The 227,664-nt window shown below is 56.5% G+C and carries 209 protein-coding genes, 1 tRNA gene, 1 other RNA gene, 2 pseudogenes and 1 riboswitch (1 of these 214 cut by a window edge); of the genes and pseudogenes, 80 read left to right on the top strand and 133 right to left on the bottom strand.

All coding sequences use genetic code 11. The features are described 5' to 3' along the window. The 4 genes from trpA to yedF form a co-directional block, all read left to right on the top strand. Positions 1-212, top strand: partial view of a tryptophan synthase subunit alpha gene (gene trpA, locus ACJBF3_RS05580; protein ID WP_045329368.1) — the end only. The gene continues 598 nt to the left of window position 1, outside the view; the window shows 212 of its 810 coding nt (coding positions 599-810); its start codon lies beyond the left edge, outside the window; it ends in the stop codon at positions 210-212. A gap of 651 nt (positions 213-863) precedes the next feature. Further along, positions 864-2,003 (top strand): acyltransferase, encoded by a 1,140-nt coding sequence (locus ACJBF3_RS05575; RefSeq protein WP_227658515.1) that lies wholly within the window; start codon positions 864-866, stop codon positions 2,001-2,003. A 420-nt stretch (positions 2,004-2,423) separates the two neighbouring features. Next, complete coding sequence (gene yedE, locus ACJBF3_RS05570) at positions 2,424-3,635, top strand: selenium metabolism membrane protein YedE/FdhT (protein ID WP_045329370.1); 1,212 nt, start codon at positions 2,424-2,426, stop codon at positions 3,633-3,635. Beyond that, the gene (gene yedF / locus ACJBF3_RS05565; protein ID WP_003856774.1) at positions 3,632-3,865 is read left to right on the top strand and encodes a sulfurtransferase-like selenium metabolism protein YedF; all 234 of its coding nucleotides are present in this window, start codon (positions 3,632-3,634) and stop codon (positions 3,863-3,865) included. The genes yedE and yedF overlap by 4 nt, the downstream gene beginning before the upstream one ends. A 511-nt stretch (positions 3,866-4,376) precedes the next feature. Here the strand turns inward: yedF and ompW are convergent. Then, positions 4,377-5,009 (bottom strand): outer membrane protein OmpW, encoded by a 633-nt coding sequence (gene ompW, locus ACJBF3_RS05560; protein WP_045329373.1) that lies wholly within the window; start codon positions 5,007-5,009, stop codon positions 4,377-4,379. A 282-nt stretch (positions 5,010-5,291) separates the two neighbouring features. On the opposite strand from ompW, the gene ACJBF3_RS05555 reads away from it, so the two are divergent. The 4 genes from ACJBF3_RS05555 (at position 5,292) to yciA (ending at position 7,561) form a co-directional block, all read left to right on the top strand. After that, a complete protein-coding gene (locus tag ACJBF3_RS05555; RefSeq protein WP_045329374.1) occupies positions 5,292-5,696 on the top strand; it encodes a YkgJ family cysteine cluster protein in 405 nt (134 codons plus the stop codon). Positions 5,697-5,721: 25 nt separating this feature from the next. Next, positions 5,722-6,465 (top strand): YciC family protein, encoded by a 744-nt coding sequence (locus tag ACJBF3_RS05550; protein WP_045329375.1) that lies wholly within the window; start codon positions 5,722-5,724, stop codon positions 6,463-6,465. Between the two features lie 56 nt (positions 6,466-6,521). After that, positions 6,522-7,061, top strand: a complete 540-nt coding sequence (locus ACJBF3_RS05545; RefSeq protein WP_032647595.1) for a septation protein A — start codon at positions 6,522-6,524, stop codon at positions 7,059-7,061. 104 nt (positions 7,062-7,165) lie between these two features. Continuing rightward, a complete protein-coding gene (gene yciA / locus ACJBF3_RS05540; protein WP_008502796.1) occupies positions 7,166-7,561 on the top strand; it encodes an acyl-CoA thioester hydrolase YciA in 396 nt (131 codons plus the stop codon). A 38-nt stretch (positions 7,562-7,599) separates the two neighbouring features. Here the strand turns inward: yciA and tonB are convergent, their stop codons facing one another. After that, entirely contained in the window at positions 7,600-8,322 is a 723-nt protein-coding gene (tonB, locus tag ACJBF3_RS05535; protein WP_045329459.1) for a TonB system transport protein TonB, read from the bottom strand. Positions 8,323-8,542: 220 nt separating this feature from the next. Between tonB and ACJBF3_RS05530 the strand changes: the two genes are divergently transcribed. Beyond that, positions 8,543-8,839, top strand: a complete 297-nt coding sequence (locus ACJBF3_RS05530; RefSeq protein WP_023327637.1) for a YciI family protein — start codon at positions 8,543-8,545, stop codon at positions 8,837-8,839. 34 nt (positions 8,840-8,873) lie between these two features. On the opposite strand, the gene leuE is transcribed toward ACJBF3_RS05530, so the two are convergent. Both leuE and ACJBF3_RS05520 read right to left on the bottom strand, forming a co-directional pair. Next, positions 8,874-9,509, bottom strand: coding sequence for a leucine efflux protein LeuE (gene leuE, locus ACJBF3_RS05525; RefSeq protein WP_045329407.1), 636 nt, complete (start codon positions 9,507-9,509; stop codon positions 8,874-8,876). A 108-nt stretch (positions 9,510-9,617) separates the two neighbouring features. Further along, positions 9,618-9,791 carry a YciY family protein gene (locus tag ACJBF3_RS05520; protein WP_086379783.1) on the bottom strand — a complete coding sequence of 58 codons (174 nt, stop codon included), beginning with the start codon at positions 9,789-9,791 and terminating at the stop codon, positions 9,618-9,620. Positions 9,792-9,949: 158 nt separating this feature from the next. Here ACJBF3_RS05520 and cls point away from each other — a divergent pair, with 158 nt between their 5' ends. Together cls and ACJBF3_RS05510 are read left to right on the top strand one after the other, a co-directional pair. Next, the gene (cls, locus tag ACJBF3_RS05515) at positions 9,950-11,410 is read left to right on the top strand and encodes a cardiolipin synthase (protein WP_008502791.1); all 1,461 of its coding nucleotides are present in this window, start codon (positions 9,950-9,952) and stop codon (positions 11,408-11,410) included. Between the two features lie 33 nt (positions 11,411-11,443). Next, positions 11,444-11,773, top strand: a complete 330-nt coding sequence (locus tag ACJBF3_RS05510) for an HI1450 family dsDNA-mimic protein (RefSeq protein WP_006810881.1) — start codon at positions 11,444-11,446, stop codon at positions 11,771-11,773. 31 nt (positions 11,774-11,804) lie between these two features. Here the strand turns inward: ACJBF3_RS05510 and ACJBF3_RS05505 are convergent, their stop codons facing one another. The 7 genes from ACJBF3_RS05505 to ACJBF3_RS05475 form a co-directional block, all read right to left on the bottom strand. Beyond that, positions 11,805-12,674, bottom strand: coding sequence for an ion transporter (locus ACJBF3_RS05505; RefSeq protein ID WP_045329408.1), 870 nt, complete (start codon positions 12,672-12,674; stop codon positions 11,805-11,807). A gap of 14 nt (positions 12,675-12,688) precedes the next feature. Further along, the gene (oppF, locus tag ACJBF3_RS05500; RefSeq protein ID WP_045329409.1) at positions 12,689-13,693 is read right to left on the bottom strand and encodes a murein tripeptide/oligopeptide ABC transporter ATP-binding protein OppF; all 1,005 of its coding nucleotides are present in this window, start codon (positions 13,691-13,693) and stop codon (positions 12,689-12,691) included. After that, positions 13,690-14,703, bottom strand: coding sequence for an ABC transporter ATP-binding protein (locus ACJBF3_RS05495; protein ID WP_045329410.1), 1,014 nt, complete (start codon positions 14,701-14,703; stop codon positions 13,690-13,692). The genes oppF and ACJBF3_RS05495 overlap by 4 nt, the downstream gene beginning before the upstream one ends. 11 nt (positions 14,704-14,714) lie before the next feature. Next, positions 14,715-15,623, bottom strand: coding sequence for an oligopeptide ABC transporter permease OppC (oppC, locus tag ACJBF3_RS05490; RefSeq protein WP_008502787.1), 909 nt, complete (start codon positions 15,621-15,623; stop codon positions 14,715-14,717). A gap of 12 nt (positions 15,624-15,635) precedes the next feature. Next, a complete protein-coding gene (gene oppB / locus ACJBF3_RS05485) occupies positions 15,636-16,556 on the bottom strand; it encodes an oligopeptide ABC transporter permease OppB (RefSeq protein WP_008502786.1) in 921 nt (306 codons plus the stop codon). Positions 16,557-16,640: 84 nt separating this feature from the next. Further along, positions 16,641-18,272, bottom strand: a complete 1,632-nt coding sequence (oppA, locus tag ACJBF3_RS05480) for an oligopeptide ABC transporter substrate-binding protein OppA (protein ID WP_045329412.1) — start codon at positions 18,270-18,272, stop codon at positions 16,641-16,643. Positions 18,273-19,044: 772 nt separating this feature from the next. After that, entirely contained in the window at positions 19,045-19,692 is a 648-nt protein-coding gene (locus tag ACJBF3_RS05475; protein WP_032641031.1) for a YchE family NAAT transporter, read from the bottom strand. Positions 19,693-20,170: 478 nt separating this feature from the next. Between ACJBF3_RS05475 and adhE the strand changes: the two genes are divergently transcribed. Next, positions 20,171-22,849, top strand: a complete 2,679-nt coding sequence (gene adhE / locus ACJBF3_RS05470; protein ID WP_045329413.1) for a bifunctional acetaldehyde-CoA/alcohol dehydrogenase — start codon at positions 20,171-20,173, stop codon at positions 22,847-22,849. Between the two features lie 65 nt (positions 22,850-22,914). Here the strand turns inward: adhE and tdk are convergent, their stop codons facing one another. Beyond that, entirely contained in the window at positions 22,915-23,529 is a 615-nt protein-coding gene (gene tdk, locus ACJBF3_RS05465; protein WP_045329414.1) for a thymidine kinase, read from the bottom strand. A gap of 549 nt (positions 23,530-24,078) precedes the next feature. Between tdk and hns the strand changes: the two genes are divergently transcribed. Next, the gene (gene hns, locus ACJBF3_RS05460) at positions 24,079-24,492 is read left to right on the top strand and encodes a histone-like nucleoid-structuring protein H-NS (protein ID WP_008502781.1); all 414 of its coding nucleotides are present in this window, start codon (positions 24,079-24,081) and stop codon (positions 24,490-24,492) included. 201 nt (positions 24,493-24,693) lie between these two features. Here hns and galU read toward each other — a convergent pair whose 3' ends face one another. The 3 genes from galU to rssA all read right to left on the bottom strand — a co-directional run bounded on the left by galU (position 24,694) and on the right by rssA (position 27,810). Next, the gene (gene galU / locus ACJBF3_RS05455; RefSeq protein WP_045329415.1) at positions 24,694-25,602 is read right to left on the bottom strand and encodes a UTP--glucose-1-phosphate uridylyltransferase GalU; all 909 of its coding nucleotides are present in this window, start codon (positions 25,600-25,602) and stop codon (positions 24,694-24,696) included. 200 nt (positions 25,603-25,802) lie between these two features. Next, positions 25,803-26,816: a two-component system response regulator RssB gene (gene rssB, locus ACJBF3_RS05450; RefSeq protein ID WP_045329417.1), complete on the bottom strand. Its 1,014-nt coding sequence runs from the start codon at positions 26,814-26,816 to the stop codon at positions 25,803-25,805. Positions 26,817-26,907: 91 nt separating this feature from the next. Further along, positions 26,908-27,810 (bottom strand): patatin-like phospholipase RssA, encoded by a 903-nt coding sequence (gene rssA / locus ACJBF3_RS05445; RefSeq protein ID WP_045329418.1) that lies wholly within the window; start codon positions 27,808-27,810, stop codon positions 26,908-26,910. A gap of 115 nt (positions 27,811-27,925) precedes the next feature. Here rssA and ACJBF3_RS05440 point away from each other — a divergent pair, with 115 nt between their 5' ends. From ACJBF3_RS05440 to ACJBF3_RS05425, 4 genes are all read left to right on the top strand, one after another. After that, positions 27,926-28,384: a YchJ family protein gene (locus ACJBF3_RS05440; protein ID WP_045329419.1), complete on the top strand. Its 459-nt coding sequence runs from the start codon at positions 27,926-27,928 to the stop codon at positions 28,382-28,384. 46 nt (positions 28,385-28,430) lie between these two features. After that, entirely contained in the window at positions 28,431-29,273 is an 843-nt protein-coding gene (purU, locus tag ACJBF3_RS05435; protein ID WP_023312104.1) for a formyltetrahydrofolate deformylase, read from the top strand. Between the two features lie 157 nt (positions 29,274-29,430). Further along, a tRNA-Tyr gene (locus ACJBF3_RS05430) sits at positions 29,431-29,515 on the top strand. Positions 29,516-29,560: 45 nt separating this feature from the next. Next, positions 29,561-29,691: non-coding RNA, RtT sRNA (locus tag ACJBF3_RS05425), on the top strand. Between the two features lie 76 nt (positions 29,692-29,767). Here ACJBF3_RS05425 and ACJBF3_RS05420 read toward each other — a convergent pair. Then, positions 29,768-30,211, bottom strand: a complete 444-nt coding sequence (locus ACJBF3_RS05420; RefSeq protein ID WP_045329463.1) for an Lrp/AsnC family transcriptional regulator — start codon at positions 30,209-30,211, stop codon at positions 29,768-29,770. 108 nt (positions 30,212-30,319) lie between these two features. Between ACJBF3_RS05420 and ACJBF3_RS05415 the strand changes: the two genes are divergently transcribed. Beyond that, positions 30,320-31,216, top strand: a complete 897-nt coding sequence (locus tag ACJBF3_RS05415; RefSeq protein WP_045329420.1) for a DMT family transporter — start codon at positions 30,320-30,322, stop codon at positions 31,214-31,216. Here ACJBF3_RS05415 and narI read toward each other — a convergent pair. The 5 genes from narI to ACJBF3_RS05390 form a co-directional block, all read right to left on the bottom strand. Beyond that, positions 31,213-31,890: a respiratory nitrate reductase subunit gamma gene (gene narI, locus ACJBF3_RS05410; RefSeq protein WP_045329421.1), complete on the bottom strand. Its 678-nt coding sequence runs from the start codon at positions 31,888-31,890 to the stop codon at positions 31,213-31,215. The genes ACJBF3_RS05415 and narI overlap by 4 nt on opposite strands. Then, positions 31,890-32,600, bottom strand: a complete 711-nt coding sequence (gene narJ / locus ACJBF3_RS05405) for a nitrate reductase molybdenum cofactor assembly chaperone (protein WP_045329422.1) — start codon at positions 32,598-32,600, stop codon at positions 31,890-31,892. The genes narI and narJ overlap by 1 nt, the downstream gene beginning before the upstream one ends. Further along, positions 32,597-34,132, bottom strand: coding sequence for a nitrate reductase subunit beta (gene narH / locus ACJBF3_RS05400; RefSeq protein WP_045329423.1), 1,536 nt, complete (start codon positions 34,130-34,132; stop codon positions 32,597-32,599). Before narH ends, narJ begins: the two co-directional genes overlap by 4 nt. After that, complete coding sequence (locus ACJBF3_RS05395; RefSeq protein ID WP_045329424.1) at positions 34,129-37,872, bottom strand: nitrate reductase subunit alpha; 3,744 nt, start codon at positions 37,870-37,872, stop codon at positions 34,129-34,131. The genes narH and ACJBF3_RS05395 overlap by 4 nt, the downstream gene beginning before the upstream one ends. Positions 37,873-38,253: 381 nt before the next feature. Further along, entirely contained in the window at positions 38,254-39,651 is a 1,398-nt protein-coding gene (locus tag ACJBF3_RS05390) for a NarK family nitrate/nitrite MFS transporter (protein ID WP_045329425.1), read from the bottom strand. A 309-nt stretch (positions 39,652-39,960) separates the two neighbouring features. Between ACJBF3_RS05390 and narX the strand changes: the two genes are divergently transcribed. After that, positions 39,961-41,757: a nitrate/nitrite two-component system sensor histidine kinase NarX gene (narX, locus tag ACJBF3_RS05385; RefSeq protein WP_045329426.1), complete on the top strand. Its 1,797-nt coding sequence runs from the start codon at positions 39,961-39,963 to the stop codon at positions 41,755-41,757. Beyond that, entirely contained in the window at positions 41,750-42,400 is a 651-nt protein-coding gene (narL, locus tag ACJBF3_RS05380) for a two-component system response regulator NarL (RefSeq protein ID WP_008499531.1), read from the top strand. Before narX ends, narL begins: the two co-directional genes overlap by 8 nt. Positions 42,401-42,403: 3 nt before the next feature. Here narL and ACJBF3_RS05375 read toward each other — a convergent pair whose 3' ends face one another. Beyond that, on the bottom strand, positions 42,404-43,810 hold the full coding sequence (locus ACJBF3_RS05375) for a YchO/YchP family invasin (RefSeq protein WP_045329427.1): 1,407 nt from the start codon (positions 43,808-43,810) through the stop codon (positions 42,404-42,406). 177 nt (positions 43,811-43,987) lie between these two features. Between ACJBF3_RS05375 and ACJBF3_RS05370 the strand changes: the two genes are divergently transcribed. The 3 genes from ACJBF3_RS05370 to ACJBF3_RS05360 all read left to right on the top strand — a co-directional run bounded on the left by ACJBF3_RS05370 (position 43,988) and on the right by ACJBF3_RS05360 (position 46,683). After that, positions 43,988-44,341 (top strand): DsrE/DsrF/TusD sulfur relay family protein, encoded by a 354-nt coding sequence (locus ACJBF3_RS05370; protein ID WP_045329428.1) that lies wholly within the window; start codon positions 43,988-43,990, stop codon positions 44,339-44,341. Positions 44,342-44,447: 106 nt separating this feature from the next. Next, positions 44,448-46,232 (top strand): methyl-accepting chemotaxis protein, encoded by a 1,785-nt coding sequence (locus tag ACJBF3_RS05365; protein WP_045329430.1) that lies wholly within the window; start codon positions 44,448-44,450, stop codon positions 46,230-46,232. A 211-nt stretch (positions 46,233-46,443) separates the two neighbouring features. Continuing rightward, positions 46,444-46,683, top strand: a complete 240-nt coding sequence (locus ACJBF3_RS05360; RefSeq protein WP_045329432.1) for a DUF1883 domain-containing protein — start codon at positions 46,444-46,446, stop codon at positions 46,681-46,683. Between the two features lie 29 nt (positions 46,684-46,712). On the opposite strand, the gene ACJBF3_RS05355 is transcribed toward ACJBF3_RS05360, so the two are convergent. Both ACJBF3_RS05355 and chaB read right to left on the bottom strand, forming a co-directional pair. Then, positions 46,713-47,408, bottom strand: a complete 696-nt coding sequence (locus ACJBF3_RS05355; RefSeq protein ID WP_045329433.1) for a gamma-glutamylcyclotransferase — start codon at positions 47,406-47,408, stop codon at positions 46,713-46,715. A 177-nt stretch (positions 47,409-47,585) separates the two neighbouring features. Next, positions 47,586-47,816, bottom strand: a complete 231-nt coding sequence (gene chaB / locus ACJBF3_RS05350) for a putative cation transport regulator ChaB (RefSeq protein ID WP_045329465.1) — start codon at positions 47,814-47,816, stop codon at positions 47,586-47,588. Between the two features lie 269 nt (positions 47,817-48,085). Here chaB and chaA point away from each other — a divergent pair, with 269 nt between their 5' ends. Then, a complete protein-coding gene (chaA, locus tag ACJBF3_RS05345) occupies positions 48,086-49,186 on the top strand; it encodes a sodium-potassium/proton antiporter ChaA (RefSeq protein WP_045329435.1) in 1,101 nt (366 codons plus the stop codon). Positions 49,187-49,301: 115 nt separating this feature from the next. On the opposite strand, the gene kdsA is transcribed toward chaA, so the two are convergent. The 6 genes and pseudogenes from kdsA to hemA form a co-directional block, all read right to left on the bottom strand. Continuing rightward, positions 49,302-50,156, bottom strand: a complete 855-nt coding sequence (gene kdsA, locus ACJBF3_RS05340; RefSeq protein ID WP_045329436.1) for a 3-deoxy-8-phosphooctulonate synthase — start codon at positions 50,154-50,156, stop codon at positions 49,302-49,304. 36 nt (positions 50,157-50,192) lie between these two features. Then, positions 50,193-51,002, bottom strand: coding sequence for an invasion regulator SirB1 (gene sirB1, locus ACJBF3_RS05335; RefSeq protein ID WP_032641067.1), 810 nt, complete (start codon positions 51,000-51,002; stop codon positions 50,193-50,195). Between the two features lie 41 nt (positions 51,003-51,043). After that, positions 51,044-51,136 (bottom strand): annotated as a pseudogene (locus ACJBF3_RS05330) (siroheme synthase); the annotation flags it as partial. After that, on the bottom strand, positions 51,136-51,966 hold the full coding sequence (prmC, locus tag ACJBF3_RS05325; protein ID WP_045329438.1) for a peptide chain release factor N(5)-glutamine methyltransferase: 831 nt from the start codon (positions 51,964-51,966) through the stop codon (positions 51,136-51,138). The pseudogene ACJBF3_RS05330 and the gene prmC, both read right to left, overlap by 1 nt. After that, a complete protein-coding gene (prfA, locus tag ACJBF3_RS05320; RefSeq protein ID WP_045329440.1) occupies positions 51,966-53,048 on the bottom strand; it encodes a peptide chain release factor 1 in 1,083 nt (360 codons plus the stop codon). Before prfA ends, prmC begins: the two co-directional genes overlap by 1 nt. Before the next feature lie 41 nt (positions 53,049-53,089). Beyond that, entirely contained in the window at positions 53,090-54,346 is a 1,257-nt protein-coding gene (gene hemA / locus ACJBF3_RS05315; RefSeq protein WP_045329442.1) for a glutamyl-tRNA reductase, read from the bottom strand. A gap of 325 nt (positions 54,347-54,671) precedes the next feature. On the opposite strand from hemA, the gene lolB reads away from it, so the two are divergent. From lolB to dauA, 4 genes are all read left to right on the top strand, one after another. Further along, positions 54,672-55,283: a lipoprotein insertase outer membrane protein LolB gene (lolB, locus tag ACJBF3_RS05310; RefSeq protein WP_045329444.1), complete on the top strand. Its 612-nt coding sequence runs from the start codon at positions 54,672-54,674 to the stop codon at positions 55,281-55,283. Next, on the top strand, positions 55,280-56,149 hold the full coding sequence (gene ispE / locus ACJBF3_RS05305; RefSeq protein ID WP_045329446.1) for a 4-(cytidine 5'-diphospho)-2-C-methyl-D-erythritol kinase: 870 nt from the start codon (positions 55,280-55,282) through the stop codon (positions 56,147-56,149). Before lolB ends, ispE begins: the two co-directional genes overlap by 4 nt. Before the next feature lie 125 nt (positions 56,150-56,274). Beyond that, the gene (gene prs / locus ACJBF3_RS05300; RefSeq protein WP_003856663.1) at positions 56,275-57,222 is read left to right on the top strand and encodes a ribose-phosphate diphosphokinase; all 948 of its coding nucleotides are present in this window, start codon (positions 56,275-56,277) and stop codon (positions 57,220-57,222) included. A 124-nt stretch (positions 57,223-57,346) separates the two neighbouring features. After that, positions 57,347-59,026, top strand: a complete 1,680-nt coding sequence (gene dauA / locus ACJBF3_RS05295) for a C4-dicarboxylic acid transporter DauA (protein WP_045329448.1) — start codon at positions 57,347-57,349, stop codon at positions 59,024-59,026. On the opposite strand, the gene ACJBF3_RS05290 is transcribed toward dauA, so the two are convergent. Further along, on the bottom strand, positions 59,012-60,070 hold the full coding sequence (locus ACJBF3_RS05290) for a MerR family transcriptional regulator (protein ID WP_045329450.1): 1,059 nt from the start codon (positions 60,068-60,070) through the stop codon (positions 59,012-59,014). The genes dauA and ACJBF3_RS05290 overlap by 15 nt on opposite strands. Before the next feature lie 119 nt (positions 60,071-60,189). After that, complete coding sequence (ychH, locus tag ACJBF3_RS05285; RefSeq protein ID WP_032656663.1) at positions 60,190-60,465, bottom strand: stress-induced protein YchH; 276 nt, start codon at positions 60,463-60,465, stop codon at positions 60,190-60,192. Between the two features lie 274 nt (positions 60,466-60,739). Between ychH and pth the strand changes: the two genes are divergently transcribed. Next, positions 60,740-61,324, top strand: a complete 585-nt coding sequence (gene pth, locus ACJBF3_RS05280; protein ID WP_023336005.1) for an aminoacyl-tRNA hydrolase — start codon at positions 60,740-60,742, stop codon at positions 61,322-61,324. Between the two features lie 126 nt (positions 61,325-61,450). Further along, a complete protein-coding gene (gene ychF / locus ACJBF3_RS05275; protein WP_003856650.1) occupies positions 61,451-62,545 on the top strand; it encodes a redox-regulated ATPase YchF in 1,095 nt (364 codons plus the stop codon). Between the two features lie 77 nt (positions 62,546-62,622). Here ychF and comJ read toward each other — a convergent pair whose 3' ends face one another. From comJ to ACJBF3_RS05125, 30 genes are all read right to left on the bottom strand, one after another. Continuing rightward, a complete protein-coding gene (comJ, locus tag ACJBF3_RS05270; RefSeq protein ID WP_045329454.1) occupies positions 62,623-63,105 on the bottom strand; it encodes a competence protein ComJ in 483 nt (160 codons plus the stop codon). Next, positions 63,105-67,448: an RHS repeat-associated core domain-containing protein gene (locus ACJBF3_RS05265; RefSeq protein WP_406544788.1), complete on the bottom strand. Its 4,344-nt coding sequence runs from the start codon at positions 67,446-67,448 to the stop codon at positions 63,105-63,107. The genes comJ and ACJBF3_RS05265 overlap by 1 nt, the downstream gene beginning before the upstream one ends. Positions 67,449-67,451: 3 nt before the next feature. After that, a complete protein-coding gene (locus tag ACJBF3_RS05260; RefSeq protein ID WP_045326625.1) occupies positions 67,452-67,892 on the bottom strand; it encodes a DcrB-related protein in 441 nt (146 codons plus the stop codon). A 74-nt stretch (positions 67,893-67,966) separates the two neighbouring features. Further along, positions 67,967-69,043 carry a hypothetical protein gene (locus ACJBF3_RS05255; protein ID WP_045326627.1) on the bottom strand — a complete coding sequence of 359 codons (1,077 nt, stop codon included), beginning with the start codon at positions 69,041-69,043 and terminating at the stop codon, positions 67,967-67,969. Positions 69,044-69,046: 3 nt separating this feature from the next. Then, entirely contained in the window at positions 69,047-69,601 is a 555-nt protein-coding gene (locus ACJBF3_RS05250; RefSeq protein WP_227658518.1) for a hypothetical protein, read from the bottom strand. A gap of 76 nt (positions 69,602-69,677) precedes the next feature. After that, complete coding sequence (locus tag ACJBF3_RS05245) at positions 69,678-70,202, bottom strand: hypothetical protein (RefSeq protein WP_223239920.1); 525 nt, start codon at positions 70,200-70,202, stop codon at positions 69,678-69,680. Next, positions 70,171-72,711 (bottom strand): type VI secretion system Vgr family protein, encoded by a 2,541-nt coding sequence (locus ACJBF3_RS05240; protein WP_045326633.1) that lies wholly within the window; start codon positions 72,709-72,711, stop codon positions 70,171-70,173. The genes ACJBF3_RS05245 and ACJBF3_RS05240 overlap by 32 nt, the downstream gene beginning before the upstream one ends. 71 nt (positions 72,712-72,782) lie before the next feature. Beyond that, positions 72,783-73,235: a hypothetical protein gene (locus ACJBF3_RS05235; protein ID WP_045326634.1), complete on the bottom strand. Its 453-nt coding sequence runs from the start codon at positions 73,233-73,235 to the stop codon at positions 72,783-72,785. Further along, the gene (locus ACJBF3_RS05230; protein ID WP_045326636.1) at positions 73,219-74,022 is read right to left on the bottom strand and encodes a hypothetical protein; all 804 of its coding nucleotides are present in this window, start codon (positions 74,020-74,022) and stop codon (positions 73,219-73,221) included. Before ACJBF3_RS05230 ends, ACJBF3_RS05235 begins: the two co-directional genes overlap by 17 nt. A 20-nt stretch (positions 74,023-74,042) precedes the next feature. After that, complete coding sequence (locus tag ACJBF3_RS05225; RefSeq protein ID WP_045326638.1) at positions 74,043-75,461, bottom strand: serine/threonine-protein kinase; 1,419 nt, start codon at positions 75,459-75,461, stop codon at positions 74,043-74,045. Between the two features lie 24 nt (positions 75,462-75,485). After that, on the bottom strand, positions 75,486-78,101 hold the full coding sequence (gene tssH / locus ACJBF3_RS05220; protein WP_045326639.1) for a type VI secretion system ATPase TssH: 2,616 nt from the start codon (positions 78,099-78,101) through the stop codon (positions 75,486-75,488). A 38-nt stretch (positions 78,102-78,139) separates the two neighbouring features. Continuing rightward, complete coding sequence (gene tssG, locus ACJBF3_RS05215; RefSeq protein ID WP_045326641.1) at positions 78,140-79,183, bottom strand: type VI secretion system baseplate subunit TssG; 1,044 nt, start codon at positions 79,181-79,183, stop codon at positions 78,140-78,142. Continuing rightward, positions 79,180-81,051, bottom strand: coding sequence for a type VI secretion system baseplate subunit TssF (gene tssF / locus ACJBF3_RS05210; RefSeq protein ID WP_045326642.1), 1,872 nt, complete (start codon positions 81,049-81,051; stop codon positions 79,180-79,182). Before tssF ends, tssG begins: the two co-directional genes overlap by 4 nt. Before the next feature lie 2 nt (positions 81,052-81,053). Then, positions 81,054-81,617: a type VI secretion system baseplate subunit TssE gene (gene tssE, locus ACJBF3_RS05205; RefSeq protein ID WP_032641116.1), complete on the bottom strand. Its 564-nt coding sequence runs from the start codon at positions 81,615-81,617 to the stop codon at positions 81,054-81,056. Then, positions 81,610-82,422, bottom strand: a complete 813-nt coding sequence (locus ACJBF3_RS05200; protein WP_045326644.1) for a type VI secretion system accessory protein TagJ — start codon at positions 82,420-82,422, stop codon at positions 81,610-81,612. Before ACJBF3_RS05200 ends, tssE begins: the two co-directional genes overlap by 8 nt. A 9-nt stretch (positions 82,423-82,431) precedes the next feature. Beyond that, the gene (locus ACJBF3_RS05195; RefSeq protein WP_045326645.1) at positions 82,432-83,430 is read right to left on the bottom strand and encodes a hypothetical protein; all 999 of its coding nucleotides are present in this window, start codon (positions 83,428-83,430) and stop codon (positions 82,432-82,434) included. 16 nt (positions 83,431-83,446) lie between these two features. Next, on the bottom strand, positions 83,447-84,244 hold the full coding sequence (locus ACJBF3_RS05190) for a PP2C family serine/threonine-protein phosphatase (protein WP_045326646.1): 798 nt from the start codon (positions 84,242-84,244) through the stop codon (positions 83,447-83,449). Further along, positions 84,241-86,004, bottom strand: a complete 1,764-nt coding sequence (gene tagH, locus ACJBF3_RS05185; protein WP_045326648.1) for a type VI secretion system-associated FHA domain protein TagH — start codon at positions 86,002-86,004, stop codon at positions 84,241-84,243. The genes ACJBF3_RS05190 and tagH overlap by 4 nt, the downstream gene beginning before the upstream one ends. An 81-nt stretch (positions 86,005-86,085) precedes the next feature. After that, positions 86,086-86,493, bottom strand: coding sequence for a putative T6SS immunity periplasmic lipoprotein (locus tag ACJBF3_RS05180; protein ID WP_072049961.1), 408 nt, complete (start codon positions 86,491-86,493; stop codon positions 86,086-86,088). Beyond that, positions 86,484-87,026 carry a hypothetical protein gene (locus ACJBF3_RS05175; RefSeq protein ID WP_021240381.1) on the bottom strand — a complete coding sequence of 181 codons (543 nt, stop codon included), beginning with the start codon at positions 87,024-87,026 and terminating at the stop codon, positions 86,484-86,486. The genes ACJBF3_RS05180 and ACJBF3_RS05175 overlap by 10 nt, the downstream gene beginning before the upstream one ends. Before the next feature lie 57 nt (positions 87,027-87,083). Further along, the gene (locus ACJBF3_RS05170; protein WP_014884229.1) at positions 87,084-87,566 is read right to left on the bottom strand and encodes a type VI secretion system tube protein Hcp; all 483 of its coding nucleotides are present in this window, start codon (positions 87,564-87,566) and stop codon (positions 87,084-87,086) included. A 286-nt stretch (positions 87,567-87,852) separates the two neighbouring features. Then, entirely contained in the window at positions 87,853-89,352 is a 1,500-nt protein-coding gene (tssC, locus tag ACJBF3_RS05165; RefSeq protein ID WP_028018712.1) for a type VI secretion system contractile sheath large subunit, read from the bottom strand. Between the two features lie 3 nt (positions 89,353-89,355). Further along, positions 89,356-89,880 (bottom strand): type VI secretion system contractile sheath small subunit, encoded by a 525-nt coding sequence (gene tssB / locus ACJBF3_RS05160; RefSeq protein WP_008502644.1) that lies wholly within the window; start codon positions 89,878-89,880, stop codon positions 89,356-89,358. A gap of 75 nt (positions 89,881-89,955) precedes the next feature. After that, a complete protein-coding gene (gene tssA, locus ACJBF3_RS05155; RefSeq protein ID WP_045326651.1) occupies positions 89,956-90,972 on the bottom strand; it encodes a type VI secretion system protein TssA in 1,017 nt (338 codons plus the stop codon). An 11-nt stretch (positions 90,973-90,983) separates the two neighbouring features. Next, on the bottom strand, positions 90,984-91,700 hold the full coding sequence (gene tagF / locus ACJBF3_RS05150; protein WP_045326652.1) for a type VI secretion system-associated protein TagF: 717 nt from the start codon (positions 91,698-91,700) through the stop codon (positions 90,984-90,986). A 16-nt stretch (positions 91,701-91,716) separates the two neighbouring features. After that, the gene (gene tssM, locus ACJBF3_RS05145) at positions 91,717-95,337 is read right to left on the bottom strand and encodes a type VI secretion system membrane subunit TssM (RefSeq protein ID WP_045326653.1); all 3,621 of its coding nucleotides are present in this window, start codon (positions 95,335-95,337) and stop codon (positions 91,717-91,719) included. 3 nt (positions 95,338-95,340) lie between these two features. Next, the gene (locus ACJBF3_RS05140; protein ID WP_045326654.1) at positions 95,341-96,579 is read right to left on the bottom strand and encodes a DotU family type VI secretion system protein; all 1,239 of its coding nucleotides are present in this window, start codon (positions 96,577-96,579) and stop codon (positions 95,341-95,343) included. 17 nt (positions 96,580-96,596) lie between these two features. Next, positions 96,597-97,940 carry a type VI secretion system baseplate subunit TssK gene (gene tssK, locus ACJBF3_RS05135; RefSeq protein ID WP_045326655.1) on the bottom strand — a complete coding sequence of 448 codons (1,344 nt, stop codon included), beginning with the start codon at positions 97,938-97,940 and terminating at the stop codon, positions 96,597-96,599. Between the two features lie 28 nt (positions 97,941-97,968). Continuing rightward, on the bottom strand, positions 97,969-98,472 hold the full coding sequence (tssJ, locus tag ACJBF3_RS05130; RefSeq protein WP_045326656.1) for a type VI secretion system lipoprotein TssJ: 504 nt from the start codon (positions 98,470-98,472) through the stop codon (positions 97,969-97,971). Positions 98,473-98,495: 23 nt separating this feature from the next. After that, a complete protein-coding gene (locus tag ACJBF3_RS05125) occupies positions 98,496-98,990 on the bottom strand; it encodes a hypothetical protein (protein ID WP_045326657.1) in 495 nt (164 codons plus the stop codon). Between the two features lie 1,002 nt (positions 98,991-99,992). Between ACJBF3_RS05125 and ACJBF3_RS05120 the strand changes: the two genes are divergently transcribed. Beyond that, positions 99,993-102,281, top strand: a complete 2,289-nt coding sequence (locus ACJBF3_RS05120) for an FdhF/YdeP family oxidoreductase (protein WP_045326659.1) — start codon at positions 99,993-99,995, stop codon at positions 102,279-102,281. Between the two features lie 21 nt (positions 102,282-102,302). After that, positions 102,303-103,199 (top strand): LysR family transcriptional regulator, encoded by an 897-nt coding sequence (locus ACJBF3_RS05115; RefSeq protein ID WP_045326660.1) that lies wholly within the window; start codon positions 102,303-102,305, stop codon positions 103,197-103,199. Here ACJBF3_RS05115 and ACJBF3_RS05110 read toward each other — a convergent pair. Both ACJBF3_RS05110 and ACJBF3_RS05105 read right to left on the bottom strand, forming a co-directional pair. Then, positions 103,178-103,936, bottom strand: coding sequence for a phosphate/phosphite/phosphonate ABC transporter substrate-binding protein (locus tag ACJBF3_RS05110; protein ID WP_045326661.1), 759 nt, complete (start codon positions 103,934-103,936; stop codon positions 103,178-103,180). The two genes, ACJBF3_RS05115 and ACJBF3_RS05110, sit on opposite strands and share 22 nt — an antisense overlap. After that, positions 103,933-104,901: a fatty acid desaturase gene (locus ACJBF3_RS05105; RefSeq protein WP_045326663.1), complete on the bottom strand. Its 969-nt coding sequence runs from the start codon at positions 104,899-104,901 to the stop codon at positions 103,933-103,935. The genes ACJBF3_RS05110 and ACJBF3_RS05105 overlap by 4 nt, the downstream gene beginning before the upstream one ends. Before the next feature lie 149 nt (positions 104,902-105,050). On the opposite strand from ACJBF3_RS05105, the gene ACJBF3_RS05100 reads away from it, so the two are divergent. After that, the gene (locus ACJBF3_RS05100) at positions 105,051-106,031 is read left to right on the top strand and encodes a GlxA family transcriptional regulator (protein WP_045326665.1); all 981 of its coding nucleotides are present in this window, start codon (positions 105,051-105,053) and stop codon (positions 106,029-106,031) included. A 78-nt stretch (positions 106,032-106,109) separates the two neighbouring features. Continuing rightward, positions 106,110-107,120 (top strand): type I glyceraldehyde-3-phosphate dehydrogenase, encoded by a 1,011-nt coding sequence (gap, locus tag ACJBF3_RS05095; protein ID WP_045326666.1) that lies wholly within the window; start codon positions 106,110-106,112, stop codon positions 107,118-107,120. A gap of 41 nt (positions 107,121-107,161) precedes the next feature. Here the strand turns inward: gap and ACJBF3_RS05090 are convergent, their stop codons facing one another. Then, entirely contained in the window at positions 107,162-108,349 is a 1,188-nt protein-coding gene (locus ACJBF3_RS05090; RefSeq protein ID WP_045326667.1) for an MFS transporter, read from the bottom strand. 115 nt (positions 108,350-108,464) lie between these two features. On the opposite strand from ACJBF3_RS05090, the gene ACJBF3_RS05085 reads away from it, so the two are divergent. Both ACJBF3_RS05085 and ACJBF3_RS05080 read left to right on the top strand, forming a co-directional pair. Further along, positions 108,465-109,421, top strand: a complete 957-nt coding sequence (locus ACJBF3_RS05085; protein WP_045326668.1) for an AraC family transcriptional regulator — start codon at positions 108,465-108,467, stop codon at positions 109,419-109,421. A 102-nt stretch (positions 109,422-109,523) separates the two neighbouring features. Beyond that, positions 109,524-111,209 (top strand): alpha,alpha-trehalase, encoded by a 1,686-nt coding sequence (locus tag ACJBF3_RS05080; RefSeq protein ID WP_045326669.1) that lies wholly within the window; start codon positions 109,524-109,526, stop codon positions 111,207-111,209. A 62-nt stretch (positions 111,210-111,271) separates the two neighbouring features. Here the strand turns inward: ACJBF3_RS05080 and ACJBF3_RS05075 are convergent, their stop codons facing one another. Then, positions 111,272-113,374 carry a TonB-dependent siderophore receptor gene (locus tag ACJBF3_RS05075; RefSeq protein ID WP_045326670.1) on the bottom strand — a complete coding sequence of 701 codons (2,103 nt, stop codon included), beginning with the start codon at positions 113,372-113,374 and terminating at the stop codon, positions 111,272-111,274. 112 nt (positions 113,375-113,486) lie between these two features. Next, entirely contained in the window at positions 113,487-113,741 is a 255-nt protein-coding gene (locus ACJBF3_RS05070) for a GlsB/YeaQ/YmgE family stress response membrane protein (RefSeq protein WP_023293926.1), read from the bottom strand. Between the two features lie 209 nt (positions 113,742-113,950). On the opposite strand from ACJBF3_RS05070, the gene ACJBF3_RS05065 reads away from it, so the two are divergent. After that, positions 113,951-114,682, top strand: coding sequence for a flagellar brake protein (locus tag ACJBF3_RS05065; protein WP_047723357.1), 732 nt, complete (start codon positions 113,951-113,953; stop codon positions 114,680-114,682). Between the two features lie 37 nt (positions 114,683-114,719). On the opposite strand, the gene emtA is transcribed toward ACJBF3_RS05065, so the two are convergent. Continuing rightward, entirely contained in the window at positions 114,720-115,331 is a 612-nt protein-coding gene (gene emtA / locus ACJBF3_RS05060; protein WP_032641181.1) for a membrane-bound lytic murein transglycosylase EmtA, read from the bottom strand. 107 nt (positions 115,332-115,438) lie between these two features. Between emtA and ldcA the strand changes: the two genes are divergently transcribed. Both ldcA and ACJBF3_RS05050 read left to right on the top strand, forming a co-directional pair. Next, positions 115,439-116,353, top strand: a complete 915-nt coding sequence (gene ldcA / locus ACJBF3_RS05055; protein WP_045326672.1) for a muramoyltetrapeptide carboxypeptidase — start codon at positions 115,439-115,441, stop codon at positions 116,351-116,353. A 97-nt stretch (positions 116,354-116,450) separates the two neighbouring features. Then, positions 116,451-118,184, top strand: coding sequence for a potassium/proton antiporter (locus ACJBF3_RS05050; RefSeq protein ID WP_045326673.1), 1,734 nt, complete (start codon positions 116,451-116,453; stop codon positions 118,182-118,184). A 94-nt stretch (positions 118,185-118,278) separates the two neighbouring features. Here the strand turns inward: ACJBF3_RS05050 and dadX are convergent, their stop codons facing one another. After that, entirely contained in the window at positions 118,279-119,349 is a 1,071-nt protein-coding gene (dadX, locus tag ACJBF3_RS05045; RefSeq protein ID WP_045326674.1) for a catabolic alanine racemase DadX, read from the bottom strand. 9 nt (positions 119,350-119,358) lie between these two features. Next, entirely contained in the window at positions 119,359-120,657 is a 1,299-nt protein-coding gene (locus ACJBF3_RS05040; protein ID WP_045326675.1) for a D-amino acid dehydrogenase, read from the bottom strand. A 321-nt stretch (positions 120,658-120,978) separates the two neighbouring features. Here ACJBF3_RS05040 and ACJBF3_RS05035 point away from each other — a divergent pair, with 321 nt between their 5' ends. Continuing rightward, positions 120,979-122,511, top strand: a complete 1,533-nt coding sequence (locus ACJBF3_RS05035; RefSeq protein WP_047723358.1) for a SpoVR family protein — start codon at positions 120,979-120,981, stop codon at positions 122,509-122,511. A 117-nt stretch (positions 122,512-122,628) separates the two neighbouring features. On the opposite strand, the gene fadR is transcribed toward ACJBF3_RS05035, so the two are convergent. After that, the gene (fadR, locus tag ACJBF3_RS05030) at positions 122,629-123,348 is read right to left on the bottom strand and encodes a fatty acid metabolism transcriptional regulator FadR (RefSeq protein WP_045326676.1); all 720 of its coding nucleotides are present in this window, start codon (positions 123,346-123,348) and stop codon (positions 122,629-122,631) included. Between the two features lie 201 nt (positions 123,349-123,549). Here fadR and nhaB point away from each other — a divergent pair, with 201 nt between their 5' ends. After that, complete coding sequence (gene nhaB / locus ACJBF3_RS05025) at positions 123,550-125,088, top strand: Na(+)/H(+) antiporter NhaB (protein WP_045326677.1); 1,539 nt, start codon at positions 123,550-123,552, stop codon at positions 125,086-125,088. A gap of 46 nt (positions 125,089-125,134) precedes the next feature. Beyond that, positions 125,135-125,665, top strand: coding sequence for a disulfide bond formation protein DsbB (gene dsbB, locus ACJBF3_RS05020; protein WP_045326678.1), 531 nt, complete (start codon positions 125,135-125,137; stop codon positions 125,663-125,665). Between the two features lie 115 nt (positions 125,666-125,780). Here dsbB and ACJBF3_RS05015 read toward each other — a convergent pair whose 3' ends face one another. From ACJBF3_RS05015 to ACJBF3_RS05005, 3 genes are all read right to left on the bottom strand, one after another. Next, positions 125,781-126,221 carry a YcgN family cysteine cluster protein gene (locus tag ACJBF3_RS05015; protein WP_032672443.1) on the bottom strand — a complete coding sequence of 147 codons (441 nt, stop codon included), beginning with the start codon at positions 126,219-126,221 and terminating at the stop codon, positions 125,781-125,783. Positions 126,222-126,314: 93 nt separating this feature from the next. Continuing rightward, entirely contained in the window at positions 126,315-126,974 is a 660-nt protein-coding gene (locus tag ACJBF3_RS05010) for a fumarylacetoacetate hydrolase family protein (protein WP_045326679.1), read from the bottom strand. Between the two features lie 47 nt (positions 126,975-127,021). After that, complete coding sequence (locus tag ACJBF3_RS05005) at positions 127,022-127,297, bottom strand: YcgL domain-containing protein (RefSeq protein ID WP_032641206.1); 276 nt, start codon at positions 127,295-127,297, stop codon at positions 127,022-127,024. Between the two features lie 123 nt (positions 127,298-127,420). Here ACJBF3_RS05005 and minC point away from each other — a divergent pair, with 123 nt between their 5' ends. Genes minC through minE form a run of 3 tightly spaced genes read left to right on the top strand, consistent with a single transcriptional unit; the run spans position 127,421 to position 129,237 of the window. Next, a complete protein-coding gene (gene minC / locus ACJBF3_RS05000) occupies positions 127,421-128,128 on the top strand; it encodes a septum site-determining protein MinC (protein WP_045326680.1) in 708 nt (235 codons plus the stop codon). A gap of 23 nt (positions 128,129-128,151) precedes the next feature. Next, positions 128,152-128,964 carry a septum site-determining protein MinD gene (minD, locus tag ACJBF3_RS04995; protein ID WP_045326681.1) on the top strand — a complete coding sequence of 271 codons (813 nt, stop codon included), beginning with the start codon at positions 128,152-128,154 and terminating at the stop codon, positions 128,962-128,964. Between the two features lie 3 nt (positions 128,965-128,967). Beyond that, entirely contained in the window at positions 128,968-129,237 is a 270-nt protein-coding gene (gene minE, locus ACJBF3_RS04990; RefSeq protein WP_008500504.1) for a cell division topological specificity factor MinE, read from the top strand. 74 nt (positions 129,238-129,311) lie between these two features. Here the strand turns inward: minE and rnd are convergent, their stop codons facing one another. The 5 genes from rnd to ACJBF3_RS04965 form a co-directional block, all read right to left on the bottom strand. Then, positions 129,312-130,439: a ribonuclease D gene (gene rnd / locus ACJBF3_RS04985; protein WP_088475406.1), complete on the bottom strand. Its 1,128-nt coding sequence runs from the start codon at positions 130,437-130,439 to the stop codon at positions 129,312-129,314. A gap of 71 nt (positions 130,440-130,510) precedes the next feature. Beyond that, positions 130,511-132,196, bottom strand: coding sequence for a long-chain-fatty-acid--CoA ligase FadD (gene fadD, locus ACJBF3_RS04980; RefSeq protein ID WP_072265669.1), 1,686 nt, complete (start codon positions 132,194-132,196; stop codon positions 130,511-130,513). 203 nt (positions 132,197-132,399) lie between these two features. Further along, positions 132,400-132,981 (bottom strand): Slp family lipoprotein, encoded by a 582-nt coding sequence (locus tag ACJBF3_RS04975; protein WP_045326684.1) that lies wholly within the window; start codon positions 132,979-132,981, stop codon positions 132,400-132,402. A 37-nt stretch (positions 132,982-133,018) separates the two neighbouring features. Next, positions 133,019-133,714: a tRNA (adenosine(37)-N6)-threonylcarbamoyltransferase complex dimerization subunit type 1 TsaB gene (gene tsaB / locus ACJBF3_RS04970; RefSeq protein WP_045326685.1), complete on the bottom strand. Its 696-nt coding sequence runs from the start codon at positions 133,712-133,714 to the stop codon at positions 133,019-133,021. A gap of 66 nt (positions 133,715-133,780) precedes the next feature. Beyond that, positions 133,781-135,691 carry an ATP-dependent DNA helicase gene (locus tag ACJBF3_RS04965; RefSeq protein WP_045326686.1) on the bottom strand — a complete coding sequence of 637 codons (1,911 nt, stop codon included), beginning with the start codon at positions 135,689-135,691 and terminating at the stop codon, positions 133,781-133,783. A gap of 133 nt (positions 135,692-135,824) precedes the next feature. On the opposite strand from ACJBF3_RS04965, the gene ACJBF3_RS04960 reads away from it, so the two are divergent. Next, positions 135,825-136,169: a RidA family protein gene (locus ACJBF3_RS04960; protein WP_023312193.1), complete on the top strand. Its 345-nt coding sequence runs from the start codon at positions 135,825-135,827 to the stop codon at positions 136,167-136,169. Between the two features lie 6 nt (positions 136,170-136,175). Here the strand turns inward: ACJBF3_RS04960 and ACJBF3_RS04955 are convergent, their stop codons facing one another. Next, positions 136,176-136,358 carry a YoaH family protein gene (locus ACJBF3_RS04955; RefSeq protein ID WP_045326687.1) on the bottom strand — a complete coding sequence of 61 codons (183 nt, stop codon included), beginning with the start codon at positions 136,356-136,358 and terminating at the stop codon, positions 136,176-136,178. A gap of 61 nt (positions 136,359-136,419) precedes the next feature. Here ACJBF3_RS04955 and pabB point away from each other — a divergent pair, with 61 nt between their 5' ends. The 4 genes from pabB to ACJBF3_RS04935 all read left to right on the top strand — a co-directional run bounded on the left by pabB (position 136,420) and on the right by ACJBF3_RS04935 (position 141,608). Next, positions 136,420-137,745 carry an aminodeoxychorismate synthase component 1 gene (pabB, locus tag ACJBF3_RS04950; protein WP_045326688.1) on the top strand — a complete coding sequence of 442 codons (1,326 nt, stop codon included), beginning with the start codon at positions 136,420-136,422 and terminating at the stop codon, positions 137,743-137,745. Positions 137,746-137,751: 6 nt separating this feature from the next. Continuing rightward, positions 137,752-138,330: a CoA pyrophosphatase gene (locus tag ACJBF3_RS04945; RefSeq protein WP_045326689.1), complete on the top strand. Its 579-nt coding sequence runs from the start codon at positions 137,752-137,754 to the stop codon at positions 138,328-138,330. 184 nt (positions 138,331-138,514) lie between these two features. After that, complete coding sequence (sdaA, locus tag ACJBF3_RS04940; protein ID WP_025756887.1) at positions 138,515-139,879, top strand: L-serine ammonia-lyase; 1,365 nt, start codon at positions 138,515-138,517, stop codon at positions 139,877-139,879. A gap of 130 nt (positions 139,880-140,009) precedes the next feature. Further along, positions 140,010-141,608 carry an EAL domain-containing protein gene (locus ACJBF3_RS04935; protein WP_045326690.1) on the top strand — a complete coding sequence of 533 codons (1,599 nt, stop codon included), beginning with the start codon at positions 140,010-140,012 and terminating at the stop codon, positions 141,606-141,608. Positions 141,609-141,614: 6 nt separating this feature from the next. Here ACJBF3_RS04935 and yoaE read toward each other — a convergent pair whose 3' ends face one another. Both yoaE and ACJBF3_RS04925 read right to left on the bottom strand, forming a co-directional pair. After that, entirely contained in the window at positions 141,615-143,174 is a 1,560-nt protein-coding gene (gene yoaE, locus ACJBF3_RS04930) for a CNNM family cation transport protein YoaE (protein WP_047716196.1), read from the bottom strand. Continuing rightward, complete coding sequence (locus tag ACJBF3_RS04925) at positions 143,162-143,320, bottom strand: protein YoaL (RefSeq protein ID WP_376749492.1); 159 nt, start codon at positions 143,318-143,320, stop codon at positions 143,162-143,164. The genes yoaE and ACJBF3_RS04925 overlap by 13 nt, the downstream gene beginning before the upstream one ends. Before the next feature lie 316 nt (positions 143,321-143,636). Between ACJBF3_RS04925 and manX the strand changes: the two genes are divergently transcribed. The 5 genes from manX (at position 143,637) to mntP (ending at position 147,789) form a co-directional block, all read left to right on the top strand. Further along, positions 143,637-144,602 carry a PTS mannose transporter subunit IIAB gene (gene manX, locus ACJBF3_RS04920; protein ID WP_045326693.1) on the top strand — a complete coding sequence of 322 codons (966 nt, stop codon included), beginning with the start codon at positions 143,637-143,639 and terminating at the stop codon, positions 144,600-144,602. A 46-nt stretch (positions 144,603-144,648) separates the two neighbouring features. Next, entirely contained in the window at positions 144,649-145,449 is an 801-nt protein-coding gene (gene manY / locus ACJBF3_RS04915) for a PTS mannose transporter subunit IIC (RefSeq protein WP_008500490.1), read from the top strand. A gap of 12 nt (positions 145,450-145,461) precedes the next feature. Next, positions 145,462-146,313 carry a PTS mannose transporter subunit IID gene (locus ACJBF3_RS04910; RefSeq protein ID WP_006810994.1) on the top strand — a complete coding sequence of 284 codons (852 nt, stop codon included), beginning with the start codon at positions 145,462-145,464 and terminating at the stop codon, positions 146,311-146,313. A 55-nt stretch (positions 146,314-146,368) separates the two neighbouring features. Next, positions 146,369-146,827, top strand: coding sequence for a DUF986 family protein (locus tag ACJBF3_RS04905; protein WP_045326695.1), 459 nt, complete (start codon positions 146,369-146,371; stop codon positions 146,825-146,827). A 198-nt stretch (positions 146,828-147,025) separates the two neighbouring features. Next, positions 147,026-147,212, top strand: a riboswitch (yybP-ykoY riboswitch). Between the two features lie 10 nt (positions 147,213-147,222). Next, positions 147,223-147,789: a manganese efflux pump MntP gene (gene mntP / locus ACJBF3_RS04900; RefSeq protein WP_032642634.1), complete on the top strand. Its 567-nt coding sequence runs from the start codon at positions 147,223-147,225 to the stop codon at positions 147,787-147,789. Here the strand turns inward: mntP and rlmA are convergent. From rlmA to mgrB, 7 genes and pseudogenes are all read right to left on the bottom strand, one after another. Beyond that, positions 147,786-148,601, bottom strand: a complete 816-nt coding sequence (rlmA, locus tag ACJBF3_RS04895; protein WP_045326696.1) for a 23S rRNA (guanine(745)-N(1))-methyltransferase — start codon at positions 148,599-148,601, stop codon at positions 147,786-147,788. The genes mntP and rlmA overlap by 4 nt on opposite strands. A 190-nt stretch (positions 148,602-148,791) precedes the next feature. Next, on the bottom strand, positions 148,792-150,510 hold the full coding sequence (gene ftsI / locus ACJBF3_RS04890) for a peptidoglycan glycosyltransferase FtsI (protein ID WP_045326697.1): 1,719 nt from the start codon (positions 150,508-150,510) through the stop codon (positions 148,792-148,794). Between the two features lie 219 nt (positions 150,511-150,729). Beyond that, positions 150,730-150,939 carry a transcription antiterminator/RNA stability regulator CspE gene (gene cspE / locus ACJBF3_RS04885; protein ID WP_001062678.1) on the bottom strand — a complete coding sequence of 70 codons (210 nt, stop codon included), beginning with the start codon at positions 150,937-150,939 and terminating at the stop codon, positions 150,730-150,732. Between the two features lie 13 nt (positions 150,940-150,952). Beyond that, positions 150,953-151,097: pseudogene (locus ACJBF3_RS04880) on the bottom strand (DUF2627 domain-containing protein). A 525-nt stretch (positions 151,098-151,622) separates the two neighbouring features. Further along, positions 151,623-152,612 (bottom strand): MBL fold metallo-hydrolase, encoded by a 990-nt coding sequence (locus ACJBF3_RS04875; protein ID WP_072265670.1) that lies wholly within the window; start codon positions 152,610-152,612, stop codon positions 151,623-151,625. A gap of 20 nt (positions 152,613-152,632) precedes the next feature. Continuing rightward, positions 152,633-152,923: a YebO family protein gene (locus tag ACJBF3_RS04870; RefSeq protein WP_045326699.1), complete on the bottom strand. Its 291-nt coding sequence runs from the start codon at positions 152,921-152,923 to the stop codon at positions 152,633-152,635. 74 nt (positions 152,924-152,997) lie between these two features. After that, the gene (gene mgrB, locus ACJBF3_RS04865; protein ID WP_006175995.1) at positions 152,998-153,141 is read right to left on the bottom strand and encodes a PhoP/PhoQ regulator MgrB; all 144 of its coding nucleotides are present in this window, start codon (positions 153,139-153,141) and stop codon (positions 152,998-153,000) included. A 161-nt stretch (positions 153,142-153,302) separates the two neighbouring features. On the opposite strand from mgrB, the gene ACJBF3_RS04860 reads away from it, so the two are divergent. Then, complete coding sequence (locus ACJBF3_RS04860) at positions 153,303-153,542, top strand: YobH family protein (RefSeq protein ID WP_045326862.1); 240 nt, start codon at positions 153,303-153,305, stop codon at positions 153,540-153,542. A gap of 65 nt (positions 153,543-153,607) precedes the next feature. On the opposite strand, the gene kdgR is transcribed toward ACJBF3_RS04860, so the two are convergent. Next, on the bottom strand, positions 153,608-154,399 hold the full coding sequence (kdgR, locus tag ACJBF3_RS04855; RefSeq protein ID WP_045326700.1) for a DNA-binding transcriptional regulator KdgR: 792 nt from the start codon (positions 154,397-154,399) through the stop codon (positions 153,608-153,610). A gap of 179 nt (positions 154,400-154,578) precedes the next feature. Between kdgR and ACJBF3_RS04850 the strand changes: the two genes are divergently transcribed. Beyond that, entirely contained in the window at positions 154,579-155,952 is a 1,374-nt protein-coding gene (locus tag ACJBF3_RS04850; RefSeq protein WP_045326701.1) for an MFS transporter, read from the top strand. A 50-nt stretch (positions 155,953-156,002) separates the two neighbouring features. Here the strand turns inward: ACJBF3_RS04850 and htpX are convergent, their stop codons facing one another. From htpX to ACJBF3_RS04830, 4 genes are all read right to left on the bottom strand, one after another. After that, positions 156,003-156,884 (bottom strand): protease HtpX, encoded by an 882-nt coding sequence (gene htpX, locus ACJBF3_RS04845; RefSeq protein ID WP_014884290.1) that lies wholly within the window; start codon positions 156,882-156,884, stop codon positions 156,003-156,005. 193 nt (positions 156,885-157,077) lie between these two features. Beyond that, entirely contained in the window at positions 157,078-159,126 is a 2,049-nt protein-coding gene (gene prc / locus ACJBF3_RS04840) for a carboxy terminal-processing peptidase (protein WP_047723360.1), read from the bottom strand. A 19-nt stretch (positions 159,127-159,145) separates the two neighbouring features. Further along, positions 159,146-159,832: an RNA chaperone ProQ gene (gene proQ / locus ACJBF3_RS04835; RefSeq protein WP_014884292.1), complete on the bottom strand. Its 687-nt coding sequence runs from the start codon at positions 159,830-159,832 to the stop codon at positions 159,146-159,148. 96 nt (positions 159,833-159,928) lie between these two features. Further along, positions 159,929-160,426: a GAF domain-containing protein gene (locus tag ACJBF3_RS04830; RefSeq protein WP_045326703.1), complete on the bottom strand. Its 498-nt coding sequence runs from the start codon at positions 160,424-160,426 to the stop codon at positions 159,929-159,931. Between the two features lie 132 nt (positions 160,427-160,558). Here ACJBF3_RS04830 and yebS point away from each other — a divergent pair, with 132 nt between their 5' ends. The 4 genes from yebS (at position 160,559) to ACJBF3_RS04810 (ending at position 166,308) form a co-directional block, all read left to right on the top strand. Further along, positions 160,559-161,842, top strand: coding sequence for a membrane integrity lipid transport subunit YebS (yebS, locus tag ACJBF3_RS04825; protein WP_045326704.1), 1,284 nt, complete (start codon positions 160,559-160,561; stop codon positions 161,840-161,842). After that, on the top strand, positions 161,811-164,444 hold the full coding sequence (locus ACJBF3_RS04820) for a PqiB family protein (protein WP_045326705.1): 2,634 nt from the start codon (positions 161,811-161,813) through the stop codon (positions 164,442-164,444). The genes yebS and ACJBF3_RS04820 overlap by 32 nt, the downstream gene beginning before the upstream one ends. Positions 164,445-164,521: 77 nt before the next feature. Further along, entirely contained in the window at positions 164,522-165,964 is a 1,443-nt protein-coding gene (rsmF, locus tag ACJBF3_RS04815; RefSeq protein ID WP_045326706.1) for a 16S rRNA (cytosine(1407)-C(5))-methyltransferase RsmF, read from the top strand. A gap of 104 nt (positions 165,965-166,068) precedes the next feature. Continuing rightward, positions 166,069-166,308 (top strand): YebV family protein, encoded by a 240-nt coding sequence (locus ACJBF3_RS04810; RefSeq protein ID WP_045326707.1) that lies wholly within the window; start codon positions 166,069-166,071, stop codon positions 166,306-166,308. Between the two features lie 34 nt (positions 166,309-166,342). Here the strand turns inward: ACJBF3_RS04810 and pphA are convergent, their stop codons facing one another. Then, positions 166,343-166,987 carry a protein-serine/threonine phosphatase gene (gene pphA, locus ACJBF3_RS04805; RefSeq protein WP_045326708.1) on the bottom strand — a complete coding sequence of 215 codons (645 nt, stop codon included), beginning with the start codon at positions 166,985-166,987 and terminating at the stop codon, positions 166,343-166,345. A gap of 166 nt (positions 166,988-167,153) precedes the next feature. Between pphA and ACJBF3_RS04800 the strand changes: the two genes are divergently transcribed. After that, the gene (locus ACJBF3_RS04800) at positions 167,154-168,095 is read left to right on the top strand and encodes a VirK/YbjX family protein (protein ID WP_045326709.1); all 942 of its coding nucleotides are present in this window, start codon (positions 167,154-167,156) and stop codon (positions 168,093-168,095) included. A gap of 174 nt (positions 168,096-168,269) precedes the next feature. Then, positions 168,270-169,166, top strand: a complete 897-nt coding sequence (locus ACJBF3_RS04795) for a benzoate transporter (protein ID WP_045326711.1) — start codon at positions 168,270-168,272, stop codon at positions 169,164-169,166. Positions 169,167-169,709: 543 nt separating this feature from the next. On the opposite strand, the gene ACJBF3_RS04790 is transcribed toward ACJBF3_RS04795, so the two are convergent. The 5 genes from ACJBF3_RS04790 to ACJBF3_RS04770 all read right to left on the bottom strand — a co-directional run bounded on the left by ACJBF3_RS04790 (position 169,710) and on the right by ACJBF3_RS04770 (position 175,654). Further along, positions 169,710-171,005 (bottom strand): hypothetical protein, encoded by a 1,296-nt coding sequence (locus tag ACJBF3_RS04790; protein ID WP_059517957.1) that lies wholly within the window; start codon positions 171,003-171,005, stop codon positions 169,710-169,712. Continuing rightward, a complete protein-coding gene (locus tag ACJBF3_RS04785) occupies positions 171,002-173,476 on the bottom strand; it encodes a CS1-pili formation C-terminal domain-containing protein (protein ID WP_080472990.1) in 2,475 nt (824 codons plus the stop codon). The genes ACJBF3_RS04790 and ACJBF3_RS04785 overlap by 4 nt, the downstream gene beginning before the upstream one ends. 76 nt (positions 173,477-173,552) lie before the next feature. After that, positions 173,553-174,056: a CS1 type fimbrial major subunit gene (locus tag ACJBF3_RS04780; RefSeq protein ID WP_045326714.1), complete on the bottom strand. Its 504-nt coding sequence runs from the start codon at positions 174,054-174,056 to the stop codon at positions 173,553-173,555. Positions 174,057-174,097: 41 nt separating this feature from the next. After that, a complete protein-coding gene (locus ACJBF3_RS04775) occupies positions 174,098-174,838 on the bottom strand; it encodes a hypothetical protein (RefSeq protein ID WP_052672168.1) in 741 nt (246 codons plus the stop codon). A gap of 111 nt (positions 174,839-174,949) precedes the next feature. Next, a complete protein-coding gene (locus ACJBF3_RS04770) occupies positions 174,950-175,654 on the bottom strand; it encodes a LuxR C-terminal-related transcriptional regulator (RefSeq protein ID WP_045326717.1) in 705 nt (234 codons plus the stop codon). Between the two features lie 281 nt (positions 175,655-175,935). On the opposite strand from ACJBF3_RS04770, the gene ACJBF3_RS04765 reads away from it, so the two are divergent. Next, positions 175,936-176,775 carry a transcriptional regulator gene (locus ACJBF3_RS04765; protein ID WP_045326718.1) on the top strand — a complete coding sequence of 280 codons (840 nt, stop codon included), beginning with the start codon at positions 175,936-175,938 and terminating at the stop codon, positions 176,773-176,775. Further along, positions 176,772-177,239 (top strand): hypothetical protein, encoded by a 468-nt coding sequence (locus ACJBF3_RS04760; RefSeq protein WP_127902824.1) that lies wholly within the window; start codon positions 176,772-176,774, stop codon positions 177,237-177,239. The genes ACJBF3_RS04765 and ACJBF3_RS04760 overlap by 4 nt, the downstream gene beginning before the upstream one ends. 446 nt (positions 177,240-177,685) lie before the next feature. Here ACJBF3_RS04760 and ACJBF3_RS04755 read toward each other — a convergent pair whose 3' ends face one another. Genes ACJBF3_RS04755 through yobA form a run of 3 tightly spaced genes read right to left on the bottom strand, consistent with a single transcriptional unit; the run spans position 177,686 to position 179,283 of the window. Beyond that, positions 177,686-178,024 (bottom strand): YebY family protein, encoded by a 339-nt coding sequence (locus ACJBF3_RS04755; protein ID WP_045326720.1) that lies wholly within the window; start codon positions 178,022-178,024, stop codon positions 177,686-177,688. A 16-nt stretch (positions 178,025-178,040) separates the two neighbouring features. Beyond that, on the bottom strand, positions 178,041-178,910 hold the full coding sequence (copD, locus tag ACJBF3_RS04750) for a copper homeostasis membrane protein CopD (RefSeq protein ID WP_045326721.1): 870 nt from the start codon (positions 178,908-178,910) through the stop codon (positions 178,041-178,043). A gap of 1 nt (position 178,911) precedes the next feature. After that, positions 178,912-179,283: a CopC domain-containing protein YobA gene (gene yobA / locus ACJBF3_RS04745; RefSeq protein ID WP_047716200.1), complete on the bottom strand. Its 372-nt coding sequence runs from the start codon at positions 179,281-179,283 to the stop codon at positions 178,912-178,914. A 137-nt stretch (positions 179,284-179,420) separates the two neighbouring features. On the opposite strand from yobA, the gene ACJBF3_RS04740 reads away from it, so the two are divergent. From ACJBF3_RS04740 to exoX, 3 genes are all read left to right on the top strand, one after another. Then, positions 179,421-179,651 carry a DNA polymerase III subunit theta gene (locus tag ACJBF3_RS04740; protein WP_008500465.1) on the top strand — a complete coding sequence of 77 codons (231 nt, stop codon included), beginning with the start codon at positions 179,421-179,423 and terminating at the stop codon, positions 179,649-179,651. 110 nt (positions 179,652-179,761) lie between these two features. Beyond that, on the top strand, positions 179,762-180,412 hold the full coding sequence (locus tag ACJBF3_RS04735) for a carbon-nitrogen hydrolase family protein (protein WP_045326726.1): 651 nt from the start codon (positions 179,762-179,764) through the stop codon (positions 180,410-180,412). Positions 180,413-180,436: 24 nt separating this feature from the next. Continuing rightward, entirely contained in the window at positions 180,437-181,099 is a 663-nt protein-coding gene (exoX, locus tag ACJBF3_RS04730; protein WP_045326728.1) for an exodeoxyribonuclease X, read from the top strand. Here the strand turns inward: exoX and ptrB are convergent. Together ptrB and ACJBF3_RS04720 are read right to left on the bottom strand one after the other, a co-directional pair. After that, positions 181,096-183,156: an oligopeptidase B gene (gene ptrB, locus ACJBF3_RS04725; protein ID WP_045326729.1), complete on the bottom strand. Its 2,061-nt coding sequence runs from the start codon at positions 183,154-183,156 to the stop codon at positions 181,096-181,098. The two genes, exoX and ptrB, sit on opposite strands and share 4 nt — an antisense overlap. 85 nt (positions 183,157-183,241) lie before the next feature. Next, the gene (locus tag ACJBF3_RS04720; RefSeq protein WP_045326731.1) at positions 183,242-183,892 is read right to left on the bottom strand and encodes a tellurite resistance TerB family protein; all 651 of its coding nucleotides are present in this window, start codon (positions 183,890-183,892) and stop codon (positions 183,242-183,244) included. Between the two features lie 171 nt (positions 183,893-184,063). Between ACJBF3_RS04720 and purT the strand changes: the two genes are divergently transcribed. Continuing rightward, positions 184,064-185,242 carry a formate-dependent phosphoribosylglycinamide formyltransferase gene (purT, locus tag ACJBF3_RS04715; RefSeq protein WP_045326732.1) on the top strand — a complete coding sequence of 393 codons (1,179 nt, stop codon included), beginning with the start codon at positions 184,064-184,066 and terminating at the stop codon, positions 185,240-185,242. Positions 185,243-185,283: 41 nt separating this feature from the next. On the opposite strand, the gene ACJBF3_RS04710 is transcribed toward purT, so the two are convergent. The 3 genes from ACJBF3_RS04710 to zwf all read right to left on the bottom strand — a co-directional run bounded on the left by ACJBF3_RS04710 (position 185,284) and on the right by zwf (position 189,485). Continuing rightward, positions 185,284-185,925: a bifunctional 4-hydroxy-2-oxoglutarate aldolase/2-dehydro-3-deoxy-phosphogluconate aldolase gene (locus ACJBF3_RS04710; protein ID WP_045326734.1), complete on the bottom strand. Its 642-nt coding sequence runs from the start codon at positions 185,923-185,925 to the stop codon at positions 185,284-185,286. 39 nt (positions 185,926-185,964) lie between these two features. Continuing rightward, entirely contained in the window at positions 185,965-187,776 is a 1,812-nt protein-coding gene (gene edd / locus ACJBF3_RS04705; protein ID WP_045326736.1) for a phosphogluconate dehydratase, read from the bottom strand. Positions 187,777-188,009: 233 nt separating this feature from the next. Beyond that, positions 188,010-189,485, bottom strand: coding sequence for a glucose-6-phosphate dehydrogenase (zwf, locus tag ACJBF3_RS04700; RefSeq protein ID WP_028013613.1), 1,476 nt, complete (start codon positions 189,483-189,485; stop codon positions 188,010-188,012). A gap of 356 nt (positions 189,486-189,841) precedes the next feature. On the opposite strand from zwf, the gene ACJBF3_RS04695 reads away from it, so the two are divergent. Both ACJBF3_RS04695 and pyk read left to right on the top strand, forming a co-directional pair. Then, positions 189,842-190,711 (top strand): MurR/RpiR family transcriptional regulator, encoded by an 870-nt coding sequence (locus tag ACJBF3_RS04695; protein WP_045326738.1) that lies wholly within the window; start codon positions 189,842-189,844, stop codon positions 190,709-190,711. Positions 190,712-190,851: 140 nt separating this feature from the next. After that, entirely contained in the window at positions 190,852-192,294 is a 1,443-nt protein-coding gene (gene pyk, locus ACJBF3_RS04690; RefSeq protein ID WP_406544764.1) for a pyruvate kinase, read from the top strand. Between the two features lie 62 nt (positions 192,295-192,356). Here the strand turns inward: pyk and lpxM are convergent, their stop codons facing one another. From lpxM to znuA, 3 genes are all read right to left on the bottom strand, one after another. Beyond that, a complete protein-coding gene (gene lpxM, locus ACJBF3_RS04685; RefSeq protein WP_045326741.1) occupies positions 192,357-193,328 on the bottom strand; it encodes a lauroyl-Kdo(2)-lipid IV(A) myristoyltransferase in 972 nt (323 codons plus the stop codon). A 121-nt stretch (positions 193,329-193,449) separates the two neighbouring features. Then, positions 193,450-194,769, bottom strand: a complete 1,320-nt coding sequence (mepM, locus tag ACJBF3_RS04680) for a murein DD-endopeptidase MepM (protein WP_045326742.1) — start codon at positions 194,767-194,769, stop codon at positions 193,450-193,452. A gap of 15 nt (positions 194,770-194,784) precedes the next feature. Beyond that, complete coding sequence (gene znuA / locus ACJBF3_RS04675) at positions 194,785-195,729, bottom strand: zinc ABC transporter substrate-binding protein ZnuA (RefSeq protein WP_045326864.1); 945 nt, start codon at positions 195,727-195,729, stop codon at positions 194,785-194,787. 77 nt (positions 195,730-195,806) lie between these two features. Between znuA and znuC the strand changes: the two genes are divergently transcribed. Then, positions 195,807-196,562, top strand: a complete 756-nt coding sequence (gene znuC / locus ACJBF3_RS04670; protein ID WP_045326743.1) for a zinc ABC transporter ATP-binding protein ZnuC — start codon at positions 195,807-195,809, stop codon at positions 196,560-196,562. Next, on the top strand, positions 196,559-197,344 hold the full coding sequence (gene znuB / locus ACJBF3_RS04665) for a zinc ABC transporter permease subunit ZnuB (protein WP_045326744.1): 786 nt from the start codon (positions 196,559-196,561) through the stop codon (positions 197,342-197,344). Before znuC ends, znuB begins: the two co-directional genes overlap by 4 nt. Before the next feature lie 88 nt (positions 197,345-197,432). Here the strand turns inward: znuB and ruvB are convergent, their stop codons facing one another. From ruvB to aspS, 6 genes are all read right to left on the bottom strand, one after another. Beyond that, positions 197,433-198,443, bottom strand: a complete 1,011-nt coding sequence (gene ruvB / locus ACJBF3_RS04660) for a Holliday junction branch migration DNA helicase RuvB (protein WP_023336108.1) — start codon at positions 198,441-198,443, stop codon at positions 197,433-197,435. 8 nt (positions 198,444-198,451) lie between these two features. Further along, entirely contained in the window at positions 198,452-199,066 is a 615-nt protein-coding gene (gene ruvA, locus ACJBF3_RS04655) for a Holliday junction branch migration protein RuvA (RefSeq protein ID WP_023617042.1), read from the bottom strand. An 81-nt stretch (positions 199,067-199,147) separates the two neighbouring features. After that, positions 199,148-199,669, bottom strand: a complete 522-nt coding sequence (gene ruvC / locus ACJBF3_RS04650) for a crossover junction endodeoxyribonuclease RuvC (RefSeq protein ID WP_003859749.1) — start codon at positions 199,667-199,669, stop codon at positions 199,148-199,150. A gap of 34 nt (positions 199,670-199,703) precedes the next feature. Further along, positions 199,704-200,444: a YebC/PmpR family DNA-binding transcriptional regulator gene (locus tag ACJBF3_RS04645; RefSeq protein WP_008500447.1), complete on the bottom strand. Its 741-nt coding sequence runs from the start codon at positions 200,442-200,444 to the stop codon at positions 199,704-199,706. Positions 200,445-200,471: 27 nt separating this feature from the next. Next, complete coding sequence (gene nudB / locus ACJBF3_RS04640; RefSeq protein ID WP_008500446.1) at positions 200,472-200,915, bottom strand: dihydroneopterin triphosphate diphosphatase; 444 nt, start codon at positions 200,913-200,915, stop codon at positions 200,472-200,474. A 1-nt stretch (position 200,916) separates the two neighbouring features. Beyond that, positions 200,917-202,689 carry an aspartate--tRNA ligase gene (aspS, locus tag ACJBF3_RS04635; protein WP_032641307.1) on the bottom strand — a complete coding sequence of 591 codons (1,773 nt, stop codon included), beginning with the start codon at positions 202,687-202,689 and terminating at the stop codon, positions 200,917-200,919. Between the two features lie 263 nt (positions 202,690-202,952). On the opposite strand from aspS, the gene ACJBF3_RS04630 reads away from it, so the two are divergent. From ACJBF3_RS04630 to cmoB, 5 genes are read left to right on the top strand one after another with little or no spacing between them, the layout of a single operon-like run. Beyond that, on the top strand, positions 202,953-203,519 hold the full coding sequence (locus ACJBF3_RS04630) for a hydrolase (protein ID WP_045326745.1): 567 nt from the start codon (positions 202,953-202,955) through the stop codon (positions 203,517-203,519). Continuing rightward, positions 203,516-204,334, top strand: a complete 819-nt coding sequence (locus ACJBF3_RS04625; RefSeq protein WP_045326746.1) for a DUF72 domain-containing protein — start codon at positions 203,516-203,518, stop codon at positions 204,332-204,334. Before ACJBF3_RS04630 ends, ACJBF3_RS04625 begins: the two co-directional genes overlap by 4 nt. Before the next feature lie 51 nt (positions 204,335-204,385). Further along, positions 204,386-204,781, top strand: coding sequence for an MAPEG family protein (locus tag ACJBF3_RS04620; RefSeq protein WP_045326747.1), 396 nt, complete (start codon positions 204,386-204,388; stop codon positions 204,779-204,781). A 40-nt stretch (positions 204,782-204,821) separates the two neighbouring features. Beyond that, the gene (cmoA, locus tag ACJBF3_RS04615) at positions 204,822-205,565 is read left to right on the top strand and encodes a carboxy-S-adenosyl-L-methionine synthase CmoA (protein WP_045326749.1); all 744 of its coding nucleotides are present in this window, start codon (positions 204,822-204,824) and stop codon (positions 205,563-205,565) included. After that, a complete protein-coding gene (gene cmoB / locus ACJBF3_RS04610) occupies positions 205,562-206,533 on the top strand; it encodes a tRNA 5-methoxyuridine(34)/uridine 5-oxyacetic acid(34) synthase CmoB (protein ID WP_045326750.1) in 972 nt (323 codons plus the stop codon). The genes cmoA and cmoB overlap by 4 nt, the downstream gene beginning before the upstream one ends. Before the next feature lie 204 nt (positions 206,534-206,737). Here the strand turns inward: cmoB and cutC are convergent, their stop codons facing one another. Together cutC and ACJBF3_RS04600 are read right to left on the bottom strand one after the other, a co-directional pair. Beyond that, positions 206,738-207,481, bottom strand: coding sequence for a copper homeostasis protein CutC (gene cutC / locus ACJBF3_RS04605; protein WP_045326752.1), 744 nt, complete (start codon positions 207,479-207,481; stop codon positions 206,738-206,740). Positions 207,482-207,559: 78 nt separating this feature from the next. Continuing rightward, on the bottom strand, positions 207,560-208,120 hold the full coding sequence (locus ACJBF3_RS04600; protein WP_045326754.1) for a VOC family protein: 561 nt from the start codon (positions 208,118-208,120) through the stop codon (positions 207,560-207,562). 239 nt (positions 208,121-208,359) lie between these two features. Between ACJBF3_RS04600 and argS the strand changes: the two genes are divergently transcribed. After that, positions 208,360-210,093, top strand: a complete 1,734-nt coding sequence (argS, locus tag ACJBF3_RS04595) for an arginine--tRNA ligase (RefSeq protein WP_045326756.1) — start codon at positions 208,360-208,362, stop codon at positions 210,091-210,093. Positions 210,094-210,151: 58 nt separating this feature from the next. Here argS and ACJBF3_RS04590 read toward each other — a convergent pair whose 3' ends face one another. The 14 genes from ACJBF3_RS04590 to ACJBF3_RS04525 all read right to left on the bottom strand — a co-directional run bounded on the left by ACJBF3_RS04590 (position 210,152) and on the right by ACJBF3_RS04525 (position 225,527). Beyond that, on the bottom strand, positions 210,152-210,544 hold the full coding sequence (locus tag ACJBF3_RS04590) for a flagellar protein FlhE (protein WP_045326757.1): 393 nt from the start codon (positions 210,542-210,544) through the stop codon (positions 210,152-210,154). Beyond that, a complete protein-coding gene (flhA, locus tag ACJBF3_RS04585) occupies positions 210,544-212,622 on the bottom strand; it encodes a flagellar biosynthesis protein FlhA (protein ID WP_045326759.1) in 2,079 nt (692 codons plus the stop codon). The genes ACJBF3_RS04590 and flhA overlap by 1 nt, the downstream gene beginning before the upstream one ends. Then, on the bottom strand, positions 212,615-213,763 hold the full coding sequence (gene flhB, locus ACJBF3_RS04580; RefSeq protein ID WP_045326760.1) for a flagellar biosynthesis protein FlhB: 1,149 nt from the start codon (positions 213,761-213,763) through the stop codon (positions 212,615-212,617). The genes flhA and flhB overlap by 8 nt, the downstream gene beginning before the upstream one ends. A 146-nt stretch (positions 213,764-213,909) precedes the next feature. Continuing rightward, positions 213,910-214,554 (bottom strand): protein phosphatase CheZ, encoded by a 645-nt coding sequence (gene cheZ / locus ACJBF3_RS04575; protein ID WP_032642640.1) that lies wholly within the window; start codon positions 214,552-214,554, stop codon positions 213,910-213,912. A gap of 10 nt (positions 214,555-214,564) precedes the next feature. After that, positions 214,565-214,954: a chemotaxis response regulator CheY gene (cheY, locus tag ACJBF3_RS04570; RefSeq protein WP_008500431.1), complete on the bottom strand. Its 390-nt coding sequence runs from the start codon at positions 214,952-214,954 to the stop codon at positions 214,565-214,567. 17 nt (positions 214,955-214,971) lie between these two features. Further along, positions 214,972-216,021 (bottom strand): chemotaxis response regulator protein-glutamate methylesterase, encoded by a 1,050-nt coding sequence (locus ACJBF3_RS04565; protein WP_045326761.1) that lies wholly within the window; start codon positions 216,019-216,021, stop codon positions 214,972-214,974. Further along, positions 216,018-216,884: a protein-glutamate O-methyltransferase CheR gene (gene cheR / locus ACJBF3_RS04560; RefSeq protein WP_023312253.1), complete on the bottom strand. Its 867-nt coding sequence runs from the start codon at positions 216,882-216,884 to the stop codon at positions 216,018-216,020. Before cheR ends, ACJBF3_RS04565 begins: the two co-directional genes overlap by 4 nt. Positions 216,885-216,903: 19 nt before the next feature. Beyond that, positions 216,904-218,505 (bottom strand): methyl-accepting chemotaxis protein IV, encoded by a 1,602-nt coding sequence (gene tap / locus ACJBF3_RS04555; protein WP_045326762.1) that lies wholly within the window; start codon positions 218,503-218,505, stop codon positions 216,904-216,906. A gap of 44 nt (positions 218,506-218,549) precedes the next feature. Continuing rightward, a complete protein-coding gene (gene tar, locus ACJBF3_RS04550) occupies positions 218,550-220,217 on the bottom strand; it encodes a methyl-accepting chemotaxis protein II (protein WP_045326764.1) in 1,668 nt (555 codons plus the stop codon). Between the two features lie 85 nt (positions 220,218-220,302). Beyond that, a complete protein-coding gene (locus ACJBF3_RS04545) occupies positions 220,303-221,265 on the bottom strand; it encodes a spore coat U domain-containing protein (RefSeq protein WP_045326766.1) in 963 nt (320 codons plus the stop codon). Next, on the bottom strand, positions 221,262-223,646 hold the full coding sequence (locus ACJBF3_RS04540; protein ID WP_045326767.1) for a fimbria/pilus outer membrane usher protein: 2,385 nt from the start codon (positions 223,644-223,646) through the stop codon (positions 221,262-221,264). The genes ACJBF3_RS04545 and ACJBF3_RS04540 overlap by 4 nt, the downstream gene beginning before the upstream one ends. Continuing rightward, on the bottom strand, positions 223,622-224,377 hold the full coding sequence (locus tag ACJBF3_RS04535; protein ID WP_045326768.1) for a molecular chaperone: 756 nt from the start codon (positions 224,375-224,377) through the stop codon (positions 223,622-223,624). The genes ACJBF3_RS04540 and ACJBF3_RS04535 overlap by 25 nt, the downstream gene beginning before the upstream one ends. A gap of 16 nt (positions 224,378-224,393) precedes the next feature. Next, complete coding sequence (locus tag ACJBF3_RS04530; RefSeq protein WP_045326770.1) at positions 224,394-224,942, bottom strand: spore coat U domain-containing protein; 549 nt, start codon at positions 224,940-224,942, stop codon at positions 224,394-224,396. A 12-nt stretch (positions 224,943-224,954) separates the two neighbouring features. Then, positions 224,955-225,527 carry a spore coat protein U domain-containing protein gene (locus tag ACJBF3_RS04525; RefSeq protein WP_045326771.1) on the bottom strand — a complete coding sequence of 191 codons (573 nt, stop codon included), beginning with the start codon at positions 225,525-225,527 and terminating at the stop codon, positions 224,955-224,957. A gap of 428 nt (positions 225,528-225,955) precedes the next feature. On the opposite strand from ACJBF3_RS04525, the gene ACJBF3_RS04520 reads away from it, so the two are divergent. Further along, positions 225,956-227,215 (top strand): dicarboxylate/amino acid:cation symporter, encoded by a 1,260-nt coding sequence (locus ACJBF3_RS04520; protein ID WP_045326773.1) that lies wholly within the window; start codon positions 225,956-225,958, stop codon positions 227,213-227,215. Positions 227,216-227,664: the final 449 nt, after the last annotated feature.

Genomic DNA, 227,664 nt, shown 5'->3' with positions numbered 1-227,664 from the left:
TGGCTGAGTACCATGCCGCACCGCCGCTGCAGGGCTTCGGGATCTCCTCTCCGGATCAGGTCACCGCGGCGATTGACGCGAAGGCGGCGGGTGCCATCTCCGGCTCTGCGATTGTGAAGATCATCGAAAAGAACGTAGACAAGCCCGAGCAGATGCTGGCCGAGCTGAAAACGTTTGTGACCGCCATGAAGGCGGCAACGCGTAAAGCATAATCCTTTCACCGTCTGGCAGCCCTGCCAGACGGTTATCTTCTTTTATTACATTTTCTCTCTCTTTACCGCTTTAATATCAATTGCAACCATTAGCAAGCTAATTGTTAATTGTACTTTTCACTAAGTACTCAGCCCTTTTTTGACTATATTTATCGTCACGTTGTAACTGGCTTTATGATCTCTTTAACCTTATTGAATTCATTAGAAAAACATTGATATCCAGGGGATGGCTAGTGTCTTAAAAATCCTCTACAGGCACTGTCATTAACTTCTGAAGCCGCAAGCGCTTTGGAAGAGAGGGTACGAATTGAAAATTATAGGATTTGCGACTGATGAGGTTTGGTCAATTTGACGTCTTAAGACCGCTTGTAACGTCACCTGACATTCCTCGTAAATGGTTGCATCGGGAAGTAGACTTAAAAGGAGGTGACGAGTTAGTAGCCTGGTATGCAATATCCACTGATAAATGTATTTGACATAATTTTAGGTGCACTTTTGGGAATTTTAAAAGCCGAAAGATTAAATGCTCACCAATTTAACTTAAGATCAATAAAATATGTTATCTCGACGATTGTTTTGAGCAGTGATAGAATGGCTGACGGGTTAGGTAGTGCCCTACATTCCATTATATATTAATATTTGTAAGGTTTGATGATGGATCTATATTTTTCGATTCCCCTAGTTCTAATATGCTTAACGTTGGCAATAGCGATCTTTAGCCTGCCAGTATTCAAATTCATAGATGAAGATACTGATCCAGCAAGATCAAACAGTATGGATGGAATTAGGTATGTTCTTGCCTCATTTGTGATATTCCATCATATGGACTGTGCTTATACGTATATAACCAAAGGCAACTGGGCTCCCACATCGGACTTATTGCTTTACATGGGAAAATATGGTGTGGCTCTATTCTTTATGATTACAGCTTTTTTGTTTTGGGGTAAAATCAGAAAAGCAAATGAAGTTAACTGGGTTGATCTATATAAAAAACGGCTTTACCGAATTGCACCTTTATCAATATTTTGCACTTTAGCTGCGCTAGGTTTACTTTTCTTTTTAACGGAACGTAACGAATTTTCTATAAGCGTAGTAACAAACGCGCTTTCCTGGTTTGATGTGGGGCTCTGGAATTACAAACCACCTGTTACATCATTCCAATATTCTTTTATGGCCCTGGCTGGGGTGACGTGGACCCTGCGTTGGGAGTGGATTTTCTACTTTACTCTCCCGCTGTTATTTATTTTCAAAAAATGGTCATTCGAATTAACTATTTCTCTTTTTGCTTTCTCGTTATACTTTCTTCCTGGCTTTACTAACGATGCATATTTATGGTCGTATTTCTTCGGTGGAATGTTATGTAGTGAAATTAAGGATAGAATAATCATAACAAAAAAAACAGCTAACGCCTTATTGGCACTCATGATAATTATAACAATGTTAGCGCAACCTACCCTTTACGGCTCACCTGAGAAATTTTTTCTCTGCATTATATTCTTTTCTGTAGTTTCAGGTGCGAATCTATTTGGATTCTTAATCACCAAGGCAGCCATTCGCCTTGGCGCAATAAGTTATAGCCTGTATCTAACACAAGGATTGATCTTATTCCCTGTAATACTTCATTTCCAAGCAAATAATAAATTTGAGTTAAATGTACGTACTTTTGTGACTTTGGTTCTATGTTACTTGGCAATATGTCTCATCTCCTCAGCCACTTATCACTTTATTGAACGGCCGTTTATAAAACGAATGAGTTTTAGCAGTCTTATCAAAAAAGTTTATAGCAGGTAATCATTTCCGGCGCTTTCGCGCCGGGAATTCTATCTCCATGCAACATCATTTCTTTTCCAATTCTTCTACACATGATGTAATATATTAATAATTATGCACTGTATAGATGTTTATGATTATAATTAAAAACCACCTACCATCCCTGCTGATTGTAAAAGAATGCATTTCATCAGTGGGATAAACTCAACATATTCCACAATTAACATAGTCATCGAATGATCGTGGTAAGCAATGGATGGCGCTTGCTATCTTCATTCCAGATTGTGTTTCCATCCGGTGAAAAGCGCTATTTATTGATTAAGGTCATAAAAAAGAGAGATATTCAGGAGGAAAGTATTAGAAAAGTGTTTTAGAAAGAAAAAAATTATATATTCCAGTCCTTTAATTCAACATACACCTTCTGAGTTCAGAGGCTTATTCATGTCATGGCAATCCTTCAAGCAGACTTACCTTGTTAAGTTCTGGTCCCCCGTCCCGGCCGTTATCGCGGCAGGCATTCTCTCTACATATTATTTCGGCATCACCGACACCTTCTGGGCCGTGACCGGCGAGTTTACCCGCTGGGGTGGTCAGTTACTGCAGCTCGCCGGCGTTCATGCCGAAGAGTGGGGTTACTTTAAACTTATTCATCTGGACGGCACGCCGCTCACCCGCATCGACGGGATGATGATCATCGGTATGTTCGGCGGCTGTTTCGCGGCAGCGCTTTGGGCAAACAACGTTAAGCTGCGTATGCCCAAAAGCCGTATTCGCATTATGCAGGCGGTGGTTGGCGGTATCATTGCCGGGTTTGGTGCCCGTCTGGCGATGGGGTGTAACCTGGCTGCCTTCTTTACCGGGATCCCGCAGTTTTCGCTTCACGCCTGGTTCTTTGCTGTCGCTACGGCCATCGGCTCTTATTTTGGTGCAAAATTCACCCTGCTGCCGCTGTTCCGCATTCCGGTAAAAATGACCAGGGTCAGCGCCGCGTCTCCGTTAACCCAGAAGCCCTCTCAGGCACGCCGCCGTTTCCGTCTCGGGATGCTGGTCTTTTTCGCCATGGTGGCATGGGCGCTGTGCACGGCTCTGAACCAGCCTAAACTCGGCCTGGCGATGCTGTTCGGCGTGGGGTTTGGTCTGCTCATTGAGCGCGCGCAGATCTGCTTTACCTCCGCGTTTCGCGATATGTGGATCACCGGCCGAACGATGATGGCGAAGGCGATTATCGCCGGGTTGGCGGTCAGCGCCATCGGCATCTTCAGCTATGTCCAGCTGGGCGTCGAACCGAAAATCATGTGGGCCGGTCCAAATGCGGTGATTGGCGGCCTGCTGTTTGGCTTCGGGATTGTGCTGGCCGGTGGGTGTGAAACCGGCTGGATGTACCGTGCCGTTGAAGGTCAGGTGCATTACTGGTGGGTAGGGCTGGGAAATGTTATCGGCTCGACGATCCTGGCCTACTTCTGGGATGATGTTTCTCCGGTGCTGGCCACGAGCTGGGATAAGGTCAATCTGCTAAGCACCTTCGGTCCCCTCGGCGGCCTGCTGGTCACCTATGCCCTGCTGCTGGTTGCTTTTTTACTGGTTGTCGCGCAGGAGAAACGTTTCTTCCGTCGCGCAAACCTCAAAACTGAAACGCAGGAGAACGCTGCATGAAAGAGATCGTACCTGACTATCGCCTCGATATGGTCGGTGAGCCTTGCCCTTATCCGGCAGTGGCTACCCTTGAAGCGCTTCCACAGCTCAAAAAAGGGGAAATTCTGGAAGTGGTGAGCGACTGCCCGCAGTCCATCAACAACATTCCGCTGGATGCGAAAAACCACGGTTATACTGTGCTGGATATCCAGCAGGACGGGCCAACCATTCGCTATTTGATTCAGAAATGATCGTTAAGGCCTCGTCAGGGGCCTTTATCGTATTGAATTATAAGACGTCTTGATCCAGGGCAAAGCCCTCAGGCCTGACTTAAGTAAAATCTCATTTCTCTTTTGAATGAGGTTTTTGCGGTTTGATGTATTTACGAGCTTTACTGTTTTTCGCCTTACTGATTCCCTTTCACGCGCTGCCCCTGAATTTCTCTTCAACCTTTCTGCGGCTTAACTGTCCTGAAAGAGGACTTGTTGAGGTTATTCTGCACGTATACGACCATACGCAGGAACGCTGGCGAGATCATTTTGAAACCGGGGCGGGACACAAGCGCGCGGGGGACACCGAAATTATCCCGTTTGCCAACGGTGATATTCTGTTCCATTCCGTAACCAGCGACGCATTCAGCTATTTATATGATGGGGAAACGCGACTGAGGCACTGCCTTAAGCTGGACGAACGACCGGTTTATCCGTCGTTCTGAAGAGTGCAATGCAAACTGGCCACCGCGTGGCCAGTTTAGCTGGGGGATTAGAAACGATAGCCCGCAGAGAACATAAATACCCACGGATCCAGACGAGTATTGATGCTTTGCTGTTGCCCGCCCGCCTTGAAGCGTACGTCCGTATCAATATCCATGTACCAGACCGAGGCGTTGATTAGCCAGTCGCGGTTAATCAAATAATCCAGACCGACCTGCCCTGCCATCCCCCACGAATCTTTCAGGCTGAGGTCAGTCAGACCGGCCGCTTTACCGGTATCGTTAAACTTCTCATCAAAGAAGGTGGTGTAGTTCACACCGGCGCCAATATAAGGACGCACCTTGCTGTTTGCGTCGCCAAAGTACCATTGCGCCATCAGCGTTGGCGGTAAATGGTGAACCGTGGCGATATCACCGGTCGGCCCGAGACCCACGCGATGACGGAACGGCGTTGCCGCCAGAAGCTCGACACCCACGTTATCCGTCGCCATATAGGTGAATGTTAAACCTAACTGGGTGTTGTTACTGACGTTAAAACCGCCCATTCCCAGCACGTTATCCGATCCTTCCGTCGGGCGAGCCGTAGCCGAACCGGCACGAATAAAGAACTCGCCTGCTTCATGCGCATACGCGCCACCAGAGAGACTGCTTAATACAAGGGCTGCCACCGCTAATTTTTTCATATCCGCTCCATCGTTGTGGTTTTAATCGCGGATGAGAATATACTCACAAAAGAGTAATAAGTGATCTGCCACAGATCACATTAAAACCAGTAACTTAACATTCATTGATCTGGGTTAATTTTTTGTGGCGCATCCAAAAACAATAAGTTGTTTCCATGTCAATTTTTAGCATTTCGCGGTTACAAAATTTTCCCTTTTTCCCCTCTTGCTCTTCCTCTGGCGGCTGGCTAATTTATCGCTCTCACAAGTTGATTTGATGCGTTCTTCTTTTGCAGGTGTGCCATGAGTGATATTAACCCGTGCATGACGTGCGGAGCCTGTTGTGCGTATTTTCGAGTCTCTTTCTACTGGGCCGAAGCCAGCGATGGCGGCGGTACCGTTCCGGTTCATCTCACCGAGCCGTTGACACCCTTTTTGCGCTGCATGAGCGGCACGAACCAAAAGCAGGCCCGCTGCGTCGCGCTGCAGGGTGAGCCGGGGGTGTCTACCCGATGTTCCATCTATGAGAATCGCCCCAGCCCGTGCCGGGAATTTGCCATGTCGGGGGAGGATGGGCAGGTCAACGAAGCCTGCAATCGCGCCCGCGCGCGCGTTGGATTACCGCCGCTTTACAAAGATATGCTTTTCCATACAAGCCTTGATGCTGCCACAGCAGGTGCATCCGGTGTACAATTGCCGGCTAATTAACACCTGCAATACTCAAGGAGAGTGCATGTCTATCACGGCGAAGTCTGTCTACCGTGACACGGGAAACTTTTTCCGCAATCAGTTCATTACCTTTTTACTGATCGCGCTGCTATGTGCCTTTATCACGGTGGTGCTGGGCCATGCCTTCTCACCGAGTGAAGAACAGATTGCCAGTCTGAGCCAGGGCGATCACCTGGCCGGAAGCGTGGGGCTATTTGAACTGGTGCAAAACATGACGCCGGAGCAGCAACAGATATTGCTGCGCGCCTCTGCCGCGTCCACGTTCTCCGGTCTGATTGGAAATGCGGTTCTGGCTGGCGGCGTTTTACTGATGATTCAGCTGGTATCGGCGGGTCAACGGATTAGCGCCTTGCGGGCGATTGGTGCCAGCGCGCCGGTCTTACCTAAGCTGTTTATCCTGATTTTTTTAACCACCCTGCTGGTGCAGATGGGCATTATGCTGGTCGTGGTGCCGGGCGTATTACTGGCAATCGTGCTCTCCTTTGCGCCGGTGATGGTCGTGCAGGATAAGATGGGGATTTTTACCGCGATGCGCAGCAGTATCAGACTGGCATGGGCTAATATGCGTCTGGTGGCGCCTGCCGTGATCGGCTGGCTGCTTGCCAAAACGCTCCTGCTGCTGTTTGCGCCGAATTTTGCGGTATTAACGCCAAATGTTGGCGCGGTCGTGGCGAATACGCTGAGCAATCTGATTTCAGCGGTACTGCTGGTCTATCTGTTCCGCCTGTATATGTTAATTCGTCAGTAATCCTGAGGCGGGGGGCATTATTGCCACCCGCCCCGCTCAAAAGATGGAATCACAGAATGAAGCAGTTTCTTGATTTTTTACCGCTCGTGGTCTTTTTCGCGTTTTATAAGCTGTATGACATTTATGCGGCGACCACGGCGCTGATCGTTGCCACCGCTGTGGTGCTGATCTACAGCTGGGTTCGCTATCGTAAAGTCGAAAAAATGGCGCTGGTCACCTTCGTGCTGGTCGCCGTGTTCGGCGGACTGACGCTTTTCTTCCATAACGATGAATTTATCAAGTGGAAAGTGACCGTCATTTACGCGTTGTTTGCGGGCGCACTGTTAATCAGCCAGTGGGTGATGAAAAAGCCGCTGATCCAGCGCATGCTGGGCAAAGAGCTGACGCTGCCGCAACACGTCTGGTCCCGTCTGAATATTGCCTGGGCGGTCTTCTTTATTCTTTGCGGTCTTGCCAATATCTATATCGCCTTCTGGCTGCCGCAGAATATCTGGGTCAACTTCAAGGTCTTCGGCCTGACCGCGCTGACCCTTATCTTCACGCTGTTAAGCGGCGTATATATCTACCGCCACATGCCGCAGGATGACAAGCACTGATTAATGACTGACCGGAACGTCAACGACAGACGTTCTGGTCTATTCTCTCCGCACGCGAATCATAGTAGCATCCCGCCTGAAGTCTTCCGTTACGAGTTAAAACAATGACAACAACTAACGCCCCGCAGGGCGAACTGGTTTTACGCACACTGGCAATGCCCGCTGACACCAATGCCAATGGCGATATTTTTGGCGGCTGGCTGATGTCGCAGATGGATATGGGCGGCGCAATTCTGGCAAAAGAGATTGCTCACGGACGCGTGGTGACCGTGAGAGTGGACGGCATGACCTTTCTGCGCCCGGTTGCGGTGGGCGATGTGGTTTGCTGCTACGCACGCTGCGTCAAGCGCGGCAACACCTCTATTTCAATCAACATCGAAGTCTGGGTGAAGAAAGTCTCTTCTGAACCTATTGGGCAGCGTTATAAGGCCACTGAAGCGCTGTTTATTTACGTCGCAGTGGACAGCGAGGGTAAACCTCGTCAACTCCCGCAGGCCTGATCGACAGGCAAAAAAAAGCCTCCTTTCGGAGGCTTCTTTTATTCCATCTGCGCCCCGCCGTTCAGGCGGAAAACGATATTGACGATCAATCCGCTGCCCGGCTTGCCCGGCTCATAGCGCCACCTGCGCATGGCAGATTTCACTTCGCGCTCAAACATATTAGAAGGTTGCGCAGACAAGATTTCCACGTTATCCACTCGCCCATCCGCGGTCACGTCAAATTTCACCCGTACGCGGCCTTCAATACGTAAGGCCTGGGCTCGCGCCGGATACTGAGGCTGGTTGCGGCTTACGGCGCGCGGGCCCGAAGGCGCGGTAACTGTTGGCTTTGACGTCGTTGCCGTATTGTTCATCACCGGACGTGAAGGCGCTGCATTTTCTACCGGCTGAGTCGCTCGTGGTTCAACCGGACGTTCCTCGCGTTTCGGACGCTCCTCAACCTTCTTCACCGGCTTTGGCTTCGGCTTGGGTTTTGGCTTCGGTTCAGGTTTGTGGATCACCACCGGCGCTTCCTTCGGTGGTTCAGGAACGGGCTCGGGTTCTGGCTCCGGTTCAGCCACCGGCTGTGGCGGTGGAGGAGCAACCTGCGGCGGTTCGAGATCCGCTGGCGAAACCATCGTCACGGAAATCGGCTGCGCGGGCGCGGGCATTTCAATAACCTGATGAACCGAGGTATACAGCAGACCCGCCACAACGGCACCGTGAATCACGACAGAAAGCAGCGTCGGCCAGGGAAAGCGGCGAGGTAAATCAAGGGTCATCGAAGTCATAATCATCAACGTTAAAAAACCGAACCCTGATTTTAAATGCAAATAGCAATCATATTCAATAAGACACTTTGTTCTGGCGCAACTTTAGCGCCAGAGAGGCCAAAAAAGGCGCAGTCAGATCAGGGTATTAACATTGTTTTTATTTTACATTGCAGCCGTATGCCCTTTCACATAACGTAGCTGACACTTTTACCGGTTAAGGAGCTTCGCCGTGTTTTACGTGATTTACTCTGAAGATGTTGCTGATTCACTTGAGAAACGCCAGTCTGTCCGCCCTGCTCACCTGGCGCGTTTGCAGCTGCTCCAGGATGAAGGCCGTTTACTGACCGCCGGCCCCATGCCTGCAGTAGACAGCAACGACCCGGGCGCAGCCGGTTTTGCCGGTTCCACCGTTATCGCCGAGTTTGAATCTCAGGAAGCCGCTCAGGCGTGGGCCGATGCAGACCCGTATGTTGCCGCAGGGGTGTATGCGAAGGTGACGGTCAGACCGTATAAGAAAGTGTTTTGATGTAAAAAGGCTCCCGCAGGAGCCTTTTTTCACATCAATGCAGCGACGCCAGTCGCGCCGCAAACCCAACGAACAGCAGCCCTATTAGCCCGTTCCCCAGCTTTGCCAGTTTCTTTTTCGTTTTTAGATAACGCGTGACAAACGCACCGGAGAAGATCAGGAAGCTCATGTACATAAAGCTGATCAACTCCAGCGTCGTCGCGAGGATCAGGAAAGAAGTGCCGGTGCTCTCCGCATTCACATCAATGAACTGAACGAAGAACGAGACGTAGAACAGAATCGCTTTGGGATTGGTCAGGCTTAACACCAGCGAACGCTTCATGATCATGCTGGCAGGTTCGGGGCCGCTTTCATGAGCGTTCTTTTGACGGTTCACCACCGACCAGAGCATTTTCCCCCCCAGCCAGAGCAGATAGAAAGCCCCGAGATAGCGCACGATATTAAACAGCACCGGCGTGGTCTGGATTAAGGCCGCAACGCCCGCCCAGGCCAGAAACATCAGCACCGCATCACCGATAAATACGCCCGTGGCGGCAAGATACCCTTTTTTAACGCCGTGACCGATCCCGGTTTTGAGCACAAACAGGGTATTCGGCCCCGGTACCAGCACGATAAAAAATGCGCCGACAACGTACGTCCAGAAATTCAGTACACCAAACTCCGCAAACACTTCTCCCTCCTTTTGCAAAACACAACAGAAACAACGCTGCAAATACGCTATTCCCTAAAAATCAGACGCTAAAAAATCAGCGGGCACCATTACGGTGCCCTCATGGTTTCAGATATCCTGGACTGCGAACAGCAACGCGTTGCGGTGCCGGGTCAATCCACATTTTCTGATGGCGTGAATACGCATATTGCGGCGGGATTGTGCTTCCAGCCAACGAGCCTTGCGACGACTCACCTGTCGCAACATGCGCCAGCGCCCTACTTCAGTTCTACTGCGCTTCATGTCTACAACTCTTTCTCTAACACTTCTTCTCTAAAAGAAAGGCCATTATAAACCCAACCCGGCGGCAAACCAGCGCTTTTACCTGGCGTTTTTATTTGCCAGATGAATCCTGATGCGTACACTCATAACAATACGCTTTCAAAAGGATTTTTTTACCTATGACAACCTTCTACACCGTGGTGAGTTGGCTGGTCATTCTGGGATACTGGCTGTTAATCGCGGGTGTGACCTTACGCATCCTGATGAAGCGCAGAGCCGTACCCTCTGCCATGGCCTGGCTTCTGATCATTTACATTCTCCCGCTGGTGGGAATTATTGCCTATCTCTCTTTCGGTGAGCTTCATCTGGGTAAACGCCGCGCCGAGCGCGCCCGCGCCATGTGGCCTTCTACCGCGAAGTGGCTGAACGACCTTAAAGCCTGCAAACATATTTTTGCCGAGGAGAACAGCAGCGTTGCCTCGTCACTGTTTAAGCTGTGCGAGCGCCGTCAGGGAATTGGCGGCGTTAAGGGCAATCAGCTGCAGCTGCTGACCTCGTCCGACGACGTTATGCAGGCGTTAATCCGCGATATTCAGCTGGCGCGGCATAATATTGAGATGGTTTTTTACATCTGGCAGCCCGGCGGGATGGCTGACCAGGTCGCTGAGTCGCTGATGGCGGCCGCGCGACGCGGTATTCATTGCCGCCTGATGCTTGACTCTGCGGGTAGCGTGGCATTTTTCCGTAGCCCCTGGGCGGGCATGATGCGCAATGCCGGGATCGAAGTGGTTGAGGCGCTGAAGGTGAATCTCCTGCGCGTGTTTCTGCGCCGGATGGACCTCCGTCAGCATCGCAAAATGATCATGATCGATAACTATATTGCCTACACCGGCAGTATGAACATGGTTGACCCGCGCTTCTTCAAACAGGACTCGGGCGTAGGGCAATGGGTTGATTTGATGGCGCGAATGGAGGGGCCGATTGCCACCTCAATGGGCATCGTCTACTCCTGCGACTGGGAGATTGAGACCGGCAAGCGTATCCTGCCGCCCCCGCCGGACGGCAATATTATGCCGTTTGAAGAGGCCAGCGGTCACACCATTCATACCATTGCCTCCGGGCCGGGCTTCCCGGAAGATTTGATCCATCAGGCGCTGCTGACGGCAACCTACTCGGCGCGTGAATATCTGATCATGACGACGCCCTACTTTGTTCCCAGCGATGATCTCCTGCACGCGATCTGTACCGCGGCGCAGCGCGGCGTCGATGTGAGTATCATTCTGCCGCGTAAAAATGACTCCCTTCTGGTGGGCTGGGCCAGCCGGGCATTCTTTAGCGAACTGCTGGCCGCAGGAGTGAAAATTTACCAGTTTGAAGGCGGATTGCTCCATACCAAGAGCGTTCTCGTTGACGGTGAGCTGAGCCTTGTGGGCACGGTCAACCTGGATATGCGCAGCCTGTGGCTCAACTTTGAAATCACGCTGGTGATTGATGACGCCGGTTTTGGCGGTGACCTCGCGGCGGTACAGGATGACTATATCTCCCGTTCGCGGCTGCTGGATGCCAGACTGTGGGTAAAACGTCCGCTGTGGCAGAGAATTGCTGAACGACTGTTTTACTTCTTTAGTCCGTTGCTGTAAAACGTGCCCAACGATGTTAAACAGGTAGTCATCATGGAAATGGATCTGAACAATCGCCTGACCGAAGACGAAACGCTCGAGCAGGCCTACGACATTTTTCTCGAACTGGCGGTTGATAACCTCGATCCCGCAGACGTGATCCTCTTCAATCTGCAGTTCGAAGAGCGCGGCGGCGCCGAATTGTTCGACCCTTCAGAAGACTGGGCTGAGCACGTGGACTTCGACCTGAATCCTGACTTCTTTGCCGAAGTGGTGATTGGGCTGGCCGATGAAGATGGCGGCGAAATCAACGATATCTTCGCGCGCGTCCTGCTGTGTCGTGAGAAAGACCATAAGCTGTGCCATATACTCTGGCGCGAATAATAAAAAAGGCTGCGATTGCAGCCTTTTTTATTTACTCCGGCAATTCGCTGCCACAGCGGTGACAAAAGCGCGCGTCGTGTTCATGTTCGCCCTGCTGGCAATGAGGACATTTGCGCAGCTGTTTGCGGCTTTGAAATGCGCTGCTCATGTGCGTGGTAATAAGCCCGGTCGGAATGGCAATCACCGAATAGCCAATCAGTATCAGCACCGAGGCCACAATGCGGCCCAGCGGCGTATGGGGCGTGATATCGCCGTACCCCACGGTGGTGACGGTCACAATGGCCCAGTAGACGGACGCGTTGAGGGTCGTAAAGCCATATTTTGGCCCCTCAATTAAATACATCAGCGCGCCAAAAACAATCATGACGATGGCAATAAACGAGTAGAACAGAATAAGCTGATGCCGCGCGCTGACGATCGCGCTCCAGAACACGCGTAATGACGGCATAAAACGCAGTAATTTCAGAATACGTAATACGCGAATCACGCGCATCGCTCGCCAGGCAAAGACATAGCTCAGGCTAATCTCCGGCCACAGCCACATCACATAGAGCGGCAGGATGGTGGCTAAATCGATAAATCCCCAGAAGCTGAAAACATATCGGGCCGGATTGGGCCAGGCTATTACTCTGAGGAGATATTCGACGGTAAAGACCAGGGTAATCGCCAGCTCAAGCCAGACGAAGATATGCCATTCGTCGTACGTCAGATGGTATTGCGTCCCGGCACCTGACTCGATAAAGATGACCACCACGCTGAGGAGCGCGAATAAACCGCAAAGACCTTCGAAGCGTCGCCCGGATACCGTTTCAGGATCGAATAAAAAATGATAGAGCCGCCGACGGGCAGACGTGAATAAACGCGACACAGTAACCTCGCAAATAATAAGGGCTGACATCATGTCAGCCCTTGCGATTATAACGGGTCTACTTTCAGGCAGGAAACCGCATGTCGGAAACTGCCTTCCAGAACCGGTCGCGTTTTCGCACATTCCGGCCCGGCCATCGGGCAGCGCGTGCGGAACACGCAGCCTGACGGTGGGTTAATCGGGGAAGGCAATTCCCCTTCCAGAAGCTGGATGGTCTTATTCTTTTCCAGATCGGGATCGGGGATCGGCACCGCCGACATCAGCGCTCTGGTGTAAGGATGCAGTGGATTGTGGTACACCTCATCGTAGGTACCCAGCTCCACGGCATGACCCAGGTACATCACCAGCACGCGGTCAGAGATGTGCTTCACCACGGCCAGATCGTGCGCGATGAAGATCAGCGACAGCCCCATTTCGCGCTGCAGCTTCTGCAGGAGGTTAACCACCTGTGCCTGAATGGACACGTCGAGCGCGGAAACCGGCTCATCGCAGATAATCAGCTTCGGTTCGAGGATCAGCGCACGGGCAATACCGATACGCTGGCACTGACCGCCGGAAAACTCATGCGGATAGCGGTTGATAAGGTTAGGCAACAGGCCGACTTTCAGCATCATCGCCTTCACGCGGTCGCGCACTTCCTGACGAGACATCTTTGGATGATAGGTGCGCAGCGGCTCGGCAATAATCTCGCCGATGGTCATACGCGGGTTAAGTGATGCCAGCGGATCCTGGAAAATCATCTGGATATCGCTACGCACCTCGCGCCACTCGTCGGGCTTCATGCCGAGCAGATCTTTACCCAGCCAGGCCACCTTACCGTCGGTGGCTTTCACCAGACCGATAATCGCACGCGCAAAGGTTGATTTACCGCAGCCGGACTCGCCCACCACGCCCAGGGTTTCCCCTTCATACAGACGCAGCGTAACGCCGTCTACCGCTTTCAGGGTCTTCGGCGGCTGCCAGAACCACTGTTTGCCGTCTTTGATATCGAAATGCACCTTAAGGTCGGCGATTTCAAGCAGCACGTTGCGTTTTTCGTCTAATGCGTTCATACCAGCTCCTCCTGCGACTTAAAGCAGGCGCGCAGACGGCCTGGTGCAAACTCTTCCAGCGGCGGCGCGCTGTTGCAGATTTCCATCGCGTGCGGACAGCGCGGCTGGAACGGACAGCCTTTTGGCAGGCGCAGCAGGTTTGGCGGGTTGCCCGGAATGGTGAGCAGGGATTCCCCTTCCGCATCAAGACGCGGTACCGCATTCAGCAGGCCAATCGAGTACGGGTGCGCGGGCTGATAAAACACGTCGCGCGCTTTGCCGTATTCCATGGTTCGTCCGGCGTACATCACCAGCACTTTGTCACAGATGCCCGCCACCACGCCCAGGTCGTGGGTGATCATGATAATCGCCGTGTTGAACTCCCGCTTCAGCTCGTTCAACAGGGTCATGATTTGCGCCTGAACGGTCACGTCCAGCGCGGTGGTGGGTTCATCGGCAATCAGCAGTTTTGGCCGACACAGCAGCGCCATCGCAATCATCACGCGCTGACGCATACCGCCAGAAAACTCGTGCGGGAACATGCGCATGCGCTTGCGCGCTTCCGGCATTTTCACCGCATCCAGCATTTTAACCGACTCTTCAAAGGCTTCGGCTTTGCCCAGACCTTTGTGCAGCATCAGGACTTCCATCAGCTGCTCACCGACGCGCATGTACGGGTTCAGTGAGGTCATCGGATCCTGGAAAATCATCGAGATCTGCTCAGCGCGCAGCTTGTTCAGCTCGTGCTCCGGCAGGTTGAGGATTTCACGACCGTTGAATTTCGCAGAACCGCCAATCACACCGTTAGCGGCCAGAAGGCCCATTAACGCAAAGGCGGTCTGGGATTTTCCGGAGCCGGATTCACCCACGATCCCCAGCGTTTCGCCCGCGCGCAGGTTGAAGTTAAGATCGTTGACGGCGGTCACATCCCCATCCGGCGTCTTAAAGGTCACGCGGAGGTCTTTCACATCCAGCAGAAGGTTATTCTGCTGTTGCACCTGTGGCGCAGTGGCCGTTTCAATAATTGTCATGACGGCGCTCCTTAACGGTCTTTCGGGTCGAGGGCATCACGCAGGCCATCGCCGATAAAGTTGAAACAAAACAGGGTAACGACCAGGAAACCCGCCGGGTATAACAGCAGCCAAGGTGACACTTCCATTGAGTTTGCGCCATCGCTCAGCAGCGCGCCCCAGCTGCTCAGCGGCTCTTGCGTACCCAGACCGAGGAAGCTCAGGAAGGACTCGAACAGGATCATGCTTGGCACCAGCAGTGAGGCATAGACCACCACCACGCCCAGCACGTTAGGAACGATATGGCGAACCACGATATTCCCGGTAGAGACGCCGCCGACCTGGGCTGCTTCGATAAACTCTTTGCGCTTAAGGCTCAGCGTCTGGCCGCGAACAATACGCGCCATATCCAGCCAGGAAACCATCCCGATGGCCACGAAGATCAACAGGATATTCTGACCGAAGAAGGTCACCAGCAGGATGACAAAGAACATAAACGGGAAGGAGTTCAGGATTTCCAGCAGACGCATCATCACCGAGTCCACTTTACCGCCAAGGTAGCCGGACAGTGAGCCGTAGAGCGTCCCCACGATCACCGCCACCAGCGCGGCAGCAATCCCGACCATCAGCGAGATACGCCCCCCGATAGCAACACGCACCAGCAGATCGCGCCCCGAGGAGTCCGTGCCAAAATAGTGGCCCGATTCCATATCCGGCGCGCTGGACATCATGCCCCAGTCGGTGTCGAAATAGGTAAACTGCGACAGCATCGGCGCCAGGGTAACAAACAGCGCGATGATGACCAGAACCACCAGGCTGGCAACCGCAGCCCTGTTATGCATAAAGCGACGGCGCGCGTCCTGCCAGAGGCTACGACCTTCCACTTCCAGTTTTTCACTGAAGTTTTCCAGCGCCTCGCTGTTTTTCTTACTCAACATCATGGCGTGCTCCAGTTAGTAACGGATTTTCGGATCGATGACGGCATACAGCACATCGACGATAGCGTTAAAGAGAATGGTGAGCGCGCCGACAAGAATGGTCAGGCTCAGCACCAGCGAATAGTCGCGGTTGAGCGCGCCGTTAACAAACAGCTGACCAATGCCCGGCAGGCCGTAGATTGTTTCGATAACCATCGAGCCAGTGATGATCCCGACGAATGCCGGTCCCATGTAGGAGAGCACGGGCAACAGCGCCGGTTTAAGCGCGTGGCGGAAGATAATCCGACGCATCGGCAGCCCTTTCGCGCGCGCGGTACGAATGAAGTTCGAGTGCAGCACTTCGATCATTGATCCACGGGTAATACGCGCGATACTGGCGATGTACGCCAGAGATAATGCCACCATCGGCAAAATCATGAACTTCAATGCCCCGCCGTTCCAGCCGCCGCCCGGCAGCCACTTCAGCGTGATGGCAAATATCATCACCAGCAATGGCGCGACAACGAAGCTGGGTATCACTACCCCGGTCATTGCCACCCCCATTACGGCATAATCCCATTTGGTATTTTGTCTGAGCGCGGCGATAACGCCTGCGGTGACCCCGAAAACGATGGCCAGAATGAATGCCGCAGCACCCAACTTAGCTGAAACCGGGAAGCTGGAGGCCACCAGGTCGTTAACGGAATAGTCTTTATATTTAAATGACGGTCCAAAATCGCCGTGAGCCAGCTGCTTCAGGTAATTGAAGTACTGAGTGGAGATAGGATCGTTTAAGTGGTATTTCGCTTCGATATTCGCCATGACTTCTGGCGGCAGCGTACGCTCACCGGTGAATGGACTTCCCGGCGCAAGGCGCATCATGAAGAAGGAAATCGTGATGAGAATAAATAGCGTTGGAATCGCTTCAAGACAGCGACGTAGGATAAATTTCAACATTGCCCGTACCTTCTGGCGTGTGCCTATATTATGTGACGTTGGTTAGACACCGTGGGGCGAGCACGCCCGCCCCACTCATTGCCATTAATGCTTGATAATATACAAGTTTTTAACGTAGATATTATCCATCGGGTCTTTACCGGTATAGCCACCTACCCACGGTTTCACCAGACGGGCGTTAACGTAGTAGTAAACCGGAACGATCGCGGAATCTTTGTCCAGCTGCTGCTCAGCTTTAGAGTACAGTTCTGTACGCTGTGCTTCGTCAGTGGTTTTCAGCGTGTCGCCAATCAGCTTGTCGAACGCCGGGCTCTTATAGTGCGCGGTGTTGTTCGAGCTGTCGCTCAGCATGGTGTTGAGGAAGGAGGTCGGTTCGTTATAGTCCGCACACCAGCCCGCACGCGCCACGTCAAAGGTGCCCTGATGACGGCTGTCGAGGAAGGTTTTCCACTCCTGGTTCTCCAGCTTCACGTTCGCGCCCAGGTTCTTTTTCCAGATCGAGGCAACGGCGATGGCCAGTTTTTTGTGCAGATCGGAGGTGTTGTACAGCAGGCTGAAGGTCAGCGGCTTATCTGCGGTATAACCCGCTTCGGCCAGCAGTTTCTTCGCTTCCGCGTTACGCTGTTCCTGCGTCTGTTTGAACCAGTCTGGCTCGGTCAGTTTTGCGCCATCAGTGTAAGGTGGGGTGTAGCTATATGCCGGGAGATCGCCCTGGTTTTTCACCTTGTTCACGATGATATCGCGATCCAGCGCCAGCTTCAGCGCGGTACGAACGCGTACGTCGGTGAAAGGTGCTTTCTGGTTGTTGATTTCATAATAGTAGGTGCACAGGTACGGATCGACGTGAACTTCTTTAGGGATCTCTTTTTTCAGTTTCTGGAACAGCTCAATCGGCATGTTGTTATAGGTCATGTCGATTTCACCGCTGCGGTAGCGGTTGACGTCAGTCACTTCGGACGAAATTGGCAGATAGGTCACCTGGTCAATGACGGTTTTGGCGTTATCCCAATACTGTGGGTTACGGTCAAGCACCATACGTTCGTTGACCACCCAGTCTTTCAGCTTATAGGCACCGTTGGTCACGATATTGGCAGGCTGGGTCCATTTTTCACCAAATTTTTCTACGGCGGATTTTGGTACCGGGGAAACGGACGGGTGAACCAGCAGCTTATAGAAGTACGGAACAGGTTCGCTCAACGTCACTTCAAAGGTATTGGCATCGATCGCTTTTACGCCCAGATCGGTGACCGGTTTTTTGCCCGCGATGATGTCATCAATATTGGCAATATGGCCATATTGCAGGTAGCTCGCATACGGGGAGGCGGTGGTTGGATTCGCCAGACGCTGCCAGCTATAAACGAAATCTTCAGCCGTGACCGGCGTACCGTCGGACCATTTCGCATCTTTACGCAGATGGAAGGTCCAGACTTTAAAATCTTTGTTTTCCCATTTTTCTGCCACACCCGGCGCCGGGTGGCCGTCTACGTCAGTCACCAGCAGGCCTTCAAACAGGTCGCGGTTAACGTTAGACTCAGGAACACCTTCAATTTTGTGCGGGTCAAGAGACTGAACTTCCGCACCGTTGTTACGCACCAGCGTCTGCTTCTCCGCCAGTTGAACACCTGCTGGAACGTCCGCAGCCATTGCAGCGTTCCCCGCGATTAGCGCAGTTAAAATCCCCGCCGCTACCAGATTTTTTTTTGTGATGATGGACATTGTGTTCGTACTCCACTCATTATAATGACTGGCCTTCGCCAGCTGTGTAATCCCCTGTTGGGGCCTGTACAGCGCAGGAGTTTTTTTTGCTGCTGTCAGGTTCTTCTTTTACTGCTTGCTATCACCGACTTTTTTATTACTGACCGCTCGTATGGCCGTCTTGCGTCGATTCTTTACAGGCCTCCCCTGTTTGAGACCTGCGCTGGATATAGGAGATGAGAACCATATGAAAATAATTCTCATCTGCTTGTTTTATGCTGCAAAATAGTAGGCCGGAAAGTATCAAATGGCGTAAACGCGCGCCAATACATTTTGCAAATTTGTTAAGCAATTCTCTTTTACGGTGAGTACCGCATCGTTGAGGGCAGCCCTGCCGGACATCGAAAGCCACTAAAAAAAATATGACATTCAATAAGATAGAGAGATTTTTCTCTCTAAGCGCGTCGCTGCGCTATCATCGAGTGTTTTTGTACAAAAATTTAACAACTGGTTATTATTTAGCACATTCATCTAGGGGAATGTTGAAATTACTAATATCATTTCGGTTATCTCTCAGCAAGCCCCAGAGTATCATGTGAGTAAAATAACAGAGCGATCGCAGGTTTTATGCGCAGGCGGGTTTGAGGGGAATTAATAACTTATTGAAATACAAGCAATGAACATTATTAGTAAAATTTATTATGATATGTGAGCATTTCAACTTTAGTTATAGGATTTACTGATAATGACGTAAAAAAAACGGAGCCGCTGCTCCGTTCTTTCATACGAAATATCAGTGCAGCAAACCGGGGAAAATGCTTTTAATACCCGTGACAATGAATTCAATGCCTAACGCCATCAACAGCAGGCCCATGATACGCGTTATAACGTTGATGCCGGTCTGCCCCAACAGGCGCACCAGCCAGGGCGCCATGCGGAATACGCCCCAACAGCAGAGGGCGAAAAGCGCAATGGCGACGGAAAAGCCAATCAGGTGCATCAGGCTATGGTAACGCGTACCCCAGACAATGGTTGAACTGATGGCACCGGGACCGGCCATGAGCGGTAAAGCCAGCGGCACCACGCCGATGCTTTCGCGGATGGCGGTTTCTGACTTCTCCTGTTTGTTCTGTTTATCCTCGCCAAGCTTACCGCTGATCATGGACATGGCGATGGTCACGACCAGGATCCCACCCGCAATGCGGAAAGAATCAATCGAGATCCCGAAGATCTGCAGAATGGCGTCACCCAGAAAAAGGGAGGTGAGCAAGATAATAGCCACCGACAGGTTCGCGGTGAGGTTGGTCTTATTCCTGGCCGCCGCCGTCTGGTAACTCGTCATACTAATGAAGACAGGAATGATCCCCACCGGGTTGACCAGGGCAAACAAACCAATAAAAAATTTAAAATACGTTGGAAAATCAAAGAGCGTTTGGATCACGTTTTGCTCCGCTTATACACATGCCCTGGACTGACAATTTGTCGTGAGAAATCGCGCTGAAGATACCCTTTTTATCAGCATACTTCACTTGAAATCTGTACCAAAACGTTATCATTTCAGGATGTTAAACATATGTATAATCAATGATAGCCCCGCTTCCAATACTTACGTAATTATTTAACACTGGAAAAATCAGCACAAAATAACCCTGCTGAAAGGTATCAGCTTGGGAGAAAATTGACACAGATCATGATTTTCGTACTCAGAAGTGAGTAATCTTGGTTACACCCCCAGGGAGGTCACCTGACAAAAAGGGATGATGCTAAGGTAAGGCTCTTTTAGTAAATTAGTGTGCTAAAGCATAAAGTAACTCTTTGTTTTACTTTATGTTAAGCAAGTCGTATCGGCTCTGTCTATACTGTGTGACGTATCGAGCGCTGGTTTACTAAAAGAGTTTAAACATTATCAGGAGAGCATTATGGCTGTTACTAATATCGCTGAACTGAACGCCCTCGTCGAGCGCGTTAAAAAGGCCCAGCGTGAATATGCCAATTTCACCCAAGAACAGGTTGATAAAATCTTCCGCGCGGCCGCACTGGCTGCTGCAGATGCTCGAATCCCTCTCGCGAAAATGGCCGTTGCCGAATCCGGCATGGGTATCGTGGAAGATAAGGTGATCAAAAACCACTTTGCTTCCGAGTATATCTACAACGCCTATAAAGATGAGAAAACCTGTGGCGTGCTGTCCGAAGACGACACCTTCGGTACTATCACCATCGCTGAACCTATCGGCATCATCTGCGGTATTGTTCCAACGACTAACCCAACGTCTACTGCTATCTTCAAATCACTGATTAGCCTGAAGACCCGTAACGCAATTATCTTCTCTCCACACCCACGTGCGAAAGACGCGACTAACAAAGCGGCAGATATTGTCCTGCAGGCGGCCATCGCTGCTGGCGCGCCAAAAGATCTGATTGGCTGGATCGACCAACCTTCCGTTGAGCTCTCCAATGCCCTGATGCATCACCCTGACATTAACCTGATTCTGGCGACCGGTGGTCCTGGCATGGTTAAAGCGGCATACAGTTCCGGTAAACCAGCCATCGGTGTGGGCGCAGGTAACACCCCTGTTGTTATCGACGAAACCGCTGACATCAAACGTGCTGTTGCATCTGTACTGATGTCTAAAACCTTCGATAACGGCGTAATCTGTGCATCTGAACAGTCTGTTGTTGTTGTCGACTCCGTATACGATGCCGTTCGTGAACGCTTCGCTAGCCACGGCGGTTACCTGCTGCAGGGCAAAGAGCTGAAAGCAGTTCAGGACATCATCCTGAAAAATGGCGCGCTGAACGCCGCTATCGTGGGTCAGCCAGCGTATAAAATTGCTGAACTTGCAGGCTTTACCGTTCCGGCAACCACTAAAATCCTGATCGGTGAAGTGACAGTTGTTGACGAAAGCGAGCCTTTTGCACACGAAAAACTGTCTCCTACGCTTGCCATGTACCGTGCGAAAGATTTCGAAGACGCGGTAGAGAAAGCTGAGAAGCTGGTTGCCATGGGCGGTATTGGTCACACCTCATGTCTGTACACCGACCAGGATAACCAGCCAGAGCGTGTTGCTCACTTCGGTCAGATGATGAAAACTGCCCGTATCCTGATCAACACCCCTGCGTCTCAGGGTGGTATCGGTGACCTGTACAACTTCAAACTCGCACCTTCCCTGACTCTGGGTTGTGGTTCCTGGGGTGGTAACTCCATCTCTGAAAACGTTGGTCCTAAACACCTGATCAACAAGAAAACCGTTGCTAAGCGAGCTGAAAACATGTTGTGGCACAAACTTCCGAAATCTATCTACTTCCGCCGTGGCTCACTGCCAATCGCGCTGGATGAAGTGATTACTGATGGCCACAAACGTGCGCTCATCGTGACTGACCGTTTCCTGTTTAACAACGGCTACGCTGACCAGATCACCTCTGTGCTGAAAGCAGCTGGTGTTGAAACTGAAGTGTTCTTTGAAGTTGAAGCTGACCCTACCCTGAGCGTAGTACGTAAAGGTGCTGAGCTGGCTAACTCCTTCAAACCAGATGTGATTATCGCACTGGGTGGTGGTTCCCCAATGGACGCCGCGAAAATCATGTGGGTCATGTACGAGCATCCTGAAACCCACTTCGAAGAACTGGCGCTGCGCTTTATGGACATCCGTAAACGTATCTACAAGTTCCCGAAAATGGGCGTAAAAGCGAAAATGATCGCGGTTACCACCACTTCCGGTACCGGTTCAGAAGTGACGCCATTCGCAGTGGTAACAGATGACGCAACCGGTCAGAAATACCCACTGGCTGACTATGCACTGACCCCAGACATGGCTATCGTTGATGCCAACCTGGTCATGGAAATGCCTAAGTCACTGTGTGCGTTCGGTGGTCTGGATGCGGTAACTCACGCCCTGGAAGCCTACGTTTCTGTACTGGCATCTGAGTTCTCTGACGGCCAGGCTCTGCAGGCTCTGAAACTGCTGAAAGAAAACCTGCCAGCGTCCTACAACGAAGGCTCTAAAAACCCGGTAGCACGTGAACGCGTTCACAGTGCAGCAACCATCGCCGGTATCGCGTTTGCGAACGCCTTCCTGGGTGTTTGCCACTCTATGGCGCACAAGCTGGGTTCACAGTTCCACATTCCTCACGGTCTGGCGAACGCCCTGTTGATCAGCAACGTTATCCGTTATAACGCGAACGACAACCCAACCAAGCAGACTGCGTTCAGCCAGTACGACCGTCCGCAAGCACGTCGTCGCTATGCTGAAATCGCAGATCACCTTGGTCTGAGCGCGCCGGGCGACCGTACTGCTGCGAAGATTGAGAAACTGCTGGCATGGCTGGAAAGCCTGAAGGCTGAGCTGGGTATTCCTAAATCTATCCGTGAAGCAGGCGTACAGGAAGCTGACTTCCTCGCTCACGTAGACAAGCTGTCTGAAGATGCATTCGATGACCAGTGTACTGGTGCTAACCCGCGCTACCCACTGATCTCCGAACTGAAACAGATTCTGCTGGATACCTACTACGGTCGTGAGTTCAAAGAAGGTGACGTTGCAGCAGTGAAAACTGAAGCTCCTGTCATCAAAGCTGACAAGAAAGCGAAGAAAAGCGCTTAATTGACCGCTAACGAAAAACCCGCCTTAATGGCGGGTTTTTTTATGTTTGAATAACTGGGCTGACGTTATTGTCTGTTATCGTGCTGAATGGCCGTCAGAGAGCCTACAGACAACGCTTCTTTATAATGCTTACGACATACCGATACGTAGCGTTCATTTCCGCCTATCACCACCTGCTCACCGTCTGCATAGGGTTTTCCGGCCTGATCGAGACGAAGCACCATACTGGCTTTACGACCGCAGAAGCAGATCGTTTTTAGTTCGACAAGTTTATCAGACCACGCGAGCAGGTACTGACTCCCGGCAAAGAGCTCACCGCGAAAATCTGTGCGCAGCCCGTAACAAAGTACGGGGATATCAAGCTCATCTACTACCTCGGAAAGTTCGTGAACCTGTTCACGCGTGAGAAACTGGCTTTCATCGACCAGAACACAGTGAATGGGCTGTGAAGCATGTTCGGTGCGAATGTCTTCAAACAGATCGGTTTTCGGGTTAAACAGCCTGGCAGGCGACGAGAGCCCTATTCTGGAGCTCACCTTTCCTGCGCCAAAGCGATCGTCAATTTCAGCCGTGTAGACAACGGTGCGCATCCCTCGCTCCTGGTAATTGTACGAGGACTGCAGCAATGCGGTGGATTTACCGGCATTCATCGCCGAATAGTAGAAATAAAGTTGTGCCATTGGCCGTAAAACCCTAATCAATGTGTAATATTCCCGATGAGTCATTGTACCATATTTTGTCCGGTCATCAGCGATACAGCGCACAGAGGATGCGGTTTAGCACGAAGTTCAGAACCGTCTGTTGACGAAAATAATCCGTTAAAACATGAAGTAAACGCATTCAGTCAGGCCAATAGGTTATATGTTCAATCAGACATAACACTTCTTTTTATAGTGGAATCACCGTCCATTAAAATTCACCATTTATTAACTATTTCAGTCTTAACATCGTGAGAGGGAACTAATACAAAAGGCTGATATTTATCCGTCGCAACTATAATTCCTGCGGTAAATGTCACAAAAAAAAGATGCAATCGACCGGGTTAAGCAGGTTTACGTGATAACAAGCGAGACTGTCGGCTGATGAAATTTAAGTTAGCGTAATTAATAATAGTGCCATTATTTAGTATTTTTTGAATTCCTTACATTCCTGGCTATTGCACATCTGAATTTATGGCTCTATTATTAGGTCAACAAACCACCCCCCATTATAAGTTTGAGATTACTACAATGAGCGAAGCACTTAAAATTCTGAACAACATCCGTACTCTTCGTGCGCAGGCAAGAGAATGCACCCTCGAAACGCTTGAAGAAATGCTGGAAAAATTAGAAGTTGTAGTTAATGAACGTCGCGAAGAAGAAAGCGCTGCTGCCGCTGAAATCGAAGAGCGTACTCGTAAACTGCAGCAGTATCGCGAAATGCTGATTGCTGATGGTATCGATCCAAATGAATTGCTGAACAGCATGGCTGCAGCTAAAACCGGTACCAAAGCCAAGCGTGCTGCTCGTCCTGCTAAATATAGCTACGTTGACGAGAACGGCGAAACTAAAACCTGGACTGGCCAGGGTCGCACTCCTGCTGTTATCAAGAAAGCCATGGATGAGCAAGGTAAACAGCTGGATGATTTCCTGATCAAGGATTAATCACGCCACATTCAGAAAAATCCCGCGTAATGCGGGATTTTTTTTAACCAAAATTTATCGCAAACATCCCCTTACACTCTGTCATGAAGCGTTATTCAGCGCTTTCAAAACGCTTACAATCAAGAGGGCTACCGGCGTGTGACGGGCATAAAAAAACCGGTGGGCAACGCCTCACCGGTTTAGAACGTTTGCAGCCTTGGCTTATTTCTTAATACCTGCGCTCTCTTTGAGCCAGGTTTTAAATTCTTCACCAAGGGTATTGTGGCGAATACCATATTCGACAAACGCCTGCATATAACCGAGCTTATTACCGCAGTCGTGGCTCTTACCTTTCATATGGTAAGCCTCAACGGTCTCTTTCTCGATCAGCATATCGATAGCATCCGTCAGCTGGATCTCATCACCCGCGCCTGGAGGCGTTTTCGCCAGCAGAGGCCAGATTTCAGCGCTCAGGACATAGCGACCTACCACAGCCAGGTTTGAAGGCGCGACGTCGGCTTTAGGCTTCTCTACCACGCCAACCATAGGTACGCTTTCGCCCGGCTCAAGGTTAACGCCTTTGCAGTCAACCACGCCGTATGCCGTTACGTCTTCAACAGGCTCAACCATAATCTGGCTGCTACCGGTTTCGTCGAAACGCTTGATCATCTCAGCCAGGTTATCCTGAGAAAGATCGGATTCATATTCGTCCAGAATAACGTCAGGCAGAATGACCGCAACAGGCTCATCACCCACAACAGGATGTGCACACATAACAGCGTGGCCCAGGCCTTTAGCCAGTCCCTGACGAACCTGCATAATGGTCACGTGTGGAGGGCAAATAGACTGAACTTCTTCTAACAGCTGACGCTTAACACGCTTTTCCAGCATGGCTTCAAGTTCAAAGCTTGTATCGAAATGGTTTTCGATAGAGTTTTTTGATGAATGCGTAACCAGCACAATTTCCGTAATGCCGGCTGCGATACATTCATTGACGACATACTGGATTAATGGCTTATCAACCAGAGGCAGCATCTCTTTAGGAATCGCCTTAGTTGCTGGTAACATCCTGGTCCCCAATCCCGCTACCGGGATGACGGCCTTTCTGACTTTCGAATTTAGGGCAGCCATTCAAATTCTCCTGAGCTGTTCAAGTTTTGAACTTTTATGCAATAAATAACGCGTTGAGTATATCAGCCTCGCCCCACAGTCCGGGTCTGAAAAGAACGCGTTGCCGATCAATTAGGACAAATACGCATGAAACTGGGCAGCGATAGTAGCACTCCCCGTAAAACACAGGTAAAGCAATCTTAAAAATAAGATCCAATTGCTTATTCCGTGGACAACATTAAGCGTAGCCTTCCCCCGGCGCCCCAAATTTGGCACTGCCAGGAGGAACAGCGGTGGCTAATTTGATTAAGGTAAGCCGTTCCCAGTGTTCCAAGGGGCACACCGTTACTCACCTGAATATGATGTTCACCGGTATTCAGTGAAGCGTTGAGACCCGCTGAAACGAGGATCAGATTTTTTAAACCACTGTGGTAATAGCCGACCAGCAGCGGGAACTGTCCAGGCAAATTGGCCTGGCGAAAAAGCTGGTTTACCTGTTTGAGTAAACTGCCTAACTCCGGCAGCCGCTGTCCCTGATGCGATAACTGTTCCTGCAGCAATCCATTAAATAGCGCGCGAAGAAGTAACGCGGCTAATACACCATTGTCCCCCGCCCGGGTGACATCCAGAGAATAAAACGCGAGGTCGGAATCCGAAAGAGGTGCAATATCCAGCACCAGTCCAGGCTGGTCGGCCGCCACCAGCTGGCGATAATTTACGCGACAGTGTGAAATAGTTTGCTGTACGGGCGGCTGGAGTTCTTGCAAAAGTTTCGCTGCGGCAGGCGGATTACTCACCAGGGCATCCCAGTCCTGGAAAAGACGCTCCTCTTCCTCAACGCGGGAATTGAACATATTGGGATAAAGGCACGCTAAAACCGTTTCACGGAGCCGGTTTAGATCCTTGACCGGCTTAAGCAGAATATCCTGAACGCCAAGACGCAATGCTTTGGCAATGTCGGCCATATTCTCTGTGGCAGAAATCACCAGAATCGGCGTCTGGTTACCTTCGTTACGCAGATGTTCAACCAGCTTCAGCCCGTTCATGCGCGGCATCGCAATGTCGCAAATCATCAAATCGGGCGTAATGCCGATCATTTTTTCCAGCGCGTCGACGCCATCTTCAGCCAGTGAAGTGATTGCTCCCAGCGAGGATAACCACGAATCCAGTAGCGATCGGAAAACGGGCTCGTCTTCAACAATCAAAATGTGTTTTCCGGCCAATGGCTGCGTCATGGTTCCTCCCCTGGCTGACAGTTACTAAATAGTGGCATGCGATCGGCACTATCGCCTGTCAGATTTTGCTGAAGTAATCAAAAAAAGGTGCTTAACGTGCTGCTTGCACAAAAGGCAACAATTCGTCCATTTTCTTTTCGACGGCTAACGAGCCCGCTGCGATGGCGGCCTCAGCCCGATGGAAATCAAGGGTAGATATTTGCGGACAGTAAGGCTGAATAAGAATATCTGGCGGGTCGCCCGCCATGCGATTGCGCTTAAGGCGATTTTCCAGCACCTGGATTGACGTGGTCATGATTTCCATCGCCGTCGGCGCCGCAACCGAGCGACGAGCGGCCATACGCCCGATTCTTCCGCGCAGGCGCTCATGCCAGGCCAGCTTCTCGCCCTCGGCATCTTCGCTCTGGAGATTGACCGGCATGAGATCCTGTTGCATCAGGTGGGCGTCGTGCTGCAGGTCGACGGCAATCACGATATCTGCCCCCATCGCACGGGTCAGAGAGATGGGTACCGGGTTCACAACGCCACCGTCGACAAGCCAGTAGCCGTTGTGGGGAACCGGGGCCATAAGCCCTGGGATACTGCATGAGGCACGAACCGCGAGGTGAATATCCCCTTCGGTCAGCCAGAGTTCGCGTCCCGTACTGAGGTTCGTCGCGACGGCGCCGAAGGGCATCTTACAATCAGTGAAGTTATCGAGAGGCATAACCTGGCGGAACTGGTTAAAGACGCGTTCGCCGCGTAACAGTCCACCACGCTGCCATGAGACGTCCATCAGACGCAGCACGTCCCAGTAGCTGAAGGAGCGTACCCACGTCTCGAGTTCAGGAAGCTTCCCGCACGCGTAGGCGGAGCCCACCAGCGAGCCTATTGAACACCCTGCAACAATATCAACGTCAATGCCCATCTTGTTTAGGGCATTAATCACGCCGATGTGCGACCATCCCCGGGCTGCACCTGAGCCCAGCGCCAGTCCAATTTTAACCTTTCTCATTAGCCCTGTTTTACTTCCCCTGGATTCCTGACATAGCGTCAACGCAACAGCTCAGTTAACATAGTGCTACCCGAAGCGTTTAACGCCTTTATTTTTTTGTTCCAGGAAGAGAATCGTGTCTCAACTCTGCCCTTGTGGTAGCGCTCTGGAGTATAGCCTATGTTGCCAGCGATATCTTTCCGGCAATCAGGTTGCACCAGACCCGTCACACCTCATGCGTTCACGGTATACTGCTTTTGTGATCAAAGACGCAGACTACCTGATAAAAACCTGGCACCCGTCCTGCCGCGCTGCGGAATTCAGGCAGGAGATCGAAGCCGGGTTTGCGAACACGCAATGGCTCGGCCTTACCGTCTATGAATCGTCAACCGGCAGTCATGTTGATGAAGGTTACGTGAGCTTTGTCGCCCGCTTTATCGAGAACACTAAGCCTGGCGCCATTATCGAGCGTTCCCGGTTCTTAAAGGAAAGCGGGCAGTGGTATTATATTGACGGAACGCGCCCGCAGCTTGGTCGTAACGATCCCTGTCCATGTGGTTCAGGTAAAAAATTTAAAAAGTGTTGCGGGCAGTAATGCCTGACAACCCAGATTTCGCAAATACAAACAGGATTTCCCGGCGATGCAATCATTACAACGTAAAGTTCTGCGCACTATCTGTCCCGATCAAAAAGGGCTAATCGCACGAATTACCAACATTTGCTACAAGCATGAACTGAATATCGTGCAGAACAACGAGTTCGTTGACCACCGTACCGGCCGCTTCTTTATGCGTACCGAACTCGAAGGTATTTTCAACGACACCACCCTGCTTGCCGATCTCGACAGCGCGCTGCCGGAAGGTTCCGTGCGCGAACTGACCCCAGCCGGTCGACGCCGCATCGTCATCCTCGTGACCAAAGAAGCGCACTGCCTGGGCGATCTGTTAATGAAGGCCAACTACGGTGGTCTGGACGTTGAAATCGCCGCCGTCATTGGCAACCACGAGACGCTGCGCACGCTGGTTGAGCGTTTTGATATTCCGTTCGAGCTGGTAAGCCACGAAGGGCATACCCGCGAAGAACACGACGACCTGATGGCGCAGGCTATTGAAGCGCATAACCCTGACTACGTGGTGCTGGCGAAATACATGCGCGTGTTAACGCCCTCCTTCGTGGCGCGTTTCCCGAACAAGATCATCAACATTCACCACTCGTTCCTGCCGGCCTTTATTGGTGCGCGTCCCTATCACCAGGCGTACGAGCGCGGCGTGAAAATCATCGGCGCGACCGCTCACTATGTGAACGACAACCTGGACGAAGGTCCTATCATCATGCAGGACGTGATTCACGTAGATCACACCTACACTGCCGAGGACATGATGCGTGCAGGCCGTGACGTTGAGAAAAATGTGTTAAGCCGTGCGCTGTATCAGGTGCTGGCGCAGCGGGTCTTCGTTTACGGCAACAGAACCATCATTCTTTAATCTTTCGGAAAATGAATTGATTAGCTTTGCGCCTTTACGGATAAAAAGCAGGCAAACAGCGTCATTTCCCTAAAGGAATGCTTTACAGGGGCGTCTCATTTGATATGATGCGCCCCGCTTCCAGCAGGAAGCAGGCCAGTAAAAAGCATTACCCCGTGGTGGGGTTCCCGAGCGGCCAAAGGGAGCAGACTGTAAATCTGCCGTCATCGACTTCGAAGGTTCGAATCCTTCCCCCACCACCATCACTTCCAAATAACTCCAAACCTTCTTTTCGCATCAGGCATCATGCATTTCCGTAACGGGGAAGGATGAGAAGCTTCGACTAAGGTTCGATTCGAGCGTAGCGAGAAAGCGTTGCCGCAGGCAACGACCCGAAGGGCGAGGCGCAACGCGCCGAGTCATCCTTCCCCCACCACCATCACTTCCTCAACATAAAAAACCGAGTCCGCCTTTGTAGGCCGGGTAAGGCGCAGCCGCCACCCGGCAACAGACGGCTACATCGGTGGCAATCGCCGCGTCACTGGCGAACTCTTCACAATAGACGTATTGCACTGAGCATGCTCCGCCAGCCCGTCCAGCAGCACATCCAGCTGCGCTATGGAGCGCACCACCAGCCTAATCACAAAGCAATCTTCCCCGGTGACTTTGTCGCTCTCAATACACTCCGGCATTGCCTGAATGTACTTATCCACCTTCTGCAACAGCCCCGGTAAAGGCCGCACGCGCACCAGCGCCTGCAGCGTGTACCCCAGTGCCGCCAGATTCACCCGTGCGCCATACCCCTGGATCACGCCCCGTTCTTCCAGCCTTTTCAGACGCTCTGCCGTACTGGGCGAGGTCAGGCCAATACGCCCGCTGAGCACCTTCAGGGACATACGCGCATCCTCTACCAGACAGGCTAAAATTTGTCGGTCCATCTCATCGAGAAGGTATTCCATCATTTTTACCTAATTTTAAAAAGCCATTACTCTTTTTCACCTTATATCACCTCTGTAAAACCCGACAGCGATTTTCGACAATAGCGTCATTAAATCAGGAGGTGAACGATGCGTGATTTCCATAAAGGCGTGTGGCAAATGAGCCTCGCGATGTTAATTTCCGGCTCTATCGGTGCGTTTGTTTTACTCAGCGGTCTGCCGGTGACGGAAGTGGTGTTCTGGCGCTGTCTTATCGGGGCTATGGCGCTTTTTATTTTTATCCGGGTCAGTCAAAAGCCCTTCAGCCCCCTCACCCGCACCACGCTGCTGCTGGCCATTCTCGGCGGCGTGGCGCTCGTGGTGAACTGGCTGCTGCTCTTCGCAGCCTATGAGCGGATCTCGATTGGTCTTTCGACCGTGGTGTATAACACCCAGCCGTTTATGCTGGTACTGATGGGGATGTTTTTAGGCGAGCGCGTCAGCCTGGCGAAATGGGGCTGGCTGTTACTCGCCTTTGGCGGCGTGGTAATACTGCTCTCCAGCGAGCTGAATGGCACGCATGGCGGTGAATGGTTCGCCGGAATCGGCCTGGCCCTGGCCGCGGCTTTTTTCTACGCCGTCACGGCCATTATTGCCCGCAAGCTGAAATCCATCGCACCGCAGCATATTGCCTTTATCCAGGTGCTGACGGGGGTCGTGATGCTCTTACCGTTTGCCAGCCTGCCGTCATTTTCCGGTGATTTTCCCTGGCCGATCCTGCTGACGCTGGGCATCGTCCATACCGGCATTATGTACCAGCTGCTCTACAGCGCGATTCAGAAGCTCCCTACGCCCATAACCGGCTCCCTGTCGTTTATCTATCCGGTGGTGGCGATCGTTGTCGATAATCTGGTGTTCGGACACGCGCTGAACCTGACGCAGCTGGCGGGCGGCGCGCTGATCCTGTTTGCCGCGGCGGGTAACAACCTGGGCTGGGGCGAAAAAAAACCCCGCGAATGCGGGGTTGGTATTAAAACGGTGAATTAGCGACGGGCGCGTACAATCTGGTATTTGCGCGTCAGGTACTCCACCGGCGCGCTCCAGATGTGCACCAGACGGGAGAACGGGAACAGCACAAACAGCGTCATGCCCAGCACCAGGTGAACGCGGAAGATAAACGCCACGCCGTCCAGGTGCGCGGACGCGCCGCCGCGAAAGGTCACCACGGACTGCGCCCAGCCGACCAGCTTCATCATTTCACTGCCGTCCATATGCTGCGCCGAGAACGGAATGGTCAGCAGGCCCAGCGCACACTGCACCACCAGCAGGGAGAGGATCAGGATGTCCGCGGCGGTTGTGGTCGCACGCACGCGCGGGCTGAGCAGACGACGTTTCAGCAGCAGCAGGCCACCCACGAGGGTCATCACGCCGCAGGCACCGCCGGCGATCATCGCCATCTTCTGCTTCACCTCGATGGGGAGCCACGCTTCATACATCCAGTGCGGCGTCAGCATCCCGAGAAAGTGCCCGGCAAAAATCCCCAGAATACCGATGTGGAACAGGTTAGACGCAACGTGCATCCCCTTACGATCCAGCATCTGGCTGGAGGCGGCACGCCAGGTGTACTGACCGTAGTCATAGCGCAGCCAGCTTCCCACCAGGAACACGGTGCCCGCGATATACGGGTAAATGTCAAAGAAGAACATATTCAGGAAGTGCATTAGTGCCGTCCTCCGTTAGAGATATTCAAATATTGCGGAGCGACCGCCCCGGCAAAACGACGCTGGTGAGCGGAAATTTCAGACTCGCCGCAGCTCTGGTCAGCAAAGAATTTCACCTGCTCTTCTTCCCAGACCGCATCCAGCGCCTGCGGGGTATCGTCGCGGGCTTCATCGGCGATTTTCTCCGCCACTTTTTCACTGTCGACAGCGGCGTTCGCCAGCTTCACCAGCAGATCGAACAAGACCGCATAGCGGCTCTCGCGCTGCTGAAGACGCGCGCCGAGCAGCGCCAGGATAGGGGCGATATCCTGCAGGCCGCCCAGCGCCTCGTCTTTCGGCAGCTGCGCCAGATACTCCAGGTACAGCGGCAGATGGTCCGGCAGCTCGCGGCTGTCGAGCAGCAGGCCGTGCTGCTCGTACTGGGCCATCAGATCCACCATCGCCTGACCGCGGTCGCGGGATTCACCGTGAACGTGTTCGAACAGCAGTAACGAGGTTGCGCGTCCGCGGTCAAACAGCTGGCTGTAGTCCGCCTGCGCGTCGAGAAGATCGCGCGCTAACAGGTCGCGGAGGAAAACGCTAAGCGTCTGGGCATCCTCTTTATCCAGATTTTCAGAAGACGCAAGTGCATCAAAGAGTTCCTGCTGGTGCTGCACAAGCGCAGCGTCCGGGTATTCGAGCAGACGCGAAACAATGACGAGTTCAATCATGAGTGCGGCTCCGTTTTACTGGTCACGTCCATGGCGTCGATGCGGCGGCTGTTGAACAGGTTGAATTTGCTGTCTGACCCGTGGCAACCGTCGCCAAAACTAAAGCCACAGCCGCTTTTTTCCGGGAAGGCCTCGCGGGCCAGCTCGCGGTGGCTGCTCGGCACCACGAAACGGTCTTCGTAGTTGGCAATCGCCAGATAGCGGTACATCTCCTGCGCCTGCGCTTCGCTCAGACCGACCTCCTCCAGCGCGCGGGTATCGGTCACGCCGTCTACGGTTTCCGCACGCTTGAAGTGGCGCATCGCCAGCATACGCTTCAGCGCGAGCAGTACCGGCTGGGTATCCCCTGCGGTCAGCAGGTTAGCCAGGTACTGAACCGGAATGCGCAGGCTTTCGACGTCCGGCAGAATGCCGTTGCTGCCCAGCTCGCCCGCATCGGCAGCAGACTGGATCGGCGACAGCGGCGGCACGTACCAGACCATCGGCAGGGTGCGGTATTCCGGGTGCAGCGGCAGGGCCAGCTTCCAGTCCATCGCCATTTTGTAGACCGGCGACTGCTGCGCCGCGTCGATCACGCTCTGCGGAATGCCGTCCTTCAGCGCCTGCTCAATCACCTTCGGATCGTGCGGATCGAGGAACACGTCCAGCTGACGCTGGTACAGATCTTTTTCGTGCTCGGTGCTGGCTGCGTTTTCAATCGCGTCCGCGTCGTACAGCAGCACGCCGAGGTAGCGGATACGGCCTACGCAGCTCTCTGAGCAGACCGTCGGCATGCCGGCTTCGATACGCGGATAGCAGAAGATGCACTTCTCAGACTTGCCGCTCTTCCAGTTGAAGTAGATTTTTTTGTACGGGCAGCCGGTGATGCACATACGCCAGCCGCGGCACTTGTCCTGGTCGATCAGTACGATGCCGTCCTCTTCGCGCTTGTAGATGGCACCGCTCGGGCAGGTCGCCACGCACGCCGGGTTGAGGCAGTGCTCGCACAGGCGCGGCAGATACATCATGAAGGTGTTTTCAAACTGGCCGTACATCGCCTTCTGCATGTTTTCGAAGTTCTGGTCTTTCGACAGCTTCTCGAACTCGCCGCCCAGATCGTCTTCCCAGTTCGGACCTTTTTCGATTTTCGCCATACGCTGGCCGGTAATCAGCGAGCGCGGGCGCGCAATCGGCTGATGCTTGCCTTCCGGCGCGTGAGTGAGGTTTTGATAGTCGAAGTCAAACGGCTCGTAATAATCGTCGATGCCCGGCAGGTGCGGGTTAGCGAAGATTTTACCCAGCAGCATTGCACGGTTACCCATGCGCGGCTGAATTTTGCCGTTGATCTTGCGGATCCAGCCGCCCTTGTACTTCTCCTGGTTTTCCCAGTCGGTCGGGAAGCCGGTGCCCGGCTTAGTCTCAACGTTGTTGAACCAGGCGTACTCCATACCTTCACGGCTGGTCCAGACATTTTTACAGGTGACCGAGCAGGTATGACAGCCGATGCATTTATCCAGATTCAGCACCATGCCGACTTGTGAACGAATTTTCATTTTACGCTCTCCTGTACCTGGTCATTACCTTCGCCGTCTAACCAGTTAATATTCTTCATCTTACGTACCACCACGAACTCATCGCGGTTAGACCCTACCGTACCGTAGTAGTTAAAGCCGTAGGCCAGCTGCGCATAGCCGCCGATCATGTGGGTTGGCTTCGGCGTAATGCGGGTTACGGAGTTATGAATACCGCCGCGCTGCTCCGTTATCTCTGAACCCGGCAGGTTCACGATACGTTCCTGCGCGTGGTACATCATGGTCATCCCGGCCGGCACGCGCTGGCTTACTACCGCACGCGCGGTCAGGGCACCGTTGCTGTTAAACACCTCGATCCAGTCGTTATCTTTGATGCCCAGCTCTTTGGCGTCCGCTTCGCTCATCCACACAATCGGACCGCCGCGCCCCAGCGTCAGCATCAGCAGGTTGTCGCTGTAGGTGGAGTGGATCCCCCACTTCTGGTGCGGCGTCAGGAAGTTCAGCGCTTTCTCAGGATTGCCGTTGGATTTGTCGCCCATCACCTCTTTCACCGAGCGGGTGTCAATCGGCGGACGATAGACCAGCAGGCTTTCGCCGAAGTCGCGCATCCACTGGTGATCCTGATACAGCGACTGACGGCCTGACAGGGTGCGCCATGGGATCAGCTCGTGAACGTTGGTGTAACCCGCGTTATAGGACACGTGCTCATCTTCCAGGCCTGACCAGGTCGGGCTGGAGATAATCTTGCGCGGCTGGGCCTGAATATCGCGGAAGCGAATTTTTTCGTCTTCTTTATTCAGCGCCAGGTGCGTATGGTCGCGGCCGGTAAACTCGCTCAGCGCCGCCCAGGCCTTCACCGCCACCTGACCGTTGGTTTCCGGGGCCAGGGTCAGGATCATCTCTGCCGCATCAATTGCCGTATTCAGCATGGGCTGGCCTTTCGCCGGGCCGTCCGCTTTGGTGTAGTTGAGCTTGCGCAGCAGGTCCATTTCGCTCTGAGTGTTCCAGGCGATCCCTTTCCCGCCGTTACCGATTTTCTCCATCAGCGGGCCGACGGAGGTAAAGCGTTCGTACGTTGCCGGATAGTCGCGTTCAACCGGAATGATGTGCGGCGCGGTGACGCCCGGGATCAGGTCGCATTCGCCTTTTTTCCAGTCCTTCACGTCCAGCGGCTGCGCCAGTTCGGCAGCGGAGTCGTGCTGGATGGGCAGCGTCACCACGTCAGTTTCTTTGCCCAGATGCCCTACGCACACTTCGGAGAATGTCTTCGCGATGTCTTTGTAGATATCCCAGTCGCTTTTCGATTCCCACGCCGGGTCAACCGCCGCAGACAGCGGATGAATAAACGGATGCATATCCGAGGTATTCATGTCGTCTTTTTCGTACCAGGTCGCGGTTGGCAGCACGATGTCCGAGTACAGGCAGGTGCTGGACAGGCGGAAGTCGAGGGTGACCACCAGATCCAGCTTGCCGTCCAGGCCGTTGTCTTTCCACTCCACCTCTTCCGGCTTCACGCCGCCCTGCTTGCCGAGATCTTTCCCCTGAATACCGTTTTCGGTACCGAGCAAGTATTTCAGCATGTACTCGTGGCCTTTACCGGACGAGCCCAGCAGGTTGGAGCGCCAGATGAACAGGTTACGCGGATGGTTTTTACCGTTCTCTGGCTGCTCAGCCGCAAAGCGGATTGAGCCGTCCTTCAGGGATTTCACGGTGTAGTCCACCGGCGACATGCCCGCCTTCTTCGCCGCTTCGGCAATGCGCAGCGGGTTAGTGCCCAGCTGCGGCGCGGACGGCAGCCAGCCCATGCGCTCGGCGCGCACGTTGAAGTCAATCAGGTGGCCGCTGTAGCGCGATTTATCCGCCATTGGCGACAGCAGCTCCTGCGCGGTCACCGTTTCGTAGCGCCACTGGCTGGAGTGGTTATAGAAGTAGGAGGTACTGTTCATGTGGCGCGCCGGACGCTGCCAGTCGAGGGCAAACGCCAGCGGCTGCCAGCCGGTCTGCGGACGCAGCTTTTCCTGGCCCACGTAGTGCGCCCAGCCGCCGCCGCTCTGGCCGACGCAGCCGCAGAACATCAGCATGTTGATCAGCCCACGGTAGTTCATATCGAGGTGGTACCAGTGGTTCAGACCCGCGCCGACGATGATCATGGAGCGACCGTGTGTCTTATCGGCGTTTTCCGCAAATTCGCGTGCGATACGGGTGATCTGTGCGCGAGGCACGCCGGTAATCTGTTCCGCCCAGGCCGGGGTGTAGGCCTTCACGTCGTCATAGCCGGTTGCGCAGTTTTCGTCGCCCAAACCGCGTTCCAGACCATAGTTCGCCATGGTCAGGTCATAAACGGTGGTGACCAGCGCAGTAGTGCCGTCGGCTAACGTCAGGCGTTTAACCGGCAGTTTGTGCATCAGCACGTTCTGCAGCTCAACCTTGTTGAAGTGCTCGGTGCCGTCGCCGCCGAAGTACGGGAAGCCGACCTCGGCAATCTCGTCCTGACTGCCCAGCATGCTCAGGCGCAGCTCCGTCTCTTCGCCGGTGGTGGCGTTACGCTGCTCAAGGTTCCACTTGCCCTTCTCGCCCCAGCGGAAGCCGATAGAGCCGTTCGGCGCCACCAGCTCCCCGTTGCTGTTATACGCAACGGTTTTCCACTCCGGGTTATTTTCCTGGCCCAGCGCGTCCACCAGATCGGCAGCGCGCAGCGTGCGGCCCGCGGCATAGTAGCCGTCACGCTCTTCCAGCATCACCAGCATCGGCATGTCGGTGTAGCGGCGCACGTAGTCGGTGAAGTACTGGCTCGGCTTGTCGAGGTGGAACTCGCGCAGCATGACGTGGCCCATCGCCATCGCCATTGCGGCATCGGTACCCTGTTTCGGCGCCAGCCACAGATCGCAGAGCTTGGCGATTTCGGCGTAGTCCGGGGTCACCGCCACGGTTTTGGTGCCTTTGTAGCGAACTTCGGTAAAGAAGTGCGCGTCCGGAGTACGGGTCTGCGGCACGTTAGAGCCCCAGGCGATGATATAGCTGGAGTTGTACCAGTCCGCGGATTCCGGCACGTCGGTCTGCTCGCCCCAGGTCTGCGGCGACGCAGGCGGCAGGTCGCAGTACCAGTCGTAGAAGCTCAGGCAGGTCCCGCCAATCAGGGAGAGATAGCGCGCGCCTGACGCGTAGGAGACCATCGACATCGCCGGGATTGGCGAGAAGCCCGCCACGCGGTCAGGGCCGTAGGTTTTAACGGTATAGACGTTGGAGGCGGCAATCAGCTCGTTCACCTCTTTCCACGAAGAGCGAACAAAGCCGCCGCGACCGCGAGCCTGTTTGAAGCTTTTTGCTTTGTCGGCGTCTTCAATGATGGACGCCCAGGCGTCAACCGGATCGCTGTGCTGAACCTTCGCTTCACGCCACATTTTCATCAGGCGCTTGCGCATCAGCGGGTATTTCAGACGGTTGGCGCTGTAGAGATACCAGGAGTAGCTGGCGCCACGCGGGCAGCCGCGCGGTTCGTGGTTTGGCATATCCGGGCGGGTGCGCGGATAGTCGGTCTGCTGCATTTCCCACGTCACCAGACCGTTTTTAACGAAAATCTTCCAGCTACATGAGCCAGTACAGTTCACGCCGTGGGTCGAACGGACGACTTTGTCATGCTGCCAGCGCTGGCGGTAACCGTCTTCCCAGTCCCGGTTGGTATCCAGAACCTGGCCGTGCCCATCGGCAAAAGTTTCACCCTTCTGTTTGAAGTAGCGAAACCGGTCCAAAAATTTGCTCATCGGGTATCTCCTGTGTGGAGCCTGTGGCTCTCTAAATCGACATTGCTGATTTGCAGCGAAAGTAACGCCCTGAAAGAGGGGGAGAATTGATAACGATCAAGCCGAGGAGGGACTTTCAGGGATGGGGTTAGGCTAAATACCACCAAAGCGGTATCTCTCAGAAAATCATATCACTATGAAATATATCGTTATTTTTATTTTATCGTACAAAAAGCAAGTCAAAATTTAACATCTCAGGTATTAAGGGGTAGACCCCCCTGCAAAGCGAGGGCGATCGCGGTGTCGCAGCAGGCATTTGCCATATAAGTGTTAAGTATGTTGTAACTATTATTCAGCCTAAAAAAAACGCGGCCCCAAGGCCGCGCAAACGGATAATCACACTTACTTATTTTTCTTGGTATTACGGCCATATACCAGCCACGTAATCACAACGCAGGCGATATAGAAGACGAGGAAAACTTTCATTGCGCCCGCCGGAGAGCCGGTCAGGTCCAGAGAGATACCGAACGCTTTCGGGATAAAGAAGCCGCCGATTGCGCCGATAGCAGAGATAAAGCCGAGCGCCGCGGCGGTATCGGTCGCCGCTTCGCGCATCGCCTGCTCTTCGCTTCCACCCTGCGCCTTCACGCGATCCATGGTCAGCTTACGGAAGATCACGGAGATCATCTGGAAGGTAGAGGCACTTCCCAGCCCGGCCGTCAGGAATAGCACCATAAATACGCCGAAGAAGGCGATGAAGTTCCCGCCCTGCCCGTCGGCCGGCAGCGTGAGGAACAGCAGCGCGCAGAAGACCGCCATCACGACGAAGTTAACCAGCGTCACGCGGGTACCGCCCAGTCGGTCAGACACCATGCCGCCCAGCGAGCGGGCAAGGGCGCCAATAAATGGCCCGAAGAAGGCAAACTGCAGGATCTGCACGTCCGGGAACTGCGTTTTCGACAGCATCGCGAAGCCCGCCGAGAAGCCGATAAACGAACCGAAGGTGGCCAGATACAGCAGCGCCATCACCCAGAGGTGTCCACGCTTCAGCACCGGCAGCTGTTCGCTCAGCGACGCCTTCGACGCGGACAGGTCATTCATAAAGAACCAGGCTGCGAGGGTGAAGACCACCAGGAAAGGAACCCAGATCCAGGCGGCGTTCTGCAGATAGAGGGAAGAACCATCCGCCTGCTCAACGCCACCGCCGCCAAAGGCCGCAAAAATAGAAACCGAGATCGCCAGCGGCGCAATCAGCTGCATCACGCTCACGCCCATATTCCCCAGACCGCCGTTAATGCCCAGCGCGCCGCCCTGCTTCGCTTTCGGGAAGAAGAAGCTGATGTTTGCCATGCTGGAGGCGAAGTTCGCCCCCGCGAAACCGCACAGCAGGGAGATAATCACGAACACGCTAAACGGCGTGGACGTATCCTGCACCGCAAAGCCGAGCCACACGCAGGGGACGATCATGATGCCCGTACTGAACGCCGTCCAGCGACGACCGCCAAACACCGGCACCATAAACGCGTAAGGTACGCGCAGCAGCGCGCCTGACAGCGACGGCAGCGCGGTCAGCATAAACAGCTGATCGGTTGTGAAGCTAAACCCAACTTTTGGCAGATTGACCGCCACTGCACTAAACAACATCCATACGCAAAACGCTAATAACAAACACGGCACGGAAATCCACAGATTCCGGCTGGCTACACGATGGCCGCGCTGTTGCCAGAACGCCGGATCCTCTGGACGCCAGTCTGTAATAACGGCACCATTTTCCCTTTCGGGAGCGGATGAGTGACTCATAGACACCTCTGATACTCGAATGATGCTGCAAACATTAGGGTTTTAGGGCGGCGGTAAGTTGATATAAATCAAAGGAAAAGTGCGAGGATTTGCGGCGCAAAATAAGGCCTTATCCTTAGTGAGTAGGTTATTTCGGTAAAAAAGACGTGGTTTTTCACGGCGCTGACGCGTCCCTGCTCTCCCTACCCTTTAACGCATACTCCGCTGGCAATTTGGGAGTAATCATTTATAGGTATGGGTATACTCCAGGGTATGCACCAGAATAGCGCCATTCCTGCAGGCAGGCCACGTCAGGAGCACGCCACCTCTATGTTAAAAAGATGTTTTTCTCCGCTGACGCTCGTCAATCAGCTCGCGCTGATCGTCTTGCTGTCCACCGCCATCGGCGTAACCGGCATGGCAATCTCCGGCTGGCTGGTACAGGGCGTACAGGGTAATGCGCATGCCATCAACGAGGCAGGCTCCCTTCGCATGCAGAGCTATCGCCTGCTGGCGTCGGTTCCCCTGACGCAGGAGGAACAGCCCCTGATTGCTGAAATGGAGCGCACGGTCTTCAGCCCCGAACTGGAGAATGCCGCCATTCGCGCCGGCCAGCAACCTCAGCTTAAAGCCCTTCAGGGCTACTGGCACACCCAGCTTGAGCCCGGCCTGAAACAGGCCCGAGGTACGGCAACCGTTGCGCAGGACGTGGCGGGGTTCGTCTCTCGCATTGATGCTCTGGTCTCCTCTTTCGACCAGACGACCGAACTACGCATTGACCGGGTGGTGATGGTGCACCGCGGCATGGCGCTGTTTATGGGGCTGCTGCTGATTTTCACCATCCTCTGGCTTCGCGCGCGGCTGCTGAACCCCTGGAAACAGCTGCTGGCCATGGCGCGTGCTGTCACCGCCCGCGATTTTACCCAGCGCACGCACATCAGCGGGCGCAACGAGATGGCGATGCTCGGCCAGGCGCTCAACACCATGTCGGCTGAGCTCTCCGAGAGCTACGCGGTGCTGGAACAGCGCGTTCAGGAAAAAACGGCCGGGCTGGAGCAGAAAAACGAGATCCTCTCCTTCCTGTGGCAGGCCAACCGTCGGCTGCACATGCAGGTGCCGCTATGTGAACGCCTCTCGCCGGTGCTGAACGGCCTGCAAAATCTGACCCTGCTTCGCGACCTGGAGCTGCGGGTTTACGATGTGGAGGACGAAGATAACCATCAGGAATTTACCTGCCAGTCCGATATGTCCTGTGATGACAAAGGCTGCCATCTTTGCCCTCGCGGCCTGCCGCCGCTGACCTCCGGCGGCACCACCCTGAAGTGGCGCCTGACCGACAGCCACACCCAGTACGGTATTTTGCTGGCGACCCTGCCCGCGGGGCGTCACCTGAGCCACGACCAGCAGCAGCTGGTGGATACGCTGGTTGAACAGCTGACGGCCACGCTGGCGCTCGACAGGCATCAGGAGAAACAGCAGCAGCTGATCGTCATGGAAGAGCGCGCCACCATTGCCCGCGAGCTGCACGACTCCATCGCCCAGTCGCTCTCCTGTATGAAAATGCAGGTGAGCTGCCTGCAGATGCAGGATGCGCAGATGCCGGAAAGCAATAAGCAGCTGCTCAGCCAGATCCGCAACGAGCTGAACACCTCCTGGGTGCAGCTACGCGAGCTGCTGACCACCTTCCGCCTGCAGCTGACCGAGCCTGGCCTGCGCCCGGCGCTGGAAGCCAGCTGCCACGAATTTAGCGCCCGGCTGGGGTTCCCGGTGAAGCTGGATTATCAGCTGCCGCCGCGGTTTGTCCCTTCCCATCAGGCCATCCATTTACTGCAGATCGCCCGCGAAGCGTTGAGCAACGTGCTCAAACACGCTGACGCGACGGCGGTTACGGTCACCGTCAGCCAGCACGACAATCAGGTGAAGCTCACGGTTCACGACAACGGCCGCGGCGTGCCGGAAAATGCCGAACGCACTAACCACTATGGTTTAATTATCATGCGAGACCGCGCCCAAAGCCTGCGCGGTGATTGCCAGGTTCGCCGGAGAGAGATGGGCGGCACGGAAGTTGTCGTCACCTTTATTCCCGAAAAACCGCTTACAACTGCTCAAGGAGAAACCCATGACTAATCAGGAACCGGCATCCATCCTGTTGATCGACGACCATCCGATGCTGCGCACTGGCGTGAAACAGCTGGTCAGCATGGCACCCGATATCACCGTAGTAGGCGAAGCCAGCAACGGCGAACAGGGCATTGAGCTTGCCGAATCCCTCGATCCCGATCTGATCCTGCTCGATCTGAATATGCCGGGCATGAACGGTCTGGAAACGCTCGACAAGCTGCGGGAAAAATCGCTTTCCGGACGCATCGTCGTCTTTAGCGTGTCGAACCATGAAGAGGACGTGGTCACGGCGCTGAAGCGCGGGGCGGATGGCTATTTGCTGAAGGACATGGAGCCGGAAGACCTGCTTAAGGCGCTGCAGCAGGCGGCAGCGGGCGAGATGGTGCTCAGCGAAGCCTTAACGCCGGTGCTGGCCGCCAGCCTGCGGGCCAATCGCGCCACCTCTGACCGTGACGTCAGCCAGCTCACGCCGCGCGAGCGCGATATCCTCAAACTGATTGCCCAGGGGCTGCCGAACAAAATGATCGCCCGCCGCCTGGACATCACCGAAAGCACGGTGAAAGTGCACGTGAAGCATATGCTGAAGAAAATGAAGCTGAAATCCCGCGTTGAGGCCGCCGTGTGGGTGCATCAGGAACGCATATTCTAAGCGTTACTCATCCGGCAGCAGCTTCCAGCGCGGGTCGTTGTCCGGCAGGGCGACCAGCGGCTGCGCCACCGCAAGCGCGATCTCATTGGACGAGACGCGCTGGCCTTTCTCATCTTCCACCACCGCCGACAGGTGCCAGCGGTTTGTCGCCCCTTCCCGTTCATCCCAGGCAGGCATAATCACGCTCCAGCCGTCGCTGCTGTTGCTTTTCGCCGGCGACGTCAGGCTCAGTGCCTGCGTATCCCCCTGCCAGTGGATTTGACGAATGCCGTGCGTGCTGCGAACCTGGAGCTTCAGCATAACGGTCTCGCCCCCTTTCAGGTCCCACGGCGGCGTGGCCAGCCAGACGGATAGCGTTTTACGCTGGCGAAACTCTATCACCGGCAGGCTATTGCGCTCCGGCGAGTCGTAGCGGCTTCCGCGCAGGGAGCGCGCGGCGGCGACCTCATCGGCGGAAAGCTGCTTAGCCAGCGGCACGCCAAAGCGATAGTTGAGCTTCAGCCCGAGGTTATTCTGGCTCTCGCCGCTTTCGCCCTGCTTGTGCGCGGCGGTCAGGGTAACGAGCGGAACCGGGGTATAGTTAAGCCCCAGATTCACCGCAACGGGATTGTGATAGCCGGTGCCGCTGTTGAACAGATCGACGTTATCGCCAAAATATTGCTCGAAGCTGACGCTGGTATTCAGATGATGGAACCACGGCAGCCAGGCCTTAGCAGTAACATCATATCCGCGCGCCATGCGCTGCTCCCGGACGTCGGAGCGCTCTCGCCAGCCGGCAAAGGGCTGGTAATAGTTCGCTGACAGGCGCAGATTTTCCCCCCACGCTTCCGCGCCCAGCCCGGCACGCTGCAGGTTTTCATCAAGCAGGTTATCGTAAAAGGTGTTGTAGCCCAGCAGCCACTTCCCGGCGACCCAGCGCTGACCGATTCCGGCGTTACTCACCAGGCCATCCGTCTGCTGGGTCATACCAAGCTGGCTCCAGTTCAGGTAGCGGTTATTATCGTTCCACGGGATAAACCAGCTTCCGCTGCTGCCGTTAAATTTACCGTCGTTATCCACCAGCAGGTTCACGCTGGCGTTTCCCCAGGGCGACAGCCAGGACTCAATCTGCTGGTTCACTTCGCCGCTCACCGCGTCGCGTACCTGACCAAAGGCAAACTGACGCGCCTGCTCGCCGGTCGTCAGGCCATTGTCGGTCATGCTGGCTTCGCCAAAGGCTTTCGCCATTTCGGCCAGATGTTTTTCCCCTTCGCCGGTGGGCGCCGCCATGCCGAGGTCGGGCAGACTGTCCCCCTTATTATCAAAGGGGTGCTGCGCCTGATGCATAAAGGAATTCGGCGCACCGTGAACGGCTCCGGCCGACAGGAGGGAGAGTAATAGCAGAGAACGAATGCGGGACGATACAGCCATCAACGTCGGGATTTGCGCCTGAGTTTTGTAAAAGACGCTCTTACCTTAACGCTATTAAGAAAGAATTGCAGCCTTACGGGAAATTTCAGGAATATCCTGAAGTTTATTGACGGCTGCAGGCAGCGTAAACTCGGTAAACCTTATATTATTCGTGCCTTTATAAGAACAGGAGTCAACATGCAAAAGATTGTTATCGTCGCCAACGGTGCGGCCTACGGCAGCGAATCCCTTTTTAACAGCCTTCGCCTGGCGATTGCGCTGCGCGAAAAAGAGGACGACCTGGCGTTAAAACTGTTTTTAATGTCGGACGCGGTCACCGCCGGGCTCAAGGGCCAAAAACCGGCCGAGGGCTATAACATTCAGCAGATGCTGGAGATCCTCACCGCGCAAAACGTCCCGGTGAAGCTGTGCAAGACCTGCACCGACGGGCGCGGCATTACCGGGCTGCCGCTGATTGATGGCGTTGAGATTGGTACGCTGGTTGAGCTGGCCGAATGGACGCTGTCCGCCGATAAAGTATTAACTTTTTAATAATAAAGTCGTAAAAATATTATTTTCTTATGGACGCGGTTTCAGCATCAAGTTTACCTGCGGGGTTGCCGATAGGCATGGAAACAACACAGCAGGTATTTCACTTATGTTCAGATCGATTCGTGCACGCATCATCGCGACGACGGCAGGCTGTCTGGTCGTCGCCCTTCTTCTTAATACCGTTATTAACTTCCAGGTCACCCGTCAGGATAACCAGCAGTCCCAGCGCGATATCCTGACCAGCACCAGCGCCAGCCATAACATGGCGATTGCCGACTGGGTTAAAAGCAAGATGACGGTAATCGCCTCCGCGCAGACCGTTGCGCTGAGCGACGATCCGGTTCCGGTGTTTAAGCAGCTTGCGCAGGCGGGTGGATTTACTAACGTCTATGTTGGTTACGCCAGCAAAACCGCGAAATTCTCTGAACCGGCTGGCGTCCCGGCGGATTATGACCCGACCATTCGCCCGTGGTATCAGCAGGTGGTCAGCACGGACGGTCCGGTTGTCACCGCGCCCTACGTTGACGCAGGGACCGGTAAACTGGTGGTGACCTTCGCCGTGCCGGTGAAAGAAAATGGCAGCCTGAAAGCGGTCGTGGCGGGCGATGTGGCCATGGACAGCGTGGTGGCAAACGTGCGCGGGATCCATCCTACCCCGGCCAGCAGCGGCCTGCTGCTCAACAGCGACGGCAGCGTGATTGCGGCCAACGATCCTGCCCTCACGCTCAAACCCTTTGCGGAGACCATCAAAGGCGTTGATTTTGCTGCGCTGAAAAGCGGTAAGCCGGTCGACGGAACGCTCAACGACGCTGAAAAAACCTTCGTGGCGACCGCCGTGCCGGGCACAAGCTGGCTATTAGTCGTTGCGCTCGACAACGGTGACGCCACCTCCGGCATGCGTTCCCTGCTTAAGGCATCGGGGATTTCGCTGGTGATCCTGGCGCTGCTGAGCGCGGCCATTGTGCACTTCCTGATTGCCCGCCTGCTGAAACGCCTGTCTGACATTCGCGACGCGATGCACAGCATTGCCAACGGCACTAACGACCTGTCGCAGCGCCTGCCGGACACCGGCGAAGACGAGGTGGCGCAGATTGCGCAGGCCTTTAACGCCTTCAGCGATAAGCTGTCGGTGGTGATGGTGCAGCTCCGCGACGCCAGTGAATCGGTAAAAAACGCTGCGCAGGAGATTGCCGCAGGTAACCAGGATCTCTCCGGGCGCACCGAGCAGGCGGCATCCAGCCTGCGCGAGACGGCCAGCGCCGTGGAGCAGATTACCGCCTCCGTGACCCAGTCGAATGAATCGGCGGCAGAAGCGAACGATCAGGCGAGCAAAGCCTCCGCGGCCGCGGCGCGCGGCGGCGAGGTGGTCTCTCAGGCCATCAGCACCATGCAGTCCATTGAAGTTGCGTCGGCAAAAATTGGCGATATCACCAGCGTGATTGACGGCATTGCGTTCCAGACCAACATTCTGGCGCTGAACGCCTCCGTTGAAGCGGCGCGTGCCGGTGAACAGGGGCGCGGATTTGCCGTCGTCGCAGGCGAAGTGCGTAACCTGGCGAGCCGCAGCGCCCAGGCAGCGAAGGAGATCAAATCGCTGATTGATTCCACCACCGACAGCGTGGCGACAGGCTCACGCTACGTGCATCTTGCGGGGGAAAGCATGGACGAGATCCGCTCCAGCATCGGCAGCGTCTCCGGCATCATGCGTGAAATCTCCATCGCCACCAGCGAGCAGATGAAAGGCATCCATGAAATCAACCACGCGGTGACCCATCTCGACAGGATGGTCCAGCAGAACGCCGAGCTGGTGGTGCAATCCGCCGCCGCCGCGGGTGCCCTGCAGAGCCAGGCGGGCGACCTTGCTGAAACCGCCGGCCATTTCCGCATATAATTTTCTTCCGGCGCGCGTTTAGCGGGTAAAACGTGCGCCAGCGGAAATTTTGAGGAATTTTGTCATTTTTGTTTAATCGTTATGCCATTTTTTGATCAAAATCAGCATCCCGGCGCTCCCCCTTTGGTGTTATGCCATGAGTGAATTGTGAACAACATCACGCTCGGATATGGCTGCAGGGAGAGCGTTGTTTAAAACTACGGGGTAAAAAATGGCACTGGTAAAAACAAGTTTGAAGCTGTTTGGCGGGGATACGGTCGTGGTGCGTTGCTCAGAACGCTGTCGTATTCATCTGATGAGTGCGAAAGCACAGCAACAATCCCAGGCGGATATTCTGACCGTGCAGGATGATAAGGCCTGGCTTACCGTGCCGTATACCGGCACGTGGGATGTGCTGATCGACAGCCACAGCCAGTCGCTGGAGCATTCCGTCAGCTACGTAGCCGCATAAATGACGCGCCCGGCGAACCGGGCGTATTATCAGGCAAAGCCTGTTCGCAGCGTGCCGTTGAGCGGGTTCCCTTCCAGCAGCGTCCTCACCTTCACCACCAGCTCGTTCAGACAGTCGTCCTTCATGCCGAGGCGGGTCAGCTCCTGATCGAGGGAGAAGAGATACTGCGCGTTAGTACCCAGCGGGCCGCTGGCGGCGGCAATGAGCGGGGCAATCACCTGCGTGCGGGTGTCCGCTTCATAGAGCGGATGGCGCGGATCCATAATAAACACCAGCGCATTGACGGTGCGTCCGTCGTCCAGCTCCAGCTTACACCAGCTCGGCATATAGCAGCCGGTGATCATTTCACGCTTCCAGAGCAGCGTGAGCTCCTCTTCCAGCGTGGCATCCGGAAGACGATACGCCACGCCCGTGGTGCGTCCCCCCTCTTTCAGGGCCAGCATGCGCCCCGGCTGGCACGCGCTGCCGCGTCCGGCCGTCAGGCGCAGGCAAAATGCGCGATGCCAGCCGGGCAGCGTGCCCGTTGCCGATTCGACAAATTCCAGAGCCGGGTTCCACATCAGGGAGCCGTAGCCAAAAATCCATACCGGGCCATCATCCGGGCGGCAGGCAAGCGTGGCAGCGAGCGACGCCGCACGTTGTTCAGCTGACCAGAGAAGCGATTCCTCAATAGCACCAAATGCCGTCTTACAATCTGCCTTCATTAAGAAATCACGCGTTAACACTTTACACCTCCGCCACTGCATGCTTCCTTGCGACATCTAAAATTCGCCTTCCCGGCCTTCTGTGCTGGTCATTTTGCCAGCAGTTGAATAACGATAAGCAATTAGCGGACCCGTTGCAATACAACGGAAGTTCAACCGCCTGAAAAGTCAAAATGAAGGCAGCGAATTATTTTACGACTATTTCTTTTTGTGCCATTTATCATCGTCCCCTTTCTCATAGTCATGCTTTACGGCGGCCCAGGCCACTTTGTGGGCCGTCTCTTCGCGGCTGGCATCATCCCGACGATCTTCTTTATCTTTGTACTGCTCCCAGGCGCTGTTAAACGCCTCTTTGTAGATATCCTGCGCGTGAGCGGGCAGCACGTTTTGTACGTTATCGGGTAATTCGCGTTTCGCTTTATAGGGCATCATTAACCTCTCTTTTGCGTAAAAAGATAAGTGTGGACGACGATATGCCATGGCGCCACCCGGCAATAATAAATGACTAAACTAAAGTTATAATACCTTGTTATTTAGTATGTATTTATTAAAGAAATGGCATTATAGACTTCAAAGAAGAAAAAAATCACAAAGGGTAAAATTAAGTAAAAAATAAAGGGTATTTGACAGATTTCTGTTAATTTATTGTCCTCAAAATCTATCTATAATTACAAGCACCTGCATTGATGGAGAAGCACATGACAGCAACACACGAGGCGGTCAAGACCCGCCACAAGGAGACGTCACTCATTTTCCCGGTTCTGGCACTGGCTGTGCTGCTCTTCTGGGGAAGCAGTCAGTCACTGCCAGTGGTGGTTGGTATCAATATTCTTGCCCTGGTCGGTATTTTAACCAGCGCCTTTAGCGTCGTTCGCCATGCGGACGTATTAGCCCATCGTCTGGGCGAGCCGTACGGATCGTTAATTCTTAGCCTTTCCGTTGTTATTCTCGAAGTCAGCCTGATTTCCGCGCTCATGGCGACCGGCGATGCCGCGCCGACGCTGATGCGCGATACGCTCTACTCAATCATTATGATTGTTACGGGCGGCCTGGTGGGCTTCTCTCTGCTGCTGGGCGGACGCAAATTTGCGACCCAGTACATGAACCTGTTTGGCATTAAACAGTATCTGATCGCCCTCTTCCCGCTGGCGATTATCGTTCTGGTCTTCCCGATGGCGCTGCCGGGCGCGAATTTTTCTACCGGTCAGGCCCTGCTGGTCGCACTGATTTCTGCCGCCATGTACGGCGTGTTCCTGCTGATTCAGACCAAAACGCACCAGAGCCTGTTTGTGTATGAGCATGAAGACGACAGCGACGACGATGACCCGCATCACGGCAAGCCGTCGGCCCACAGCAGCGGGTGGCATACGGTTTGGCTGATCGTGCATCTGATTGCGGTTATCGCGGTCACCAAGATGAACGCCAACCCGCTGGAGACGCTGTTAACCGAGCTGAACGCTCCGGTGGCGTTTACCGGCTTCCTGGTGGCGCTGCTGATCCTTTCTCCGGAAGGTCTCGGGGCGCTGAAGGCGGTGTTGAACAATCAGGTGCAGCGCGCAATGAACCTGTTCTTCGGCTCCGTGCTGGCGACGATTTCACTCACCGTACCGGTAGTGACGCTGATTGCCTTTATGACCGGTAACGACCTGCAGTTTGCGCTGGGCGCGCCGGAGATGATTGTGATGGTCGCCTCGCTGCTGCTGTGCCAGATTTCGTTTTCAACCGGGCGCACCAACGTGCTGAACGGCGCGGCGCACATGGCGTTGTTTATTGCGTATCTGATGACGATTTTTGCGTAGTCTTTTTGCCCAGCGGCGCTTCGCTTGCAGGGCCTACGGGTTTTGTAGGCCGGGTAAGCGCAGCGCCACCCGGCAATATGTTCTATAAAAAAACCCGCCGAAGCGGGTTTTTTTATTATTTGCTGGTATCCAGCTCGTCGAAGCTCTTCACCAGATCGTCAATCGCTTTGATCTGTTTCAGGAACGGCTCCAGCTTATCCAGCGGCAGCGCGGACGGGCCATCACATTTTGCGTTATCCGGATCCGGGTGCGCTTCAATGAACAGGCCAGCCAGACCGGTCGCCATACCGGCGCGCGCCAGCTCGGTTACCTGAGCACGACGGCCACCGGACGCGGCGCCGAACGGGTCACGGCACTGCAGCGCGTGGGTCACGTCGAAGATCACCGGAGACTGGTTAGAGACGTTCTTCATGACGCTGAAGCCCAGCATGTCGACCACCAGGTTGTCGTAGCCGAAGTTTGCGCCACGGTCACACAGGATCACCTTGTCGTTACCGCCTTCGATAAACTTATCGACGATGTTACCCATCTGGCCAGGGCTCACGAACTGCGGTTTTTTCACGTTGATGACCGCGCCGGTTTTTGCCATCGCTTCCACCAGGTCCGTCTGACGGGCGAGGAATGCCGGAAGCTGGATCACGTCGACCACGTCCGCCACAGGCTGCGCCTGCCAGGATTCATGCACGTCGGTGATCACTTTCACGCCAAAGGTCTGCTTCAGCTCCTGGAAAATTTTCATTCCCTCTTCCAGGCCCGGGCCACGGTAAGAGTTGATGGAGGAGCGGTTGGCTTTGTCAAAAGAGGCCTTAAACACGTACGGGATGCCCAGCTTTTGGGTCACGGTCACGTAGTGTTCGCAGATACGCATGGCGAGGTCGCGGGATTCCAGCACGTTCATGCCGCCAAACAGCACGAACGGCAGGTCGTTTGCTACCTTGATATCACCAATGCTAACCACTTTTTGTTTCATAGGATCGCCTTATTCAGGTGTGAATCGGAATTTAGATTAATGCAGTGTAATTTGCTTGTGCGAGATCGCGTTGATCTGTGCACGGATCATTTCGCTAATAGGATCTTCCGGACACTGCTCGACGAAATAACTCAGATCGTTCAGCGCCACGTGCTCGCAGTCGAGCTGGGCATAGATCAGCCCGCGGTCGCGAATTTCGTACGGGTCTTCCGGATTAAACTGCAGCAGCACTTCGCTGGCGCGCAGGGCCAGCTCCATCTGACGCTCTTCCATTAACGCGGACTTCAGCGTATCCAGCAGCTTGCGGATCACTTCGGCGTTATCCGCCTCGTCGAGATCTTCGTTGAAGAGCTCGGCCACCGGGCTGATATTGCCTTTCAGCCACACGTCCAGCGTGTGTTCATCCAGCGTGTCGCCGTTGAAGGGATTAATGAGCCACATCTCACCGTCCAGCCACTCCGCACGCAGGATCATCTGCGTCGGAAAAATGACCGGCACCAGCGGAATATCGAGGCGGTGCGCGACCCACAGCAAAATAGAGCCCAGCGCAACGGCGCTGCCCTGACGATTTTTTAAGACCTGGTCCAGCCATAATGCGTCAGACAGGCGATATACGCCCCGCGTGTCGCAGAAACCCCATTCGCCGTAGAAAAGTTCAAGCAGCTTCTCTAGTTGCCAGTCCTGCGGGCGCGCCTGATTGATCTCTTCACGCGCCAGGCTGACCAGATTCTCCAGCTCATCGTAGACAAACTGCGACGTGAAATCGTCACGAATCATCTCAGAAATCAGGATCATGCCATCGCAAAGCGGCACTTTATTAAATTCGAAATCGGCTAAGGACTTCATGACTTACCCCAGTAACGCCCGAGCGTACAGCTACCCTCGGGCGCGATAAAACTCAAAACAATGTAGATGATAACGCCAAACCGCCTTTCAGTCAGCCTTACGCCTTTATCAGTAAATGGCAGATAGCCTTGCTTCACGCCCACTGGCCCAGCGTCAGCCGTTCATTCCCGCCGTAGTCGCGGCAGGTTTCAACCGCGCGATAACCCGCTTGCGTAAACAGCGCGCGTACGGCTTCGCCCTGCGTCCAGCCATGTTCCACGACCAGCCAGCCGTCGGGAAGTAAATGTTGCCGTGACGTTGTCACAATGTGATCAAGATCGGCTAAACCGCTGTTGGCAGCCACCAGCGCCGTCAAGGGCTCGAAGCGAACATCGCCCTGCGCAAGGTGCGGGTCGTGTTCGTCGATATAGGGCGGGTTGCTGACAATCATCCCGAACGTCTGATTCTCCAGCGCCTTAAACCAGCTGCTCTGCAGCACGGTCACGTTAGTTACGCCCAGTCGCTCTACGTTACGCTGCGCCAGCGCCACCGCGTCGGGCATCACATCTACCGCCGTCACCGCGCAGTCGGGCCGCTCGGTGGCGAGGGCCAGCGCGATCGCCCCGGTGCCCGTACCGAGATCGAGAATACGGCAGGCTGAGGCGGGTAAACGCGCCAGCACCTGCTCGACCAGACACTCGGTATCTGGACGCGGGATCAGCGTTGCCGCCGAGACGTACAGCGGCAGCGACCAGAACTCGCGCTCACCGACAAGGTGGGCCACCGGCTCGCCGTTTTTACGCCGGGCAAGCAGCCCCGCGAGCTGCGCTTCCTGCGCGGCAGTCAGCAGCGTTTCACCAAATGCCAGCAGGTAGGTGCGGGCTTTACCCGTGACGTGCTCAAGCAAAATTTCGGCGTCGCGTTTCGGGCTTTCGCTTTCTGAAAGCTCACCGGCCGCCTCACGTAACCAGCGCTGAAAATCCATTATTCCTGCTCGGACAGCGCCGCCAGCTGGTCGGCCTGGTATTCCTGCACGATAGGCTCAATCAGCATATCCAGCTTCCCTTCCATCACCTCGTCCAGACGGTAAAGCGTCAGGTTGATGCGGTGGTCGGTCACGCGGCCCTGCGGGAAGTTGTAGGTGCGGTTACGGTCGCTGCGATCGCCGCTTCCCAGCAGGTTACGACGCGTCGACGCTTCCGCCTGCTGGCGTTTCGCCATTTCGGCCGCGTGGATACGCGCCCCCAGTACGGACAAGGCTTTGGCTTTGTTTTTATGCTGTGAGCGCTCGTCCTGACACTCCACCACGATGCCGGTTGGCAGGTGGGTAATACGAATGGCGGAGTCGGTGGTGTTAACGTGCTGCCCGCCCGCCCCGGAGGAGCGGAAGGTGTCGATGCGCAGGTCCGCCGGGTTGATGTCCGGCAGTTCCGCTTCCGGCAGCTCCGGCATCACCGCCACCGTACAGGCGGAGGTGTGGATACGGCCCTGAGATTCGGTGGCCGGCACGCGCTGCACGCGGTGGCCGCCGGATTCAAACTTGAGACGGCCGTACGCGCCGTCGCCGCTGATCTTGGCGATAACCTCTTTGTAGCCACCGTGTTCGCCTTCGTTGGCGCTCATGATCTCCACGCGCCAGCGACGCGATTCGGCGTAGCGGCTGTACATGCGGAACAGGTCCCCGGCAAACAGCGCCGCTTCGTCACCGCCGGTCCCGGCGCGGACTTCCACAAACGCGTTACGCTCGTCGTCCGGATCCTTCGGCAGCAGCAGCACCTGAAGCTGTTGCTCCATCTCTTCGGAACGCGCTTTCGCATCCTGCAACTCTTCCTGCGCCATCTCGCGCATTTCAGGATCGTCGAGCATCATCTGCGCGGTTTCGATATCTTCCTGAACCTGTCGCCAGTCGGTAAAGCATTTAGAAACATCACTTAACTGCGCGTATTCACGCGAGAGTGCGCGAAAACGTTCCTGGTCCGCAATGGTCCCGGCATCCCCGAGCAGCGCCTGGACTTCTTCATGGCGCTCGTGCAGAGCTTCCAGTTTAGCGACGATAGAAGGCTTCATAGGCGTAAGTGCACCTTGTCTTAGAAAATGGGTATAGGGCGCTATTCCAGCCCGAGGCTGTTGCGCAGAATAGTCAGGCGTTCATCATCCCCGTCACGGGCAGCCTGCTGAAGAGATTTGGTTGGTGCATGGATCAGGCGGTTGGTCAGCTTCCACGCCAGATCCTGCATAATTGCCTGTGCGTCGCCGCCCTGTTCAAGGGCCGCTAACGCTTTGGCAGTCAGGTCATCACGCACCTGCTCTGCCTGCCCGCGGTATTCTCGGATGGTCTCGCTGACGCTTTGCGCGCGCAGCCAGGCCATAAACTCGCTGGTTTCCTGCTCAACGATAGTTTCCGCCTGCACCGCCGCCGCTTTACGCTGGGCGAGATTGTGCGAAATGATGCTTTGCAGGTCATCCACGCTGTAGAGGTAGGCGTTAGGCAGCTTGCCCACTTCCGGCTCAACGTCGCGCGGAACGGCGATATCCACCAGCAGCATCGGCTGATTACGGCGGGACTTCAGCGCGCGCTCCACCATCCCTTTGCCGATGATCGGCAGCGGGCTGGCGGTAGAGCTGATAATAATGTCCGCCTCTTTCAGGCGTTCATCGATGTCGCTCAGGGCAACCACCTCTGCACCCACTTCATCCGCCAGCGCCTGCGCGCGTTCGCGGGTGCGGTTAGCGATAATCATCTTTTTCACCTTATGCTCGCGCAGGTGGCGCGCCACAAGTTCGATGGTTTCGCCCGCGCCCACCAGCATCACGGTGACGGTGGAGAGGGATTCAAAGATTTGGCGTGCAAGGGTGCAGGCCGCGAAGGCAACGGAAACCGCACTGGCACCAATGTCGGTTTCGGTTCGCACACGCTTCGCCACGGAGAAGGATTTCTGGAACATGCGTTCCAGCTCGCTGGCTTTAAGATGCCCTTTTTGCGAATCCGCAAACGCTTTTTTCACCTGGCCCAGAATCTGCGGTTCGCCCAGCACCAGCGAATCCAGGCCGCTGGCGACGCGCATAAGATGGCTGACGGCATCGTTGTCCTGATGCCAGTACAGGCTGTTACGCAGCTCGTCTTCGTTGAGATTGTGGTAGTCGCATAGCCAGCGGATCAGCGCTTCATGCAGGTTGTCCTGCTCTTCTACGCTTAAATAGAGTTCGGTACGGTTGCACGTCGAAAGCACCACGCCACCCTGCACCATCGGCTGGGCAAGCAGGCTGTCCAGCGCCAGGTCAAGCGTATCCGGCGAAAACGTTACGCGTTCTCGCAGCGAAACCGGGGCCGTTTTGTGGTTGATGCCGAGTGCTAATAGGGTCATGTTGAGCGGGAGTAGTACCAGCGTTAATAAGGTTAGCAGAACGCATCATACAGGATGCGCGAGATCAATAAAAGGGACTGCCCCCTTTCGGAGTAATAGCTTATACCCGTCATACTTCAAGCTGCATGCGCGTTGGCTGCGCTCGTTCCCCCAATCACATAGTTATCTATGCTCATGGGGATTCACTCTCTTGCCGCCTTCATGCAGCTTGAATTATTTAGGGTAGATACAACGCTTTGAGATAATTTGAACGTAGACGGTAGCCCCCTTCGACGCTAGCATTAACAGCTATAACTGCAACGTATCTCAAGGATTTGTCCTCATTATGACCCGACTGATTCGCCTGCTGCCGCTGGCAGCACTGGTTCTGACCGCGTGTACCGTCACCCAGCCAAAAGGCCCGGGTAAAAGCCCTGATTCACCGCAGTGGCGTCAGCACCAGCAGGACGTGCGAAATTTGAAGCAGTACCAGACGCGCGGCGCCTTCGCCTATCTTTCTGATGAACAAAAGGTTTATGCGCGCTTCTTCTGGCAGCAGACGGGCCAGGACAACTATCGCCTGCTGCTGCTGAACCCGCTGGGCAGCACCGAGCTGGAGCTTAACGCAAAGCCGGGTGAAGCGCAGATCACCGATAACAAAGGCCAGCACTACACCGCGACCGACGCCGAAGAGATGATTGGCAAGCTGACCGGGATGCCTATCCCGCTCAACAGCCTGCGCCAGTGGATCCTCGGCCTGCCGGGTGACGCCACCGACTACACCCTGGACGATCAATACCGTCTGAGCCAGGTCAACTACACCCAGAACGGCAAAACCTGGAAAGTGGTGTACAGCGACTATGACAGCAAGAGTAAACCGTCGCTGCCATCGAATATGGAGCTGACCCAGGGCAGCCAGCGCATCAAGTTGAAAATGGATAACTGGATCGTTAAATGATGACCCACTGGCCCTCTCCGGCAAAGCTGAATCTGTTTTTATACATCACCGGCCAGCGGGCTGACGGTTATCACACCCTGCAGACGCTGTTTCAGTTTATTGACTATGGCGACACGATCGCCATTGAGCTGCGTCATGACGGACAGATTTGCCTGCTCACGCCGGTCGACGGCGTGGCGCACGAGGACAACCTGATCGTGCGCGCCGCGCGTCTGCTGATGAAAGCCGCAGCGCAATCAGGTCGTCTGCCCGCGGGTAGCGGTGCGGATATTCGTATCGAGAAACGTCTGCCGATGGGCGGTGGTCTCGGCGGCGGCTCATCTAACGCCGCCACGGTGCTGGTCGCGCTGAACCACCTTTGGGGCTGCGGGCTGTCGCAGGACGAACTGGCCGCTATAGGCCTGACGCTGGGCGCGGACGTCCCGGTGTTTGTTCACGGTCATGCGGCCTTTGCTGAAGGCGTGGGAGAGATCCTCACCCCGGCGGAACCGCCGGAGAAGTGGTATCTGGTTGCCCACCCTGGCGTGAGCATTCCGACCCCGGTCATCTTCAAAGATCCTGACCTGAAAAGGAATACCCCGGTTCGGTCAATAAAAACGTTATTAAATTGTGAATTCAGCAACGATTGCGAGGATATCGCAAGAAAACGTTTTCGCGAGGTTGATGCGGTGCTTTCCTGGCTGTTAGAATACGCGCCGTCGCGCCTGACCGGTACAGGGGCCTGTGTCTTTGCTGAATTTGACACCGAATCCGCCGCTCGTCAGGTGCTTGAGCAAGCGCCGGACTGGCTGCATGGTTTTGTAGCGCGCGGGATGAACACCTCCCCCCTACAGCAGGCCATTCTGGCGCAGACTGAGTTTCGGTGACAACGTCACCCTGTTCCAGACGTTGCATCGCGCTCTTTAATACACCGCCTGGATAGCCTTCGCCTGGCCCGCACAGTTTTCGGCGAACGCTATCCACCACTGGACGCATGCCTGAGGTTCTTCTCGTGCCTGATATGAAGCTTTTTGCTGGTAACGCCACCCCGGAACTAGCACAACGTATTGCCAACCGCCTGTACACTTCCCTCGGCGACGCCGCCGTAGGTCGCTTTAGCGACGGCGAAGTCAGCGTACAAATCAACGAAAATGTACGCGGTGGTGATATTTTCATCATCCAGTCCACCTGTGCTCCAACGAACGACAACCTGATGGAACTGGTTGTTATGGTCGACGCCCTGCGTCGCGCTTCCGCAGGCCGTATCACTGCTGTAATCCCTTACTTCGGCTATGCCCGCCAGGACCGTCGCGTCCGTTCCGCGCGTGTGCCAATTACCGCGAAAGTAGTCGCTGACTTCCTGTCCAGCGTCGGCGTTGACCGCGTACTGACCGTTGACCTGCACGCAGAGCAGATCCAGGGCTTCTTCGACGTCCCGGTTGATAACGTGTTCGGCAGCCCAATCCTGCTGGAAGACATGCTGCAGCTGAACCTGGACAACCCAATCGTGGTTTCTCCTGACATCGGCGGCGTGGTACGTGCTCGTGCTATCGCCAAGCTGCTGAACGATACCGACATGGCGATCATCGACAAGCGTCGTCCGCGCGCTAACGTTTCTCAGGTGATGCACATCATCGGTGACGTTGCTGGCCGCGACTGCGTGCTGGTTGACGACATGATCGATACCGGCGGTACGCTGTGTAAAGCGGCTGAAGCGCTGAAAGAGCGTGGTGCCAAGCGCGTATTCGCTTACGCAACCCACCCGATCTTCTCCGGTAACGCGGTAAACAACCTGCGCAACTCCGTCATTGACGAAGTGGTGGTTTGCGATACCATCCCTCTGAGCGACGAGATCAAAGCACTGCCAAACGTGCGTACGTTGACCCTTTCCGGGATGCTGGCCGAAGCGATTCGTCGTATCAGCAACGAAGAATCCATCTCTGCAATGTTCGAACACTGATCGAGCACGGCCAAAAAACCCGCTGCGGCGGGTTTTTTTGTCTCTGAGATTTATTTGTATGATTAATGCCTCCTTCACCTGCCATTCACATGACAGATGATGCGCATACGGATGATAGATAATTGTGAAAAACGTAACCTCCTCACATGTTCTGCCCTTTCGCGCCCTCATCGACGCCTGCTGGAAAGAGAAGTACACCTCGTCACGCTTCGTGCGTGACCTGATTGCCGGGATCACCGTCGGCATTATTGCCATCCCTCTGGCGATGGCGCTGGCGATTGGCAGCGGCGTAGCGCCGCAGTACGGCCTGTACACCTCGGCCGTTGCCGGGATCGCCATTGCCCTGACCGGCGGCTCGCGCTTCAGCGTCTCCGGCCCCACCGCCGCCTTCGTGGTGATCCTCTACCCGGTTTCCCAGCAGTTTGGTCTGGCAGGCCTGCTTGTTGCCACCCTGATGTCCGGCGTCTTTTTGATTCTGTTTGGCCTGGCCCGCTTTGGGCGGCTGATCGAGTACATCCCCCTTTCCGTGACGCTGGGATTCACCTCGGGGATCGGCATCACCATTGGGACGATGCAAATAAAAGATTTCCTCGGCCTGCATATGGCGCACGTCCCGGAACATTATCTACAAAAGGTCGGCGCGCTGTTTATGGCGCTGCCTACCGCCAATCTGGGCGATGCGGCGATTGGGGTTGTCACCCTGGGCACGCTGATCGTCTGGCCTCGTCTGGGGATCCGTCTGCCGGGCCATCTGCCCGCGCTGCTGCTGGGCTGCGGTGTGATGGCCATCGTCAACATGTTCGGCGGTCATGTCGCGACCATCGGCTCGCAGTTCCACTATGTGCTGGCGGACGGTTCACAGGGTAGCGGCATTCCGCAGCTGTTGCCGCAGCTGGTGCTGCCGTGGGACATGCCCGGCTCCAGCTTCACCCTGAGCTGGGATTCCCTGCGTGCGTTACTTCCCGCCGCGTTCTCAATGGCGATGCTGGGGGCGATTGAGTCCCTGCTCTGCGCCGTCGTCCTTGACGGCATGACCGGCACCAAGCACAAAGCCAACAGCGAGCTGGTCGGTCAGGGATTAGGCAACCTCGTCGCACCGTTCTTCGGCGGTATTACCGCCACGGCAGCCATCGCCCGCTCTGCGGCGAACGTGCGCGCGGGGGCAACCTCGCCCGTTTCGGCGGTTATCCACTCCGTGCTGGTGATCCTCGCTCTGCTGATCCTCGCCCCGCTGCTCTCCTGGCTACCGCTCTCCGCCATGGCCGCCCTGCTGTTGATGGTGGCCTGGAACATGAGCGAGGCGCACAAGGTGGTGAACCTGCTGCGTCGCGCGCCGAAAGACGACATCATCGTGATGCTGATCTGCATGTCGCTGACCGTGCTGTTCGATATGGTTATCGCCATCAGCGTCGGGATCGTGCTGGCTTCCCTGCTGTTTATGCGCCGCATTGCGCAAATGACCCGCCTCTCCCCGGTCAACGTTGAGGTGCCTGATGATGTGCTGGTGCTGCGCGTGATTGGCCCGCTGTTCTTCGCGGCGGCGGAAGGCCTGTTTAGCGATCTGGAGTCCCGCATCGCGGGCAAACGGGTTGTGGTGCTTAAGTGGGATGCCGTACCGGTGCTGGATGCCGGTGGGCTGGATGCCTTCCAGCGCTTTGTCGCACGTCTGCCGGAAGGCTGTGAGCTGCGGGTGAGTAACCTGGAGTTCCAGCCCCTGCGCACCATGGCGCGCGCGGGCGTTCAGCCTGTCCCTGGCCGTCTCTCCTTCTACCCTAACCGCGAAGCCGCGCTAGCGGACCTGTGAGTCACCTGATGCAGAGAAACGTCTCTGCATCATCACTCCGATCGCCTGCTGGAGCCATGCAAGCACGGCAGGCGTCATCCACGTTCCCTTCATAAGATGCGGCTCCTGCTGCATGGCAGTACGAAACTTTTGCTGCGTCTCAGGGTTCGTCCCCGCGTACGACTGGAATAACGCCAGCCAGTTTTCAGCCAGCATTTGCGCGTCCTCTGAAACGGGGTCGCTATTCTCCCGCTGCGCCTGATGCAGTTTCTCCACCAGCGGCGGCCACTCCATCATGCGGTCAAAGTAATGTGCCCGGGTAAAGGCCATCTCTTCGGGGGTAAGGTACTTCTCCCATATGCTGAGCTTCGATTCCGCAAACGCGCGCGTAATGTAATCCGTCATCTCCGGCGTAATGCCGGTCTGCGCCTGCATCTGCGGTTCAAGGCTGTGCATCTCGTTCAGCCGGGTGAGAAACTCCGGCTTGCCTGCCGTGTCCTGTTCCAGGCGTTCCATCCAGCGCGTCGCCAGGTCCATCGCCCGCGGGTCCGTAACAGGTATGTGCTGTTTCAACAGCGTGTTTGCCTCCGCAACCAGCCCTGACCAGATGGCCGCCAGCGCATCCTTCTGCACCGCAAAGGGCAGCTGCTGTAACTCTTCTTTGCTAAACCAGCGATCGTACATATTCATTAACTCCAGCGTCTGTAGCCAGGATTCCAGATCTGGAGCCGCATCGTCGAGAAGCCCGTTACGCAGATCCACCAGCCGGTCGCGCAGCGTATGTATGCTGCGCAGCTGTTTATCCAGCAGCGTGATTTGCGCATCGAGTAGCTCTGTTAACGACAGCGACGCCTGCTCCAGGAAATCCCTGATTTCAGCAAGTTCCAGCCCCGCTTTTGCCAGCGCCTGGATCATGTGCAGACGCTGGACATCCGCCAGATTGTAGAGCCGGTAACCTGCCGCGCTTCTGGCAGAAGGCAGCAGCAACCCTGTTTGCTCATAGTGATGCAAGGTTCGCACGGTGATCCCGGCTCGTTTGGCCAGCTCCCCCACCTGAATCAACATAACAGCTCCTTTTTCTTTGCCAGTGGCCCGACTCTGGAGCCTTACGTTACGTGAGGGTCAACCCTTGATGCAAAAAAAAACGACTTCAGATGAAGTCGTTTCGGTATTCTTAGAGTGCACTAGCTGTGCTTATGCTGGTCGCGGCGACAGCGTTTGTCGTAGTGGCGCACCCACCAGTATTTATCACACACTTCCTCATGGCCGCTCACGCGCGCCCCCGCCAGCCACAGTACCGCACCAACGAAGATGCTCAATATTGCCCCGTGCGCAAAGTATTGCGGGAGGTCAAGCTGCGGCAGCTGGTTTAAAATGGAGTAACCCACGCCGGCTACCATCACGAACAGCCCTAACCCCATCAGCACGTTACCGAGTAACGAAGCGTTTTTGCGTTTCATGTGTCACCTCCGGAACTTTGGGTTGTCAGGGGAAAAGCCCCTAATCCTTGTGTGTAAAGTATAGACAACGCCCCTTTTATGAGTTGCGTGAATGATCACAATTACAGATAACGCCCAAACAAAAGTTTACAAATAAGACATTGAACAGCTTGAAATTCTAATTGTTCAAATCAGTAATTATTCGTATTTCGCTGAGAAGATCGCAGAATTTTGTCAAGCGGCGCGCCAGGCAGTAAACTACGCGCCAGATCTGGAACCCATTAGGAATTACCTCGTGACGATTAAACTGATTGTCGGCCTCGCCAACCCGGGCGCAGAGTACGCGGCCACCCGCCACAATGCCGGGGCATGGTACGTCGATCTGCTGGCCGAACGGTTACGTGCTCCCCTGCGTGAAGAACCTAAATTCTTCGGGTATACCTCACGTATTAATCTTGCCGGTGCTGATGTGCGCCTGCTGGTGCCCACCACTTTTATGAACCTGAGCGGTAAAGCCGTGGCGGCCATGGCAACGTTTTATCGCATCAATCCGGATGAAATTCTGGTGGCTCACGATGAGCTGGATCTTCCGCCCGGCGTGGCAAAATTCAAGCTGGGCGGCGGACACGGCGGCCACAACGGCCTTAAAGACATCATCAGCAAGCTGGGCAATAACCCGAATTTCCACCGTTTGCGCGTCGGAATCGGCCATCCGGGCGATAAAAACAAAGTTGTCGGTTTCGTGCTCGGTAAGCCCCCGGTTTCCGAACAAAAACTGATTGACGAGGCGGTAGACGAGGCGGCGCGCTGCACTGAAATCTGGCTGAAAGACGGGTTAACCAAAGCGACAAACCGCTTACACGCTTTCAAAGCGCAATAATCCGCCCGATCCGGCTTTTTTACCGCGCGTCATGCGGGTTACGTGTATAATAGGCATAGTTATTTACTTTTCATCAATCGGTTATCGGTAACGGATTGATTATCAAGATATTAAGGTGATTTAGAAATGGGATTCAAATGCGGTATCGTCGGTCTGCCAAACGTGGGCAAATCCACCCTGTTTAACGCGCTTACCAAAGCGGGTATCGAAGCGGCGAACTTCCCGTTCTGTACCATCGAACCTAACACCGGCGTTGTGCCAATGCCTGACCCGCGTCTGGACCAGCTTGCGGAAATCGTGAAGCCGCAGCGCATTCTGCCAACCACCATGGAATTCGTGGACATCGCGGGCCTGGTAAAAGGCGCATCCAAAGGTGAAGGCCTGGGTAACCAGTTCCTGACCAACATTCGTGAAACCGAAGCGATCGGCCACGTTGTGCGCTGCTTCGAGAACGACAACATCATCCACGTTAACAACAAAGTGGATCCCGCTGACGACATCGACGTTATCAACACCGAGCTGGCGCTCTCTGACCTCGACACCTGCGAACGCGCTATTCACCGCGTGCAGAAGAAAGCGAAAGGCGGCGACAAGGACGCGAAAGCGGAACTGGCTGCGCTGGAAAAATGCCTGCCACAGCTGGAAAACGCGGGCATGCTGCGCGCGCTGAAAAACCTGACTGACGAAGACAAGGCGGCGATCAAATACCTGAGCTTCCTGACCCTGAAGCCAACCATGTACATCGCCAACGTTAACGAAGACGGTTTCGAGAACAACCCGTACCTGGACAAAGTACGTGAAATCGCCGCGGCGGAAGGTTCTGTGGTTGTGGCGGTTTGCGCGGCCGTTGAATCCGACATCGCCGAGCTGGACGACGCCGACCGTGAAGAGTTCATGGCCGAGCTGGGTCTGGAAGAGCCGGGCCTGAACCGCGTAATTCGCGCAGGCTATGAGCTGCTGAACCTGCAGACCTACTTCACCGCTGGCGTGAAGGAAGTGCGTGCGTGGACTATCCCTGTGGGTGCAACTGCGCCTCAGGCTGCGGGTAAAATCCACACCGACTTCGAGAAAGGCTTTATTCGCGCGCAGACTATCGCGTTTGAAGACTTCATCACCTACAAGGGTGAGCAAGGCGCGAAAGAAGCAGGCAAGATGCGTGCAGAAGGGAAAGATTACATCGTTAAAGATGGCGATGTGATGAACTTCCTGTTTAACGTTTGATTGGTTTTGAATGAATAAAATCCACGCTTAGGCGTGGATTTTTTATTTTTCGAAAAATTTATTAGTAAGTATTAAATTTAAAAAACACCTTCTTTGAGAGGATGATCTTTTATTCCTCCCCAAGGGTCATCTATCAAAAACTTAGCAGTAATAACTTCTTTCGTCGGTACAAGAGTGAAATTATAGTAAATTTCATCTCCTTCACAAATCTCATAAAAGAGTGAATAAACCTTATCGTTCACATCTATATTTAAATCGAATTTCTCAGTTGCAGAAGCGATTTGCAGCTTATCTTTATCCGTAATGAAAAATGGCACAGCAATACAGCGCTGAGCATTTTCATCCATTTTAAAAGCATTCTCTATTTTGATATTGACGTTTGCTCCAAATGCGTCCTCTGGTAATGGATCGAATATAACATAATCCTTGTGAAGAACAGCACCTTGAGAAACATTGCCTTTTCCCCACTGACTCAGCTTTTCGTCATAGTCTCGGGAGCGTAACAATATTTGGCTATGCGAAATAAGTAGATCTACTGTTTGCATGCTCTTATCACTCATTATATTACCTCGACTTTTATTCTTGTTCCATCTGGCAGTTCTGATAAAACATTATCAATACTTGAACCTGCACCACGGTTATCACTAGGATCTATATATCTTACGCTAGCTCCATCACCGCCTTCTTTAGACATCGCCATAGGCCATTCATCACGATCATAACCAGGCTTTGTTTTGATATTTTTTAGACTCGTTTTCCTGTTAGCTTTCGCAGTGCCCCGTTGGATTGTTACAACCTTTGCATGTCCTAAATCGATCGCGTCTGATATGTGACCAAACGTTGCTGGATATTCAGAGCGTTTCAATTTCAAAACGTATTCGTAATTTTTTGACTTCGATTTTGTTAAAGTGCAACCAGCTAAACCCAGAGGATCTATCCAGGTAAGAGGGTTAACAGTATATTTATAAAAGTTAATCCCCCCCGCCAGCCCTATCGGGTCCTGCTGCGTAAACCGACCGCAGTCCGGGTCGTAATACCGGAACAGATTGTAGTGCAGCCCTGTCTCACGGTCCAGGTATTGCCCCTGCATGCGCAGGTTCTGAGAATATCCTGATACCTGCGTTTCGCTTTCCCGCAGCAGCTTGCCCCAGGCGCTGTTCACCCCTTCCCAGCGCACCTGCCCTTCGATATCCGTCATCCGCTCCGGCGTGCCGTTCGGCTGGCAGTGGAACCAGAAGATCTCAGGGGCTTCCACGCCGTCAATACGCGCCAGCGGGTCGTAGCTGTCCTGATCGCTGTAGACGTAGGTGAGCGGCACATCTCCGTGCACCTCCTGCAGCAGGCGGAACCCTTCCCAGACAAACCGGGTGGTCACCGGCTTGCCGGTTGGCTGGCCGCCCAGAATCTGGCGTCGCGTTTTGCTGATACGGCGACCGAGCGGATCGTAGCGGAAGCTGACCTTCGTCTGCGGCTTATTGCGGTCCCGCGGCTGGCTGATGACCTCCGTCAGGCGATGTTCACCGTCGTAGCGGTAGTGCCAGCGGGTCTGGCCGTTATCCTTCTCTACGGTGCGGCCGTGGATGTCATAGCGCCAGCGAATGCCGTTAAGCTGCGTCAGACGGTTGTGCGTGACCTTCTCAACAGAGCCTTCCAGCGGGTTACCGGCAGCGTCCCAGCGCCACTGCTCCTGTCCAGGCAGCGTGCCGTCCTGAACCAGCAGGCGCCCGGCGCTGTCGTACTGCCAGCGGTACCAGCTGAACGGGTTATCGTCCCGCTCTTCACGCACCAGGTTATTGCGGTAGTCGTAGTCCCAGCGGCGGGACCAGCGGCGCGGCGACGGGCGCTGGGCATTGCCTGTAAAGACGTCCCGGCGGTGCAGGCGGCCAAGACGGTCGTACTCGCTGCGGGTGGTCAGCAGCCCCTGAGTGCGGCTGGTCTCCCGGTGGAGTTCGTCCCGGGTAAAATCAGAAACCGACAGCTTATCGAGAGCAATGCTGAGCAGATGCCCGCTGCCGTAGTAGAACTGCTTCAGCTTGCGACCGTCGGGCAGCGTGACGGAGGTGCGGTTGCCCAGCGCGTCGTACTGCCACGCCAGCTCGCCGTGCTCGCCCGCCTCGCGCATGACGCGACCCAGCGCGTCATACTCAAAGGCGAGCTCCTGCTCTGCCTCGGTACTCCAGGCATCCGCTGCAAGCGCAGGATGCAGCCCAATCCGGCTTAACAATCCGGACGGCGTGTAATGGTAGCGGGTCTGCCCTTCCGGCGTGGTGCGGGCGACCAGCTGGCCGCTCGCGCTCCAGGCGAAGGCGTGGGTGATGGCCTCCGGATGACCGGCGGCAAAGGTGCGCGCAATCGTGCGTCCGCAGGCATCGTAGCGATACTTCGAGGCTACGCCATCGAGCCCCACCTCTTCCAGCAGCAGCGAGTCTGGCCCCCAGCGGAACTGATACGCTTCACCGTTCTCGTTTTCCAGGGCAATAAGACGCCCGCGGCTGTCCCAGCGGCGACGCACCTCTTCGCCCTGGGTATTACGGGTGGCGGTTAAGCGCCCCGCCTCGTCGTAGCGGAACTCGCTCTCTTTCCCGTCGGCACCCGCATGCTTCACCGGCAGACCGCGTTCGTTCCATTTGAGCGATTCCGTCCAGCCTTCCGGGCGATCGAGCTGCACCGGACGCCCTGCTGCGTCGTAGCGGTAGCGCGTCTCTTCCCCGTCGGCGCTCACCTCGGCCACCAGCCAGCCCAGCGGGTGATAGCGGTAGCGGGTAATACGTCCGGAACAGTCCGTCGAACGAACAATCTGCCCGGCTTCGTTGTACTCCTGGTAGCGGCTGTTGCCGGCGGCATCGACCTCTTCAACCACCTGGCCGAACGCGTCCCGGCGCAGCTTCGTCGTCTGCCCCATCGGGTCCACCACGCGCTTCAGCCCGTGATGTTCGTCGTACCAGAACCGGGTGGCGCTGCCGTCGGCTTCGATAATCGCTGCCGGAAGCGCGCGATGCTCCAGCCAGCTGGTGGTGCGGGTATTGCCGTCGGCATCGATCTCCTGCACCCGGTTGCCCATCTCGTCGTAGACAAAGATGACGGCGTGGCCGAGCGGATCGATGCGACGCGTCAGAAGCTCGTTGTCGTCCCACTCGTAGCGCCAGTTTTCACCGCGCTCGTCAACGTAGCGGACGATCAGATTTTGCGCGTTCCAGTAGTGGCGGCGCGTCTGACCATCGTAGTGCTCGACGGTCGTCAGCCCGGCGGCTAAATCGTAGCTAAAGCGGCAGCCGTCGCCGGTGCTGGTGCGGTTTTCCACCACGCGCCAGTGGTCGAATTTTTGCCAGCGGTATTCGCTCTCCAGCCCGCCCGGCATCCGGTGCCAGACCATCAGGCCGTGGTCGTTGTAGCGGTATTCACGCGTTACCACGCCGGAGGCGTCCGTCGCGCTCGCCAGCTGGCCGCGCGCGTCGTAGCCCCACTGCATTAGCGGCCATGTCTGGTTGCCGTCGAAATGGCTGGCCGCGGTCACGCGCAGCGGGAAGCGTTCATCGTCATAGCGCAGGGTGACGTCGATGGCCCGCGGCTCGTCGTGAAGACCGACCAGCCTGCCGTGCTCGTCCCACGCCGTCAGCAGCGCGTTGCCGTATTCATCGCTGAGGGAGGCCAGACGCAGGATAGAAGGATTCATGCGGGTCGGTTTGTACAGACGCCATACCGCACCGTCATCGTCGGCAATCGCTAGGTCGCCGTTCTCATTGCGGCGGATAATGATGCCTTCGCTGACGCTGTAAAACGCGCGGTCGACAGGCGGCAGCTCGAAGCTCAGCTCGCGCCCGGTTTCATCGAACCAGGTCGCATTGTTATCTTCCAGCGTGAGATAGCTGTCAAAGGTCGTTGCCCAGCCCAGGCCAAACAGCCCTTCGCGGGTGGTCAGGCTGTTATAGCTTCGCTGCCAGCGAAGCGGGAAGCGCCCCGGCAGCGAGAAGTCGAGCTCGTCGTCATCGTTCAGCACCTTCACGCCGGTGGCGGCGTGGACCGGGTGCGAGGAGCCAAACACGGCATTCACCGCCATGTCGGCCAGCATCCCGCCGCCGGCCGCCGCCAGCGCGCAGGGCATGTTTTTCAGGATCTTGCCCGGACGCCCGCGCAGCAGGGAGAGCGCGATCATCCCCAGCGCCAGACCCGGCGTTTTACCGCTTTTGATATCGCGGACCGTGAGCGTGTCCCCGCCGATGATCACGTTCGGGGAGACGTCGTCGGAAACGGTGCCTTCGCAGGTGGTGCGATCTTTCGCGCGCACCGCGGGCTGCCCGTTGATAAAGACGCTTTTGGAGCCTTCCGCCAGATACTGCGGCCCGGAGTGCTTTTCACACGCCACCTTGTCTTCTTCCAGCGGCGAGGTCCCCGCGGCGGCAGAGGCCACGCTCGGTTGCCACATTTCGCTGCCAAACTGTCCGGCGGCTGAAAGCAGCATGCCCGCGTAATCGGCAAAGCTGCCCGGCGACTGGGGTTCAGGTGAAGGCGTATCAGCAGGCGTCAGCGTGCCTGCCGAGCGTGCGGCGGGGATTGCGTTGGTGAGAACGTTATTCGAACCGGTGGTGATTTTTCCCGCAGGCGACGGTGGGAAAATCGCATTGCCTAACCCTTCCGCAGCGTTGCTGATATCGTCGGTGATCCCCGCCACGTTCGCCAGCACGCCGCCAATGATGCCGCTTAACAGACAGCTGGATCCAATTGCCGCCACGCCTGCAGCTGCTGCCCCCGCCCCCAGCAATGGCGCCGCGACGGTAGCGGCCGCGCCCACCGCCGCGCCGATCACCGCATAGGCGGCACCTTCCGCCACAATGCTGGTGATGTCAGCAAAAATGCTGGAGTGAATAATCTCGTCGCCCTTACGGGCCGCGTTGTTATCGCTCATGCCTTACACATTCCGGTTGTCGTTTAGCGTCAGACTCTGCTTAAGCGCGCTCCAGCGCACCTCGTCCTCTTCGGTGAATGCTCTGAGCGCCGAGAGGGTAAAAATCATTAATACCGGTTTGCCCGGCGTCTGTACGGCCAGCTGTTTTTGCCACAGGCGCTGCCCGTTGCGGTCGAAAGTGGTCTCAACTTCCAGCCCGTTCGTTTTTCCGTCAGGCCCGGCTTTTACGCTCCGGAATTCGCTCTGGGCAATCTCACCCATCTGAGGACGCAGCACGTCCCACTGGCGGTGGAACTCTTGTTCATAGTCGCTGCCATCGGGGATCGCGCCGCGGCTGACCACTACGGAAAGCCCGCTTTCGTCATCGCGAATAATGTTCATGCTGTTATCCTGCCAGGCAGCAGGAAAGAGGGAAAACGAACCTTCCTGGAGGGTGTATTTCATAAGTGAACTCGGGATGATTAATATTGAGAGAAATAATTGAGGCCAATCCATACTGGCCTTTGTCTGGCTTTATATTATTTAAGCCATTGACCTGATTGTTCGACTAAAACACGGTTGCCCTTGCTGACAACCAGTTTCACAGGTGCATACGTCACGGTATAAGCGATCTCGCCATTCTTGTACGTTGAACCGATTATTTTACCTGCGGAGTCGCGTAACGTTTTTCCCTTTAAGGAGATCGTACTGTTATCGCTTTTGCGCACGCCGAGATAAACCATCTCGTCACATTCGCTCTCGAAACGCCCGCACCTGTTTATCAACGAAATATCGAACTTTTCGGTGTCCAGTTTTCTGAATTCCGCGTTTTGAACCGAAGGGGCTTTACGTAACATATAACGTAGCGGAGCATAATAATTACCTTTTTGAGGAGGAGTCACTAAGCGCCATTCAATTTCACTCCCTTTTATTTCCAGAACAGCCCGTCCGCCGACGCCGCCAAACGATGAGTTGAACTCAACGTTGGCACGATTGCCTGCGATCGTACCGCTAAGATTACGCTCATCCTCATCAGGGCAATCTATGCGATTTCCTCTTTGAGAGATATAACAATAAGACCCGGTGATACGGTTGCCTGATTCAGCTAATCGCAGGGTTAACGTTGAGTCGTCCCCGAATTCGCCAGCCCACTCCCCGTCAAACGCGAGACCTGACAGGCTGTTCGTTGCAAAATGCATCGCCTTGAATCTGGCGGCCCACTGCTTAATATCGGCATTTATAACCGGGCTATTATCAGATGACCGATATTGTATAACGTCCGATTCCGGAACCACCCAGGCCGCAAAGATTTTACCGTCAGGATTGATGACCAGCGCTGACGCATTCTCCTGATAAAGATCCTTTAGCCAGCCTTCAACAAACAATCCGCCACCTGCGGTGCTATGCGGTTCACCGAAGACATCAAAGTTAGCAATAAAGGTCTGGTAATGGTTTCCCAGCGTTTTCCTGAGAATGTCAGCCACTTCGCCGTCATTAACGATGCGACTTACCGTATCGAGCTTATTGTATTGCGCTAACTCAAGCGCCGATGACGTTTCAACGACGCCTGTCAATAAAGCAGTGAGCAATGCGGCGGCCAGATATTTTTTGGTCATAAATCACTCTGAGGTACCATTGTCGTAATTCATCGTTATTTTGATAACGTTGCCGCCTTTCATCTCAAAAGAGAGCAACTTTTTCCCCAATCCGTAGGTAATCCACTCTTCCCCGGCATCATTGTCGACCTGACCGGTACCGTATGCGCTGTTCAGTTCCCTTCTCGTTGAACCCACATGGACACCGCGTGGTGTTGGGATAGCTTCGGCAGTCAGCGTAATCTGCGACACGATATACTCATCAACGCTTCTTTCCGCTTTATCCCACCAGAGATTGGAAGTGAATAGGCTTACTCCGGCCTTTTGATGCTGGAAGAATTTATAGTGGACTCCATCAAAAGGAACCTCACCGGTAAAACTGCCATCCACCGGCACGTCAATTTTACGGGCAATATCAGGCGTCCATCTGTCGCCTAATGCGACAGGCTGGCCTTTGAACTTGACGGAAAAATCCTCTTTTGTCAGAACGGGCGGCATAGCTTCTGCCAAAACCACATTGCTGCTCAGACAGGTAAACATCAGGGCACAACAAAGAAATGTCGGAGTGTGTTTTTTCACATTAGTTGTCATTCAATGAATATTTATTGCGCTTCTCACCACTGGAAACACCGCCAGGACATGGGAGCAGCGTTTCTTATTCGGCGCTTATGACGATTGAACCCAGACAGTCAGGATTTTTCTCAGTGAAACTGAAGCTCACCTTTTGTCCATTCATATCTTTTGGCGCTGTATAGCTGGTCACTTCGTTCTCAGAACGGCCTCGTGGATAATCAGTTAACGTCAGTTGCGGATAATGCTTTTTAACGGTATCGAGAGTGATGCACTGGCCGGACGGTGAAAAATTCAGTAAGGGTGCCATACCGTCACTTTCTTTACTTAAGCGTAAATCAATTGCAGTAATGCTCGTTCCATCCGCGAGTTTAATATCGTCGGCATTGTAGAAATTGATATATTCATTCTGTTTCGTCAGCTTGAACGACAACGGAGCGTTATCCAGACTGTTAACGGACAACGTTCTAAGTGATGCGCTCATTTTTGCAATGAACTGCCAAAGATCCTGTTTCTGCATGTTACCTCCTGCCATTCCCGTCGTTAATAAAGCCGCAAGCACCGCACCCGTTTTTAGACTATGGATAATTTTTATCATACCAACCGCCATAATAATCTTCGTAATATTGCCCTGTGGTAGACGTTTGCTCGCCTTTGCCAAAGATACGGCCTATCTGCGTTCGCGCTTCACTTTCCTTTATAGCCCCACGTTCGAGAGAATCATAGATACGATTATATTGTGTCTGATTTGCCGGATTGCCCGCAATACCGATATCCCCACCCTTGTTGGCTATGATTTCGCGCTGGACCCGGATATTGTTCAACGTTGCAGCGCCTTCATCACTGAGTGTGCTGTTGAGATAGGCGTCGCGCGAAGAAAAATCAATGTTGGGTTCATATAAAGCGTGGCCACTTTCATGTGACAGAGACTGAACAACCGCATTCGGATTACCGAGCTCATTTTTATCAACGGTAATAACTCGCTTTTGACGATTGGCAAACGTTCCCTTGCCTGCCTCACCTTCTTCAAATGTCCAGCCTCGTTTCTTTAACGTAGCTATGTCATTTTTCATAGTAGGTGATTTATCGACAAGACTATCTACATCCTTGCCATATCCGCTTGAAGGAGCATTGGAGGCTGGAGGCGTAGCGTTTTTAGAGGCTTCGGCAGGTGCGCTGGCGGCCACACCAGCCTTACTCTCCTTTCCCGGCGCAAATTTCTCCTGCACCGCCGCATCAATATCCCCTTTATGCCCTGAACCCGGTGCCGTTGTGCCCGGCTTGGTGCCAGAGGTATTCAGGTGCAGCTTGCCGCCCGTGGTGATATACCCATCCCCTTCCACGAAGAAGTTAAACTCTTTACCAATCAGGTTAATCTTGCCGTTAGCGTTGAGTTCAATGGCGCTCTCACCGGAGACCAGCCGCAGCTTCGTCCCGGATGCAATGACATACTGCTCTACCGCCGCATCCAGCTTGCCTTTCCCCGTCAGGATCTCGGTGCCGCCCTTCACCGCCTGGATCTGATTAGCCTCCACGCGATGCAGCTCATTTTTCTTCACGTAATGGCTGCGCTCGCCGCCGACGCTGTGCGTTTCATCATTTTTAACGCTGGTGTCCATGTTGCGCTCGGCCTGGATCCACACCTGCTCTGCACCCGCTTTATCCTCAAAGCGCAGGGCGTTGGCGTTATCGACGGAACCGTCTTTCGTCCGGCTCATAAAGCCCATCTGCGTCGCCGCTGCCGGCAGCGCCCACGGCGGCATGCTCGCGTCGTTGTACACGCGGCCGGTGATAATCGGACGGTCCGGATCGCCGTTGATAAAGTCCACCACAACCTCGTCGCCGACGCGCGGGATTTGCACCCCGCCGTACCCCTGGCCCGCCCACGCGCTCGACACCCGCACCCAGCAGGAGCTCGTGTCATCGCCCTTCGCCAGGCGGTCCCAGTGGAACTTCACCTTCACGCGACCGTATTTGTCCGTCCAGATACTCTCGCCCTTTGGCCCCACAACTTTCGCGGTCTGCGGGCCGTAGGTGCGCGGCCACGCCGTGCTCTGCGCAGGGCGATAAGAGACCGACGCCGGGATGACCGTAAAATCGGTACGGTGAATGGTTTCACCCTCGCCGCTCGCGTAGCGGTTCTCCTCGAAGTGGTATCCTGCGGCGGTCACCAGATACTCGCCGTTGTCGCTGAAGAACGGGGCGTTGGTCAGCGTGAAGGCGTGCCCTGGCGCTATCCCCGCCGCCGTGGCGGTGGCCTGAATTTGCTGGTGCTCCACCTGCCAGCGCTCCTGACGGATGCGGGCATAGAACTCTCCGTGCCCTTTATCCACAAAGCGCCCCGGCCAGTCGTACACGTCGATGCTGCCCGGCTTCGGCGACGCCGGGTTCTGCTGGGCCTGGAACAGCCACGCGTTCGGCTTGCGGAAGTCATAGTCGTCGAGGCTGTAAATCCCCGGCGTCACGCTGTCCTCCAGCGCCCACTGGCTGATGCCCTCTTCGTCCGTACTCCCGCCTGACGGCGTCTGATGGTAAGGAATGACCTCATAGCCGCTGAACGGCTGATGCTGCGTGGCGGCATCGGTCAGCACCAGGGTGTGTTTGTCCGCCTCATGTCTGAAGTGATAGGAAATCCCCTCCAGCTCCATCAGGCGGCTGATGAAGTCCAGGCTCGACTCCTGATACTGCACGCAGTAGTCCCACACCCGGTAGCTGCCGGTGAGTTTGTCCTCAACGTTGACCTGATGCTCACCGAGCAGGGTTTTCACAATCTGCGGCACCGTCTGGCCCTGGAAGATACGGAGGTTACGGTCGCGCTTCATCGGCCACAGGTCCGGCTCTACCGTCAGCTGGTACACCGCATAGCGCGTGCCCGTCAGCTCAACGGCGCTCACCGCCACGCGCGTGACTTTGCCGTTGATGTAGCGGGAGGTGAGCAGGTTCTGCGTCGGGATGGTCACCGTGACCGGCTGGCTCAGCAGCTTGCTGCGATCAATGCGCGCGTCCGTGCCGAGCACGGTCAGCGTCAGCGCGAACGACTCGGACATCGCCTCGCGGCCGGAGAGTTTCCAGAAAAGCAGCCCCTCCACCGGGAGCTGGACGGTAATTCGGTTGAGCATAATCTTTATTCCATCTAGCTAATGCGAGTCAGAAAAGAGGTTCACATCTGTATATGCGCGTAATTTATCTATCAGGCTGAACGAGCATTTTTTCTTTTGCTCATTAAACAAACAAGAGAGTAAAGCTTCAATAACTCAGACGTAACAAACAATCCCAAATTCACCCAGACACTTGTAATACCAAACATACTTATCAGGAGTGGGAAAATAGAAACTGAACACCTGAACGAAATTAGACGAAAGATTTCCTGAACGAGCGCAAATTTAATCGCAATATCTTTCCCCTTAAAAAACAACCAGGCTGAAATAAAGAATGAAATTAACAAGAGCAAATCAAATATAAAAAAGAGTGTTACGATAAAGCTGTAACCGCCTCCTGAAGCTACATCTGAGGATCCTGTGAATGCGATTAAATCTGAAATGAAGGGGACCCTGCCCTGGCGAAATGAATTTACACAATAAATCAAAAGTGCCAGTACATCCATGCTTCCCCAGAAATACCATAGTTTACTTTTTAAATTCATAATCCTCTTCTCTGACTCCAGGTATCCATTGCCACGATTTTCCGCTTACTGTCCAGGCATCATCGCTCTCAAGATATTTTTGATAAATAGACCGCTGTTCACCGAATCGTCTAATTACAGACTTTTCTGATATCAACGCGCGCGATTCGCCATCCAGGTCTCCGGGTAATGCTGTCCAGCGCTGGATTTTATCACGCGACGTATTCATGTAATCTTTGCCGTCCGACCCAAAGACTCTTCCCTCGTCCCCCATGCTCGTTAGCCTATTTATCGCCATAACCACAACATTTTTTGTTCCATGATAATCATTTTCCACTGTCTTCCAGTAACCCGGCCCATAGTGAGGGGTCGAAGGAACAAATGAATCACGCGTTGGCGCTGGTTTTCCAAAAAGAGCGACATTATTTTTGTAACGTTCGATGACGTAATTCACAAAAGCTGGGCTATACATCGTCTCATCAACACAAAATAGCTCTCCTGACTCGGAGATGAAAAAGGGATAAATTGCTTTTGTGCGTTGACGTTGATTTATCAAGACCACCATTCCTGAATCAATTAAGCGTTCAATCTTATTAAGATTCTGAGCGTAGAGAGGATCAAAAACCGCGTTAGGATTAAATTCGAAACGATGTCGTAGCGTTAAACCGTCTATATTGTGAAATGGATTTGAAACGCCACGGACCACAACAAACTCGCGCCCTACGTCGCTCCGTGCATAAACAGGAGAGACAATCTTTTCAAATTCCTTTGGATGAAGCCTCTGGCTTCGAAGATCGTACACTTCCATAGTATCTCCTGTTTATATCCCTACGGATTCACCAGCCAGGTGCCCGGCTTGGCGATATCCAGCGTCTGACCACGCGTTCTTCCGTTGCCCTGCAGTTCAATCTTCACCTCACCGACCGGCAGCTTGAGCGAGGCATAGCCGTTAGCTCCCGGGCGCAGCGCTTTAGGCTCGCCGTTCACCTTCAGCGTTTCGCCATCGAGGATCCGGATATACACCAACGCAACAGGGCTCGCGGCAGGCGGTGGCGTCTGCTGTGCCGTTGCCGGCTCGCTCACCTTCGCCGTCTCTGGCTTCACGTCCGGCGCGTTCGCGGCGGTTTCCGTTGGACGCGTCTCTGCCGGAGCTTGCGCAGCCTGCTCAGGCGCGTCGTTGCCGCCGCTGAACAGCATCGCACCGGCAACAACGCCCACCAGCACGCCTGCGGCTACCAGGCCTGGGATTTTGTAGCGACGCCAGTCGAGGAACGACGTCGGCTTTTCGTCTTCGACCGGTACTAGCATCGTGCCGGGCTTTTTCGCGGTCAGCACATCGTTGATGCCCGCGACCGGCATCTCGATCAGCGCCGCGAACTCGTCGATAGACTGCGGACGATCCTCCATGTGCAGCGCCAGCGCACGGTCGATGGCCTGCAGCAGCGGAATGGAATAGCCCTGCGGCATGATTTCCACAAGCGGTTTGCAGGTGTCCTGAATAGAGCGCACCACGCTGACCGGTGGCGGAGAGCCTACGATCAGGGTACGCAGGACGGCACCGAGAGCGTAAATATCCGTCCACGGACCCTGCTCGCTTTCGTTGTCGTCGGTATACTGCTCGATCGGCGCAAAGCCCGGGCGCAGCATGGTTTCCGTTTCGTCGGAAAGGTTGCCGATGGTGCGGCGCGCGGAGCCGAAATCGAGCAGCACCGGCAGGCCGTTATCCTGGATCTGGATGTTATCCAGGGAGATGTCGCGGTGCAGGTAGCCTTCGTCGTGGATGGTCTTGATTGCGCCAAACAGCATCGGCAGCGTGCGGCGGATCCAGGCTTCGTTGATAAGCTCCGGCTTTTCTTCGCGCAGGCGCGACAGCGTGGTGCCGCTGTAAAACAGCGTCCCCATGTAGGCCGTATCGTTTTGCACCCAGAAACGCAGGACGTGCAGCAGGTTCGGGTGGTTAAAGCGCGCCAGCAGACGCGCTTCCTGAATAAAGCTGTTCAGGCCTGCGGAGAACGCTTTGCCAAAGCGCTCGCTGCGCAGGACCAGGGTCATGTCGTCGCCGCGCACGGCGAGCGAGGAAGGCATAAATTCTTTGATAGCGATAGTGCGTTCGAGCTGGTGATCCCACGCGCGATAGACGATGCCAAAACCGCCGCCGCCGATCACCTCTTTGATTTCAAATTCGTTGAAGCGGTACCCGACCGGGAGCGCGTTTGGGACAGTCCGATTGTTATCATTATCCGTCATCTTTTACAGTTCTCTTGATGATTATTACGCGGCAAACTGACAGTGAAACTCGCCCTGCTCGCAGGTGACGTGCAGACGTCGGTACTGCTCGTCGCTGCGGCTGGCGGTAAGTAAGATCTGGCTCATCTGTGGCAGCAGGGTGTTGGTCAGAATAGCATCCACCATACGGCCTCCGGACTCCACCTCGGTACAGCGCTGAACAATCTGTTCCACCACGCTGTCGTCAAACTCAGAAATAATGCTGTGATTCTCTTCCAGACGACGCTGGATGCGTCTGAGCTGCAGGCGAACAATCTGCCCCAGCATCTCGTCGCTCAGCGGGTAGTACGGCACCACCAGCAGGCGTCCCAGCAGCGCCGGTGGGAACACCTCGAGCAGCGGCTGGCGCAGGGCGCCGCTCAACGCGTCAGGTTCCGGCATCAGCTCAGGGTCGGCGCACATGGCGCTAATCAGCTCGGTGCCGACGTTGGACGTCAGAATAATAATGGTGTTGCGGAAATCAATGTGGCGCCCCTCGCCGTCTTCCATCCAGCCCTTATCAAAGACCTGGAAGAAGATCTCGTGGACGTCCGGGTGCGCTTTTTCAATTTCGTCCAGCAGCACCACGCTATAAGGGCGGCGGCGCACGGCCTCGGTCAACACGCCGCCTTCACCATACCCTACGTACCCCGGCGGCGCACCTTTTAAGGTGGAGACGGTGTGCGCTTCCTGGAACTCGCTCATGTTGATGGTGATGACGTTCTGCTCGCCGCCGTACAGGGATTCGGCGAGCGCCAGCGCGGTTTCGGTTTTACCCACCCCGGACGGGCCGCAGAGCATAAAGACGCCCACCGGCTTGTTGGGATCGTCGAGCTTCGCCCGCGAGGTTTTCACGCGGCGGGCAATGAGATCCAGACCGTGACGCTGGCCAATCACGCGCTGGTTCAGCGTGTCGGCAAGGTTAAGCACCGCGTCGATCTCGTTTTTCACCATCCGGCCCAGCGGAATACCCGTCCAGTCAGAGACCACCGCGGCAACCACGTTTTCATCGACCGCCGCAAACAGCAGCGGTTCGTCACCCTGTAAGGCGTTCAGCGCCTGCTGCCGTTCCGCCAGCTGGCCGCGCAGCCCGGCGCTCTCTTCATCGCCCGCCGCGAACAGCGCCGCGCGCAGGCGAATAATCTCCTGCACCAGGCCGCGCTCTTCTTCCCAGCGCTGGGCCAGGGCTTCGCGTTTTGTTTCATACGCCTCGCGCTCGCCGCGCAAAGCCGTCACGCGTTCGGCCTCCCCCGCGCCCACGCGCGCTTCGCGTTCCGCAATCTCGATTTCCACGTCGAGCGCCGCAAGATGGCGCAGGCAGTCTTCCAGCTGCGCAGGCGGCGCGCTCTGGCTGACCGCCACGCGGGCGCAGGCGGTGTCGAGCAGCGCTACGGCTTTATCCGGCAGCTGACGCGCCGGAATGTAGCGATGCGACAGCTTCACCGCCGCGCTGACCGCTTCGTCGAGCAGCAGTACCTGGTGGTGGGTCTCCAGCGGCGATACGGTGCTGCGCAGCATCAGAATGGCCTTCGCTTCGTCCGGCTCGTGAACCTGCACCGTCTGGAAGCGACGGGTCAGCGCCGGATCTTTCTCGATGTACTTTTTGTATTCCGCCCAGGTGGTGGCGCCGATGGTGCGCAGCTGGCCGCGCGCCAGCGCTGGCTTCAGCAGGTTCGCCGCATCGCCGGTCCCCTGCTGGCCGCCTGCGCCAATCAGGGTGTGAATCTCATCAATAAACAGAATGATCGGCGTGGTGCTGGACTGCACCTCGTTAATAAGCGCCTGCAGACGGGCTTCAAACTCGCCCTTCATGCCCGCGCCTGCCTGCAGCATGCCGATATCCAGCAGCCACAGCTGAATATTTTGCAGCGGCTCCGGGACGTCGCCGTCGGCGATGCGCAGCGCCAGCCCTTCTACCACCGCCGTTTTCCCGACCCCGGCTTCACCGGTCAGCAGCGGGTTGTTCTGGCGGCGACGCATCAGAATATCGACCATCTGGCGGATCTCCTCGTCGCGCCCGACAACCGGGTCAATCTTCCCTTCACGGGCGCGGGCGGTCAGGTCCTGACCGTACTGGGCCAGCGTCCCCTGCGCGGCAGGTACCGCACCCGCCGGTGCGTCGACGGCGGCAGCGGCCTGCTGGGTCTCTTTGCTGTTGGCGCAGATAGCGTCGAACTGCTCGATCAGCACCTCGACGTTAAGACGGGTGAACTGCGCCGAAATGCTTTTCAGCACGTTGGCCAAGTTCCAGGTTTTCAGCAGGCCGATCAGCAGATGGCCGCCGCGAATGCGGCTGACGCCAAACTTCAGCGAGCCATAGACCCAGGCGCGCTCTACGGCGCTGTCGATATGTTCGGAGAGATCGGAAACGGAGCTCGCCCCGCGCGGCAGCGCATCCAGCGCGGCCACGATATCGCGCGTCAGCTGCTGCTCGTCGAGGGCAAAGTGGCGGATGACCTGCTGCAGATCGCCCTCCTGCTGCTGCATCATCTGATGCAGCCAGTGCACCAGCTCAACGTACGGGTTACCGCGCAGCTTGCAGAACGCAGTCGCGCTTTCCAGAGAGGTAAATAACAGCGTATCCAGTTTGCCGAAAAGCACGGCACGGCTAATTTCTGACATGTTAGTTTCCATTAACAATGATTCGGTATACGGAAGGATTACCGCTCTGCGCGATACACCAGATCGCCGCGCGGGACGGGCTGCGGCTGAAAACCCAGCCAGGTGTTATAGCCTAATCGCCCGGCGCTGCCGAGCGCGGTGCCCTGCACCGCGTCTTCACGCAGGATCACCCGCGTTTCCCATTCAAACTCTACCCCGGCGTACTGACGCACCCAGTCGCGCAGCTCCGTGACCCACGCTTCCCCCGGCAGAAAGCGGCTGTACTCCTCCGCGCTCAGCGGGCCAATCTCAATGCGGAACTTGTGCTGCACGTCGCGGACGGCGACGCCGAGAAAGGCGGACTCACCCATGCGCGGCATGCGGCGTCCTGCGCCAAGCTGCGCCTGCTCGCGCGTGGAGAGCGGCATCCACTGCGGCACGTTGCTGACCAGCCTGACCGACGCCTTAAAATAGCTGCACAGGATCTTCTCCAGCCCCTCCGGATCCCGCCCGTGGCGCGTCAGGTGCCCGGCGTGGGTAAAACGCGCGTGCGCGCTCAGGCTGCCCTTGTCCATCTGCCCCGGCTGGCCCATGCCAATCAGCGACGCCAGGTACCCCTCAAAGCGCTTGTTATCAGCGCGATCCAGGGAGACGGTGGGCTGCGCGTCCGCCCAGGCGCGGTAAAACAGCAGCGCCAGACGGTGATGGAACAGATCGGCAAACGCGCTGAGGCTGGAGTCCTGATGATGATGAATACGCTCGCGGGCGTATTCGGTCATGTGGACCGGCAGCGGGCCGTTCGGGCCAAACAGGCCGAAGCTGAGGATAGACACCTCGTGCAGCCCGCTCCCTTCCCGCAGGCGGACGTCGGCCAGCGTCGACGGCGCAAAGCTCATCGACGGCTGCTGGCCGATGCGCAGCGGCTCAAACTTCGGCAGCGGCGCGCGCCCGAGCGGGTAGCGCTCGCCGCCCTGGGCATCAATGCGCCTCAATAGCTGAAACAGATCGTAGCGCCAGGGCGTCTCGCGGACCCCGTTCCAGAACGCTTCCGGCAGCTTCGTCAGGCGATGCACGCGCAGCGGTGCAGTAGCGGCGTCACTCATATCAGCGCCCTTTTACCCATGCGCGGCGCCCAGTAGCCAATCTCGCCGCGCTGCTGACTTTTTAGGGTGAACTCCGTAAAGCTGTTGATGGAGACCAGACGGGCAAAGAGACGCTCCATCACGCTGCCAAAGAGCCACGGGCTGGCGCCGGAAAAGGCACGCTCGTCTACCGTCAGGGTAATGCCTATCCCGCGGGCGAAAACCACCGGGCCGGGTTCTGGCACGCGGCGGTGAACCGGCTCCAGCACGCAGTGGCGCACGCCGTCGACCTGACGCGCAACGGGCGTTTCGGCCAGGTTGGCGTATAGCCCTAACAGCTGACGCAGGGCGGCTGCGCCCTCTTCGTTTTCGCTGTCCATCAGGCTGAGGTAGTTCATCTGCAGCTGGCTGATCAGCCGCCAGGTGCTGAACCCTTCGGCCAGCGCCGGGCGCGGCGGCGTCGGGCCTTTGCGCAGGGTAAGAGATTTCACCGGCATGGAGTCGGCCACAATGAACTGCCCGAGCTCCTGCTGCAGCATTAGCGGCAGGTCGCGGCTGGTGCAGAGCACCTCGGCAGAGATATAGCGCAGGTTTTCCTGCCAGGGGGCGTGCTGTTCATCCACCAGCGAGACAAAGACCTCCGAGCCGATGTAACCGGTGCGGGTACCGTAGCGCAGGGCGTGCTCGGACAGCACGCGCTGTTCACGACGCAGGGAGAAATAGGCCCCGTAGTTGCCCGCATCGCCGCTCCAGGTGCTCCAGAAAGGGCGAAACGTCTGGTCATCGCGCTGGCCGTCCGCGCTGCCATAGATTTTTTTTACCGCATAGATTTCATAATCCAGCGGCCGGATGTTATCGACCACCAGATGGTATTCATGCTGGCCTTCGTTCAGCTTCTGACGCGCAGCGACCTTTGGGAACAGGTTGATGACCGGCGTGCAGTGCAGCGCCAGGTGGCTGGCATCGACCACGCGCTCCAGCTGTTCATCCGATTTGTCCAGCAGAATGAAAATGTCGAACGCTTTCTCACCTTCACAGCGCTGGATCAGCGTGCTCAGGCCGCTGAGGCTAATGAACCGGAATCGGGCCGGAAACGCAAAGTACTCCTGCAGCAGGCGATAGCCGTCAAAGTTGCGCAGATCGTCCGGAAGCAGCGCCTGGTCAGGCTCAAAGCCCTCCTGGCGCAGCGCGTCCGACGCCAGCAGCTGTCGCTGCGGCTGCTGGCTGACCGTCTGGCAGACGATCCCGGCGTGGTGCTCCATCACCAGCTCGAGCAGCTTCAGCGCTTCAATATCCGGACCGGCGAGGAAAAATTCCAGACGGTCGAAATCCAGGTGCCCGAGATTTTGCGGACCGTCGCAGGCGATGCGGATCCGCAGGGCGCTGCCGATCCCACGCTGGCTCAGGCCCAGCTGCGCGAGCGGCAGATCGGCGGGCACGCCGCCCAGCTCGACCTTGTCGATCTTCAGCGGCAGCAGGTTAACCTCGTGCGCCGTGGTATAGCTGCAGGTGACGCCGGTTTTTTTCAGCGCCAGGCTGTCCATCATGGTACCGCGCGGCACGATGAAGCCCTTGCTCAGGTCGCCCCGGCTGCTGTCGGGCGCAATCTCCGCGATCGCCATCGACGGCGTAGGCGCGAGATAGTTCGGCGCAATCATCTCCAGCAGACGCTGGGAGAAGCGCGGAAACTCCGCGTCCATTTTCATCTGCACGCGGGAGGTCAGAAACGCGAACCCTTCCATCAGGCGTTCGGTATACGGGTCCGCCACGTCGATACCGCGCATGCCCAGCCGTCCGGCGACTTTAGGATAGCGTTCGGCAAACTCGGCCCCCATTTCGCGCAGGTAGGCCAGCTCACGGTTGTAGTATTCGAGCAGTTTACTTTCCATGATTACCCCGCATCTTTCAGTTCAAAATGGCCGTTTTCCAGATCGACATCGGTACGAAACAGAAACTCAAGCGGGTAAGGCACGCACCACAAACGCCCTTTGATCTCGATGGAGAGCACGTTGTGCAGATCCAGCGAGGAGGTATCCGATACGCAGCGGACCTGCAGCCCCTGCGGCAAAATGCGCGGTTCAAAATTGATGATGGCCTCGGTGAGCTTGCGCTGAATGTCGTGCCATTCGATGTCCGACATTCTTTTCCCGGCCAGCGGCGCGACCCCAAAGTTAACCACCGAACGGCTCACGTGCGGCAAGGCGCTCAAATCGCCGGAGGCATCGTGATTGATGGTGTTAAACAGCCACTGCAGATCCCGCAGGACGCTGCGGCGCAGGGCGGCGTGGGTGATCAGATTGCTGTTGACCGACTCGCGCTTTTTTTCCGGGTCGTTATCGGTGAGGCGATCGAGCAGCGAGGGCTGCATTTTGTCGCGCGCCCCCACCTTCTCCTGCTTGCTGCGGGCTTGCCAGCCGCTGCGCAACAGATCGCCTTCGCCAGCGGGATTACTCATCGGCGTCATCCGTCGCAAACGTTACGAGCCCTAACGACAGCAGCGGGCTTTCGCTCTGCTCGCTTAGCCAGGCCTTCTGGCCCATGCCTGTGTAAAGGGTGCCGTCTTCATCGAGCGGCTGCCAGTCGGTGGTGCGGCCCAGCTTGACCGCATCCGGCGCATCGGCTGCAAACGGATAACGCGCCGGGATCTGGCACACCTGCTCCGTCCCGTCGGTCAGGCGCACCAGGGCGTGACGCCAGACCAGATCGGTCACGCTGGCAGGCGCCTGGAAACGGATCTCCGCGATGGCGTTAAACGGCAGCCAGAAATAGCGGCCGTTGACGAGGGTTTCGCACACCGGGCCGAGACGGGCATCGCCGTCCATCAGCCACTTAAAGGCCTGCGTCTCCTCGTTTTCGAGGGTGATGTGGCCGGGGGTCGCCTGCGCCTGTTCAAGGGCTTCCAGACGCAACGCCTGCGCGCGCTCTCCCTCTTCGCCAAGCGCCGCGGCCAGCGTCGTCAGCCACGGCCACTGGGTTTCAGGCATTGCCGGACGCGCCTGTCCCGCCATCACCTGCGCGCGCTGCAGCTCGCCCTGGATGGATTGCTCCAGCAGCGTGACGGTAGGTTTCGCCTGCGGCTTCAGCGCCAGCCAGCTTTTCAGCTGGGTCAGCGCGCGGGTCCAGTTGCCGCTGAGAATTAAAAACTGCACGAACGCGGCGCGAAGATCGGCATCCGCCGGACGGGCTTTGATGTCAGCTTCAAGGCGCGCCAGCGCGTCGCTGAGGGACTCACCCGCCAGGTGTTGATAGAGCGTATTCATCGCCACTCCTTAATTCGCCGCGCGCCAGGCGCCGACGGCCGGATCGCGCAGCTGAGGACGCAGGGTGTCAATCAGCACGATATTCAGCGGAGCGCCAGGTGCGACCCAGGCGCTCCACGTTTTTTTCACCGCCGCGATACGCGCCTGCAGTTTTGCGTCATCGCTGGCGATCTCGCGGGAAATCTCTACCGCGACGGTGCCGTTGCTCTTCCAGCTGTTCAGGGCGTTGTCGTAAGGCAGGATCATCCAGCTCTGGTCGCTGTCGGGCGTGCTGAAGACCATGCGCTCTTTGTTGACGGAGGTGATCAGCGCCTTTTCCGGGTCGGCGCTTTGATTCAGCCCCGTCACCGGGAAGCCGTGGATGTAGGTCACCGCCATCTCTTTCTGCCCGCCGTTGCGGGACTGCGACACAACGGTGTGCCCGCTCAGCCAGCTGCCGTTACCGCAGCGGGTGGTGTCAGAAGCGGGAATAAAGAGCGCCGGTGCAGAAGCGCCCCCTTCCCAGAAGGTGCGCAGGTGGCAGCCGTCCTGGAGGGTAAACTCCTGCCACGGCGTGCGGTCCGCGGCAACCGTGCGGGAAGCCACGTCCTGGTCTGGCGGCAGCAGCGCGCCGCTGGCGGTGGCTGCGGTGACGGTTTCAGCAGGCGCGGCCTGCTCCTGTTTCACCACCAGCGCCCAGTCCTGGGCTTTGCCTGCCGTGCCCTGCGCCAGCGTGGTACCCGCCGGATCGTTGAGCGTCCAGCTGAGTTTATTCACTTTGCTGCACTGGTGTTCCAGCAGCGAGCCAAGACGCGGCACAAAGTTCTCCAGCACGGAGACGTCTTTCTTGCCGTTCGCCACGATGCGCAGCGCCACCTCTGGCTTACACCAGCTCTGCGGCGTGTTGTCTTTGATGTTGTCGATCCAGATATCCAGCTTCTGCGCAGGAGACTGCACGATGCGGAAATTCTCAGCCTGCGCGGCGGAGGTCGCCGCCAGAAGTGCCAAACCCGATAGCCAAAGTTTCATATCGTTCCTTGTGTGTCTAATCAGTTCCGCAGGGAAGAAATTGTGCTGCGTCAGAGAGAGTGTGCAGCAAAGTGGTGTCCTGAGGGTTGCCCATCCATACCGCCAGGGCGGTATAGTTATCCTGCGCATTCCCCTCCTGCTCGCCATTCTTTTGAATGATTTGGTTCATTAAGGTCAGCCACTCCTGCGGCGTATTGACCATATGCAGCGACTGCTTCATCTGCTCTTCGCTGACGCCGTGCCAGAAGCCGTCGGTGCAGAGCAAGAACGCATCGCCGTCTTCCACCTGCACCACGTCGCTGTAGCTCGCTTCCGGCCCGCCGTTTTCAATTCCCAGCGCCAGATAGAGCAGGTTGCTGTTCAGGTTGTCGGTCTGGTGCCCGGCATCCTTCATCTGCTGCACCAGGCTGTGGTCGGTGGTCACATGCCACAGCCATCCCCGGCGAAACAGGTACAGGCGGCTGTCTCCGGCGTGCGCCCAGTAGGCCAGCCCGTAATCCCGGTCAATGAACAGGCTGACCAGCGTCGTGCCCATCCGGCGATAGTCCTGAATGGCCTGCTGTTCGCTGAGGATGGTGCGATTCGCCGTCTGCACGTAGTCGCGAATGTGCTGCGCATTAAGATGTTTGTCGCCATCAAAGCGGGAGATAATGCTGTTGCGGGCCAGCTCGGCAGCCACCTCACCGCCCGGCAGGCCCGCAATGCCGTCGCAGACGACAAAGCAGGCTGAACGTTCCCCGATGGTTTCTCCCGTCTGATCCTGGTTGCTGGCGCGCGTCCCCTGGCGGGAGAGAGAAGCCGTTGCGATATTCATTTGTCTTCCGATCCGCTCTGTGAGTCTTTGTACTGATTCACCTCCATGTCATACGCATGGAGGAAGGCTTCGCCAAACAGGGTGTGGAAGTCATCCTCAATCTCGCCCGCCGTCTCGCCATAGCTGCGAACAAAATAGTCCCACAGGGCGGCTTTGCGGCTGCCCGGCAGCGCCAGACGCGAGGTCATGCCGTTCTGCTTCGCCTGCTCTTCCAGCTGCTCCGGGTTAAAGGACTGCAGCATCGCGGCGATAATGGCGCGGATGCCGGAGATCATCCCCAGCTGGTGCGCCTGCAGATCGATCAGCGCGTCGCGCACGGACTTTGTTGGCGGCATAAAGCCCGGCATCGGGGTGCCGAACATCTGGATCAGCACGGTTTTGCCGGTTGGCAACAGCTTGAACGGGTTGTTGGCGTCGTCCAGCACCATGGTCATGTCGGCTTTTACGCCGCGCTTGAGGATGGAGCGCGAGGAGAGCAGCGCCACGGTCCCCTGGGAGAACATGCCGAGGATCTGTCCCAGCTGACGCATATTTTCACGGTCAAACTGCGGGACGGGCTGCATTTCGCTCAGCCCCATACCTTCCAGCAGCGCTTCAAGCAGTTCGCCCTGCAGCACGTCGCCCTTCTCACCGTTATTTGCCGTGGCGGCTGGAGAGGCAGCGTTATTGACCGGGTCGATGCGCAGTCGGCCCTTCGGTGCCTGCGCGCTGCTGCGCGCAACGGCCTGTGGCGTCGGCATCGTGAAGCCAGCGTAATCCGGTCGCGCCGGCTCCTCTTCAGCACGCGGTTCTTCCTGCGGCTCAGGGGCGAACAGCGGGGAGTCGGCCAGCACGTCCTCTGCCTGCTCAGGTTCCGGCACTGGCGCAGGCTTATCGTCAATCATGTCATCCGGATGGGTTAACGGCGCGCCGCCCATCAGCCCGAGCGGGTCGTCATTTCGCGCGGCCGGCGCGCTGGCCTTACCGCCAAACAGCGCCAGCGGATCGAGCTCATCCGCCGCCTCTTGCTCTGGCTTAACGGGGTTCGTCTCGCCCGGCGGTACCAGCGTAGACGGGGTAACGTCGTCGAAAATGCTGTCTTTTTTGAACAACGCCTCGTCGCTGAACAGCGTGTCCGGGTCGACATGCTTACGCTCGAGCGTGGGATCGCTGTCGTTGAACATCGCCAGCGGATCTTCGGCGTTACGCTCCGGGGCCGCAGGCTGAGAGAACGGATCGTGCGACGCCGCAGGCTGCGGTTTTGTGCGGTTGCTGGAGATGCTGTCGGAGATGGAGAACTCCTGCATCAGGCTATCCCAGATTTCCGTTGGCACGGCGGTCGGCTCGGTTTTTCCGCGCGGTGCGGCACTGGCCGGTTTCGGCTGCGGAGCGGGCGCGGATGCGGCTGCCGGACGCGCCTGCTGCTGCATGCTGGCCGCCATACGGCTCACGGGCTGCGTGTCGTGGATAAGCTCGGCCACTTCGATGCGGTAGTCATCAATACCGAGAATGTCGCCATCCTGCAGTTCAACCTGACGCCCCCGCTCCAGCGGAATATCATTCAATACCACGCGGGTGACGCTGCCACGGTTGGTGACGCGGCATTCACCATTGGCGTCAACATGAACAATAGCCTGCAGACGAGAGATGGTGCGGTCATTGTCCGGCAACACCAGATTGTTATCCGTACCGCGCCCAATAGTGCCGCCCGGGGCGTAAAAATCACAGCTGCTTTGCGGCGGCTGATGACCGGGTTTCGTAGAAATAATCGTGAATCGCATGGCGTATTCCTGCTGGTATGATTAGCGCTCAAACGCTGCCGCTCTCGGGGCGAGAACGGCGGCGTTTGGGGTTAACACATTCTATTCAGTCTGCGTAAGCTTAAACTGGCCTGAAGGACCTTCTTGTAAGGTGAAACGGGCAGCGTAGCGAATAGAATCGTTTTTCCCTGACACTTTCAGAGCAACATCATATTCCCCGGCTTGCCATGCAATCCCCTTCCACTGGTGGCACTGTTGGGTCGTTAACGTCACCTCAGGGCTAAACGTTGACGGAGGCGATACCGCTTTCCAATCATTTCCCGCGCGTTTCATTATGGTGGGTGAATGGCTGGTGACAGGCGCGTCTAACCCGGAGTTAGCGGGAATAGCAAAGCAGGGTTCGTTGTTCTTTAGCGTAACCGAAAGCGACTGATATTGTGCAGGATGAGATACACAGGCACTCACCGTTAATGCGATTGCTACAACACTGAGTAACTGTTTCATAACCATACCCGCCGGTCTTTAGGATTTTGAATAAACAACGATAATACCTGCAGGTATTTATCCTTCAGGTCGGGTCCGATAATTCCCTCAAATCCTGCAATGTTTCGGAAATCACCCAGGCCGTAATTTATCAAATAATAAAAATCTGAAATGATAGAAGCCTGCTGCTCCATACCAAAGTCCGAGAGTTTTTTATCGGGTGGGAGAGAATAATTATAACTTGCTGCCCAACTGAATGCGCCTCGGGTTCGAACATTCATTCCAATCTGATGCTGCAATACATGCACCATTTCATGAATAAACCAGTGCTTATATCGCGGAACCTCTATTGAAAAGTCATCCCGATAATGCGGCTCGCGAAAATAGAGCTCACCATTGGGAGTCATCGCGACATCTGTCGACTGCATATTAAATGGTAAATAGCTTTTATTATGGACTTTAACTTCGGAGTACTTTATTGCGTCACCAAAAACCGAGCGCGCCAGTGCTATTTCGCCAATGGTGAGAGGACGGGCGCCTCCTTCCTGCAAACTTGCCATGCTATCTTCCTTCCCGGTTAATAATGACCGGGGAAAACTCCCCGGCCACACACGCGATTACGCTTCTTTGTTCTCTTTGATGTTCCAGCCAGCGCTGCTTTCAGCACCTTTACCACCGGCAGTGGTTTGCTCCCAGTACTGCTGTTTCACTTTCGCAGCCTGGAATGCATAGGTCACACCAACGGTATCGCCGTTGTCTGCACCGGTGTACTGAACAGAGGTCACAAGCACATCTTCCAGCGTGATGCGCGTGTATTCCACCTGCTGACCACCGGCTTTACAGACGGACAGTTCAACTTTGGTCAGGTGTTTACCGCTGGCGCAGTGCTTCAGGATAGCGGTGGTGGATTTGTCGATCAGGGCGTTAACGTGCAGGTCGTTGAAGTTAACTTTACCGGCACCGCCGCCACCGCCAACGCTCATATTACCTGGCTGGGAAGCGCCCCAGGAGAAGGAGGTAATATCAGTCCAGCCGGTGTGGTTAGAATCTTTAGATTCGCCCGTAACACCCTCGACCTTCAGAAACATATCAATAGCCATAATATCTACTCTTCGTGGATGAACAATATTGCTTTCGAAAAAGCACTTATATGGCAAACAGGAAAGCATGGGGCTGAATAAAACCGTCCATATTTTACCTCTGCCTCACATCAAATGACCCGTGTCATTTGACAGTCTTACATTCCCCCGAAATAACGGAATGAATGTGAAGTCTTTCTTGCCGGGTGGCGCTGCGCTTACCCGGCCTACATTGAGCAACGATATCAATAGATTGCACGTTTTACGGTAGGCCCGTGCAAGCGTAGCGCCGCCGGGCGAAACTCACTTACGCATCCTTCGTCTTCAGCGACGGCAGTTTAGAAACCAGACGCAGGGAAACGGTCAAACCTTCCAGCTGGTAGTGTGGACGCAGGAAGAACTTCGCGGCGTAGTAGCCCGGGTTGTCCTCAATCTCCTGCACCTGCACCTCCGCAGCCGCCAGTGGTTTGCGGGACTTGGTCTCCTGGGAGGAGTTCGCCGGGTCGCCGTCCACGTAGTTCATCACCCAGTCGTTCAGCCAGCGCTCCATCTCTTCGCGCTCGCGGAAGGAGCCGATTTTGTCGCGCACGATGCACTTCAGGTAGTGGGCAAAGCGGCAGCAGGCGAACAGATAAGGCAGGCGGGAGGCCAGACGCGCGTTGGCGGTGGCATCCGGGTCGTGGTACTCGGCCGGTTTTTGCAGGGACTGCGCGCCGATGAAGGCGGCAAAGTCGGAGTTTTTGCGGTGAACCAGCGGCATAAAGCCGTTTTTCGCAAGCTCGGCTTCACGACGATCGCTGATGGCGATCTCGGTCGGGCACTTCATGTCCACGCCGCCGTCGTCGCTCGGGAAGGTGTGGCACGGCAGGTTCTCTACCGCCCCGCCGGACTCCACGCCGCGGATCGAGGTGCACCAGCCGTACTCTTTGAAGGAACGGTTGATGTTGGCAGCCATCGCGTAGGCGGCGTTCGCCCAGGAGTAGCTGTTGTGGTTCGCGCCGTCGGTCTGCTCTTCAAAGTCAAAGCTGTCGACCGGGTTGGTGCGAATGCCGTACGGCAGGCGCGACAGGAAGCGCGGCATTACCAGGCCCAGGTAGCGGGCGTCTTCAGATTCACGCAGCGAACGCCAGGCGGCGTATTCGGTGTTCTGGAAGATTTTGGTCAGGTCGCGCGGGTTGGCCAGCTCCTGCCAGGACTCCATCTGCATCACGCCCGGTGCGGTACCGGTGATGAACGGACAGTGCGCCGCAGAGCCGATACGCGCCATTTCGCCCAGCAGCTCAACGTCCTGCGGGCTGTGGTCGAAGTAGTAGTCGCCCACGATGCAGCCAAACGGCTCGCCGCCAAACTGACCGTACTCCTGCTCGTAGATTTTCTTGAAGATCGGGCTCTGGTCCCAGCCCACGCCCTTGTAGCGCTTCAGGGTGCGGCCCAGCTCCTGCTTGGAGATGCTCATAAAGCGGATTTTCAGCATCTCGTCGGTTTCGGTGTTGTTCACCAGGTAGCTCAGACCGCGCCAGGCGCTCTCCAGCTTCTGAAACTCGTCGTGGTGAATGATCTGGTTCACCTGCTGCGAGAGCTGCTCGTCGATACCGGCAATCAGGTTCTGGATGGTGCGGTAGGTATCGTTCGAGAAGGTGACGGTATTTTCCAGCGCCTGCTGCGCCAGGGTTTTGACCGCGCTTTCTACGGCGGAGCGGGCCTGATCGGTTTTCGGGCGGAACTCTTTGTTCAGCAGCGCGCTGAATTCATCCTGGCTGAACGCCTGACCCGCCTGCTGCTCATGTTGTTGAGTCTGGTTGCTCATCGATTATTCCTCGCTACCTTTCGCACTTTCGTCATTTTTCGGCAACTGGCTCAGGGATTTGAGCAGCGTCGGATCCTGCAGAATTTTAGCGATCAGCTCTTCCGCACCGTTTTTGCCGTCCATATAGGTCAGCAGGTTGGAGAGCTGGGTACGCGCTTCCAGCAGCTTGTTCAGCGGCTCGACCTTGCGGGCCACGGCATCCGGCAGAAAGTCGTCCATGCTGTCGAAGGTCAGATCGACGTTGAGCTTGCCTTCGCCGGTCAGGGTGTTATCCACCTGGAACGCCACACGCGGCTTCAGCGCCTTCATGCGTTCGTCAAAGTTGTCGATATCGATTTCGAGGAATTTACGCTCGTCGACGGCCGGCAGATTTTCCACCGGTTTGCCGACCAGATCGGCCATGACGCCCATCACAAACGGCAGCTGAATTTTACGTTCTGCACCGTAGATCTCTACGTCGTACTCGATCTGCACGCGGGGGGCACGGTTACGTGCGATGAATTTCTGCCCACTGTTACTCATTGCCATGATGTTCTCCATCAAAGATGCGCGGTGAAGGTGAAACGGCAGGCTCCATGCCTGTCGTCATAATCCCTGGACGCGCTATTCGCGGCGCCCAAAGATGTTTTCCAGCTGGTTAACGCCGTCTGGCGCCAGGTCGCGAATAATGTCCATAAAGTTAAGTTCTGACAGCCGCTGCACCCGCTCAATCATCAGCGGCGCGGGGTGGCTGGGTTCGTACTGCGCAAAATACTGCTTCGCTTTTTCCAGCATCAGCTGCGCGTCGGCGCGGCTGGTGACCTGCACGCTGCGCCAGTCGGTCACCGTCTGAACGGGCTGCGCGGGCGCCGGCTGCGGCGCAGCCTGCGTTTGGGCCTGCGCCTCACGGTTCGGCAGCAGCGTGCTGATGTCGGTCACCTGACAGGCGCTCGCCACCAGCCCGACGGTTTTCAGCAGTTGCTCCATCTCGGGCACGCCGCTTTCACCAAGATGCCCGGTAAGCAGCTCGCGAATGGCCAGCAGCCGTTCGTTAATGACGATAACCGCGGCGGTTCCCGGCTGGTTGCCGCGAGAGAGCTCGTCAATCAGCCGCGGACGGCCGCCGGGATAGTCCGGACACTCCGTCTTGCTGCCGTCCAGCAGCGCCTGAGCATCCTTGAGCGAGATTTCATCGCCGTTGGAACGCAGCAGCGAGGCGTTACGCACGGCGACGGTAAGGTCGGATTTGTCGCTCAGCCCTGCCAGGGCGTTAATGCGATAGAACGGGTCGGTTTCGCCATACTCTTCCAGCAGCGGATAGAGCGGCTCCCAGTAACGGGCGATGGCCTCCTGCACCAGCAATAACCCGTCCGCGTAGCCCGCAAGCCCGCGGCGGCGCGTCCAGGCGTGGGTTAACGCCAGCAGTACGCGAAGATCTTTGGTGCGGAACAACAGGCTGGTGGCGTATTTTTCCACCGTGTTCCAGTCCGCGGGCTCTGCCGGGATAATGGTGTCGCCAAACTGCTGTTCCGCTTTCCCCAGGCTTGCCTGATTCATGGCCTGGAAGTCAGCGTCGTACTCCAGGTTTTCGCCGCAGGGCCTGTCGGCGCTTATCGGCGCGAGAAATTCTTCGATATTCATGAGATCCCTGCTTATTCAAACATGGGCGGATAGAGACCGTGACGCCCCGGACGGGCGCCGCCTGCCGGGTCGAACAGCAGGGTGAAAAGCTGCCCGGTAAAGTTGCCGCTGTGCACGTGGGTGTACAGCGGGTAGCCGTCGCAGCGGTTGGTCCACCAGTAGCTGGTCTGGCGCAGCGGATCAAAACACTCTGCCGCCTGAGGCCAGCCCAGCGTGCTCTGGCCGTCCTCGTCATAGCCAATCACATCCAGGATGTCGGAGCGCTTTTGCGGCTCGACGGGCTGCGGTGCCGGAATGGTCATCAGCATCTCATCCAGCTGCGAGGCGGAAAAACTGTTGCGCACCGCGTGCAGCCCCAGGCGCCCAATCTGCTGGTACCAGCTTTCAGACTGGCTCAGCAGGCTGCTCGACCACTCTGACGGAGAGAAGCTCAGCTGAAGGCAAACCGGGTACTGTCGGCCCACGCTGTCGCGGCCGGGAAGCAGGCAGCCCATCTGGATCATCTGGCTGCCCAGCATGGGCGGTACCACAAAATTCCAGACCGGCGCTTTGTGGAACTGTCGCTCGCCGCTGCGCTGCTCTTCCTGCTGCCAGGCCAGCAGGCCGACCTGGAACCAGTGTGACCACTGGCGCTGTAAAGTGTCAGGAAAGCGGCGCTGCAAAAAATCTCCGGCGCTGGGCAACTTGCCGTACCAGCTGTAGCGGTTCATCGCAGGGGTATTCGTCATACGGCTGTCCTTGCGGTTATGGGCATGAAAAACGGGGAAGCTGGAAGGGGTTACGAATGCTGTTTGGCGCAAACTCCAGCGTGACCTGATGACCGTCGACGTTGAAGGTGGCCTGACGGCTCAGGCTACCCGCGCCCGGGCTGGTGCTCGCCTTATCGAAGAAGCGGTTGAGCGCCCATGCGCCGTTGGTCGTCAGCGTTGCCGTGCTGCCGTTCGCCAGCCCCAGCTGCATGCGGACCTGGTTGGTGCCGCCCGGCCCCGGCCAGTTCATGATCTGCACGGCCTGCGGGCCGTGGCTGTAGCGCAGCAGCTGGCCGTCAACGTCCAGGGTCAGGTTCAGGATGGTGTTGTCCATTCGCACGGTGCGGACCGTGACCTTGAAGGACGGCGTGGTTGCGCCGTTCGCAAAGAAGGCGTCGCGAATCGACTGGGCCTGCTGGAACGGTCTCAGCAGCCCTTCGCTTCCCGGCAGCGTTTTACCGTCGATGCCCGGCATAAAGCGCCAGTTTGCCTGGGTGGTATCCACCTTATTAGTCAGATTGTCGCGGAAGAAGGCGTCCATCAGCCCGGTACCCGGCGCAAACATGCGCGCGAGATCGTCAGGGGTAACCTCGGTGCTGGCGCTACGCACCAGAGGGTAGCGACCGGCGATCGCCTGACGGCAGAAACCGCCCACTTCGACGTTAATTCGCTTACGCACGTTTTCCAGATCGCGGCGTTGGGTATCGCTGCTGGCACCCACCGCCATATTGCTGAACATGGTTTGCAGCCCGCCCGGCAGGCGACCTGCGCTGGCCTGCAGACGGCTGATTGCCTCCCCGCCCGGCGCAGGCATCCCGCTGTTGGCGGCATCCTGAACGGCGGTCAGGTAGCGATAGAGCTCGTCCACCTGCTTGAGGAAATCATCAAACACGATGGTCTTGCCGCCCTTCTCCAGCGGCTGCGCCAGCTCAATCATTGGCGCATAGTGGTCGGTGACCAGCTGTTCCGGCGCCTGCGTAACCACGGCGGCCTGGGTCGGCGCCGCGTCATTGTTGCTGAACAGCGCTTCCAGCGTGCGGGTGGCGCGGTTGCTCTGATCCTGCGCTTTAGCCGCATCTTCCGGCGCTGGCGCATTGCGCGACAGGCTCAGCACCTGACTGAGGTTCTGCACCAGACGACGCAGCGGCGAGTTGGCGCCGGATAGCAGGCGCGCGGTGTTGATGCGCTGGGAAAGATCGGCGCTGTTATTGAGCTGAATGTCGGCGAGGAAGCGATCCCAGTTGGCGATAAAGTCGCGCATGTAAAGCTGGCGTACGGCGTTATCGACCTGCTGTTTATCCTCCTGCGCCGTGGCGGCCCCCAGCACCCAGGCGTCATCTTCATGCAGGGCGGTAGTGACGCTGTCAATCTGGCTATTAAAGCTTTTCCAGTAGCCGTCCGGCGTATAGAGGCCCGGTACGCCTTCGCTCACCGGCTTGCCGCTTTTGCGGGAAAACACCAGCTCGCTCTGCGGTCCGCCCAGGTCGGACAGGGAGACCGGCTTGAGGTTCTCATCATGCTCCAGCAGGCGCTTGAGGCGACCGTAAACGCGCGTGGAGAGCGGCTGCTGGTTAATCATCGCGCGTTCACGGGCGACCAGCGATTCATCCTGCGCGTACGGCGAGGCCTGAATCTTCGGCTCCAGCAGCTGCGTCAGGTGCCATTCAAGCTGCTGCAGCTGCGCCTTCGTGACGTTCTGCGGCAGGTTACGCTGCAGGTTCAGCATGACCCACGAGTGCAGGAACTTGCCGTCATAGTGCTTCGGCTGATACAGCATCTGGTAGGCTTTCAGCGCTTCATAGCTGTACTCCACGTCGCTGCCGTTGTCGTTGCGAAGCCAGGTCGTGATGTGCATAGCGACGGCAGGCAGCAGCATCTGATCCAGCGCCTTCTGGTACAGAGACTGCGAGGCATCGCTGACGTCATCCCCGCGGTAGAGACCCATGCGGCGCGAAATCGGCGGATCGTTCACATCAAACGCGTCGCTTTTCGGCAGGTCGACCAGACCATTCAGCAGCGGCAGCAGTTCGAACAGGTCGCGCTGCGGCTGGTTCTGTAAGGCTTTGCTCTGCTGGTCGAGCAGCGGCACCTTCGCATCCACCTCTGCAAGATAGGTTTTGTTCTTGGCATAGCTGGTCAGCCAAAGCCCGCCGAGGATCGCCAGCAGGGCCAGCAGCGCCGCGTAGCCGGACCAGATCACCGCCCGGTTGCGCAGCTCCCACCAGCGGTTTTCGCCCGCGATACCGGCTTCCTGGAAGATGACGTTTTGCAGCAGGTTCTTAATGAAGAAGCTCTGGCCTTTAGCCCCCGGAATAGGCGCTTCTTTGCTGACCGAATCCCAGTTATCCGCCTCCGCCCCTTCCGGCAGCGACAGCGCGCGGTTCAGTTCGCCCATCACCCGGTCAAACGGCATGCCTTCCTGCGTCCCGCTGGCGAAGTAGATCCCGCGCGGAGAGAACTCGGTTTCGAAGTTGGAGCGGGCGAAGACCGTGCTCAGGTAGTCCGCCAGCAGGGGACGCAGCGCGGCGAACTCCTGCGGGAAGAGATACGCTTCTGCGCGGGTTTTCGCGTCATGCTCTTTCAGCATGGTTTCCGGCAGCCCGGCGTCAAGGCGCTGCTGCAGCAGAGAAAACTCCTGCTGGAAGTTGCCCATCAGGTCGTAATCGGCGTGTTTGGTTTGCTCCCACGGCAGCGTGAAGCCCCAGATTTGGTCGCGCTGGGCTTTGTCGTAGTCGGCAAACCAGGCGCGGAAGCCTTTAAGCAGGTCGGCCTTGGTCACCATCACGTACACCGGGAAGCGAATACCCAGCTGTTCATGCAGCTCGGACAGACGCTGACGCAGGTTCACCGCCTGCTGGCGGGAGGCCTCGGCAGACTGGGTAAGCAGGTCAGAAATGCTGATGGTGATGATGACGCCGTTGATCGGCTGGCGGCGGCGATACTTACGCAGTAACCCCATGAACTCCAGCCATTCACCGGCGTCCTGAACCTGCTCGCTCTCCTGAGTGGTATAGCGGCCCGCCGTGTCCAGCAGCACCGCCTCGTTGGTGAACCACCAGTCGCAGTTGCGCGTGCCGCCAATCCCCCGCAGGGCGGTCTTACCGAAACGATCCGCCAGCGGGAACTGCAGCCCGGAGTTGACCAGCGCCGTGGTTTTACCGGATCCCGGCGCGCCGATAATGACGTACCACGGCAGCTGATAGAGATATTGCGTGCTGAAGCGCTGCGTCCACTGGGCGCCCTGTCCCGCCTTGCTGAAGTGCGCTTTTTTCAGCATCTGCGCGGCTTCATCAAAGCGGCTGGCGAGGATCTGCTCTTCGCTGTTCAGGCGCTTCTGCGGGTCCGCGGCTTCCGGGCTTTCCGCGTTCTCTTTGAGCTTGTCCATCAGCTTGCGGTTCAGCCAGGCATTGTACAGGCGCGGCAGAATGTGGCCCTGCGCCCAGAGCAGGTAGACCACGGCAATACTGATGATGCGGTTCTGTTCCGATTCAAGCGGTCGGGTGTCCACGATGGACAGCAGGGGACCAATCATCCAGATCACCGCCGCCAGCGCCGTGACGCCGAGGAAGCTCCACAGAATGCGGTTGGTCAAAATGGAAAGAAGTGTAGTCAGCATTCCTTAGTTTCCTTGCGGCAATCCGTTCAGCTCAGCCTGCGTGTTTTCAGGCGACACCAGCAGAGTAATTTCCACACGGCGGTTACGGGCGCGGTTTTCAGGCGTCGTGTTCGGCGCCACCGGGTTAATCTCGCCCCGCCCTTCCGCCTTCACGCGGCCAGGCTGAGAGAGGCTTCCCTGCAGCATTTTCTGTACCGAGCGGGCGCGTTCCAGAGAGAGTTCATAGTTGGAGGCAAAGCGCGCGCTGCGGATCGGCACGTTGTCGCTGTAGCCCACCACCAGAATTTTGCCGCTGACGTTATTCATCGCCTGGGCAATGCGGTTGATGACCGGCTCATAGCGATCGCGTACGACGGTAGACGCAGAGGCAAACAGCCCGTCGCCTTTCAAGATCACGACGCTGCGGTCCGCTTCGTCTTTCACCGCCACCAGGCCAGCCTCGATTTCAGGCTTCAGGAAGCCGCGCAGGTTCAGCACCGCCGGTAGCTGACGGGCCGGTTGCTGAATCGTGGTTTCCGGCAGCTGGGACTGGTAAATCTTCGCCAGCACCGGGCTGGTGTTATCGCCGAGACGCCAGTTGAGTACGATATAAAACAGGCAGGCGATAAACCCGGCCAGCGCCACGCAGGCCCACAGGGGAACCATTGGCCGCCAGAGCTTGCGCAGCACCGGGCGATCTTCCGGATGGGGAGAAAGCGCTGGCGGATAGCTGCCGCGCACGCCGCGGATCATCTGCCACAGGCGCTGCTTGATGGTTTCAAGCTGGGTGCGGCCATTGTCGAGCACCCGGTAGCGTCCTTCGAAGCCCAGCAGCAGGCAGTAGTTGATCATCTCCAGCAGCAGAATATGCTCGCGCGGGTTCTGCGACAGGCGCGCCAGCAGCTGGAAGAACTTCTCGCCGCCCCAGGTTTCGTTATGGAACGTCACCAGCAGACCGTTGCTTGACCAGACGCCGCTGCTGCCCCAGGGGGTGAGCGCGGCGGCCTCGTCGAGCGCCGTGCACAGGCAGTAGCGTGCCCCGACGATCACTTCGTAGGGCAGCCCCGCCTGCTGACAGCGGACTTCGAAACGGCGAATCTCATCGATCAGGCGCTGGCGGAGCGCCACCTGATCGTCATGCGACACCGAGTGACGGATCTGCGGAATCGCATTGAGCAGCGGGTTGGCGGCCGCCACCAGCTGATTGTTGCTACTGGCTCCGGTAAACGCGGCATCGCTGCCGGTGTCCTGTCGTTCCTGCATATTAAGCGCTCGCTTTATTATTCTGTCGGGCTACGGATGGCCCAAAACTCCATATCCAGCCCCGGGAATTCCCCTGCGAGATGCAGGGCGAATGCGCCGGACTTATCCATCTCGTGCCACAGCTCGCTGCCCTTCTCCAGTTCAAAGTAGCTGTAGCCGGCATGCCACGGGATCTGTGGCGGCGCGACAGGCATGGCGCGCAGCATAATGCCCGGCAGCTGCAGCTGAACCAGATCGCGGATTTTCGACACCGGTGCGACCTTCATCTGCGCCGGGAAATGGGTTTGCAGGTGTTCGCCCGGCACATTGGCTTTTACCGCCAGCACGAAGCCGAACTCACGCACCATGCTGGTTTCAGGCACCGTGGCGATGTTCAGGCCGTGAGAGCGTTCGTTAAGCGGCAGCTGGATCGCATGGTCTTCCATCACCAGCGACAGCCCCTGACGCAGCATCAGCATCAGCTTGCTGAAGCAGTTAGCCAGATCGTCATGATCGTAAATCGGCAGCACGCTTTCGGCGGCGCGCTGCGAGGTCCAGGTGGCGAGTTCGGTCGCGAACGGCAGCCAGCTGCGCCAGAGCGTTTCGGGATGCAGCAGCGGGAGGGTTTTTAAATGCGATACCTCACCCAGATGACGGTTCACCAGCGAAAGCAGCGTAAATTCAATTAGCTCAGAGGTGTTAAAGCGGCCGGGCTGGCGCAAGCGACCGCCAATTTGCTGGCTGCGCTGTACCAGCAAGCCGTGCAGATCGTTGATCATGCTGTAGATCTGCGGGCTGTTGTTGGCGTTCAGCATCGGCGGGATATAGCTGTTGTCGAGCCGCACGTGGTTGTCGTTACGCTTCTCGGTGACAAACGCCACGCCGATGGCGGTCCACTCTGCCGTGAGGTCTTTTTCCAGCATCAGGGTCAGACGCAGGCGGCCAAACTGGACGGTGGCATCCCCCACCGACATGGCGTTATCGTCTTCCACCTCTTGCTCGAAGGCGACGAAGCGCGCCAGCGAGGACGGCTCTTCGCTAAAAATCACCTCTTCTCTCTCGCCGCGACGAACCGGCAGCGCGAGCACCACCTTTTCGTTGGTAAGATTGTCAGGGATTTTGAGCGGCACAGGGCCGTTGCGCCCGTTACGGACCTGGAAGAAGGTTCCGTCCGGCAGCAGGCCGCTGCAGTAGCTCAGGGCAATGCATCCCTGACGAAGCATCGCTTCATCCAGTTCAACGTCAAGAAAACCCCAGAGATATGACCGCTGTAGCGCACCCCATTCACGAACATGGTTGAGCAGATAGCTTTCAGTCCGCTGAAAATGGTGTGGACGCAGGAACATGCCTTCGGTCCAGACGACCTTTTCTGCTTTCGTCATGATGATGTGTTTCCTGTTTTGAAGCGCGTTACTGGCTGATGACCCGAATGCCGTTCACGTCGAGAAAAACGTTGGCCTGGAGTTCATCTGCGGACCCTTTCCAGAACTGGTAGATATGATTTTCGCCAGGCACAGGCAGAGGGAGTGAAACGCGCCATTTTTTGCCATCCAGCACCTGATACTCCGCCATCACGCCGATGTAGCGGGCCTCCGGAGAGCTTTGCCCGCTGAGGGTTTTTGACAGCTGTCCCGGCATCAGGAAGAACACATCGCTGTTCAGCAGATTCGCGCCAAGCGTGGCTGACGCGTTGTTCTGCAGGGAGTAGAAGTCGCTGGACATGAAATCCGCATCGGATTTCAGCAACAGCACCCGGACCTTAAGCGGCGCAGAGTCATTGATTTGTGGATGAGCCTGAAACTGCAGGTTGTAGCGAGAGGGGTCGCTGTGTGAAGACGACGTACAGCCACTGACCAGGGCGAAAATCACCGCGTAAAAGAGTAACCACAGCTTATGAAAATTTTTATGATTCATAAAAATGCGCTCATGAAAGCCGTTTAGTTCAGGATCCAGGTACCGTTAGCGCTGTCTTTGCAGGCCTTGCTGTTGCCATCGACATCGACGCAGGTCGCTTTTTTACGTGCCTTCGGACGAATAGCCTGTTTACGCACGGCAGCGTCGTACTGGTCAGCCTTGATCACGGCGCGCATCGGGACGTAACCAATCAGCTGTTCATTACCTTCATCGGCAAGCGCCATCCAGTAGTGTTCAACCTGCCCCAGCACCACGTAGGTTTTTCCGGTCTCAAGATGACGGATAACTTTGCCGCCGAAGTCAGGACGGCTCATCAGGGAGGCCGGATACATGGCACGATACGGCTCGTTGACCGGCGTGAACTCCGCTGGCGGCGTCACGGCGTGACGGTGGGTTAAGGTGACGCCGTTGACCTGGCTGGTCTCGATCGTATCGTCGTTGACCACAGGTTTCTGCGGCGCTTTACAGCCCGCCACCGCCATTACAAACAGAAGTGAAAACAGTACGCGCATTTTCATATGCTTTTCCGTAGCGATATTTCGATGATGAAGATAAGGGGATGAAGTTTGACTTAAGTGCTATTGTTAAAATAGTCAGGATATTTTCGGGGTGTTACTATTTTAAGGGCATAGCTACCGCACGAGCCCTTCAGAATAAGGCCCAGCGTCTTCCTGACATATTTTGACAAACGGTAAACAAGTTTACATGAGCTTCGCTTCAATTCAATATTTACCGTCAGGTAACTGTTGGTAAATGAAGCAGTCGGCAAAATATAAGATTAATCCTATGATAAAAACAGATCGGGCCTACAACTTTCTTATTTCTTCATGATGGACAGTATTAAGATCATGATTTTCAAATAAAAAACCCAAAAGAGAACCACTTTCATTAACGCAACATGGCTATTATCGCCACTACCATAATTAGTAGAATTCGCGTATTTTTGAGGCCAAATGGATATATCATCGATGAATTATTTGTTGCACGATTAGCGCATCTTTAATATTGAAAACTGCTCATGACCATAGTGCGTATATTTCACTTATGCAACGCAGCGTTAATTTTACGGCGCAAAATAACTCTCTATTTCGCGACGCGATCATTACCCTGTTCGGCATAAATTATCGCCATTAAATATTAAGTCGTAGTTAACCTTCCCGGCATTATCGCCAGCGTGAAATGTGCGCAACGGCACGCCAGACGCGAGCGTCCTCTGTTTCTAACGTCTGCCAGCTTCATTCGAAGTTTTATTGTCGCTACATCTTCTCTCGCTACCTGCCATCTATCCCGCCTACCGCGCGATAGATAAGATTTATTATTCAAATGATAAATATTCGTTATAATTTCTTTAAATATTTAATCACCAGATCGGATAACGCACTGTAATAAAAACACTTTAAGGAAAAGCATTTTCACGCAACGCGTGGGCCCGATTTTCGGTGGTCATTGCTTTCGCTTATTGTCCCCTGCAGTGCTCTATGCGTTCAGACGTTGTGCGACCGAACAAATCAGGAGTGGGTATGAACAAAAAAAGACGCTCAGTGCCGGGCATCAGACACTATGACGGTCCTGCCGGAGGCTGGGGCGCGCTAAAAGCGACGGCCATCGCGGTGCGTACTCAAATGGATACCCTTGATGCTCCCGCCACGCTGCTGCGTACCAACCAGCCAGACGGTTTTGACTGTCCGGGCTGCGCGTGGCCCGATAAAGAACATAAGTCGACGTTCCAGTTCTGCGAGAACGGTGCCAAAGCGGTGACCTGGGAAGCGACCAGCAAACGCGTCACCCCCGCGTTTCTGGCAGAAAACAGCGTCTCCTCCCTGCTGGCAAAATCGGACTTCGAGCTGGAAGGCTACGGTCGGCTGACGCATCCCCTGCGCTATGACCGGGCAAGCGACACCTTTCGGCCCGTCGACTGGGACGAGGCGTTTCAACGCATCGGCGAGGTGTTGCGCGGGCTCGAACCGGACCAGGTCGAGTTCTATACCTCCGGGCGCGCCTCAAACGAAGCGGCGTATCTGTTCCAGCTGTTCGCCCGTGAATACGGCACCAATAACTTCCCCGACTGCTCGAACATGTGCCATGAAGCCACCAGCGTCGGCTTGCCCCGTTCGATTGGCATCGGCAAAGGGACCGTCTCGCTGGACGACTTCGACAAGACCGAGCTGGTGATCTCCATCGGTCATAACCCCGGTACGAACCACCCGCGCATGATGGGCACGCTCCACGAGCTGGCGCGCCGCAACGTGCCGATTATCGTCTTTAACCCGCTGCGCGAACGCGCGCTCGAACGCTTCGCTGACCCGCAAAGCGTGATTGAAATGGCGACCTACAGTTCCACCGACATCGCCTCAACCTACTTCCAGGTGAAGGCCGGAGGCGATGCCGCCGCGCTGAAAGGCATTGCCAAACACCTGCTGGAGATGGAGGCCGAACGCGGTGGCGTGCTGGATCGCGCCTTTATTGCCGAGCACACCCAGGGCATTGAGGCGTTCGCCGCCGACATCGCGCAGACCCGCTGGGACGAGATCGAACGCGAGTCAGGCCTGAGCCAGTCGACGCTCAAACAGGTGGCCGAGGCCTATGCGAAATCGAATGCCACCATCATTACCTACGGGATGGGCATTACCCAGCACAATAAAGGCACGGCAAACGTCCGCCTGATCGCCGACCTGCTGCTGCTGCGCGGCAATATCGGCAAGCCCGGCGCGGGTATCTGCCCCCTTCGCGGTCACTCGAACGTGCAGGGTAACCGCACCGTCGGGATTAGCGAGAAGCCTGCGCCGGCATTCCTTAACCGCCTGAAAGACGTGTTCGGCTTTGAGCCGCCGTCTCACCACGGACACGATGCGGTACAGGCCACCCAGGCGATGATCGACGGCCGCGCGAAGGCGCTAATCTGCCTCGGCGGCAATTTTGCGGTGGCAATGCCCGATCACGAGCGGGGGTTCCCGGCGATGGGCAACCTGGATTTGAGCGTCCACGTCGGCACCAAGCTCAACCGAACCCATCTGCTGGTGGGCAAAGAGACCTATATTTTCCCGTGCCTTGGCCGTACCGAGCTGGATATTCAGGCCACCGGGCGTCAGTCCATTACCGTCGAAGACTCGATGTCGATGGTGCATGCCTCATCCGGCAAGCTGAAGCCCGCCTCGCCGTTACTGCGTTCGGAACCTGCTATCGTCGCCGGCATGGCGAAAGCGACCCTGACGGAAACCCGCGTGGACTGGCTGACGCTGGTTGAGGATTACGACCGCATTCGCGAGCTGATCGAACAGACCATTCCGGGCTTCGAGCAGTACAATGCGCGGATCCGCGTGCCCGGCGGCTTCCGTATGCCGCTGCCGCCGACGCAGCGAATCTGGCCGACGGCGACGGGAAAAGCGATGTTCTCGGTGTTCGACGGCGTGCACGAGAACGCCAGCGGTGAAGGTGAGCATGTTCTGCGCCTGATCACCCTGCGCAGCCACGACCAGTACAACACCACCATTTACGCCCTGGACGACCGCTACCGTGGCGTGTTTGGCCGCCGCGACGTGCTGTTTATGAACGAAGACGATATGGCACAGTCAGGGCTGGAGCACGGCGACCGCGTGGATATCGAGACCGCCCTGCCCGGCAGCGTTCAGCGTCTGAACGACATTACCGTGGTGGCGTACAGCATCGCGCCGGGCACCGTCGGCGCCTATTACCCGGAGGCCAACGTGCTGGTACCCCTTGACTATCTGGACAAGGACAGCGGTACGCCGTCGTACAAATCCGTTCCGGTTCGCATCACCCTGCGCTCGAAAGAGATCCGTATGCTGTAGGGCTGCGCGCGCGTAAAAAAGATGGATATTAAACAGTTAAAATATTTGATCGCGCTCGACGAGACCCGCCATTTTGGCAAGGCGGCCTCGCAGTGCAACATCACCCAGCCAACCCTCTCCATGCGCATCCGCAGCCTTGAGGAGGAGCTGGGGCTGGTGCTGATTGCGCGCGGGCAGCGTTTCGAAGGGTTTACGCCGGAGGGAGAACGCATCCTCGCGTGGGCCCGCGCCCTGCTGGCCGCGCACGACGGGCTACAGGCGGAAGCCGCGCTGTGCAAAGGTCAGGTGGTGGGCGAACTCCGTCTGGGGATGGTGCCGCTGGCGAGCGTCGATCCGATGATCTTTATCCGCCTGCTGACGCAGAAATACCCGGAGCTGACCTACAGCCTCTACGCCATGTCCTCCGCGCAGATTGCCGACGGCGTCAGCCGCAATCAGCTGGAGCTGGGCATTTGCTATCTGAACAGCATCGACACCAGCCTGTTCGACATTATCCGGCTGCCAAACACGAAGATGGGCCTGCTGCACGACACTCGCCGCTTCCGGCTCGATCGGGAGACATTGGCCTGGCACGACCTGACGGATTTTCCGCTGGGGTTTCTGACCAAAGGGATGCACTACCGGGCCCACGTGGAGGCCAGCCTTAACGCGGCAGGCATTGAACCAACCTCCGTTTTCGAGAGCGACTCCACGTTCCAGATCATTCAGGCGGTGCAGAGCGGCGTGTGCTGCGCCGTAATGCCTCTGAACAACGGCCTGGAGGATCTGAACAGCCATTTCAGGATTGTCCCCATCGCCGACGCGAACATTGACGCGCCTGTCGGCCTGATTATGCGCAGGCAGAAACCCGTCTCCTCGCTGGCGCTGCGCTGTTTTACCGACGCGCGGGAGATTTATCACGCCAGCAAAGAGGCGTAGGCCTGACGCGTCACCGCGCTAAAACCGTTGATGAGCGCCGCGTCGCAGACGGCCCGGTGTTCCGGCGAACTCACGAGCGCGTGGAGCGCATCGCGAAGGGCGTTAAGCATGTCAGGAGGTGTATTAGTCGACGTGATCAGCGGCAGTCCCGGCGTCAGCGGCGTATGGTCAATGACCGTCAGCCCCTTCAGGCGTTCCGGCTCATGGCGCTGCAGCAGCGCCCAGGTGACGCAGTCGATGGCCGCGATATCCCCCGCCCCGCGTTTGACGTCAATCAGCGACTGGCGATGGCTGCCGCTAAAGGACGTTTGCGCGAAGAATGGACCGTCGCTCGCCAGGGGAGCCACTTTTTTGCGCAGCGCGTTATAGCCGGACTGCGAGTCAGGAGCGTTACAGACCGCGCGTCGTCCGCGAAAATCCGCCAGAGTGAGGTGCCGATCCTCCTCCCGTACCACCAGAAAGCTGCGGTACTGAAACCCTTCGCAGCCCGGTGCCGCGTAGTGAAAACAGCCGACCACCTGCACCTCCGGGAGCTGCGTGACCAGCGGATAGCCGCAGGTCTGGCTGAGGACAAGTGCAGGCTGCTGCCAGTGGGTCAGCAGGTCAAATTCCGGCCAGCCGGGGTCGCGATCGACGGACACGCCCCGGGCAGCCAGTAACCCTTTAACCGCCAGCCAGAGCGCGCGGGTGTCGGCGCGATCCACCGCGTACATGGGGAACGCCAGCAGATTACTCATATCCCTCCCCCCTGTTGTTTTCCGGGGTGAACGGTGACGTCAACGGGCCTGACCCAGAACTGACGCAGCCACTCACCGTAGCCCCTGACGAGAAAACCGCGGTTTCGCTGCTGGTAGGCCTCCCGGTTTTGCTGGTAGATCGCCTTCAGCCCGTACCACGGAACGCCGGGTAAATCGTGATGCACTGAATGGTAGTTGAGATTTAAAAACAGTACCCGCCAGAAAAGCCCGGCCTCGTTAATGACGGAGCGCGCGAGCGGATCGTCCGCCGCGCGATGTTCGAAAAAGGATCGGACCTTGGTCAGCGCCAGCGCCGGATAGCTGACCGCCAGCACGAACCAGACGGGTGAAAAACCGACATGCGTCATCCACGCGAAGAGTGCCGCCAGCAGCAGCGCGTGAACCAGCCACATGGACATGGCCCGCAGGTGAAGATGACGAAATGCCGCAGCGGCGCTGCCCAGCGTCTGAAGGATATCCAGCAGCGGTGCCAGCATCAATCGCCCGGCGAAGGTATTCCGGGCCCGAATGACGCGCTTTTGCCACGGAGAAAAACGCGCCCAGCTCTCGTCGGTAAAATAGTACGACTCCGGGTCATCCACCGGATGGGTCAGGCTATGGTGTCGATGATGGGCGAGATGGGAGTCACGGTAGAGGCCGTACGGATACCAGACCGCCAGCGGAAGCGTGCCGAACAGCTGGTTAACCCAGGCAAAACGCGTGGGGTGCCCGTGGATCAGCTCATGCTGCAGGGACATATACCAGGCGGTAAACCCGACGAGCAGCAGCGTGGCGGGCAACAGGCCGAGCGTTTGCCAGAACGTCAGCGAGGCAAACCAGCCGGCATAAATAGTGATGATTAACAGCCACGTGGGCAGTTCGCTACGCCATATAAAACCCGATGCGAGATGGCGGATGTGTTCACGCTGTTGCGGATGTAAATAGAGAGAGCTTCGTTGACCCATTCCTTCAGACGCCGTTTCGCCAGAGACAGTGCCCTGACGATCGGGGATAACGCCTGAAATAACAAAGAACTTAAATCGCTTTGCTTTGCCAGAAGCGCGGGACGCACGCGCGGCTTGACTTATTCTGTGATAAAGGTACTTTTCAGGACATGAAGAAGATCCTGATTATTGTTCCCGACGGGGGCATGCTGTTTGAGGCCGCCGGTATCGCCGACATTCTGATGCAGGCCAACCGGCTGCACCCGGAAGGGCTCGCGGCCCCCCGCTACCGGATTATCATCGCCACCACGCAGCCTCACCAGGTGATCCACGGCCAGTCCGGCCTGAACCTGCTGGCGGATTACCGCCTGCCGGAGCTGGATCCACGCGAACCGCTGGATACGATTATCATTACCGGACGCGGCATGAACGAGCAGGAGAGCACGGCGGTGGTAGACTGGCTGCACCTCGCCGCGCCCCACGCCCGGCGTGTCGCCTCTATCTGCGGCGGCGCGATGCTGCTGGCCCAGACCGGCCTGCTGGACGGGCGGCGCGCGACGACCCACTGGCGGCTGCTGGAGACGATGCAGGCACAGTACCCATCAGTCCGGGTCGAAGGCGGCCCGCTGTACATTCAGGATGGCCCCATCTGGACCTCCGGCGGCGTGAGCTCCGGGTTCGACCTGACCCTGGCGCTGGTGGAAGACGACTATGGATTTACCCTCGCCCGCGACGTGGCGCAGGATATGGTGATGTATCTGCGCCGTCCTGGCGGCCAGCTGCAGTTCAGCCGTTACAGCCTGCAGCAGCCGGATACGTCAGGGCCAATAAGCGAGGTGCAACGCTTTATCCTGCAGAACCTCAGCGCCGACCTGTGCGTGGAAAATCTTGCCGGAAAAGCGGCGATGAGCCCGCGTAATTTCACCCGCGTGTTTACCCGCGACGCGGGCGTTTCTCCGGCCCGCTACGTGACCGAAGCGCGTCTGGCCGCCGCCCGCCAGCTGCTTGAGCAGACGCAGGATCCCCTTGAGCGCGTGGCGGAGCAAAGCGGGTTTGGCACCAGCATTAATTTGCGCCGCATCTTTGAGAAGCAGCTTCACCTCACCCCCGGCGAGTACCGCCAGCGCTTCCACTGCCGCAAGATGGCGTAATCTGATCCTTTTTTGTCGTTTACGCCAACCGGCCCGACGCCTACAGTGACTCCAGACAACAGAGATAAGGAGTGCACTATGGTTAAGGTCGGTATTAACGGTTTCGGCCGTATCGGACGTAATTTCCTGCGCGCGGCGCTGGGTAACCCGGATCTGCAGATTGTGGCCATTAACGATCTGACGGACAGTAAAACCCTCGCCCACCTGCTGAAGCATGATTCCCTTCTGGGTAAATTGCCCGCACCGGTCGAAGCGGCAGACGGCACGCTGCAGGTAGACGGACAGCGGATTGCGGTGTTTAGCGAACGCGACCCGGCGAATATCCCGTGGCGTGACGTCGGCGCTGACGTGGTGATTGAGGCCACCGGCTTCTTTACCGAGCGGGAAAAAGCGGCGGTGCATATCACCCACGGCGGCGCTAAGCGCGTCATCATTTCCGCCCCCGGGAAGAACGACGACCTGACGATTGTGATGGGCGTCAACCACGATCAGTACGATCCCGCCCGCCACGCGGTGGTGAGCAACGGGAGCTGCACCACGAACGGACTGGCTCCGGCCGCTCAGGTGCTGCATCAGCAGTTCGGGATTGAGCATGGCCTGATGAACACCACGCATGCCTACACCAACAGCCAGGCGCTGCACGATCAGCCGGAGAAAGACCTGCGTGGCGCGCGCGCGGCGGCGCTGTCGATTGTGCCTTACTCAAGCGGCGCGGCAAAAGCGCTGGGGAAAGTGATCCCCTCCCTGGACGGCAGGCTGACCGGGTACTCCCTGCGCGTGCCGGTGCCGGTGGTGTCGATTGTCGACTTAACGGTCACCCTGAGCCGTAGCGTCACCGCCGACGAGGTGAATGACGCGTTCCGTCAGGCTGCCGCCAGCGGGCCCCTTAAGGGCATTCTGGGCTATAGCGATGAGCCGCTGGTCTCCAGTGATTACCAGGGCGACCCGCGCTCCTCGATTATCGACGGGCTTTCCACGCTGGTCATTGGCGGGAACATGGTGAAGATCCTGGCGTGGTATGACAACGAGTGGGGATTCTCAAACCGCCTGGTGGATTTGGCGGTATTTATGGATAAGAAAGGGCTATAAGTCTTGCGCCGGGTGGCGTTAACGCTCACCCGGCAAATGCATCACTCCGCCTTAACCTTCACCCCCATAAACACAATCACCATCGCCGTCACCAGCAGGAAACCGCTGCCCGCGAACACGCCGCTTGCGCCGCTGAGGTCAAATACCGCCCCGCCCCCGGCCGCACCGGCGCTTATCGCCAGCTGAATGGAGGCCACCAGCAGTCCCCCCGCACTCTCGGCTTCATCCGGAACGGTGGTGGCAAGCCAGGTTGACCAGCCCACCGGAACCAGACCAAACGCAAAGCCCCACAGGGCGACCAGCAGCCCGTCCAGCATCGCCAGATGACCAAACGCCACCATCATCAGCGCGAGTACGCCCATGCCGAACGGCACCAGCGCCAGCGTCAGGCGCAGATTACGGGCCAGCAGATGTCCGGCAATGGAGGTGCCGACAAAGTTGGCCAGCCCAAAGCCCAGCAGGATCAGCGAAATGGTCTCCACGCTCGCCTGCCCCACCGTCTCCAGGAACGGGCGCAGGTAGGTAAAGAAGGCGAAATGGCCGCTGAAGATCAGGATGGTCGCCAGCATGCCGCCGATCATCCCCGGACGACGCAGCACGCGGAACAGGGTACTCAGGCTGCCGCTGCTCTCCGGCTTCATGGACGGCAGCACCCAGAGCTGCCACAGCAGCGCCAGCATGCTCGGCAGAATGCAGAGAATAAACACGTTGCGCCAGCCGATCAGGCTGCCCAGATAGCTTCCCAGCGGCGCGGCGACCACCGTGGCAATCGATACGCTGGAGAAGATCACCGCCAGCGCCTTCGGCACTTTATCCGCCGGAACCAGACGCATCGTCGTGGCCGTCGACATCGCCCAGAAACCCCCGATGGCGACCCCGAGCAGCAGACGCCCCATCAGCAGGACGTGCAGATTCGGCGCAAAAGCCACCAGCAGGCTGGAGATAATTTGCAGCACCGAGAAAAACATCAGCACCCAGCGGCGGTCGATGCTTTTGGTCGCTGGCGTAATCAGCAGCCCGGTCACCAGCGCCACCAGCGCGGTGGCGGTAACGGCCTGCCCGGCCATTCCCTCACTGACGCCCAGGCTCGCGGCCATCGGCGTTAACAGACTGGCGGGCAGGAATTCTGCCGTAATCAAACCAAACACGCCCAGCCCCAGGGAATAGACGGCCCGCCAGGCGGGTTTTGCAGGCGCTACCGCCTCGCTCGCCGCGACACATGAATTCATCTGTTTTTCTCCCGTTATAAAAATGTGACAACTGTCGCAAAAGCATAGAAGGTTCACCCTGGACGATCTATGACATATAATCTCCACTTATTGATTATTCGTCCGGAGTTGCGCCATGACCGTACAGTCCCCCGATCTGATCAGCGAGCTTTTACGCGGCATGCGTCTGTCAGGCGTGAAATACCGGCGAATCGAGGCCAGCGCGCCGTTTGGCGTCGCGTTTCATCAGGCCCCCGGCAGGGCACAGTTCCATTTTGTGAGCCAAGGTAGCGCCCTGCTGCGAATGGAGAGCGGCGCGACGTTTGAACTGAGCGGCGGCGACGCGCTCTTTATTCCCGGCGGGAATTCCCATGCCCTGCTCTCTGACGAGCAGGCAACCATTACTCCTGTCAATGCCTTCCCGAGCGAGCCGATCTGCAGCTCGGTCTGTGCCATCACCTGCGAGCCCTGCCCGGAAAGCGAGAACACCCTCATCTTTAGCGGATGCATGGATTTTGAGCTTGGCGGAATGCAGCCGCTGATCAAGGCGATGCCGGAAGTGATGATGGTCAGCCGGCTGATGACCACCTGGCCGGAAATTCACCCGCTGCTGGCGGCGATGGAGCGGGAATCCGCCGCGCGTCAGGCCGGGTACGCCGGGATCCTTGCGCGCCTGGCCGACGTGGTGGCGGCGTTAATCGTGCGCGGCTGGGTTGAAGGCGGCTGTGGTAAGGCCACCGGCTGGGTGCAGGTCCTGCGCGATCCGCGCCTGAGCCGCGCCATTTACGCCATGCACCAGCAGCCTGGCCTGAACTGGAGCGTGGCGGAGCTGGCAAAAGAAGCGGGCACGTCCCGATCGGTGTTCGCCGAACGGTTTCTGGCCGCGACGGGGACGACCCCGGCAAAATATCTCAGCGAGCTTAGGATGCGGCTGGCTATTCAGTACATTCGCCATGAACATCAGCCGATTGAAACCGTTGCGCTGCGCCTGGGGTACGGCTCTCTGGCGGCGTTTAGCCGGGCATTTAAGCGCATCATCGGCCATGCGCCGGGCACGCTGCGGGAGGCCAGCCAGACGACGGAAGAGGTCTGACTGGCCAGCAATATTTAACGCGAAGCGGGCAATATTCGTCTAAGGTTTTCAGGTGATTGACAACAGCGGTCACGCTGTTTAGTGAAGACAGGAGACGAAAGAATGATAAGACCTCGCACACTACGCCCCGCGTTCTTGCCGCTTGCGCTAGGAAGCGCGCTGCTCGGCATGACGACAATGGGTTATGCCGACGATAGCCCCGCATCCCAGACAACCTCACCCGATATTTTGCTGGGCCCGCTGTTTAGCGACGTGCAAACAGCCAAACTGTTTCCCGATCAGAAAACCTTCGCGGATGCCGTCCCCAAAAGCGACCCGCTCATGATCCTGGCGGATTACCGGATGCAGCGCACGCAGTCCAGCTTTGACCTGCGCCATTTTGTCGAGATGAACTTCACGCTCCCTTCAGAAGGGGAAAAATATGTTCCGCCTGCCGGACAAAGCCTGCGCGAGCACATTGACGATCTCTGGCCCGTGCTGACCCGCACCACCGATAAAGCCAGCAACAAATGGGATTCCCTGCTGCCATTACCCAAACCTTACGTTGTCCCCGGCGGCCGCTTCCGCGAGGTTTACTACTGGGACAGCTATTTCACCATGCTGGGCCTGGCGGAGAGCGGCCACTGGGGCAAAATCAGCGATATGGTGGATAACTTTGCGTATGAGATTGACGCCTTCGGCCATATTCCCAACGGCAACCGCAGCTATTACCTGAGCCGCTCCCAGCCGCCGTTCTTCTCGCTGATGGTGGAACTGCTGGCGACGCACGACAGCGATGCGCTGAAGAAATACCGTCCGCAGATGGAGAAAGAGTATGCCTACTGGATGGACGGCGTTGACGCCCTTCAGCCGGGCCAGGCCAACAAGCGCGTGGTGAAGCTGGACGACGGCGCTGTCCTCAACCGCTACTGGGATGACCGCGACACCCCGCGCCCGGAGTCCTGGCTTGACGATGTGAATACCGCCAAAAGTAACCCTAACCGACCCGCCACCGAGATCTACCGTGACCTGCGTTCCGCCGCGGCCTCGGGATGGGACTTTAGCTCCCGCTGGATGGACGATCCGAAAAAGCTTGGCACCATCCGCACGACCAGCATCGTGCCCGTGGACCTCAACGCCCTGATGTTCAGAATGGAAAAACTGCTGGCGCGGGCAAGCCAGGAGAGCGGTGACGCCGCCAGCGCAAACAGGTTTGAGGCGCTGGCCACCGCCCGTCAGAAGGCCATCGAGAGCCATCTGTGGAATGATAAAGAGGGCTGGTACGCCGATTACGATCTGAAGAGCAAGAAGGTACGCAATCAGCTCACGGCAGCGGCCCTGTTCCCGCTTTACGTGAAGGCGGCAGCGCAGGATCGGGCCGATAAAGTCGCCGCGGCAACGTCTTCACGCCTGCTGCAGCCGGGCGGGATAGCGACCACCACCGTCAACAGCGGCCAGCAGTGGGATGCGCCAAACGGCTGGGCCCCGCTGCAGTGGGTGGCGGCGGAAGGGTTGCAGAACTACGGGAAAGAGAAGGTCTCAATGGACGTCACCTGGCGCTTCCTGAAGAACGTTCAGCATACCTACGACCGCGAGAAGAAACTGGTTGAGAAATATGACGTGTCGACAACCGGAACGGGCGGCGGCGGCGGCGAGTACCCGCTGCAGGACGGCTTCGGCTGGAGCAACGGCGTGACGCTGAAGATGCTGGATCGGGTCTGCCCGAAAGAGAAACCGTGCGACAGCGTGCCGGAGAATCGGCCTGCGGCGAATGATGAGGCGGTGCCGGTGAAGGCGACGGCGCAGTAAGGTTATTGCCGGGTGGCGGCTACGCCTTACCCGGCCTACATTTTGAACTCACAGGGAGTTACTTAGAAACTATAACTCGCCCCTAGCTGATACGTCCTGTCGCGCCCAATCCAGCAGTTGGTCGCGTCGTAGCAGGTCAGCGTCTCTTTGTTGGTGATGTTCTGCATGCTCGCCTTAAGCGTCAGTCCCGCCAGCGAAGGCAGAATGTCGCCCATCCGATACGACGCCGCCAGATCGTACTGGGTGGTGCCGCCCAGCTTGCCCGCATCGTTGGACGGAGAAATTTCCATCGGGCCGGTGTAGCGCGCCCCCGCCCCCAGCATCAGCCCCTTCAGCGGCGTGTTCTCAAAGGTGTAATCTCCCCAGAGGTTGAAGGCATTCTCCGGCACCTGCGTCGGACGTTTACCCTGGTATTTATCATCTGCGGTATTGATGGCGTGGGTATAGGCATAGCTGGCAATCAGCGTCAGGCTGTCCGTCGGACGGCTGATGGCGGAGAGCTCTGCGCCTTTAGATTCCACTTCCCCGGTCTGACGATAGTTCAGGAAACCCGGGTCGGAGGTGACGACGTTTTTCTGCCGGATGTTAAACACCGAGGCGGTAAAGGTGGTGGCGTAGTCGGCCAGCAGATATTTTACCCCGCCCTCCACCTGCTTGCTGGTGGTCGGTTTGACCTCTTTCGCCACGAGCGTGCCCTGCGGGGATACCGGCGCAAAACCTTCGGAGTAGCTGATAAACGGTGAAATCCCGTTATCGAAGGCGTAAAGCGCGCCCAGGCGTTTGGTGACGCGATCCTGCGATACCCAGGCCTTATCACCGTTTTGCAGGTAGTTGGTGGTGACGGAGCGGTAATCGTCGTAGCGCAGGCTGCCCAGCAGGTTGAGGCCTCCCCACTCCACCTGATCCTGCAGGTAATAGCCGTTCTGCTGATAGCTCAGACGGTTTTTCTGGGCGGTATAGAGCCCCAGCGCGCTTTCGCTGATTTGCGAATAGTCAGGATGGCGCATATCCATGCCCGGCGTGGCCGACGCGTAGCGATAGTGGAAGTGGGAGTCCATCTTCTGATAGTCAAACCCGGCCAGCAGGTGGTGTTTCCAGTCGCCCAGCGCCACGGTTTTGGTGACCTGGTTATCGATGTTGAAGCTCTTCAGATCTTCATCGGTGGTGTAGGCAAAGCGGTTGAGCTGATAAACCTCGCTCCCGGCGCCCGTTGCATAAACGCTGCGCTGATGCGTGTCGACGTCGAAATAGCGCGCCTTCTGGTTAAAGCCCCAGCCGCTGTCGAACTCGTGTTCAAAGCTGTAGCCCAGCATCCACTGGCGCTGCTTAAACCCGCTCCACTCATCGCCAGCGTAGTCGCGCTTGCCAGCGTACTTCGAACGCAGGTACGCGAGCGGCAGCGGGTTTGACGGCGTCAGGCTCGGAGAGTTCTGCGCTATTGCATCCAGGGTGAGGCGGGTTTTACTGTCAGGTTGCCAGGTGACGGACGGGGCAATCAGGTAGTTTTCATACCGGGTGGTGTGCGGCTGATCGTCATTTTCCGTCGCTTTGCCCAGCAGGCGGTAGTTCCAGTCGCTGTCGGCAAGCTGCCCGGTTGAGTCGAGATAGCCCTCTTTCAGGCTGCGGTTGCCGGTGTTAAAACCGATTACGGTTCGCGCTTCCCGCTGCGGCTTTTTGCTCTGGATATTCACCAGCCCGCCCGGCGAGCCGCCGCCGTAAAGCACCGATGAGGGACCTTTCAGGATATCAACGCTCTCTATCAACAGCGGATCGATGCGGGCTTTGGTATTGCCGGTGACGTTATAGGGCAGCTGCAGCCCGTTGTAGAACTCCTGGTCGACGGTAAAGCCACGAATTTTGTATTCGCTCATGTAGGAAGTATTACCCCGCACCTCGGTCGAGACGCCCGGGGCATAGCGCAGGATTTCATTCACGGAATTCGCGTGGCGCTTTTCAATTTCCGGCCCGGAGACGGTGGTGATGACCTGCGGCGTTTTACTTTCAGCAACGGCCGATTTCGTGGCGCTGTTCGTCCAGGCCGGCAGCGCGCTGCCCTGCTCTGCGCCCGTGACGACAATAGTGGATTCTTCGGCGAAGGCCGGGACATGCAAAGCGAGCGTGACGGCGCCTGCCAGGGCGCATAGCGTAAAGCGTGAAGGAGTCATAATGTCGTCTTGTTGTTAGATGCAATAAGGAACGACAATTATTATCATTTAGATTAACAAAGCAATACTCAGGCAAAAAAACGGCCCTCCGCAGAGAGCCGTTGATGTCAATTTATGCTCGTCGCAGTAACCTGAATACGCCCAGCACCACAATGGCACCCACGACAGCGACCAGAAAACTGTGCAGGTCGAAACCACTGATGTTGCCTCCGAAGCCAAACATTGTCGCCAGCCAGCCGCCCACAACTGCACCAACGACCCCGAGTACGCAGGTCAAAATAAAGCCGCCGCCATCGTTTCCCGGCATGATCAATTTCGCAATAGCGCCAGCAATAAGACCAAAGATAATCCAGGCGATGATACCCATAGCGATGCCCTCTTACAGGTTTAACGCGTGCGCAGAAAACCTTCTGCACAGCTAGCTTAAGTATAGGCTATCGCCGGAAAATCATTTTCTTCTCACCAACTTATCTTTGCGAAAACAGGCAAAAAAAACTCACCGGTTTGTATTAAGTTTCATTGCGGAGTGCCGATAACGCTAAGACAGTCTGTCAATCTATCAAGGAGCCATCCGGCGTGAGTCATTACAGTGAGCAGTTCCTCAAGCAAAATCCGCTGGCTGTATTAGGGGTATTACGCGACCTGCAAAAAGGCGAAGTGCCGCTGCGCATCAGCTGGTCGAATAATCAGTTCATCAGCAAGATCCTCGACGCCTCGCAGGAGCGGCTGGTGATTGATTTAGGCAGCCAGGAGTATGAAAACCGCGCGGCGATGAGGGCGGAAAATATCGCAGTGATGGCCGAAACGCAGGGTGCTAAAGTGGAGTTTGTCCTGTCGCGACTGGAGCTGAGCGAATACCAGGGGCTTCCGGCCTTTGTGACCCCGCTTCCCACCAATCTCTGGTTTGTTCAACGCCGTGAATACTTTCGCATCAGCGCCCCGCTCCATCCCGCCTATTTTTGTAAGGCCAAAATGCCGGACAAAAAAGAGCTCCGCTTCCGCCTCTTCGATCTGTCGCTCGGCGGCATGGGCGCGCTGATGGATACGCCAAAACCCGACGGACTGGTAGAGGGCATGCGGTTTACGCAAATTGAACTGGATACGGGCGGCTGGGGTCGCTTTTATTTCGATGCACAGCTGATTGCCATCAGCGACCGCACCGTCGTGGACAGCAAAAACGAAACGATTACCACGCCGCGTCTGAGCTTCCGTTTCCTGAACGTCGGACCCGGTGCAGAGCGCGAGCTGCAGCGCATCATCTATTCTCTGGAGCGAGAGGCGCGTGAACGCGCGAATAAGGTCCTGTGAAGAAATCGGGCAGCGTAACCGCCGCCCGTCTGCGGTATTACATGGCATCCATCGCTTTCTGTACTTTCCAGATATAACGAGGCGCCTGCGGTGCCGGATGATTCTTCGCCACATGCTCAAAGAATTCGTCTTTATCCATGTCGTTAATCTCTTCAATCGCCTCTTTGCGATCGGAGGAGAAGGTTCTGAGCAACGCGCCGGCACCGTTAACGTAAGAGACCACCAGCGCGTACTGCATCACCTCCGGATCCTTAATCCCCTTAAGCACGCCATGTTCCATGATGCTCAGATAGGCCGTACCCATGGAAATGTTGCGTTCCGGGTTCTTCAGCTCGCTGGTCGACGGCTGACCGCTCCAGCCCATATAGCGGTAAACCTCTTTCCCCGCCGTTGACGCTTTAAGCTGCATCAGGCCCACCGCGTTGGACTTGCTGACGAGCGTCGGGTTACCGCCGGACTCCACCGCAATGATCGCGGTAATGAGACGTGGACTGACGCCCCAGGCTTTCCCGGCTTGTTCACTGATCGGCATCCACTGCATGGCCCGTTTTACCGGCACTTCCGGGTTCCAGGGTGGGTTTTGATAATCATGTTTTGAACTACAGCCAGCAAGCAGCACAATCAAAAAAGCAAACCATCTCAATTTCACGTCATCTATCCTTATAGCCGGTCATCGCGGTGCGCCGCCTCTTGAAGCAGGCGGCGTATAAGCGGCATGATATAGACAATTAGTTTCTCATTCAGCAAGGAATTGCCATGTCTCAGTTTCATCTCATCGCGCCGTCGGGCTACTGCATCAACCAGGACGCGGCGCAGCGGGGCGTACAGCGTTTGCTGGAGTCGGGTCATCAGGTAGAAAATCAGACAATTATCCCCCGCCGCCAGCAGCGTTTTGCCGGTACCGACGCGCAGAGGCTGAATGATATCAATAGCCTGGTGAACCTTAAGGGTGAAAATCGGATTGTGCTGGCGGTGCGCGGCGGATATGGCGCGAGCCGACTGCTGGAGAGCATTGACTGGCAGGGGCTGGCGCAGCGCCAGCAGCAGGATCCGCTGCTGATATGCGGCCACAGCGATTTCACCGTCATCCAGCTTGGGCTGCTGGCCCTGCATAACGTTGTCACCTTCAGCGGTCCGATGCTGGCCGGTAACTTCGGCGCACCGGAGCTGGACGCGTTCACCGTGGAGCATTTCTGGCGCGCGCTGCGTAATCCAGCCTACAGCGTGGAGTGGCAAGGTAATGGACCGCACTGGGAATGTGAAGGCCAGCTTTGGGGCGGCAACCTGGCGATGCTGGTCTCGCTTATCGGCACGCCGTGGCTGCCGCACATCGAGAACGGCATTCTGGTACTGGAGGATATTAACGAGCACCCGTTCCGGGTCGAACGCATGCTGCTGCAGCTTTATCATGCCGGTATTCTTGAGCGCCAGTCCGCGATTGTGCTGGGCAGCTTCAGCGGCTCTGCGCCGAACGACTATGACGCGGGTTACACCCTTGAGACCATGGTCGATTTCGTCCGCTCGCGGCTGGATATTCCGGTCATTACCGGCCTGGACTTTGGCCATGAGCAGCAAACCGTGACCCTGGCGCTGGGGGCCCACGCTTCCCTGCTCCACAATGACGCCGGCAGTCGGCTAACCATCAGCGGCCATCCTGTCATAAAGGCATAAAAAAGCCGTTATACCCCCTTAATAAAACGCTGTTGCCGTCGTTAATATGTTAGGGTTTTAGTAACAGCGTTAACATTGAGGTGGGAGTAAGAGAACATTGGATGCCGCAGCGATAATCAGCCTTTTCATTTTGGGTTCTGTCCTTGTAACCAGCAGTATTTTATTAAGTTCATTTTCATCGCGTCTCGGCATACCTATTCTTGTCATTTTCCTCGCCATCGGCATGCTGGCCGGCATCGATGGCATCGGCGGTATCCCATTCGATAACTATCCTTTCGCCTACATGGTGAGTAACCTTGCCCTGGCGGTGATCCTGCTTGACGGCGGGATGCGCACCCAGGCGAGCTCGTTCCGCGTGGCCCTGGGGCCCGCGCTGTCGCTCGCGACGGTTGGCGTGTTGATAACCTCCGGCCTCACCGGAATGATGGCCGCGTGGCTCTTCCATCTCAATATCATGGAAGGTTTGCTGATTGGCGCGATTGTCGGCTCAACCGATGCGGCAGCGGTGTTTTCTCTGCTTGGTGGAAAAGGGCTCAACGAACGTGTTGGCTCCACGCTTGAGATTGAATCCGGCAGTAACGACCCGATGGCGGTGTTTCTCACCATTACGCTTATCGAGATGATTCAGCAGCACGAAAGCGGGCTGAGCTGGACGTTTGCGTGGCATATCCTGCAGCAGTTTGGCCTGGGGATTGTCATCGGCCTGGTGGGCGGCTATCTGCTTCAGCAGACAATCAACCGCATATCGCTGCCGTTGGGGCTTTACCCGTTGCTGGCGCTGAGCGGCGGCATCCTCATTTTTGCCGTTACCACGGCGCTGGACGGCAGCGGCATTCTCGCCGTCTACCTCTGCGGGTTCCTGATGGGCAACCGCCCTATTCGCAACCGGCATGCCATTTTGCAGAACTTCGACGGTCTGGCCTGGCTGGCGCAGATCGGCATGTTCCTGGTGCTGGGGCTTCTGGTCACCCCCTCAGACCTGCTGCCCATCGCGGTTCCGGCGCTGCTGCTGTCCGCGTGGATGATCTTCTTCGCCCGTCCGCTGTCGGTATTTGCAGGTTTGCTGCCGTTTCGCGGCTTCAACCTGCGCGAGCGGATATTCATCAGTTGGGTGGGCCTGCGCGGCGCGGTGCCGATTATCCTTGCCGTCTTCCCGATGATGGCGGGTCTGGATAACGCCCGGCTGTTCTTTAACGTGGCGTTCTTCGTGGTGCTGATTTCGCTGCTGTTCCAGGGAACGTCCCTCGGGTGGGCGGCGAAAAAGGCGAAGGTGGTCGTGCCGCCGGTAGGGCTGCCCGTCTCGCGCGTGGGGCTGGATATTCACCCGGAAAACCCCTGGGAGCAGTTTGTTTACCAGCTCAGCGCGGACAAATGGTGCGTGGGCGCGTCGCTGCGCGATCTGCATATGCCTGCCGAAACGCGCATTGCCGCCCTGTTCCGCGACAATGTTCTGCTGCATCCGACCGGCAGCACGCGACTGCGAGAAGGGGATATTCTGTGCGTGATTGGTCGCGAGGCGGATCTTCCCGCGCTGGGCAAGCTGTTCAGCCAGTCGCCTCCGGTAGCGCTGGACCAGCGTTTCTTCGGCGATTTTATTCTGGAAGCCAGCGCCAGGTTTGCCGATGTGGCGCTGATTTACGGCCTGGATGAAGGTGCTGAAGACGGTGATAACCAGCAGACGCTGGGCGAAATCATCCAGCAGCGGCTGGGGGCTGCCCCGGTGGTGGGCGATCAGGTGGAGTTTGCCGGAATGATCTGGACCGTCGCTGAAAAAGAAGATAACGCGGTGCGGAAAGTCGGTTTAAGGCCGATGGAAGAGGACGCGGAGTAGTGGTTTTTTGCCGGGTGGCGGCTGCGCCTTACCCGGCCTACAAAATCCTCGAACGTAGGCCGGGTAAGCGTTAGCGCCACCCGGCGAACAAAGGTTACACCGTCACAACCGGCACTCTCGGCGCCAGGGCGCACATGAGTTCATACCCCACCGTGCCCGCCGCGGCCGCCACGTCATCAATTTTGATTTCATTACCCCACAGCTCGACCGGCGAACCGATGCCCGCCTGCGGGCAGGGCGTCAGGTCAACGGCCAGCATATCCATTGATACCGTGCCTACCGTTCCCGTGCGGACGCCATCTACCAGGACCGGCGTGCCGGTCGGCGCGATGCGCGGATAGCCGTCGGCATAGCCGCCCGCCACGATGCCAATACGCTGCTCGCCTTTCGCCCGGTAGCGGCTGCCGTAGCCCACCGCGTCGCCGGCCTTCAGCGTCTGCACGCCGATGATTTCGCTGCGCAGGGTCATGACCGGCTTCAGGCCGCTGTTGGCGATATCCTGCCACTGCCCTGAGGGCGATGCCCCGTACAGAACGATCCCCGGACGCACCCAGTTATAGTGCGCTTCAGGATGCCACAGCGTCGCCGCCGAGTTCGACAGCGAGCGCGGGCAGTCCAGCCCCTCTGCCGCCTGCTCGATGCGGACCATGGCATCGACAATGCCGTCCGGTTTTTCCGCATCGGCAAAGTGCGCCATCAGCGTCATTTCGCCCACGTTTTTCAGGGCGCGCAGCTGCTGCCACACCGTATGCACCCGCTCAGGCTGGAAGCCCAGGCGGTTCATGCCGCTGTTGACCTTGAGGTAGATATCCAGCGGCGCGTGGAGCTTCGCATCCTGAATCGCCTTAATCTGCCAGTTGCTGTGAACGCTGGTGGTCAGGCGATACTTATCCAGCAGCGGCAGATCGTCCGCGTGGAAAAATCCTTCCAGCAGCAGTATGGGCCCTTTCCAGCCGCGCTCGCGCAGCAGAATGGCCTCTTCCAGATTCAGTAGCGCAAAGCCGTCGGTGGCGCTCAGCGCGCTCCAGATGCGATCGATGCCGTGGCCATAGGCATTGGCTTTCACCACCGACCACACGCGTGCGCCAGGTGCCGCCCGGCGAACAATTTGCAGGTTATCCTTCAGGGCCTGCAGGTTCAGCTGGGCCAGAACGGGACGGGACATAACAACTCCTTAGCTATGCGCGCCGTGCAGGTGCTGTGGACGCGACGGCGTAAACCCCGATTGATAGCGCGCGGCGCTTAAATCGTCAAACGGAATGGCCGGCGTGCGACCGGAGATCAGGTCGCTAAGCAGCTGGCCGGAGCCACAGGCCATCGTCCAGCCCAGCGTGCCGTGCCCGGTGTTGGTCCAGAGGTTTTTATACGGCGTGCGGCCGACAATCGGCGTGCCGTCCGGCGTCATCGGGCGCAGGCCGGTCCAGAACGTTGCCTGCTCAACAAAGCCGCCGCGCGGGAAGAGATCGCCCACTACCATCTCCAGCGTTTCACGCCGCGGCTGCAGCAGCTCGGTGTTGAAGCCGACAATCTCCGCCATGCCGCCAACGCGGATGCGGTTATCGAAGCGGGTAATGGCGATTTTGTACGTTTCATCGAGAATGGTCGAGACGGGCGCGCCGCTCTCCTCCTTCACCGGAATGGTCAGGGAGTAGCCCTTCAGCGGGTAGACCGGAATATCGAGAATGCCTTTGAGCATCGCGGTGGAGTACGAACCAAACGCCATGACGTAGGCATCGGCTTTGATCACTTCTTCACCACACTTCACGCCGTAAATTCTTTCCCCTTCCGACAGCAGCTTGTCAACAGCGGTGTTGAAGCGGAACTTCACGCCCGCCTGCTCGCACATCTGCGCCAGGCGTTGCGTAAAGAGCTGGCAGTCGCCGGTTTCATCGTTAGGCAGGCGCAGACCGCCCGTCAGCTTATGCGCCACTTCCGCCAGCGCCGGTTCCACCTGACCAAGCTGGCTGGCCTCCAGCAGCTGATACGGAACGCCGGCATCTTCCAGCACGGCGATATCGCGGGTGGCGTTTTCGTACTGTTGCCCGGTACGGAACAGCTGCAGCGTGCCGCCCTGGCGGCCTTCATACTCAATACCCGTCGACGCGCGCAGCGCTTTCAGACAGTCACGGCTGTATTCCGCCAGGCGCACCATGCGCCCTTTGTTCTCCATGTAGTGGCGAGTGTCGCAGTTGCGCAGCATCTGCCACATCCACTTCAGCTGGAACGGCGTGCCGTCAAGGCTGATGGCCAGCGGCGCGTGGCGCTGAAACATCCATTTAATCGCCTTCAGCGGAACGCCCGGCGCAGCCCACGGTGCCGCATAGCCGGGAGAGATTTGCCCGGCGTTCGCCGCGCTGGTTTCAAGCGCCGGACCGGATTCACGATCGATAACGGTGACGTCATGTCCCGCCTGGCTTAAATACCAGGCGCTGGTTACCCCAACGACACCACTTCCCAGTATGACAACACGCATAGCCACTCCATTATGTGCAAAAGAACAATCTTCTAATTACAGATTGATAACCTAGTTGAAAATATTATTCAACATACGACTTTTTTATGGTGACTTACCTCACACATCCCCCAGCATCAGGGGATAGCGCTAATTTGGGATCTCCTGCTGCGCGTTATTTTTAACCAGCATAATATGCTGAGACATGCCGTTTTTTTGCCGTATCAAAAACGCGAAATCGCAAAGAAAAAATTTCTGCCCCAGCACGCTTTTTAACACGTTGATCTATGCTTGAAAGGAGGCTCTCCAGACAGAGAGAGCACCCACAACGAGGGCGCGCTAATGGCTACTATTGATTCTCTGAACAAGGACAACACACGTCTCAGCGATGGACCCGACTGGACCTTCGAGCTGCTGGATGTCTACCTTGCCGAAATCGACCGGGTCGCAAAACTCTATCGTCTGGATACCTATCCCCATCAGATTGAAGTTATTACGTCCGAACAGATGATGGATGCCTACTCCAGCGTCGGGATGCCGATTAACTACCCGCACTGGTCGTTTGGTAAAAAATTTATTGAAACGGAGCGGCTGTACAAGCACGGACAGCAGGGGCTGGCGTATGAGATTGTGATTAACTCCAATCCGTGCATCGCCTATTTAATGGAGGAGAACACCATTACCATGCAGGCGCTGGTGATGGCGCACGCCTGCTACGGGCACAACTCCTTTTTCAAGAATAACTATCTGTTCCGCAGCTGGACGGATGCCAGCTCCATCGTCGATTACCTGATTTTCGCCCGTAAATACATTACCGACTGCGAAGAGCGCTACGGCGTGGACGAAGTGGAAAAACTGCTCGATTCCTGCCACGCGCTGATGAACTACGGCGTGGACCGCTACAAACGCCCGCAGAAAATCTCCCTGCAGGAGGAGAAAGCCCGGCAGAAAAGCCGCGAAGAGTATCTGCAAAGCCAGGTGAACATGCTGTGGCGCACCCTGCCGAAGCGTGAGGAAGAAAAAACGATCGCTGAAGCCCGGCGCTATCCGTCCGAGCCGCAGGAAAACCTGCTCTACTTTATGGAGAAGAACGCCCCGCTGCTGGAGCCGTGGCAGCGTGAGATCCTGCGCATCGTGCGCAAGGTGAGCCAGTATTTTTACCCGCAAAAGCAGACGCAGGTGATGAACGAAGGCTGGGCGACCTTCTGGCACTACACCATCCTCAACCATCTGTACGACGAGGGAAAAGTGACCGAGCGGTTCATGATGGAGTTTCTTCACAGCCATACCAACGTGGTGTTCCAGCCGCCCTACAACAGCCCGTGGTACAGCGGAATCAACCCGTATGCCCTTGGCCTTGCCATGTTCCAGGACATTAAGCGCATCTGCCAGTCGCCGACGGAAGAAGACAGATACTGGTTCCCGGATATCGCCGGCTCCGACTGGCTGGAAACGCTGCACTTTGCGATGCGCGACTTCAAGGATGAGAGCTTCATCAGCCAGTTTATGTCGCCGAAGATCATGCGTGATTTCCGCTTCTTCACCGTGCTGGACGATGACCGCAACAACTTTCTGGAGATCTCCGCGATCCACAACGAGGAGGGATACCGCGAGATCCGCTCTCGCCTCTCTTCCCAGTACAACCTGAGCAACCTTGAGCCAAATATTCAGGTGTGGAACGTCGATTTACGCGGCGACCGCTCCCTGACGCTGCGCTATATCCCGCACAATCGCGCGCCGCTGGATAAAGGACGTAAAGAGGTGCTCAAGCATGTTCATCGTCTGTGGGGCTTTGACGTGCAGCTGGAGCAGCAGAATGAAGACGGGAGCGTCGAGCTGCTGGAACGCTGCCCGGCGCGGTTGAATACGCTGTAGTGCGTTTTTTATGCCCGGTGGCGCTGCGCTTACCGGGCCTACAGGACCCGTAGGTCGGGTAAGGCGTAGCCGCCACCCGACGAAAAAAAAACCTCTCATACGAGAGGTTTTTTTATTTCAGCGGCTCTGAATCGCCAAATCGCCCGGCAGCGTTTTCTGCATACGGTGCCAGATTTCGCCGGAATCATGACCGTAGCGGCGCACCGTCTCATAAACCTGATCGTGCAGGCCTTCGGTACAGAGCTTGCTCAGCTTATGGTAGAAGCCCAGCGCCAGGCTACGCGCTTCAGGATTGGCAAAGTAGTGGCGGCCGATTCGTGTGTAAAGCCCCTTCATACCGTTGAGGATCAGGCCGTATACCGGGTTGCCGGAGGCAAACGCCAGGCCGCGAAACACGTTGTAATCGAGGGAGGCAAACGCGTCGGCGTGATCTTCCACCTCGTTCGCCGTGGCCAGCACCACAAGGGCGTCTTCCGGATGCTGACGGAAAGCCGTACGAATGAAGATCGTCGCGATGTTGGTGCGCACGGAGAGCAGATTATCAATCAGCTGCGGCACGCTTTCGTGATCGAGGCGCGCCAGCGTTTCAAGAATATTCAGCCCGGACGTCTCCCAGAAGTTGTTCACTTTGGTGGGCTTGCCGTGCTGGATAGTCAACCAGCCATCGCGCGCCAGCCGCTGGAGCACTTCACGCAGCGTGGTGCGAGTGACGCCAATCAGTTCAGAGAGTTCGCGTTCAGCCGGAAGAATGGATCCCGCAGGGAAACGATTATTCCAGATGCTTTCAATGATGTACTCTTCCGCGAAACCCGCCGGGCTCTGCGCCTTAATGACCATAGTGAGATTTCCATTACACAGCTTTTGCAAATTGGACTCATCATACCAGAGGCGCGCAGTGGCAGGTAGCACGGCAAAGTGAGAAAAGAGGGATCGCCGTTTCATTTTTATGAAATTTACAATCGAGCCTTATCCGCCTGCTGGTTGCGATTTTTGCGTATACTGGTGTTTTGTCTTACTTGACGGGGAAGGACGTCTGTCGTGGAAATTTCTTTTGGGCGCGCGCTGTGGCGCAATTTTTTAGGCCAGTCTCCGGACTGGTACAAACTTATTCTTCTGGTGTTCCTGGTCGTTAACCCCCTCCTCTTTAGCGTGAACCCGTTCATTGCCGGGTGGCTGCTGGTGGCGGAATTTATCTTCACCCTGGCGATGGCGCTAAAGTGTTATCCCCTGCTGCCGGGCGGACTGCTGGCGTTTGAAGCCGTGGTCATCGGTATGACGTCGGCAGAACACGTTAAAGCAGAGCTGGCCTCAAATCTTGAAGTGCTTCTGCTGCTGATGTTTATGGTGGCGGGCATCTACTTCATGAAACAGCTGCTGCTGTTTATCTTCACGCGTCTGCTGCTTAGCATACCGTCGAAAATGTTCCTCTCGCTGGCGTTCTGCCTTGCGGCCGCCTTTCTGTCGGCCTTCCTGGACGCGCTGACGGTCGTCGCGGTGGTGATCAGCGTCGCCGTCGGGTTTTACGGGATTTATCACCGCGTGGCCTCCTCTCGTCCGGGCGACGATCTCCAGGATGATAGCCACGTCGAGGCGCATAACCGTGACGTGCTGGAACAGTTCCGCGCGTTTCTGCGCAGCCTGATGATGCATGCCGGGCTCGGTACCGCCCTGGGCGGCGTGATGACGATGGTGGGCGAGCCGCAAAACCTGATCATCGCCAAAGCGGCGGGCTGGCACTTCGGTGAGTTCTTCCTGAGAATGGCGCCCGTGAGCGTACCGGTGCTTTTCTGCGGCCTGGCGACCTGTCTGCTGGTGGAGAAGTTTCGCCTCTTTGGCTACGGGGCGCAGCTCCCGGAGCCGGTGCGTCAGGAGCTGCATAAATTCGATCTGCAAAGCCGCAGCCAGCGGACGCGCCAGGAGACGCTGCGCCTGATTGCGCAGGGGATCATCGGCGTCTGGCTTATCGCGGCCCTGGCGTTTCATCTTGCCGAAGTGGGGCTGATTGGCCTGTCCGTCATTATTCTCGCCACCAGCTTTACCGGCGTGACGGACGAACATGCCATCGGCAAGGCGTTTACCGAAGCCCTGCCGTTTACCGCCCTGCTGGCGGTTTTCTTCGCGGTCGTGGCGGTGATTATCGACCAACACCTGTTCGCGCCGATTATTGCCTTCGTATTACAGGCGTCACCGGACGCTCAGCTGTCGCTGTTTTATCTGTTTAACGGCCTGCTCTCGTCTATCTCCGATAACGTCTTTGTCGGGACGGTCTACATCAACGAGGCCAAAGCGGCCATGGAGCAAGGCATCATCAGCGCCGGACAGTTTGAGCTGCTGGCGGTGGCGATCAATACCGGCACCAACCTGCCGTCGGTGGCGACGCCAAACGGCCAGGCCGCGTTCCTGTTCCTGCTGACCTCCGCCCTCGCGCCGCTCATACGACTTTCTTATGGCAGGATGGTGTGGATGGCGCTGCCCTACACGCTGGTGCTCACGCTCGTGGGATTGCTTTGCGTCAAAATTACCCTCATTCCGTGTACGCAATGGCTGATACAAGCGGGTATACTTGCGGCGCACTAAAATTCGTTTACACTGCGCTTTCTAAGCATGTTCCAGGGAAATGATTATGTTGAGATTTTTAAACCAGTGCTCCCGCGGTCGCGGAGCGTGGTTGTTGATGGCCCTGACCGCCTTTGCGCTGGAAATGGTCGCGCTGTGGTTCCAGCATGTCATGGGGCTGAAACCCTGCGTGCTGTGTATCTACGAGCGCTGCGCCCTGTTCGGCATTATGGGTGCAGGCCTGGTCGGCGCAATTGCGCCAACATCGCCGCTGCGCTATGCGGGGATAGCTATCTGGCTGTACAGCGCCTGGAAGGGCATTGAGCTCTCCTGGCAGCACACCATGATGCAGCTGCACCCGTCGCCGTTCATGACCTGTGATTTCGCCGCCCGCTTCCCGAGCTGGCTGCCGCTGGACAAATGGCTGCCGCAGGTGTTTGTTGCCTCCGGTGACTGCTCCGTTCGCCAGTGGGAATTCCTGACCCTGGAGATGCCGCAGTGGCTGGTGGGGATTTTTGTCGCCTACTTCGTGGTGGCGCTGCTGGTGCTGATTGCCCAGCCGTTCAAGCCGAAGAAACGCGATCTTTTCGGGCGCTAATTTACCCGGCGGCGCTTCGCTTGCGCGGGCCTACGGTTTTGTAGGTCGGGTAAGCGCAGCGCCACCCGACACAACAGCGCACAATAAAAAACCCGCCTCGGCGGGTTTTTTATTCTCAACGGGTCGGGTGGTTCATGATGTGATCTTCCCAGTCCCGCACCTCGGACTCTTTCACCGCAATGTGGCGCACGGAAATGCGCTCGCCGTGCATCGCCGCTTTCGACCCCGTCAGCAGCGGGTGCCAGGCCGGTAAGTCTTTCCCTTCGGCCAGCAGGCGATACGCGCAGGTATGCGGCAGCCATTCAAACGTCGGCAGATTCTCACGGGTTAACTTGATGCAGTCCGGCTCAAACTCAAAGCGGCGCTCATAGTTGCGGCACTGGCAGGTTTTAATGTTGAGCTGCTTGCAGGCCACGTTGGTGAAGTAGATTTCGTCCGTGTCTTCATCCATCAGCTTGTGCAGGCAGCACTGCCCGCAGCCGTCGCATAAGGATTCCCATTCCGCGTCAGTCATGTCGTCGAGAGTTTTGCTTTGCCAGAAAGGGATGTCGTTCATCAGGATGTCCACACGTCAAAAGAAAGCGCACCTTATAACGAGTCTGGCACGTCGTTGCAAGTTTTGCCGCCCTTTTCAGGCGGCAAGAGGAGGTTACAGCACGCGGGTTTTCAGCGACAGGCCGTTAAAACCGACCTCAAGTTCATCACCGCTCACGAGCGGGCCAACGCCTTCCGGCGTCCCGGTCAGGATCACATCGCCTGGTTTCAGGGTAAAGAAACGGCTCATGTAGGCGATCAGGGGCACAATTTTATGGATCATGTCTGCCGTGCTGCCCTGCTGGCGGATTTCGCCGTTGATCTTCAGGCTGAGCGGCGTGTTCTGCGGATCGCCGGTAAATTCGCTCACCGGCACAAACGCCGAAATCGGGCAGGAATTATCAAACCCTTTGGCTTTTTCCCACGGCTGACCGGCTTTTTTCATTTTGCCCTGCACGTCACGCAGGGTCAGATCCAGCGCCACGCCGTAGCCGGCAATCGCTTTCTGGACATGTTCTTCGGAGGCCTGACGCAGCGTCGCGCCGATCAGCACGGCGAGCTCAACTTCGTGATGCACCGAGCCCAGCCCCTGCGGCAGCGCCAGCGGCTGGCGGATATCGCAAAGCGCCGTTTCAGGCTTAATGAACAGAACCGGCTCTTCTGGTGTCGCGCTGCCCATTTCCTGAATATGTTTTGCATAGTTGCTGCCCACGCAGACCACTTTGCTAGCGGGATAATCCAGTAATGCACCTTGCCAGTTATGATGTTGATACATGGTCGACCCCTAAACGGTTGATGTGTTGTGCTCAAAAACAGCTGAGACTATTTTTTACCGTTCGCCTCAAGATGCTGTTTTAATAAATTCTCGGGCGGCGGCGGAAGCTGTAAATAATAGCCCTGCTCGGCTAAGGCCGTTTTCACTTTATCCAGATCGGCATTAATCAGTTTCTTACGACCGTCCAGCGGCAGCAGCATCGCCAGCTGTGGTCGGCCAAAGCTCTTCATTAATTCTTCAGGCACGCGTGAAAAATCGTCTTTCTTTTCGACATAAAGATAGGTCTGGTCACGGCTTGTACTTCTGTAGATCACACAAAACATGTTTTTACTCTGAATTAATGGGTGGTTGCTTGCCTCAATATACTCCTGACTATAACATGCCTGATACTCTTCGGAATATCGCAGCGAATGGTTGCGGTTAATAGCAAATTGAGTAAGGCCAGGATGTCAAACACGCCCATCGAGCTTAAAGGCAGTAGCTTCACCTTATCAGTGGTACATTTGCATGATGCAAAACCCGAGGTTATTCGTCAGGCGTTAGAAGACAAAATCGCCCAGGCTCCCGCCTTTCTGAAGCACGCCCCCGTTGTCATCAACGTCAGCGGTCTTGAGGCGCCGGTTAACTGGAAACTTCTCCAGCAGGCCGTCTCTTCCACGGGACTGCGTATTGTCGGCATCAGCGGCTGCAAAGATACCGAGCTGAAAGCAGAAATTGACCGTGCGGGGCTGCCGCTTCTGAATGAGGGCAAAGAAAAAGCCCCGCGTGCGGCACCCGTTGCCGTCCAGACGCCCCCTCCTGCGGTGCAAAACGTTACAAACATCACAAAAACGCGAATGATTGATGTGCCGGTTCGTTCCGGTCAGCGCATTTATGCACCAAACTGTGATCTGATTGTTACAAGCCACGTCAGTGCTGGCGCTGAGCTGATTGCAGATGGCAATATTCACGTATACGGTATGATGCGTGGACGTGCGCTCGCAGGGGCAAGTGGCGATAGAGATGCGCAAATATTTTGTACTCACCTGACGGCGGAACTGGTGTCCATCGCAGGTGAATATTGGCTGAGCGACAAGATCCCAGCCGAATTTTATGGCAAAGCGGCTCGCCTGCTGCTGGCAGACGACGCGTTGACCGTTCAACCGTTGAATTGATCCCTTTTTAACAAGGAATTTCTATGGCACGCATTATTGTTGTTACTTCGGGTAAAGGAGGCGTTGGCAAGACCACCTCCAGCGCGGCCATCGCTACAGGTTTGGCCCAGAAGGGAAAGAAAACCATCGTTATCGACTTCGATATCGGTCTGCGTAACCTCGACCTCATCATGGGATGTGAGCGTCGCGTCGTGTATGACTTCGTGAACGTCATTCAGGGCGATGCCACGCTGAACCAGGCGATGATTAAAGACAAGCGCACCGAGAACCTCTACATTCTTCCGGCCTCTCAGACGCGTGACAAAGACGCCCTGACCCGTGAAGGGGTGGAAAAGGTGCTCGACGATCTGAAAAAAATGGATTTCGACTTCATTGTCTGCGACTCCCCTGCCGGCATCGAAACCGGTGCCCTGATGGCGCTCTATTTCGCTGATGAAGCCATCATCACCACCAACCCTGAAGTTTCATCCGTGCGCGACTCAGACCGTATTCTGGGCATCCTCGCCTCTAAATCCCGTCGTGCGGAAAATGGCGAAGAACCGATCAAAGAACACCTGCTGCTCACCCGCTACAATCCGGGCCGCGTGAACAAAGGTGACATGCTGAGCATGGAAGACGTGCTGGAGATCCTGCGCATTAAGCTGGTGGGCGTTATCCCGGAAGACCAGTCCGTGCTGCGCGCCTCTAACCAGGGCGAGCCAGTGATCCTTGATACAATGGCAGATGCAGGTAAAGCTTACGCCGATACCGTTGACCGTCTGCTGGGAGAAGAACGTCCTTTCCGCTTCATTGAAGAAGAGAAGAAAGGTTTCCTCAAACGCCTGTTCGGAGGATAAGTTATGGCATTACTGGACTTTTTTCTCTCGCGGAAAAAGAACACCGCCAACATCGCAAAAGAACGTCTGCAAATCATCGTTGCGGAGCGTCGTCGTAGCGACGCCGAGCCTCACTACCTGCCGCAGCTGCGTAAGGACATCCTGGAAGTGATCTGCAAATATGTGCAGATTGACCCGGAGATGGTCACGGTGCAGCTGGAACAAAAAGACGGGGATATTTCGATTCTGGAGCTGAACGTAACGCTCCCGGAAGCGGAAGAGTCGCGTCCGTAAGGTTGTGAGTTCGTAGCCCCGGTAAGCACAGCGCCGCCGGGGGAATATGCCGGGTATAACGCCCGGCATATTTTTTATCGCGGATAACCTTCCAGCAGCGTATTCAGGCGATCGGCCATCAATTTTCCGCGCCATCCCGCCAGCATTTCCGGCACGCCACTCTGCGGCTTCAGCTTCCAGTGTCCGTTCAGCAGCTGGTTAATCTGACGACGTGAGGCGAGCAGCTCCGCGCTCAGCTTGCTTTCCGCGGCAACGTCCTGCACCAGCGCCTTGATATCCTTAAATGCTTTGCGATAGCCCGGCATATCCATCAGGTTCAGCAGCGGTTCCGGCAGCGCCTCTTCCGGCAACTCCTGCGCTTTCGCGACCAGCGCCAGCAGGGTTTTGCCGTGGAAGCGGATCTCGCTGCCCGAAAGCCCAATGCTGTCCAGCTCGCCCAGGCTGCCCGGCATATAGCGGGCGACCGCCCAGAGGTGTTCTTCGCGAACCACAAAGTTAACCGCCAGATCGCGCTCGCGCGCTTTACGCAAGCGCCAGTCTGCCAGCAGCTGCAGGCATGCCAGCTGACGCGTACGCAGCTGCCAGGCGTTGCTGATGTCGCGCCAGGCCTCTTTTGGGTCAACCACTTCCTGACGGCGCTGCTGGGTCATACGACACTCGTCGAGCGCCGCAGGCAGCCATCCGGAGGCTTCCGCCTCTTTCATCAGCTGTCCGGCAATCGGCAGCAGGTAAAACACGTCTGCCGCCGCATACTCCAGCTGACGCGCGGTTAGCGGGCGCGCCAGCCAGTCGGTACGGGATTCGCTTTTATCCAGCACCAGGCCCGTGTACTCCTCCACCATGGCGGCAAAGCCCCACGAAAGCGGACGACCGCTGAAGGCCGCGAGGATCTGCGTATCGATCAGCGGCTGGGGCATGATGCCAAAGGTGTTCAGAAAGACTTCCAGATCTTCACTGCCCGCGTGCAGGTATTTCGTCACGGCGGTATCGAGCAGCAGCTCACGCATCGGCGTCCAGTCGGTAATGCCGAGCGGGTCGATCAGCGACACGTGTTTACCGTCGTACATCTGAATCAACCCCAGCTGCGGATAGTACGTCCGGGTACGGACAAACTCGGTATCCAGGGCAATGGCAGGAAAGTCGCGCGTCACTTCGCACAGCGAAGCCAGCTCGTCGTTGGTGGCGATCATCTGGTAATTCAAAACGGGTTCTCTTTTGTTTGCGCCCATAAAAAACGCCGGCTTAACCGGCGTCGGGGCGATTAGCGTGAAGCTCAGGCCTTATTGTCTACTTTGCCACGGGCTTCGTCACGTAATTCTCGTCGTAATATCTTTCCGACGTTGGATTTCGGCAGCTCATCGCGGAATTCAACCAGCTTCGGCACCTTGTAGCCCGTCAGCTGACGACGGCAGAACGTTACCAGCTCCTCCTCCGTCAGAGAAGCGTCTTTCTTGACCACAAATATCTTGACCGCTTCGCCGCTGCTGCCGGAAGGCACGCCTACGGCCGCCACTTCGAGCACGCCGCTGTGCTGCATAACCACGTCTTCGATCTCATTCGGATAGACGTTGAAGCCGGAGACCAGGATCATATCTTTCTTGCGATCGACGATGCGCAGGAAGCCCTCGTCATCCATTACCGCAATATCGCCGGTGTGCAGCCAGCCGTCTTTGATGATTTCGTCGGTCGCATCGGGACGCTGCCAGTAGCCCAGCATCACCTGTGGACCTTTGACGCACAGCTCGCCCGGCTCGCCCGGCGCAACTTCATTATCGTTATCATCGACCAGCTTAGCCTCTGTAGAAGGCACCGGCAGACCAATGCTCCCGCTGTGATAGTCGATGTCATGCGGGTTAACGCTGACCAGCGGCGCGCATTCCGTCAGGCCGTAGCCTTCCAGCAGATACTGACCGGTGAGCTTCACCCAGCGCTCGGCCACCGCCTGCTGAACCGGCATACCGCCGCCCGCAGAGAGGTGCAGCGTGGAGAAGTCCAGCTGCTGAAACTCTTTATTATTCAGCAGCGCGTTAAACAGGGTGTTTACCCCGGTCATGGCGGTGAACGGATATTTCGCCAGCTCTTTCACCAGTCCCGGGATATCGCGCGGGTTGGTAATGAGGACGTTTTGACCGCCCAGCTCGATAAACAGCAGGCAGTTCATGGTGAGGGCGAAAATGTGGTATAGCGGCAGCGCGGTGATCACCAGCTCTTTTCCCGGATGCAGCAGCGGCCCGTAGGTCGCGTTAACCTGCTCAAGATTCGCCAGCATGTTGCGGTGGGTCAGCATCGCCCCTTTCGCCACGCCGGTGGTGCCGCCGGTATACTGCAGGAAGGCGAGATCGTCTGACACCACTTCCGGCTTGACGTACTGCATGCGGTAGCCCGCGTGCAGCGCGCGGCGGAAGGAGATCGCGTCCGGCAGGTGGTATTTGGGCACCAGACGCTTGACGTATTTAACGACAAAGTTAACCAGCGTGCCCTTGGCGGTGGAAAGCTGGTCCCCCATGCGGGTCAAGATGACGTGTTTGACCTGGGTTTTGTCGACCACTTTTTCCAGCGTATGGGCAAAGTTGGACACAATGACGATCGCGGCCGCGCCGCTGTCGTTCAGCTGGTGCTCCAGCTCGCGCGGGGTGTACAGCGGGTTGACGTTGACGACAATCATCCCGGCTCGCAGGATGCCGAACAGCGCCACCGGGTATTGCAGCAGGTTCGGCATCATCAGCGCGACGCGGTCCCCTTTTTGCAGCCCCAGCCCCTCTTGCAGATAGGCCGCAAACGCCCGGCTACGCTCCTCAAGCTTACGGAACGTCATCACCTCGCCCATATTCACAAATGCGGGCTGGTCCGCGTAGCGCCTTACCGAGTGTTCAAATAACTCCACCAGGGATTGATAACGGTCAGGATTGATCTCAGCAGGAACATCTGCGGGATAACGGTTAAGCCAAACCTTCTTCAATGCATCACCTCTGAAATGAGTGTTCGTCGTCATCACAACCCCGATAATAAACAGTTTGTTAACATTATATTAACTCAGCGTACCAGTTTATTAATTGTTCAGATTTAAGGTTGCGAAGCGCGTCACTCTTTTTTTTCGTTTTATCCGTAAAAAAACAGAGACAGCGGCTGAGCCGCTGTCTCTTTTCTAACAATAACAGTAAGTTACTCAGTAACGATCGTCTGAACCTGTGCCGGACCCGGGTTATACCACCCCCAGCCCGGGTAGCCGTAACGATAAGGGTGTGGACCCCACATCCACGGATCGATCGGCTGAGGCGGCATGATCACCTGCTGTGCCAGTCGCCAGCGCTTATACCCGGTGACCTGCATGGTCATAAATTTATACGGCGAGCTGCCGATTTTGCCCTGCACGGTGCCGGTAATCGGTCCCACGACGGTGACCAGCTGTCCGCGAAAATCGACCGGGTCGAGGAAGCCACTGACGTCCGCATAAATACGCCCCAGGGAGGCCTCGCCCAGGACAGGCCGCGCGCCGCTGTCCAGCGGTACGGTCGCAATCTCCAGGCGGGTTTTCCCCTGCTGGTTTTGCACATCGATCACCTTACCGCCAAAGCGCGCTTCCTGACCGACGTACAGCTCAGGCGCATTCATCACCCGGACCAGATCGTCCTGTGGCGTCGGGCTGCTGCCCTTAATCGCATCAGGAACGGAAACGCATCCGCTCAGTGCTATGGCAAACGCGCCTGCCATAATAAGGCGTACTACTTTAGTCTGACCCGCCATGATGCGACTCCTTTTTCTCAGTTCCTGTTACTGAGATTCACTCGCGGCCCGGAAGTTTCTTCCAAGCGACGGTGTTTCGCAAATAAACCGGCTCCGCCTGTTCAACGGCGACGGTTTTTCCTGCTGCGAGCAGCTGGCTGGCAATAGGAAGCATATCTTCCGCGGCAGGCAGAAGCATGTTGCCGTCCACCAGCGTCACCCCGGTGTTATTTGCCATTTCAGGCCACGCCGGCCAGCCGGTACCGACGGTTGCCCACTCACCGGAGAGCTGCTGCAGTCGTTCAGTGACCGCTTCCGGTTTAAGCACGGCTTCCGTCTCTTCACCGTGCCACACGCCCTGCGCGTCGCGGGTATATTCGGCCCAGTACACTTCACCCATGCGGGCATCAATCGCGGCCAGCACGCGGGTTGCCCCGGTCATGCGCCATGCGCCCTGCGCCATGGTGGCAAGGGTAGAGACGCCGATCATGGGCAGTTCGGCGCCCAGCGCCAGCCCCTGGGCAATGCCAATCCCGATACGTACGCCCGTAAAGCTGCCGGGGCCGCGGCCAAAGGCCAGCGCGTCGAGATCGGTTAAGGAGGTGTTGCCCTGGGTTAAAATGGCTTTTACCAGGGGCAGAATGCGTTGGGTGTGTTCCCGTGGGCACTCTTCGAAATGGGCAGAAACAGCACCGTCGTTCAACAGAGCGACAGAGCAAGCCTCTGTCGCGGTATCAATAGCCAGAATTCGCATCAGTCGTCGCGCTCTCGCAAGGGTCAGTCACAAAATGGCGCGCATCTTAGCACACTCCGGGGTAAATTACTCCGCCGTTGGGTTTGCCAGGAAACGCACCGCGCGTTTTATGTCCCGCGTACGCGGCGCGGGCGGCAGGCTGGCGAGGAAGGTCGCCCCGTACGGTCGCATCACCAGCCGGTTATCGCAAATGACCAGCACGCCGCGATCGGTGACGTCGCGGATGAGTCGCCCTACCCCCTGCTTGAGGGTAATCACCGCGTCCGGCAGCTGGACCTCATCAAACGGATCGCCCCCGCGCAGGCGGCAGTCTTCCATGCGCGCCTTCAGGAGCGGATCGTCCGGGGAGGTGAACGGCAGCTTATCAATGATCACCAGCGAGAGGGTGTCTCCCCGCACGTCGACCCCTTCCCAGAAGCTGCTGGTGGCGACCAGCAGGGCATTACCGGCGCTGACGAACTGCTGGAGCAGCTGGCCTTTGCTGGTTTCCCCCTGCAGCAGCACCGGCAGCGTCATGGTGGCGCGGAACTGCTCGGCGAGATCGCGCATCATGGCGTGAGAGGTACAGAGCATAAAGCAGCGGCCGTTGTTGGCCTCGATCATCGGTTTTAACATCGCGGCCAGATGGCGCGCCGCGCCCGGCTGGTTGGGCAGCGGTAAATTACGCGGCACGCAAAGCAGCGCCTGTTTTTCATAATCAAACGGGCTGGGCAGCAGCAGCGACTCCGCCTGTTCAATGCCGAGGCGCTCGGTAAAGTGGTGCAGATCGTCATTCACCGACAGGGTTGCCGAGGTAAAGATCCAGCTGCCCGACTTCTGCACCATCACCTCTTTAAATTTATCCGCTACCGTCAGCGGCGTCAGCGCCAGCGTGAAATGGCGCGAGGTGCACTCATACCAGTAGCTGTACCCCGGCTGGTTAATCTCTTTGAGCCGTTTGAGCCGCCCGCGATAGAGCGTAGCGCGCTCGAAGGCGGCATCCAGCAGCGCCGAGCGGCCAAGCGACAGCTTCGCCACGTCGTAGCAGAGCTCAAGGGCGTCATCGAGCAGCAGCAGCGCGCGCTGAATATTTTTGTCCGCCAGCAGCTCGCGCAGGTTGCCGCGGTAGCCGGGCTCGCCGAGCTGTAAGCGGAAATCCTGCGCGCTCTGCGCCAGACGGTCGGCGCACTTCTGCAGCTGCTGGGTATCCTTGAGTTCGGTCCGGTAGGCGATGGTGAAATCTTTCGCCAGATCCTGAAGCTGGCGGCTGGAAAGCGACTGGCCGAAGTACTGGCTGGCGATGTCCGGAAGCTGGTGGGCTTCGTCGAAGATCATCACGTCTGCCTCCGGGATCAGCTCGCCAAAGCCGCTGTCTTTGACCACCATATCCGCGAGGAACAGATGGTGGTTCACCACCACCACATCCGCATCCATCGCCTTTTTGCGCGCTTTCACCACGAAGCAGTCTTTATACAGCGGACAGTCGCTGCCGAGGCAGTTGTCGTTGGTGCTGGTCACCAGCGGCCAGGCGGGAGAGTCTTCCGGCACGCTCGCGCAGGTGCTGATATCGCCCTCTTCCGTCTGGTTCGCCCAGGCGCGAAGGACAATCACGTCGCTGAGGGTTTGCACCGGCAGGTCGCCGCCCGCCAGCGCCTGCTGCTCAAGGCGTTCCAGGCAGAGATAGTTGGAGCGCCCCTTCAGCAGGGCCAGACGACCTTTATACTTCAGCGCCTTGGCCACCGTGGGCAAATCGCGGCTGTAGAGCTGATCCTGCAGCGCCTTCGAACCGGTGGAAATAATCACCTTCTTTTTCGCCCGCAGCGCCGGCGCAAGGTAAGCATAGGTTTTACCCGTGCCGGTTCCGGCTTCAACCACCAGCGGCTGAGCCTTATCGATAGCGCGCGCAACGGCATGCGCCATCTGGCGCTGAGGCTCACGGGGTTTGAAGCCGGGAATTGCCTTCGCTAATTGACCTTCAGGGGAAAAATCGTCTGCCACGGTGCTCTCTCACTGTATTTTTGCACAGGGATTATGTCAGCCCATCCTCTCCTGTGCCACCCCAAATAGTGACGACGCCGGAACAATATGGCAGTCTTGCGGCCTGACGACGAAAAATAACGAGGAAACGTTTATGACAATTGTGCGCATTGATGCCGAAGCCCGCTGGTCTGATGTGGTGATCCATAACCAGACGCTCTACTACACCGGCGTACCGGCTAACCTGGACGCGGACGCGTTCGAGCAGACGGCTAATACTCTGGCGCAGATTGATGCGGTGCTGGAAAAACAGGGCAGCGACAAATCCCGCATTCTGGATGCGACGATTTTCCTGGCGAACAAAGAGGACTTCGCGGCAATGAACAAAGCCTGGGATGCGTGGGTGGTGGCGGGTCACGCGCCCGTACGCTGCACCGTACAGGCCACGCTGATGAAGCCGGAATACAAGGTAGAGATTAAGATTATCGCGGCGGTTTAAGCCCGATCACTCTTCATCTTCATTCTCGAAACGCGCCACGATCCGCTCGCCGGTATGCGTGGCGCGCAGTTCTTCCGCCACCTGGGAAATCGCCTGTCCGCTGCTCATCCCCTGGGACATCAGTTCCTGAATTCGCTCAACCGCTTTCTGCTGCTGTTCATGGCTCAGAGAAGGTAAACCTGCAAACATCGTCAACTCCTGCTAAATTATTCGCGCTAATTATTTCACGCTGCCCGGTAGTATGCCACACATGAACATGCGCTTCCCCACTGTTATTACCCTGCCCTGGCGGACAGACGCCGCTGAATACTGGTTTGCCCGCCTGAGCCATCTTCCGTTTGCGATGCTGCTGCACTCCGGTCATGCGGACCATCCCTATAGCCGCTTTGATATTCTGGTCGCCGATCCGCTGAAGACGCTGACAACCGATGACCTGTCACTGACGGACGATCCGCTGGCGCAGCTTCAGCACGACATTAACGCGCTGGGCTTATCTGCCACCCCCAACCCGGACCTTCCTTTTCAGGGGGGCGCGCTGGGCCTGTTTGGCTACGATCTGGGTCGCCGTTTCGAAACGCTGCCTGAGCATGCGCAGGCTGATATTGCCCTGCCAGACATGGCCGTGGGGCTGTATGACTGGGCGTTAATTGTCGATCACCTGAAAAAAACGGTTTCCCTGCTGAGCCACCGTGACGTGCAGGCGCGGCTGGCGTGGCTTGAGGCGCAGCAGCCAGCCCCCGCAGAGACGTTCGCGCTGACCTCCGGCTGGCGCTCGAACATGAGCGCCGCGGAGTATGCCGAAAAGTTTTCGCGCGTTCAGGCCTATCTGCAAAGCGGCGACTGCTATCAGGTGAACCTCGCCCAGCGTTTTCAGGCGACATACCGGGGAGACGAGTGGCAGGCCTTTACCCGTCTTAATGCCAGCAATAAGGCGCCCTTTAGCGCGTTTGTGCGTCTGGAACAGGGGGCCATACTTAGCCTGTCACCCGAGCGCTTTATTCATCTGGCCGAGGGCACCATTCAAACCCGTCCAATTAAAGGCACCCTGCCGCGCCTTGCCGATCCCGACGCCGACCGCCGGCAGGCGGAAAAGCTGGCCGCCTCGCCGAAGGACCGCGCCGAAAACCTGATGATTGTCGATCTGATGCGTAACGACATTGGCCGGGTGGCCGTTCCGGGCAGCGTCCGCGTGCCGGAACTGTTTGTCGTTGAGCCTTTCCCGGCGGTGCATCACCTGGTCAGCACCATTACCGCGCGGCTGCCCGATTCACGCACGGCCTGCGATCTTCTGCGCGCCGCGTTCCCGGGCGGCTCCATCACCGGCGCGCCAAAGGTGCGGGCGATGGAGATCATTGATGAGCTGGAGCCGCAGCGCCGCAACGCCTGGTGCGGCAGCATCGGCTATATCAGCCTGTGCGGCACGCTGGATACCAGCATTACCATCCGCACGCTGACCGCCTGCGACGGCAACCTTTACTGTTCGGCCGGGGGCGGCATTGTCGCCGATAGCCAGGTCGATGCGGAATATCAGGAAACCTTTGATAAAGTTAACCGTATCCTGCAACAACTGGAGTAATCACGGGTGGAAAAAGAGAACCTGACGCTGGATGACTTTTTATCTCGCTTTCAGCTATTACGACCGCAGGTCAACCGCGAGGCGCTGAACCCGCGCCAGGCGGCCGTGCTGATCCCGGTCGTGCGTCGTGCGCGCCCGGGCCTGCTGCTCACCCAGCGTTCCCCCCATTTACGCAAGCACGCGGGACAGGTCGCCTTTCCGGGTGGCGCGGTAGACAGCTCCGACGCCTCGCTGATTGCCGCCGCGCTGCGGGAAGCGCAGGAAGAAGTTGCCATTCCGCCGCAGGCCGTGGAGGTCATCGGCGTGCTGCCGCCGGTCGACAGCGTCACCGGTTTTCAGGTCACGCCGGTGGTGGGCGTTATCCCGCCGGGCCTGCAGTATCACGCCAGCGTCGATGAAGTCTCCGCGGTGTTTGAAATGCCGCTGGATGAAGCCCTCCGACTGAGCCGCTATCACCCGCTGGATATTCAGCGTCGGGGGCATGACCATCGGGTCTGGCTATCCTGGTATCAGCATTATTTTGTCTGGGGCATGACGGCGGGCATTATTCGCGAGCTGGCGTTGCAAATCGGCCTGAAGCCTTGACTATACTTTACATTCCATCCTTTTTTACAGGTTTGCGATCGGCGTCGCGCTATTAGCAAAACCCATCGTTAACCATTAGTTTAATTCATGTGAATAGTTAAGCCGAGGTCGGTGTTCCCTCTTACACTATGCGCAGTTATAACATCGTTACTGGAACCCCGGTAACCCTGTCAGGAGTGTGAAAGTGATTAGTATATTCGACATGTTCAAAGTGGGAATTGGCCCTTCGTCTTCCCATACTGTTGGCCCGATGAAGGCCGGTAAACAGTTCGTCGATGATCTGGTCGAAAAAGGATTACTGGAAAGCGTTACCCGTGTTGCCGTAGACGTTTATGGCTCGCTGTCCTTAACGGGTAAAGGCCACCACACCGATATCGCCATTATTATGGGTCTGGCAGGCAATATGCCGGATACCGTTGATATTGATGCCATCCCGGCATTCATCCGCGACGTGGAAACCCGCGGTCGCCTGCTGCTGGCTAACGGTCAGCAGGAAGTCGATTTCCCGCAGGATGACGGCATGCGCTTCCGTAGCGACAACCTGCCGCTGCACGAAAACGGCATGACCATTCACGCGTTTAGCGGTGAAAAAGAGATCTACAGCAAAACGTACTACTCCATCGGCGGTGGCTTCATCGTGGATGAAGAGCATTTTGGCAAAGACAGCGTCGGCGACGTCAGCGTACCGTACCCGTTTAAATCGGCTACCGAGATGCTGGGCTACTGCAAACAGACCGGTCTTTCCCTGTCCGGCATGGTGATGCAGAACGAGCTGGCCCTGCACAGCAAAAAAGAGATTGAAGACTATTTTGCCAACGTCTGGCAAACCATGCGCGCCTGTATCGACCGCGGGATGAACACCGAAGGGGTTCTGCCGGGTCCACTGCGCGTGCCGCGTCGTGCCTCTGCCCTGCGCCGTATGCTGGTGACCACGGACAAATTCTCCAACGATCCGATGAACGTGGTCGACTGGGTAAACATGTTTGCGCTGGCGGTGAACGAAGAGAACGCCGCCGGTGGCCGCGTGGTGACGGCGCCCACCAACGGTGCCTGCGGTATCGTTCCGGCCGTGCTGGCGTATTACGACCACTTTATTGAGCCCGTGACGCCGGACATCTATATCCGCTATTTCCTGGCGGCAGGCGCTATTGGCGCGCTGTATAAGATGAACGCCTCCATTTCCGGTGCGGAAGTGGGCTGTCAGGGTGAAGTCGGCGTGGCCTGCTCCATGGCGGCGGCGGGTCTGGCAGAGCTGCTGGGCGCAAGCCCTGAGCAGGTCTGCGTGGCGGCCGAAATCGGTATGGAACATAACCTCGGTCTGACCTGTGACCCGGTGGCGGGCCAGGTGCAGGTACCGTGCATTGAGCGTAACGCGATTGCCTCGGTAAAAGCCATCAACGCCTCACGTATGGCAATGCGCCGTACCAGCGAACCGCGCGTATCGCTGGATAAGGTGATTGAAACCATGTACGAAACCGGCAAGGATATGAACGCGAAGTATCGCGAAACGTCCCGTGGTGGCCTGGCCATTAAGGTGCAGTGCGACTAATACTCGCTTTCGCCCATCTGCAACGGATGGGCGAATTTCCCTCTTCTTCCTCGTCTCCTTCTGCTTTCCCCACTACACTTTTACTGTTGCGTCCGGCTTTTGTAGCTGGTGGCTTATCAGGCGACCGTTCATGCAAACTGCACAAACGATCATTAAACACTATCGCCGAAAACGCATTATCGTCTGTGCGGCGGTTGCGCTCCTTACGCTCATCCTGACGTTAGGCGTTCGCTTTATTTCCCAGCGCAATATTAACCAGCAGCGGATCCTTGATTTCACCAGCCACTCCGTTCGCGCCCTTGATAACGTACTGCTTTCTTTAGAGAACCACCGCAGCCTGCTCCAGCCCCTGGTGGGGCAGCCCTGCCCGCAGGCGCAGCTGACGTTGCGAAAGCAGGCCGCCATTTTGCAGACGGTACGCTCCATCGCCCTGATTAAAGACGGCGTCCTGTATTGCTCAAGTATTTTCGGCAGCCGCAATGTGCCCCTTCGTGACTTCCTGAAAGAATTACCCGACAGCACGGCGAAGCTGATTTTATCGACCGACCAGTGGCTGCTTAAGGGCAGCCCAATATTGATCCAGTGGTATCCCGTCTCTGCGGACGGTGAAGCAGGCGTCATTGAGATCGTCAATATCGATCTGATCGCCAAAATGATCCTGGAGCCCCAGCGCCCGCTCATCAATGACGTGGCGCTGACGGTGGGCGATCGCTTTCTGCGCTATGGACAACGCGTCACCGACAGCCTGACGTTTGATGCGAAAGGCACGCTTTTTCAGCAGTCATCAGTCCAGCACCCTTTCACCATTTCGGTCAGCGGACCAGGCCCTGGCGAATTAGCCTTTAAAAGCCTGCCAGCCCAGCTGCCGCTGGGGCTCATGCTCAGCCTGGTGCTGGGCTATCTCGCCTGGCTGGCCACGGCAACCCGGATGAGCTTCACGTGGGAGATCGATATGGGGATCGCGGGGCGGGAATTTGAACTTTTCTGCCAGCCGCTGGTGGATGCCCGAACCCAGGCATGCACCGGCGTGGAGATCCTGCTGCGCTGGAATAACCCCCGTCAGGGATGGATCGCCCCGGAGGTTTTTATCCCTCTGGCAGAAGATCATAACCAGATTGTCCCTCTCACCCGCTATGTTATCGCCGAAACGGTGCGCCAGATAGGCTACTTCCCCAACAGCGCCGGTTTTCACATCGGCATTAACGTCGCCGCCAGCCATTTCCGACGTGCGGTGTTGATACAGGACCTCAATCACCTCTGGTTCAGCGCCGGTCCGCGTCAGCAGCTGGTGATTGAACTGACGGAACGGGATGCGCTATTGGATGCGGATTATCGCATCGTGCGTGAACTGCATCGCAAAGGGGTGAAGCTCGCCATCGACGATTTTGGCACCGGGAACAGCTCTCTCTCCTGGCTTGAAAAGCTGCATCCGGACGTGCTCAAAATCGACCAGTCGTTTACCACGGCGATCGGCACCGACGCCGTGAATTCGACGGTGACGGATATGATTATTGCACTGGGCCAGCGGCTGAATATTGAACTGGTGGCTGAAGGGGTTGAAACAGAGGAGCAGGCGCGCTATTTGCGCCGCCACGGCGTGCCTGTCCTGCAGGGATTTTTCTATGCGCGGCCCATGCCGCTGCGGGATTTTCCGACGTGGCTGGCGGGGAGCGCATCCCCGCCAGCGCATCATAACGGACACATTGTGCCCCTCATGCCGCTGCGCTAGGCAGACTTATTCATCTTCGTCGTGGGCAGATTGTTCTTTAACAATACGCACCATATCAACGCGATAGTCGTTGGCTTCGACGATGGTAATGTGCAGCGGCGAAAGCTCGATCACGTCCCCAACGCGCGGGATTTGCCCGTTAACGGCGATAACCAGACCGGCAACGGTCGCGATGTCTTCTTCGTCGTTGATGACGTTTTCCAGCCCCAGCGTGTGCGAGAGCGCGTGCAGGTCGGTTGTTCCTTTCACCAGCCAGCCTTCACCGTCGGCCACGATCTCTGGCGTTTCGTCGGCATCCGGGAATTCACCGGCAATCGCTTCCAGCACGTCCAGCGGCGTGACCAGCCCCTGCACCACGCCAAACTCGTTGGTGACGATAACAAAGCTGCCGCGGGCGCGACGCAGCACCCCGAGCAGGTTGATCGGATCCAGCGTTTCCGGCACGACAATCGCAGGTGAGGCCGCAGCAACGGCTTCCACGTTGACGCCCTCTTCCAGCGCCACCAGCATCTCTTTCGCCCGCACCACGCCGATAATCTCGTCCAGCTCGCCGCGACATACCGGGAACAGGCTGTGTGGAGAAGAGAGCAGCTGCTGGCGAATTTCATCCACGCTCAGGTTAGCATCGACCCAGCTGATTTCCCCACGCGGCGTCATGATGCCGCGCAGCGAACGGGAGGCCAGGGAGAGCACGCCGTTGATCATGTAGCGCTCCTGTTCCACAAACGCCCCTTCGGGGACCGGAACCGGATTATGGTTTTCAGCATCTGACTGAACGTTCACCTGACGACGACCGCCCATCAGGCGCAAAATCGCGTCTGCGGTACGGGCGCGCAGCGGCTGATTCGACTGCTGCTTAATAAAGTTACGGCGCGCAATCTGGTTGAACAGCTCGATCAGGATCGAGAAGCCAATCGCGGCGTACAGGTAGCCTTTCGGAATATGGAAGCCAAAGCCTTCCGCCACCAGGCTCAGACCAATCATCAGCAGGAAGCTCAGACAGAGCACGACCACCGTCGGATGCTGGTTGACGAAGCGCGTCAATGGCTTCGAGGCCAGCAGCATCACCGCCATCGCAATGACGACGGCCGCCATCATCACCGGCAGATGGTTCACCATGCCGACCGCCGTGATCACCGCATCCAGCGAGAAGACCGCATCAAGCACCACGATCTGCAGCACCACCACCCAGAAGCTGGCATAGCCTTTGCCGTGCCCATCGTCATGCTGGCGGTTTTCCAGCCGCTCATGGAGCTCCGTCGTCGCTTTGAAAAGCAGGAATATCCCCCCGATCAGCATGATTAAATCACGGCCTGAGAAGGTGTAATCCATGACGGAGAACAGCGGTTTGGTCAGCGTGACCATCCAGGAGATAACGGAGAGCAGCCCCAGTCGCATGACCAGCGCCAGCGAGAGGCCAATCAGACGCGCTTTATCACGCTGTTTTGGCGGCAGCTTGTCCGCCAGGATAGCGATAAACACCAGGTTATCAATGCCGAGAACAATCTCCAGCACCACCAGCGTGAGCAATCCCACCCAGATTGACGGGTCCATTAAGAATTCCATGACAAGCTCCTGCTAAAGGAATGACGAAACGGTGCCCCACTCAACGTGGGCAAAACAGAGACAGGTAGAGTCGAAACGTGGCGAGGATCGCCGGTGAAAAAGGCGCGAAATGGCCTGGCAGATGACTGACGTCGGTGACGGTCCATATAGTGGGCTGTAGCCCTATACTCCTGAATAATTAAACGGAGGCTAAACATATCAGAGACACTGTGTTTTTAGCAAAGATTTACGTTCCTTTGCAAAGTTCTGTAACACAGCGGCTTTACGCTACAGAGAAATCTGTAACGCGTGGCTAAATTACGGATCTTCATCACATAAATTATTTTTTCACTATCTAAAATAATTCGCGGAAGTCTTAGTTTTTTGAACTCTAACCCTTATCTGAATCGATTCGGTTCGCCAATACGATTCTCAGTACGACTGCCTGGCAGGCGTATTAATGATAATAAAAGGAGGTAGCAAGTGACCATTGCTATTGTCATAGGCACACATGGTTGGGCTGCTGAGCAGCTACTCAAAACGGCAGAGATGCTGTTGGGCGAGCAGGAAAACGTCGGCTGGATCGATTTCGTTCCCGGTGAAAACGCCGAGACGCTGATAGAGAAGTACAACGCTCAGCTTGAGAAGCTGGATACCAGCAAAGGCGTGCTGTTTCTCGTTGATACATGGGGCGGCAGCCCGTTCAATGCTGCCAGCCGTATTGTCGTCGATAAAGAGCACTATGAAGTTGTCGCCGGGGTCAATATCCCCATGCTGGTGGAAACCTTCATGGCGCGCGACGACAATCCGTCGTTCGATGAGCTGGTTGCGCTGGCCGTTGAAACCGGTCGCGAAGGGGTAAAAGCCCTGAAAGCACAGCCGGTTGAAAAACCTGCCCCTGCACCCGCAGCGGCACCGAAAGCGGCAGCACCGGCAAAACCGATGGGCCCGAACGATTACATGGTCATCGGCCTTGCCCGTATTGATGACCGCTTAATTCACGGCCAGGTTGCCACGCGCTGGACCAAAGAGACCAACGTTCGACGCATTATCGTCGTCAGCGATGAAGTGGCCGCCGACACCGTGCGTAAAACCCTTCTCACTCAGGTTGCTCCTCCTGGCGTGACCGCGCACGTCGTGGATGTCGCCAAGATGATCCGCGTTTACAACAACCCGAAATACGCGGGTGAACGCGTGATGCTCCTGTTCACTAACCCGACAGACGTTGAGCGCATTGTTGAAGGCGGCGTGAAAATCACCTCCGTGAACATTGGTGGTATGGCATTCCGTCAGGGCAAAACCCAGGTCAACAACGCCATTTCAGTCGATGCGAAAGATATCGAGGCATTCAACAAGCTGAATGCACGCGGTATTGAGCTGGAAGCCCGCAAGGTTTCCACGGATCAAAAACTGAAAATGATGGATTTGATCGGCAAAGTTGGGAAATAAGCCCGCGCCGGTTCTCATATAAAGTTTATGTAATAGGAGAAGTGCAATGGAGATTACCACTCTTCAGATTGTGCTGGTGTTCGTCGTCGCATGTATTGCGGGTATGGAATCCGTACTTGATGAATTTCAGTTTCACCGTCCTCTGGTGGCCTGTACGCTGATCGGGGCCGTTCTGGGTGACATGAAAACCGGTATCATCATCGGGGGTACCCTGGAGATGATCGCCCTGGGCTGGATGAACATCGGCGCCGCGGTTGCGCCCGATGCCGCGCTGGCCTCTATCATTTCAACCGTTCTGGTTATTGCCGGTCACCAGAGTATTGGTGCCGGTATCGCCCTGGCGATCCCGCTGGCAGCAGCAGGCCAGGTTCTGACCATCATCGTTCGTACTATCACCGTTGCCTTCCAGCACGCGGCGGATAAGGCGGCTGAAAACGGCAACCTCACGGCGCTGTCGTGGATCCACGTTTCCTCCCTGTTCCTGCAGGCGATGCGTATCGCGATCCCGGCGGTTATCGTGGCAATCTCTGTCGGTACCAGCGAAGTCCAGAGCATGCTGAACGCCATTCCAGAAGTGGTCACCGGCGGTCTGAACATCGCGGGCGGTATGATCGTGGTCGTCGGTTATGCGATGGTCATCAACATGATGCGCGCGGGCTACCTGATGCCGTTCTTCTACCTCGGCTTCGTGACCGCTGCCTTCACCAACTTCAACCTGGTGGCACTGGGCGTGATTGGTGCGGTGATGGCGATTCTCTACATCCAGCTCAGCCCGAAATATAACCGCGTGGCGGGTGCCCCAGCGCAGGCTGCTGGTAACAACGATCTCGATAACGAACTGGACTAACAGGTGAGCGAAATGGTTGATATGACAAAAACTACCACCGAGAAAAAACTCACTCCGGGTGATATTCGCGGCGTGTTCATCCGTTCTAACCTGTTTCAGGGTTCATGGAACTTCGAACGTATGCAGGCGCTGGGCTTCTGCTTCTCCATGGTGCCGGCGATCAAACGCCTGTATCCGGAAAACAACGAAGCGCGCCGTCAGGCGATCAAGCGTCACCTGGAATTCTTTAACACCCATCCTTACGTTGCGGCCCCCGTACTGGGCGTAACGCTGGCAATGGAAGAGCAGCGTGCAAACGGCGCAGAGATTGACGATGGTGCCATCAACGGTATCAAAGTCGGTCTGATGGGGCCGCTGGCCGGTGTCGGTGACCCTATTTTCTGGGGTACCGTGCGTCCGGTCTTCGCGGCGCTGGGTGCCGGTATCGCGATGAGCGGCAGCCTGCTTGGCCCACTGCTGTTCTTCATCCTGTTCAACGCCGTGCGTCTGTTGACCCGCTACTACGGTGTGGCCTACGGCTACCGTAAAGGGGTAGATATCGTTAAGGACATGGGCGGCGGCTTCCTGCAGAAACTGACTGAGGGGGCATCTATCCTCGGCCTGTTTGTCATGGGGGCGCTGGTGAACAAGTGGACGCACGTGAACATCCCGCTGGTGGTGTCGACCATCACCGGTCAGGATGGTCAGACCCGCGTCACCACCGTGCAGACGATTCTGGATCAGCTCATGCCTGGCCTGGTTCCGCTGCTGTTGACCTTCGCCTGCATGTGGCTGCTGCGTAAGAAAGTGAACCCGCTGTGGATTATCGTTGGCTTCTTCGTCATCGGTATCGCGGGCTACGCCGTCGGCCTGCTGGGTCTTTAAATTTAAATGCTATAGGCCGGGGGCTTGCCCCCGGTTTTTTTTATATGGAGGATGAATGACTGTCACGGACATCGTACTGGTTTTATTTATTGCAGCCCTTCTGGCTTACGCGATCTATGACGAGTTCATCATGCCCCGCCGTCACGGCGAGACGCTGCTCTCCCTTCCCCTTCTGCGACGCGGGCGCGTGGATGCGTTTATCTTCGCGGGCCTCATCGTCATCCTTATTTACAACAACGTGACCAGCCATGGTGCAATATTAACCACATGGTTATTATGTGCGCTGGCATTAATGGCCGTTTATCTGTTCTGGATCCGCACGCCGAAAATCATTTTTAAATCCCGTGGTTTTTTCTTCGCCAACGTGTGGATAGAATATAACCGTATTAAAGAGATGAATTTATCCGAAGACGGCGTGCTGGTGATGCAATTAGAACATCGCCGCCTGCTTATTCGGGTTAAAAATATTGACGACCTGGAAAAGATATACAAGCTACTCGTTAAAAATCAATGAGTTAGATATATAGCCACGGCTATGTTCTGCGTTTATTTTGCGCATGAAATATAGCCAAAGCTATATTTTCTTCGTTAATTTTATCTCTATCTGTTAACGATATTTTTACGAATAAAGATAAATGAAAATCGTTATCAATAAGCATTTTAAATAATGCCTTTTCATTGTTGTTTTATATTCTCAAAATATGTTAAGGTTGCGCCCGTCGTTGGGGAGTAGCCGATTTCCTGCTCGCAGGAAATGTACGTGTCAACATACTCGTTGAAAAACGTGGCACGTACGGATCGCTTAGAGCACTTATGTGCGGCGCGATCAGGCGAGACCATAGATACATCAACTGCTGTTTACTGGGGGCAGTGATGTGTCATATGGATATCCCCGGTCTGGACGCTGTTATGAATATTTCCGCTACGATCCTCCTCGCTTTTGGCATGTCCATGGATGCATTTGCTGCCTCCATCGGAAAAGGCGCCACGCTCCACAAACCTAAATTCTCCGAAGCCCTGCGTACCGGCCTGATCTTTGGCGCTATCGAAACGCTGACGCCGCTTATCGGCTGGGGCCTTGGCATGCTTGCCAGCCAGTTCGTGCTGGAGTGGAACCACTGGATTGCATTTGTGCTGCTGGTGTTTCTCGGTGGCCGAATGGTGATTGAAGGTTTTCGCGGCGGTAATGATGAAGACGAGGAGCCTCAGCACCGCCACGGATTCTGGCTGCTGGTCACCACGGCTATTGCCACCAGCCTGGATGCGATGGCCGTCGGTGTCGGTCTGGCATTCCTGCAGGTCAATATAATCGCCACCGCGCTGGCTATCGGCTGTGCGACGCTGATTATGTCCACGCTGGGCATGATGGTTGGACGGTTTATTGGCCCGCTGCTGGGTAAACGCGCCGAGATCTTAGGCGGTATTGTGCTGATCGGCATTGGTGCCCAGATCCTCTGGGCACACTTCGCGGGTTAATCTTCGCGCTGCCAGACGTGGATACTGAAATCCGTCTGGCAGCCAAATGTTGACTGTGCGCCTAACGTTTCCCACACTTCCGGTTTTGCCCGCCACGCGAACGGCGTCATCTGCAGCAGCGCGGTAGCCTCGTCCCCTTTCAGCGTCATGTCATACGCCACGGTCTGCTCCTGCTTCAGGGTAAAACCGGCCAGCCGTTCAGAATGAGGGGCATGCAGACGCACGTCGTCGTAGATCAGCCCTTTCAGCTCCAGCAGATGACGCGGACCCGGCGTCACGGTGACTACCCATCCTCCCGGTTTCACCACGCGCGCCAGCTCCTCTGCCTTACAGGGCGCGTAAATGCGGATAACCGCGTCCATGCTGGCATCGTCAAACGTCAGACGGTGGCTGGATGCCACGCAGAACGTCACGTCCGCATAACGCTTTGCCGCCGCGCGAATGGCCACTTTCGACACGTCCAGACCGAACGTCTGCGCGCCCTTCTCGCGGGCAACCTCTGCAAACCGCGCGGTGTAGTACCCTTCCCCGCAGCCGATATCGAGCACGGCGGTGGCTGAACCCGGCAGAATGTCATTGAGCATCTGCGCGACGGTCTCCCGCAGCGGCAGATAGTGTCCGGCATCCAGAAACGCGCGACGCGCCTGCATCATCTCTGCGCTGTCGCCCGGATCGCGGGAGCGCTTATGCTGCACCGGCAGAAGATTCACGTAGCCCTCTTTTGCCCTGTCAAACTGATGCCCCTGCGGACAGGTATAACTTTTCTCTGAGTGTGTCAGGGGCGCGTGGCAAAGGGGACAGCTGAAGGACATGGTGACTCCGGAGCATAATCAAAGGGCTAAGTGTACCGCTATTCGCTCTGGTTATATACCCGTCATACTTCAAGTTGCAGGTGCGTTGGCTGCACTCACTCACCCCAGTCACGTACTTATGTACGCTCCCGGGGATTCGTTCCCTTGCCGCCTTCCTGCAACTCGAATTATTTTGGGTATAGACGCCCGGTTAACGCATAACGATAAGGTGGTCGGAACCCGCCGGCAGCCCGTCAGGTTTGACATTCTCCAGACGCAGCACGTTCCCCATAATCTCGCTGAAGACGGGCGCGGAGACGGCACCGCCGTAGTAGGCCCCGTTTTGCGGATCGTTAATCACCACCACCAGAGCAAAGCGCGGATTGCTGGCGGGCGCAACGCCCGCGGTGTAGGCGACGTATTTATCGACGTACTTCCCGCTATCGTCAATTTTCTTCGCCGTACCGGTTTTCACCGCCACCCGGTAATCGCGAACGGCGGCCTTAACCCCCCCGCCGCCGGGCAGCGCAACGCTCTCCATCATGTGCTCCACCTCGTGCGCAATCTCTTCCGGCATGACGCGGTGCCCGATAACGGGGGGATCGATGCGGGTGATGGAGAGCGGACGCTCAAGCCCAAAGCCGCCAATCGTGGCGTAGACGTGCGCCAGCTGCAGCGGGGTCACCATCAGCCCGTAGCCGAAGGCAAAGGTCGCGCGATCGAGCTGGCTCCAGAATTTACGCTGCGGCAATAGCCCCGAACTTTCCCCCGTTAAGCCAAGCCCCGTATTTGTACCAAAACCGAAGTTTCGATAGGTATCAATGAGATGCTGGACGGGCATCGCCAGCGACAGCCGGGACACGCCGGTATCGCTCGATTTTTGCAGGATCCCGGTCATCGTCAACTCCGGATAAAAGCCCACGTCGCGAATGCGGTGCCCGTCAAGGGTATACGGGTGCGTGTCAATCACGCTGTCCGGCTGGACCAGCCCCTGCTGCAGAGCCGTCATCAGCACCAGCGGCTTGACGGTCGAACCGGGTTCGAACGTATCGCTGATTGCACGGTTGCGAAAATCGTTGATCGTCGCCCCTTCCCGGTTATTGGGGTTAAAATCCGGATAGCTCGCCATGGCGAGGATTTCCCCGGTTGGGATATTAATGAGCACCGATGCACCCGACTCGGCCTTGTTCCAGGCCACAGCATTGTCCAGCGCATCCTCGGTGATGGTTTGCAGCCGCTCGTCGATACTTAGCTGGATGTTATGCGCCGGTGTGGGGGCTATTTCGGTCAGGTTTTCAACCACGCGTCCATAGCGGTCTTCCCTGACCTGGCGCACTCCCGGCCTGCCGGTGAGCTGCGCGTTAAAGCTCTTTTCAACACCCTCAATGCCCTGCCCGTCAATATTGGTGAAGCCAATCAGGTTCGCAGCCACATGGCCGGCAGGATAAAAACGACGGGACTCATCGCGCAAGTTGATGCCGGGGAGATTCAGCTTGTCGATCCACTTTGCCTGCGCCGGATCGACCTGACGAGCAAGGTAAATGAAGCGCCCCTGTGGGTTGGCGTTGATGCGTGCCGAGAGTGTGTCGAGTGAGAGATGCAGCGCGCTGGCCAGCGCCTGCCAGCGCTCATCAGCGCCGACGCCCCCTTTTGCCAGCACCGTTTTAGGGTCGGCCCAGACGGCCCGGACGGGCACGCTCACCGCCAGGGGGCGGCCTTCGCGATCCACTATCATGCCGCGCGGCGCATCAATCGCCACCTGGCGGAGGGAGCGCATATCCTCCTGCTTCACCAGATTGTCAGGCTTGATGATTTGCAGCCAGGCCACGCGGCCCAGCAAAAAAGCCAGACTACAAAAAATAGCTAAACAGAGCAGCGCAAAACGCGCCGGTGTGAAATTTCCGGCGGTCGCTATCAATTTCTTCTTCACCTGAACCCCAGGGTTAGTAAACAACGCCCTGATTTAACGGGAAAAGATGCGTTAAGGGTGGCAAAACAGTGCTACTAACCTCGCAGCTTTGCAACAAGTTACTAACAGGAGCGCAGATGGTAATATTTTGAAAGATAGCGGACATAAAAAAGCCCCGCGTTAAGCGAGGCTTTATGTCTGAGATTGAGGCGCAAGGCGCTTCAGTCAGCAGCGGTTCGATCAGATAGCAGTGACGTTAACTGCAGCTGGGCCTTTCTGGCCGTCCTGAATTTCGAACTCAACGTTCTGGCCTTCAGCCAGAGTTTTGAAGCCGTTACCCTGGATTGCAGAGAAGTGTACGAACACGTCTTTGCTGCCGTCAGCAGGAGTAATGAAACCAAAACCTTTAGACTCGTTGAACCACTTAACTTGACCTTTAATCTTTGCCATTTTGCAAAATTCCTTAGAGTGTTTTCTTAGCCCGCAGGCATTAACTGAGATAAAACTGAGACATTACTGCATGAGGCACTAATATAAGGTTCGGCAAAGAAGCGGTATTCAACGACAACGTGTTTACTCAGGACTTCTTTACTGAAAATGCCACACATAAACAGAACTGTACCTCGTTTGACCCAAAACGTGTTATCACACACTATGTTTAATATGGCAAGCCATTTTTAAACATGTCTCGATCCGCCGCACAAATTCGAACAGTGCCTGTCAGGTTTTGCACAATTATGCGCAACGCGTACAGACAGCTCTGCTGCGTCACAAAGACCCAGCGCTGCTTTCACAAGCGCTGTAATCTAAGACATTTTTAACATAGCTCAATCTTTACGAAGCGTCCAGCCAGCGGGAAAAGAAATCTTTCATCGTGATTGAGTTAGAACAATTTGTGAAAACTTATGCTTAAATCATTGTAACGCGACCAAATTGTTTCAGAAAAAAAACAGCGTTAATAACACACGCCTGGCTGTATTAAAATGCACCAGTTAATAAACAGCGTTATGCACCAAAATAATGAAATTTTTGTGACTCTGCATCAAAAACAGGCAAGCAAAACGTTTCGATAAAAATAAAACATTCCTGGGTGCGTTTAGGTAGAGAATATATGCAGCACCTTGTCGCTTCGTTTATAAGGATAAATATTCACCAATTTTCAGTATCCTGAAAGAATGATTAACTGGTGCTAAAATATCTAGTGCATTAGTTAACTCTCGGACAGGTTCATCCAGGGCTTCATCTGCCAGTTCAAACACGCCCCAGTGAACGGGAAACGCCAGAGGGCACCCCAACTGCTGCCATAATGCCACCGCAGATTGCGGATCCATATGATGGATAGCCATGAACCATCGCGGGGCATAGGCGCCGATCGGTAACGCGGCAGCATCGATATGTCCCAGACGCTCGGGTATCAACAGCAGTTCAGGCGTATATCCCGTATCGCCGCTGAACCAGAAACGATGCTGTCGCCCTTCCATCACCCAGCCGCACCATAATGAGCGATTGCGGTTCCATGGCGTGCGCATACTCCAGTGCTGTGCCGGGACGGCGGTCAGCGTCATCCCCTGCCAGGTGAAACTCTGCCACCAGTCGAGCTCAATCACGCGTTTTGCTCCCCGACGGCGAAACCAGTCGGCAAGACCTAACGGTACAAAGAAACTGACGTCGGGAAAGCGTTTGAGGATACGGCGAATGGTCGCGTCATCGAGATGATCGTAATGATTATGAGAGATGACAACCGCATCAAGCTGGCGAAGTTGTTCGACGTACAGTGCGGGCGGCGTTTTGCGCTGTGGTGCCAGGAAAGGGAGCGGAGAAGCGCGACGTGAAAAAACCGGATCGGTAAGAAGAATATTGCCGTCCATCTGGAGCAACACGCTCGCGTGTCCCAGCCACCACACCCCATCGTCCTGAGGCTGCGTAAGCTCGACAGGTTGCCACCACTGGCGGATAAAGTCTGCATAGCCCAGCGCGGGTGGCTTCGGCAAACCGGCCTCTTTACGCGCTTTACGCCAGCGGTCCAGATCGCCGGGTTGATGGCCGACAGGGGCGGTATTACAAAAACCGTTTGGGGTGTGATGTTTCAGGGAGGGGTCATACCAGGGATTTTTCCAGACCACAGCCACCTCCCCGCATAAAATTAACGCTCAGCCACCAGGCGGATAAAGTCGTCTTCGTCTTTCATCTCTTCAGCGACCGCGTCTTTAGGCACGCTTTTCTCTTCTGGTTCGTTAGCCTCACACAGACGGCGTAGCAGCGCGTTCTGACGTTTTTGCTGATCGAGCAGCGCTTCCAGCAGTTCGATCTGCTCGTTGGTACGTGAACTGGCGCGGTTCACGAAGAACCAAATGACCAGCCCTACAAGCAGAACAACCAAAGAAATCATCAGGGATGCTATATTCAGCAGCCCTGAATTCAGTAACTCACCCATTTCACCACCTCAATAAAAACGTCTATTTTACCACTGGCGCGAAGGAAGGAAATCACCTTGAGAAAAAATGCGTGTTACCACGGAATAAACTTGTTAATCGCGCAAACGCCGCTAAAAAACTGTACATCCTGATCGCACATCACGTTGATCGTCTGCGTCCATAACACCACGCACGCTATCAGCACGATAATCAGAATTACCCAGCGTATTTTTTTCACTCCACACTCCGTCAAAAGATCTGATGCAAGAACGTTATCACGTTGACCTTAAACAAGGGCTAACTGCGCCTCCATCGCGTCTCTTTTCAGAATCCTGCACTTGTTTAACCGCCTGAACCGGTTACGCTAGCATTATGATAAAAACGAAAAAAGAGGTAATGATGCGATTCATCACTCGAACAATTATTGCACTGGCCCTTGTCTGGATTGGTCTTCTGCTAACGGGTTATGGCGTGCTGGTGGGAAGCACCGAAAACGCTGCTGGCTTAGGCATTCAGTGTAAATACTTAACAGCACAAGGAATGAGCTCTGCGCAATATCTGCATACCGACAGCGGGATCGTTGGCTTAACCCACTGCCCCGTGCTGCGTAAAACCTCCGTCGTCATTGATAATGGTTAATCTGCCGGGTAAGTGAAGGATAAAAAAACGCCGCAACGGATGCGGCGTTTTTTATACTAGAAAAATTAAAACGGATAGTCGTGATAACCCATCTGTTCAGAAATCTTACGCGCGGCTGTGTGCAGAATCGCCACATACTCGTACAGACGTTCTTCGGAGAAGCGTAAGGTTGGGAAAGAGATACTTAAGCCCGCGATCACCACGCCAAAACGGTCAAACACCGGAACGCCGATACAGCGCAGCCCCTCTTCCTGCTCTTCATTATCTTCGCCATAACCCTGCTCGCGTACGCGATCGAGCACCGTTAACAGCGCGTCGGTGCTGGTAATGGTTCGTGCAGTACTTTGCTTGTAGTCGACGCCTTCGAGGATCTGCTTCACTTCCTCACGATCGCGCCACGCCAGCAGCACCTTACCGATGGCGGTACTGTAGAGCGGGTTGCGACGACCAATCCGCGAATACATGCGCAGATTGTACATGGAGTCGATCTTATGGATGTAAACAATGCTGTCTTCATCCAGCGCGCCGAGATGGATGGTCTCTTTGGTCAGGCGAGAGATTTCGCGCATCTGAATATCGGCGCTGCGGATCAGGTCAACATTTTGCAGCGCCCTGGCACCCAGCTCAAACAACTTCAGCGTCAGAGAGTATTTTTCAGATTCGCCTTCCTGCGCAACGTAGCCCAGCGACTTCATGGTCTGCAAAAAGCGATAAACGGTGCTTTTTGACATCATCACGCGCTGCGATAACTCTGTAATACCTATTTCACGCTCTTCTCCCAGCGCCTGTAAGATGCCAAACACCTTCAGCACGGAAGAAACTGAATCTGGCTGTTTATCCAAATCCGCAATAGCCATTTACCACCTCATAGAGAGTGTTTTATAAAAATCAGAACCGGTTTTTATTATAAGTTCCCGTCATGTCACCTGCAATCAATCCGCGTTTACTTCGTTACAAATCTGCGACATATCACCGCTGTAACAGTGCTAAAATAGTTACCCTGAGAATAATTTCACGCTGAGCTTTTTTAATCCCAATGGAAAAGACCCTTTCCGATGGCCTGCCTTTACCCCAGCGGTATGGCGCTATAGCGACCATCATTATCGGTATCTCAATGGCCGTACTTGACGGCGCAATCGCGAACGTTGCCCTGCCAACCATCGCCAGCGACCTGCATGCCTCTCCCGCCAGCTCGATATGGATTGTTAACGCCTATCAGATTGCCATTGTGGTTTCCCTGCTCTCGTTCTCTTTTCTGGGCGATATGTTTGGCTACCGTCGGGTGTACCAGTGCGGTCTGGTGGTGTTTACCTTCACGTCCCTGCTTTGCGCCCTTTCAGATTCGCTGCATACCCTGACGCTGGCCCGCATCGCACAGGGTTTTGGCGGCGCGGCGCTCATGAGCGTAAACACGGCATTGATCCGCCTCATTTATCCGCAGCGTCATCTGGGGCGCGGCATGGGGATAAACTCGTTTATTGTCGCCGTCTCGTCCGCCGCCGGGCCAACCATTGCGGCAGCGATCCTTTCCGTTGCGTCATGGCAATGGCTGTTCGCCATTAACGTGCCGCTGGGTATCGTCGCCATCTTCTTTGCCCTGCGCTTTCTTCCTGCTAACGGCCCCAAAAGCACCATGCCGCGCTTCGATGTGGCGAGCGCGGTGATGAATGCCCTGACCTTTGGCCTGCTGATTACGGCGCTGAGCGGCTTTGCGCAGGGACAATCTCTGTTACTCACTGGCGCTGAGCTCATCGCCCTGCTGGCGATCGGCTTCTTCTTTGTTCGCCGCCAGCTCGCGCTCCCGGTGCCTTTACTGCCCGTTGACCTGCTGCGTATTCCCCTGTTTTCGCTCTCCATCTGCACGTCAGTCTGCTCGTTCTGCGCCCAGATGCTGGCTCTGGTTTCTCTGCCCTTCTTTCTGCAAGGCGTGATTGGCCGTTCAGAAGTGGAGACCGGCCTGCTGTTAACCCCCTGGCCGCTGGCGACCATGGTGATGGCGCCGCTGGCAGGTTACTTAATTGAACGCGTCCATGCCGGTTTACTCGGCGCGCTGGGGCTGGCGGTGATGGCGACAGGCCTGTTCGCGCTGGCATTGCTCCCGTCATCACCAACCGATCTGGACATCATCTGGCGCATGATCCTGTGCGGCGCGGGGTTTGGGCTATTCCAGTCACCCAATAACCACACCATTATCACCGCCGCGCCGCGTCATCGCAGCGGAGGTGCCAGCGGCATGCTCGGAACCGCGCGCCTCCTGGGACAAAGCAGCGGGGCGGCGCTGGTCGCCCTGATGTTTAACCTCGCCGGACAAAACGGCAACCATGTTGCGCTTCTGACCGCAGGTGCCCTTGCCTCCCTCGCCGCAATCGTCAGCGGCCTCCGCGTGACCCAGCCCAGAGTTCAGGCATAAAAAAAGCCGGGCGGAGTGAACTCCTGCCCGGCTTATGAATGTTCGTTGCGTTACTTCAGGTATTCCCCACTGCGCAGCGCTTCGATACGTTTATCCAGCGGCGGGTGAGACATAAACAGCTCGCTCAACGACTTGGATTTCCCGTTGATGCAGAAGGCCATCATGCTGTTCGCTTCCTGCGGCTCGTAGCTGGTTTTAAGACGCTGCAGCGCGGCAATCATCTTCTCACGCCCTACCAGCTTCGCCGAGCCGGCATCCGCGTGGAATTCACGGTGGCGGGAGAACCACATGGTGATGATGCTGGCCAGAATACCGAACACCAGTTCCAGAACCATCGACACGGCGAAATAGATCAGCGGGTTACCGTTGCTCTCTTCACCTTCGTCGCGGTTGCCGCCCATAAAGCCAGCCGCAATCTGCGCCAGGATACGGGAGATAAAGATCACGAAGGTGTTCACCACGCCCTGAATCAGGGTCATGGTCACCATGTCACCGTTAGCGATATGGCTGATTTCGTGGGCAATTACCGCTTCCGCTTCGTCACGGCTCATGTTTTGCAGCAGTCCGGTGCTGACGGCAACCAGGGATGCATCGCGACGCGCACCCGTGGCAAACGCGTTGATGTCCGGAGCATGGTAAATCGCCACCTGCGGCATGGCGATCCCGGCCTGACGGGATTGCTGAGCCACCGTATTCATCAGCCACTGTTCCATATCGTTACGCGGCTGTTCAATAACCTCACCGCCTACCGATTTCAGTGCCATCCACTTCGACATCAGCAGGGAGATGAACGAGCCACCAAAACCAAACAGCAGCGCCATAATCAACAGACCCTGAACGCTGCTCGACTGAATTCCTGTCAGGCTTAGCACGAGCCCGAAAACCACCATGACCGCCAGGTTGGTGAGCAGGAAGAGCGCGATTCGCATCATAATTTTCTTTTTACCTCAGTTTAACAAAACGCACTATGCGATTACCCACATCGTATGGGTATTGCGGCTATTTTCAAGCATCCGGCGGGCGTAAGTCACCAGAAAGACACAACTTTACACAATTGGAAATCTGGCTGACGGAAGGATAAAGAACAAAAAGAAACAGGCACAATCTCTTGTGCCTGTTGGGAGGTTATTTTGCCGGAGCGGGCTGTACGGCAGGTTTCTCTTTTTCCTGATTCGCCAGGTCGAGAGCGATATGCACCGTCTCGTCCAGGTACGGATCCGGCTCCTGGTAATCTTTTGGCAGATCGTCCAGTTTCTTGAGCAGAGGCTTACCTTCACGCTTGAAGCGATCGTTAATACGCGCCAGGCGGGTTGCATCGTCTTCGTTGTTCTCTTTCTCACGCTGCGCGTAGTTAAGAGACACGATATTCCGCTTATCCTTCAGGGCATTGAAACGTGCAATGTCCTTCATGATGTACTGGAACTCCGGATCTTTCGCGATGCGGTCGTTATGCGCTTTCAGCAGTTCAGGGCCAAATTGGGTCATATCCCCCGCTTTGACGTAGGTCGCGGCATTGATGCTGTCCCACGGCAAGGCGTTATCTTCAAACTTCTCGCCAGTTTCCGTCTCTTCCGTGCCTGTCGGCATCATGATGTCCGGCGTAACGCCCTTACGCTGCGTACTGCCGCCGTTCACGCGGTAGAATTTCTGAATGGTGTACTGAACCGAGCCCAGCGCAGGCCATTCCGGACGCAGCATCTGATCGTAAATACGATTCAGAGAGCGGTACTGCTGAACGGTGCCTTTCCCGAAGGTCGGCTCACCGACGATCAGCGCACGGCCGTAGTCCTGCATTGCCGCGGCGAAGATCTCAGACGCGGAGGCACTGAAGCGGTCAACCAGCACCACCAGCGGGCCTTTGTAGTAGACCACCCCGTCGTTGTCGGCATCTTCACGCACTTTACCGTTGTTATCGCGCACCTGAACCACCGGACCAGATGGGATGAACAGACCGGAGAGGGAAACCGCTTCCGTCAGCGCCCCGCCGCCGTTACTGCGCAGGTCGATGATGATGCTGCTGACGTTCTGCTTTTCAAGCTTCTGCAGCTGAACTTTGACATCGTCAGTCAGCCCAACGTAGAAGCCAGGAATATCCAGTACGCCCACCTTCTCTTTACCCACGGTTTTCACCGACATTTTCACCGCGCGGTCTTCCAGACGGATACGCTCGCGGGTCAGGGTAACGATACGGGTTTTGGTGCCTTTACCGGCTGGCAGAATTTCCAGACGAACCTTGCTGCCTTTCGGCCCTTTGATCAGCGCAACCACGTCATCGAGACGCCAGCCGATCACATCAACCATGCTCTTGCCGGTTTGTCCTACACCCACAATACGATCGCCTACGCTAATCGCTTTGCTTTTGGATGCCGGGCCACCCGCGACCATCGAATTGATCACCGTGTAATCATCGTCCATCTGCAGCACCGCGCCGATACCTTCCAGAGACAGGCTCATTTCGGTATTGAACTGTTCAGTGTTGCGCGGAGAGAGATAGTTGGTGTGCGGATCGATTTCGTGCGCAAAGGCCGTCATGGCCAGCGAGAAAACATCCTCACTGTTGGTCTGAGCCAGGCGACGAATGGCAAATTTGTAACGGCGCGTCAGCGTGTCACGGATCTCTTTTTCGTCTTTGCCGGTGAGCTTAAGGCTCAGCTCGTCATATTTAACCTTTCCGTCCCACAGCGCATTCAGCTCGGCTTCATCTTTCGGCCAGGGGGCTTTGCTGCGGTCCAGGTTATAGGTGTCGTTGCCGGTGAAGTCCATTGGACGTTCAAGCACTTTCAGCGCGTACTGATAGCGTTCAAAGCGGCGCTTTTGCGACAGGTTGTAGAGATCGTAGAACAGGTCCAGCTTGCCTGAACGCAACTCGTCACCCACTTCGGATTTGCGCTTCGCGAACTGCTCGACATCGCTGGCGAGCAAAACGTTATGGCTGTAATCCAGCAAGTTCAGATAGCGGTCAAAGATTTTGGCCAAAAAGGCCTGATCGAGATCGAACTGACGATAGTGCGAGCGGGTAAAACGTGAGGTCACGCGCTCGCTCACCGTCGCGTGCTGCGTCTCTTCCTTGAGTACCGGAATTTGATCAACACGCGTGATATCGTCCACTGCAAAAGCGTGACCTGTTATAGCAAACAGGCCCGCCAGCGCGGTGAGCTTAAAAAAAGTGTTCATGCCAGGCTTGGCCTCCGTTTCAGAACAACAAGTGTTCTGCGCGTACAATCATTGACATACCAGAAGTCAGCTGTACACGAACGCCATCTTTGGTGATTTCCAGTACGGTGGCGTCCATAGCATTGTTACCCGCTTTGACCTTCAGCGCCTGACCTACGCTCAGGGCGTTAATGTCAGAAACCGGAGTGTGGCGCGGCTCTTCACGAGGCGCACGCGGGGCTTTTGCTGCTGGTTTGTCTGCACGCGGTTTGCGATCGTTATTATCGTGACGACGCGGCGCAGGGCGTGGTTTACGCTCGCGGCGAGGCGCTTCTTCCTGGCCGTTTGCCGCGGCGGCTTCGCGTTTTTTCGCTTGCTGTTCTGCACGTTGTGCCTGAACGCGTGCTTTGGCTTCTTCAAGCTGCTTGCGCGCGTGCTCAACGTGCTGTTCGTCCAGCTCACCACACGGGTTGCCGTCGAGATCCACACGGGTCGCGCCAGGTTTGATACCGTACAGGTAGCGCCAGCTCGAAGTATAAAGACGTAAGGCGGAACGCAGCTGAGTTTTGCTGAGGTTCATTTCCCCTTCAACGCGGGCCACCAGATCCTGAAAAATACCGACTTTCAGGGGACGAGCTTCACCTTCCGCGCTGAAGCACTGCGGGAAACGCTCGGCCAGAAATGCGATAACTTCTTTACTGCTATTCAACTTAGGTTGATTTTCCATGAAATTTCCTGATTACAACGGACGTTGCCAACAAGCGCAGGCATGAACAGGCGTCATTATAATGACGCTATCAGTAAATGCTACGTTATCCGTTGATTATCCTGCGTCGCTCGCAAAGAATTTTTGATAATCGGTTGCCGCGAGGACGTTTTCCAGATTCGCCACCAGCTCGCGCAGCCCCTGTTCGTCCTCGCTTGTAAAGCGACTGAAGACCGTACTGTCGATGTCCAGAACGCCAATAATCTGATTTTTGACCACCAGCGGCAGAACGATTTCAGAGTTACTGGCGGCATCACAGGCAATGTGTCCGTCAAACGCGTGGACGTCCTCGACACGCTGTACCTGATTTTCTGCCACCGCCGTGCCGCATACGCCACGCCCTACCGGGATACGCACGCAGGCCAGTTTGCCCTGGAACGGACCGAGCACCAGCGTTTCACCTTCAAGAAGGTAAAAGCCTGCCCAGTTGACGTCAGAGAGACGTTCGAACAGCAATGCGCTACTATTTGCCAGAGTGGCTAAGAAGCTGGTCTCACCCGCCATCAATGCCTTAAAATCGCGGTTCAGATCCGCGTAGAATTCTGTTTTGTTCATTATTCAATCACTTAGTTGTCTTACAAAATTACCGCATAGCCTATTAAAATAAGCATTAAATGCGCTCATGCTCAAGATGAATCCGTTCATGAGTTATTATAACTTTCAACAATACTTATTTGTGCGCAGCTGATGGCCTTAAAAACAACCAAAATTACGCCGACAAGAAAGATAACTGTCCATGCGGTAAGCGAAGCTTTGCCACGTGCACATTATCAGCGTTGCCCCCAGTGCGATACGCTTTTTATGTTGCCGAAGATGAAATCGCACCAAAGTGCCTTTTGTCCCCGCTGCGACGCCAAAATTCGCGATGGCCGCGACTGGTCGCTAACCCGCCTTGCCGCCATGGCCGTCACCATGCTGCTGCTGATGCCCTTCGCCTGGAGCGAGCCGCTGCTGAAGCTCTACCTGCTCGGCGTGCGCATTGACGCCAACCTGCTGCAGGGGATCTGGCAGATGACCCGTCAGGGCGATCCGATTACCGCCGCCATGGTGCTGTTCTGCACCGTTGGCGCGCCGCTGGTGCTGGTCGCCGCCATTGCCTATCTCTGGTTTGGCAATATTCTCGGCATGAATCTTCGCCCGGTGCTGCTGATGCTGGATAAGCTTAAAGAGTGGGTGATGCTCGATATTTATCTGGTGGGCGTGGGCGTTGCGTCAATAAAAGTGCAGGATTATGCCTTCCTGCAGCCCGGTATCGGGCTCTTTGCCTTTATTTGCCTGGTGTTGCTAAGCATCCTGACGCTGATCCATCTGAACGTTGAGCAGCTCTGGGAGCGATTTTACCCTCAGCGCCCCGCGACGCGTCCCGATGAAAACCTGCGCGTCTGTCTGGGATGCCACTATACCGGCCTGCCGGACGCGCGTGGACGCTGCCCGCGGTGCCATATTCCGTTGAGGCTGCGGCGGAACAACAGCCTGCAAAAATGCTGGGCCGCGCTGATTGCCTCCCTGGTGTTTCTGCTCCCGGCCAATATGCTGCCGATCTCCATCATTTACGTGAATGGCGGGCGTCAGGAGGATACTATCCTCTCGGGGATTATCTCCCTTGCACACAGCAATGTCGGGGTGGCGGCAATTGTCTTTATCGCCAGTATCCTGGTTCCCTTTACCAAAGTGGTGGTGATGTTTACCCTGCTCATCAGCATTCACTTAAAGTGTGAACAGGGCTTACGAACCCGCATTTTGCTTCTGCGATTCGTCACCTGGATTGGCCGCTGGTCAATGTTAGATCTCTTCGTGATTTCGCTGATGATGTCGCTCATCAATCGCGATCAGTTACTTGCTTTTACAATGGGACCCGCGGCTTTTTATTTCGGCTCTGCGGTGATATTAACTATTCTTGCTGTGGAATGGCTGGATAGCCGCTTACTTTGGGATGCACATGAGTCAGGAAACCCCCGCTTCGCCGACTGAAGCGAGAATTAAAACAAAACGCCGCATTTCGCCATTCTGGCTGCTGCCCGTCATCGCCCTGATGATTGCGGGCTGGCTAATCTGGACCAGCTATGAAGATCGCGGGAGTACCGTTACCATTGATTTCCAGACCGCCGATGGCATCGTCGCCGGGCGAACGCCCGTTCGCTTCCAGGGGGTTGAAGTGGGTACGGTTCAGGACATCTCCCTTGGAAAAGGGCTGAACAAGATTCAGGTGCGGGTCAGTATCAAATCTGACATGCAGGATGCCCTGCGCAGCGAAACGCAGTTCTGGCTGGTGACGCCGAAAGCCTCTCTGGCCGGCGTCTCCGGGCTGGATGCCCTCGTGGGGGGTAACTATATTGGCATGATGCCGGGCAAAGGCGAGCCGCAGGATCACTTTGTTGCCCTGGATACACAGCCTAAGTACCGCCTCAATAACGGCGATTTAATGATCCATCTGCAGGCACCGGATCTCGGTTCCCTGAACAGTGGCTCGCTGGTCTATTTCCGCAAAATACCGGTGGGTCGCGTGTACGATTACGCGATCAATCCGAATAAACAGGGCGTCACCATCGACGTGCTGATCGAGCGTCGCTTCACCAATCTGGTCAAAAAAGGCAGCCGCTTCTGGAACGTGTCCGGCGTGGATGCCGACCTCAGCCTGAGCGGGGCGAAGGTGAAGCTGGAAAGCCTGGCCGCGCTGGTGAATGGTGCCATTGCCTTTGACTCTCCGGAAAACTCAAGCCCGGCCACCGCCGATGATACGTTTGGCCTGTACGCCGACCTGGCGCACAGCCAGCGCGGCGTGATCGTCAAGCTCGCCCTGCCCGATGCGAAGGGGCTGAAAGCCGGTTCAACGCCGCTGATGTATCAGGGTCTGCAGGTCGGTCAGCTCACTAAAATGACGCTCAATCCGGGCGGGTCGGTTACCGGCGAAATGACGGTCGATCCGAGCGTGGTCGATCTGCTGCGCGAGAAAACGCGCATCGAAATGCGCAGTCCAAAGATCTCCCTGAACGATACCAGCCTCAGCACGCTGCTGACCGGCAATACCTTTGAGCTGATCCCAGGTGAAGGTCAGCCCAGCAACAGCTTCGTGATTGCCCCGGCGGATAAAGCCCTGCTGCAAAAGCCTGGCGTGGTGACGGTCACGCTGAATGCGCCAGAAAGCTACGGCATCGAAGCCGGTCAGCCGTTGATTTTACACGGCGTGCAGGTGGGTCAGGTGCTGGAGCGTAAGCTTTCGGCAAATGGCGTGACCTTCTCGGTTGCCATCGATCCGCAGTACAGCGACCTGGTGCATGGCGACAGCAAATTCGTGGTGAACAGCCGCGTTGACGTAAAGGTGGGTCTGGACGGCGTGGAATTCCTCGGCGCCAGCGCCAGCGAATGGGTCAACGGCGGCATCCGCATTTTGCCGGGCGATAAAGGCCCCGTGCGCGACAGCTATCCGCTGTATGCCAACCTGGAGAAAGCGATTGAAAACAGCCTGAGCGATCTCCCTACCACCACGCTAACGTTAAGCGCTGAGACGCTGCCGGACGTCCAGGCGGGGTCCGTGGTGCTGTACCGCAAGTTTGAAGTCGGGGAAGTGATCGCCGTTCGCCCACGTGCGGAAGCGTTTGATATCGAACTGCACATCAAGCCGGAGTATCGCAAGCTGCTGACGCCAAACAGCGTCTTCTGGGCAGAAGGCGGCGCGAAGGTTCAGCTTAACGGTAACGGGCTGACCGTGCAGGCCTCCCCGCTCTCGCGCGCCCTGCGTGGGGCGATTAGCTTCGATAACCTCAGCGGCGCGGGTGCGAATCTGCGTAAAGGCGATAAGCGTATTCTCTTCCCGTCCGAAACCGCCGCACGCGCCGTCGGTGGGCAGATTACCCTGCACGCCTTTGATGCCGGCAAGCTGGCGGAAGGCATGCCAATCCGCTATCTGGGCATTGATATCGGGCAGATCCAGAAGCTGACGCTGATCACCGCGCGCAACGAGGTCCAGGCCACCGCCGTGCTCTACCCGGAATACGTGCAGACCTTTGCCCGCGCGGGTTCGCGCTTCTCGGTGGTCACGCCGCAGATTTCGGCCGCGGGCGTTGAGCATCTCGACACTATTTTGCAGCCGTACATTAACGTTGAGCCTGGCCAGGGCAATGCCCGTCGTGATTTCGAACTGCAGGAAGCCACGATCACCGACTCGCGCTACCTTGGCGGCCTGAGCATCGTCGTGGAGGTGCCGGAAGCGGGCTCGCTGAACATCGGCACGCCGGTCCTGTTCCGCGGCATTGAGGTGGGGACGGTCACCGGCCTGACGCTCGGCACGCTCTCCGACCGCGTAATGGTGGCACTGCGCATCAGCGAGCGTTACCAGCACCTGGTGCGTAATAACTCGGTATTCTGGCTGGCATCCGGCTATTCGCTGGACTTTGGCCTGACGGGGGGCGTGGTGAAAACCGGCACCTTTAACCAGTTCATTCGCGGCGGCATCGCGTTTGCCACGCCGCCGGGAACGCCGCTGGCGCCAAAAGCGCAGCCGGGTAAACACTTCCTGCTGCTTGAGAGCGAACCGAAAGAGTGGCGCGAATGGGGAACCGCCCTGCCGCGTTAATCTGACAGGCTCCGGTGTCAACGCACCGGAGCCTTTATGTTACACTGCGCGCCTGAACTTTTCCCTGTGGTGTGCCCGTGGCTCAAAACTCCGTATATCTTCCTGAACAATTCCTGGCGCAGATGCGCGAGGCGCTTCCTTCTCACCTGTCCCTAGACGATTTTATCGCCGCCTGCCAGCGTCCGCTACGCCGGAGTATTCGCGTCAACACGCTGAAAATCAGCGTCGCGGATTTTCTGGCGCTGGTCTCCCCGTACGGCTGGCAGCTGACGCCGGTACCGTGGTGCGAAGAAGGATTCTGGATAGAACGCGATGACGAAGCCTCACTGCCGCTGGGCAGTACCGCTGAACATCTGAGCGGCCTATTCTATATCCAGGAAGCCAGCTCGATGCTGCCGGTGGCCGCCCTGTTTGCCGATGGCAACGCGCCTCAACGCGTGATGGATGTTGCCGCCGCGCCGGGCTCAAAAACCACGCAAATTGCCGCCCGAATGGGCAACCACGGCGCGATCCTTGCCAACGAATTCTCCGCCAGCCGCGTGAAGGTGTTGCATGCCAACATCAGCCGCTGTGGTATTCATAATGTCGCCCTGACCCACTTTGACGGACGCGTGTTTGGTGCCGCCGTACCGGAAGCCTTCGACGCCATTCTGCTGGACGCGCCCTGCTCCGGCGAAGGGGTGGTGCGTAAAGATCCCGATGCGCTAAAGAACTGGTCAGTGGAGAGCAACCTTGAGATCGCCGCCACCCAGCGCGAGCTGATCGAGAGCGCATTTCACGCTTTGCGCCCCGGCGGCACGCTGGTCTATTCAACCTGCACCTTAAACCGTGATGAAAACGAAGACGTCTGCCTGTGGCTGAAGGCGCAATATCCCGAGGCAGTCGAGTTCCTGCCGCTTAACGATCTGTTTAGTACAGCACAAGAGGCGGTGACCCCCGAGGGGTTCCTCCACGTGTTCCCGCAGATCTACGACTGCGAAGGTTTCTTTGTGGCGCGTCTGCGTAAAACGCAGGGGATTGCGCCCCTGCCCGCACCAAAATTCAAGGTGGGCAACTTCCCGTTTGCCCCTCTTAAAGGTCGCGACGCTGCACAGCTTGAAGCCGCCGCCAGCAAGGTTGGCCTGGTCTGGGATGAGAGCCTGCACCTCTGGATGCGTGATAAAGAGATATGGCTGTTCCCGGCTGAGATTGAGCCGCTTATCGGAAAGGTGCGTTTTTCCCGTATCGGGATCCGCCTGGCGGAAGTGCATAATAAAGGCTATCGCTGGCAGCATGAGGCCGCGATCGCCCTTGCCGGCCACGAGAATACCTTTGCCCTGACGCATCAGGAAGCCGAAGAGTGGTACCGGGGGCGCGATGTCTATCCGGAGAGCACGCCATCCGGTGATGAAGTGATAGTGACCTATCAGGGCTACCCGCTGGGGCTGGCCAAAAAGGTCGGTTCGAGGCTGAAAAACAGCTATCCGCGCGAGCTGGTGCGGGACGGTCGCCTGTTTACCGGTAACGATCGCACCGCCTGAAAAAAGCGCATTTTTTTACTGGCGATTTTGCTCTCCTTGTCTACGATCAAAAATGGGGACCGCACTGGTCATACCAGATTTTGACAACCGACCCGGAGAGCACTATGACGAAAACCAGCGTGCGTATTGGCGCTTTTGAGATCGACGACGCAGAACTGCGCGGCGAAGAACAGGGCGATCGAACGTTAAGTATTCCCTGCAAATCCGACCCGGATTTGTGCATGCAGCTCGATGCATGGGATGCAGACACCAGCGTCCCGGCAATACTTGATGGCGAACATTCTGTCCTTTACCGTGAGCATTACGATAGTAAAACCGATGCCTGGGTCATGCGTCTTGCCTGACCTAAAGTGAACCCGCCCGAAGGCGGGTTATTTATTACTGCAGCTGCGCCAGCGTGAAGTAACCGTCAAACACCGCTCCCGTATCGATGTAGTGGAGATTGTCAAAATCATACCTTTTATCGACGGGCGTATGTCCGAACCAGAAATGATCCGCACCGCTGATGCCCTGCCCTTTGCCCACCATAAACCCCATCAGCCGATCGCGGTCCCACAAGACGCGATGGGCGCTCACCGGTTTTTGCCAGCGGTATTCCGCAGCCGGATAATCAGCATGGGCAATCACGTTCAGGCCGTTCGCGCAGGTTATCTCGATGATATGCGGTAAATCGCGGCAGGCGTCGAGCAACGACAGCGCAAGCGACTGCTGGTCGCGTTCAAGCTGCGCAAACCACATTCCGCCATTTATCGTCCAGAGAGAGAAATCGTTATTATCCAGGCCATCGAGCGCCATTTGCTCATGGTTGCCCCGCACGGCGCGAAACCATTTTTCATTCATTAACTGCAGGCATTTTACGCTGTCAGGGCCACGGTCGATCATGTCCCCGACTGAAATGAGCAAATCCTCATACGGGTTAAAGTGACGGCGCTTAAGATCATCCATAAGCCACTGATAACAGCCGTGTATATCGCTGACAACCCAGACGTGACGCCACATTCCACCTTCAATTCGCTGATACATAGCCCCTCCTTTTAACAGTATAGCCGCCGCAGAAAAGGCAACAGACGGGCGCGGTCCTCACGAAGTGAAACAAACGGTAAACCAAACAGAAATAAAGATCCCCGCGCTCTTAATCCCTTTTTCCTGGCTCTTTAGAATAAAGGGATAAAAAAAGAGGGGACTTCACGTGTCTAATACGCACCTGCATAACGATGTTTTTTACCCGCATCGCACAAATATTATTTCCGAGCTGGTGAACGGCAAACGCGTCCCGGGACCGATCTGGCGCAAACGCGAATATCGCCTGAAGTTTCTTTTACGCTCGCTGCTGTTCTGGTCTTCTACGCAACGCATGCTGGAAGCCCTTTCCGGGCGCGACGATTTCGACAGGCTGCTTTCCTCGCAAATTACGCTGCCCAGCAAGACCCACCGGCAGTATCTGATGCGCGGCCTGACGGCTAGCGATCGCGCCGACGCGATTGTTAACCACTATTACTGGATTGATAGCCTGAAAGAGAGCGCTCTCGCTGAGGCGCTGACCAGCCCGCAGGAGCAAACCGTTGCGCAGTTTCACGCCAAAGACGGTGTTATCTATACGCTCAATGCGTCCTCTGCCGGGAAAGCCGAGCGTGAAGGCGAAAGCACGCTGTGGCTTCGCGACAACGAGAATACGCTGCTGGCCAGCCTGACCTTTAGCGTTGCGCGCAGCAACGGTCAGCCAGTCATGGTCATCGGCGGGCTTCAGGGCCCCCGTCGCAGCGTATCGCGAGACGTCATCAAACAGGCCACCCGCGCCTGCCACGGCCTGTTCCCTAAGCGCGTTTTGATGGAAGTCCTTTTCCAGCTGGCCGCGCAGTCCTCTGTCCGGGCGATTTTTGCCGTCAGCGACGAGGGGCACGTTTTCCGCGCGTTGCGGTATCGCCTGAGCAAAGGCCGCCATTTCCACGCCAGCTACGATGAGTTTTGGGCATCTCTTGACGGTAAAAAAATCTCGGCCTTTTGCTGGCAGTTGCCGCTCCAGATGGAGCGGAAATCCCTCGAAGAGATTGCCAGTAAAAAACGTGCCGAATACCGTCGTCGCTTTGAGCTGCTCGATGAAATAGAGGCAGCCGTTAAATCGCACTTTTAAGCCTGGCTGGCGTTTTCGCTCACCGTGTAGCGGATGCATTCTGTTTAAAAGAGGAATGATAAAGCAGCCCACTATTGCACAGGGCGAGGGCGCTCAGTTAGCATTGCGCGAAATGAAACTGGCGAATGCGTTGGGAAAAGCGCAATGCGGGCGCAAAAATGAGGGACTTCGGAAATGATCTATGACTGCTTCTTATATTACGATGAAGATATGCTTCTCGAAATCAGGCTAAACACGCTGGCGGACGTTGTCGATCGCTTCGTTATCGTTGAGTCAACGCATACCTTTACCGGTAAAAAGAGGCAGCTGCATTTTGACATAAATAAATACAGTCAATTTAAAGATAAAATTATCTACGTTGTTCATGATAAAGAACCGATTACGAAAGCCGCTGAAGAATCACATCCGGCTCGGGAGGGTATTCCGGGGCTGCCGGACGGCATGGTAGTGGATGCATGGGCAAATGAAGCGGCGCAGAGGAATGCTATCATGCAGGGTTTGACGCAGGCCAACGATGATGATTTGATTTTAGTTTCCGATGTGGATGAGATATTTTCCCCTCGGGTGGTAGCATCGATAAATCCCAAAAAGCTCTGCACGACTATTTATCAGAATTTCTATAATTATCAGTTTAACCTGCAGGTTTTTAATACTGACAACACGCCAAGAAAATGTAAATTACCGAGAGCCACCCAATATAAAAATCTCGTTAATTTCTTTGGCGGTGAACCTGAGTCATTCAGGAATCTTAAACGCACCCGAAGCGTCAAAAGCTGGTCCTGGCTTAAATGGAACTGGTTCAAGGTTAACAACAGCATCATTGAAAATGGTGGCTGGCATTTCTCATGGGTGATGACTCCTGAGCGTATCTCAGAAAAAATGTCTACCATTTCCCATACTGAATACGATCTTCCTGAGTTTAACAACCCAGACCACATCATGAAGGTCATTAAAAATGCGGAAGATATCTGGGGGCGCGACAGAACGCTCATCAGGCAAGAGCTGACGGTTGAAAACTTCCCGGAGTACATTGTCCGTAACAAAGACAAATTCTGCGCGTTCATTATTTAACTAACGGGCTGCCCTTTGCTCGCAGAAGACGTTTGTTCAGTGAACCCTCGGCCACAAAATTTTAACAAACATCCCAAAAAACCCTGGACGCACGCGGTCCTGAGTATGTTATGGTTTAGACAGGATATGGAATGTTCGAGAAAGTTTCGGGTGATTTCGAGTCAACACCGAACAATGCATTGAAAAACATACAGATAAAAAGAAACCGAATACGATTCCTGTTTCTGCCAGCCCTTACCCGTTTCTGTTAAATATCAAGTAGTTAAGAGCAAGAGCGAGCAATATCAGACCTGAAATAGCTGCAAAAACGTGCACTAAATTTCAAATGCTTATCACTTTTTTCGTGTGCATTCGTGGTTTTATCGTGAATGCGCACGCAAGATCATTGTGTTATCAACACATTAAATTATCATAATGCCGTCTGCATGGTATGAACACCTCAGACACCGTAACTGCCCTGTTTGGAAGTTACGGTGTTCGATTAAAAATGGCTTATTTCGTTAATAGAAATTATGTTTCCAATAACTCATTAAGTAGCAGGTATTACTCGACCTCAGTATCAAATATCAACGTCACCAGCCCACGCCATGTCGATCCTGGCTCCTTTACCATTTTATCCACACCCGGTTTTTTCACCTGAAAATCGAGTGAGGAACGCCGGTTAAAGATGGCCTCTTTTGGCGCGTGAATAGTGTGTCCGTTACTGATATTGGTCAGGAGGTATCTTGATACCGGACCGCTATCAGCCGTAAATCCAGGAAGACTCATCAGTACTTCGAGCGGGACGGTTTCCGCAGTCTGCGTGTTTTTCAGACCGCAGTTTTGCCCCTGATTATGCTCGCAGAGCATCGTCACCTTAAAACCGCTGGAGGACGACAGGATAAACGGCACTTCTTTCTGAAGCTGCTCAGGTATACGCCCGCCATTTATCCACTGACTCCAGCCTCCCCTCGGAGCCAGTTGTACCTGTTCGCTGCCTGCAGGAAAATCTGCTTTAAAAGCATGTTCTATCGTGGCTTTGATGACAATCCGGATCTCATCTGTGCCATTATAATCATCGGCTCCTAATCCGATATATCCTGGCGTATTAATGAGATCGCCCACACGATAGATAACTACGCCCTCATACTGTCCAGACCTGGTTTGCATAGGAGAAGGTGTGGTCAACGTATATCCAATACTTAAATTGTCTATCATCACACTTCCTTTAAAGCCAGTGGCTTTATTGATCAGTCGATGGCAACTTAACATTCTGTCCGGCACCCCCCAGCCGTGAGAGTACCAACCCACATTTCCAACTCCGGTACGCCCTGAGCACCCCCCGGCTGGGTAAACTCCAGTATTCTCCATTGCTTTGAACAGATCCCCATCATCTGAGTTAGTTCGATTATGTCGGAGACCAAAAAAAGACCACCTGAATTGCACAGTTATCTGATTGGCCGGATTTTTCACATCAACCAGCGTGACTGATTTGGATGTTCCGTCGAGAGAGATGAACGTATGCTTGCTTAAATCAGTAGAATCAGCATCAAACGTTTTATAGGCTTTAAAACCTGGAACAAGCACACTAAACTCACCTTCTTGACAATGTTTAGCGTGGTCGCGGCAAAACCCGGAAACTGGCGTCGTATTTTCAAATTTATTGTGCGTCGGTTTTGTCATATCGGCCTTAAATTCTGTCGTGAGAACGACCTCCACCGCAAACGCTGACTGTGCGACTGACAGAACGATCAGAAACAGAATGCTCCCCAGCGCGTGTTTAAAATTGATTTTTTTCATTGCTTCGTTACCTAAAATTAATCTATCTGCTTGTTCATTAGCGACAGCTAGCGCTGTCACCCCTCCCGATGAGGGGAATGCCGGGTGTTGTCCGCCAGGGTGATGTCACTGCAAAGCAAGTTGCCTGCAAACACCATATCGGCCTGCTTCTGATTGCCGGGATTCAGCCTGATTTCGCACAGTGTTCCTGAACCATGCTCGACGGTGATCACCGGATTTTTCTCATGTAATTCGAGGGTGAACAGCCCGTCTGACTCGGTCACCGTTCTTCCCGCATGATTAATAACCTGGGCCCCCCCGATCGGCTCTCCGGTTGGATCAACCAGACGACCTATCACCGTGACCGTCTTCATGACTCGGACTTCATGCGTGCTGACGCCTCCGCGGATATGGTGATAGTCAAGATATTCGGGCTCTATCTTTAACGCCGGGGCCTCGGTACCCGGGAAGCCGAGCTGAACGTTACCCGGTTTCCACGCATCGACCGGGATAAAGTTTCTGCCGGGTTTCAGTTTCGTACTGCCAGACTGATGCTGAGCAACCAGTTCAGCGCTATCGTCATCAGAAAGGACATCGACAATCATGCCTCCTCCCTGATGATGCGCGGACTGTTTGGTCATCGCAGCCTTCCCTTTCCCAAACGCGAGCGTGCTTCCCGTATTCAAACCGCCTGAAAGCTGACCATCGATGCTGGACCGCTGTCCCCAGAAGCTTCCTTCGGCAAGCGGGGTATCGAAACGGTTAAAGGTACTGATGCCTGCGCCATAGCGATCTGCCGTAAGCGTGCCGCTGGTTTCCCGGATAACGCTGTTTTCACCCCACTGCTGACTCAGCGATGCCGACGCATAAAGGTCACGAGCACCGGAGGTATCCGTTCGGCTACCGACACTCATGTTGCCGCTGCGCTTTTCACCCCCGAGCGGAAAACTGAGACTCAGGCTGACGCCACGGTTGCGCAGCGAACTACTCTCCTGATACGGTCGGTCAAATCCTGATAACCGCCAGTTAATAGCTGTTCCCGCAACCGTTGTGCGTGAACTGTAGCCAACATCCACGCCAGGCCCGCTTCCCTTACTATGATGCGAGACGCGTGCATTAACGTTGGTGCTGCTGTTCAGGCGCCAGGTGGTAGACACGGTACTGTTATGCTCAACCTGAACAGAAGCCGGATGTGATGCGTGCCGGGATGTTGTCGGACGTGTCCAGCTCCGGCTGTGGCCCAACGCAACATTGCCTTTGTCATGGGTAAATACGGCCTGAGTATCAAAACCGTTTCCCGTCGCTGAGCTGTTCCAGACATTGCCGTAGAACTGCAGGGTGTCAGACACCTGAAAATCGAGCGACGATCCGGCCTGCGTCTCTTTTCCGGTTTTCTGCAAAGCCCCCCCTACCGTGGCGCGCGGATGCACTAAATAATTCAGGCTAGCCCCTGCTGCCGTACCGCTGGTCGCCACGGTACTGTCGCTGTTCAGTAACGTTCGCTGTTCTCCCGCAAACAGGTTGTACCTCAGACGCTGTTCAGTGTTACGCCAGCGGGCAGGTTTATTAATAGTCTCTGTTACGCGACTGGTTTCTCGTCCATCCTCAAGAATGCGAATCTCTACCTCATATATCCCCGCAGGCAGGACAGTGGTATCCAGAACCTGCATGCCCGGCACAACAGGCTGAGCATTAATCAGCGATCCATCGCGATACACTTCCGCCATGCCTTCGCGGTTGGCCGTCACGTACACCGGGTAAAGGCTGGCAAAACCTGCGTCTTTTAACAGCGTATCGCTGCTCCCTGCCATCACTCCCACAAGGGTGCTCGCCCCGCCTCCTCGCGTGTACGGCTGGTGCAATAATCCCTGGCTGTCCGGAGTGAAAAGCCCGCCGCGAACAAAGTGCTGCTGAAACTCACGCTGTGAGTACAGGGAGGTCACCGCATGACGTGTTTCTGAGGTCACCCCACTACTACGATCCACCTGGTACTGACTCACCGTTGACCATTTTCCTGTCGCCGCCTCAGCGCCGCCGTTCCATCCCAGGGCAGTTTGCTGTCGGCTGCCGTTAACACTCAACTGGTTATTGAGTATGAGACCGGTACTCCCCTTTTCCGGCAGGCTCAACCAGCGATCCGCCGAGCCCGCTTCAGACGCAGTCGTAATCAATACGAGCTTTGCATCACTGAGGTTATAGTCCACGGCCAGAAGGCCTTCAGGACAACGGTCCTTACACTGACCGAGGGGAACCGGAGATGAAAAGGCCTTCAGCCAGCGTTGTCTCTCTGATTCCGAATACGTGCTGTCACCAGGATCGGTAAACTGTACAATCTTTGCCTGTTCATTTTCCGTCAGTACTATCATGGCATCCCCCAGTAATTTGCCGTCGAGGACAATTCGGGCCGATAAAGGGGTATTTAAAAAGTGCTCACGGAACTCTGCTGGCATATCTGCCGCCTGGTCGGCCAGCGTTTTAATTACTTTTGCCTGGACTGAATGGCTGACTGAAATCGTTAAAGCAACACCGGCAATAAGCTTGAGAAATGACATAATTGACTCATTACTCTAAGAAATAAGGTAAAAAAAGGAGAGGTTGCCCTCTCCAGAGAGTTGAAAAAAGAGTTCCTTACGAAGCAGGCACCGTATCGAAAATCATGGTTACAGATCCCATGTAGTTTCCCGCATCAGGTCGATCATCAAGCTTGCCATTCTGATTAATGGCCATGGTGGCCGTTTTTTCGGTGGCGGCGGCGGCGGCGTTATAAAGTTCAACAGCGGTTGCTGACCCTACAGGCAATTTTTTACCCGCCACACTGACTTCCAGAGGAATAACTGAAGTGCTTCCTGCTGAGGTCAGCACCGGGGCACTCGCCAGATATGCCTTAATGCCCCCAGAGGTATTTTTCATTTTCAGCTGTTTACCGGGATCTGATTCGATAACTGACATACTCGGTTCATCCCAGCGCATTTTCTGTGGCTGTGATTCCCAGCCATTGGAGGTAACAACATAGAAACTGTTATCGGGGATCACAGCTTCGACAGTGAAATCTACCTGCGGGGTTGCGGCCTGTGCGGCAAAGGCAGTGGCAAACAGTGCTGCGGTCAGGCTGAGTTTTTTGAAATTCATCATTGGGTATTTCTCCAGGTTATTGAGTTTTCTGTTAAGCAGGTTTATTTACTGCTGCTCAGGTTTTTTTTCCGATCGCCTTCGATCAGGGTGTACTGCCAGACTCTGTCTGGCGTGGCAGTTCGTTGAAGCGTTTTTCCAGGTCTTAACTGGACAATCACAGCGTTATCGCAATGCGTTAAACTCCTGTCGCAGGACTTGAGCCCGTCAATCACAACGGATGCATTGCCATGATTAGTGACTGACAGCTGATTTCCGCTGCCGGAAATACGGGTGTCAAATCGCACGTTGTCGGGCTGGACCGTCACGATGGTGCCGTAGCCTGACATCACCGTAACGCCGGCATTAATTTGGTCCTGATACTTTTTGGCATCCGCACCGCTGATACCAAACTCTTTCGTACTTTCCGGCACGACCGGGATGTAACGCACGCGGTAGTACTTTTCCTTTTCACGCGAGCCTGTAAAAACCAGGCGATTAGTCTGCATTCCGCCAGCGGGAATAATCAGCCGTGGTGGTGTGGAAATTAATCCTGTGCCCTGACCATTGACCAGTGCAGTGGCATCAAGATTTTTTTCAACTGCCTGGCCTTGGGCATCAAACACCATTTCATGAATATTGATGCGGACATAAGCCGTTGCATCACCCGTATTATGTATACGCTTGGCCAGAGTATTTTTACCGCTCTGCATATACTCATTAAGGGAGCCGACATTAATAACAGGCCCGGAAACTGCAGGCATGGCATACACCATTGCAACTGCAATGATTAATTTTTTAAACATGATACAATCCTGATAAAAGATTATTGTTTCAGCCTGCGTGTATCTGCTTTAAAAAAGACCCATGCATTAAAATGCAATATCTTTTCAAAGGCAGCACACGTAAACTGGTGTTCAACTACTTTTCCGTAAATGTCCATATCGCGAAAGAAGCTCCATCTGATTACAGACGCCCAATTTTCTCATGGCAGTCTGTTTTTGAGCGCTAATCGTTTTAACACTCCGATTCTTTTTTAATGCTATCTGCGTAACGGTCATACCATTCATATACTCTTTAATAACACCCTGTTCAGCACCACTCAAAACACTGAACACCTTTTCGGGCCCCGTTAGATCATTTTCTTTACCCGCTAATGTTGCTATTAGATAGTATTCTTCGACGCTGTCCTCAATCCAGTATTCACCACGTAAAATAGCATTCAGCGCATCATCAAAATATGTCAATGGCGTGCCTTTCCACATAAATGATTTCGCTCCCGCCCGCAAATACTCGGTGGCATCTATGGGATTTTTCGCACTGGAAATCACCATAACGGCTACGCCTTCATATTGTGAGATTCTTGCCACGGATAAACACACCATCAGTCGCGATGAAAAACACTCATCATTAATAATCACAACACTTATACTTTCATTATCCAGAAAGCATTTATCAATAACTTCTTCACTTTTAAATATATGGATCTTGCTAAATTTTTTCGTTTCATGAAGGATGGTATAGAACCCTCTATTCATAATGTCGCATGAACATATGACTGCAACTCCCCTCTTTTTTATTTTATAACTCATGAAGTACTGAGCTATTAAAGGCATACTCATGACACTTTCCTTTCTATTTAATCACTACCCCGCCATTCCTCAGTCAGGAATAATTATTCCCTTCCGTGTTGTTTTGCGATGGATGCATTTGAACATCGAATTTATCTGACCTCAAGCCCCAAGCCTAAGATGAAACGAAAATGTAACCGTTACGATATAAACAACCATTAATCAATGACATAGAAAGCGTTACGAAAGCGTTACTTTTTTCTCTGATGCTTTTTCTCTTATGGTTGCTACTCTAAAAGAGTTGTTTCTGAGGGATGCATCCTAGAAGGAGAATGGATTACAATGCCGCCATTCGCGTGGAAGGAAAAAATATGACTATCCTCTTTTATTACAAAGCAGGAGTACTTCGTAGTGGTACGGGTACGCTTGAGCTTAGTAAGCAAAACAAGCTTGGGCTGGAGCATTTCTGCCGAAAAGCAGGAATGCTTGTCACAAAAGATGAGTTTGTACAGATTTGCTGGGGTAACAAAGGCGTAATCGTTTCGGACAATACCGTCAGGCAGTCGTTGTTCAGGCTGAGATCATCCTTATCCGAAGTAGGCGCTCCGGATGATACGCTCATTACACAAGGTCGTAATGGCTATATTCTTAAGCCAGGGATTATTCAACTCATCGAGTCTGACAACGTTTACGAGGAGCTTATTGCGCCAGCTATCAGCAATGATGACACAGCTGATGATACCGTTCCCGGTACCGAAGACACCGCTCAACCGGCGGGAGAGATACAGAGTTTAGATAAACACCAGGGTAAAAAGCGAAACGTTATGCTCTATAGCTTATCGGGAGCGGCCTTCGCTTTACTCTTTGTCACAGGCTTATATTTCAGGTTTTTGTTTTTTACGCATGACATTACATTCATACACTACAAAGATGATGCAGGCCGCTCCTTTTTCTTTTCAGACACCATTGATGAGGCCAAGAATAAGGAAAATGCGATCAAGAGAATTTCTTACTGGCTTGACAGAAACAACCTTGCGGCTTCAGACCGACCTCTCATTTATATAAGCGCTGACTGGCGTGATACGTTGTCATTTTTTTCGTGCAAAAACGATATCGCTCAGCGTGCAAGTGATTGTTTGAGCATTAATGTTATTGGGGATAATAAAAAATGAAATGGCTGGTTGCGTTATGCCTTTTAGCTGTCGGTGCCGGGTGGCTGTCATTTCCACTTATTGCTCAGTTGTATGTCGGTGATTGCACGACAAAATCATTGCTCATCTATGATGAACCACATAAAACGGTTCTCAGCGAAGCGGAATGGACAACCTTACGTGGTGGAAAACAGCATTACTACAACAGTAAAATCACACTGCTTCCTGACAGCGGTCCCGCGGAGAAGTTCTATATCGAGAGAACAGTAAAAACCACCTTGAATTATCATGTGGACTCTGCTGAGGTAACGAGTGCCAGCGCATTCCGAATAGCTGGCCCAGACACCTCTGATCCACTGGTTGGGCGTTATATTGATCCTCTTTCAGAAAAGGGTTTTACAGCCCGAGTGTACTTTTTCAAAGTAGGTGAACGAATCCTGTCAGGCTTCCGGGATCGCCCGCTGGTTTCTTGCCAGAAAAGGTGAAGTTTGCCGTAAGCTATTGTCAAATATCCCTGCACTGAGGGTTTTGCCCAGACCAGCCCGATCTTACATCCAAAAAATGACCTAAAAAGGCTTGGATGTGAGGGAGAAAGTGTTTACATTGTTTTAACAGGCACAAAAGACCGGATAGGTGATTTCGGGGGATTTCGTGCCAAACCTTGTAAAGCCCTGATTTATAAGGCAGACAAAAAGAGACCGAATACGATTCCTGTATTCGGTCCAGGGAAATGGCTCTTGGGAGAGAGCCGTGCGCTAAAAGTTGGCATTAATGCAGGCTAAGTCGCCTTGCCTTTTAAGAATAGATGACGACGCCAGGTTTTCCAGTCCACAGCTAAAGCGGCCGGAAAAAAAGCGCCAGAGCATCATAAAATGTGAAAAACCGCAGTGCTTTCGCAAGCATCTGCGGTTTTTTATTGGAAACCTGAACGTTAGCAGAGCGTGTCGGCACGCTCGATAAACGGTGCCAGACTCATTTTCAGTCCCGGATGCGCCGGGTCATCTATCTGAATGATGCTAATCGGCTGACCGCTGCTCTTGCCGCTGGCGACCTGCTGCTCGGCGGCAGCATTTAACGGGTACTGCACCAGCGTGCTCGGGTTAATGGCATACAGCGCATGGCCAGGACGGCAGGTCAGCATCACCTCTTCGCGGTTGAACGCCCACTTGTCCTTGCCCACTTCAAAACGGCTGACGGTGATAACCTGCGGTGCGGCAAGCGCGCTCCCGGAGCAGGCCAGCAATATGAGAGAAAGTACTGTCTTTTTCATATGATATTTAACCTTGTCAGAAGGGTTCCCAGGTGGCGAACAGACTGACCGTTGCCAGTACCAGCGCGCCCAGCACCACTTCTGCCTGTGTCATCCTGATAAAAATCTGTTGTGCTCGTCCGCTCTCCGGACGAAACCGTGGCACCAGAAAATACCGATTTGCCAGCGCAATTACCACCATCAAGGCCACCAGCGCACATTTGAACAACAAAAACTGTACGTAGCCAGCCTGCCAGGGAATGTGGACGCCCAGTATCAATAGCGCATTGATCGCGCCGGTGAGCAGCACGCCCGCGACCGCATAGTGGCCTACGCGCGAAAAGCGCATCATGGTAAAGATGGCGGCATTCTGCCAGCGCCCCGTCGCCAGACGCATGCAGAACAGCAGGGGCAGTAATCCACCAAGCCAGGTCGCGGCGCAGAGCAGGTGCAACGCATAATTAGCCCGCTGCAACGCCCCCAGCGGGCCGTCGTTCATCGCCGCGTGCCCTACTCCCGCCAGCAGGATAAGCTGGCCCATGGCGAGCAGCAGCAGACGCGAGCCTTTCATCGGTGCCAGCCATGCGGCACCGACCGTCATCGCAGCGAGAATGATTTGCCACAGCCAGACGCTGCCAAACTGCGTTCCCAGAACACCCTGCCAGACCCGAGGGCTAAGCACGTCTCCCCAGCCGTCACCCATCAGTCCGCCCTGCAGCATAAACATCATAAGCGCGCTTGCCAGGCCGATCAGGGAAGCCACTCGCTGCTGTCGCGCAAAACGTCGCGACATCAGCCGCTGGAGGGAGGAAGGCGCAAACCAGACGCCGTAAAGCGCATTGCCAAAAACCAGCATCAGCGCCGTGAAATGGACAAAGCGCAACCCGATATAACACAGCGCCAGCATGTTATTTGACGCTAAAGTGATAGCTGCCTTTGGTTTTATGGCCGTCTACGGAGACCACATGCCAGTCCACCCGATACGTGCCAGAGGCCAGCGTGTGCTCCAGCGGAACGGTGAGCTGAGCCTTGTTCTTGTCGTCTCGCGTAGCGGTACCCGTTTTAATGACTTGCTTTTGCGCATCCGTCACCACCACGCCGCTAAATCCCGGTTCGATACCCTCTGAAAAATTCAGCGTAAGTGCCTGCGGAGCACTCACCACGCTGCCTGCGGCCGGGATCGGCTGTGTGAGATGTGCATGTGCCAGCACGGAGGGGGTCATCATTGTCGAGGCCACAAAAACCAGTGCGCATACCGCGCGGGAAGCGGAGAAACCCATCGCAATCATTCCTTTTTGTTATGTCTGTATGCTAAAGAATAACGCTGTATAATAAGCGAGTCGAGGATCATCCTGCCTCCGCTTGTCATCGTCGTGCAATCGCGGTAACGTTGCCGCCGCATAAAAAGGAGAAGGTAATGAAGATCAATCTGGCCGCCCTTCCGCAGGACGAGATGGATAAAGTGAATGTCGATCTCGCTGCCGCTGGCGTCGCGTTTAAAGAGCGTTACAACATGCCCGTCGTGGCTGAGGTCGTTGAACGGGAACAACCCGCCCATCTGCGCGACTGGTTTCGCGAAAGATTAATCGCCCACCGTCTCGCCTCGGTTAACCTCTCCCGTTTACCGTACGAGCCTAAAGTTAAATAAGCTTAACGAGTCGTTACATTTCCTTACGCGGAATCTGGCAGGATAAGAAAGCCCTGATAAATTTAGGTGTATTCTTAAATCTCTGCGACTCAGTGTATAAGGAAGTCACGATGTCACATTGGAATATAGCGGCAGCCCAGTATGGCCGTCAGCATCAGAGTGTGGATGACCACGTTACGAATCACCTGCGCTTCATCGCCGAAGCCGCACGGCAGTGGTGCGATCTGCTGGTCTTCCCTGAACTCTCGTTAACGGGCTCGGGTTCAACGACGTTACCTCCCCCACCCGGCGACGCGCAGCTGGAACCGCTGATTGAGGCGGCGCATTTTCACCGTATTACCGTGATTGCCGGTCTCCCGCTGGAGCGGAATGGCCTGCGCCTGAAAGGCCTCGCGCTCTTTACTCCCGCTCGCCGCCGCATTCTGCGCTACCCGCAGGGTAGCGGTGCCAGCCTGGTGCCGGGGGAAAAGCAGCTCAGCATTCTTGATGCCCATGCCGATTCCCCCAATCTCGACCCCAGAGCCACGCTGGTTACCAGCTGTCAGTCCGTGGAGGATCACCGCTGGGGGCAGTCCATCAGCACCCTGCAGCGCTTCGCGCACAAATATGCCATAGCGGTGCTGATGGCGAACGCCTGCGGCGGTAGCGCTCTGTGGGATGAAAGAGGCCAGCTGATCGTTCGTGCGGATAAGGGCGAGCTGCTGCTGACCGGCACGCTCGGCGGAGAGGGTTGGCAAGGCGATATCATTCCTTTAGGCTAGGCGTTTTAAGCTCAGGAGTTTTCAATGCTGCGCGTCATCGATACCGAAACTTGCGATCTTCAGGGCGGAATTGTGGAAGTGGCCTCTGTCGACGTGGTTGATGGTAAAATCGTCAACCCAATGAGCCATCTGGTGCGTCCCGATCGCCCCATCAGCCCTCAGGCAATGGCTATCCATCGCATAACCGAATCGATGGTGGCGGATAAGCCGTGGATCGAAGAGATCATTCCCCACTACTACGGTAGCCCGTGGTACGTCGCGCATAACGCCAGTTTCGATCGCCGCGTGTTGCCTGAAATGCCGGGCGAATGGATTTGTACCATGAAGCTGGCGCGCCGTCTCTGGCCGGGGATTAAATACAGTAACATGGCGCTGTACAAGTCCCGCAAGCTCAGCGTCCGAACCCCTGAGGGGCTTCACCATCACCGCGCCCTGTATGACTGCTATATCACCGCCGCGTTGCTGATTGATATTATGAATACCTCTGGCTGGACGCCGGATGATATGGCAACAATCACCGGTCGTCCCGCGCTGCTGACCACCTTTACCTTTGGTAAATATCGCGGGAAGCCGGTGTCCGAGGTGGCGGATAAGGATCCGGGCTATCTGCGCTGGCTGTATAACAACCTCGACAGAATGAGCCCGGAGCTGCGCTTGACGCTGAAGCACTATCTGGGCGAAGCCTAACGCTCCGCACGGCCTGGCAGCGTGCCCTGCGCCAGGCCTATCAAAAAGGCATATTCCAGGGCCACCCCCTCGTAGGATTTAAATCGCCCCGATTTTCCGCCGTGACCGGAGTCCATATCGGTACAGAGCAGCAGCAGGTTATCATCGGTTTTCAGCTCCCGCAGTTTTGCCACCCATTTTGCCGGCTCCCAGTACTGCACCTGAGAATCATGCAGACCGGTGGTGACCAGCATGTGCGGGTAGGCTTTCGCCTCCACGTTGTCGTACGGGCTGTAATCCTTCATATAGCGATAATAAATCTCATCCTGTGGATTCCCCCACTCTTCAAACTCCCCGGTGGTCAGTGGAATGGACTCATCGAGCATGGTCGTCACCACATCGACAAACGGCACCTGCGCGACAATCCCCTTGAAGCGGTCTGGACGCTGGTTGATAGCCACCCCCATCAGCATGCCGCCCGCGCTGCCGCCCATGCCAAAGCAGAGCTGCGGATCGCCATAGCGCTGCTCAATCAGCGCATCGCAGACGTCGAGATAGTCATTGAAGGTGTTTTTCTTTTTCAGGAATTTCCCGTCTTCATACCAGTGCTGCCCCAGCTCACCGCCGCCGCGAATATGGGCGATGGCGAAAACAAAGCCGCGGTCGAGCAGGCTTAATCGGCTGCTGCTGAAATCGGCGTCCATGCTTGAGCCGTAGGAGCCGTAGCCGTAGACCAGGATCGGGTTTTTCCCTTTCTGGAAATGGGCCTTATGGTAGACGAGCGAGACGGGAACCTCGACGCCGTCGCGGGCGGTGACCCACAGGTGCTCGCTGCGGTAGTTTTCAGACTCAAAACCTTTGACCTCGGTCTGCTTAATCACCTGGCGCTGCCCGGTATCCATGTCCAGCTCGAACAGGGTGTCCGGCGTGGTCATGGACGAGTAGCCGTAGCGCAAACGCGACGATTCGGGCTCAGGGTTAAAGCCAATCCACGTCACGTAGGCCGGGTCGTCGAACGCAATCCCCACCACTTCGCGCGTTTTACGGTTGATTTGCCGGATACTGGTCAGTCCGCGCTGGCGCTCTTCCACCACCAGCCAGTCGGTAAACAGGGTAAACCCTTCGAGCATCACCTGATCCCGCGCGGGAATAAGCACCTCCCACTTGCGCTCGTCGCGCACCTTGGTTTTATAGAGACCAAAGTTTTTCCCCTCGCGATTCGAGCGCAGATAAAAGCTGTGCTGGAAGTGATCCAGGCTGTACTCGTGATCCTTGCGGCGCGGCAGGAAGCAGAGCGGCTGGGCGTCGGGCAGTTCGGCATCCAGCAGCAGAACTTCCGAGGTCGTCGCGCTGGAAAGGAAGATAATCACATAGTGGCGAGAGGAGGTTTTATGCAGGCTGACATAAAACGTTTCGTCTTTCTCCTCGTAAACCAGCTCGTCGTCAGCGGAGTCCGTTCCCACGGTATGTCGCCACACCTGATAAGGCAGCAGCGTTGACGCGTGCTTTTTAACGTAATAAACCGTCTCGGAATCATTGGCCCAGACAAAATCCGGAGAGACGTTTTCCAGCATTTCCGGATACCAGTTGCCGGTGTCCAGATTGCGAAAACGCAGGCCGTACTGGCGGCGGGAGAGATAGTCCTCCGCCAGCGCCATCACCGCGTTATCCGGCGAAATGGACATGCCGCCCAGGGTATAAAACTCGCTGTGGGCGGCGCGCTGGTTGGCATCCAGCAGAATATCCCACGCATCCCATTCGGCGCTGAGCACCGACTGACGCTGGTAGATGGGATACTCGTTGCCGGGCTCGTAAATATGGCGATAGCGATAGCCGTTTTTAGTCCATGGTGCCGAGATATCGCGCTGGGGAACGCGCTGCACCATCTCATTCAGCAGCCGATCCTGCAGCGTCTGCTGGCTGGACATGACCCTGCGGCCATAGTCGTTTTCCTCGTGCAGGTAGTCGAGCACCTCTGGCCGGGAGCGCGAATCGTCCCGCAGCCAGTAATAGTTGTCTATACGCGTATCGCCATGCGTGGCGATCGCATAAGGAATACGTCGGGCTTTCGGTGGCATGTCATCTTTCTTTTAAGTTTTACACCCTATAAGGTTGGCAAAACCCACGCATGATGCAAGCGAAACCGGGTCGCAACGGCGAAGGCTAGCCCTGTAGCGCCTGTTTTTGTTCCCGAATATCCCGCTCAATGCCCTCGCGCACGTCCTGAGGGATCTTCAGCGCGTCGCCGAGGGCGTTAAGGTAGCTTCGCTCCATAAAGTGATCGATATCGATAGCGGCGCAGCTGAGGAAATAGAGTTCGAGCGCCTCTTCCTCATTATTCACGCTTTGCGCCAGGCGCTGGGGATCGAGCGGCTGCTCGATGGCCTGCGCCACCAGCGCTCTGCCCTTCTCTTCAACACCGGCCTCGCGCAGCTGCTGCTCGATCGCCGAGCGTTCTTTATCGTCAATATGACCGTCACTTTTCGCGGCAAAAACCAGCGCCTTAATGAGCCGTTCGGTACGCAGATCCAGCGGCGAGGTGTGCTCGCCATAATGCGGTTCATCGCTGTGCGCGGTCCGAACCCTGTCCTTGTATTTATTCCACAGAACGGTGCCCGCGATGGCGCCCCCGCCGGCCAGCAGCGCGCCCGTGCCATACTTTGCCAGCAGCTTGCGCGAGGATTTATTCGCGACCAGCAGGCCTGCCAGCCCGCCGAGCGCTCCGGGTACCAGCAGCTTGCTGAGGTCCCGCTCGCCGGAAGAGGATGTTTTCTGCCCTAACAGGGATTGCAGTTGATTTAGCCAGCCAGACATGGTTTCCCTCACTTAACGGTGAACATGTTCCACAGCGTAAGCGAGCAGGCGTCAGGAAATGTCTGGACGGGCTAAAGAAGCGCAAATTTCTTACCCCCGCACGTAGCCGCGTACAAGACAGACGCAAACGTTTTCGTTTATACTGCGCGCAACTTTTTCAGGGGGATTGTTATGATTCGTTTAGGAACCGCGCTGCGACCTGCGGCGACGCGAGTGATGCTGTTGGGATCGGGCGAGCTGGGAAAAGAGGTCGCTATTGAGTGTCAGCGTTTAGGCGTGGAAGTGATTGCCGTTGACCGCTACGCCGATGCGCCCGCCATGCATGTCGCCCACCGCGCGTATGTAATTAACATGCTCGATGGTGATGCCCTTCGCGACCTGATTACGCGTGAGAAACCCGATTTTGTCGTGCCGGAGATAGAAGCCATCGCCACCGATACGCTGATCGCCCTGGAGCAGGAAGGCCAGCGCGTGGTGCCCTGCGCGAAAGCCGCAAAGCTGACCATGAACCGCGAAGGCATTCGCCGCCTGGCGGCGGAAGAGCTGGGGCTGCCCACCTCAGGCTACCGTTTTGCGGGCGATAAAGCCGCGTTTCTGAAGGCGGTAGAGGAGATTGGCTACCCGTGCATCGTTAAGCCGGTGATGAGCTCCTCCGGAAAAGGCCAGAGCTTTATCCGCGACAGCAGCACCCTTGACAAGGCGTGGGATTATGCCCAGCAGGGTGGCCGCGCCGGAGCCGGTCGCGTCATCGTTGAAGGCGTCGTGAATTTTGATTTCGAGATCACCCTGCTGACCGTCAGCGCCGTTGACGGCGTCCATTTCTGCGATCCGATTGGCCACCGCCAGGAGGATGGCGATTACCGCGAGTCCTGGCAGCCGCAGCAGATGAGCGCCCTGGCGCTGGAGCGTGCGCAGGCCATCGCCCGTAAAACCGTTCTGGCACTGGGCGGCCATGGCCTGTTCGGCGTGGAGCTGTTCGTGTGCGGAGATGAGGTGATTTTCAGCGAAGTCTCCCCGCGCCCGCATGACACCGGCATGGTCACGCTGATTTCGCAGGATCTCTCCGAGTTCGCCCTGCACGTGCGTGCCTTCCTCGGCCTGCCCGTCGGCGGTATCCGTCTGTACGGCCCGGCCGCCTCGGCGGTGATCCTGCCGCAGCTTACCAGCCAGAACGTCACGTTTGATAACGTCGACGTGGCGGTGGGTGCCGGGTTGCAGGTACGTCTATTCGGCAAGCCGGAGATCGACGGAACCCGCCGTCTTGGCGTGGCATTAGCCACCGGGGAGAGCGTGGACGACGCCGTAGCGAGAGCAAAAGCGGCCGCTGCGAGCATCAAGGTAGCAGGATAAAAAAACGGGCCGAAAGGCCCGTTTTTCATGCGACGAATAGCTTACTGCTTCGCGCCTTCCACCGCTTCGCGAGCCAGTCTGGTGATGCGATCCCAGTCGCCCGCTTCCATCGCATCCGCCGGAACCAGCCATGAGCCACCGATGCACAGCACGCTTTTCAGCGCCAGGTAGTCACGGTAGTTGGCAGGCGAGATACCGCCCGTCGGGCAGAAGCGTACCTGTGAGAAGGGACCCGCAATCGCCTGGAGCGCTTTGGTGCCGCCGTTCGCTTCCGCCGGGAAGAACTTGAACTCTTTCAGACCGTAGTCCATGCCCAGCATCAGTTCAGAAACGGTGCTGATGCCCGGGATCAGCGGAATAGTGCCTTCGGTGGCCGCCTTCAGCAGCGACTCGGTCAAACCCGGGCTGATGGCAAACTGCGCGCCCGCTTCGGTTACTTCAGCCAGCTGTTTTGCGTTCGTTACGGTACCTGCACCGATGATAGCGTCCGGCACTTCTTTGGCAATCGCGCGAATCGCGTCCATCGCGCAGGCGGTGCGCAGGGTCACTTCCAGAACGCGAACGCCGCCCGCAACCAGCGCTTTCGCCATCGGTACAGCGTGCTCCAGCTTGTTTACCACAATAACCGGCACGACAGGGCCCGTGGTCAGGATTGCTTCTGCACTTGTTTTCCAGTTTTTCATCAGAGTTCTCTCTCGCCAGATCGTTAAAATCAAGTCGTCTTAAAACGTCATACAGGTTGCGCCCTGCTCCGCGCCGGAGAGTTTCTCACGCAGCGCGCTGAACATTTCGCGTCCGGTCCCCACGCGCGAGGCGCTCAGGTCAGGAATATGGGGCTTACGTGCCGCCAGCTCGGCGTCATCGACCAGCAGGGTTAACTCGCCCGTCTGGCCGTTCACGCGGATCATATCGCCGTCGCGCACTTTCGCCAGCAAACCGCCGTCGTAGGCTTCCGGCGTCACGTGGATAGCGGAAGGCACTTTGCCGGATGCGCCCGAGAGGCGTCCATCGGTCACTAACGCAATTTTGAAACGGCGGTCCAATAATACACCAAGTGGTGGCATAAGTTTATGTAATTCTGGCATCCCGTTGGCTTTCGGCCCCTGATGACGCACCACCACCACGCAGTCTTTATCGAGCAGACCCGCGTCAAAGGCGGGTAATACGTCGTGCTGGCTTTCAAACACCACCGCCGGCGCTTCAATAATCTGGTTCTCTTCCGGTACGGCAGAGGTCTTCATCACCGCGCGACCAAGGTTGCCGCTGAGCACTTTGGTGCCGCCGTGAGGAGAGAACGGTTTGTCGATGGTGGCGATAACCTGCGCATCAAGCGACGCGCTCGCGCCCTCACGCCAGTCCAGCTCGCCGTTGTTCAGCCACGGCTCCTGGGTGTAGCGCTGCAGGCCAAAGCCGGCCACGGTGTTCACGTCTTCATGCAGCAAACCGCCTTTCAGCAGCTCGCGCATCAGCAGCGGTACGCCGCCTGCGGCCTGGAAGTGGTTGATGTCCGCCGGGCCGTTCGGGTACAGGCGCGCCATCAGCGGCACCACGGATGAGATCTCGGAGAAATCATCCCAGTTAATCAGAATGCCCGCCGCACGCGCCATGGCCACCAGGTGCATGGTGTGGTTGGTCGACCCGCCGGTGGCCAGCAGGGCGACAATCCCGTTAACGATGACTTTTTCATCGACCATTTTGCCCATCGGCATCCATTCGTTGCCGTTGCCGGTCAGACGCGTCACCTGACGGGCCGCAGCCTCGGTCAGCGCCTTGCGCAGCGGCGCATCAGGCTGGATAAAGGATGAGCCCGGAAGCTGCATCCCCATGAACTCCACCACCATCTGGTTGGTGTTGGCCGTACCGTAGAACGTACAGGTTCCCGGCGCATGGTAGGACGCGGCTTCCGCCTCCAGCAGCGCCTGGCGGTCTGCCTTCCCTTCCGCGTACAGCTGGCGGATACGCACCTTTTCTTTGTTCGGCAGGCCGCTCGCCATGGGGCCTGACGGCACGAAGATCGCAGGCAGATGGCCAAACGACAGCGCCGCCATCACCAGGCCCGGGACAATTTTGTCGCACACGCCGAGATACAGCGCGCCATCAAACATGTTGTGCGACAGGCCCACCGCCGCGGACATGGCAATCACTTCGCGGCTCAGCAGGGAGAGCTCCATACCGTCCTGCCCCTGCGTCACGCCGTCGCACATAGCGGGTACGCCACCCGCCACCTGGCCGACCGCATTCACGCTGTGCAGCGCCTTACGGATGATATCCGGGTAGACCTCATAGGGCTGGTGCGCGGAGAGCATATCGTTATAGGCGGTAATGATGGCGATATTGTTACGCAACATGCTTTTCAGCGACGCTTTATCGTCAGGCTGGCAGGCGGCGAAACCGTGCGCCAGGTTCCCGCAGGCCAGCTGCGAGCGATGTACGGTGTTGGTCTTCGCCTGTTCAATCCGGGCGAGGTAGGCCGAACGGGTCTCTTTCGAGCGCTCGATAATGCGCTGTGTTACGCGTAACAATGTCGGATTCATAAAAGCTCCTCTCATTTATCTGTCCGGGCTCGGGAGTTTACAAAGTCGCTGGCAGTTGTTAACAACGCTGAAACGCTTGCTGTCCGGAGCTCAGGGGCAAAATCACTTCCGGCAGTGTAATAAAAAAAGCTCCGCGGGTGAATCCACGCGGAGCTTAAAATTTAAATATTATTCCACTAGCTGTGTTAGATCATGTTACCGGTAAAATAACACTTTCGGGCTAGCGGATTATCTTACTCAAACTCGTTCCAGGAGCGGCCATCGCGGGTGATCATTGCCACCGACGCGACCGGCCCCCAGGTGCCCGCCTGATACGGTTTTGGCGCATCCTGATCGGCAGCCCAGGCTTCGGTGATGGAGTCGACCCACTTCCACGCCTCTTCCACTTCATCGCGGCGCACGAACAGCGCCTGAATACCGCGCATGGTTTCCAGCAGCAGACGCTCGTAAGCATCGGCCAGGTGCGTCTGGTTGAAGGTTTCGGAGTAGCTCAGATCCAGCTTGGTGGTCTGCAGGTTGTGTTTATGATCCAGGCCCGGCACTTTGTTCAGGATCTGGATATCCACGCCTTCGTCCGGCTGCAGACGAATGGTCAGTTTGTTCTGCGGCAGCTCCTGCCAGGACTCTTTGAACAGGTTCAGTTCAGGGTTTTTGAAGTAGACGACAACTTCGGAACATTTGGTCGGCAGACGTTTACCGGTACGCAGGTAGAACGGCACGCCCGCCCAGCGCCAGTCGTCGATATCCACGCGGATCGCCACGAACGTCTCGGTATTGCTGGACTTGTTCGCGCCCTCTTCTTCCAGGTAGCCAGGCACTTTCTTGCCCTGCGCAAACCCGGCGGTGTACTGACCGCGGACGGTCTTCTCGCGCACGTTGGAGCGGTCGATGCGGCGCAGCGACTTCAGCACCTTCACTTTGGCGTCGCGGATGCTGTCCGCCGTTAAGTCTGACGGTGGAGACATGGCAATCATGCACAGAATTTGCAGCAGGTGGTTCTGGATCATGTCGCGCATCTGACCGGCCTGGTCAAAGTAACCCCAGCGACCTTCAATTCCCACCTCTTCCGCCACGGTGATTTCCACGTGGTCGATAGTGCGGTTGTCCCAGTTATTCACGAACAGGGAGTTCGCAAAACGCAGCGCCAGCAGGTTCAGCACCGTCTCTTTACCGAGATAGTGGTCGATACGGTAAACCTGGCACTCTTCAAAGAACTCGCCCACCTGGTCGTTGATTTCACGCGAAGTTGCCAGAGAGGTACCCAGCGGCTTCTCCATCACAACGCGCGCCGGTTTGGCGTTCAGTTTGGCTTCGCCGAGGCCTTTGCAGATGGCGCCAAAGGTGCTTGGCGGCATGGCGAAATAGTTAATGGTGACACGATTTTTCTGGTCCAGCATCGCGCCCAGGCGGCTAAACGCGCTGACGTCATTGACGTCCAGGTTGCAGAAATCGAGACGTCCGCTCAGGGTATCCCACAAACTTTCATCAATTTTTTCCTTCATGAAAGTTTCGAGCGCCTCGCGGACGACTTTGGTATAAGCGTCCTTGTCCCAGTCGGCGCGCCCTACGCCCAGGATGCGGGTATCCGGGTGAATTTGGCCCGCTTTCTCCAGTTGATACAGGGAAGGCAGCAATTTTCGGCGTGCAAGATCGCCTTTCGCGCCGAAAATGACCAGGTCACATGCCTGGGCTGTTTGCGTTACCGCCATGTCATTCTCCTCAGTTGGATCACCTGGTACTTCTGCCAGGTATCGTTGTAATTTTATTACAATGCACTGTACTGCTTTTACGTCATTCCCGAAACCATTAGCGCTTATCGTCGCGTGCGATACCGTGATTTTTCCCCCTCTGGAGGATTACGACGGCGCAATGACGCAACAACCGTCGTTTCTTTGCGCAACAGCGTCACAGCAAAACCCGACACCGATCAAGTTATGAAAAAAAACAACAACATTATCTTGTCGAATATTACCCTTTATGGAAGCCACAAGGGTAATATCGGCTAAATCGAATCACGCTTTCATCCATTTATGAAATCGTTTACACCCATGAGCGTCCCGTTAACATGAACATGCTGGAAAAAATCCAGTTTCAACTGGAACACCTTAGCAAATCCGAGCGAAAAGTGGCTGAGGTCATTCTTGCCTCCCCCGCTCAGGCGATTCATTCAAGCATCGCCGCTCTGGCACAGGAAGCGGGTGTGAGCGAACCGACCGTTAATCGCTTTTGCCGCAGCCTGGAAACGCGCGGCTTTCCTGATTTTAAACTGCATCTGGCACAAAGTCTGGCTAACGGCACCCCTTATGTTAATCGTAATGTGGATGAAGACGACAGCGTTGATGCCTATACCGCGAAAATTTTTGAATCGGCTATGGCTTCGCTTGACCACGTCCGTCAGTCTCTGGACATGATTTCCGTAAATCGTGCGGTGGACCTCCTCACCCAGGCCAAGCGGATTGCGTTCTTTGGTCTCGGGTCGTCGGCCGCCGTGGCGCATGACGCCATGAACAAATTTTTCCGCTTCAACGTCCCGGTAATTTATTCCGATGACATTGTCCTGCAACGCATGAGCTGTATGAATTGCAGTGAAGATGACGTCGTGGTGCTGATTTCGCATACCGGCCGCACCAAGAGTCAGGTCGAGCTGGCCCAGCTGGCCCGTGAAAACGATGCCATGGTCATTGCCCTCACCACGGCAGGCACGCCGCTGGCGCGGGAGGCAACGCTGGCGATCACCCTCGACGTGCCGGAAGACACCGACATTTATATGCCGATGGTCTCACGTCTGGCGCAGCTTACGGTGATTGACGTGCTGGCAACCGGTTTTACCTTACGTCGGGGGGCAAAATTCCGGGATAACTTGAAGCGGGTCAAGGAAGCGCTGAAGGAATCGCGTTTTGATAAAGAATTGCTTATAAAGAGCGATGTTCCCTGATAGTTGATAACGAAGACGTAACCAATAATTACGATGTAACGATTTACGGCATTCGGCCCACTCTCCGCTGCCTTGCAGCAGATGAAGGCCGATTCAATGTTCACGCAACACCAAAGTTGTTTCAGTCAACGGAGTATTACATGTCCAGAAGGCTTCGCAGAACCAAGATCGTAACCACCTTAGGCCCGGCCACCGATCGCGATAATAATCTTGAGAAAATTATCGCCGCCGGCGCCAACGTGGTGCGCATGAACTTCTCTCACGGTACGCCAGAAGACCATAAATTACGTGCCGACAAAGTGCGTGAAATCGCAGCAAAACTGGGCCGCCATGTGGCTATCCTCGGCGATTTGCAGGGTCCAAAAATCCGCGTATCGACCTTTAAAGAGGGTAAAGTTTTCCTCAACATCGGCGACAAATTCCTGCTGGATGCCAACCTGGGCAAAGGCGAAGGCGATAAAGAGAAAGTCGGTATTGACTATAAAGGCCTGCCGGCCGACGTGGTGCCTGGCGATATCCTGCTGCTCGACGACGGTCGCGTGCAGCTGAAGGTGCTGGAAGTTCAGGGCATGAAAGTGTTCACCGAAGTCACCGTCGGCGGCCCGCTCTCCAACAATAAGGGCATCAACAAGCTGGGTGGCGGTCTCTCTGCCGAAGCGCTTACCGATAAAGACAAAGCGGACATCGTGACTGCCGCGCAGATTGGCGTCGACTACATGGCCGTCTCCTTCCCGCGCTGCGGCGAAGACCTGAACTATGCGCGTCGCCTGGCGCGTGATGCAGGCTGCGATGCCAAAATCGTCGCCAAAGTTGAACGCGCGGAAGCCGTTTGCGATCAGGATGCCATGGACGACGTGATCCTCGCCTCTGACGTGGTGATGGTTGCGCGCGGTGACCTGGGGGTTGAGATTGGCGACCCTGAGCTGGTCGGCATCCAGAAAGCGCTGATTCGTCGCGCGCGTCAGCTGAACCGCGCGGTGATCACCGCCACTCAGATGATGGAATCGATGATCACCAACCCCATGCCAACCCGTGCAGAAGTCATGGACGTGGCAAACGCCGTGCTGGACGGTACCGATGCGGTAATGCTCTCTGCGGAAACCGCCGCGGGCCAGTATCCGGCAGAAACCGTGGCCGCCATGGCGCGCGTCTGCCTGGGCGCTGAAAAGATCCCAAGCATCAACGTTTCAAAACACCGTCTGGACGTGCAGTTCGACAACGTGGAAGAAGCGATTGCGATGTCTGCGATGTACGCGGCAAACCATCTTAAAGGCGTTACCGCGATCATCACCATGACCGAATCTGGCCGCACCGCGCTGATGACCTCGCGTATCAGCTCCGGTCTGCCGATCTTCGCCATGTCACGTCACGAACGTACCCTCAACCTGACGGCGCTGTACCGCGGCGTGACGCCGGTTCACTTCGACAGCACCAATGACGGCGTAGCTGCCGCGCACGATGCCGTCAACCTGCTGCGCGACAAAGGCTATCTGGTGTCCGGTGATATCGTCATCGTGACCCAGGGCGATGTGATGAGCACCATCGGCTCAACCAACACCACCCGCGTACTCACAGTCGAATAATATCGGTACATCTGCGATCCCCTCTCCCCTATGGGGAGAGGGACAGGGTGAGGGGTGTTTTTTTATTTCCGCGGATAAAGCTCTTTGCGTTTATAGGGCTCTGTTTCACCCGGTTTGCGCGTTTTGAGCAGCTTCAGAATCCACGTGTACTGTTCGGCATGCGGCCCCACCAGGATCTCCACCTCTTCGTTCATGCGACGCGCGATGGTGTGGTCATCCGCGGTGAGCAGATCGTCCATCGGCGGACGAACCTCAATATTCAGGCGATGCGTTTTGCCGTCATAGACCGGGAACAGCGGTATGACGCGGGCACGGCAGACTTTCATCAGGCGGCCAATCGCGGGAAGCGTCGCTTTATAGGTCGCAAAGAAGTCAACAAACTCGCTGTGCTCCGGGCCGTGGTCCTGATCCGGCAGATAGTAGCCCCAGTACCCCTGACGAACCGACTGAATGAAGGGCTTAATGCCGTCGTTACGCGCATGCAAGCGTCCGCCAAAACGACGGCGCACCGTATTCCAGACAAAATCGTAGATTTTATTTCCCTGGTTATGGAACATCGCCGCCATTTTCTGGCCCTGAGACGCCATCAGCATCGCCGGGATATCAACCCCCCAGCCGTGGGGGACAAGGAAAATGACTTTCTCGTCATTGCGACGCATCTCCTCGATGATGTCCAACCCTTTCCAGTCAACGCGATCGACGATTTTATCCGGCCCCTTCAGCGCCAGTTCCGCCATCATCGCCATGGCCTGCGGCGCGGTGGTATACATCTCATCAATGATTGCCTCGCGCTCGGCGTCGCTTTTTTCAGGAAAACAGTAGTAGAGGTTGATCTGCGCGCGACGGCGGGCGCTCTTGCCTAAGCGTCCGGCCAGGCGGCCAATTTTACCCAGGACAGGATCGCGAACAGGGGCAGGCAGTAACGCCATCCCCGCAAAGGCGTAAACACCAAGCCAGGCGCCCCAGTTTCGCGGATGGCGGAAGGATTTTTCAAACTCAGGAATGTATTCAATATTGTTTTTTTTAGTTTCCATGCTGGATCCAGGGTCTGATGACGCAAAATTTTATTCTGATAGTGTAGCGAGGCAGCCGTCCACGTACAAAAGAAAAAGCCGGCGTCAGTGTGCGCCGGCTTTGTTAACAAAAACAGAGGGCTTAGTTCAGGCTCAGCTGCGGAATCACCTCTTTCACCTGCGCCAGATAATCAGTACGATCTTTACCCGTCAGGCCTTCGGTGCGCGGCAGTTTTGCCGTCAGCGGGTTGACTGCCTGCTGGTTGATCCACACTTCATAGTGCAGGTGCGGGCCGGTAGAGCGTCCGGTATTGCCGGAGATCGCGATACGGTCGCCCCGCTTCACCTTCTGGCCCGGTTTGACCAGCAGCTTACGCAGGTGCATATAGCGGGTCGTGTAAGTACGGCCATGACGTACCGCGACATAGTATCCGGCGGCTCCGCTCCGTTTGGCCACGACCACTTCACCATCCCCAACCGCCAGTACCGGCGTACCCTGCGGCATAGCAAAGTCCACGCCACGGTGCGGCGCGACGCGCCCGGTGACCGGGTTCAGACGACGCGGGTTAAAGTTGGAGGAGACGCGGAACTGTTTCGCCGTTGGGAAGCGCAGGAAGCCTTTTGCAAGACCCGTCCCGCTGCGGTCGTAGAACTTACCGTCTTCGGCACGAATCGCGTAGTAATCTTTGCCCTCAGAGCGCAGACGCACGCCCAGCAGCTGGCTCTGCTCGCGCTTGCCGTCCAGCATTTCGCGGGACATCAGGACGGAGAACTCATCGCCCTTCTTCAGCTTGCGGAAATCCATCTGCCATTGCATGGCTTTGATCACCGAACTGATTTCAGCGCTGGTGAGGCCTGCATCGCGCGCGCTGGAGACAAAGCTCGCGCCCACGGTGCCCTTCAGAACGCTGTTCACCCAGTCGCCCTTCTGCATTTCGCTGGTCATCTTGAAACCGTTTGCAGTGCGATCGTAGGTGCGGGTTTCGCGGCGGGACATTTCCCAGGTCAGACGCTGGAGATCCCCATCGGCCGTTAATGTCCAGGAGAGCTGCTGCCCGATTTTCAGGTTACGCAGATCTTTATCCGCCGCCGCCAGCTGGCTGATATTGCCCATGTCGATGCCGTACTGGTTCAGGACGCTGCTCAGGGTATCGCCGGTAGACACCACGTATTCGTGAATACCCGCTTCGTTCTCGGTTTTATCGTCCAGCTCATCCTGCGGGATGGCTTCATCTTCCTGAGCCGCCTGGTCGATAGGCTCACTGGCTTCAGGCAGTAAAGAACGGATTTCGCTCTTTTCAAGCTCAATGGTTTTGATGATAGGGGCAGAACTCGGGTGGTAAACATAGGGCCGCCAGACGGCGACCGCTAAGGTGAGTACTGTAAGCGACCCCAGCATAACGCGGTGGGGTCGAGGCAGATTGTTAAATGCCAGGGCGACAGAGCGGGCTATCTGTTGCACGTATTCACTTCCTCGTTAATCTCCTTTCAGGCAGCTCGCATACTGGTTCGCCAGTTGGCTGAGGAACTGCGAATAGCTCGCTTTGCTCAACTGGATATTCGTACCTAGCGGGTCAAGGGTTCCCATGCGCACGGACGTTCCCCTGGCCACGGCTTCTACGACCGCTGGCCTGAACTGTGGCTCAGCAAAAACGCATGTCGCTTTTTGCTCAACCAGCTGTGTTCTGATTTCATGTAAACGCTGCGCACCAGGCTGAATTTCAGGGTTGACGGTAAAGTGCCCCAGCGGGGTCAAACCGTAGTGTTTTTCGTAATAGCCGTAGGCGTCATGAAAAACGAAATACCCTTTACCTTTCAGCGGTGCGAGCTCATTACCCACCTGCTTATCGGTTGCGGCTAATTGTGCCTCAAAATCCTTCAGGTTGGCGTCAAGCCTGGCTCGACTTTGCGGCATAAGTTCCACTAATTTGTCATGGATTGCAACCGCTGAAAGCCGCGCTATCTCTGGGGATAACCAAAGATGCATGTTGTACTCGCCGTGATGGTGATCGCCATCACCTTTTTCACCCTCAGCAGCATGATGGTCATGTTCGTCACCGTCGTCATCCGCCCCTTTCATGAGCAACGGTTTCACGCCGGGGAGTTCAGCAATCGCGACCTGCTTTTCGGCCGTCACCTGTTTTGCTGACTTCTGCATAAACGCTTCCATTTCCGGACCAATCCAGACGACTAAGTCCGCGTTTTGTAAGCGCTTTACGTCTGACGGACGCAGGGAATAGTCATGCTCGGATGCCCCATCCGGGAGCAGAACCTGGGTTTCCGTTACCCCGTCGGCAATGGCCGACGCGATGAAGCCAAGTGGTTTAAGCGAAGCGACAACCGCAGCGTTAACATCTTGTGCGGTTGTACCCCAAAGGGCAGCGGATAATGCTGCGAAAAGAAGCGTATTTTTATGTAACATAATGCGACTAATCATCGTAGTGAATGCGTGGAATGTGATATTATAACATTCGTTGACTTCTTCAAGCTTAAAATGACATGACGACATTGGTTTCTCTTGAAAATATTTCGGTCTCATTTGGCCAGCGCCGCGTCCTCTCTGACGTGTCGCTCGATCTGAAGCCAGGAAAAATTCTGACGCTGCTCGGCCCTAATGGCGCGGGCAAATCCACGCTGGTGCGCGTTGTGCTGGGTCTGGTCGCCCCCGACGAAGGTGTGATCAAGCGCGAGGAAAAACTGCGTATCGGCTATGTGCCGCAAAAACTGCACCTCGACGCCACGCTGCCGCTTACGGTCAGCCGTTTTTTGCGCCTGCGCCCCGGCACGCGGAAAGCGGATATTCTCCCCGCGCTGAAGCGCGTGCAGGCGGGTCATCTTATTGATGCCCCGCTGCAAAAGCTGTCCGGCGGTGAAACGCAGCGCGTTTTGCTCGCCCGCGCCCTGCTCAGCAGCCCGCAGCTGCTGGTGCTGGATGAGCCGACTCAGGGTGTGGATGTAAATGGACAGGTTGCGCTTTATGACCTGATCGACCAGCTGCGTCGCGAGCTTGATTGCGCGGTGCTGATGGTGTCCCACGATCTGCATCTGGTGATGGCAAAAACCGACGAAGTGCTGTGTCTCAACCACCATATCTGCTGCTCCGGCACGCCAGAAGTGGTGTCAATGCACCCGGAATTTATCTCCATGTTCGGCCCTCGCGGCGCTGAGCAGCTCGGCATTTATCGCCATCATCATAATCATCGCCATGATTTGCAGGGACGAATCGTACTGCGTCGGGGAAACGGACACTCATGATTGAACTGTTACTGCCCGGCTGGCTGGCCGGGATTATGCTTGCCTGCGCCGCGGGCCCGCTCGGCTCTTTTGTGGTATGGCGCAGAATGTCTTACTTCGGCGATACTCTGGCGCACGCGTCGCTGCTGGGCGTGGCGTTTGGCCTGCTGCTGAACGTTAACCCGTTCTACGCGGTCATTGTCGTCACGCTGCTGCTGGCGGCCGGGCTGGTTTGGCTCGAAAAGCGCCCTCACCTCGCCATTGATACGCTGCTTGGCATTATGGCGCACAGCGCCCTGTCGCTGGGCCTTGTTGTGGTCAGCCTGATGTCGAACATCCGCGTGGATCTGATGGCCTACCTCTTCGGTGACCTGCTGGCCGTGACGCCGGAAGATCTTATCGCTATCGCCATTGGCGTACTGGTGGTACTCGCTATTCTGCTCTGGCAGTGGCGTAACCTGCTGGCGATGACCGTTAGCCCCGACCTGGCCTTTGTCGACGGCGTGAAGCTGCAGCGGGTTAAGCTGCTGCTGATGCTGGTGACGGCGTTAACCATTGGCGTGGCGATGAAGTTTGTCGGGGCGCTGATTATTACCTCGCTGCTGATCATCCCTGCCGCTACGGCGCGTCGTTTTGCCCGTACCCCTGAGCAGATGGCCGGTGTGGCCGTGATTGTCGGCATGATTGCGGTAACGGGGGGGTTAACCTTCTCGGCGTTCTACGACACGCCTGCGGGGCCGTCCGTGGTGCTCAGTGCGGCGGTGCTGTTTATCTTCAGCATGATGAAGAAGACCGCGCAGTAGCGGGTATGTCCCCGGTGGCGCTTCGCTTACCGGGGCTACGAAGACCAAATTGTAGGCCGGGTAAGGCGTAGCCGTCACCCGGCATTATTTACGGCATTGCCGGTGGCGTAATGCCGAAATGATTCCACGCCCGCACCGTTGCCATACGGCCACGCGGCGTGCGCTGCAGGAAGCCCTGTTGGATCAGATACGGCTCCAGCACGTCCTCAATCGTCTCACGCTCTTCCCCAATTGCCGCTGCCAGGTTATCCAGCCCGACCGGGCCGCCAAAGAACTTGTCCAGCACCGCCAGCAGCAGCTTACGGTCCATATAGTCAAAGCCTTCGGCATCGACGTTCAGCATATCCAGCGCCTGGGCGGCGATTTCGGCGGAAATCGAGCCATCGTGCTTCACTTCGGCAAAGTCACGCACGCGGCGCAGCAGGCGGTTGGCGATACGCGGCGTACCGCGGGAACGCTTCGCTACTTCAAACGCGCCCTCTTCGCTCATTTCCAGCCCCATATAGCGGGCGCTTCGGCCAACGATATGCTGGAGATCCGCTACCTGGTAAAACTCGAGGCGCTGCACGATACCGAAACGGTCGCGCAGCGGAGAGGTCAACGATCCTGCGCGGGTGGTGGCGCCAATCAGGGTAAACGGCGGCAGATCGATCTTGATGGAGCGCGCGGCCGGCCCTTCGCCGATCATGATATCCAGCTGGTAATCTTCCATCGCCGGATAGAGCACTTCCTCCACCACCGGTGACAGGCGGTGGATCTCATCGATAAACAGCACGTCATGCGGCTCGAGGTTGGTCAGCATCGCCGCGAGATCGCCCGCCTTCTCCAGCACCGGACCGGAGGTGGTGCGCAGATTGACGCCCATTTCATTGGCGACGATATTTGCCAGGGTGGTTTTTCCTAAGCCCGGCGGGCCAAAAATCAGCAGGTGATCGAGCGCATCGCCGCGCAGCTTTGCCGCCTGGATAAAAATCTCCATCTGGGAACGAACCTGCGGCTGGCCGATATACTCATCAAGCAGCTTTGGGCGAATCGCGCGATCCACCACGTCTTCTGCCTGAATTGTGCCTGCCGACACCAGGCGGTCTGCTTCAATCATCCTTTACCTCACAATGCAGCGCGCAGCGCTTCGCGAATCAGGGTTTCACTGCTGGCGTCCGGTTTGGCAATTTTACTCACCATGCGGCTCGCCTCCTGAGGTTTATAGCCCAGCGCCACCAGCGCGGCAACCGCTTCCTGCTCGGCGTCATCATCCGTCGCAGGCGCACCCGGCGAGGTCAGCACCAGATCGGCCGCCGGCGTGAACAGATCCCCATGCAGGCCTTTGAAGCGGTCCTTCATCTCGACAATCAGGCGCTCTGCCGTTTTCTTGCCGATGCCAGGAAGCTTAATCAGCGCCGCAGGATCTTCACGCTCAACGGCATTCACAAACTGTGGCGCAGACATGCCGGACAGGATCGCCAGCGCCAGCTTTGGCCCCACGCCGTTGGTTTTAATCAGCTCGCGAAACAGGGTGCGTTCCTGTTTGTTGTTGAAGCCGTACAGCAGCTGAGCATCTTCACGTACCACAAACTGAGTAAAGACAATCGCCTCTTTGCCCGCGTCCGGCAGCTCGTAGAAGCAGGTCATTGGCATATGGACTTCATAGCCCACGCCACCCACTTCCAGCAGCACTAACGGGGGTTGTTTTTCAATGATGATGCCTCTGAGTCTGCCTATCACGTGACGCTCCTGCGTTCTGGAAATTTTTTGACTTGCGACATAATAAAAAAAGGCTGGATGTTTATCCAGCCTGATTTGTCATTATCGTAACCTGCCTCGCGCCAGATTGAGCCGCGACTCGCTCATTTGCATCGCGTTCTGGCTGACGTGGCAGTGGGTGATCGCAATCGCCAGCGCGTCGGCGGCGTCGGCCTGCGGGTTTGCAGGGAGCTTCAGCAGGGTACGCACCATGTGCTGCACCTGGCTTTTTTCCGCGCTACCAATGCCCACCACCGTCTGCTTGACCTGCCTTGCCGCGTATTCAAATACCGGCAAATCCTGGTTCACCGCAGCGACGATGGCGACGCCGCGCGCCTGACCGAGCTTGAGCGCCGAGTCGGCGTTTTTCGCCATAAAGACCTGCTCGATGGCGAAATAGTCCGGCTGAAACTGGGTGATGATCTCCGACACGCCCGCATAGATAAGCTTCAGGCGCGACGGCAGATCGTCGACTTTAGTGCGAATACAGCCACTGCCCAGGTAGGTTAACTGGCGTCCCACCTGACGGATAACGCCATAACCGGTGACGCGTGAGCCTGGGTCAATCCCGAGAATAATCGACATCACGCGTCTCCCGTAAACGGCTTATACGCTCTCATCAGAGAGTCGCTGCAACCTCATCAGAGATTTCACCGTTGTGATACACTTCCTGCACGTCGTCGCAGTCTTCGAGCATGTCGATCAGACGCAGCAGTTTCGGTGCCGTTTCCGCATCCATGTCCGCTTTGGTGGACGGGATCATAGACACTTCAGCGTTGTCCGCTTTCAGACCTGCGGCTTCCAGCGCATCGCGCACGGCACCCATTTCTTCCCACGCGGTGTAGACGTCGATTGCACCGTCGTCGAAGGTCACGACGTCTTCGGCACCGGCTTCCAGCGCCGCTTCCATGATCGCATCTTCGTCGCCCTTCTCGAAGGAGATGACGCCTTTTTTGCTGAACAGATAAGCTACAGAACCGTCGGTACCCAGGTTGCCACCGGTTTTGGTGAACGCGTGACGCACTTCGGCAACGGTACGGTTACGGTTGTCGGAAAGACACTCAACCATCACCGCCGTACCGCCAGGGCCGTAACCTTCATAAATGATGGTTTCCATGTTCGCGTCTTCATCACCGCCCACGCCGCGTGCGATGGCACGGTTCAGGGTGTCACGCGTCATGTTGTTAGACAGCGCTTTATCCACCGCCGCGCGCAGACGCGGGTTAGACGCCGGGTCGCCGCCGCCCAGACGCGCTGCTGTCACCAGCTCGCGAATGATTTTGGTAAAGATTTTACCGCGTTTGGCATCCTGTGCCGCTTTACGGTGTTTGGTGTTGGCCCACTTACTATGACCTGCCATAAAAAGTTCTCCAAAAATCGCGCCTTCTCAGGCAGCGTTAATTACAAATTCTTCAATCGCCTGCCGGTTGCTCCACGACTTGGTCAGTGCGGCGGCGTCCGCCGCATTCACCCAGCGGTAGGTCAGGTGTTCGGTAAACACGATCTCCCGTTCATGGGGGAGCGCGAGACAGAACCACGACTCCGTATTGCGCTCGGTACCCGGCGCGTAGCGATGACGTAAATGGCTAAAAATTTCAAACTCCACCGTGCGCTGACAGTCCTTCAGGGTCAGTTGCTCGCGGGCAACGTCAATGGCGACCTCTTCCTTTACTTCACGCGCGGCGGCCTGCGGCGCGGTCTCCCCCTCCTCCAGACTGCCGGTAACCGACTGCCAGAATTCAGGGTCATCGCGCCGCTGCAACATCAGCACCCGCTTCGTGTCTTCTGCATAAATGACCACCAGGACCGAAACGGGGAGCTTATATGTCATATCAGTTTTTCTCTTCCTTCTTCACCACTTCAATGCCCAGCTCGGCCAGAGCGGCCGGGTTGGCAAAGCTTGGCGCTTCGGTCATCAGACAGGCTGCGGCAGTGGTTTTCGGGAAGGCGATAACGTCACGGATGTTATCGGTGCCGGTCAGCAGCATGGTCAGACGGTCAAGGCCGAACGCCAGACCCGCATGCGGCGGCGTACCGTATTTCAGGGCGTCCAGCAGGAAGCCGAACTTCTCGCGCTGCTCCTGCTCGTTGATGCCCAGGATGCCGAACACGGTCTGCTGCATTTCACCGCTGTGAATACGCACGGAACCGCCGCCCACTTCGTAGCCGTTAATCACCATGTCGTAAGCATTCGCAACCGCATCTTCCGGAGACGCTTTCAGCTCTGCCGCCGTCATCTCTTTTGGCGAGGTGAACGGGTGGTGCATCGCGGTCAGGCCGCCTTCGCCGTCGTCTTCAAACATCGGGAAGTCGATAACCCACAGCGGCGCCCATTTGGTTTCGTCGGTCAGGCTCAGATCTTTGCCGAGCTTCAGACGCAGCGCGCCCATCGCATCGGCAACGACCTTCTTGTTGTCCGCGCCGAAGAAGATCATGTCACCGTCCTGCGCGCCGGTGCGCTCAAGGATGGCTTCCACGATCTCTGCGTTCAGGAATTTCGCAACCGGGCTGGTAATGCCTTCCAGACCTTTCGCACGCTCGGTCACTTTAATATAGGCCAGACCTTTCGCGCCGTAGATCTTGATGAAGTTGCCGTAGTCGTCGATCTGCTTGCGGCTCAGGGCGGCACCGCCCGGCACGCGCAGGGCCGCCACGCGGCCTTTCGGATCGTTAGCCGGGCCCGCAAACACGGCAAACTCAACGGCTTTCACCAGGTCTGCTACGTCCACCAGCTCCATCGGGTTACGCAGGTCTGGCTTGTCGGAGCCGTAGCGACGCTCGGCTTCGGCGAAGGTCATGATCGGGAAATCGCCCAGCTCGACGCCTTTCACGTCGTTCCACAGGCTGCGCACCAGCGCTTCCATCACCTCACGCACCTGCTCGGCGGTCATGAAGGAGGTTTCCACATCAATCTGGGTAAATTCTGGCTGGCGGTCAGCGCGCAGGTCTTCGTCGCGGAAGCACTTAACGATCTGATAGTAGCGATCGAAGCCGGACATCATCAGCAGCTGTTTGAACAGCTGTGGAGACTGCGGCAGCGCGTAGAATTTGCCTTTATGGACGCGGGATGGGACCAGGTAATCGCGCGCGCCTTCCGGCGTGGCTTTGGTCAGCATCGGGGTTTCGATGTCGAGGAAACCGTGGTCATCCATAAAGCGACGCACCAGGCTGGTGATTTTCGCGCGGGTTTTCAGGCGCTGGGCCATTTCCGGGCGACGCAGATCCAGGTAGCGGTATTTCAGACGCGCTTCTTCGGTGTTGACGTGGTTGGAGTCCAGCGGCAGCGCTTCTGCACGGTTGATGATAACCAGATCGGACGCCAGCACTTCAATGGCGCCCGTCGCCATGTCGGCGTTAACGTTTTTCTCGTCACGCGCACGCACGGTGCCGGTGACCTGAATGCAGAACTCATTACGCAGTTCAGAGGCCAGCTTCAACGCATCTGCGCGGTCTGGATCGAAGAACACCTGAACGATACCTTCGCGGTCGCGCATATCGATGAAGATAAGGCTACCAAGATCACGACGACGATTGACCCAACCACACAGGGTCACCTGCTGTCCGACGTGGGACTGACGCAGCTGCCCGCAATATTCTGTACGCATGAGATATCCCTTAATTAGCCGCAGGCTGAATGTCGCCTGGTATGCAGGCTACTATGTCGCAGCTTTCTGTATGTCACAACTGGATGAAAAAAGGCGGCTATTATACTGGAAATTCCGCCGGACGATAAGAGTGAAGCGCGCTCTGACGCTCGTTTGCTGCACGCTTATTGCGTATTCTCACAAAAATTAACAAAATTATCCGCCCAGGAACAGGCCATCACATCGTATGGTGTCCGGAAGTGGTTCATTTAACGGGAGTAACGATGTTAACACTTGATGCCAGTAAAACCGCGCTTGTCGTGATTGATTTACAGGAAGGCATTCTGCCCTTTGCCGGTGGTCCGCATACCGCGCCTGACGTGGTCAGTCGCGCCGCTCGCCTGGCGGAAACCTGTCGTGCCAGCGGTGCGCCTGTTGTCATGGTGCGCGTCGGCTGGTCTGCGGATTTCGCCGAGGCGTTAAAACAGCCCGTGGATGCCCAGGCGCCTGCTCATGCCCTACCGGAAAACTGGTGGACGTACCCCGCCGCGCTCGGTAAACGCGACAGCGACATCGAAGTGACGAAACGCCAGTGGGGCGCCTTCTACGGAACCGACCTGGAATTACAGCTCCGCCGTCGCGGTATCGACACGATTATCCTGTGCGGCATTTCCACCAACATCGGCGTGGAGTCTACCGCCCGCAACGCGTGGGAGCTGGGCTTTAATCTGGTGATTGCTGAAGATGCCTGCAGCGCGGCCTCCGCGGAACAGCATCAGGGCAGCATGACCCATATCTTCCCGCGCATCGGCCGCGTGCGCAGCACGGATGAGATTATTCGCGCGCTATGATGTACGTGGGCCTTCCCCAGTGGTCGCACCCGAAATGGGTGCGCCTCGGCATCACCAGCCTTGAGGAGTATGCCCGACACTTCAACTGCGTCGAGGGCAACACGACCCTGTACGCGCTGCCCAAAGCCGAGATTGTCGAGCGCTGGCGGGCGCAAACGACGGACGATTTCCGCTTCTGCTTCAAGTTCCCGGCGACCATTTCCCATAACGCCGCGCTGCGTAACTGCGGAGATTTGACCGAAGAATTTTTTGCGCGCATGTCGCCGCTGGCGAACCGCATCGGGCAGTACTGGATCCAGCTACCCGCCACGTTTGGCCCGCGCGATTTGCCCGCGCTCTGGCAGTTCCTGGATGCCCTGCCCCGCGAGTTTACCTACGGCGTGGAGGTCAGGCATGCTGAATTTTTTGCGAAGGGCGAAGCAGAAAAGGCGCTCAACCGCGGCCTGCGTGAGCGTGCCGTTAATCGCGTGATCCTTGATAGCCGCCCGGTGCACAGCGCTGTTCCCCACAGCGAAGCCATCGTTGAAGCGCAGCGTAAAAAGCCGAAGGTGCCGGTCCACGCCGTTGTGACCGCGCAGAACCCGATGGTCAGGTTTATCGGCAGCGATAACATGCAGCAAAATCAGGCGATGTTCGCCGTCTGGCTGCAAACATTAGCGAAATGGGAACACGCCACCACGCCGTATCTCTTTTTGCACACCCCGGATATCGCCCAGGCGCCCGAACTGGTCGATGCTCTGTGGCAGGCCTTGCAGGCCGCGGTGCCGTCCGTGGGCAGCGCCCCTGCCATCCCACAACAATCTTCTCTTTTCTGATATCACCCCCTATCATAGTGAAGTGCCATCTGCCAAAAACAGGGAGTTTGTATGGTCAGCGCGCTGTATGCGGTGTTAGGTGCATTACTGCTGATTAAGTTTTCATTTGATGTTGTGCGCCTCAGAACGCTCTACCGCGTCGCTTACGGTGACGGCGGATTTTCAGAGCTGCAAAGCGCTATCCGCATTCACGGCAACGCGGTCGAATATATCCCCGCAGCCTTAATCCTGCTGCTTTTTATGGAGATGAATGGCGCAGAAACCTGGATGGTGCACCTCTGTGGTCTGCTTCTTATTGCTGGCCGCCTGATGCATTATTACGGCTTTCACCATCGGTTAATCCGCTGGCGTCGTTCCGGCATGAGCGCGACCTGGTGTTCGCTTTTGCTGATGGTGCTGGCTAACCTCTGGTATATGCCGTGGGAGTTGGTTTTCTCCCTTCATTAGCGCACAATACGCCACTTTATTTTTCCCGGATTTTTACGTTATGTCAGATCGCGACACGCTTTTTTCCGCGCCTATCGCCAGCCTGGGCGACTGGACCTTCGATGAACGGGTAGCCGAAGTCTTCCCGGATATGATCCAGCGCTCTGTTCCCGGTTACTCCAATATTATCTCTATGATCGGCATGCTGGCTGAGCGCTTCGTTCAACCCGGCACGCAGGTCTATGACCTGGGCTGCTCGCTCGGCGCGGCAACGCTGTCGGTTCGTCGTAATATTCACCACGAAGGCTGCCGCATCATTGCCGTCGATAACTCCCCGGCGATGGTTGAGCGCTGCCGTCGCCATATTGACGCCTATAAAGCCCCTGTTCCAGTGGACGTGGTGGAAGGCGATATTCGCGAGATCGAGATTCACAACGCGTCGATGGTGGTGCTGAATTTCACCCTGCAGTTCCTGGTGCCGGAAGACCGCCAGCTGCTGCTGGACAAAATTTATCAGGGGCTGAACCCCGGCGGCGCGCTGGTGCTCTCAGAGAAATTCAGCTTTGAAGATGCCGAGGTTGGCGAACTGCTGTTCAACATGCACCACGACTTCAAGCGGGCGAACGGCTACAGCGAGCTGGAGATCAGCCAGAAGCGCAGCATGCTCGAAAACGTGATGCTGACGGATTCCGTGGAAACCCACAAGGCGCGCCTGAGCAAAGCCGGGTTTGAGCACAGCGAGCTGTGGTTCCAGTGCTTTAACTTTGGCTCTCTGGTGGCGCTGAAGGCGGGGGACGCGGCATGATCGAATTCAGCAACTTCTATCAGCTGATTGCCAAAAACCACCTCTCCCACTGGCTGGAAACCCTGCCCGCGCAGATTGCCGCCTGGCAGCGCGATCAGCAGCACGGCCTGTTAAAGCAGTGGTCAAATGCGGTGGAGTATCTGCCGGAGCTGACCCCGCATCGTCTGGATCTTCTGCACAGCGTCACCGCCGAGAGCGAAGAACCGCTCCCGGCCGGGCAGATCAACCGCATCGAAACGCTGATGCGTAACCTGATGCCGTGGCGCAAAGGGCCGTTCTCGCTCTACGGGGTGAATATCAATACCGAATGGCGCTCGGACTGGAAATGGGATCGCGTTCTGCCTCATCTGTCCGATTTGACCGGTCGCACCATTCTGGACGTGGGCTGCGGCAGCGGTTACCACATGTGGCGCATGATTGGCGCGGGCGCGCATCTGGCGGTCGGCATCGACCCGATGCAGCTGTTCCTGTGTCAGTTTGAAGCGGTACGCAAGCTGCTGGGTAACGACCAGCGCGCGCACCTGCTGCCGCTGGGCATTGAACAGCTCCCGGCCCTGAAGGCGTTTGATACCGTCTTCTCCATGGGCGTGCTGTATCACCGTCGCTCCCCGCTTGAGCACCTGTGGCAGCTGAAGGATCAGCTGGTCAGCGGCGGCGAGCTGGTGCTGGAAACGCTGGTGATTGAGGGCGATGAGCACGCCGTTCTGGTGCCGGGCGATCGCTACGCGCAGATGCGCAACGTTTACTTCATTCCTTCCGCGCTGGCGCTGAAGAACTGGCTGGAGAAGTGCGGCTTTGTGGACGTGCGGATTGCCGACGTCAGCGTGACGTCACTCGAGGAGCAGCGCCGCACCGACTGGATGATCACCGAATCGCTGGAGCAGTTCCTCGACCCGGCCGACCACAGCAAAACCATCGAAGGCTATCCGGCCCCGATGCGTGCGGTGTTGATTGCGACCAAGCCGTAGCCTTTTGCCGGGTGGCGGCTACGCCTTACCCGGCCTACTCTCAACTCGTTTTCTCCAAAATAGTTCAAGTTGCAGCAAGGCGGCCAGCGCGGCTGCGGCTTGAAATATGAAGGAGAAAAAAAGGCCCCTGTTGAAATTGCAGGGGCCTGGTACAAGCAAGCATCATATTGGGCGACATGATGCGCGGTAAAAATCGGTACGTTGCTACACGTGATAGCGCTCAATCAGCGACTTCATTTCCGCAACCGACTCTCCCTCTACGCCGTAGCGTGAATACTCATCCGCTTCAGCATCCGTCGACATTGACAACCCTGTATTGCGATAGCGCATGGGCGAAGGTATCCATTTCCCCGCGGAGCTGTGCAGCTCTTCTACCCCTGCGTTTAAAAACCGTTCCAGATTGCTGGCGCGGACTCCCGCACCCGCCATTATTATTGGAACACCGGAATGTGCTTTTAGTTCCGTAATTAATTGCAGTCCTTTTTCAGCGGACGCCTGTTGGCCCGATGTCAGAACGCGCGCCACGCCAAGTTCTCCAAGCGTTTCAAAGGCCTGAAGCGGATCTTTACACATATCAAATGCGCGATGAAAAGTGACGGCAAGCCCCTCTGCGGCGCGCATAATCTGGCGCATGCGCGGAAGATCGATATTGCCGTCCTCATCCAGCAGACCGGTCACCAGCCCCGGAAACCCCAGATCCCGAACGAGCGCGATATCATCAAGCATGGCACCGAACTCGCCCGCCGTGTAACAAAAATCACCGCCGCGCGGGCGAATAATCGGGTGAACGGGGATCGTGACGGCCTGACGGGCGGCCCTCAGCACGCCGTAAGAAGGCGTCAGCCCGCCCTCTTTGGGTGCCGCGCACAGTTCTATACGGTCAGCCCCGCGTTTTTGCGCGGTCACGGCACACTCCACGCTGTAACAACAAATCTCCAGCAGCGCCATTTAATCCTCCTGAAATCCCACTAAACGAACCATCATGACACGCGGTCCGCTTTCATTCCCCGCGCAAACTCACATCTCTTACGCTTCGCTGGCAACAATCTGCTCAATGGTCCACGGATGAAACTTCACCGTGACCTGCCCGTCCGTGACGGCCAGCGTCGGGTTAGGTAACCGCTCGCGCTCGCCTTTGGGAGCGCTGGTCTTCACGAAAATCCCCGGCTTACTTAAGCCTTCGTCTGAGAGCAGGGCCAGCGCGCGCGCGTTCAACGTCTCCGGCTCGCCCGGCAGGACAATTTCGATATGTTCCCAGCCTTCGTGCGGATAGCGCTTCTCGCCCGGCCACGGCAGTTCCACCACGGTGAATTGCCAGTGGGCTACGTTCACCGGCTCGCGAAGCCTGAACAGGCAGATCGGGCGGCCATTAATCACGTTCTCGGACAGCAGCTCGCCGCACTGCTCGAACCCGCGCCGCCAGCGCTCGGCGGTAGCATTCTGGTGACAGCGCAAAGAGATGTGATCGGCCTCAAGCGGTGCGATATCCAGCCCCAGACGGGTGGCAAGTTCTGTGAACGCCTGGGTGAAGCGCGGTAAATCTGCGGAAATATCATGCAGTTCGTCAATGGATTGCCAGTTCGCCATAAATCACTCTCTTTTCGTCTCGCAAAGCAGCTAATTTACTCTGTTGCCCTGTTTTGACCAACCGCAGAATCCGGCTTTTTGCGACTGCATGATTATGCACGCCTTCACCGCCTGGATTCTGAGCAATCTTCAGGCCCCGCGATGCTGACGCCAGAGGGCATTTGCAGTATACTCCCGCCCTAAATTCTCTAACTGGCGCGGGTGGTTGTGAGCCCGCATCAAAAAAGTAAGGTATCCAGGTGAATATTCAGGCTCTTCTCTCCGAAAAAGTCAGTCAGGCACTGATTGCCGCAGGTGCGCCTGCGGATTGCGAACCGCAGGTTCGTCAGTCAGCAAAAGTACAGTTTGGCGACTATCAGGCTAACGGCGTGATGGCAGTGGCTAAAAAACTGGGCATGCCGCCGCGACAGCTCGCTGAGCAGGTACTGACGCATCTGGATCTTTCCGGCATTGCCAGCAAAACCGAAATCGCCGGCCCGGGCTTTATCAACATCTTCCTTGAGCCTGCATTCCTGGCAAGCCACGTTGACGCGGCGCTGAAGTCTGACCGTCTGGGCGTTTCCCAGCCGGAAGCGCAGACCGTGGTGATCGACTACTCTGCGCCGAACGTGGCGAAAGAGATGCACGTAGGCCACCTGCGCTCCACCATCATCGGTGATGCCGCGGTGCGCACGCTCGAGTTCCTCGGCCACAAGGTGATCCGCGCGAACCACGTGGGCGACTGGGGTACCCAGTTCGGCATGCTGATTGCTTACCTGGAAAAACAACAGCAGGAAAACGCGGGCGAAATGGCGCTGGCGGACCTGGAAGGGTTCTATCGCGAAGCCAAAAAACACTACGACGAAGACGAAGCCTTCGCCGAGCGCGCGCGCAGCTACGTGGTAAAACTGCAGGGCGGCGACCCATACTTCCTCGAGATGTGGCGCAAGCTGGTCGACATCACCATGTCTCAGAACCAGCTGACCTATAACCGCCTGAACGTCACCCTCACCCGTGACGACGTGATGGGTGAAAGCCTGTACAACCCAATGCTGCCGGGCATTGTGGCGGACCTGAAAGCGAAAAACCTGGCGGTTGAGAGCGAAGGCGCAACGGTTGTGTTCCTTGATGAGTACAAAAACAAGGAAGGCGAACCGATGGGCGTGATCATCCAGAAGAAGGATGGCGGCTACCTCTACACCACCACCGATATCGCCTGTGCGAAATACCGTTACGAAACGCTGCATGCCGACCGCGTGCTGTACTACATCGACTCCCGCCAGCACCAGCACCTGATGCAGGCGTGGACCATCGTGCGCAAAGCCGGATACGTGCCGGATTGCGTTCCGCTGGAACACCACATGTTCGGCATGATGCTGGGTAAAGACGGCAAGCCGTTCAAAACCCGCGCGGGCGGGACCGTGAAGCTGTCCGACCTGCTGGACGAAGCGCTGGAACGTGCCCGTCGTCTGGTGGCCGAGAAGAACCCGGACATGCCCGCCGACGAGCTGGAAAAGCTGGCTAACGCCGTGGGTATCGGTGCCGTGAAATACGCGGATCTCTCCAAGAACCGCACCACCGACTATATCTTCGACTGGGACAACATGCTGGCGTTTGAAGGCAACACCGCGCCGTACATGCAGTACGCCTACACCCGCGTGCTCTCGGTATTCCGCAAAGCCAATATCGACGAAAATGTGCTGGCGAACGCCACCGTGACCATCACGGAAGATCGTGAAGCACAGCTGGCCGCGCGTCTGCTGCAGTTCGAAGAGACGCTGACCGTGGTTGCGCGTGACGGCACGCCGCACGTCATGTGTGCATACCTGTACGATCTGGCGGGTCTGTTCTCCGGCTTCTACGAACACTGCCCTATTCTCTCTGCGGAGAATGAATCGGTGCGCAACAGCCGCCTGAAGCTGGCGCAGCTGACGGCGAAGACCCTGAAGCTGGGTCTGGATACCCTGGGTATCGAAACCGTAGAACGTATGTAACACAAAAAACCCGGCACTCGCCGGGTTTTGTTTTTTTGCCGTCCTGAAAATGCAACCGTCAGCGGTAGTTCACGATGACGGAATTACTCTGCACCTTCAGCGCCGGGATCAAACGCCCCCCGCCCGGCACTTCCCAGATAAAACGTAAAGGTTCAACAGCCGGAACGCCGTTGAACGCCTGCGTTGTGCCATTTTCACCGTCGATCTCCGTACAGCGCGTCTGAGAGCAGAGGCGCACCCGCAATCCCGCAGGCGTCGGCCCGATCAGCCGGTAGTTCCAGACCACCAGCCCCATCAGGCCGGATACGCCCTCAGAAGGCGACAGCGGATTAGAGGACATGGCAACGCCCCGGTTGCTGAGGGTCACCCCCATGCTGCTTGCCTGCCAGGAGCCCTCTCCGCCGGCCTGCGCCGCCAGCGGAATGAGTAAAATCCAGAGCCATTTACCCATTATTTCCCTCCAATCGTCGCGGTCATGCGGATATGGCGGTTATCCGACAGCTCCAGGTTTGACAGCACGACCAGCTGGCTCAGGCTGCGGCGCAGGAAGCGCGACAGCAGCGGACGCAGCGCATGGTTCACCAGCAGCACCGGCGGCGCGCCCAGCATCTCCTGACGCGCCAGCGCCTCCTGCGTTTGCGCCAGCAGACGGTCCGCCAGGCCCGGCTCCAGGCCGCCCCCGCCCTGCAGAGCCTGCAGCAGCAGACGTTCAAGCGGCGTATCGAGGCCAATCACCTGCACCTCTCCGGTTCCCGGGAACCACTGCTGGGTGATCGCCCGCCCCAGCGCCACGCGCACCACCGCCGTCAACTCGTGCGGATCGCTTTGTATCGGCGCGTGCTCGGCAAGGGTTTCCAGGATGGTGCGCATATCGCGGATCGGCACCTTCTCGTCGAGCAGGTTTTGCAGCACCTTATGCAGCGTGGTTAAGGTCAGCACGCCCGGGACCAGATCTTCCGTCAGCTTCGGCATCTCCTGCGTGACGCGGTCCAGCAGCTGCTGCGCTTCCTGGCGGCCAAACAGCTCGGCCGAGAATTGCCCGATCAGGTGATTAAGATGGGTCGCCACCACGGTACTGGCTTCAACTACCGTATAGCCCTGGATCTGCGCCTGCTCTTTCAGGGCGCTTTCAATCCAGATCGCAGCCAGACCAAAGGCCGGATCGACAGTTTGCTCGCCCGGCAGCGTGCCTGCTGCGGTGCCGGGGTTAATCGCCAGCCAGCGTCCCGGATAGGCATCACCGCTGCCGATTTCCACGCCTTTCATCAGGATGCGATAGCGCGCGGGCGGCAGGTCCATATTGTCGCGGATGTGCACCACCGGCGGCAGGAAGCCCATGTCCTGCGCGAATTTCTTACGGATACTGCGGATACGTCCAAGCAGCTCGCCGTCCTGCTGGAAATCGACCATCGGGATCAGGCGATACCCCACCTCCATCCCCAGGGAGTCTTCCAGCTGAACGTCGTTCCAGGTCGCTTCAACGGCCTGGTTATTCTCCGGCATTTTGACCGGAACAGGCTCCGCTGCCGGTTTAATTTCACGGCCGCGCATCCACCAGGCCAGCCCCAGCAGCGCCGCCGTAAACAGCAGGAAGACAAGGTTTGGCATGCCCGGCACCAGGCCGAGCAGGCCCAGAACGGCAGCGGCCAGCAGCATCACGCGCGGGTTGCTGAACAGCTGGCCAACCATCTGCTCGCCAACGTCCTGATCGGTGCTCACGCGGGTGACAATCACGCCCGCCGCCGTGGAGATCACCAGCGCCGGGATCTGCGCGACCAGACCGTCACCAATGGTCAGCAGCGTATAGCTTTCCGCCGCGTGGCCCATGTCCATCCCGTGCTGCAGTACCCCCACCAGCAGGCCGCCGACCACGTTAATCACCATGATCAGAATGCCCGCGATGGCGTCACCGCGCACAAACTTGCTCGCACCGTCCATGGAGCCGTAGAAGTCGGCTTCCTGCGTCACTTCCGCACGGCGCTTTTTGGCTTCATCTTCGGCGATAAGACCGGCGTTCAGGTCGGCGTCGATCGCCATCTGCTTGCCCGGCATCCCGTCCAGCACGAAGCGCGCGCCCACTTCCGCGATACGCCCTGCACCTTTGGTGATAACCATAAAGTTGATAATAACGAGGATAACGAACACCACGATACCGATAGCGAAATTGCCGCCTACGAGGAAGTGGCCGAACGCTTCCACCACTTTACCCGCCGCTGCCGCCCCGGTGTGCCCTTCCATCAGGATGATACGCGTGGACGCCACGTTCAGCGCCAGCCTCAGCAGGGTGGTAAACAGCAGAATGGTCGGGAATGCGGCGAACTCCAGGGTACGCTGGGTGAACATCGCCACCAGCAGCACCATAATGGACAGCGCGATGTTGAATGTGAAAAGCAGATCGAGGATGAACGCCGGGAGCGGCAGTACCATCATCGACAGAATTAGCAGGATCAGAATCGGCCCGGCAAGGATCTGCCATTGGGTCGATTTCAGGTTGCCGGGCAGGCGCAACATTGCCACCAGATTAGCCATCAGTGTCCTTCTCGTTCATAAAATCCAGCGCGGCAGGCACCGGAAGGTTCTCAGGTTTGACGGGCCGCTGACCGCCGGCCAGACGCCAGCGCTTCAGCTGCCATACCCAGGCCAGCACTTCCGCCACGGCGGCGTAGAGTTGTCCCGGGATCTGTTGTCCAATATCCGCATGGCGGTACAGGGCACGCGCCAGCGGAGGGGCTTCCAGGATCGGCACCCGGTGCTCTGTGCCGATTTCCCGGATACGCAGGGCGATCAGTCCCGCCCCTTTCGCGACGACTTTCGGCGCGCTCATTTTGTTTTCGTCGTAGCGCAGCGCAACGGAGTAATGCGTCGGGTTGGTGACGATGACGTCGGCCTTCGGCACATCCTCCATCATGCGGCGACGGGCGGCGGCACGCTGCATCTGGCGGATGCGCCCCTTCACGTGCGGGTCACCTTCCATCTGCTTATACTCATCGCGAATATCCTGACGCGACATGCGCAGCTTTTTGAAGTGGGTGTACAGCTGGAAGATGACGTCAAAACCCACCATCGGGATAATGCTGAGCACCACCAGCAGCGCGCAGAGGCCGACCAGATTCAGGGCGTTGCTCATGGCGGTAAGAGGCGATTCGCTGATGAGACGCATCATTTCCGGCCAGTGATACCAGAGGTAAAACCCCGCGGAGCTGCCCATAAGAACCGATTTGAGAATGGCTTTGAGCAGCTCGGCCCCGGTCTGGGCAGAGAACATTTTCGCAATGCCCGGCAGCGGGTTGAGTTTGGAAAATTTCGGCTGCAGCGATTTGCCGCTAAAAACCAGACCGCCGAGCATCACCGGAGAGACCAGCGCGACCAGCACGACCCCGGTTATCAGGGGCAACAGCGCGACCATGGCCCCTTTAATCAGCTGGATAATCTGGCTGAGGATCAGATTCGGATCGTTGACCATGCTGTGGTCAAAACGTAAGCCGGTTGACAGCATTCCCGCCAGCTTGCGGGCGAGCGACTCCCCGCCCCACCAGATAATGCACACGCCCACGATAAGGATCAGCAGGGAGGTCAATTCTCGGGATCGGGGGATCTGCCCTTCCTCACGCGCCTTTTCAAGTCGGTGGGGTGTGGGGGCTTCCGTTTTGTCGTCGTTCTCTTCTGCCACAGTGCATGCTCAGCCCATTACGTCACGGGTATCATGCCAGCGCAGCGGAAATCCAATGGCGGGAAAAGCCCGTTTATTCGGGCTCTTTTCGGTGATTTTATCGTAAACCGCCTCAGGCGGCGTAACCCCTGAGGCGGAATAGACAATCAGAAGCCGAGGCTGTCCAGCAGGTCGTCCACCTGATCCTGGCTTGCCACCACGCCCGCCTTGCTGGCGTCGAGCTGTGGGCCATTGAGCAGGCTTTCGTTCTCGCGTTTTGGACGGGCGGCCGGTTCCGGGATGTTCTCCAGCAGCACCATCAGCAGCTGACGCTCGATCTCCTGGATAACGTCCATCATGCGCTTGATCACCTGACCGGTCAGGTCCTGGAAATCCTGCGCCATCATGATGTCCAGCAGCTGGGCGTTGGTGAAGCTGGTGTGACCCGGAACATCGCCCAGGTACTGGCGGGTATCGGTCACCAGCTCGCGGGCATCCGCCAGCTCGATAGGATTCTCAAACCACTCATCCCAGCGTTTGCTCAGCGCTTTCGCCCCTTTTTCCATCGCATCCTGGTGCGGCTGAGACGCTTCAACGCTGTTCAGCGCACGCTCAGCAGCCTGCGCGGTCATCTGCACAACGTAGTCCAGACGATCGCGGGCATCGGGAATCGCTTCCGCCGCTTCCGCAATCGCCTGATCCAGACCCAGCTCGCGCAGGCTGTCACGCAGCATGCGCGTCAGGCTGCCGATGCGGACGATGATATCGCTCGGCGAGTGTTCTTCAACGGGTTTCATAGAAGGTTGCAACATTTCCATCACCTCACATGCCGAGTTTCTCGAAGATCTTACCGAGCTTCTCTTCCAGGGTTGCCGCGGTGAATGGCTTCACCACATAGCCGCTTGCGCCCGCCTGTGCCGCAGCAATGATGTTCTCTTTTTTCGCTTCTGCTGTGACCATCAGAACCGGCATGGACGCCATTCCCGCATCGGCGCGAATGGTTTTCAGCAGTTCCAGACCGTCCATGTTTGGCATGTTCCAGTCGGAGATCACAAAACCAAACCCGCCAGCCTGCAGTTTGTTCAGCGCATCAACGCCGTCTTCTGCCTCTTCAACATTGTTGAAGCCCAGCTCTTTCAGCAGGTTGCGCACAATGCGACGCATGGTGGAAAAGTCATCCACAACCAAAAACTTAAGCTCTTTATCCGCCATAAAATAATACTCCTGAGTCAAATACGTATTGCCTGTCCGGCACTGATTTTCGCCAGCATCTGCTGGCTTACCTGGCTAAGATCGACCACTTCGCTCACGCCACCCATATTGATGGCCTCGCGCGGCATGCCGAACACCACACAACTTGCTTCATTCTGCGCAATCGTCCAGGCGCCAGCCTGGTGCATTGCAAGCATTCCGGCGGCACCGTCGTTGCCCATCCCCGTCAGGATCACCCCCACGGCGTTGCGCCCCGCATGTTTCGCCACCGAATGAAACAGCACATCCACCGACGGACGGTGCCGGTTGACCGGCGGTCCGTCATGAATTTTGATTTGATAGTTAGCGCCGCTGCGCGCCAGCTCCATATGCTTGTCGCCCGGGGCAATATAGGCATGTCCCGGGAGCACGCGCTCGCCGTCTTCCGCCTCTTTCACGCTGATCTGGCACAGCTTGTTCAGGCGTTCGGCGAACGAACGGGTAAAGCCTGGCGGCATATGCTGAGTAATCAGAATACCCGGACTTGAGAGCGGTAATGGCTGGAGTACATGGCGAATTGCCTCTGTTCCTCCGGTTGACGCCCCAATCACCAGCAGTTTTTCCGAGCTGAGTAACGGACCGGCCTTCAGGGTCGCAGGCGCGACCATCGGCGTGTGGGCGGCAAGCTTCGCCCGCGACGCGGTGCGGATCTTCTCCGCGATCATTTCGCTGTAGGCCAGCATCCCCTCGCGAATGCCGAGCTGCGGCTTGGTGACGAAATCCACCGCCCCCAGCTCCAGCGCGCGCAGGGTGATTTCCGACCCTTTCCCGGTCAGGGAGGAGACCATCACCACCGGCATGGGCCGAAGCCGCATTAACTTTTCGAGGAAATCGATGCCATCCATGCGCGGCATTTCGACATCCAGCGTTAGCACATCGGGGTTATATTTTTTAATTAAATCCCGCGCGACCAGCGGATCGGGCGCGGTGGCCACCATCTCCATGTCGCTGTGGCTATTGATGATTTCAGTCATGATCTGACGCATCAGCGCTGAATCGTCGACAGACAATACCCTGATTTTACTCATGCTTTTTCCTTACTCAGCGCATACACCGTTTGCCCACGCAGGCTAAACTCACGCGCGAGGTTGCTGAAGTTTTCCGAGTGCCCGGCAAACAGTAAACCGTCAGGCTTGAGCAACGGAACAAACCGACGCAAAATGTCCTGCTGCGTCGTTTTATCAAAATAGATCATGACGTTACGGCAAAAGATGGCGTCGAACGGCCCCGGCACGTTGTACTGCTTATCCAGCAGGTTAACGGGCGCGAATTCAACGCAGTTCGCCAGCTCCTGGCGCACGCGTACCAGCCCTTCATGCGGGCCCGTGCCGCGCATGAAGTAACGCTGCAGCTGCTGCGGCGACAGCGTTTTCAGTTCATCCTGGCGATAAACGCCGTTACGCGCCTTCTCCAGCACCTCGGTATCGATATCGCTGGCGTAGACCTTCCAGCGTCCGGGCGTCATGCCGAGGGTGTCAGCGAGGGTGATCGCCAGCGAGTACGGCTCTTCCCCCGTTGAGGCGGCCGCACTCCAGACGCGATACTCCCCGGTGCGACGGCGCGCGTGCTCGGCCAGAACCGGGAAGTGGTGAGCTTCGCGGAAAAACGCCGTCAGGTTGGTGGTTAACGAGTTAATAAAAGCCTGCCACTCGGCGCTGTTCTGGTTCGCCTCGAGCATGCTCAGATAGCGGCCAAAATCGTCCAGCCCCAGGGTACGCAAGCGCCGCACCAGGCGGTTGTAGACCATGTCCCGCTTATGATCCGCAAGCACGATCCCCGCACGCTGGTAGATTAACTGACATATCCGACGAAAATGCGCGTCGGACAGCGCGAGGCGCTGTGTCATCTGCAACAATAATGACGTTTGCCCAGGGGGCATTGGTGATGTCATAGCGCCTTCTTAATTACATTCAGGATACAACTGGCACGGCCTGCGACCGCCCGACTTCTGTTACTGCTTCAACGTGCTCTTTCACATTAAATACCGCGACCAGCCCGGTGAGGCGATCCGCCTGGCTGGCCAGCTGATCGGTTGCCGCTGCCGCTTCCTCAACTAGCGAGGCGTTCTGTTGCGTCACCTGATCCATCTGGCTGACCGCCTGAGCCACCTGCTCAATACCGCGACGCTGTTCGTCCGACGCCGAGGCAATCTCGCCCATGATGTCGTTCACCCGCGTCACCGAGGTGACGATTTCGTGCATGGTTTGCGCCGCCGTATCCACCAGCGTCGAGCCCTGCTGAACGCGCGAGACCGACTCTTCGATCAGCACCTTAATCTCTTTCGCCGCGTTGGCGCTGCGGCTCGCCAGGTTACGCACTTCCCCCGCCACCACGGCAAATCCGCGCCCCTGCTCCCCGGCGCGCGCCGCCTCAACGGCGGCATTCAGCGCCAGAATGTTGGTCTGGAACGCGATGCCGTCAATCACGCTGATGATGTCACCAATTTTCTGCGAACTGGTGGCGATCTCCTGCATGGTGCTGGCAACGTGAGACGCCTGGTCGCCGCCTTTTTTCGCCGTCATCGCCGCCTGTTTTGACAGGTCAGACGCCTGGCGCGCGTTATCGGCGTTCTGGCTGACCGTGGCGGTCAGCTGCTCCATGCTGGCCGCCGTTTGTGCCAGCGAGGCCGCCTGCTGCTCGGTGCGGGAAGAGAGATCGTTGTTACCCGCCGCAATCTCGGAAATTCCCGTGTGCATGGCATAGCTGCCCTGCCGCACGTCGGATACCGTTTCCCGCAGCGATCCCTGCATCGCCTTCAGGCTGGCAAAGATCGCCGAAATTTCGTTTTTGCCGAACACCGCCACCGGACGGGCCAGGTCCCCTTTTGCAATACTGTCGAAGTGGCTGCTGATAATCGCCAGCGGCTGCACAATCATTCTGCGTGACCAGAGCAGTGCCCCGCCGGTCAGCAGCCCTGCCAGGATCACCACCACGGCAAAGATGACGCCCGACATGTGGTAGCTCTGACGGCTCTGTTCACCCGCACGCTGGACAGACTGATTAATATCCTGCTGCCAGGCGTTAAAGCTGCCGTCAAACGCATCCTGCGAGGCCTGAACCGGCGCGGTCATAAAGTCCGAGAGCTGATTGTTCTCAAGCCACGTCGCCTGATGGTCCAGATCGCTGTACCACACTTCAAAGTTCTTCTTCATGGCGGTCTTCAGCGCTTTCTCTTTCTCGCTGCCGGCGGCCTGCGCCGTAAAGACTTTAAACTGAGCGTCGGCCTGTTTCAGGCTGCTTCGCGCGGTTGCCATCAGCGCCTTAATGTCATCCGGGGGATAACTCAGCGCGGTTAAGGTTCCCGCCTTGTTCAGCGCGGTGCTTGCCTGCAACAGCACGGCACGCGTTTGTGCCAGTGCGGAGCGCTGCTGATTACTCGCCTCAACGTCCTGCAAATTCTGATAGCCATCGCGAAACGCCCAAAAAGACAACCCGTTACTGCCAACCTGCAACACACCGCAAAGGATCAGAATCAAAAACAGTGTGGTCGAGATACGAATACGATTTAACATCCACGCTCCCATCAAGCGGCAAGCAGCCGCGGTTCAATTGTCAGTCAAAATGTTTCCCAGTTTTCATCTTGTCCGGTCGTTGCAGCACGCAGGCGAGAGACCGTCGATTCGGCGGCTGGCGCTTTATACGTGGCTTGCGAAGTGACCGTATTTCCATTGAGCGAAGCGAGACGAAACGCCGAGACGGCCATCTTCAGACGGCTCGCCTGGTCTTCCAGGGCAGCGGCCGCCGCAGCGGACTCCTGCACCAGCGCGGCGTTTTGCTGCGTCACGCGATCCATTTCCGATACCGCCAGTGCAACCTGGTCGATACCACGACTCTGCTCATCCGACGCAGAGGCGATTTCACCCATGATGTCCGTCACGCGGGTGACGGCATTCACGATGTCATTCATGGTCTCCCCGGCGCTTTCCACCAGCACGGAGCCGGTATCCACGCGGGAGACGGAATCTTCAATCAGGGCCTTAATCTCTTTCGCCGCGTTGGCGCTGCGGCTGGCCAGGTTGCGCACTTCTCCGGCCACCACGGCAAACCCGCGTCCCTGTTCGCCCGCACGCGCCGCTTCCACGGCGGCGTTCAGCGCCAGAATGTTGGTCTGGAAGGCAATGCCGTCGATGACGCTGATGATGTCGGCGATTTTCTTCGAGCTCTGGGCGATGTCGTGCATGGTTTTCACCACGCCATCCACCACGCGACCGCCGCGCTGTGCCGTCTCGGAGGCGCTTTCCGCCAGCTGAGAGGCCTGGCGAGCGTTATCGGCGTTCTGCTTCACGGTCGCCGTAAGCTGCTCCATGCTGGCCGCCGTCTCTTCCAGCGCGGAGGCCTGCTGTTCGGTACGGGAAGAGAGGTCGTTATTCCCCATCGCAATTTCGCTGGTGCCGGTATAAATAGCCTCGGAGCCGTTACGCACGTTGGCGACGGTTTCGATGAGCGAACGCTGCATATGGTCAACGCTGTTTGCCAGCTCGGTGATCTCATTGCGGCCGGACACGGTCAGCGTTTTGGTGAGATCGCCACCGGCAATCTCACGAATGTGGGCAATGACGCGGCCAAGAGGGTTCAGCAGGATATGGCGAATGCCGTACCACACCGCGACCAGCACGATGACCAGCGCCAGCGCCAGCACCGCCATCTGCCACTTCGCAAAGCGGTAGTCATTCTGGCTTTCGGTAAAGGCCGAGTGATACAGATCGCCGCTGGCCTTCGCGTACTCCCCCAGCGCCGCGCCGAGGGCGTTTTGCATTCCCTGCGTCGGCTGCGCGAAGTAGGCGTCCATGTTGCCGCTCTCCAGGAACTGAATCAGCTCCGTCAGGCCGGCAAAGTAGGCGTTGTATTTTTCATCAATATTCTGGCTTACCTGCGCCATGGCAGGCTGCGGCGCGATCTGTTTGAAGGCGGCATAGTGTTTAGCGGCGTCAGCGAGCGTGGCGCGGGCATTTTTCAACAGATCGGTTTTCGCGCTGCTCTGCTGATTGTTGGGGTCCATCATCATGCGCGCGGACGAGCGGCTCAGGTTGATACGCGTTTGCAGCATCAGATCCCACGTTGAGGTGAGTTCACCCTGCTGCATGCGCAGGTCGTTCGAGGCCGCGAAGCTGTCCTGGTTCTGTTTTAACGACGAGAAAAAAAGCCCGCCGAAAATGAGCTGAAGAAGTGCGAAAATGACCAGCACCATCATAAGCATTGTGACAACGCGGATACGGTTCAACATACAACACCTTCTCATAGATTTATTAACGGTGTTATCGGCACTGCCCACAGGAACTTTACATTTGAGAAAGGGAAAAGCGCGGGGGTTAAAACGCCACGTCGACAATCAGCGTATCGGTGTAGGTGCCGGCGGGCGGCGTGGTCTGATTCGTCAGGACCTTCGCGGTGTAGTTATAGGTGCGCAGTAAACCGTCGGTACTGACCTGCGACGAGGTCGCGCTGGTCCAGCGCTCGGTGCCGCTGCCGCCCCAGCGGTTCGTTGTGGCTTCTTTATAGATGTCGTAACTCATATAGTTGCTGCCGCTCGCCATCCGCCGCACGTTATTCAGCGCGTTAGCCCCGTTATTAATGCCGATGGTATAGGTACTTCCTTTGGTGCAGGTGACGGCAATCGCCTGCGAAACGGTAGGGAAACTTTGTACCAGCGGCGCGCTGTTGAAGTTGACGTCCGGCGTGGTCATGGCGCTGCAGTCGTTGGTGACGGTCATGTTAAGCAGAATGGTGGTGGTCGCCGTGCCCGTTTGATTGAGGGTGCAAATGCCGAGCGCGCCCACGGAGCAGACGCTGTAGTTCACGCTGAAGGTTAGCTGCACCTGATACGGCCCGGCGGTGACGTTTTGCCCGGCGACGGTGCGGAAGTAGAGCGGGATGTTGTACTGCTTAGACCCCAGTAACCCCAGCAGGGTATTCCCACCCCAGGTATACGATTTACTTATCTGTACCTCGCTGCTGCTCGCGCAGCCCGATAATCCGCACAGTCGGGTGGGGATCACGTCCGTGATGGTCGCATTATCGGTGCGTTTCATCGTGGCGCGACTGCTGCCCGAGACCGATGCGGCGGTGTAGGTCAGCGTCACCGAGTCGTTGGTCAACAGATTCAGGACGGCATCGCACGCCACCACCAGCGTACCGGTGGTTTCCACCTCCCCGGTTCCGCTGAGGGCGAACGACGTGACGCTGCCAAACGAGGCGTTGACCGTACTGACGGTACACGCCGCCCAGCCGCCGCCGGAAAACAGCAGCAGCATCAACAGCAGCAGGCGCCTCATGGCGCCTCCCGACATACCAGCGGACCGTAGGTTTGCAGCTTGTGTTCCGGGTTGGATCCCACCGTCAGGGTCGTCGTGCAGCGCTTTCCGCCAGGGGTAATGACCTCCAGCGGGTTCACATCGCTGAGATTTTCCAGCCAGGCGATACCGTCATAGCCCACCACGGCGCTGCTGCGCGAGGCCCTGCGCACCTGGCTACCCACCGGGATCGCCTGCCCGCGCGCATCATGCAGGATGACGCTGGCGACCCGCTCCTGCTCCATCGGGAAATCGACCAGGTAACCGCTGTGGCGGCGGATCGCAATCCGCCGTTCGGTCTCTTTCAGCTGGGTATCCGCCGGCAGGTTCAGCGTATCAATGCGGTAGCTTGCCGGGTAATACGCCGACACCCCGCTGACCAGCAGGTAGCCGTTATTATTGGTTTTGCCTACGGGCTGATTTTCATAGCTGACGGGGACATCCGGATGACCGTCGGTGCTGATAACCACAAACGCATCGTTAATTTTGTTGGCCGCAAACAGCTCGCCGTCCATCAGCACCACGGAGCCCATCGCCTCGCCCCACCAGGTCATCATATCCCTTTCGCCATAGGCACCGCCCTGTAGCTCAACGTTATTGTTGCGCCAGCCCAGCGTGCCCTGCTGGTAGTCGCTGGCTTTCGACTGATTGGCCCAGGCCATGTTCCAGCTTAAGCCGCCGTCGGACGGCATGGCGTGGTTATAGTTGATGCGCTGGGTACTGCCGGCATCCGGCGTGTTTTCAACGGTAAAGGCGGCGCTGTCGCGCGCGCCCAGCGGCACCTGCAGCGACAGCGCAACCGTCCAGTCTCCCCGCTGCTGGTCCCGGCTGCCGGCCAGGTAAATACTGCTCGCTCCCCACAGATTGCGGCTCCAGGAGAGGTTAAGCAGCTCGGTTTTTTGGCTGTCAAAACTCTCCACGCCGATCCAGGCCGCGCCAATGTTGCCGTACTGTCCCATATTAAAGGTCAGGGAATACTGGTCCGTATTTCGGCTGAAGCTGGCGATGGGTTTATCGTTCTCGTCATACAGCGTCGGCTGGTCGTAAAGGGCCAGATTGCCAAAGCCGCGGCCCCGACGCGTGTGCTGGGTGGCGACGCTGAACTCGCTGGTGCTGTACTGGTAACCCCAGTTGATTTGCCCCCCCGTATCCCCGCGCATGCGGCTCTGCGAGTAAGAGGTATTCACCACGCCAAGCTGGCCGAGCTTTATTACCGTCCCTGCCCCGCCGAGCGCCAGCTCCTGCGCGCCTTCTGCATGGCCTTCCAGCGTCAGCCAGTCCGTCAGCCCGTAGCGATACGAGCCGCTGCCCGACGCGGAGCCGTAGTCAAAATTCTTGATCCCGTAGTTACGCCGCAGGCTGCCCAGCGTTACGGCGCCGTCGCTGAGTCCTTTTTTGAGCAGGTCGCTGGTGACGTAAAACGGCAGCGTGGTGCTCACCTGGCGCCCCAGCGCATCCGTCGTGACCAGCACCGCATCCCCGGCACCGTTGATATAGGGCAGATTGGTCAGGGTGAAAGGACCCGGCTGAAGCTGGGTTGAGCCGGAGCGATAGCCGTTGATAAAGAGATCGACCGAGGTCGGCACCGCGGCTTCTCCCGCGAATTCGGGCAGCGGCCACGTCACCAGGTCAGGACGCAGGGAGAAATCCCGCCCGACGCTAATCCCCCCCATCCGCACGCTGGAGCTCCAGCTCAGGGCGTCGCTGATTACGTCCCCGACGCTCCAGCTCATCGCGTCATCTTCATTCGTGAACAGCAGGGTAGTGTCATAGCGGACATACCCCTCCTGCTGGCCGCCGCTACCGCTGAAATTTTCCCGGGCATAGCCGGTGGAGGAAAACGAGCCGTTCTCATTGAAGTAGCGGAATTCATGCCAGAGGGACGCCTGTCCACCGATATGCGCCGTGTGGTTGGTGTAGAGATCGTAATTGAGCAGCGCGCCTCGCCCGAAGTGCGGTTTGGCCTGCGCCGTTTGCGCGCTGAACGGGGTCACGCGGGATGCGACCCAGTCGCGGGGAACCGTGAGCAGCAGGCGCTGCGCGGCGCTGTCATACTCCGTGCGCACCTGAGAAAGCGAAGAGAGATTCACCTCTCCGGCAGGAACATGCTCCGGCGGCAGCCCCGCGCGCAGCAGGTCGGCACTGGAGACAAAGAAAGCGCCGTTACGCTGCGTGACGGGCACCACCAGGCCGGTGTCGTAATGGTTGAGCACGAGGGCAAGCTGAAATACCGCTTCATCATTTACCGCCTGCGCCTGAGGCGGCGGCGGCAAACTGTCATCGCCGGGCTCAGCCCAGGCCGCGGAACTGACGCAAAGCAGTATCATCATCGCGGGCTTCAGTTGACGGGCGTCGACTGCCATTGTGCGTCCCTGGCATTAATCTGCGCGATCATCCGCTCTGGCTGACGAACGCCTGCGGGTATCGGCCAGCTGCGGGTGCTGCCGGGAAGCACGTAACCCAGCAATCCCTCCGCGACCGTGCGTTTCTGACCTCCCTGCTCCAGCGCCACCTGGCTCAGCCTGACATGAACATCTCCCTGATTCCGAACCTCCAGCGCAGGCTGTCCATCCGCTCGCGTCACCCGCCAGCTCAGGTTTCGGGTCTCCACCAGCGCGTGATGCGCACCCTCTTTTATCGTCGGGATCCCCTGGCCGTAGACGAACAGAGGGATGGAGTAACGCATCTGTAATTTGAGGCCGATAGTGGGCTCGGCTTTCGCATCAGGCTGGGGGATTTCATCGACGATAATGCGGTAGGCTTGTTCCGTGCCCGCCGGAACGGCCCCCTGTTTAATAAGGCGAATCAGCTGCTTATTGCCTTTCTGAATAGTGACAATCGGCGGGCTGGCGACCACGTCCTGCTGCGCGGTATAACGCTCGTACCCGCCCTCCTGCTTCCAGCGCACGATGCGCACCTGCATGGTCGTGGCGCTGTTTCCCTGATTCTGGATCCACAGTTCCGTGGCGTTGGCGTCTGCGGCAAGCCAGGGGTCGATGGGCCAGAGCAGAATGGTAGCCGCCGCCTGCGCCTGGCCGACTGCTGCCATTCCCAACGCGCCCGCCAGGCAAACAGGTCTCAAAAGTGGCTTCATCGGCACTCTCCCTTTATTACCATGACAGGGTCACGGTGAGCTGATCGGAATACGTTCCTGCCGGGCTAAATCCGGTCAGTAGCGCCACGCCAAAAAGCGGCAGCGCGATGTTATTGCTGTCGGTGTAGGTCACCGGTATTGCCTGATTGAGGCCGATTTCGCTGTTGGCGGCCAGCGAGCTGCTGCTGTAGAGCCGGTAACCTACCAGGTCGGCTCCGTCCGTGCGCTTCATGCGGCGAACGGATGAGTAGTTTTGACCGCCATTAATGCTCATGCTCAGCGTCACGCCGGGCGTACAGGCGATGGACAATGCCCCGTTTGGCACAAAGCTGGTGCTCACCGGCGCGCTTTCAACGCCAGTATGGGTACCAAAATCCAGCGTGCCGAGGAGTCCCCCGCTGCCGGTAGCCACCGCGCATCCCGGTACAATGGTCGCGCTGACCTTGAATGACTGTGACGTCACCGCAACGGCCGCGGGGATCATTAGCCATCCAACCAGCAGCGCGAAAAAAGGCTGCACGCGTCCCTCTGCGCGTTTGCGCAGACCTGCAAGAGAGGCCTTCATGACCGTGAAGAACTAATAGGTGACGCTAACGTTTATCGTGTCGGTGTAGGTTCCCGGTACGACCGTTACGCTGTTGCCGCCGCCGGTAATACGCCCATAGAGCGTGTAGCTGTCGACACCTCCCGCCGTAGAGGCGATGGGCAACGCGGCGTTATTGGCAACCACGTTGTTAAATCCGCTGTCGCTGTAAAGGCTGTAGGCTACCCCCTGTGCGGCGTTGGCGGTGTTGATCAGATAGCGCGCAGGTGTTCCCGTCGATCCAACAACGGTACCGGGTGCCGTGGAGTGGGTGTTGCCGGTGATCGCTACCGTATAGCTGGCGGTTGTACACTGAATGGTAAAGGTGTTTCCGCCGCTGGCGCCGGTTAGCTGCGTGGTCAGCGTGGAAAACGTGGCGGGATGGGTGCCGAAATCAAGCGTCCCGAAGTTAATGCCGTTTTGCGTGGGCGACCCGTTTATCAGGCAACCGTTTGTCAGGGTCAGCGTCGCCCCGATGGTGCCGCTGCTGGTGACGGCCAGCGCCTGCGGGGCCAGGGTCGCCGTCAGTAACGAGCCTGCACAGATCAAAAGGAGTTTACTTTTCATTTTACCACCCTCCAGAAGACGTCTCCGTTCCCTTGCCATATTTTATTTTGGCCGTTCAAGATGTTAGCCCCGCTTAACGTTCCTCCGAGGGGGTTATTGAGAATTTAGTTTACGGATAACGCTTCCTCCACCTGCCTCAAAATGAATCAGGCGGATGTCTTATTGACTCACTATTTCCAAATAAAACAGGTGGTTAAAATTATTTATCTAAGGATTTTGTTGTATTCACAGAGAATATATCCATTAAACTGTGATCTTGATCACAATATATCGTAGAGGCATTAACAACAAAATTAATAAAACTTAAAAAGGAGTTGTATCCCCCTACGCTTTGCGTCAATTTATGTGCCGAATAATTTCCCGCGTCGTAATAAAAAATTTATATGTATCGCCGCGGCTACATCTGAGCGCAGAGAGGGTCTTTTTTCGTGGCAAGTGCAAACAAACTCACACTCTTCATCGTGATATTCATGCTGGCGGGTATTCTTTCAGGGGCAGCAATTCATGAGTATGCATCTGCGGATGCCATCAAAGCCTGGTCGGATAACATTACCCTTCTGACCGATATTTTCCTTCGCCTGATCAAAATGGTCATTGCACCGTTGGTCTTCAGCACGCTGACCGTCGGTATTATGAAGCTGGGCGAAACCTCCACCATTGGCCGAGTGGGCGGCAAAGCAATGGTGTGGTTTATCAGCTCATCGGTACTTTCCATTCTGGTCGGGCTGTTCATCGTCACGCTGGAGCATCCGGGAAGCGGTCTGAACCTGACCGTCCCGACCGAGGCGGTGGATACCGGCCTGGCCGTGGGGGGCATGACGCTGAAAGCGTTCCTGTCGCACACCATTCCAACCAGCATCGCCGGGGCGATGTCGAACAATGAGATCCTGCAGATTGTGGTGTTCTCGATGTTCTTCGGCATCGGCGGCGCGTCGCTGGGGCAGAAATTTAACGCCCCGCTGGTGGCCGCGCTGGACGTGGTTTCCCATATCATGCTGAAGGTCACGGGCTACGTGATGTACGTTGCGCCGCTGGCCATCTTCGCGGCGATCTCCTCCGTCATCGCCACGCAGGGCCTGGGCATTCTGCTGAACTACGCCTCCTTTATTGGCGGCTACTATGTCGCCATTCTTCTCACCTGCATGGTGCTGCTGGCCGTGGGTTATATGGTGCTAAAAAAAGAGGTGTTTCGGCTGGTCAGCATGCTGAAAGATCCGGTCCTGGTGGCGTTTACCACCAGCAGCTCTGAAGCGGCCTACCCTAAAACGCTGGAGCAGCTGGAGCGTTTTGGCTGCTCGCGCAACATCGCCTCTTTCGTTCTGCCGATTGGCTACTCCTTTAACCTGGTAGGGTCGATGGTGTACTGCTCTTTCGCGTCGATGTTTATCGCTCAGGCGTACAACATTCACCTCAGCTTCTCTGAGGTAACGGTGCTGATGCTGACCCTGATGCTGGCTTCGAAAGGGATTGCGGGCGTACCGCGTTCTTCACTGGTGGTGCTGGCAGCAACTATTCCGAGTTTTAATATTCCGGTGGCGGGCATTCTGCTGCTGATGGGGATCGACCACTTCCTGGATATGGGCCGTTCGGCGATTAACGTGCTGGGGAACGGGATTGCGACCGCGATGCTGTCGCAGAATGAAGGCGCGCGCGAAGCTGAAGCTGAGCTGGTAAAACAGGAAGCGTAAGAGGCTAAAAAAGCCGGGTGGCGGCTCCGCCTTACCCGGCCTACAAATGGCTCGAACACGTAGGCCGGGTAAGCGTCAGCGCCACCCGGCTTTGTTTTAGGCTACATGGGTAGCCGCGGAAGCTGAGCTGGTGGAGCAGAATGTAAAAAAGCCGGGTGACGGCTTCGCCTTACCCGGCCTACAAACGGCACGAACACGTAGGCCGGGTAAGCGTCAGCGCCACCCGGCTTTGTTTTAGGCTACATGGGTAGCCGCGGAAGCTGTGCTGGTGGAGCAGGATGTAAAAAAGCCGGGTGACGGCTTCGCCTTACCCGGCCTACAAATGGCACGAACACGTAGGCCGGGTAAGCGTCAGCGCCACCCGGCTTTGTTTTAGGCTACATGGGTAGCCGCGGAAGCTGAGCTGGTGGAGCAGAATGTAAAAAAGCCGGGTGACGGCTTCGCCTTAC

Origin of the sequence: Enterobacter sp. PP-008-ECC_S150 (genome assembly GCF_045257065.1) — a bacterium.
Taxonomy (GTDB): Bacteria; Pseudomonadota; Gammaproteobacteria; order Enterobacterales; family Enterobacteriaceae; genus Enterobacter; species Enterobacter chengduensis.
Note: the sequence above shows the minus strand (reverse complement) of the source record. Positions and strands in the feature narration are given on the sequence as shown.

What these genes read in the sequence shown, in the direction of transcription:
- ACJBF3_RS05575 (WP_227658515.1), top strand. Translation starts at nt 864, where the DNA reads ATGATGGATCTATATTTTTCGATTCCCCTAGTTCTAATATGCTTAACG.
- yedE (WP_045329370.1), top strand. Translation starts at nt 2,424, where the DNA reads ATGTCATGGCAATCCTTCAAGCAGACTTACCTTGTTAAGTTCTGGTCC.
- yedF (WP_003856774.1), top strand. Translation starts at nt 3,632, where the DNA reads ATGAAAGAGATCGTACCTGACTATCGCCTCGATATGGTCGGTGAGCCT.
- ompW (WP_045329373.1), bottom strand. Translation starts at nt 5,009, where the DNA reads ATGAAAAAATTAGCGGTGGCAGCCCTTGTATTAAGCAGTCTCTCTGGT.
- ACJBF3_RS05555 (WP_045329374.1), top strand. Translation starts at nt 5,292, where the DNA reads ATGAGTGATATTAACCCGTGCATGACGTGCGGAGCCTGTTGTGCGTAT.
- ACJBF3_RS05550 (WP_045329375.1), top strand. Translation starts at nt 5,722, where the DNA reads ATGTCTATCACGGCGAAGTCTGTCTACCGTGACACGGGAAACTTTTTC.
- ACJBF3_RS05545 (WP_032647595.1), top strand. Translation starts at nt 6,522, where the DNA reads ATGAAGCAGTTTCTTGATTTTTTACCGCTCGTGGTCTTTTTCGCGTTT.
- yciA (WP_008502796.1), top strand. Translation starts at nt 7,166, where the DNA reads ATGACAACAACTAACGCCCCGCAGGGCGAACTGGTTTTACGCACACTG.
- tonB (WP_045329459.1), bottom strand. Translation starts at nt 8,322, where the DNA reads ATGACCCTTGATTTACCTCGCCGCTTTCCCTGGCCGACGCTGCTTTCT.
- ACJBF3_RS05520 (WP_086379783.1), bottom strand. Translation starts at nt 9,791, where the DNA reads ATGAAGCGCAGTAGAACTGAAGTAGGGCGCTGGCGCATGTTGCGACAG.
- cls (WP_008502791.1), top strand. Translation starts at nt 9,950, where the DNA reads ATGACAACCTTCTACACCGTGGTGAGTTGGCTGGTCATTCTGGGATAC.
- ACJBF3_RS05510 (WP_006810881.1), top strand. Translation starts at nt 11,444, where the DNA reads ATGGAAATGGATCTGAACAATCGCCTGACCGAAGACGAAACGCTCGAG.
- ACJBF3_RS05505 (WP_045329408.1), bottom strand. Translation starts at nt 12,674, where the DNA reads ATGATGTCAGCCCTTATTATTTGCGAGGTTACTGTGTCGCGTTTATTC.
- oppF (WP_045329409.1), bottom strand. Translation starts at nt 13,693, where the DNA reads ATGAACGCATTAGACGAAAAACGCAACGTGCTGCTTGAAATCGCCGAC.
- ACJBF3_RS05495 (WP_045329410.1), bottom strand. Translation starts at nt 14,703, where the DNA reads ATGACAATTATTGAAACGGCCACTGCGCCACAGGTGCAACAGCAGAAT.
- oppC (WP_008502787.1), bottom strand. Translation starts at nt 15,623, where the DNA reads ATGATGTTGAGTAAGAAAAACAGCGAGGCGCTGGAAAACTTCAGTGAA.
- oppB (WP_008502786.1), bottom strand. Translation starts at nt 16,556, where the DNA reads ATGTTGAAATTTATCCTACGTCGCTGTCTTGAAGCGATTCCAACGCTA.
- oppA (WP_045329412.1), bottom strand. Translation starts at nt 18,272, where the DNA reads ATGTCCATCATCACAAAAAAAAATCTGGTAGCGGCGGGGATTTTAACT.
- adhE (WP_045329413.1), top strand. Translation starts at nt 20,171, where the DNA reads ATGGCTGTTACTAATATCGCTGAACTGAACGCCCTCGTCGAGCGCGTT.
- tdk (WP_045329414.1), bottom strand. Translation starts at nt 23,529, where the DNA reads ATGGCACAACTTTATTTCTACTATTCGGCGATGAATGCCGGTAAATCC.
- hns (WP_008502781.1), top strand. Translation starts at nt 24,079, where the DNA reads ATGAGCGAAGCACTTAAAATTCTGAACAACATCCGTACTCTTCGTGCG.
- galU (WP_045329415.1), bottom strand. Translation starts at nt 25,602, where the DNA reads ATGGCTGCCCTAAATTCGAAAGTCAGAAAGGCCGTCATCCCGGTAGCG.
- rssB (WP_045329417.1), bottom strand. Translation starts at nt 26,816, where the DNA reads ATGACGCAGCCATTGGCCGGAAAACACATTTTGATTGTTGAAGACGAG.
- rssA (WP_045329418.1), bottom strand. Translation starts at nt 27,810, where the DNA reads ATGAGAAAGGTTAAAATTGGACTGGCGCTGGGCTCAGGTGCAGCCCGG.
- purU (WP_023312104.1), top strand. Translation starts at nt 28,431, where the DNA reads ATGCAATCATTACAACGTAAAGTTCTGCGCACTATCTGTCCCGATCAA.
- ACJBF3_RS05420 (WP_045329463.1), bottom strand. Translation starts at nt 30,211, where the DNA reads ATGGAATACCTTCTCGATGAGATGGACCGACAAATTTTAGCCTGTCTG.
- ACJBF3_RS05415 (WP_045329420.1), top strand. Translation starts at nt 30,320, where the DNA reads ATGCGTGATTTCCATAAAGGCGTGTGGCAAATGAGCCTCGCGATGTTA.
- narI (WP_045329421.1), bottom strand. Translation starts at nt 31,890, where the DNA reads ATGCACTTCCTGAATATGTTCTTCTTTGACATTTACCCGTATATCGCG.
- narJ (WP_045329422.1), bottom strand. Translation starts at nt 32,600, where the DNA reads ATGATTGAACTCGTCATTGTTTCGCGTCTGCTCGAATACCCGGACGCT.
- narH (WP_045329423.1), bottom strand. Translation starts at nt 34,132, where the DNA reads ATGAAAATTCGTTCACAAGTCGGCATGGTGCTGAATCTGGATAAATGC.
- ACJBF3_RS05395 (WP_045329424.1), bottom strand. Translation starts at nt 37,872, where the DNA reads ATGAGCAAATTTTTGGACCGGTTTCGCTACTTCAAACAGAAGGGTGAA.
- ACJBF3_RS05390 (WP_045329425.1), bottom strand. Translation starts at nt 39,651, where the DNA reads ATGAGTCACTCATCCGCTCCCGAAAGGGAAAATGGTGCCGTTATTACA.
- narX (WP_045329426.1), top strand. Translation starts at nt 39,961, where the DNA reads ATGTTAAAAAGATGTTTTTCTCCGCTGACGCTCGTCAATCAGCTCGCG.
- narL (WP_008499531.1), top strand. Translation starts at nt 41,750, where the DNA reads ATGACTAATCAGGAACCGGCATCCATCCTGTTGATCGACGACCATCCG.
- ACJBF3_RS05375 (WP_045329427.1), bottom strand. Translation starts at nt 43,810, where the DNA reads ATGGCTGTATCGTCCCGCATTCGTTCTCTGCTATTACTCTCCCTCCTG.
- ACJBF3_RS05370 (WP_045329428.1), top strand. Translation starts at nt 43,988, where the DNA reads ATGCAAAAGATTGTTATCGTCGCCAACGGTGCGGCCTACGGCAGCGAA.
- ACJBF3_RS05365 (WP_045329430.1), top strand. Translation starts at nt 44,448, where the DNA reads ATGTTCAGATCGATTCGTGCACGCATCATCGCGACGACGGCAGGCTGT.
- ACJBF3_RS05360 (WP_045329432.1), top strand. Translation starts at nt 46,444, where the DNA reads ATGGCACTGGTAAAAACAAGTTTGAAGCTGTTTGGCGGGGATACGGTC.
- chaB (WP_045329465.1), bottom strand. Translation starts at nt 47,816, where the DNA reads ATGCCCTATAAAGCGAAACGCGAATTACCCGATAACGTACAAAACGTG.
- chaA (WP_045329435.1), top strand. Translation starts at nt 48,086, where the DNA reads ATGACAGCAACACACGAGGCGGTCAAGACCCGCCACAAGGAGACGTCA.
- kdsA (WP_045329436.1), bottom strand. Translation starts at nt 50,156, where the DNA reads ATGAAACAAAAAGTGGTTAGCATTGGTGATATCAAGGTAGCAAACGAC.
- sirB1 (WP_032641067.1), bottom strand. Translation starts at nt 51,002, where the DNA reads ATGAAGTCCTTAGCCGATTTCGAATTTAATAAAGTGCCGCTTTGCGAT.
- prmC (WP_045329438.1), bottom strand. Translation starts at nt 51,966, where the DNA reads ATGGATTTTCAGCGCTGGTTACGTGAGGCGGCCGGTGAGCTTTCAGAA.
- prfA (WP_045329440.1), bottom strand. Translation starts at nt 53,048, where the DNA reads ATGAAGCCTTCTATCGTCGCTAAACTGGAAGCTCTGCACGAGCGCCAT.
- hemA (WP_045329442.1), bottom strand. Translation starts at nt 54,346, where the DNA reads ATGACCCTATTAGCACTCGGCATCAACCACAAAACGGCCCCGGTTTCG.
- lolB (WP_045329444.1), top strand. Translation starts at nt 54,672, where the DNA reads ATGACCCGACTGATTCGCCTGCTGCCGCTGGCAGCACTGGTTCTGACC.
- ispE (WP_045329446.1), top strand. Translation starts at nt 55,280, where the DNA reads ATGATGACCCACTGGCCCTCTCCGGCAAAGCTGAATCTGTTTTTATAC.
- ACJBF3_RS05290 (WP_045329450.1), bottom strand. Translation starts at nt 60,070, where the DNA reads ATGTTGATTCAGGTGGGGGAGCTGGCCAAACGAGCCGGGATCACCGTG.
- ychH (WP_032656663.1), bottom strand. Translation starts at nt 60,465, where the DNA reads ATGAAACGCAAAAACGCTTCGTTACTCGGTAACGTGCTGATGGGGTTA.
- ychF (WP_003856650.1), top strand. Translation starts at nt 61,451, where the DNA reads ATGGGATTCAAATGCGGTATCGTCGGTCTGCCAAACGTGGGCAAATCC.
- comJ (WP_045329454.1), bottom strand. Translation starts at nt 63,105, where the DNA reads ATGAGTGATAAGAGCATGCAAACAGTAGATCTACTTATTTCGCATAGC.
- ACJBF3_RS05265 (WP_406544788.1), bottom strand. Translation starts at nt 67,448, where the DNA reads ATGAGCGATAACAACGCGGCCCGTAAGGGCGACGAGATTATTCACTCC.
- ACJBF3_RS05260 (WP_045326625.1), bottom strand. Translation starts at nt 67,892, where the DNA reads ATGAAATACACCCTCCAGGAAGGTTCGTTTTCCCTCTTTCCTGCTGCC.
- ACJBF3_RS05255 (WP_045326627.1), bottom strand. Translation starts at nt 69,043, where the DNA reads ATGACCAAAAAATATCTGGCCGCCGCATTGCTCACTGCTTTATTGACA.
- ACJBF3_RS05245 (WP_223239920.1), bottom strand. Translation starts at nt 70,202, where the DNA reads ATGGCGGTTGGTATGATAAAAATTATCCATAGTCTAAAAACGGGTGCG.
- ACJBF3_RS05240 (WP_045326633.1), bottom strand. Translation starts at nt 72,711, where the DNA reads ATGCTCAACCGAATTACCGTCCAGCTCCCGGTGGAGGGGCTGCTTTTC.
- ACJBF3_RS05235 (WP_045326634.1), bottom strand. Translation starts at nt 73,235, where the DNA reads ATGAATTTAAAAAGTAAACTATGGTATTTCTGGGGAAGCATGGATGTA.
- ACJBF3_RS05230 (WP_045326636.1), bottom strand. Translation starts at nt 74,022, where the DNA reads ATGGAAGTGTACGATCTTCGAAGCCAGAGGCTTCATCCAAAGGAATTT.
- ACJBF3_RS05225 (WP_045326638.1), bottom strand. Translation starts at nt 75,461, where the DNA reads ATGACGGATAATGATAACAATCGGACTGTCCCAAACGCGCTCCCGGTC.
- tssH (WP_045326639.1), bottom strand. Translation starts at nt 78,101, where the DNA reads ATGTCAGAAATTAGCCGTGCCGTGCTTTTCGGCAAACTGGATACGCTG.
- tssG (WP_045326641.1), bottom strand. Translation starts at nt 79,183, where the DNA reads ATGAGTGACGCCGCTACTGCACCGCTGCGCGTGCATCGCCTGACGAAG.
- tssF (WP_045326642.1), bottom strand. Translation starts at nt 81,051, where the DNA reads ATGGAAAGTAAACTGCTCGAATACTACAACCGTGAGCTGGCCTACCTG.
- tssE (WP_032641116.1), bottom strand. Translation starts at nt 81,617, where the DNA reads ATGAGTAATCCCGCTGGCGAAGGCGATCTGTTGCGCAGCGGCTGGCAA.
- ACJBF3_RS05200 (WP_045326644.1), bottom strand. Translation starts at nt 82,422, where the DNA reads ATGAATACGCTCTATCAACACCTGGCGGGTGAGTCCCTCAGCGACGCG.
- ACJBF3_RS05195 (WP_045326645.1), bottom strand. Translation starts at nt 83,430, where the DNA reads ATGAAACTTTGGCTATCGGGTTTGGCACTTCTGGCGGCGACCTCCGCC.
- ACJBF3_RS05190 (WP_045326646.1), bottom strand. Translation starts at nt 84,244, where the DNA reads ATGAATATCGCAACGGCTTCTCTCTCCCGCCAGGGGACGCGCGCCAGC.
- tagH (WP_045326648.1), bottom strand. Translation starts at nt 86,004, where the DNA reads ATGCGATTCACGATTATTTCTACGAAACCCGGTCATCAGCCGCCGCAA.
- ACJBF3_RS05180 (WP_072049961.1), bottom strand. Translation starts at nt 86,493, where the DNA reads ATGGTTATGAAACAGTTACTCAGTGTTGTAGCAATCGCATTAACGGTG.
- ACJBF3_RS05175 (WP_021240381.1), bottom strand. Translation starts at nt 87,026, where the DNA reads ATGGCAAGTTTGCAGGAAGGAGGCGCCCGTCCTCTCACCATTGGCGAA.
- ACJBF3_RS05170 (WP_014884229.1), bottom strand. Translation starts at nt 87,566, where the DNA reads ATGGCTATTGATATGTTTCTGAAGGTCGAGGGTGTTACGGGCGAATCT.
- tssC (WP_028018712.1), bottom strand. Translation starts at nt 89,352, where the DNA reads ATGAGCAACCAGACTCAACAACATGAGCAGCAGGCGGGTCAGGCGTTC.
- tssB (WP_008502644.1), bottom strand. Translation starts at nt 89,880, where the DNA reads ATGGCAATGAGTAACAGTGGGCAGAAATTCATCGCACGTAACCGTGCC.
- tssA (WP_045326651.1), bottom strand. Translation starts at nt 90,972, where the DNA reads ATGAATATCGAAGAATTTCTCGCGCCGATAAGCGCCGACAGGCCCTGC.
- tagF (WP_045326652.1), bottom strand. Translation starts at nt 91,700, where the DNA reads ATGACGAATACCCCTGCGATGAACCGCTACAGCTGGTACGGCAAGTTG.
- tssM (WP_045326653.1), bottom strand. Translation starts at nt 95,337, where the DNA reads ATGCTGACTACACTTCTTTCCATTTTGACCAACCGCATTCTGTGGAGC.
- ACJBF3_RS05140 (WP_045326654.1), bottom strand. Translation starts at nt 96,579, where the DNA reads ATGCAGGAACGACAGGACACCGGCAGCGATGCCGCGTTTACCGGAGCC.
- tssK (WP_045326655.1), bottom strand. Translation starts at nt 97,940, where the DNA reads ATGACGAAAGCAGAAAAGGTCGTCTGGACCGAAGGCATGTTCCTGCGT.
- tssJ (WP_045326656.1), bottom strand. Translation starts at nt 98,472, where the DNA reads ATGAATCATAAAAATTTTCATAAGCTGTGGTTACTCTTTTACGCGGTG.
- ACJBF3_RS05125 (WP_045326657.1), bottom strand. Translation starts at nt 98,990, where the DNA reads ATGAAAATGCGCGTACTGTTTTCACTTCTGTTTGTAATGGCGGTGGCG.
- ACJBF3_RS05120 (WP_045326659.1), top strand. Translation starts at nt 99,993, where the DNA reads ATGAACAAAAAAAGACGCTCAGTGCCGGGCATCAGACACTATGACGGT.
- ACJBF3_RS05115 (WP_045326660.1), top strand. Translation starts at nt 102,303, where the DNA reads ATGGATATTAAACAGTTAAAATATTTGATCGCGCTCGACGAGACCCGC.
- ACJBF3_RS05110 (WP_045326661.1), bottom strand. Translation starts at nt 103,936, where the DNA reads ATGAGTAATCTGCTGGCGTTCCCCATGTACGCGGTGGATCGCGCCGAC.
- ACJBF3_RS05105 (WP_045326663.1), bottom strand. Translation starts at nt 104,901, where the DNA reads ATGGGTCAACGAAGCTCTCTCTATTTACATCCGCAACAGCGTGAACAC.
- ACJBF3_RS05100 (WP_045326665.1), top strand. Translation starts at nt 105,051, where the DNA reads ATGAAGAAGATCCTGATTATTGTTCCCGACGGGGGCATGCTGTTTGAG.
- gap (WP_045326666.1), top strand. Translation starts at nt 106,110, where the DNA reads ATGGTTAAGGTCGGTATTAACGGTTTCGGCCGTATCGGACGTAATTTC.
- ACJBF3_RS05090 (WP_045326667.1), bottom strand. Translation starts at nt 108,349, where the DNA reads ATGAATTCATGTGTCGCGGCGAGCGAGGCGGTAGCGCCTGCAAAACCC.
- ACJBF3_RS05085 (WP_045326668.1), top strand. Translation starts at nt 108,465, where the DNA reads ATGACCGTACAGTCCCCCGATCTGATCAGCGAGCTTTTACGCGGCATG.
- ACJBF3_RS05080 (WP_045326669.1), top strand. Translation starts at nt 109,524, where the DNA reads ATGATAAGACCTCGCACACTACGCCCCGCGTTCTTGCCGCTTGCGCTA.
- ACJBF3_RS05075 (WP_045326670.1), bottom strand. Translation starts at nt 113,374, where the DNA reads ATGACTCCTTCACGCTTTACGCTATGCGCCCTGGCAGGCGCCGTCACG.
- ACJBF3_RS05070 (WP_023293926.1), bottom strand. Translation starts at nt 113,741, where the DNA reads ATGGGTATCATCGCCTGGATTATCTTTGGTCTTATTGCTGGCGCTATT.
- ldcA (WP_045326672.1), top strand. Translation starts at nt 115,439, where the DNA reads ATGTCTCAGTTTCATCTCATCGCGCCGTCGGGCTACTGCATCAACCAG.
- dadX (WP_045326674.1), bottom strand. Translation starts at nt 119,349, where the DNA reads ATGTCCCGTCCCGTTCTGGCCCAGCTGAACCTGCAGGCCCTGAAGGAT.
- ACJBF3_RS05040 (WP_045326675.1), bottom strand. Translation starts at nt 120,657, where the DNA reads ATGCGTGTTGTCATACTGGGAAGTGGTGTCGTTGGGGTAACCAGCGCC.
- ACJBF3_RS05035 (WP_047723358.1), top strand. Translation starts at nt 120,979, where the DNA reads ATGGCTACTATTGATTCTCTGAACAAGGACAACACACGTCTCAGCGAT.
- fadR (WP_045326676.1), bottom strand. Translation starts at nt 123,348, where the DNA reads ATGGTCATTAAGGCGCAGAGCCCGGCGGGTTTCGCGGAAGAGTACATC.
- dsbB (WP_045326678.1), top strand. Translation starts at nt 125,135, where the DNA reads ATGTTGAGATTTTTAAACCAGTGCTCCCGCGGTCGCGGAGCGTGGTTG.
- ACJBF3_RS05015 (WP_032672443.1), bottom strand. Translation starts at nt 126,221, where the DNA reads ATGAACGACATCCCTTTCTGGCAAAGCAAAACTCTCGACGACATGACT.
- ACJBF3_RS05010 (WP_045326679.1), bottom strand. Translation starts at nt 126,974, where the DNA reads ATGTATCAACATCATAACTGGCAAGGTGCATTACTGGATTATCCCGCT.
- ACJBF3_RS05005 (WP_032641206.1), bottom strand. Translation starts at nt 127,297, where the DNA reads ATGTTTTGTGTGATCTACAGAAGTACAAGCCGTGACCAGACCTATCTT.
- minC (WP_045326680.1), top strand. Translation starts at nt 127,421, where the DNA reads ATGTCAAACACGCCCATCGAGCTTAAAGGCAGTAGCTTCACCTTATCA.
- minD (WP_045326681.1), top strand. Translation starts at nt 128,152, where the DNA reads ATGGCACGCATTATTGTTGTTACTTCGGGTAAAGGAGGCGTTGGCAAG.
- minE (WP_008500504.1), top strand. Translation starts at nt 128,968, where the DNA reads ATGGCATTACTGGACTTTTTTCTCTCGCGGAAAAAGAACACCGCCAAC.
- ACJBF3_RS04975 (WP_045326684.1), bottom strand. Translation starts at nt 132,981, where the DNA reads ATGGCGGGTCAGACTAAAGTAGTACGCCTTATTATGGCAGGCGCGTTT.
- tsaB (WP_045326685.1), bottom strand. Translation starts at nt 133,714, where the DNA reads ATGCGAATTCTGGCTATTGATACCGCGACAGAGGCTTGCTCTGTCGCT.
- ACJBF3_RS04960 (WP_023312193.1), top strand. Translation starts at nt 135,825, where the DNA reads ATGACAATTGTGCGCATTGATGCCGAAGCCCGCTGGTCTGATGTGGTG.
- ACJBF3_RS04955 (WP_045326687.1), bottom strand. Translation starts at nt 136,358, where the DNA reads ATGTTTGCAGGTTTACCTTCTCTGAGCCATGAACAGCAGCAGAAAGCG.
- pabB (WP_045326688.1), top strand. Translation starts at nt 136,420, where the DNA reads ATGAACATGCGCTTCCCCACTGTTATTACCCTGCCCTGGCGGACAGAC.
- ACJBF3_RS04935 (WP_045326690.1), top strand. Translation starts at nt 140,010, where the DNA reads ATGCAAACTGCACAAACGATCATTAAACACTATCGCCGAAAACGCATT.
- yoaE (WP_047716196.1), bottom strand. Translation starts at nt 143,174, where the DNA reads ATGGAATTCTTAATGGACCCGTCAATCTGGGTGGGATTGCTCACGCTG.
- ACJBF3_RS04925 (WP_376749492.1), bottom strand. Translation starts at nt 143,320, where the DNA reads ATGGACCGTCACCGACGTCAGTCATCTGCCAGGCCATTTCGCGCCTTT.
- manY (WP_008500490.1), top strand. Translation starts at nt 144,649, where the DNA reads ATGGAGATTACCACTCTTCAGATTGTGCTGGTGTTCGTCGTCGCATGT.
- ACJBF3_RS04910 (WP_006810994.1), top strand. Translation starts at nt 145,462, where the DNA reads ATGGTTGATATGACAAAAACTACCACCGAGAAAAAACTCACTCCGGGT.
- ACJBF3_RS04905 (WP_045326695.1), top strand. Translation starts at nt 146,369, where the DNA reads ATGACTGTCACGGACATCGTACTGGTTTTATTTATTGCAGCCCTTCTG.
- mntP (WP_032642634.1), top strand. Translation starts at nt 147,223, where the DNA reads ATGAATATTTCCGCTACGATCCTCCTCGCTTTTGGCATGTCCATGGAT.
- rlmA (WP_045326696.1), bottom strand. Translation starts at nt 148,601, where the DNA reads ATGTCCTTCAGCTGTCCCCTTTGCCACGCGCCCCTGACACACTCAGAG.
- cspE (WP_001062678.1), bottom strand. Translation starts at nt 150,939, where the DNA reads ATGGCAAAGATTAAAGGTCAAGTTAAGTGGTTCAACGAGTCTAAAGGT.
- ACJBF3_RS04870 (WP_045326699.1), bottom strand. Translation starts at nt 152,923, where the DNA reads ATGGGTGAGTTACTGAATTCAGGGCTGCTGAATATAGCATCCCTGATG.
- ACJBF3_RS04860 (WP_045326862.1), top strand. Translation starts at nt 153,303, where the DNA reads ATGCGATTCATCACTCGAACAATTATTGCACTGGCCCTTGTCTGGATT.
- kdgR (WP_045326700.1), bottom strand. Translation starts at nt 154,399, where the DNA reads ATGGCTATTGCGGATTTGGATAAACAGCCAGATTCAGTTTCTTCCGTG.
- ACJBF3_RS04850 (WP_045326701.1), top strand. Translation starts at nt 154,579, where the DNA reads ATGGAAAAGACCCTTTCCGATGGCCTGCCTTTACCCCAGCGGTATGGC.
- htpX (WP_014884290.1), bottom strand. Translation starts at nt 156,884, where the DNA reads ATGATGCGAATCGCGCTCTTCCTGCTCACCAACCTGGCGGTCATGGTG.
- prc (WP_047723360.1), bottom strand. Translation starts at nt 159,126, where the DNA reads ATGAACACTTTTTTTAAGCTCACCGCGCTGGCGGGCCTGTTTGCTATA.
- proQ (WP_014884292.1), bottom strand. Translation starts at nt 159,832, where the DNA reads ATGGAAAATCAACCTAAGTTGAATAGCAGTAAAGAAGTTATCGCATTT.
- ACJBF3_RS04830 (WP_045326703.1), bottom strand. Translation starts at nt 160,426, where the DNA reads ATGAACAAAACAGAATTCTACGCGGATCTGAACCGCGATTTTAAGGCA.
- yebS (WP_045326704.1), top strand. Translation starts at nt 160,559, where the DNA reads ATGGCCTTAAAAACAACCAAAATTACGCCGACAAGAAAGATAACTGTC.
- ACJBF3_RS04820 (WP_045326705.1), top strand. Translation starts at nt 161,811, where the DNA reads ATGAGTCAGGAAACCCCCGCTTCGCCGACTGAAGCGAGAATTAAAACA.
- ACJBF3_RS04810 (WP_045326707.1), top strand. Translation starts at nt 166,069, where the DNA reads ATGACGAAAACCAGCGTGCGTATTGGCGCTTTTGAGATCGACGACGCA.
- pphA (WP_045326708.1), bottom strand. Translation starts at nt 166,987, where the DNA reads ATGTATCAGCGAATTGAAGGTGGAATGTGGCGTCACGTCTGGGTTGTC.
- ACJBF3_RS04795 (WP_045326711.1), top strand. Translation starts at nt 168,270, where the DNA reads ATGATCTATGACTGCTTCTTATATTACGATGAAGATATGCTTCTCGAA.
- ACJBF3_RS04785 (WP_080472990.1), bottom strand. Translation starts at nt 173,476, where the DNA reads ATGTCATTTCTCAAGCTTATTGCCGGTGTTGCTTTAACGATTTCAGTC.
- ACJBF3_RS04780 (WP_045326714.1), bottom strand. Translation starts at nt 174,056, where the DNA reads ATGATGAATTTCAAAAAACTCAGCCTGACCGCAGCACTGTTTGCCACT.
- ACJBF3_RS04775 (WP_052672168.1), bottom strand. Translation starts at nt 174,838, where the DNA reads ATGTTTAAAAAATTAATCATTGCAGTTGCAATGGTGTATGCCATGCCT.
- ACJBF3_RS04770 (WP_045326717.1), bottom strand. Translation starts at nt 175,654, where the DNA reads ATGAGTATGCCTTTAATAGCTCAGTACTTCATGAGTTATAAAATAAAA.
- ACJBF3_RS04765 (WP_045326718.1), top strand. Translation starts at nt 175,936, where the DNA reads ATGGATTACAATGCCGCCATTCGCGTGGAAGGAAAAAATATGACTATC.
- ACJBF3_RS04760 (WP_127902824.1), top strand. Translation starts at nt 176,772, where the DNA reads ATGAAATGGCTGGTTGCGTTATGCCTTTTAGCTGTCGGTGCCGGGTGG.
- ACJBF3_RS04755 (WP_045326720.1), bottom strand. Translation starts at nt 178,024, where the DNA reads ATGAAAAAGACAGTACTTTCTCTCATATTGCTGGCCTGCTCCGGGAGC.
- copD (WP_045326721.1), bottom strand. Translation starts at nt 178,910, where the DNA reads ATGCTGGCGCTGTGTTATATCGGGTTGCGCTTTGTCCATTTCACGGCG.
- yobA (WP_047716200.1), bottom strand. Translation starts at nt 179,283, where the DNA reads ATGGGTTTCTCCGCTTCCCGCGCGGTATGCGCACTGGTTTTTGTGGCC.
- ACJBF3_RS04740 (WP_008500465.1), top strand. Translation starts at nt 179,421, where the DNA reads ATGAAGATCAATCTGGCCGCCCTTCCGCAGGACGAGATGGATAAAGTG.
- ACJBF3_RS04735 (WP_045326726.1), top strand. Translation starts at nt 179,762, where the DNA reads ATGTCACATTGGAATATAGCGGCAGCCCAGTATGGCCGTCAGCATCAG.
- exoX (WP_045326728.1), top strand. Translation starts at nt 180,437, where the DNA reads ATGCTGCGCGTCATCGATACCGAAACTTGCGATCTTCAGGGCGGAATT.
- ptrB (WP_045326729.1), bottom strand. Translation starts at nt 183,156, where the DNA reads ATGCCACCGAAAGCCCGACGTATTCCTTATGCGATCGCCACGCATGGC.
- ACJBF3_RS04720 (WP_045326731.1), bottom strand. Translation starts at nt 183,892, where the DNA reads ATGTCTGGCTGGCTAAATCAACTGCAATCCCTGTTAGGGCAGAAAACA.
- purT (WP_045326732.1), top strand. Translation starts at nt 184,064, where the DNA reads ATGATTCGTTTAGGAACCGCGCTGCGACCTGCGGCGACGCGAGTGATG.
- ACJBF3_RS04710 (WP_045326734.1), bottom strand. Translation starts at nt 185,925, where the DNA reads ATGAAAAACTGGAAAACAAGTGCAGAAGCAATCCTGACCACGGGCCCT.
- edd (WP_045326736.1), bottom strand. Translation starts at nt 187,776, where the DNA reads ATGAATCCGACATTGTTACGCGTAACACAGCGCATTATCGAGCGCTCG.
- zwf (WP_028013613.1), bottom strand. Translation starts at nt 189,485, where the DNA reads ATGGCGGTAACGCAAACAGCCCAGGCATGTGACCTGGTCATTTTCGGC.
- ACJBF3_RS04695 (WP_045326738.1), top strand. Translation starts at nt 189,842, where the DNA reads ATGAACATGCTGGAAAAAATCCAGTTTCAACTGGAACACCTTAGCAAA.
- pyk (WP_406544764.1), top strand. Translation starts at nt 190,852, where the DNA reads ATGTCCAGAAGGCTTCGCAGAACCAAGATCGTAACCACCTTAGGCCCG.
- lpxM (WP_045326741.1), bottom strand. Translation starts at nt 193,328, where the DNA reads ATGGAAACTAAAAAAAACAATATTGAATACATTCCTGAGTTTGAAAAA.
- znuA (WP_045326864.1), bottom strand. Translation starts at nt 195,729, where the DNA reads ATGTTACATAAAAATACGCTTCTTTTCGCAGCATTATCCGCTGCCCTT.
- znuC (WP_045326743.1), top strand. Translation starts at nt 195,807, where the DNA reads ATGACGACATTGGTTTCTCTTGAAAATATTTCGGTCTCATTTGGCCAG.
- znuB (WP_045326744.1), top strand. Translation starts at nt 196,559, where the DNA reads ATGATTGAACTGTTACTGCCCGGCTGGCTGGCCGGGATTATGCTTGCC.
- ruvB (WP_023336108.1), bottom strand. Translation starts at nt 198,443, where the DNA reads ATGATTGAAGCAGACCGCCTGGTGTCGGCAGGCACAATTCAGGCAGAA.
- ruvC (WP_003859749.1), bottom strand. Translation starts at nt 199,669, where the DNA reads ATGTCGATTATTCTCGGGATTGACCCAGGCTCACGCGTCACCGGTTAT.
- ACJBF3_RS04645 (WP_008500447.1), bottom strand. Translation starts at nt 200,444, where the DNA reads ATGGCAGGTCATAGTAAGTGGGCCAACACCAAACACCGTAAAGCGGCA.
- nudB (WP_008500446.1), bottom strand. Translation starts at nt 200,915, where the DNA reads ATGACATATAAGCTCCCCGTTTCGGTCCTGGTGGTCATTTATGCAGAA.
- aspS (WP_032641307.1), bottom strand. Translation starts at nt 202,689, where the DNA reads ATGCGTACAGAATATTGCGGGCAGCTGCGTCAGTCCCACGTCGGACAG.
- ACJBF3_RS04630 (WP_045326745.1), top strand. Translation starts at nt 202,953, where the DNA reads ATGTTAACACTTGATGCCAGTAAAACCGCGCTTGTCGTGATTGATTTA.
- ACJBF3_RS04625 (WP_045326746.1), top strand. Translation starts at nt 203,516, where the DNA reads ATGATGTACGTGGGCCTTCCCCAGTGGTCGCACCCGAAATGGGTGCGC.
- ACJBF3_RS04620 (WP_045326747.1), top strand. Translation starts at nt 204,386, where the DNA reads ATGGTCAGCGCGCTGTATGCGGTGTTAGGTGCATTACTGCTGATTAAG.
- cmoA (WP_045326749.1), top strand. Translation starts at nt 204,822, where the DNA reads ATGTCAGATCGCGACACGCTTTTTTCCGCGCCTATCGCCAGCCTGGGC.
- cmoB (WP_045326750.1), top strand. Translation starts at nt 205,562, where the DNA reads ATGATCGAATTCAGCAACTTCTATCAGCTGATTGCCAAAAACCACCTC.
- cutC (WP_045326752.1), bottom strand. Translation starts at nt 207,481, where the DNA reads ATGGCGCTGCTGGAGATTTGTTGTTACAGCGTGGAGTGTGCCGTGACC.
- ACJBF3_RS04600 (WP_045326754.1), bottom strand. Translation starts at nt 208,120, where the DNA reads ATGGCGAACTGGCAATCCATTGACGAACTGCATGATATTTCCGCAGAT.
- ACJBF3_RS04590 (WP_045326757.1), bottom strand. Translation starts at nt 210,544, where the DNA reads ATGGGTAAATGGCTCTGGATTTTACTCATTCCGCTGGCGGCGCAGGCC.
- flhA (WP_045326759.1), bottom strand. Translation starts at nt 212,622, where the DNA reads ATGGCTAATCTGGTGGCAATGTTGCGCCTGCCCGGCAACCTGAAATCG.
- cheZ (WP_032642640.1), bottom strand. Translation starts at nt 214,554, where the DNA reads ATGTTGCAACCTTCTATGAAACCCGTTGAAGAACACTCGCCGAGCGAT.
- cheY (WP_008500431.1), bottom strand. Translation starts at nt 214,954, where the DNA reads ATGGCGGATAAAGAGCTTAAGTTTTTGGTTGTGGATGACTTTTCCACC.
- ACJBF3_RS04565 (WP_045326761.1), bottom strand. Translation starts at nt 216,021, where the DNA reads ATGAGTAAAATCAGGGTATTGTCTGTCGACGATTCAGCGCTGATGCGT.
- cheR (WP_023312253.1), bottom strand. Translation starts at nt 216,884, where the DNA reads ATGACATCACCAATGCCCCCTGGGCAAACGTCATTATTGTTGCAGATG.
- tap (WP_045326762.1), bottom strand. Translation starts at nt 218,505, where the DNA reads ATGTTAAATCGTATTCGTATCTCGACCACACTGTTTTTGATTCTGATC.
- tar (WP_045326764.1), bottom strand. Translation starts at nt 220,217, where the DNA reads ATGTTGAACCGTATCCGCGTTGTCACAATGCTTATGATGGTGCTGGTC.
- ACJBF3_RS04545 (WP_045326766.1), bottom strand. Translation starts at nt 221,265, where the DNA reads ATGAGGCGCCTGCTGCTGTTGATGCTGCTGCTGTTTTCCGGCGGCGGC.
- ACJBF3_RS04540 (WP_045326767.1), bottom strand. Translation starts at nt 223,646, where the DNA reads ATGGCAGTCGACGCCCGTCAACTGAAGCCCGCGATGATGATACTGCTT.
- ACJBF3_RS04535 (WP_045326768.1), bottom strand. Translation starts at nt 224,377, where the DNA reads ATGAAGCCACTTTTGAGACCTGTTTGCCTGGCGGGCGCGTTGGGAATG.
- ACJBF3_RS04530 (WP_045326770.1), bottom strand. Translation starts at nt 224,942, where the DNA reads ATGAAGGCCTCTCTTGCAGGTCTGCGCAAACGCGCAGAGGGACGCGTG.
- ACJBF3_RS04525 (WP_045326771.1), bottom strand. Translation starts at nt 225,527, where the DNA reads ATGAAAAGTAAACTCCTTTTGATCTGTGCAGGCTCGTTACTGACGGCG.